Genomic DNA, 181,972 nt, shown 5'->3' on the forward strand with positions numbered 1-181,972 from the left:
CTGCGGCTGATGCAGGAAGTACTCGCGAGGCGGCCGGCGCGGTCGTGGCACGTTGCGAAACCCGCCGGTCGACTCTTGGCAGAATTCGACGCCGCACTGGCCGCCGGCGGCGAAGCGAGCTCGGCGGCAATCCTCGACCAACTGCGTGAGACCGGCGGCCTGGACGCCAGCAACCTGGCGTACCTGACGATCAAACGGCTCAACCGACTCGGCAAGGACGCCGAGATCCAGGCATATCCTCGGCTGTCCGACGTCATCCGGCAGGAGCCTCCCACGCCGGTACGCGAGGCTCTGCTGGAATCGTTGTACTTCAGCGCGATCGAGGAATACCTCGCCGCCGGCGACCTCGATAGTGCGATTGAGGTGTTGTCGGAGACGGGCACTCACGTGCAGGAGTTGTTGAATGGGCCGCTCAGGCTGCGTTCGACCAGCGCGTTGACCATCGCGGTGCTCGCGGGAATCATCGGCGATGATCACGATCTACTCGGACACACGAGGGACCAACTACACAGCCTGCAGCAACTCGAGGAACTGCCGGAGGCGGTACGTGCAGAACTGCTGAACCGGACCGCGGACAACTCCGATGGCGCGGTAATCGCGGCTGGAACACAACCCACGATCTCGTCATGGGCTGAGTTGGTGGCTGCGCTCTCCGATGACTCCCCGGCCGTGCGAAATGTGCTCCTGGAGTCTAGTTGGCAGGATTGGCCCTCGCCCGCTGAAGATGACGAAAAGATCGCCGGCCTGCTGGATGGCCTGAGGGATGACAGCGCTGAGCAGATATGGAGCGCTGTAGGTGCCTTCCTCGACGCCATCGGCTACGACGATCCGGCAGGCCACAGTGCCGAGGCATTCATCCTAAACGCCCTCACCTACAGCCGATTCCACCCTGGCGACCTGTTGGCGATTCAGGCGCTGCTCGGTGTCGCACTGCGTGGTGCACCGAGTGCCGACCGTTACAGCAGGCTGCTGCGGGAGATCGGTTCGGAGTCCGACCGCTGGGTTGCGCCGGAGCGGGCATCAACGGCGCTGGACATCGTCGATTCACTGGTGATGGCGGCGTGCGCGGACGAGGCCGCACGGCAACAACTAGGCTACCGACTCCTGACTCCGCTCTCGCGACATTCAGAACGTCTGGACACGGCCGACATTGCTTTCGCCCGTGTCCTCGACGATGAACTCAAGTTGGGATTGCCATGGCAGACCGACCAAAACGACGAGAAGACGGACTCGGAGACGTGGTTCGCCGCAGAGGTGAATGTCCTGCTCTACTCACTCGATGCGAAGGTCCTGGGAAGGGTGACCGAGCAACTGCGCTCCATCGCACCGAACGCCCGGGTCACGACTTCATCTGACCACGTCGGTAGCCCTCGGCTACGCCAGTGGGTCCAGCACGCCGATCTGGTCGTGTTGATCACTCGATGCGCAACACATGCCGCGACCGGCTTCATCTCCAACCACACCAGCAGAGAAAAGATCGCCTACGTGGACGGGAGTGGGTCTGCTTCATTGCTGCGCACCACGTTGACGGAACTCAAGAAGCGGTTCGGATAACTGGATTCGACACCTATCGGGCGCTCACCAGGAGCAACGCCAACCCCTGGTGAGCGCGGGGCCTGTCTCACGGTTGCTGCAGAACACCCGGGTGCCCTCGGGCTCACTGGTGCAAGCGGTGGGGCCCGTAGCCGTCTAGGCGATCAGTAGAGCGGCGTCGGCACCTGGTCGTCGACGACCTGTAGCAGGTAGTTCGTCAGCAGGCGAATATCACTCGGCGTGTTCTGCAGACCGTTCCATTTCCTCTCGCCGCTCTCGTTGAAGGCCCAGACACCCTTGGTCCACCGGGCAATACTTTCGATCCGTTTCATTGCAATGCCGACGACTTCTGAGTCGACTTCGTCGTACGCCAGATGCTCGGTGAGGTGATCCATTACGAAACCTATGGACTGGATGCCCACACCGTGCGTGAGCCGAGAGTGGCGGGGGTCGAGCTTCCAAGCCTCGGGGAAAGTGTCTCGGACCAAACCCCAGAAGGTGTTGAGGTGCGCGAGCATCTTGTCGATATCGCCGGTCCCGTCTGCAGGATTGCGGTACTGATAGAGAGCGCCGTCGTACAAGCTGTGCTCGATCATCTTCAGAACGCTGTTGTCCTTGATGTACCCGTCGGGAGCGGTCGGCGTAGCGATGATCCGATAGAACGGGCCCCGGATCGTGCCGTTGAGCCGGGTCATGATCTCAGCCGGGAGCTGCCGCCGAGCGTATACAGGGGGGAGATGCCCCGTGGTGTCCGGAAGCAACTCGTTGACCAAGCCTTTGGGCAGCGGCTTCGTGTTGTTCACGAGAATGAACTGCGAGCGTTGCTCTGCCTCGTTATCGGCAATGAATGCCACTGCGGCCACGGGAAACTCGCCGATATCGGCATCCCGGATCGCCGCACTGCGCTGCTGTCCGTCCACCAGCCACGCCGGCTTGTCCTGTTCAGCGAGCGTCTGGTCGATCGGGACCACCAACTCACCGGGTGTGGAGTAGTGGACAGCCTGCGACAAACCTGCTGAGGGCTCGAAACTGACTCGGTTGTCGAACGCGAGGACCACCGCGTTCGGAAGCATCGCTTCATCCGATTCGAGATAGCGCTTGATTGCTCGAATATGACTCGCAACCTCAGGACGCTGGTACCCGTGAAGGGCTTCCTCGGCGCCGCGGCGAATACGGGAAACTGCTGCGAATTCATGAAGCCGCTTGCCGTCCACTGCAAAGCAGTAAATGCGACGGTTCCCCTGCCGGACCTCCAGCGCGGGAAGGCGAAGCGTGTAGCGGTCGGCCATTATCTCTCCTTGATGGACGGTCGGACGGCGATATTGTGCATTCTCTCACTGAGCACCGACAGGTTGTGAAATCCTCGACTCTTGTTACGCTCGGTGCCGCGGAAAATGACAATCTCTATCCCGTGCTTCTGGCAGAGTTCGCATCTACAGGACTTCCACGGCTTCGCTTCGAGTGTTCGCCGATACCCCGGAATTCGTGACTTCTTTTTCGGGTCGACAAGCGGCTCGTAGTCGGCAAGTGCCGACAAAACTTGCTCCACCGATGTTGCGCCCTTATCGAATGCTCGCAATTGCTTGAGGCACTCACGCTCGGCGGCCTTCACCGTGTTCTGACAGACGGCGCCGGAGAGTATTCGGCGCTTGAGTGCAGGATTTCCGTCCGACTGCTGGACCCGAATAGCCGGGAAGGTCTCGTCCGCTGTATGGTAGTTGTCGCGGTCGTCCATGAATGCTTGTTTGAATGGTGACGTGCTATCGAAACTCGTCACACCCAGCCGGGCGAATTCTTCCATCGACGTCACCCGCGTGATTCCCAGCAGATGGAACTCGGTCCGCGGGTCACGAATTCCGTCGACCTCCTTTAGGCAAGCGAGGATCTCGGCGGTCTTCAAAGGCACCATGCCTCCCAGCGCAATCCTCTGGTAGCCCATCTCCTGAAGACGCTGCACACTGTCGGCGTAACTTGCTGGACTCCAGCCCTGCGCGGATCCTACCGGCTCGATCTTTCTGCCCCGCGACTCGACGCCTGCCAGGAATTTCTCGGCGTAACCGAGAGATATCTGTCGACGTTCCACCCACGCTGGGTTTACGTCGGCATCGGAAATATCAGGGTCGTAGCCGAAGATGATGTGATCGATGCTGATCCCGGCGTCGAATCCGCAGCCTTCGTAGAAGTCCAGGACCTCGTCTACGGTGTACGGGGGAAGTTCTTCGTTGATATAGTTGAAGGCTCCGCAGTCGCCGAGCGATTTAACATCATCGGGCAGGCGGAAATACTTCTTTATGCCAAGGCGGTACAAGCGTTCCCGTTGCGGCATCGAATATTTTCCGGCACCTTTGATCGAGCCATCCACGATGGCCTTGCTGACCAATATTCCATCGTAGGGCGCCGGGCTCAGCACCTCGTGGGCATATTTGTCGTCCCGCTGACGCACCCGGAAGGGAGAGTACTCATCGTTAATGAAGTCATAGGTTGGGCTGACCATGTCCTGACTGTCAGGAAAGAAGAACTTCACATGAGTTCCCTACGTGTCGAGTGATAGGTGCGAATTAGATAGTTGGAGAGTTCATGAACATGCTTCGGCACGTTCTCGATCTCATTCCAGCTGTGCCCGAGATCATTCCAGGTACCTGTGGTCCAGTGGCAATGAGGAACGACAAGAGCAAGATGCTGGCGTATCCGTTCGGGAGCATCCTCCCGCAATGGATCTACTGTTCCCAGGATTCGGTCCATGAGACGGCCCATCGAACGGATCCCGGCTCCATGCATGAGCCGACTTTTCTCCGGGGGCTTTCCCCAGGCTTCTGGAAAAATGTCGCGAACGGCTGACCAATAGATAATCAACGCTTTGATGATGCTGTCAAAGTCGGTTTCGCCTCGCCCGATATCCCTGTACGGGTACAAGCAACCCGAAGACGATGTAAGGCTCTCCTGAATCATTTCCACGATCCCGGTGTCGGTGACAACCGCGTGGGTCGGCCTGTTACCAGACATCGAGGCACGCTTGATCATGCCCAGGAAAGGCGAGGACTTGTCTGTGTTCAGGACATCGCAAAGCTTTGATGGTGCCTGACGGATTGCGAGACGGGCCGGGAGCGGGCTGTCCACCTCAGGCAGCAGTTCGGTGACCAGTCCTCGTGGAAGAGGCTTTGTATTGTTGATACGGACGAACTGGTCACGCTGGAGATTGACCGTGTCGGCAACAAACGCCGTGATGGGAACAGGAAAGTCCTTGCGCTGGGCATGAGAGAGCGCCAACGCTCGCTGCTGACCGTCGACGATCCAGGCTGGTTTTGTCTTGCCCGGCTCCGGCAACGGGATGGTAAGCCTGCCAGTATCGGAGATCCCGTCGTCAGGATGACGGTTGCCGCCTCGGGTGCTCCTGAACACAACCTCCGGGGACAACGCCATGATGATCGGGTTCGGGAAGATCGGGACGTCACTATCCAGGTACTCCACAATCTCCTGGATGTGCTTGCGGACCTGAGGTCGCTGATAGCCGATCAGCTTGCCGGCGTCATCACGACTGACACGGGATATGTCAGCGAAATCCAGGATCTCGTCCGCTCGCAGCATGAAAACATAGAGCGGATAGTCCTTGGCCTGAACGATCCGGAGCGCGCGGACCTCCCGCGTCGGGGTGGCTCTGGGTGACGCCATCAGAACAACACCCCCCTGGCTACTTCTTCAGTGAAGAGCGCCTTGAAACGAGCCTGCTCACACGACAGGCCCGAATTCCTCAGCAACCGCAGCAGTTTCGTCGCAGATGTCGGTCCGCCGGTGATGTGCGCTCGGATGAATGAGCGAACGTCCTCATCGACAAGTTTCACGCCGGCCGGTTTCCGGCCTGCATCCGCGGGCGCAGCTGCGGTGGCATCGGAGATCAGCTTGGTGAGCAGCGATCGGCGTAGCGACATGCCGGACTCACGTGCTGTGCGCAGAACGTGTTCAGCAGCACGTACATTCAGCGACTGCAGGCTACCGCCAACTGTTGGTCGCAGAGCCGCAGTTACGGGCACAATCAGGTCGGCGATCTCGAGGCAGTTCCCCGGCGGTCCGAACACCGCGATGTTCTCGGCGTCCGTCAACCGCGTCGCCGCGTCCTTGAGGTCCTGGGAACACGCCCGCAGATATGCATCCGACATGACGGCGACGATCACCGAACTGGGGTCTCGCTCTGCCAGTGCCGCGAAGGACCGAGGTTCACCGTCGCACGGTCCTGCCCATCTCGACAACTCGTCCCACCAACGCCGTGCAGCATCGGAAGTCGTTGCTACGGAGTCAGGTTGGCCGCCAGCGAAGGTTGCCGCGTAGGGGTGAATCCGAGCAGCAGCGGGGATCAGGCCGTAGCCTGCCGAACTGACCCACAGGGCGGCGGATGACCCAACCGCCTCGGGCAGATTCCTGGCGACCTGCCAGTGCTCGCCCGCATACATGTCCGTCGCGGCAATCGTCGGTGAACCTGCAGAGAGGCGCTCGAGCCATGCAGCGCAGCGCTTCTCCGGTGTTTTGACGTTCAGGTTTTGAAGTCGATAGTGTTGCGGCGCAACCTGGCGCTTACGGTTCGAGCACGTCACCACGATGTGAATGGCCCGGTCCCGCGGGTCTGCGAGGTTGTCCATGTCTAGATGCTGCCAGCCGTGCTGGTCCAGGTGAGTTCGGCGAAGGCCGCGTGGTTATGAATGCTCTCGTCGTTGACAGCCCGGACACGGTAGGCCCCGATACGATTCGAGTCCGCGAGCGACTGAGCAACGTTGCGGACCATGTCTTCGACGAAGACGGGATTGTCGTATCCCGCCATCGTCACGTGGCGCTCGTCAGGCCGTTTGAGCAACGCATAGACCGGCGATGACCCGGCGCCCTCGGCGATGTCGATTAGTTCATCGAACCAGAGGTCGGTCGGATGGTTGGCGGGGCGGACATCGATGGTGATCCAGCCTCGCTGGTTGTGCGCACCTCGATCGCTGATCGCCTTACTGCACGGACAGACGCTCGTGACCGGGACCACGACCTGCAGGGCGAGGCTGCTGCTGTCACGTTCACTGACTGCCGAAACGGCACAGTTGTACTCGACAAAAGCCGGCGCACCCGTGACAGGAGCCGATCGCTCGAGGAAGTAGGGAAAGGCCATGTGCACACGCGCACGAGCGCTTCCCATGCGTTGACGAAGGTCATCGGCGATACCGATGGCGCTCTCCGCGCCCAGTTGCTCACGCCAACTGTGGAGTACCTCGATGAAGCGGCTGAGATGTGCGCCTTTGACCCCGGCTTCAAGGCTCACCGACATGTTCGCGGTGGCCACGGTCTCTCGCTTGTCTCCCTGCCCGTTCGAGATCAGTACCGGGTAGCGAAGGCCCTCGATACCTACTTCATCGAGTGGGATGCCTCGTACATCGGCGGCAGCCTGTACGTCCTGGAGCATCAGTCCTCCCCACGGTAGATGCAACCAGACGTGCACGTCTCGCGCACTTGGATTGCAGCCAAAGGCAATTGGTCGACCAGGCGCGTCCAAATCCACCGCGCGAGCACCTCGCTGGTGGGGTTCTCCAGCCCCTCGATGTCGTTGAGGTAGTAGTGATCGAGTTGTGCCTCGATCGGCTTGAAAGCGGCTTTGAGGTCGCCGAAATCCATGAACCAGCCCGAGTCGGGGTCGATGTCACCCCGTAGATGAACCTGCACTCGGTAGCTGTGACCGTGCAGGCGGGCGCACTTGTGGCCCTCGGGCACGTTCGGAAGCCGGTGTGCTGCTTCGAACGTGAACTCGCGGAATATCTCGATCAACGGATCCCCAATGTCTTGTGCGTCTGGATGCTCAACTGCCACTGCGGGTGCTCGAGGCAATAGTCAATCGCTGCCTGAGTGCTGGACACCAGGTCGGGGCCATCCATCGGCTGTAGCAGGAAGCGAGTGAAATCGAGGTGTTCGAATTGTTCTGGCTGCGCATCCTTCTGGGGGTAGACCAACTTCAGGTCGTCGCCCGAGGTCAGTACGACCTCGGCGCCCGCTTTGGGGCTCACGCACACCCAGTCAATTCCGGCAGGGGCTCGGCGAGTGCCGTTCGTCTCGATCGCGACTTCGAATCCCTCTGCGTGCAGAGCGTCTACCGCAGCCTGGTCCAACTGCAGCAAGGGCTCACCGCCAGTGCAGACGACATAGGGGCGGCTGCGCGGATGGGGACGTCCCTCCCAGGTCTTCGCTACTGCCGCCGCAAGGTCTGGAGCGGTCCGAAAACGTCCTCCGCCAGGCCCGTCCGTGCCGACGAAGTCGGTGTCACAGAATTGGCAGACAGCTCGATGCCGATCCTTCTCCAGCCCAGTCCAAAGATTGCAACTCGTGAATCGGCAGAACACCGACGGTCGCCCAGCGTGGCTTCCTTCGCCTTGAAGAGTGTAGAAGATCTCCTTCACCCGATACATACGCCGGATCAGGCCTTGAGAGAGGTGAAGGAGGGATCGACCAAGCCGAGTTCAGCGAAGCCGCGGCCCCGCAACAGGCACGAGTCGCAGGTTTCACAGGCGCGTCCGTCGACGGGGTCGTAGCAACTATGGGTCCAGGCGTAATCCACGCCAAGTTCAAGACCTCGCTCGATCGTCTGCGCCTTCGTCAGGTCGATCAGCGGAGTGTGGATCTTGAGCAGTTGCGTGCCCTCGACGCCGGCCTTCGTGGCTAGGTTGGCCATGCGCTCATAGGCCTCGATGTACTCGGGTCGGCAGTCAGGGTAGCCGCTGTAGTCGAGTGCGTTCACGCCGATGAAAACGTCGGAGGATCCAAGGGTCTCTGCCCAGGCAAGGGCAAAGGAGAGGAAGACCGTATTGCGCGCTGGCACATAGGTAATCGGGATACTGGAGTCCATGTCGTCAACATGGTCATAGTGCGGCACGTCGAGAGCATGGTCAGTCAATGCAGAGCCGCCGAAGACAGCCAGGTTGATGTCGGCTATCACGTGCTGTGCAGCGCCCAACTTCGCCGCGACGAGCTTCGCGGCCTCGAGTTCCTCCGTGTGCCGCTGCCCGTACCGGAAACTAAGCGCGTAAGTCTCGTACCCTTTCTGGTGAGCTATCGCGAGGACCGTCGTCGAGTCGAGCCCGCCACTGAGCAGGACGACGGCCTTGCGCTTATCTGTGGTCACTGCGTCTTCCCATCGCTTGGAACTAGAGGAAACTGCTTCGTCATTCGCCACCTGGTGAGCGTAGTTTTCAAGGACGGCTGCTGCAACATCCCCACGGCCTCCAGGCTGCCCTGAGCCAGGGGATCGGTGAGCCGGTCGCGGCACAGTAGCAGGGCGGCGGTCCGACTAGCGCTGCCGTCGATAGCCAGCATGAGCAGGCCCACCACCCCAAGAGCGAAGCAGCTACCTCCCTCTTGGCCTGTGCATACTTTGTAAAGAGTGGCGATCGCAGGGAGGTTTCGGGGGAAACTGATCTCAAGACGTCTGGTGGGAAGAAGCAGTTACTCGACATGTCGCCACCTTGAAAACTGTTCGATCCACCAGACCTGGAGGCGCAACCTTGACCCGAGTGGCCAATGGCAGAGCGTTCCGCCGGGCGCACGGCATACCCGAGGGGGCAGACACCGCACGGCGAGCGCTGTGAACCGCCCGTGACCTGGGCAATATACGTCGGTGCATTTCGGGCACACATTGATGGGCCGACTGCGGCCCTCTGGCGAGTCCCCGATAACTCGCCGCTTCGGACTGGTCCGCTGCACCGGTTGGCAGATGTCGAACAGCTCACATGTGACCGAGTGGACTGGAACGATCGGTCTCGTCTGATACACCGACTCGGGGTAAACCGCCGGTCGAGTGCGAGTTGACTACTATGCGAACATGTTCCAGCAGCGTGTTGGAGACAGATAACGGTGTGCGCAGCAAACGCGTGGCGATTCAGTCTCGAGGGCGGTGGGCATTCTGAAGCCACGTACAACGGCCGGTTCCGGACCTGCTCTTGTCGTTCGCCGTCGCCGTCGCCGTCGCCGTCGCCGTCGCCGTCGCCGTCGCCGTCGCCGTCGCCGTCGCCGTCGCCGTCGCTGTGTGAGTGTTGGCTGGTCATTGCGTGGTTGAGGACATCGGCGGTAATGCGGGCCGACAGTCCGGCGTCGTCGAGGATCGTGGCGACGGCATGGCGGAAGCTGTGCGCGGTCATGTCTTCGGCGAACCCGAGGGCTGCCCGGACACGCTGCCAGGCGTGGCCGACGTTCTGTGGATCGCGCAATGTCCATACCGCGGAAAGGAATACGAGGTCGAGTTCTACTGTCCCGGGTTTCGGCGGTGAGGTGTGTCGGCGTGCTGTCATCGTGGTTTTGCGGTGCCCGAGCATTTCCACGGCGAACTCGGGTAGTGCGATGGTGCCGGTGTGGTTTTTCGAATCGGCGTCGGCGGTGACTCGGACAAGACCTTTGCCCGCCACCCGGACGACCTTGCCGGTGGGACGAAGTGTGCGTTCCGCGAGGTCGATGTCGGTCCACACAAGTCCGAGCATCTGGGATCGGCGAAGTCCGGGCGGCGTAGAGGGTGATCACGTCGGCGAGGTCGGCGCCTTTACAGTATTCGGCGACGGTGGGTGGGGTGTAGGCGTTGACCGGTGTGGTGCGTTCGGCTTTGTCGAGTTTGCGTGGACAGGGGATCGCTTAGGTCCGCACGGCGGCGAGGATGAATCGGAGTTCATCGATCGTCAGGATTCCGGCGCCGCCGGTGCGGCCTTTGGCTTCGATGTTGTCTGGCAACTCTGCCTCGCGGACCGGGTTGGACTGGAGAGCAGTCTGCCGGACAGCGAAACGAAACATTCCCGAGAGCACGGTGCGGGCTGTTCGCATGTTGGACGGGCCTCGGGTGTTGCCGACCTCGGTCAGGAAGGCCTCCAGGGTCGAGGTATTGACTTCGAACAGTCGACGGCCGTCGAACGCGGTGTCGAACATCTTGGCGAGCTTGCTGTAGCGGCTGATCGTGGCGTCGGCTCGGTTCAGGTCGACGAGGTGGTCTCGGTGAGATCGACGGCAGCGGCCAGAACGGTGTCGCGGGCGCGTTTGCCCGTGTGGTCAGGGATCCGGCGTCCGCGTGAGTCGTACCTGATTGGGGAGACTCGCGTCATGTCACGGCGTGTTCCGGAGGAATCGCGGACGAGCACGCGTGCTTTCCAGTGACCAGGGGTGAGTTCGGTGAGCATGAGTTTGCCGGGAACCCCAAGCGGGCGTGGTGGTCTGCCTCGACTCATCGGAACCGCCCAATGGTGAGGTGTCGTCGAGGAGCGCTGCTCCGGCGCTGAGCGGATCTATGTCTCACCGGAATCGTTGTCGACCTGGACCCGACTGGGCTCCGACAAGGATTGAACGCAGTTTTCGGCGACCTCGTCGTACCTCCACTCCTGGACGCGTCGTCGCTGCGCATACTCTGCGCAAGGGGCAGCACGATCGGGGACGGTGGCTCGACGGACTCGGTCAGGTCATCGCGTGCCTCGGTGTCGGAACTCGCACGTTGGGTGCTGGGTGTAGCGAGCCGAGATCGGAGGTAGTCGCCGAGCGCTGGTGAGCCGGCGAGTTGCTCGGCCGGCACGGCGTCGTGTAACAGCATCGGGCTCCTTTGCTTACCCGACCGGTGGCTCTTCTCTCTCCACGAAACCGCAATTCGGCGGACTTCGCCACCAGGCTCGTCCGTCACCGCGGCATCGATGGTGCGGCGGGAAGGTCCAGTGGCTGGTGGGAGGTGGACTTTTTCGGAGGCTGGCGACGCCGTTGAGCGGACATGGCGCTGTTTGTACTCCCTTCTATGTCACCACTAATTCGGCTGAACGGCCCGTTGTCCATCGTTGCCGAGAGTTGCCGCAGCGAGAGTGTTTGACCAGATAAAAGGGCTAATCTGTTGTCCGGCTTGTTGTTCAGAGTTGTTCATGGTAGCAGGTGTCACCTGCATCGAGAAGGTCAGGGTTCGATTCCCCTTAGCTCCACAGTATGCGCAGTTCAGGCGGGGTTTCCGAGATCGAATTCGGACCCGGCCTGACTTGTTTTCCCAGGCGACTCACAACTAATTCGTCTGGTGGTGCGTTCGGCCCCTTGTCGGGTTGATAGGTGCGTCGGCACGTGGCATGTTCCATGCGAGGATGAATCGTAAAGCTGGTCCTGGCACCTGAGCGGGCTGGGTCGGCAGCGAGAGACCCGTCCTGAACGGAAAGCAGCGTCTGCCGAGATTGTGCGAGAGCTGCTGCGGGCCAGTGCTGCAACGGCACTCTGGGGTCGGCCCAGTGGGTCGCCCCGTCGGCAATAGTGGCTGAGTCGGGCTTTGATGCTGGCGTCGTCGTCGCCAGCGGTACCAGGCCCAGATGCGGTCGGGCCGTGCGCGTCGGCCCCGACCGACAGCCGCTGCCGCGAGCCGGCCGTGATCACCGCAGATGCCGCTCACTGCTGCCGAGAAACCGCCACTCGGCGGTCACCATCGAGTCCGGGCCCTGGTTGCGCGGGCGTCGGCGCATCGAGAATTCTGCGCACTGGGTGCGTGAGGTGGTCTTCGACGAGGACCGCTACCCTGGGCGCGATACCGGCCGTACCAGTCTGTCAGATGATCGGTCCGGCCGTGCACATTCCCAATCTGGCAGCAATGCAACAGAATTCGCCGAGGGAGTGCCAGGCATGAATGCTGCGGCGAAATCAGTGCACCAGGGATGCAATGTGGAAGAACAATTCATGAAGAAATATCCTGGAGTGAAAGTGAAGGTGACCTATGGCGCGTGAAGATAGTAACCACGACATAGAGACCTTCGGTCGTGAGTTGATAGAGTCCGGATTTGCAACGAGCGACTCGATCATAGGATGCGACTCGGCGGAGATCGCGCAGGTCCACTCCGTCGCGCCCGAAGGCTTTGCTATCCCTGATGAGTATCAGGCGTTTCTTGAATACATGGGAAAGAAGGCTGGTACGCTCTTCAAAGGAACTGACCTGTTCTTCCCGCGGATGCTGGATGCCGTAGAGGCCGCCGAAGACGTCGCTGGTAAGGGGCTAACGTTGGATGGCCAGTTCTTCTTCGGTCATCACCAAGGTTATAAAGTCTATTTCTTTAAGCGCGGATCTCGTGCAGTCTATGCCTATCAGGAGGGTTCTTCCGAGGAGCAAAAGCTTGCCGATGGGTTCATTGAATTCCTTCGGCAGTCCTGGCGTATCCAGCAGAAGACTCGCGAATCTACGGAAGCGATGCGTAGGGAGAGAAATCAAATGTAGGGTGCCATGAGGGAAATCGCAAAGTACTATTAACGGGGTCCGCACCGCTCGGTCACTCAAACCGCGGGATGCGCGCCGACAACAAACCGCGGCCGAACCTTGCCCAGGTAATGTTCGAGCACCCCGACCCCCAGTCTGTTTTCGGCACGATGAACACCGTCCGCCGTGGAATAGTGGGCGCTGCGGACGCCTCGAACTCGTTGATGTGCACGCCACCGTTGTCCGCGTGCAGAGTCTGTATCGGCGCCCGATCGAATAGCTCCGGACACGTTGCCTGCCAGCCGTAGCGGGGCCGCAGATGAAGTCGCGGAACATCCGCAGCGAGCTCTGATGCTGCCGTGCCATCGACACGCCGAACCCTGCAGTGCCCGCCTGAGTCGGCTCACGCTGTCTCCGATGCCGTGTTCGCGCCGGCTCATCTGGGTGAGTCTGACGACGCTGTCTTTCGAGCCGGAGACGGAAGGCGGCCTGTGCAGCGTCGGCTACTCGACAGAACATCGCGTCGACCCGCGGATCGTGGTCGGCCTACTCGTCGACCGACACGGGTTCCCTCTCGAAATCGGTTGCTGGGAAGCAGCAAGGCAGAGAAGCACGCGATCGGACCGATCATCGCCCAGTTCCGGGCTCGGCACCGCATCGAGAGCATCGTCGTGGTCGCCGATGCCGACATGCTGTCGGCAGAGGGCCTGACCGCGCTCGACAACGCTGATATGCCGTTCATCGTGGACTCGCGCTGTCGAGAGTTGTCGTATCAGGCACGTTCGTCGAGGTAGAAGGCATAGCCTGATGTCCAGAAGGGCCCGGTCACTGACCGGGCCCTTTCTCTGTGTCGGGCCGATGTCGGCCGTCGTGCCCTTGCGGCACGCACCTTAGACTCGACAGCGATCGAATGCATGCCCCCAATTGTGTTGGCATGATTCGTCGATTGAATAAATACTGGCGAGTAATAGTCTTTTCAATTTCCTTCATTATGAAAGCTTCACTTTGCTGTGCAGCAGAATTCACTTATTCGCAAACTGCTTAAACCGTTAGCTCGGTCACATCGGTAACGCTGCCCAGGTAGTAGCCGATACACCGAAAATGGCTATTACTGTGCACGTCAGCGCATTTGCGGACCCTGCTGAATAGCAGTAACGTTTCGGTAAATCACATGATCCGCGCAGGACCGCGAGCGCCCGCGCTCACCAAGTTCGCTGCCGGGGAGGAATCGTTTCACCAGCGAACAGATGTGGCGCCACCACGGGAGGGGGCGTCGAACGCGTCTGTTGGAAAGCATCAGAGGCAGTTCATGACAGCGGTCATCGAGGCTCGCACCGAGCCCGAAGAAATACCGAATACCCATCCGTCGTTCGCTTTTCGTGGCGTCGCGCTGATCGCTTCGATCGCCGCGATCGCGCTGACCGCGACGGCAGGCCGTTACGACTACTTCGGTGACGAACTCTATTTCCTGTCCGCCGGAAGGCGACTCGACTACACCTATGCCGATCAGGGCGTGGTGGTGCCCGTGTTCGCTTGGCTCGCGGACCAGCTCGCACCGGGATCGGTGACGGCACTGCGCTTCCCGGCCGTCGTGATGTGCGTGTGCGCGGTCGTGGTGGCGGCACTGATCGCCTACGAACTGCGCGGCAGCCACCGTGTTCAGATGCTCGCCGCGGCCGCGTACGCGTTGTCGGGACTGGCGGCCAACCAGGTCGTGCTGAGCACGTTCTCCTTCGACGCCACCCTCACAGCCGTGATCACCTGGCTGTTCATTCGCTGGGTTCGTACTCGCCAGGACTGGCTGATCGTCGTGGCCGGATTGGTTGCCGCCCTGGATATGCAGGTGAAGTGGATGATCCCCATCGTCTGGGCGTGCCTCGGCACCGCGGTCATCCTGTGCGGCCCCCGCGACGTCCTGCGCCGTCCCGCGCTGTGGGTGGCGACCGGCATCCTCGCCGCGTCCCTGATTCCGATTCTTTACTGGCAGTCACAACACAATTGGCCACAGCTGGCCATGGGTGCGGTCATCGGCGCCGAGCAGGACGCCACCGGCTACGGCCCGGTGGGATTCCTTCCGCAGTTTCCCATTTTGGCGGGCATCATGGGCACATTGTTGCTCGCTATCGGATTCTGGGCGGCCTTCAAGCAGGAGTCTCTACGCCCGTATCGATTTATCGCGGTAGCACTTGTGATCATGACCGCATTTGTCATGATCACGCATGGGCGGCCGTATTACCCCGGGGGCCTTTTTCCCGCCATGTTCGCCTTCGGGGCCGTCGGTCTCTGGCAGTACGACCGGAAACGGTGGATGAATGTGGCGCTGGTTCCGATCGCCGCAATCTCGGTGCTGACAACCATTGTCACACTCACGGTGATACCCCTCGCGCCCAGTTGGCGTACGCAGGCCGAGGATGCGATCGACCTCGGACTCAAGACGGCATTCTTCGGAAACACCAATTGGTCGTCGATGGTCTCCGCCGTCAATGACGGCTACCGCACGCTGACGCCGGCGGAAAAGGCCGATGCCGTCATCGTTGCGCAGGGCTATCCGCAGGCGGGCGCGGTCGAGCAGTTCGGCAGACAGTACGGCTTGCCTGCCACGTACAGCCCGAGCCGTGGCTTCGGCTTCTTCGGCCCGCCGCCGGACTCGGCGACGTCGGTGGTCTACGTCGGACTCGACACCGCCGAACACGACCTGCGCACCCGTTTCACCGAGGTGGAGCGCGTCGTCCACCTCGACGACCCCCTCGGTACCCCCGGCATCGACCGGATGACCGCCGTCTGGGTCTGCAAAGGCCCGAGGCAGCAGTGGTCGACCATGTGGGATTCCATGACCACGCTGTATTTCGATCTCGGCCTCTGGCGAGACGATCGGACCACCACCCGACCCACGCACTGAGCGAGGACGATACGAACGAACCCCCGGCCGCGAATGCGGCCGGGGGTTCGTCGTTCGAGCGGGAGCGGGTCAGTTCTTGACCAGCTCCGGTGCATCCACGTCGTCCTGCACGGGCGCGGCGTGCGGGTCGGTTGCCGCGCGGTTGGGCAGCAGGACCGCCATCGCGATCACGACCAGCGCCAGGACGGCCGAGATCAAGAAGGCCAGGCGCATGCCGTCGAGGGTGGCCACGGCAGGCGGGGTGCCCGCCTCGATGAGCGAGGTGCTGCGGGCCGACATGACCGTGACGACCAGCGCGGTGCCGAAGGCCGCCGCCACCTGCTGGATGGTGCCCAGCATCGAGCTGCCGTGCGAGTACAGGTGCATCGGCAGCGCGCCGAGGCCGAGGGTGAACACCGGAGTGAACGTCGCGGCCAGCGACACCATCAGCAGAATGTGCAGACCGAGCAGCTGCCAGTACGGCATGTCCATCGAGATCTGGGTGAAACCGGCCAGCGAGGCGGCGATACCGATCGAGCCGGGGATCACCAGCGCCCGACCGCCGAACTTGTCGAACAGCTTGCCCACGGTCGGACCGAGCAGACCCATCGCCAGACCACCCGGCATCACCAGCAGGCCGGTCTCCAGCGGGCTCAGACCGCGCAGGTTCTGCAGGTACAGCGGCAGCAGGATCATCGAGCCCATCATCGCCAGGAACGCGACCGACATCAGGACCAGCGCCTTGGTGTAGGTGCCCTGCAGCAGGACCCGCAGATCCAGCAGCGGGGTTCCGTTGCGCTGCAAGCTGACCTGGCGCAGCGCGAACGCCGCGATCAGCGCGACGCCACCGGCGGTGATCAGTACCGCGGTGGAGTAGCTGTCACCGTGGAACTTGCTCAGCCCGAACACCAGCCCACCGAAGCCGAGGGCCGCCAGCGCCACACTGGGGAGATCGAGCGTGCCCGGCTGCGGCTCGCCGACGTTCTCCAGCTGACGCAGACCCAGCCAGGTGACCAGACCGGCGATCGGCAGCATCACCACGAACAGCAGTCGCCAGGAGTCGATTCCCGGGATGGCGATCTGCAGGATCAGGCCCGAGATCACCGGGCCCATGGCAGGCGCGACCGAGATGGCCAGGGTGACGTTGCCCATCACACGGCCACGGTCCTGCTCCGCCACCACGGTCATCAGGGTGGTCATCAGCAGCGGCATCATCACCGCGGTGCCACCCGCCTGGATGACGCGGCCGATCAGCAGCACCGCGAACGTCGGCGCGAGAGCCGAGATCACGGTGCCTGCGATGAACACGCCCATCGCGGCCGCATAGGCCTGACGGGTGGTGACCCGCTGCAGGAACCAGCCCGTGGTGGGGATGATGGCGGCCATCGTGAGCATGAACGCGGTGGAGACCCACTGCGCGGCGACCTCGGTGACATGGAGATCGCTCATCAACCGCGGGATCGCGTTGATCATGATGGTTTCGTTGAGGATGACGACGAAGGTCGCGAGCACCAGCACGCGGATGACGGTCGGTGTCTTGCCCTTCGTCGTCGGCGTGGATAGATCGGCTGGCATCGGGGTAACCTCCGGAAAACATGGGGAAACGGCGGGGCGTGAGCTGTGGCCCGATGCCGAGTCGACGACGTCCCGGCACCACAAGAGAAGAGACGGATTCGGTCGGTCCAACTCATCGGGCGCCGGTCAGTATTCCGGGCGGGTACGACACAAATCACCTGGTTTTTCGGATTCGCGCTGACAGGGACGTATCGAAAGGTGCAGGTCCCGGGGATATCGAAGCTGGTCTCACGCTGGATCGTGAGCCTGGTCACTGCCCGATCTCGGCCGACGGCGCGCCGGTGTGTTCGGCGGAGTGGACCCCGGGATGCGGGGTATACCGGTTAGGTGACTGCGTCGAGAACCTGGCTTGCTGTGGTGTGCGCGATTGTTGCCGCTCTCGGGGGTGCGAAGGCATCGGCCGATCCGGGGGCGTATGTGGCGGGGGAGGCGCCGCTGGGTGGCAGGTCCGCTCAGATCGATGTGTACTCGCCCGCGATGGGGCGGGTGATCCAGAACAACGTGATCAAGGCGGCGGGGGCCGGGGCTCCCACGCTGTATCTGCTCACCGGGGCCGGTGGTGGGGTGGACGGGATCTCGTGGTGGGACGACACCGACGTGCGCAGCTTCTTCGCCGACAAGTTCGTGAACGTGGTGATGCCGGTCGGTGGGGCGTTCACGTTGTACACCGACTGGATTTCCGATGATCCGGGGGTCGGCCGGGTGCGGTGGGAGACGTATCTGACGCAGGAGCTGCCCGGGGTGATCGATGGTGCGCTGGAGACGAGTGGGCGCAATGCCATCGCCGGGGTGTCGATGAGCGCGTCGTCGGCGCTGGATCTGGCGATTCAGAGTGGATCACGGTTTTCCGCGGTGGCGGCGCTGAGCGGTTGCCCGTGGGCTTCGGATCCGATGGGGATCGCGATGGCCAGCGCGCAGGCGGTGCGTGGTGGGGGGAATCCGGGGAATATGTGGGGGATTCCCGGTGGGCCGGGGTGGCGGGAGCATGACGTCTTCGCCAACGCGGGGCGGCTCGCGGGGAAGACCATTTTCCTGTCTGCGGCTACGGGGTTCCCCGGTGCGCAGGATCGGGGGTTGCCGATGCCGCCGATCGAAGCTCTCGCGGGGGCGTGTACGGCTGCGTTCGCCGGGCGGTTGGGGCAGTTGGGGATACCGGCTGTGCATGTGCACCGGGCGACCGGGTCTCATACGTGGGGGCAGTTCCAGGCTGACCTGCATGAGGCTTGGCCGCATTTGGCCAGGGCTATCGGGTGAGGGGTTCCAGCACGAGGAGTGGCACCGGGACGGGTGAGAGGTAGCGCCGCGTGGTTATTGAACGCGGGGACTGGGCGGTGTGGTCGGGAGTGTGGGGGTTGAGTTCGGTGGGGTGGGTATCACGGTGACCAGTCGGGGGGTCGAGGCTTCGGGTTCGAGGGTTTCGGGCAGGGTTCTCTGGCGGGTTCTGCGGAACCACCACTGCAGCAACGCGATGCCGATCAGGGCCAGTAGGGCTGTGGTGAGGCTGATGGGTAGGCCGGGTGGGCGCCAGGTGACGGTGAGGGTCGCGTTGTGGGTGCCGGGTGGGATGTCGACCGCTACGAAGGTGCCTGCTACTGCGCGGATGGGGATTTCGCTGTTGCCGAGGGTGGCTGTGTAGCCGGGCCAGGCCAGGCGGGACAGCACGATTCGGCCGCCGGTGCCGGAGGAGACGGTGGCGCGGTTGGTGAGGCCTGCCTCGGGCATGACGGTGGCGTGTACGCCGGATTCGTGGGCGATCAGGTCGCCGGGGGAGGGGAGGGGGTTGACTCGCTCGAGGACCCAGATCTGGTGTTCGTGACCGGGGTAGTGGACGAACTTCCAGCCCGCGGGGGCGGGCTCGGTTCCGGCATGGGGATACTGACTGCGTTGCAGGACAATGCGATCCAGGCGCATCAGATCGACGATCGGTGTGTCGGTCGACGGCTCGACGGCGAAGACCCTCCGGTACGCGTCAGGGCAGGTGCCGCCGTCCCAGGCCATGCACAGCAAGCCCGCGAAGGCGGCGTGCCCGACGGGCGTGTACCCGTTCACGTATTGCAATCGGAGGTTCTTGGCGTAGCTGCCCAGCGCGATGGAGCCGTAAGTGCCTGCGAGCGTGCGCTCTTCGTCGCGCACCATGATCCGGTCCGCCAATTGCAGTGTGCGACCGCCGAAATCGGGGAACGCGGCGGTCATGTCCGAGCGCTGTTCGGCGAATCCGTACGACATCGGAGTCCGGGGCGCCGACGCCACCTGGACGAACGCGATCGGGAAGGTCGTGGCGATGGTCAGCGCGGCCGCGGCGGCGATCCCGCGCGTGCGCGCCAGCCACACCACCCCGGCCCCGAGCCCGACCACCACGAACACGGCGAGGGCGTGGCGTTCGACGAGTTTCGGTGCGGCGGAGAACGATCGGATGAACAGCAACGCGATCAGCGCACCCGCCGCGGCGTACCGTCGCCGCGACGCGGTGAAATCGCCGTAGCGACTGATCAGCACGCACACCAGCACCAGCAGCGCGATCGCGAGCATCGGCAACACGCGCGCCGGCCACCGGAGCGGACCGATCGCTCCCGGCCCCGCCGTCCACATCAGGGTCGCCACCGCGAACAGTGCGATGCCACTCCATGAGGCGGCATGGCGTGCCGCGGACTTCCAATCGATGAAGGCGAGCGCGGGAATCACGAACCACGCGATGTAGACCATCGGTAGCGGCTGCACATGCCCCCACCACGCGGTGAACGCGGGGACGGTGCTCGGCAGGCTCGCGTTGAGCGATTCCGACCACGGGACGGTCAGGAACGGGTCGTTGTGGATGGTGGAGACGTCGCCGCGCCAGGTGGCCTGCGAGGACAGCAGGATCGGCAGGTTGGCGATCATGGACGCGAGCACCGCGAGCCCGGACGCGGTGAGCAGTCGCACGACCGGCGCCCACCTGCGCTGGTACAGGTATTCGCCCGCGGCGACGGTGGCGATCATCAAGCCGGATTCGACTGCGGGAAACGCGTATTGGATGGTCAGCGCCAGATACAGGAACACGAACAGCGGGATCGGCCCGGTGCGGCCTCGCGCGTAGAGGACCGCGGAGGCCCAGGCGTGCACCAGCCAGGCGGTGCCGGTCTGCGAGGTGAACCAGCTGGCCTCGTCGAAGAACAGGAACCATCCGCTGAACGGAAACGCCACGCCCGCGACCGCGGCCCATGGCGCGCGGGCGCCGTAGGCCAGGCAGATGCGGAAGACGCCGAGTGCGGCGATCGCGGAGAACACGAACTTCACGGCGGTCGCGTACAGCGCGAGATTGTCGAACGAGGGCGCCAGCAGGTACACCAGCAGCTGCGCGGGGTTGTAGAGCCCGGCTTCCTCGAGGCTGTAGTTGCCCGCCATCCATTCCCACGACACCATCGCCGGGAACCGCCCCGCCCGCAATTCGGTACCGAGCAACTGCCACATCGGCACGTATTGCGCCTCGGTGTCGTCGGTATAGAAGTGCCGCGAATCCCCCAGCAGCACAGCGAGATACCCGAGGAGGACCGCGGCGATGACGACCCCGGCCCACCGCACGACTTGTTTTCGCGGTTCGAGCTCCGCGCGTACCCACACGAGCGCGGGAGCTTAGAGCATGGAGATGAATCGAACAATAGCGCCGGGTATCCGTACGGAAGTGGTGGACGTTTGTCCAGCTCAGATATGGTTAGGGTGGGGTTTGATAGCATGGCGCAACCTGAGCAGGACCCTTCGAGAGAGTCGTCAATTGCAGTTCGAAATCGTCGAGCGGGACGAGACCTGGGTGGCCGGTCTTCCGGTTCGCAGTCCCAAACGCGCACTCGGTGAGCTCCGCGACCGTGACCTCGAAACGGCATGGTCGGCGGTTCTGCATCAGGATCTCGGCGGGCCTCTGGCCAGCGCCTATACCGACTACACCGGTGAGCTGAGTACGTACAACACCCAGATCGTGGGCTACCGGTGCGAGTCGCTCGATCAGGTCACTCGCGGACATCTGGCGGCCCGATTGCCGCGCGGCACCTACGCGCGCTTCTCCTCGGTCGGTAATTTCCCGCAGGTGATGACGGATCTGTGGACCCAGATCGCCTACGCCGAGGAGCACAACCAGATCAAGCGCACCTTCACCGGCGATTTCGAGTGCTACCCGCACGCCTACAAGATCGACCTGTACCTGGCGGTCGACCCACGATGACCTATTCGATCGTGGTCCGTGGCGCGGCGCTGTACGGCGGCCTGGCGGTGCCGAAGGTGCACCCGAGCTTCAAAGTGAGCAACAGCGACCTGATCGAGTTCCTCAAAGACCGGCTGCGCGACCGCCCCGGCGGCGGCGAACCGCTGCACACGGTCTACGTGCCCGACCCGGCGGGCAACTGGAACGCGCTGGTGGCACGCGAATACGCGACTCCGGACGACGTACCGGTCGGCGATCTCATGCTGCGAGTTCCCAAGGGTATCTACGCCCGTTTCGCGCCCAACGGCGACTATCACGACCCGGTGGAAGACGTCTGGGCCCAGGTCGACGACGCGACGGCGTCGGCCGAGATCTCCCGCGCCTACCGCGAGGAGATCGAAGTGTGGCACGGTCCCGACACGGTGGAATTGTTCGTGTCGATCACGGTTGATAGCTGAAAGTTAGCCGAATTCGAACCGATCGGTCTTGACTCGACCGCCTCTCGCGCATTCACCCGTTCTGACCTGGGATTATTTCAACTGGCTCAGAAGGTTACCGGAAAATTAGCCACTCGTATGGTGCATTCCTGCCGAATGACGGATACTGCGTAGGAAATCTTTGGCTGGTCGGACAAAGCCGACGTGGGTGTAGGTACGGAGTTGTATGAGGGTGTCGGCTCACACCGGCTCGGATAACCGGGTGGTCGGTGCGAATGCGGGCGGGTTGCGGTACCTCGACAGCAGCTCTGGATGCCATGTCCGCATCTGTTCACCAGCGGAAGATCCGGCACTGTGGGATCGGTATCTCGAGGGTGCGCTGAATGGTTACCGGCACTACGGAGTTCAGGACGCGCTCGATGTCGAGACCCTCGCCGACGGCCGTTCGACGTCGCTGTTCCTCGTCGCGATCGATCCTGACGGGTCGGTGGTGGCCGGCCTGCGCGCGCACGGGCCGCACGCGACCGCTGACGACATCCCCGGATTCCACCCATGGCTCGGCACTCCAGGCGAGGCCGCGTTGCGCGCCTCCGTCGACGCCAAGGTGCCGCACGGAGTCGTCGAATCCAAGGGCGGGTGGTCGATACGGTCGGTCCCGCGCAGGCCGGAACTCGGCGCGTTGGTGGCCCGCGGCGTCGTCCACGTCACCTGGCTGCTCGACGTGCGGTACGGGTTCGGCGTCAGCCCCCTGCATCAGCTCGAGTCCTACCGATCGAGTGGGGCATGCCAGGATCCCGGCATTCCCGCCGTGTCCTACCCGGACGAGCGGTACACCACCGTGCCGGTCTGGTGGGATCTGTCCGATCTGTCGGCGGCGACGCCGACCCAGCGCGATCTGATCGACGTCGAGCGCGCGCAACTGCTCGAAGTGCGACGCCCATGATCCGAGACCTCGCGCCCACCGACGTCTTCCGCGCGTCGGTGCTCGATGACGCGGTCCCCGCCGACTCGGCCGAGCTGGCACGCCTGCGGGAGCTTCCCGGTATCTCGGTGAGTGATCTGCGTCCCGCGATGCGATCGGAACTGGCCCGGCTCAAAGCCGCGCCCGACGCGGACCCGGCCGACGATCGCTGGGTGTACTACCCGTGGCGCCGCGCGCTGGTCGCCATCGTCGGCGCCACCGCGTTTCGCGCTGTTCGGCAGGACCGCAACCGGAACAAGCTGACCATCGCCGAGCAACGACAGCTGCGCGGCCAGGCGGTCGGCGTCATCGGGCAGAGCGCGGGGCACGAGATCGCCTATGTCGCCGCGCTGGAAGGCGCCTGCGGGCTGCTGCGGATCGCCGACTTCGACACCGTCGAGCTGTCGAATCTGAATCGGATTCCCGGTGGGCTGTTCGACATCGGGCTCAACAAGTGTGTCGTCACCGGCCGGCGGATCGCCGAACTCGACCCGTATCTGCCCGTCGAGATCTTCCCGGCGGGCGTCGACGAGTCGTCGATGGACGAATTCCTGACCGGGCTGTCGGTGGTGGTCGAGGTCTGCGATTCCCTCGACGTGAAACTCGCCGCCCGCGAGGCGGCCAGGCGGCACCGCATCCCGGTGCTGATGGAGACCAATGATCGAGGTCTGTTCGATGTCGAGCGATTCGATCTCGAACCCGATCGGCCGCCGTTCCACGGCCTGCTCGGCGCGACGACGAGAGCTGATCTGCGCGGCTTGTCGAACCGCGACAAGGCCCCGCACGTGATGCGGATCCTCGACCCGGATCAGCTCTCGGCCCGGCTCGCCGCCAGCCTCACCGAAATCGACGAGACGGTCACCACGTGGCCCCAGCTCGGCAGCGATGTGGGGCTCGGCGCTGCCATCATCGCCACGGCGGTGCGCCGGATCGGCCTCGATCAGGCGCTGCCGTCCGGGCGAATTCGCGTCGACCTCGAGCGCGAGCTCGACAGCCTCGGCGAGCCCGATCGAGGTGACCGCGGATTCACGGCCGACGCCGTGCCGCTCGACGAGCTCGACGAGCCGCACACATCGATCGCCCGCATCCTGCACGGCATCGAACGCGCGCCGTCGGGTGGCAACGCGCAGCCGTGGGTGGTGCGCGTCGACGGTTCCGCCGTGCATCTCGCGGTCGACCCGGCGCGTACCTCCGGGATGGATATCGGATTCCGTGGCAGCGCGGTGGCTCTCGGCGCGGCCCTCTACAACGCCCGCGTCGCCGCCGCAGCTCAGGGTTTGCTGGGGACGCACGAGATCGTGCTCGGCGGTACGGCCCCCGTGTCGGCGGTGCTGCACCTCGGTGCGCGGGCCGACCCGGAACTGGCCGCCGATTACCCTGGAATGCTGACCCGTGCCACCAACCGGCACCTCGGCGACGGGCGCACCTTGGCACCGGAAGTGCTTGATGCACTGGCTGTTTCGGCTGCGGCGGAAGGCGCGTTCGTGCGCGGGGTCACCGATCGCGCCGGGCTCGGCGAGGTCGCCGAACTCCTCGCCGAATCCGATCGCGTCCGCTACCTGACGCCCCGGCTGCACGCGGAGATGTTCGGTGAATTGCGCTGGCCCGCTGACGATTTACGAACCGGGCTCGACCTGCGAGCCATGGAGCTGGCCTCCGACGAGTACGCCAAACTGGCCATCGGCGGGCGTGCCGATGTGATGGCCTACCTGCGGAACTGGTCCGGCGGCGCGGCGCTGGGCGACTACGCGCGCCAGCGGATTTCGTCCGGCTCGGCGCTGATCGCGGTCACCTGCCCAGCCGGCGCCGACGCCGATCTGGCCGATTATGTGCGTGGCGGTTCCGCCGTCGAGCGCGTGTGGATTGCCGCGCAGAAGCTGGGCCTCGCGGTCCAGCCGATGTCCCCGGTTTTCCTCTACGTCCGTGACGACAACGATTTGCGCAACGTATCCGCAGGATTCACAGATACACTGGCCTCGATCCACAAACGGTTCTCCGCACTGATGGGAATTCCCGGGCACGAGACGGTCACGGCAGTATTACGACTGAGCTATGCGCCCGCGCCGACAGTACGGAGCGCCAGGCTCCCGGTACTCGGTTCAGGGAACTGACAGATAGCACGATCGGAGAAACGGTGCCTCGGCGAAACCTCGACTCGTTGGTGACGCAGGTCGCCTCGGAGTTGATGGGCGTCGACGCCACGACCATGGTCGTGGCCAGCGAGCGCGTGCTCGCGAGCCTGGTGGACTACTTCGACGTCGAGTTCGCCTATCTGCGCCACACCGTGCGTGAGCAGCGCCAGACCGTGCTGATCGCCGAGTGGCCGCGCCGGCCCTACGTGCCCGACCCCGACCCCTTACGCGTCATCGATTTCGCCGAGGCCGACTCGTTGTTCCTGGCCAGCGAGAACGCCGTCGAGCCGATCATCGTCAGCCGAGGCGACGAATACCCCGACTACCAGGAGATGATCAGGCAGACCACCGGCATGCCCTCGATGGTGACCGCCTGTGTTCCCCTGGTCTCGCGCGGGGTGTCCATCGGCGCGCTCGGCTTCGTCCGGCGCGGTGACCGGGCGTGGACCACCCGCGAGGTCAATGTACTCAAGGCGATCGCGGCCCTGTTCGCCCAGCTACAGGCCAGGGTGGAGGCCGAGGACCGGCTGCGCTACATCGCCTCGCACGACGATCTCACCGGCCTGGCCAATCGGCGCGCGCTGCTCGAGCACATGGAGGAACGGCTCGCGCCCGGGAACGAGGGTCCGGTCGCGACCTTCTTCCTCGACCTCGATCGGCTCAAAGCGCTCAACGACTTCCTCGGGCACAACGCGGGCGACAATTTCATCCGCACGCTCGCGGCCAGGTTGCGCAAGAACTTCGCCCCCGAGGACATGATCGCGCGCCTGGGCGGCGACGAGTTCGTCATCGTGCCCGCCAAGACGATGGACGCGGTGGCCGCCGAACTGGAGGCGAACCGGATCCAGGAGCTGGTCGGGCGCCGGGTCTCGGTCGGGCAGGAATCGGTGAGCCGCGGGGTCAGCGTCGGCGTGGCGCTCGGTGTGCCCGGCGAGACGACGGTGTCGGACGTGCTGCGCCGTGCCGACCACGCGTTGCTCTCGGCGAAATCCGGTGGTGGCAACGGGATCGCGGTGTTCACCGACGCCATGCGGGTCCAGTTCGAGTTACAGGACGACGTCGAGGTCAACCTGCGCAGCGCGGTGTCCGACGGGTCGATGGTGCTGCACTATCAGCCCGAGGTCGACCTGCGCACCGGACGCATCGTGGCGCTGGAAGCGCTGGTGCGCTGGCAGCACCCCACGCGCGGACTCCTGCCGCCCGGCGCGTTCGTCGCCGTCGCCGAGGCCACCAACCTGGCGGGCGAACTCGGCCGGTGGGTGATCCGGTCGGCGTGTTCGCAATTCGCCGACTGGCGCCGCCGCGGGCTGGCCGCCAATGTGGTGATCCGGATCAATGTGTCCCCGGTCCAGCTGGTGAGCGCCGATTTCGTCGAGCGCATCGAGGACATTCTCCGCCTGTACGGCATCGACGGCAGTTCCGTCTGCCTGGAGATCACCGAGCACGTCGTCGTGCAGGACCTCGTGCGAACCAGACTCACCCTGCGCGGCCTGAAACGGATGGGCGTGCAGATCGCCATCGATGATTTCGGTACCGGCTACAGCTCGCTCTCCCATCTCAAGGCGCTGCCCGTCGACGCCGTGAAGATCGACCGCGGTTTCGTGCAGCGGCTCGGCGACAGCGACGACGACCTGGCGATCGTGAAGTCGATCATCGGGCTGGCCGGGTCGTTCGGCCTCGGCGTGGTGGGCGAGGGAGTGGAGACGCCGATGGCGGCCAGGACGCTGGTCGGTCTCGGCTGCTACCGCGCGCAGGGGTTCCTCATCGCCAGGCCGATGCCGGGTGAGGAAGTCGAGGCGCACCTGCGCGAAGGACGTATCCCGCTCGACCTCGACCTGCCGCGCGCGGGTCGTGGCGTGGCGTCGAGCTGAATCGCGGCGATGCCGTCCGACGATTGGCTCCTGGTGGAGACCCTTCTCCCCGGTGGTGAGCCGACGGTGGTCGCCGCGGGCGCGCACCCGAGGCACTGGTCCGGGCTCGGCTCGCTGCGTCGGGTTCTCGGCCCGTCCCGCGCGCGGATCGCGACAGAGGCGGTGCGGCGCTGCCACGCGGACGGGCACGCGCAGCGCCTGGTCGAGGCGGACACGCTGGTGGTGACCGAGCCGGTGCCGTGCGCTTACGGCGGCGTCCACGGGGTACGGCTGTGGGCCGGAGCCCTCGATACCCCGATCCCGCGACCGCGCCGAGTCGCCGCCTGGGACTGGGATGCCGACACCGAACTCGCCCATCACGGACCCGGTCTGGAGGAACTCGTCTTCGCCAGGGACCCCGAACAGGTCCGGGTGATCCGCACGCCGCCCGAGGCATTCGGCCGGATGGCGCGCTTCGACGGGCGCATCGAGTACTTCGCGATGGTCGCGCGCATCGACGACGGTGGCCTGTGGCAGGGCGAGGTCGACATGGCGGGCGACGACGACGAGGTCCGCCACTTCCAGATGATCACCAGGGCGGTACCCGCGCAACGCCGGATCAGCGCGCTGATGCACGCCATCCCCGAGCTCGACTCCGCCCAGCCCGCGGCCGATCCCGATACGGCCATGTTGCGCGCCGTTTCGCAGAGCAGCGGTGTGGGTGTCGGCATCATCGAGCTGACCAGCGCCCTGATCTACGAATGGGCCGGACCACCGCTGCCCCCGCTGGATCGCTGGCTGGTGGAGCGACCCGTCATCGATCCTGATGATCTCGCCACGTTGCGGGGCGCCTGCCGCGACCTGGCCCGCACTCCGGGTACCGGCAGGCGACTGGCGCTGCGGGTGCGGTTCGCGGTCGGGGAGTGGATCACCGCGCAGGCCGAACTGGTGGCCATGGGTACGGGGCACGGGCTGCTGCGGGTGTGGTCGGCCGGTGACGGCTCGCTCGTCGCGCACTGAGCCGCATCTTTCGACGCTGTTCACCTCCCGTTCCTCGGGCAGGACCCGGAGGTAACCCGCGCGGCGCGACGATCGGCGTGTGCGCATCGTGCAGCTTGCCAATTTCTATGGCCCGCGATCGGGTGGGTTGCGCACTGCCCTGCACCACCTCGGTGAGGGCTATGTGGCGGCGGGGCACGAAGTGGTGCTGATCGTGCCGGGGTCGCGGCGTTCGGAAGAGGTTCTGCCCACCGGTGCGTTGCGAATTACTCTGCCCGCGTTGGGAATTCCGTGGACAGGTGGGTATCGCGCGGCGGATCCGCGGCGGGTGGCCGACGTGTTGTCCGGGTTGTCGCCGGACGTGCTCGAGGTGTCGGACCGGCTCACGCTGCGCGGTTTCGGCCGGTGGGCGGGGCGGCGCGGGGTGGCGAGCGTGATGATCTCGCACGAGCGCCTCGACCGGCTGCTCGGCCAGTTCCTGCCCGGACCCGCCGCGCGCCGCTGCGCCGACGTGGCCAACCGGCGCACGGCAGCCGACTACGACATGGTCGTGTGCACCACCGACTTCGCGCGGGAGGAATTCCTGCGGATCGGTGCGCCGAACGTGGAACTGGTCCCGCTCGGGGTCGACCTCGATCTGTTCAGTCCACGACGCCGTGACTCCGGCTTGCGCGCCGACCTCGGCGTCGCCGGGCATCCGATGCTGGTGCATTGCGGTCGGCTGTCGGTGGAGAAGCGTGTCGACCGCAGTATCGAGGCGGTCGGCGCCCTGCATCGCGCCGGCGTACCCGCCCGGCTGGTCGTCGCAGGCGACGGGCCGCGGCGCGAATCGCTCGAACGCCGCGCCCGCACCCTGCCCGCCCTGCCCGGTGGCGAACCCGCGGTCCACTTCACCGGCTTCATCAACGAACGCGCGATGGTGGCGAAACTCCTCGCCACCGCGGATGTTTCACTGGCGCCGGGCCCGCACGAGACCTTCGGCCTCGCTGCTCTGGAGGCCTTGGCCGCGGGCACTCCGGTCGTGGCGAGCCGCTCGTCCGCCCTCGCCGATATCGTCACCGCCGAATGCGGGGCCATCGCCGCCGATCGGCCCCGTGCCTTCGCGCAGGCTGTCACCGATGTCTTGGCCATGCCCACCTCCGGCCGCCGTCGAGCTGCCCGCTCGCGCGCCGAGCAATTCGGCTGGCCCCGCGCGGTCGCGGGAATGCTCGCGGTGCTGGGTCGCTGATCGGGCAGGCTCGGCGTTCGGGCTCAGCTCTCCGAGCGGGCCGCCAGGACGGCGTCGTAGAGCTCGCGGCGGGAGGCGCCCCGGCCTGCGGAGACCTCGGCGCAGGCGTCCTTGAGCCGCATGCCGCCTGCCACCAGTGTCTCGACCTCGTCGACCAGTTCGGCGGGCTCGGCCGAAACCGGTTGGGAGCCTTCGAGAACCACGGTGATCTCGCCGCGGGCGCCATCGGCGGACCAGGCGGCCAGTTCGCCGAGCGTGCCGCGGACGACCTCCTCGTAGGTTTTGGTGAGTTCGCGGCAGATGGCGGCGCGACGATCGGGGCCGAGGACCGAGACCGCGTCGGCCATACAGTCGGCCAGGCGGTGGGGTGCTTCGAAGAAGACGATGGCACGCTGTTCGGAGGCCAAGGTACGCAACCACTCTCGGCGCTGGCCGCCCTTGCGCGGGGCGAAGCCGTCGAAACAGAAGCGTTCCACCGGGAGACCGGACAGGGCCAGCGCGGTGGTGACCGCCGAGGGGCCGGGCAGGCAGGTGACCGGGAGATCACGGTCGACGGCGGCGGCGACCAGGCGGTAGCCGGGGTCGCTCACCGACGGCATGCCGGCATCGGTGACCAGCAGGACTGTCAGACCGCTCGCGATGTCGTCGAGCAGGGCGGGGATACGGGCGGCTTCCACATGGTCGTAGAAGCTGACGATGCGGCCGGTGATCTCGACGCCGAGTGCCTTCGCGAGCGATTTCGTGCGGCGGGTGTCCTCGGCCGCGACCACGTCGGCCGAACCGAGCGCGTCGCGCAGTCGCTGCGAGGCGTCGCCGATGTCGCCCATGGGGGTTGCCGCTAAGACCAACACAGTGTTGTCCGACCTCTCCGGTAAGTTCTCCCCGCAGGCGATCGAGTGCGGCGAGCAGTGCGGCCAGGCGGTATTCGGTCGCCCGGAAGCCGCGTGCGTAGATGGCGCGTGTTCATTCTGTCAGGCGGGGGAGCCGCGCCCGAGGGCGCGTAGGTGGGGAAACGAGGGGGCACAAGTGTCGGGTCGGACTTCGTGGGTGGCACCGCCTACGATCGGGGCGTGATCCCGGTGACCGATGAGCGCGCGATGCCTCCGTCGCGTCCCGTGTCGGCGTCGGTCAGTCCCGCGCCGCTGCGCCCGGCCCCCGATTTCGGTCCGCTCGACACCGCGCGCGGCTGGCTGGTCACCGCGGTGCTCACCGTCATCGCCGCGCTGACCAGGTTCATCAACCTGAACTATCCGACCGACGCGCGCACTCCCGTCTTCGACGAAAAGCATTACGCCCCACAGGCCTGGCAGATGGTCACCGGCGGCGGCGTGGAGGACAACCCCGCCTACGGCCTGGTCGTGCACCCACCCGTCGGCAAGCAGTTCATCGCCCTCAGTGAGGCGATCTTCGGCTACAACGCGTGGGGCTGGCGTGGCACGGCGGCGCTGGCGGGCACGATCCTGGTGCTGCTCGTGGTGCGGATCGTGCGCCGGATGGCCCGCTCGACGCTGATCGGCGCGTTCGCGGGTGTGCTGCTCATCGCCGAGAGCCTGACCTTCGTCTCCTCGCGCATCGGCATGCTCGACATCTTCATGTCGCTGCTGGTCACCGCGGCGTTCGGCTGTCTGATAGTCGACCGCGACGAAATGCGCGAGCGGATGGCTCGCGCGGATCTGGCCGGGCGGGTCGGCGTCTCGGACTGGGGTCCACGGCTGGGCGTGCGCTGGTGGCGGTTCGGCGCGGGCGTGCTGCTCGGGCTCGCGTGCGGCACCAAGTGGTCGGGCATCTACTACATCATGTTCTTCGGCCTGCTCAGCGTGGCCTTCGACGTGAGCGCGCGCCGCGCGTACGGGGTGCGCAAACCGTGGCTGGGCGCGATGGTGCGCGACGTGGGGCCCGCGCTGTACGCGCTGGTGGTGATTCCGCTGGTGGTGTACCTGTCCTCGTATTGGGCGTGGTTCGCCAGCGAGAACGGGGTGTTCCGGTACGCGGTGGGCAATCAGGTCGGCAGCGGTGGCGCGTTCGCGTTCCTGCCCGACGCGCTGCGCTCGCTCTGGTACTACCAGGGCGAGACCCTCGACTTCCATTCCAGTCTCACCAATTCGGCGGGCAACCACCATCCGTGGGAATCCAAGCCGTGGACCTGGCCGATGGGCCTGCGCCCGATGCTCTACTACTACGCCGACGGCACCGTCACCGGTTGCGGCGAAGCGCAGTGCGTGAAGGCCGTGATGGCCGTCGGCACGCCCGCGCTGTGGTGGCTGGCGCTGCCGCTGATCGGCTGGATGGTGTGGCGTTCGGTGGTGCGCCGCGACTGGCGTTACGCGGCGGTGCTGGTGGGTTACGGCGCGGGGCTGCTGCCGTGGTTCCTGACACTGGACCGCCAGATGTACTTCTTCTACGCGGTGGTGCTCGCGCCGTTCCTGGTGATGGGGATGGCGCTGGCACTCGGCGACATCCTCGGGTCGGCGAGACCCGCCGGGATACCGCGCAGTCCGACGGGTACCTATCTTCCCGCCCCGGTGAACGAGCGGTACGCGCTCGGCTTGCTGATCGTCAGCATCTATCTGGGCTTGGTGATCGCGAACTTCGTCTGGCTGTGGCCGATCCTCACGGGTCAGGCGATCACGCCGCAGAACTGGCAGGACCACCTCTGGCTGCCGAGCTGGCGGTAGCGCCGGGGCAGTCAGTCCAGGGCGCGGTGGACGAAGGCGATCGCGTCGGCGTCGTCGAGTCCGAGCCGCCGGACCGTGGTCACGTAGTCGACGGCGGCGCGGCTGGCGATATCGCGGGTGGGGTCGCCGGAGGAGGCGATGAAAGAGCCTTGGCGGCCACGGGTTTCGAGCACGCCGTCGGACTCCAGTTCGCGGTAGGCGCGGGCGACGGTGTTGGGGGCGATGCCGAGATCGGCGGCCAGCGCGCGGACCGTGGGGATCTTGGTGCCCGCGGGGAGGGTGCCCGCGCGGACCTGCTCGATCACGGCCATGCGCAGCTGCTCGTAGGGCGGCTGCGAGGAATCGGTGGACAGCTCGACGTGGAACACGATGCTCACACCTCGTCTCGGGACAGCGGGCAGGACATACAGCGCGGACCGCCGCGGCCGGAGCCCAGCTCCGAGCCGCTGATGGTGACCACCTCGATACCCGCCTCGGTCAGGCGCGAGTTGGTCATCTCGTTGCGTTCGTAGGCCACGACCACGCCGGGCGCGAGGGCGAGGGTGTTGTTGCCGTCGTCCCACTGTTCGCGTTCGGCGTCGGGCCCCTCGCGGCCGGTGTCGATCACGCGCAGCTTCGGAATGCCCATCGCCGCGGCGGCGGCGGGCAGGAACGGTTCGGGTCCGGTGATGCTGATGCGCTCGAGGTCACCGCGTCCGGAGAAGCCGTCCTCGCGGCGGATGGTGAACGCCTCCAACGATTTCCGCACGCCCGGATACATCACCACCGCGTCGGTGTCGACCATGGTGCAGACGGTGTCGAGGTGCATCGTGGCCCGGTTCTGCGCGATCGGCACCACCAGCACGGTGTGCGCGAGCTCGTCGTCGAACAGGCTGCGCGCCAGCGCTTCCGCGCCCGCGGGGGTTGTTCGCTCGCCGACACCCACGGCGACAACACCTTTGGCGAGCAGCAGCACATCGCCGCCTTCGATCGGCGCGGTGTGTGACTCGTAGGCCCGGCGCACGCCGAGGAAACGTGGATGGAACGCGTAGACGAGATCGGTGATGGAGGTCTCGCGGCTGCGGGCGGGCAGGGCCAGCGAGGTGATCGCGACTTTCGGGCCGACCCAGAACGAGGAATCGCGGGTGAACAGCAGATTCGGGAGCGGATCGACGACGAAATCGCCGCCGTGGTGCATGCGCCGCACCAGCGAGGTGGCGTCGGGGCCGAACGGCAGCTCGTCGAAGGTCATTCCGGCCATCAGGATGTCGGCGAGCGCGGGGGCGTCGAATTTACGCAGTTCGGCGGCGAGCTGGTCGGCCAGGCCGTGGCCGAGCCTGCGCGCGTCGACTGCCGCCGAGATGCCCTGGATCCTGGCTGCCCCACTGGCGCTGAGGGTTTCGGTCAGCAGGTCTGCCAGTAACAGCACCTCTACGCCGCGCTCGCGCAGTACGGTGGCGAAGGCGTCGTGTTCGGCTTGTGCGCGCTCGACCCAGGGGATGCCGTCGAACAGCAGCTGGTCGTTGTTGCTCGGGGTGAGTCGGCGTAGTTCTGCGCCGGGGCGGTGCAGCAGCACCGTCCGTAGCTGGCCGACCTCGGAGGTGACGGTCAGGCGCGAGTCGGGGGCGGTTCCCATCTGCAAACCGTAATGCGAGGACCGCGTGTCTGCGAGCTGCAACGCGCTGGGTTCGGCCGCGGCTGCTCGTCGGTGACCGCCGCTCGGGCGCGTGTTCCGCCCATTTTTCGTACACGACACGAATACCTGAAGTATTGTTTAGGTGGTAGTGGGAGGAGCTATAGATGACGATGGCCGATTGGCAAACGAAGGAGCTGACCCCCGGGCAGCTATCCGATCGTAGTGGAGTTGCAGTGTCCGCGTTGCACTTCTACGAACGCGAAGGTCTCATATCGAGCCGTCGAACCAGTGGCAATCAACGTCGATATTCTCGCGAGACCTTGCGCCGGGTCGCCTTCATCCGTATCTCGCAGCGGGTCGGTATCCCACTCAGTGAGATTCGCTCGGCCTTGGACCGGCTCCCCGAGGGGCGCACCCCGACTCGTCGCGACTGGGAGAACCTGTCGACCACCTGGCGTGAGGATCTCGACGACCGCATCACCCAGCTCGTGCGCCTGCGCGACAACCTGACCGGCTGCATCGGCTGCGGCTGCCTGTCGCTCGGCTCGTGCAAACTCGTCAACGAGCACGACCGGCTCGGTGCGGAGGGTCCTGGTGCGCGCGTGCTCGATGTCCAGGTGAACTGCCCGCCGAAATCCGGCTGCGTATAGCTCTTGTCGGATGCCTCGGGCATCATCGCGGGTATGACTTCACTGGATGCCAAGGCGAAGACTCTGCTCGAACTGCACCGTCCGGGAAATCCGGTGGTGCTGCCGACCGTCTGGGACGCATGGTCGGCGAATGTCGCTGTGGCGGCCGGTTTTTCGGGCCTGACCATGGGCAGCCACCCGGTCGCCGACTCGATCGGCCGCGCCGACGGTGAGGGGATGAGTTTCGACGAACTCCTGGCCCGCGTCACCCAGGTCACCGCCTCGGTCGAGGTCCCGGTCTCGGTCGACATCGAATCCGGCTACGGCCTCGAACCGCTGCAACTGATCGACGGCCTGCTCGCCGCGGGCGCTGTCGGCCTCAATATCGAGGACACGGTGCACAGCGAGGGCAAGCGCCTGCGTTCGCCCGTCGAACACGCGGACCTGGTCCGCGGCCTGCGCGAAGCCGCCGACGCGGCGGGCGTGCACGTCGTGGTCAACGCCCGCACCGACCTGTTCGTGCGTCAGGACGGCGACGAGGCCGATCGCCTCGACCGTGCCATCGCCCGCCTGACCCTGGCTGCCGAAGCGGGTGCCGACGTTCTCTACCCGGTGGGCAAGCACGCCGACGCCGACCTGCGCCGGCTCACCACCGAGCTGCCGTTGCCGGTCAACGCGATCGGCCAACCGGGTAGCCCGGCCAAGGACTACTTCGCCGGCCTCGGCGTCGCCCGCATCAGCTTCGGCCCGTTCCTTCAGGCCGCATTGGGCGCCGAGGCGACCAACCTGCTGGCTGCCTGGAAATAGCCGCTAGGCCTTACCTTCGACCTCCGCGGCGACGCCGTTGAGGATCAGTTCCAGGCCGAAGACGAAGTCGCCGTCCGCCGGATCGTCGGGCGGCGACTGGAACAGCGGTGAGGCGAACAGCGCGGCCGCCTGCGGGAGCGTGTGGGGATCGACCAGCCGGGCCAGCGCCGCGCCGTAGTGCTGGTTGACGTCGGCCTCGTCCAGGCCGGTGCCCTGCCTGGCGTCCGTCAATTGCTGGGTGAGCAGACTCGATTGCCGCACATGCATGTCCACCAGCATCACGATGCCCACTTTGGTCGCCCAATCGAGCTCGGTCGCGGCGAGGGCGCGCAGCGCGGCGTCCAGCCAACCGATCGCGTGGGGTCCACGGGGTGGTCCGCTGATCGGCAGTTGCGCGTGCCACGGGTGCGCGAGTAGGACCCCGCGAAGGGCGTGCGCCCATCGGCGCAGTCCGGTGCGCCACTGTCCGGGGTCGGAACTGATGTCCGGTGCGGGGCCCAGTGCGAGATCGGACATCAATTCGAACAGTTCGTTCTTTGAGCCGACGTGGCGATAGAGCGCCATCTTCGTGAAGCCGAGGGTCGAGGCGACTTCGGCCAGGGTCACCGCCCCGATGCCGCGCCGGTCGGCCAGCTCCACCGCGGCGCGCACGACGCGTTCGACGTCGAGCTCCGCCGGTCGGCCGAGCCGCGCTCGATCCGGTAGTCGCCAGAGTCTGCTCAGGTCGGCGGGCACCGGCTCGTCGGTCATCGCGGAGACTTCCTCCTGGGTTCGGGCAGCGTCGGTCGGCTGCGGGCACATACTATCCACGCGATTACTATCCTTGAGATAGTATCCCAGGGATAATTAGTGCTGCCGCTATCCGAGAGGTTGGCAACCGCATGACCGATCAACTGGTCGCCCCCAGACCGCGAGTGCGCGACGTCGACGCGCTGCGCGGCTTCGCGCTCTTCGGCATCTTCGTCGTCAACATCACCTTCATGGCCTCGGGATATCCCGGCAATCTGGTCATCGATCCCGCCTTCACCTCGCCCCTCGACGACGCTGTGCGCGGCCTGTCGTCGGTGTTCGTCGACATGAAGTTCTATGTGCTGTTCTCGTTCCTGTTCGGCTACAGCTTCACGTTGCAGATGGAATCGGCGGCCGCCGCCGCAGTGGCCTTCGAACCGCGCATGCTGCGCCGGATCGCGGGGCTGTTCGTGCTCGGCGTGCTGCACATCGTCTTCCTGTACGGCGGCGACGTGCTGACCACTTACGCGCTGGCCTGCCTGGTGCTGTTCTGGATGCGGCGATGCCGGGATCGAACGGCGCTGCGGGTAGCCGCCGCGTTGTACGGCGTCGTGCTGGCGAGCCTGCTGCTGAGCGGGCTTTTCCTCGACACCGCGAGCTTCTTGCCCGCGCCGGAGGTGGCGCACGCGAACGCCGAACAGGCCACCTCGGCGATGCTGGGCGGCTGGGGCGACATCATCGGCCAGCACCTCGACGGATTGGTGTTGCTGATCCTGCAGGCGGTCAGTCTGCAGGGCCCCACCGCGCTGGCGATGTTCCTGCTCGGCATGGTCGCGGGTCGCCGGCAACTGTTCGCGCGGGTCCGCGGCGACGAACCGATCCTGCGGCGAATCCAGTGGGTCGGCTTTCCGGTGGGACTGGTGGGCAGCACGGTGTACACGCTCGGCGGGGGTACCGGGCACACGCTCGCGGTCGCCGTCAGCGTCGCCACCGCACCGTTGCTCGCTGCCGCCTACGTCGCGACGTTGCTGCGTTTGATGCACAGTCCGCGCACCGCGTGGATCCGCTCGGCGCTCGCGCCCGCGGGACGGATCGCGTTGACCAACTACCTGGGGCAGTCCGCGATCGGCCTGGTGATCTTCACCGGCGTCGGATTCGGTGCGGCCGGCAGCTTGTCGCCGTTGACGACGATGGCGCTGGCGCTGCTCGTTTTCCTGGCGCAACTCTGGGTGAGCGCGCTGTGGTTGCGCCGGCATCGATACGGCCCCGCCGAATGGATCCTGCGATGGGTGACCATCGGTCGCAGACCGGCCTGGCGAACGCTGCCGGCCGCGGTGGGCTGAGGTACCCGGCGATTCCGAACGGTGGCGCACCGCGAAAGGCCGTGCGCCACCGTTCGTTCGACTATTCCTTGGGCTCGACGTAGCGCGGGAAGACCGGCTCCGGCGCGGGCAGGTCGAGACCGGGAGCCAGGGGAGTGGCGATGTCGGCGAAGGTGCGGCCTTCCTGGGCGAGCAGGTCCAGGATCTTGGCCGCGGAGCCCGGCATCACCGGTTGGACCAGGATGGCGACGATGCGGACCACCTCGAGGGTGACGTAGAGGACCGTCGCCATGCGGGCCAGGTCTTCTGCGGTGCCCGACTTGCGCAGTGCCCAGGGGGCATTGGCGGAGAAGTAGCGATTGGTTTCGCCGAGGGTGAGCCAGATGGCTTCCAGGGCGAGGTGCATCTGCTGGACGTCGAACTCGGCGCGGCATTTGGCGAGCAGCCCGTTCGCGCGGTCGAGCAGCGCACGGTCTTCGTCGGTGAACTCGCCGGGCGTGGGGGACTTGGCGTCGCAGTTCTTGTTGACCATGGTCAGGCTGCGCTGGACCAGGTTGCCGAACTCGTTGGCCAGGTCGGCGTTGATGCGGCCCGCGATGGCGTCGTTGCTGTAGCTGCCGTCCTGGCCGTAGGAGATCTCGCGCAGCAGGAAGAACCGCACCTGGTCGAGGCCGTAGGTGGACACCAGCGAGAGCGGGTCGACGACATTGCCCGTCGACTTCGACATCTTCTCGCCCTTGTTGTACAAGAACCCGTGCACGAACACCCGGTCGGGGAGTGCGATCCCGGCCGACATCAGGAACGCCGGCCAGTACACCGTGTGGAACTTGGTGATGTCCTTGCCGATGATGTGCAGGTTGGCGGGCCAGAACTTCTCGAACGCGGCGGAGTCGGTGTTCGGAAAGCCCACGCCGGTCAAGTAATTCGTGAGCGCGTCGACCCACACGTACATCACGTGGTCGGGCGCGCCGGGGACCGGAACACCCCAGTCGAAGGTGGTGCGGGAGATCGACAGGTCCTTCAGCCCGGACTTGACGTAGCTGACGATCTCGTTGCGCCGCGTCGAGGGTGCGATGAACTCGGGCCGCTCCTCGTAGAGGGCGAGGAGCTTGTCCTGATACTCCGAGAGCTTGAAGAAGTAGTTCGACTCCTCGGACCAGGTGACCGGGGTCTTGGTCTCGGTGGACTCGCGGGTGCCGTCGGCGAGGAGGGTGGTCTCGTCCTCGTTGTAGAAGGCCTCGTCGCGCACCGAGTACCAACCCGAGTAGTTGTCGAGGTAGATGTCGCCATTGGCGAGCATCCGTTCCCAGATGGCGACGCTCGCGGCCATGTGGTCGTCATCGGTGGTGCGGATGAAGCGGTCGAACGAGATGTCGAGCGCCTTGTCCATCGCCTCGAAGACGTCGGAATTGCGGGCCGCGAGCTCCTGCACCGGGATGCCTTCGGTGGCGGCGGTCTGCTGCATCTTCTGACCGTGCTCGTCGGTGCCGGTCATGAAGAACACGTCGTAACCGTCGAGTCGCTTGAAGCGGGCGATCGCGTCGGTGGAGATGTACTCGTACGCGTGGCCCATATGCGGCACACCGTTGGGGTACGCGATGGCCGTCGTGACGTAGAAGGCGGGCGCCTCGGCGCCTTCGGCTGCACTCATGATGGGCACTACTCTAATCCGGGTGGCAAACACGAATCGTCCGGCTCCGCCTGTTCCGCCGCCGCTCGCGCCCCTGATCGACGCGCATACCCACCTCGATGCCTGTGGCGCAACCGATGCCGCGTCGACCGCGGCCATCGTCGACCGGGCCGCCTCGGCCGGTGTCGGGCACGTGGTGACCGTCGCCGACGATCTCGCCGCCGCGCAGTGGGCCGTGCGGGCCGCGAACTGGGATCCGCGGGTGTACGCCGCTGTCGCGTTGCATCCCACCCGGGCCAACGCCCTCGACGACACGGCGAAGGCCGAGCTCGAGCACCTCGCCACCGACCCGCGCGTGGTCGCGGTCGGTGAGACCGGCCTCGACTACTACTGGCCGGGCAAGCTCGACGGCTGCGCCGACATCGAAACCCAGATCGAGGGTTTCCGCTGGCACATCGACCTGGCCAAACGCGTGCGCAAACCGCTGATGATCCACAACCGCGAAGCCGACCACGACCTGCTCACGGTGCTGCTCGACGAGGGTGCGCCGGACACGGTGATCTTCCACTGCTTCTCCTCGGACGCCACGATGGCCGAGGCGTGCGTGGCGGAGGGGTACGTGCTGAGCTTCTCGGGCACGGTGAGTTTCAAGAACGCGCACGAATTGCGCGAGGCCGCCAAGCTGGTGCCCGATGACCAGATCCTGGTGGAAACCGATGCGCCGTATCTGACACCGCACCCGTATCGCGGTGCGCCGAACGAGTCGTACTGCCTGCCGTACACCGTCCGCGCGCTCGCCGAAGTGCGGGAACAGGACCCGCAGACGCTGGCCGAGATCACCACCGCCAACGCGCGCAGGCTGTATCGGATTCGGTAGTCCGTTTCGCCGGATCGACAGGGGGCTGGACATTAAACGTGAGTCGGCTCACATTCCTCTGCTGACATCGTTATCTACCAGCGCGGTCTATATCGAATTGTGATCTACGATCCCGCTGTTCGGGCGGCCTGGTGTTGTCTACCGCGCACCGCGTCGTTATCGTCCTGTAATCATGTCAGCTTTTGCGCGGATCAACTCGTCACGTTCACCGCTGCTGTTCGCAGCGGTGGCGGCCATGCTGCTGATTCTTCTCGTCGGCGCCTCGCTGGCCATCGTGAACCACAAGACGGTCGCGATCGTCATCGACGGCGAACGGACCGAGCTCTCGACGATGTCGCGCGACGTGCGCGCCATCCTGGCCGACGCGGGCTACGAGATCGCCGAACACGACGAGGTGATCCCCGCCGCGAGCGCCAAGGTCGGTGACGGCGCCACCATCACCTTCAACCGGGGCCGCGAGATCACCGTCACCGTCGACGGTGTCGAGCGCAAGGTGTGGACCACCGGCACCACCGCGGGCGACGCGCTGGCATCGATGCAGATCCCGTCCGACACCCACGTGTTGCCCTCGCGCACCGAGAAACTGCCCCTCGCGGGTGCGGCGCTGAGTGTGTACACCCCGCGCACCATCGCGCTGGTCGACGGTGGCGCAGCCCCGGTCGATGTGCGCCTCGCCGCCGCGACCATCGGTGAATTCCTCACGGCCGCGGGCGTTCCGTTGAAGGACGAGGACTTCACCGAGCCCGCCGCCACGACCCCCCTCGCCGAGGGCATGCAGGTCGTCGTCACCCGGCAGCGCACCGAACAGCGCACCGAGACCCTGCCGCTCGATCCCACCGAAACGGTGATCGAGGACGTGACCATGAACATGAGCCGCACCGTGGTGGAGAACCCGGGGATGCCCGGTCTGCACGAGGCGACGTTCGCGGTGAAGATGGTGAACGGCGTCGAAGCCTCACGCGTGCAGGTGCATTCGAATGTGATCACGCCCGCGCAGAACAAGACGATCCGCAAGGGCGCCAAGCCGGGGACCGAGGTTCCGCCGGTGCGTGACGGTGCGGTGTGGGATGCGCTGGCCAAGTGTGAGTCGACGGGGAACTGGGCGATCAACACCGGCAACGGGTACTACGGCGGCATCCAGTTCGATCAGAGCACCTGGGAACGCCAGGGTGGCTTGAAGTACGCACCGCGCGCCGACCTGGCCAGCCGCGAAGAGCAGATCGCGATCGCCGAGGTGACGCGGGCCCGTCAGGGCTGGGGCGCCTGGCCCGCGTGCACCGGACGCCTGGGAATCAGCTGATTTCGCAAGAACAGTAGGTAACTCTCAGCCACCTCCACTCCGGCGTGGGGCCGAGAACTGGCACTCGGGCTCCGGGCGACACGCTGGACACGCGCAGAGGCGGAACAGCCCAGCCTGTTAGCGTGCTCTCGTTTCGCCGGGTCTGCTGTGCTCGTGCGGCGGAGTCGGGTCGGTGACGAGTCGACGGGTGGTTGTGATGCGTAGGGTTTCGGCCTGGTGGCGTTCGGTGGCCGCGGCGGTTCTGTCGGCGGGGGTCGGGGTGTGTGTGCCGCTGCCGGTGGCGCATGCGCAGGCTCCGGGGACTGTTATCGCGGTTGTTCCGCAGGGGGATGGATTCCACGGGATGTCGGGGGCTCAGGTCATCGACTACTGGACGCGCGGGGTGGGCGGTGTGTCGCAGCCCGCCAGCGGTGCGCTGTATTTGCCGAGTGGTGTTGCGCCTGCGGGTGGTTGGCCTGTTGTCACTTATGACCACGGGACTACCGGGCTCGGGGCGGGGTGTGGGGGACAGTCGGATCCGGCGGGGGCACCGTGGCCGGAATCGCAAGTGGGGCAGGATGTTTTCCTGCGGTATCTGGTGTCGAAAGGGTTCGCTGTCGTCGCGCCGGATTATCTGGGGCTCGGCAGGTTCGATACCGGTCCGCATCCGTATCTCGGCATCGACACCGAGGCCACTGCCACCATCGACATGCTCCGGGCCGCGCATTCTGTGCGCGATGATCTCTCGCCGGTGTGGGTGGCGACGGGGATGTCGCAGGGCGGGCAGGCCGCGCTCGGCACCGCGCACCGGCAGGCCAGTTACGCGCCGGAGCTGGACTTCCGCGGGACCATCGCGATCGACCCGGAATCGGACGTGGAGAAGGTGGCCACGCTGCTCGGGCCGGGCAATCCCGATCGCCTCAGCGGCGGGATTCTGGGGTTCTCGGCCAGCATCCTGGCCGGACTGCGCGCTGCCCGCCCGGACGCGCAGGTCGACAGCTATCTCAGCCCGCTCGGCCGCCAGGTCATCGACGAGATCGGCGCCCTGTGCTCGGACGCCATCGACGACCGGGTCGCTGATCTGACGCTGGGCGCGATGCTCAGCCGCTCCCTCGGCGACGAGCCGCTGCGGTCGGTGATGGCCGACTACATGACCGTGCCGACCAGCGGTTACGACGCGCCGATCCTGCTGCTGGTCAACGCCACCGACCGCACGGTGCCCTCGCCACTGCACGCGGCACTGGCCGCCCAGTTCACCGCGGGCGGCGTGAACTACACACCGGTGGTCGGGACGGGCAGTCACTGCGAGCTGAATCCCGCGATGTGGTCCGCGATCGATGAGTTCCTCGCCCGGGTGCGCTGATCGCCTGCCGCTCTCCGGCACTGCCCATCGGTCTGCATGGATGCCGGTTGATCCAGGGCCCGGCCCGCCCTGATCTGTACACTCGTCCAAGATCGTGATCGCCTGGTAGGGAGACTGAGTTGTGCTGAACAACCCGATTCGCGCGACCTTCGTCGCCACGCTGGTCGCGAGTGCGCTGACCGCTGCCGGATTCGCTCCGGCCGCCGCGGAGGCGCCCGGTTCGCTCATCTCGGTGCAGGCCGAACCCGCGGGCTGGCACGGGCTCGACCGTGGCTCGTCGGTCGAGTACTGGATGACCGACTCGGCCGGCGTCCAGCGCCCGGCCAGCGGCGCGATGTTCCTGCCCGAAGGTGACGCACCGGTCGGCGGCTGGCCGATCCTGGCATACGACCACGGCACGTCGGGCTCCGGCCCGGGTTGCGGTGGTCAGGCCGATCCGGAGACCGCGCCCTTCCAACAGCAGCGCGGGGGGGAGGACCGGCTGCTGAAGCGGTTCGTCGACCAGGGCTTCGCCGTCGTCGCGCCCGATTACCTCGGCCTCGGCCGATTCGACACCGGCCCGCACCCGTACCTCGAGGTGCGCAGCGAGGCAACTGCGACGATCGATCTGGTCCGTGCTGCCCGCGCCGCCAACCACGACCTCTCGCGCACCTGGAGCGTGCTCGGCGTTTCACAGGGTGGTCACGCGGCGCTGAGCGCGGCGCACGTGCAGGCTGAGTACGCCCCTGAGCTCGACTTCCGTGGTGTCGCCGCGATCGACCCAGCCTCGGACGTGGAGAAGATCCTGCCGTTCGTCAGCCCGACGACGCCGATGGTGCCGGGGCTTTCCAGCGCCACCACCTCGTTCATCGTCAGCATCCTGGCCGGTCTGCGCGCCACTGACCCCGCGCTCGGCATCGACTCCTACCTGACTCCGCGCGGCAAGGAAATTGTCGACGCCGCGGGCAGCCAGTGCCTGGACGAGATCCTTGCGTCGACCAAGGGCGTCACCTCCGCCGACCTGCTGGCCCGCCCGCTCGCACCGCTGCGCGATCCGCTCGCGGCCTACATGATGCTGCCGACCAGTGGTTACGATGCCCCGATCCTGTTGTCCATGAACGTCGCCGACATGGTCGTGCCGTCGCCGCTGCACGCGGCGCTGGTCGCCCAGTTCGCAGCCAACGGCGTCGACCAGCAGGTGGTCCTCGGCAACGGCCAGCACGGCTCGGTCTCGCCCGAGCAGCTCGCCGCCATCGACGGTTTCCTCGCGCGCGTCAACGCGGCCCCGACACAGCGCTGAGCTGCCCGATCAACAAGGTTGGTAGGTTCTAGCAGTGTCCGAACCAGAGAATTCCGCTCGAGGTAGCCGTGCCGCCTTGCTCGGTCCCGCCGAGGTGCGGACCCTGGCCGAGCGTTTCGGCGTCCGACCCACCAAGCAGCTCGGACAGAATTTCGTGCACGACGGCAATACCGTGCGGCGCATCGTGTCCGCGGCGGGTGTCGGCGCGGGTGACACCGTACTCGAGGTCGGCCCGGGTCTCGGCTCGCTGACGTTGGCGCTGCTCGACGTGGTCGACCAGGTGGTCGCCGTCGAAATCGACCCCGTGCTCGCGAACTATCTGCCCGAAACCGTCGCCGATCGCGCGCCGGGCCTGGTGGAGCGTCTGCGCGTGGTCGAGGCGGACGCGCTGCGGGTGCGTCCGGAGCAGTTGCCCGCCGTCCCGACCGCGCTGGTGGCGAACCTGCCGTACAACGTGGCCGTGCCGGTGCTGTTGCACCTGCTCGCGACGTTGCCCAGCATCATGGTGTCGCTGGTGATGGTCCAGGCGGAAGTGGCCGACCGGCTTGCCGCCGAGCCGGGGAACCGGGTGTACGGGGTGCCGAGTGTCAAGGCGGGTTTCTTCGGAAAGGTCCGGCGGGCCGGTCACGTGGGGACGCAGGTCTTCTGGCCGGTGCCGCGCGTCGAATCGGGTCTGGTGCGGATCGACCGATACGCCGAAGCGCCGTGGCCGATGGACGACGCGCATCGCAGGCGGGTGTTCGAGGTGATCGACGCGGCGTTCGCGCAGCGGCGAAAGACGTTGCGGGCGGCGCTGTCCGGGTGGGCGGGCTCGCCTGCCGAGGCCGAGCGCCGGCTCGTCGCCGCCGGGATCGATCCGACGGCACGGGGCGAGACCCTGGAGACGTCGGCGTTCGTCCGGTTGGCCGCGACGACCTGATCGGCGCGAGCGGTACGCCCGCGCGGCGAATCGTGGGCTCCCGCAGGAGAACCCGCAGTACACCGGCCGTTCACCGGCGCGGGTTGTGGTGCCCCTGTGAAAGCAATTGTGGACAACCGGTTTTCGCGGCACTCGGAGTTGATCATGCTCGGCGGACGGCGCTCCCGGTGGAACCCGGAAATTTGTGTCGCACCACGTCCGGGGAAAGATGTGGATGACGTTGTGGATGATTCGTGACGCGTCCTGACGTGGGTGAACCCACGGTGAACGGGGGCGTTGTCGCGAACCGGGTCGATGCTGGGCGAGCTGGACGCGCTCGCCCAGCACGGGTGGTGTCAGGCGCTCAGCGCGTAGCCCGCTTCGTCGACCGCGGCGGCAACATCGGCGTCGGCCAGTTCGCCCGAGCTGTCGACGCGAACGAGGCCGCTGGCGAGGTCGACCTCCACGCCGGTGACGCCATCGATCTTGCCGATCTCCTGCTTGACCGAGCTCACGCAGTGTCCGCAGGTCATCCCCGTGACGGTGTAGGTGGTGGTGGCCATGGCCGGCTCCTTCGCTCTTCCAACATACGGTCCAGGGGTATGTCCCCGACACGAACGAACATACCCCCCAAGGGTACCTGACGCAACCCCTGGGCCGAGTGCCGGGCATTCGGCGTGCGTACTAGTCGGTGGAACCTATTACGCTGGGGAATCGTGCTGTCAGTTGTGCCCAGCCCGGTCGTCGTGCGAGCTCCGTCGAAGGTGAACCTGCATCTCGGAGTCGCTGATCTGCGCCCGGACGGATACCACGACCTGACCACCGTGTTCCAAGCATTGTCCCTCGCCGACGACCTCCGTCTGGCCCCCTCTGCCTCGCTTTCCGTGCGGGTGAGCGGCGAAGGCGCCGCCGAGGTGCCCACCGACCGCACCAACCTGGTCTGGAAGGCCGCGGTCCGCCTGGCGCATCTGGCGGGCCGTGCCCCGCTGGTCGAGATCGCGATCACCAAAGGCATCCCGGTGGCCGGTGGTATGGCGGGCGGCAGCGCCGACGCGGCCGCGACCCTGGTCGGGCTGAACGAGCTGTGGGACCTCGGCCTGACCCGTGAGGAACTGTCCACGATCGCCGCCGAACTCGGCAGCGACGTCCCGTTCTCCCTGCACGGCGGCACCGCACTGGGCACCGGCCGCGGCGAACGCCTGCTTCCGGTGCTGTCGCGCAACACCTTTCACTGGGTCCTCGCGCTGGCCAAGGACGGTCTGTCCACCCCCTCGGTCTTTCGCGAACTCGACCGGCTACGCGCCGAAGGGGAGCCGCCGCGCCTCGGTGATCCCCAGCAACTCATGCAGGCACTGGCCGCCGGCGACCCGCACACCCTCGCGCCGCTACTCGGCAACGACCTCCAAGCCGCGGCACTCTCCCTGAAACCGGAACTGCGCCGCACGCTGCGCGCGGGCGTCGGCGCGGGCGCCCTGGCCGGGCTGGTCTCGGGGTCGGGGCCCACGTGCGCGTTCCTCTGCGAATCGGAGGAGGCCGCGATCGGTGTCGCCGCGGAGCTGGCAGGCGCGGGCGTGTGCCGCAGCGTGCGCACGGCCACCGGTCCTGTTCAGGGCGCCCGCGTGCTCGACACCGAGGCACACTCCAAACGCTGACGACCACCAGCTGAGTCCGGCCGCCGCAGTGCCGGTCAGAGCGACCGGCGGCGTCCACTATGATCGCAATCAACAGATCTCGCACGAACATGGGTAATTCACCGGGAACGGGCCAACTGGTCCAGCAATCCCCCCGTCGGACGCCGACGCACCGCAACCCCGCACCTATGTCTGGCCTGAAGTCGCGGAGAGGCGGCAATGCCCAACCTGATCAACCTGGAACAGGTCTCCAAGAGCTTCGGCGTCAAGCCGTTGCTGGATGACGTCTCCCTCGGAATTCACGCGGGGGAACGGATCGGGGTGGTGGGCCTCAACGGTGGCGGTAAGACCACGCTGCTCGAGGTCCTGACCGGACTGGAGCCGCCCGACAAGGGCCGGGTGAGCCGAGTGGGCGGGCTGCGGATGGCCGTGGTCACCCAGCGCGGCGTGCTGCCCGAGGGCGCCAGCATCGGTTCGATCGTGTTCGCCGGGCTGTCCGACGACCTGTCGACCGCCGACATCGCCGACCACCAGTGGGCCGCCGACTCGCGCGTGCGCTCGATCCTCGAAGGCATCGGCATCGCCGATCTGGGCCTGGACACCCTCGTCACGAACCTCTCCGGTGGCGAACGCCGCCGCGTCGCCCTGGCGGCGGCGCTGGTGCGCGACCTGGACCTGCTGGTCCTCGACGAGCCGACCAACCACCTCGACATCGAGGGTGTGCAGTGGCTGGCCGAACACCTGGTCGCCCGGCGCACCGCGCTCGTCGTCGTGACCCACGATCGCTGGTTCCTCGACACCGTCGCCAACCGCACCTGGGAGGTCGTCGGCGGCAAGGTGGAGACCTACGAGGGCGGCTACGGCGACTGGATCTTCGCCCGTGCCGAACGCGCACGTCAGGCCGACGCCTCGGAGTCGCGCAGACAGAACCTGGCACGCAAGGAGCTGGCCTGGCTGCGGCGCGGCGCCAAGGCCCGCACCTCCAAGCCGCGCTATCGCGTCGAGGCCGCCGAGGCACTGATCGCCGATGTGCCCGCGCCGCGCGACTCGGTCTCGCTGGCCGCGTTCGCCCGCAAGCGCCTGGGCCGCGTGGTGATCGAACTCGAGGATGCCGCCCTCACCACCCCCGACGGCCGGGTGCTGGTCGACGACCTCACCTGGCGGCTCGCGCCGGGCGAGCGGGTCGGCCTGGTCGGTGTGAACGGGTCGGGCAAGACCACGCTGCTGCGCGCGCTGGCCGGGGAGACCGAACCCGCCAAGGGCAATCGGATCCAGGGCCAGACCGTGCAGATCGGCTGGCTGCGGCAGGAACTCGACGACCTGCCCACCGATATGCGAGTGCTGGAGGCCGTGCAGCAGGTCGCACAGCGAATCATGCTCGGCGACAAGGAGATCTCGGCCGGTCAGCTCGCCGAACGGCTCGGTTTCACCCCGGCCCGCCAGCGCACCCCGGTCGGTGACCTCTCCGGTGGTGAACGCCGTCGCCTGCAGCTCACCCGCATCCTGATGGCCGAACCGAACGTGCTGCTGCTCGACGAGCCGACCAACGACCTCGACATCGACACCCTGCAGCAGCTCGAGGATCTGCTCGACAACTGGGCGGGCACGCTGGTGGTCATCAGTCACGACCGCTACCTGGTCGAGCGCATCTGCGACTCCACCTGGGCCCTGTTCGGCGACGGCAAACTCACCAACCTGCCCGGCGGCATCGATTCCTATCTCGCCAAGCGCGCCACCATGGCAGGCAACGCCAAGCCGCTCACCGCGAAGACCGGTGGCACCTCGACGGATTCGTCCGACCGCCGCGCCGCCCGCAAGGAACTGTCGAAGGTCGAACGCAGCATCGCCAAACTCGACGAGCGCGAACAGAAACTCCATGCCGCCCTCGCCGACGCCGCGACAGACCCGGACAAGCTGGTCAAGCTGGGAGCCGAGCTGAAGGAAGTTGTCGCCGAAAAAGAAGCGGCGGAAGAGCGCTGGATGGAGTTGGCAGAAGCCGCCGACCAGTGATCTCGCACGCACATGGGTAACTCCCGGGGTACGGGCTGACTCGGCGGGAGTCCTGCTGTCAGCCGCCGACGCTCCGTGACCGCGCACTCGAGTCCGGCCCGAAGTCGCGGGGAGGCGGACCAGTGGTTTCGCGGCCGTCGTTGATGACGACCGGTAAACACGTCTGGACGAAGTCGGCGCCGAATTCGGTGAGCAGGATGCTGCGGTAGCTCACCTTCGTACCGAAACCGGGGCGCTTCAACGCCTCCCGCACCTGCTCCTGGGCTTCGATGACCTGGTAGCGGTGCGGGTTGCCGACGGGTTCGCGGGTGGACTCGATGAGCCCGAGCCTGCGCAGGTTGGGCAGGTACTGCGGCACCCGGTTCGGAAACCGCAGGCCGGCGTGGTCGCCCAGCATCGTCAGTCCACTGATCAACCGCTCGCCACCGAACGCCCGTTGCCGCCCGGTGCGCACATCGATGGCGGGCTGCGGCCCGTCGACGTGCAGGAAGCGCAGGATCCGTGCCTCGTCCGGCGTGATCTCGGCGAGAATCCCGGGATAGGCCGGATGGGTGTCGGGCTGTGCGGCGGTGGTGCTGGCGGACAGGCGCAGCAGTTCGGCGCCCTGCTCACGCAGAGTCGGCGTGCCGTCCTCGCGGTGGTGTTCGGCGCCCGTCGGCAGGCCGAGGGCGTGCCGGAGCCGGTCGCGCACTTCGGTTTCCGCTTCGGCGAGCACCTCGTTGGGCGGGTTGCCCGCCATGCTGCCGCGCAACACCGTGACGGTCACCCCGAGCGCGGTGTCCAGGGTCCACAGCGTCATTCCCGAGGCGGCGGTCAGCGCGACGCGCGCCACCCCGGTCGCAGCCCGAACCGTGCGCACCGGTGAGACGGGCAGCAGGCCACGCCTGTCGTGGGATACCTCGAGCGGCGGTACCGATCGTCGCACCATGTCGGTGGACGGGGTCCCGTCGTCTACATCCATGTCGTCGCTACTCCTGTTCCGAAGACCAGGATGTGAGCGTATCCGGCGAGCAGTCCCAGCGCGCCGCCATGGACAAAAAGCAACCATTCGTCCTGTTTGATCGCCGAGCGCAGCATGTCCACGAAGTCATGGGGAGAAAGTGCGGACATTTGCCGGGCGATGTAATCGTTGACCTGCCTGCTCTGCTGAGCATTGAACGCGGGGTCGGCGAACGCCATGGGCGCGATCGTCATGGCTTGCGTGGTGAGAGTTGTTTGCAGCGAGTCGTATTCGCGGCTGCCGAGCATGAATTTCACCGCGGGCCGCGCGGGCCCGAGCGCACGGTCGGCGGCCGGGCGCAGGGTGTCCTCGAGCATCTGCAGGGTCCGGTCCGAGCGCGGTCCGTTGAGCAGTTCGTCGCCGATGTTGGCCACCGTGACGACCTCGGTGGACACCAATGCCGCGTAACCCGCGGTGATTTCGGGCTGGCGCTTGATCAGCAAACCCTGCCGCCACGGGCACCACCACTTCGGTGTGGCGGGCGCGAAGATCATGTTGATCCCGATCCAGTTCACCACCCAGCCGATGATGATCCCGCCGACCGGCAGCACGACCAGCGCCGAGAGCCCGGTGGTGTGCAGTGCCAGCACCAGCAGCAGGCCGCAGGGTGCACCGAAGTAGAAGCCGAAGTTCTGCATGAACCGAAGCTCTTTGGCGCCGAGCACCTGGAACAGCTGATTGAGCAATTGGGGTCGGGCCTGGAAGTAGCGGATCACCATCTGCTTCACATCGAGCAGTTGATCGATATTGGCGCCGAGTTCCATGGTGAGGTCGCGCAGGATCTCCGGCAGTTGCGAACGCACCCGCTGATGGATCATTTCCCTGACTTGAACAGGCAGGTTGTACCAGAGCTGGGGATGCTCGCGGCGCAAGATCACCTCGACGATGTCGCGGATCTGCGCGTCGGCCACCTCGGCCAGATGTTCGGCCAGCTTCTCCGGGTCGAGCTCGCGATAGAAGTCGGCGACGCTGCCCAGCTTGGACAGGCCCTTGTCGACCGCGATGCTGGCCATCTTGTCGGCACGCGAGGGCACGATGCCCTGCCAGCCGATCCGGCCGTCATAGCTGAGCAGCGGCAATACCTGGATCCGCTTGGGCAGATAAGGGAAGACCGCGCGCAGACCGGGCAGTCGGAATCCGTGGAATTTGATCGGCTGGAACAGCATGAGAATGCCGGACCAGTTGGTTATGTAACCGATAATTCCTGTGAAAAGAGGAATGGTCAGAATTTCTAGCAGGAGTGTCGGGTGTAACCCGAACACACTCTCCAACACGACACGCCCTCCTGCCGATACCCGGTGACCACCGCCTCACCGAGAACCAAAAATTTATCACCCCCGCGGCGAGGTGACCCTACTGTGAGATGAGGAACTGGGTCCATTCGTCGTGTGTCAGGCCACAGGGTAGTGTCTGAGACATCAGTCACAGAACCTGTCCCGAATGACGTACTCGTCTTGGCGAGTCGGACACAATGACCACCACCACCTTTCGTGACAGGCCACAAATACCGTGCAGAGGGGACGCGCGGTAGGTGGTGGCACTGTTCACATGGCGAGACTTCGGAGTAGGACGTGACAGACGACAGGACCGGACAGGACCTGGCCCGTGCCGGTACCCGCGCCGTCGAGCGCAGCTCGGACGTCGAGCAGCGACAGATCAGTAATGAAGCACGGCTGATCCGTGGCGTCTTCCGCGCCGCCGGATTGGCCGCCGGTACCGCGGTGCGCGGCAGCCAATGGGCTGTCGGCACCACCTACGAGGTCACCAAGGAGCTGGCGCAGGCGGCGCTGGACGGCGAATCCTCCGCCGATATCGCCGAGCGCACCGGCAATGCCCTGCGCTCCATCGCGCGCAGCGCACTCGGCGTCACCGAGGGGTCGGTGCGCGAGATCGTCAGCTATGTGCCGACGCCGAACGGCTCGTCGCAGCAGGCCATCACCGTCGGCCCGTACCTGCGCTCGGCCACTACCGATGACCTGCGGCGACGTGGCGACGCGCTGTTGGCCCGCTCGGCCGACGTGTACTTCACCGAGGACGTGCACCCGGCCTACGACCGCATCCTCGACGAGGTCGCTCCCGACGAGGCCCGCATCCTGCGATTCATGGCCCTCAACGGTCCGCAACCCTCGGTCGACGTGCGCACCAACCGCCCGCTCGGCATCGGCTCGGAGCTGGTGCAGGGCGACCTCACCTCGGTCCCCGAACAGGCGGGCGTGCGCTACCCGGACCGCGCTCGGTCCTACCTGATCAATCTCAACCGCCTCGGCCTCACGCTCACCTCCGACGATCCGGTGGTGCTGAGCCGGTACATGGTGCTGGAAGTGCAGCCCGTCGTGGAACACGCGCTCAAGAAGGCGGGCCGCGCGCCCAAGATCGTGCGCAAGAGCCTGCGTCTGTCGGAATTCGGCGAGGATTTCTGCCGCACCTGCTTCACCATCGGGTAGCTCAGACAGCCGGGCCGGCCGGCGCCGGAGGTCACACTCCGGTTTCGGCAGTGATAGCGATCTGATACAGAACGGGCGGCGAGCCGTTTCTGGTGGGATCGTGGAGAAATGGAGCAGGGCCCGGAATCACCGAACGTGCACGTCGACGAACCCGTCGCGGCCGCGTGGGCAGGGCCTGCGCCGGTGCTGCCCGGCGAGGACGAGCCGTTGGTCGCCGGGGCGGACTCGGGGGAGGCATGGATGGTGACAGCGCCGTCGGACGACGACGAACAGCCCGCACCCATCGAGCGCCCGCCGGACGACCCCGACGATCGCATCGCGATCGGCAGGCTGAAATACCGCTATCTGCGCAGCCTGGACACCAAGTCGTGGGACGAGTTCGCCGATACCCTGGTCCCCGAGGCGACGGCCACCTATAGCGAGTATCTGCAGTTCGAGTCGCGCGAGGCCTTCCTGGCCTTCCTGCGCAACACCCTCGGACCGCACGTGATCACCGAGCATCGCTGCGACCACCCCGAGATCGATGTCGACGGCGACACCGCCTCCGGCACCTGGTATCTGGCCGACACGGTGATCATTCCCGAACACAACATGTGTCTGCGCGGCGCGGCCTTCTATACCGACAGCTATGTGCGCTGCGAGGACGGGCACTGGCGCATCTCGCACACCGGATACGAGCGCACCTACGAAGTAGTGCTCTCGCTCAGCGATCTGCCCAGCCTGCGGCTCACCGCGAGCCGCTGGGGAATGATCGCCCAGGAGAACCACATCTCCTCGGTGGAACGCAATCCCGGGCCTGCCGCCTGAACCTCCGGCCCAGACAGCGTCAGTCCGCGGTCGCGACCAGCGGTTCCAGCGTGAGTTTCGGGTGTTCCTTCTCGATGTACTGCAGCCGCCACTTGTCGCTGAACAGCGCCAGGATCACGCCGTCGGTACGGGTGAACACCTCGACCCCGCGCTGGCGATCCAGTTCGGGCGCCGACTCCGCGTCGGTGCGCCGTGCCAGCGTGAAGGGCAGGAAATCCAGCTGGGTCTCGACGTTGAACTCGCCCTGCATCCGCGCGGTGACCACCTCGAACTGCATCGGACCGACCGCGGCCAGCACCGGGGTGGCGTCACCGCGCGCGTCGTTGCGCAGCACCTGCACCACGCCCTCGGAATCGAGCTGGTCGATGGCTTTGCGGAACTGCTTGTACTTGCCGGCGCTCTGCGCGCGCAGCGTCGCGAAATGCTCGGGGGCGAAGCTCGGGATCGGTGGGTACTCCACCTTCTTCTCGACGAACAACGTGTGACCCGGCGCGAGCGCGGTGGCGTTGACCAGGCCGACCACATCGCCGGGGTAGGCCGTGTCGACCGTGGTGCGCTCGCGGCCGAAGACCGTCAGCGCGTATTTGGTGGCGAACGGGCGACCGGTCTGCGCGTGGGTCACCACCATGCCGCGCTCGAATTCGCCGGAGACGATCCGCATGAACGCCAACCGGTCGCGGTGGGCGGTGTCCATGCCCGCTTGCACCTTGAACACCACCGCGCTGAACGGGTCACCGGTCGTGCGTTCCTTGCCCGTCACGTCCTCGCGTGAGCCGGGCGCGGGCGCGAGCTGCACCAGCGTCTCGAGCAGTTGGCGCACACCGAAGTTCAGCATGGCCGAGGCGTAGATCACCGGCGAGGTCTGGCCCGCCAGGAACATCTCCTGATCGTGGTCCTGCCCGGTCGCCGAGAGCAGTTCGCTCTCCTCGGCCGCGGTGGTCCACGCCTCACCCTCGCGGGCTTCGGCTTCGTCGGCGGTCAGGTACTCCTCGGGTGCGATGGTCGCGCCACCGGCGGTGCGGGTGAAGTGGATGTACTCGGCGGCCTCGCCGTCCGGTCCGCGACGCAGCAGGCCGCGGAAATCGCCCGCGATGCCGACCGGCAGGAACAGCGGTGTGGGGGTGAGGCCGATCCGCTCGCTGATCTCGTCGAGCAGTTCGAGCGGGGCCTGACCCGGCCGGTCCCACTTGTTGATCACGGTGATCACCGGGATGCCGCGGTGGCGACACACCTGGAACAGCTTGAGCGTCTGTGGCTCGAGGCCCTTGGCCGCGTCGATCAGCATCACCGCCGCGTCGACGGCGGTGAGCACCCGGTAGGTGTCCTCGGAGAAATCGGAGTGGCCGGGGGTGTCGACGAGGTTGATCACATTGTCGATATCGGACCCGGCGGCGCGGTAGTTGAACTGCAGCGCGGTCGAACTGACCGAGATACCGCGCGCCTTCTCCATTTCCATCCAGTCCGACACCGTCGACTTGCGACCGGCCTTACCGTGGATGGCGCCCGCCTCGGAGATCATCCTGGCGTGCAGGGCCAGCGCTTCGGTGAGCGTCGACTTACCCGCGTCGGGGTGCGAGATCACGGCGAACGTGCGCCGACGGGCCACCTCGGCGGGTAACCCGCGGGGGGTGGGGGCGACGTTCTCTCCGGACTCGGACAAAGGGGAGCCTTTCGGTGGGGGCAGCCTTTCCAGGGTACGAGGGGCTGAAGGGGTGGTCACAGGGGGGATCAATTGTTCGGTAGTCCCAGGAGGTTTGACGCTGTGTTTTTTGGAGCGCTGGCGCGCTCGAGTCGCGGCCCCTGGGGGGCCGCCGGTTAGCCACCGGGGCTTGCTCCTTCGTCGCGTACGCCCCGGCGGCTGACCGGCGACCCGGCCGCGACCGGCCACTTTGTGGCCGCTGCTCCCTATGGGTCGCAGGTGGGGGTTCGGAGTGCGGTCATGGCGGTTTCAGATCGCGGATTGCTATGCGGTATGGTTGGCGGGTTGTCTCGGCGAGGGTGAGTGCCCGTTTGGTGCGCACACCGTGATCGACGCGGCTCGGCTGAGTTTGTTTGGGCCGTCCTCGTTCGTTCTTTCGTCCGACGAGTAGACCTTGACCCCGGAGTTGGGTCACCCATGACCAGCCGTAGGAGCGCATTCAGTATGTCCGACGCCAATCTGATCGAAGCTGCCGTCCGCACCGAATTCGGTAAGGGTGCCGCCCGCCGCACCCGTCGCGACGGCAACGTGCCCGCCGTGCTGTACGGCCACCACGCCGAGCCGCAGCACCTGTCGCTGAACGCCAAGGCGTTCGCCGCGATCCTGCGCCTGCACGGCACCAACGCCATCCTGAACCTGCAGATCGACGGCCAGCCGCAGCTGGCGATGACCAAGTCGGTCGTCGTGCACCCGATCCGTCGCTACATCGAGCACGCCGACCTGCTGATCGTCAAGCGTGGCGAGCGCGTCACCACCGACGTCAACGTCGTCGTCACCGGCGAGGCCGCTTCCGGCACCCTGATCACCCAGGAAGCCAACACCCTGTCGATCGAGGCCGACGCGATGAAGCTCCCCGAGACCATCGAGGTTTCGGTCGAGGGCATCGAGGCGGGCACCCAGATCCTGGCCGGCTCCATCGCGCTGCCCGCCGGTGTCACCCTGGCCGGCGACCCGGAGTCGCTGATCGTCAACGTGATCGAAGCGCCGTCGGCCGCCAAGCTGGACGAAGAGGGCGAAGGCGCCGAGGCCGAGACCGCGGAGACCGCTCCCGAGTCCGAGTAAGACTGCGCTACGGTTCGGCCTGTGACCGAATCTTCCGGGCCCGCGCTCGTAGTCGGACTGGGTAACCCAGGCCCCGAGTACGAGCGCACCCGCCACAATGTGGGCTTCCTGGTCGCCGATGTGCTCGCCGAGCGCGTCGGCGGCCGTTTTGCCGTGCACAAGAAGTCCGGTGCCGATCTGCTCCAGGCGCGATTGGACGGGCGTCAGATCCTCATCGCGAAGCCGCGCACCTATATGAATCTGTCCGGGCGGCCGGTGGCCGCGCTGGCGAAGTTCTTCTCGGTGCCGGTGGACCAGGTGATCGTGATCCACGACGAGCTGGATCTGCCGTTCGGGACGCTCAAGCTCAAGCAGGGCGGCGGCGAGGGTGGTCACAACGGGCTGCGGTCTATCTCGCAGGCGTTGACCACCAAGGACTATCTGCGGACCAGGATCGGGATCGGGCGCCCGCCCGGTCGACAGGATCCGGCCGACTACGTCCTCAAGCCCTTCGCCGCGCCGGAGCGCAAAGAGGTTCCGGTGATCGTGGAGCAGGCCGCCGACGCGGTGGAGCTGCTGCTGAAGGTCGGGCTGGAAGCAGCCCAGAACAACCTGCATTGAGACACTCGGCGCGCCAAGGCACTTGGCGCGCCGAGTTCGTTCTCAGCGCAGGTGCACCGCGGTGGCCGAGCGGCGGAGTTTGCCCGAGGAGGTCTTCGGGAGAGCTCCGGGGCCGAGCACGGCCACGGTGCGCGGGCGCGAGCCCACTTCGGCGAAGACCTCGTGGACGATCTCGCGCTCGATGCGCTTCACCTCGTCGGCCTCCTGGTAGTCGTTGGATTCGACCACCACCGCGAAGCTTTCGCGTTTCTCCCCCGCGTCGAGGCGCACCGCGACCGCGTTGCCGGGGCGCACGCCCGGTACGCGCAGTGCGGCTCGTTCGATGTCGGTGGGGTAGATGTTGCGCCCGCCCATGATGATGACGTCCTTCATGCGCCCACACACCACCATCAGGCCGTCTTCGGTGAAGTAGCCGATATCGCCGGTGTCGAGCCAGCCGTCGGCGTCCTTGGCGGGGCGGAAGCCGTCGACGGTGACATAGCCCGAAGTGACAGCGGGGCCGCGCAATTCGATGACGCCGACCGAGCGGACCGGCAGCGGCTGACGTTCGGCGTCGACGACGCGCCCCTCCAGATCGTCGACCAGGTGCCCCAGCGTGGGCAGCCTGCGCGGGGTGCCGTGGTGGCCGTCCTCGGCGATCGGTACCGCCTTGCCGACGACCTCGAGCAGGTCGGCATCGATCACGTCGAGCACCTGCCCGTTGCCGGGGTCGGGAATCGAGACGGCCAGGGTGGTCTCGGCCATGCCGTACACCGGCGTGAGTGCCATCGGGCTGAGCCCGAACTGGTCGCCCGCCGCCGCGAGGGCGATCATGGTGTCGGGATCGACCGGTTCGGCGCCGTTCCACATGTAACGCACGCTGGACAGATCCAGGGAGCCCGGTTCGGCCTGACGCAGGCGCCGGGCCAGCAGGGAGTACGCGAAATTCGGCGCGGCGGTGACAGTTCCGCGATACTTGTCGATCAGCTCGGCCCACAGCAGTGGCCTGGCAAGGAAGTCCAGTGGTGTCACGCACACCACCTCGGCGCCGAATTGCATAGGTACGCTAAGGAATCCGACCATCCCCATGTCGTGGAACAGCGGCAGCCAGCTGATCATCACGTCGTCGTCGAGCTGGAATTTGACCCGGTTGAACATCGCGTACGCGTTGGTGTTGAAGTTGCCGTGGGTGATCCGTACGGCCTTGGGGGATCCGGTCGAACCGGACGTCAACTGCTGCAACGCGATATCGCCCTCGGTGGTCGGCACCGGATCGGTATCGGCACCTCGGTGCAGGTCCTCGACCGGCACCACGATGATTCCGCGTTCCCGCAGCACCGGCTCGGCCGCCGCGAACGGCGCGCCGAGTACGACAGCCTTCGCGTCGATCATGTGCAGCACCGTTTCGGTGTCACGCACCCAGACCGCGAGGTCGGTGCGTGGCGTCGGTTGATGCAACATGGTGATGGAAGCGCCACGCATCCAGATGGCCTGGCAGGCAGGCGCGATGTCGACCGGCAGGCCGGCCAGCACGCCGACGGCGTCGCCGTGCCCGATCCCGGCGTCCGCGAGACCACCCGCCATCCGCCGCGCCTGCCTATGAATGTCCCCCCAGGTCTGCCGCAGTGGTGCCTCCGGCTCTCCGGTGACCAGCCCCTTGGAGCTGGTCAACGCTGTGCCAAACATTTCGTCGGTGAACCTGCTCAACGTCGGTCTCCCTTTACGCCAACGATCGGTTACGGCCGTGCTCTGCACTCCCAACAAGAAATCCCGCCCCGCCCCACGCGTGTTAACCCGGGCTGACGCCCCAGCACCCCTGCTGTTGCGCCCTAGCCAGCGAAGGTGGCTGCGTAGCGGTCTACGTATGGTCTACCCGATAGCGTGGCAATTTCCCGCATCAGCAGGTCGGTTGCCGCTCTGACCTGGGCGTGATGAACAGCTGTGGGATAGCGCCGCGCGGGGTGGACGGTGATGCGTACCTTGGTGAAACGCAACAGTTTCCGACCGCGAGGATTCATGCGATCGGTACCGTCCAGGACCACGGGCACCACCGGTGCCCCGGTGGCCATGGCAACGCGCAGCGCCCCGGTGCGACCACGATAGACCCTGCCATCCCGTGACCGTGTGCCCTCCGGGTGAATTGCCCAGGCGCCGCCGCCGTCGAGGATCGCGGTGGCCGCCGCGAGCGCGTCGGCGGCCGCGTCGCCGCCGGTGCGGTCCACCGGTACCTGGCCCGCGGCGGTGAAGAACCAGCGTTTGCATCGCCCACGCAACCCCGTGCCGGCGAAGTACTCCTGCTTCGCCAGGAACGTGAGCGGCCGCGGGATCACCAGGGCCAGGTAGAGCGAGTCGATGAAGGCCAGGTGATTGGCCGCGATGATCACCGGGCCGGTGCGTGGAATGTGCTCCAGCCCTTCGACGTGCGGGCGGCCGAGCAGGCGCAGTGCCGGGCCGATGAGGACGTATTTGCACAGCAGGTACCACATGGGCAGACCCTTCGTAGACAGTGTCTACGCAGACTAGTAGACACTGTCTACGCAGGCGACCGCGAAGGTCTGTGAACGGGTGTGCAGAATTGCCGGTATGCCTGAATCGTTGCGCGAGCGCCTGGTCGACGTCGGTGTCGATCTGCTCGAAACCGATGGCTTCGGCGCACTCGGGCTGCGTGCGATCGCGCGGGCCGCCGGCGTCTCCCACGGCGCGCCGCGGCGGTGGTTTCCCACGCACGCGGCGCTGCTCGCGGCGATCGCGGCGCGCGGATTCGGGGAGCTGATCGAGCGGTTCTCGATGCTCGCCACGATCGACGACCCGCGTGAACGGTTACGCCGAATGGCCGTTGACTATGTGGATTTCGCGGTGTCGCGGCCCGAGATGTTCACGCTGATGTTCCGCCACGATCTGCTGGCGGGCTCCGGCGAGAATCTGCGGGCGACGACGCGGCCGCTGTACGGGCAGGTGGTGGAGTTGGTCGCGGCGGTGGCGCCGGAGTCGGCGCCGCAGCGCGCGCTGGCCCTGTGGACCAATGTGCACGGTTTGGCGACGATCGCCGTCAACCGGACGCTGGAGATCGTTGCCCCCGACCAGGACCCGCGGGTGCTCGTGGACCGGATCGTCCGCGAGCACCTCGCGGGACTCAGCGGGTGAGGTCGGCCAGCGTCGCGACGAAGCGGTCCAGGTCGGCCGGGCTGACGAAATAGTGCGGGGAGGCCCGCAGCACGGCGGGCAGGGTGCGCTCGGACATGTCGAGCAGGGTGGAGCCCGCGTGACTGACGGTGACGGTGATCGCGTGCTCGGCGAGCCGATCGCGCAGCTGTTCGGGATCGTGGCCGTCGGCGGTGAACGAGACGATGCCGCTGTGCTCGGTGCCCAGATCGCGCACGGTCACGCCGGGCAGTTCCGGCAGGGTCTTGCGCAGGTACTCGGCGCGGGTGGCCACGGCCGCGTAGACCTCGTCGGAGCCCTGCTCGAGCAGGTAGTCGACGGCGGCGCCGAGACCGAGGCGGGCGGCGACACCGCACTCCCAGAATTCGAACCGGGCCGCGTCGTCGGCCAGACGATATTCGCCGGGGCTCACCCACGCGGCACTGTGCAGGTCGAGGCGGGCCGGTTCCATGGTCTGCGCCAATTCGGAACGGACATACAGGAACCCGGTGCCCCGGGGGCCGCGCAACCACTTTCGACCGGTCGTCGACATGGCGTCGACCCCGAGTTCGATGACGTCGATGGGCAGCTGGCCGGTCGACTGGCAGGCGTCGAGCAGTACCAGCGCACCGGCTTCGTGGGCGATTCGGGTGGCTTCGGCGACCGGGTTCACGAGGCCGCCGTTGGTCGGGGCGTGTTGCAGCGAAACCAGCCGTACACGTTCGTCGAGCATGTCGGCGAGCGCGTCGGTGTCGAGGCGGCCGGTGTCGTCGCTGGGAATGCGCTCGACCACCGCGCCGGTGTGCTTCGCGCGCTGGAGCGCGGCGATCGCGTTGCTGGCGTAGTCGGCGCCGGAGATCAGGATCCGGTCGCCGGGCCGCAGTGGTACCGAATAGGCGAAATCGGCCCATGACCGGGACGCACTGTCGCTGAGGGCGATGGTGCCGGGCGTGGCGCCGATGAGCGTGGCGATCGAGGTCTTCACTGCGGCGAGATCGTCCAGACGCTCATTTGCTGCTCGATAGCCACCGATCTCCGCTTCGCGGTGTAAGTGGGTGATCATCGTGTCGAGGACGATCTTCGGCGGCAGCGACGATCCGGCGCTGTCGAGGAAGACCTGACCGTTGGCAAGTCCTGCGGTGTCGGCTCTGATCGCGGCGAGGTCAAGCATGGTGACGACGATAGCGCCCCGAGTCGTTCCCCTTTTGGTCACTTTTTCTGTCGGTGGACCTCGCTACTCTGGAATGAGCGAAACGCAGGTTCCCCGGCAGCACGCAGCACGTGGAGGTTGGTATGGCGGTCACCCTGGAACGTTCGTCGTGGCCCGATTATGCCCCCGACCAGGGCGAAATGTCGTCGAGGGCGGCGGCGGAGGCCTATGTCGGCGGCGTCTGTTTCAAGCTCGGTCCACCTGCGCTGATCGGCGCCGAACTGGAGTGGCTCACCGCTGGTCCCACCGGTTCGCGGCCCTCGCTCGACCAGCTGGCAGCGGCCCTCGGGCCGCATGCACCGACCTCCCTCGCCCCCGCTTCCGCCGCGGTTCCCCTGCCCGGCGGGAGCCTGGTCACCGTCGAACCCGGTGGTCAGATAGAACTTTCCAGCGCACCGTTCGCTGATCCGGCCGCGCTGACGCAGCATCTACGCGCTGATGCGGCCCGTTTGCGGGACCTGCTCGCCGCCCAGGAGATCAGTATCTTCGCCGCCGCCGCCGATGCGGGCCGTCCCGCCGAGCGCCTGCTCCGCTTGCCCCGCTACGCGGCGATGGAACGTCATTTCGACGGCGTCGGCCCCTTCGGCACCCTCATGATGTGCAACACCGCCGCCACGCAGGTCAGCGTGGACGCCGGCGCCGATCCCGCCGAGGTGCGGGCGCGCTGGACCGCCCTCTACGTCCTCGGCCCCACCCTCATCGCCGCCTTCGCCTGCTCACCGCGCCTGCACGGCGTACCGCGCGGCGACTGGGCATCTCAGCGAATGCGCACCTGGTTGCGCCTCGACCCTGCCCGTTCCAGACCCCCGGTGGCCGACTGGGCGGACCCGATCACCTCGTATGCCCACTGGGCTCTCGACGTGCCGCTGCTGTGTGTGCGCTGCACCGATGTCGATGCCGACTGGTCCCCGCCTCCCGGTGCCACCTTCGCCGATTGGCTGTCGGGCGCCCTCGACGACGAAGTGGGCCGCCGCCCGACCCGCGCCGATCTGGACTACCACCTGACCACCCTCTTTCCCCCGGTCCGAGCGTCCGGTCACCTCGAGGTCCGCTACCTCGACACCCAGCCCGGTGACGCGTGGACCACCCCGATCCACCTGTTCGACGCGCTGCTGTCGACCCCCGCTGTCGTCGCCGAGGCGACAGCCCTCGCCGCGCCCACCGCGGGGGAGTGGTTGACGTCGGCGCGTTGCGGCCTGCTCGACCCGCACTTGCGCCGCGCTGCGGTAGACGTGCTCGACCTGGCCGCCGCGCATGCGCGAACACCCTCCGCTGCCGCGGAATTGGCCGCCGCGGCCCGCCGATGTAGTGCGGGCCGCAGTCCACTCGCCGAGGTCGACTCGGCACGCAACGGCGCGGGCGGGTCGTGATGATCTCGTCGGCCGCGCGTGGTCGGCATGCAGCTGTCCTTCTGTCCGAAGTCGTTGTCGACCCGCCTGTTTCGGAGCTCTCGTGACTCTTTCCGCCCCCGCCGACCACAGTGACCGCGACCGGACGCGTGCGCGCATCGCCGAGGTCCTGTCGCGTGCTCGCCGCCGCACCGCTCTGCTCACCGAGAGCGTGGACGAAGCCGATCTCGTCGCGCAGCATTCGCCGCTGATGTCGCCGCTGGTCTGGGACCTGGCGCATATCGGGAACCAGGAAGAGCTGTGGCTGGTGCGCGATGTCGGAGGCCGCGACGCGGTGCGGGCCGATATCGACGAGCTCTACGACGCGTTCAAGCACGCCAGGTCGAACCGGCCCGCGTTGCCGCTGCTCAACCCCGAGCAGGCGCGCGGCTACGTCGGCTCGGTGCGCGAAAAGGTCCTCGACGTCCTCGATTCCAGTGATCTGGCCGGTAATCCGCTGGTGGACAACGGTTTCGCGTTCGGCATGATCGCTCAGCACGAACAGCAGCACGACGAGACCATGCTCGCCACCCATCAATTGCGAATCGGCGCGCCGGTCCTGTCGGCGCCGCCCGCTCCGGTCGCCCAGGTGCCGGCAGGTGGCGAAATCATCCTTCCCGCAGGCGAATTCCTGATGGGGACCTCGGCCGATCCGTGGGCGCTGGACAACGAACGCCCCGCCCATCCGGTGCACGTCGACGGCTTCGCGATCGATGTCGCGCCGGTGACCAACGGGCAGTTTCTCGCCTTCCTCGACGACGGGGGCTACGACCGGTCCGAGCTGTGGTCGGAGCGCGGCTGGGCGCACCGCGGGGAGGCAGGCTTGGTCGCTCCGCAGTTCTGGGAGCGCGACGGTGACGGGTGGACGCGCACGGCATTCGGCGTCCGCACCCCGCTGCGGCTCGATCAGCCGGTGGTGCATGTGTGCTGGTTCGAGGCCGAGGCCTTCGCGCGGTGGGCGGGCAAGCGCTTGCCGACCGAGGCCGAATGGGAGAAGGCGGCCCGCTTCGACCCGGAAACCGGTGCGTCGCGGCGCTATCCGTGGGGCGAGGACCAACCGGACGCGCACCTGGCCAATCTCGGCCAGCGACATTTGGAACCAGCCGAGATCGGCGCCTATCCGGCCGGTGCGTCGGCCACCGGCGTGCACCAGCTCATCGGCGATGTCTGGGAATGGTGCTCCTCGGGTTTCGAGGCCTACCCCGGGTTCCGCGCGTTCCCCTACCGCGAATACTCGGAGGTCTTCTTCGGCGGTGACTACCGCATCCTGCGCGGCGGATCCTTCGGCACCGACGAGGTCGCCTGCCGTGCCACCTTCCGCAACTGGGATCACCCGATCCGGCGGCAGATCTTCGCCGGGTTCCGGCTCGCCCGAGATCTGCGCGAGGACGAACTCTGATGTGTAGGCACCTCGGTTACGTCGGCCCGCCGGTGGGGATCGGCGAGCTGATTCTGCGCGGCCCCCACTCGCTCTACAGCCAGTCCTGGGCGCCGGTCGACATGCGCGCGGGCGGCACCATCAACGCCGACGGCTTCGGCGTGGCCTGGTGGCGCCGCGCCGATGTGGGAACGGAGGGTGCCCGCGACGCGGTGACCCGCTACCGCAACCACGCCCCGATCTGGACCGACCCCGCCGTCGCCGAAGTGCTCGGGCAGCTCGAATCCCGGTCGGTCGTCGCCGCCGTCCGCTCGGCCACCGTCGGCATGCCGGTGGAGCGTTGCGCCTGCGCGCCCTTCACCGACGAACACTGGGCCTTCAGCCACAACGGCGTCGTGCCGGACTGGCGAACCACGCTCGTCGCCGTCGTCGCCGATCTGCGCGAAGTCTGCACCACCGCAACGCTGTTCGATTCACCCGCGGTGCTGCTGCAGGCGGAGGCGCTCACCGATTCCGCCGCACTGTGGGTGCTGCTGCGCGGCCTGCTCGGGGAGATCGACCCCGCCGGTCCCGTCACTTCCCCGGCCGACGCCCTACAGCTGCTGGTCGCGACCGTTCTCCGGTATCAGCCGAGCGCTCGCCTGAACCTGTTGCTCGGCAACGGAATCCAGCTGTGGGGCACCACCTGCTGGCATGCGCTGTCGGTGCTCGTCACCGACGACTTCGCCGTGCTCTCGTCCGAACCCTACGACGCGGACCCACGCTGGCAATCCGTCGTCGACCACCAACTGGTCACCGCCACACCCGGCCACTGCACCATCACCGCACTCGAACTCCCCGCTACCGAAAGGGTCCGTTCATGACCGCGCCGCTGCTGGACATCCACCTCACCGACGACGATCTCACCGCGGCCTTGCGCACCGACGCCCGCACCGGTCTCACCGCCGACCCGAAGTCGCTGCCGCCCAAGTGGTTCTACGACGCACGCGGGAGCGAGCTCTTCGAGCGGATCACCGAACTGCCCGAGTACTACCCGACCCGCACCGAGCGAGCCCTGCTCGAGCGGGTCGTCGGCGAGATCGCCGCGGCCGCTCGCGCCGAGGTGCTGGTGGAGCTCGGCTCGGGCTCCGCCGCCAAGACCCGTCTGCTGCTGGATGCGCTCACCGCCGAAGGTTCGCTGAAAACCTATGTTCCGCAGGATGTCTCGGCCTCAGCGCTACGCGGCGCGGCCGACGAGATCGCAGCCGAGTACCCGAACCTGTCCGTGCACGGCGTGGTCAGCGACTTCACCGACACCCTGCACAACCTGCCCCGCGGTGGCCGCCGCATGATCGCCTTCCTCGGCGGCACCATCGGCAACCTGGTCCCCGCCGAGCGCGCCGAATTCCTGGCGGGCATCAACGAGGTCCTCGAACCCGGCGAGCTGCTGCTGCTCGGCGCGGGCCTGGTCATCGACCCGGCGATCCTGGTCCCCGCCTACGACGACGCCGCGGGCGTCACCGCCGAATTCAACCGCAATGTCCTGCACGTCCTCAACCACCGTCTCGACGCCGATTTCGTCCCCGAGAAATTCGACCACGTCGCCCTCTGGGACGCCGAGAACGAGTGGATCGAAATGCGCCTGCGCGCCACCGAGGCGATGACGGCCACCGTCGCCGGTCTGAACCTCACCGTCGACTTCGCCGCGGGCGAAGAGATGCGCACCGAGATCTCCGCCAAGTTCCGCCCCGATTCCCTCGCCGCCGAACTGCACCGAGCCGGCTTCACCCCCACCCACACCTGGACCGACCCCGACAACCGCTTCATCTTGTCTCTGTCCGAACGCCGCTGAGTCCTGGCTCCGGGGCGGGCCGAGCGCGCCGGCGGTCAGGTCAGGAGGGCGGCAACCGAGCCGTCACGCAGCGGGGTGTGTCGGCGGTGATGTCATGGAGCGGGACGGGTGGTCAGAGGTCGAGTTCGTCGGCGAGGTATTCGCCGCTGGTGAGGTTCTCGTCGCCCTCCAGGTCCTTTTCGACGCCTTCCTCGCCGTTGACGGCGTCGTCGTCGAAGAGGGCGCCGTCGACATCGTCGTCGCCGACTACGCGCATCGCGCTTTCCTCGGCGGGGCGTTCGTCCTCTTCCATCGCCTCCCGGCGGGACCCGCGCTCGGTGTACTCCTCGGAGATTTCCTCGTTGATGCCGAGGAAGCCGTCGGCGTCGGCTTCGTGATTGCGGATCACATAGTCGGCGGGCGGGTCTTCCACATAGCGTTCGTATTCGACGATGTCGTCGGCTTGATCGTCGTCGCCCATGTCCATGTCCAACGGTTCACGGCTCATGGTCTCCAGTATCGGCCTCCGACGGCCGTCCGTCACGAACCACGCCCGGGCCGGGCGGTCGTCGGCTACGGGCGTCTGCCGCTGGTGTCCTCCGGGACGCCGTGGAGGACGGCGGCGAACCATTCGACGAGCGGCCGCAGGTCGTTCCAGGCGCGGCGGATCTCGGTAGCCGCGGCCGGGGTGGTGAGCCACTCCGGTGCGCCGAACTCGCGGTGCACGGTCAGGGACTTGTGGCGCAGCAGGTCGATGCGTGGATGGTCGATGGCGTAGCCCTTCGGCTTGGTTTTGAGCTTGTCGCCGCCGAGAGTGAAACCGGCTGCCGTCGTCGCGGCCAGGATCTTCTCCAGTTCCGCGCCGCGCACCTCGTCGTCGATCGTGGCCCGCAGGACAGCCAAGGCGGTGGGCGAGGGCCGGAAGCAGCCGCCCGCGACGAACAATCCCGCCGCCCCGATCTGCACGTACCAGCCGACGCCGGGCGACACACCCGCCACCGCGCCCTGGTGGGTTTTGTAGGGCAGTTTGTCGGCCGAGAATCGGACGTCACGGTAGGGCCGAAAGATCTTGGCCTGTCCGAATTCCGCCGCCAGTTCGGCGGCGAGCGCGACCATCGGTGCGCGCACGGCCTCGTCGTAGAGGTGTTTGTGCGCGTTCCAGAAGGCCTTCGAGTTGTCGGCCTCCAGGTCTTCGTAGAAGTCGAGTCCGGCGAGCGGGAATCCGGTGAAAGCGTCCATCGGTGCGGCGTTTCTCAGTTCTGTTCGGGGACGGGGGCGGCGTGGCGATCGAGCCGGCTACCCCTACCAGTATCGCCCGCCGAGGCTCACAGACCGCCGATCAGTGCCACGAACACGAGCACCAGAACCGCGGCCAGCGCCGCGATGGCCCCGTTGGCGATCGCCGCCCACTTGCCCATCGGCTCACCCTTGGCATGTCCGACCAGCCCGAGCACGACTCCCGTCGGCGCGGTGACGAGCACCGGCAGCCCGCACAGCATCACCCCGCCGAGCACCGACGCCGCGACACAACAGAAGCTGATGATCGACCACACCGGCGTGCTGTCGCGGTAGCCGTACCCCGGCGGAGGCGGCGACGGGAACTGCCCCGGGTATTGCGGCGCTCCGTAAGGAGCCCGACCAGGCGGCGGATAGCCCGAAGCGGGATATATCGGCGCGGCATTGCCGACAGCGGGATACCCGGGCGCGGGAAACATCGGCCCCGGCGGTGGCGGCGGATACGGCGGCAACTCGACAGCCGGATTCGCGACCCCAGCCCAGGGCTGAGCGGCGGGCGGTGGGGGATACGACGTCGCGTCGTCAGGGGTTACCGGATCGGCGATCCCACCCCATGGTTCCCCGCCCACCGGATCAGCCACCTCCGGCGCGTCCTGCACCCGCGGCACACCCTGATCCTTACCGAGTTCGACCCGCCGCTCCGGCTCAGTCCCCATGCCGCCCCCTATAACGTCCCGAATTACAGGACCACCATGCACCAAAGACCAGCCGGTGCGCCATTGTCCGAGGACAAACGCACCGACTGGTCTCGAGAGAACATGGGTAACTCACCGGGCACGAGCTAACCCTCAACCTCTGAAGGCTTGCCGCGTCCCCACCCCACCCCGCGCCTCAGTCTGGCCAAAAGTCACGGAGAGGCGGAACAGCTCAAGCGTTGCCGTTGAACAGGCCCGTGACCGAGCCGTTCTCGAAGACCTCGCGGATGGTGCGGGCCAGCAGCGGCGCGATCGACAGCACGGTCAGCGTCGGGAACTTCTTGTCCTCGCTGATCGGCAGCGTGTTGGTGATGACGACTTCCCTGGCGCCACAGTTGGCGAGGCGCTCGGCGGCCGGATCGCTGAGCACACCGTGGGTGGCCGCGATGATGACGTCGCCCGCGCCGGCTTCCTTGAGGACCTTCACCGCACCGGCGATGGTGCCACCGGTGTCGATCATGTCGTCGATCAGCACGCAGGTGCGGCCTTCGACGTCACCGACGACGCGGTTGGACTTCACCTGGTTGGGCACCAGCGGGTCGCGGGTCTTGTGGATGAACGCCAGCGGCGTGCCACCGAGCGCGTCGGCCCACTTCTCGGCGACCTTCACGCGGCCCGCGTCGGGGGAGACCACCGCGAGGTTGTCCGACGGGTAGTTGGTGCGGATGTAGTCCGACAGCTGCACCAGCGCGTGCATGTGATCGACGGGGCCGTCGAAGAAGCCCTGGATCTGGTCGGTGTGTAGGTCGACGCTGATGATGCGATCGGCGCCCGCGGTCTTGAGCAGGTCGGCGACCAGGCGGGCCGAGATCGGCTCGCGGCCGCGGTGCTTCTTGTCCTGGCGGGCGTACGGGTAGAACGGCAGCACCGCGGTGATCCGCTTGGCCGAACCGCGCTTGAGCGCGTCGATCATGATGAGCTGTTCCATCAGCCACTGGTTGAGCGGCGCGGGGAAGCTCTGCAGCACGAAGGCATCGGAACCGCGGACCGACTCCTCGAACCGGACGAAGATCTCACCGTTGGCGAAGTCACGCGCGGTCTGCGGGGTGATGTCGACGTCGAGTTCCTTGGCGACCTGCTCGGCCAGCTCAGGATGTGACCGGCCGGCGAAGAGCATCAAGTTCTTCTGGTTGTCGATCGAGAACGCGGTCACTGCTGGTTGCCATCCTTTTGCTCGATTGTCTTCGAAGACGTCTCGTCTGCCGCGATGGCTTCCGCCGCCGCGCGCGCCGCAGCGGTTCCTGGACGGTAGCGCTGCACCCAGTTTTCAAAAGTGCGCTGTGGCCCACCCGACACAGCAAGTGCACCCGGTGGAACGCTTCTGCGCAGTACAGTACCCGCACCCGTATAGGCGCCGTCACCCACGGTGACCGGCGCGATGAACATGGTGTCGCTACCTGTTCGCACATGGGAACCAACCACGGTGTGGTGCTTGTTCACTCCGTCATAGTTCACAAAAACGCTGGAAGCGCCGATGTTGCTGTGCTCGCCGATCGTCGCGTCGCCGACGTAGGTGAGGTGGGGCACCTTCGAGTGCGCGCCGATCGAGGCGTTCTTGGTCTCGACGAACGCGCCGAGTTTGCCTTCCTCGCCCACGACGGTGCCGGGGCGGAGGTAGCTGAACGGGCCGATGGACGCGCCGTCGCCGATCTGAGCGTGCGTCCCGTGCGTTCGGATCACACTCGCGCCGACTCCGACGAGCACGTCGGTGAGCGTGGTGTCGGGCCCGATCTCGGCGTCCTCGCCGATCTCGGTGCTGCCGAAGAGCTGGGTACCGGGCCGCAGCACGGCGTCGCGCCCGATCCGCACACTCGCGTCGATCCAGGTGGTCGCCGGGTCGATGATGGTGACGCCCGCGCGCATGTGGCGTTCGAGAATGTAGCGATTGAGGGTGGCGCCCGCCTGGGACAGCTGCACCCGGTCGTTCACGCCGGTGACCTTGTTCGAGTCGACCAGTCGCGCGCCGTGCACGGGGCGACCGGCCTCGCGGGCCAGTCGAAGCACGTCGGTGAGATAGAGCTCGTGCTGGGCGTTGGCGGTGGACAGCCGCCCGATCATGGTGCGCAGTACCGACGCGTCGAACGCGTAGACGCCGGAGTTGACCTCTTTGATCTTGGCCTGTTCGGGGGTGGCGTCGGCGTGCTCGACGATCTCGGCGAGCTGGCCGTCGTCGTCGCGCACGATCCGGCCGTAACCGTTGGCGTCGTCGGGCACGAAGGTCAGCACCGTCACGGCGGGCCGTTCGGCGTAGCTGCGGTGCTCGTCGAGCAGCGCGGACAGCGTGTGCCCGTCGAGCAGCGGCACATCGGCCGAGGTGACGAGAAGGTCGCCGTCGAAGTCCGCGGGGATCGAACCCAGTGCGCACTGCACCGCGTGTCCGGTTCCGAGCTGCTGCTCCTGCACCGCGCACACGATCTCGCGGCCGAGTTCCTTACCCACGTCCGCGACGGCGGCTCCGACCTTGTCCCGGTCGTGCCCGACAACGGTGATCAGGTGGGTCGGATCGATCTCGACGGCGGCGTGCAGCGCGTGCGAGAGCATCGACCGTCCTGCTAACGGGTGCAGCACTTTCGGAGTCTTCGACCGCATTCGCGTTCCAGCACCTGCTGCGAGAACGACGACGGCGGTCTGCGGTGGCATGGATCTCCCTCGGCTGCCTGTCAGCGAGTGCTGTGGCGGGTTCGGTCGGTAGATGGTGCGGGCCGACGATACGTCACTGTGTGTCCGTGTGCTCCGCCGCCAGGACTCGAACCTGAACTATCTGAACCAAAATCAGAGGTGCTGCCATTACACTACGGCGGATCGCCACACCAGTGGGCTCTCGGAGCCCACCACTGTGCTACGGCACGCCAGTGATCCTCGCACACGATCCCGCCCTCGGGCGAATCTTGTGTACGCCTGTCGCGTCCGTGCTCGGATGCCGTTGTTAGCCTTCTGGAACGCACGTACTGATTTCTCGTGAGTCGAAACGCGGAGAGGCGGGGGCACGCATGTCGTCCAGTGAGCCGGGGCGGGCCACCAGGCCCAGGATGACGGGTACGCAGCGCAGGCAGCAGCTGATCGAGATCGGTCGCGCCTTGTTCGCGGAGCGGGGGTACGACGCGACATCGATCGAGGAGATCGCGCAGCGAGCGCAGGTGTCGAAGCCGGTGGTCTACGAGCATTTCGGTGGCAAGGAGGGCCTCTACGCGGTGGTCGTCGATCGCGAGATGTCGATGTTGCTGGAAATGGTCACCTCCTCGCTCACCCGCAATCGATCGCGGGTGCGATTAGAGCAGGTGGCGCTGGCCTTGCTCACCTACATCGAGGAGCGGACCGACGGTTTTCGGATCCTGGTCCGCGACCAGCCCGCCGCCAACTCCGACGGTCGCTACTCGAGCCTGCTCAACGAGGCCGTGAACCAGGTGGCCCATCTGCTCGCCGGTGATTTCGGCCGTCGCGATCTCGATACCAGCCTCGCCCCGCTCTATGCCCAGGCTCTGGTCGGCATGGTCTCGACCACCGCCACGTGGTGGCTCGACGAGCGCACCCCGCCCAAAGAGGTGGTCGCGGCGCACCTGGTCAACCTGTGTTGGAACGGTTTGAGTCATTTGGAAGCCGAACCGGGGCTCAGCTCCGAATGGAATACGGGGACTACGCCGACCAGCGGTGGGGTAACCGGACGTTAGCGCAAGCAACGTGGACCGAATCCATGATTCGGCTGCCACTTTGCCGCCTGGTGGTACGGTTCACCCATCCTTTTGGGTGCTGCCGGGCGGTATGTCGAGCAAATTTCGGGATGTCGGTCTACTTCAGGATGGCTGGATTATTGGATGACAGGCGGATCTGATGGCTAGGCAAGCACGCGCGGAGATCACCCGCGACTCCGTCCTTGCTGGCGCTGCCGATGTCTTTCTCCGTTTGGGCTACGCCAACGCGAGCCTCAGCGAAATCATCGCGCAGTCCAATGTGACCAAGGGCGCCTTGTACTTTCACTTCGGCTCCAAGGAGGAGCTGGCCAGGGCGGTGGTCGATCAGGGCAACGAGCGCCTGACCGGATCCTGTCAGGGTTTCTTCGATTCCCGGGTGCCCGCGCTGGAGGCGGCCGTCGGGATCACCTACGTGGTGGCCGATCTGTCGATGAACGATCCGATGGTGGGCGCGATGCTCAAGCTCACCCACCAGATCGGTGACTATCGCGGCGCGCAGGGCGACAACATCGCCAAGACCTGGGGCGAGACCTACCGGTTGCTGTCGGAGCGGGCCATCGCCCAGGGCGACCTGATCGCCGACCTCGATCCCGAGGTGGTCGGTGTGCTGCTCCAGGAACTGACCGCGGGCGTGCACATCGTCGCGGTCGGCACCGAGTCGATGGAGCAGATGGCGGCGCGGATGGAACGGGCCTGGTACTTCCTGCTGCCCTCGCTGGTGCCGCCGGAGAAGCTGTCGTACTTCCGGGAGTTCGCGGCGCGCAGGCTGCGCCGCTACGTCGTCTAGTTCACACGCTGCGGTCGGTGGCGAGCACTGTCCGCACGTCGGCCTCGGGTCCGGTCGGGGTGATCCGGACTTCGTCGCGGCCGAAGGCGTGCAGGAGCAGCTCCGACGGCGTGCCGGTGAGCACCACTTCGGCGCCGTCGCCACGGTGCGCCGTGATCCGGGCTCCCTGCGGCGTCGCGAGGACAACCGGAACCGGCGACTTGCGGTAGGCCGCGCGTGCGACGGTGCGCAGTGCGGTCCACAGGCGGTCCTCGTCGCGCGCCGCCAATTGCCTTGGCTCCCAGCCCGGTTCGGACCTGCGCACGTCTTCGTGGTGGACGAACATCTCGCTGAGATTGGCCACCGCGTCGACCGGGCGCAACGGCGACCACCACGGCGGGCCGGTGCGGACGAGCTCGAGCAGTTCGGCGAACGGCCGCTGCGCGATCTGGGCCTGCTTGGCCTCCAGGTAGCCGGCCATCGGCCGGAAGACGATGCCCACCGACGCGTCGGGCCTGCGTTCGCGGACCACCAGGTGGGCCGCGAGGTCGTGCACCGTCCAGGTGCCGCACAGGGTCGGCGCGGCAGGGCCGGCCTCGGTCATCGTTTCCACGAGGGCGTGGCGTTCACGTCGAGCCAGACTCACGCCTCGACCCTACGCGTATCGCGACATCCAGGGCGCCGAGCCTGTCGACAAGCAGCCGCCTACCGAGCGATCCCGGGCCTGTAGCGCGTCAGCCGCCGTTCATCCACCGTCGCTTGAGGTTCCAATGGTTGGCCCACCACGCCTGTTCCGCCGCGGGGTCAGAGCCTGCCGCCGGGGGTGGTGATTCTCCCGGGAACAGCCCTTGCGGACCTGGGGCGCCGACCTTTGCCGGGGTCGCAGCGGCACTCGGTGCGGCCGCTTCCGGTGTGTCCGCCGGTTCGGGGGAGTCTGTGGGACCGGCTTCGGGTGCCGGAACCCAGGTGGGCGGTTCTGGATCACGAGGCCCGGCGGTGGTGGGGGCCGTAGCAGCCGACGGCGGCGCTGGAGCGGGAGCCGGCGCTGAGTGGTTCGGCGCCGCTGCCGGAGCAGGTGTCACAGGTTGGGTTCGATCTTGCGGCGAGGCCGGAAGCGAGGCATCAGGGGTTGTCTCGACAGTGGCAGGCGCTGAGGGCGACGGTGGAGCGAGGCTGGTCGTGCTGGGGGAACCCGCGTTCATGGCAGGCGAGTTCTCCTCCAGTGCCTGCGACGCGGCGAATCCGGCGACGCCGAGAAAGGCCGCGAGGGCCGCCGCGGTCAGCAGTAGCCGCCGGTGGCGGCGAGGCGCCTGCGGTGGTCCGGCGAGTTGCTTGCGCACCTGGCCGGCGGCGATCAGCGCGGCTGCGCGCGCCGTCGCCTGCGCGAAGTCCGGGACGAGGACCACGCGCGCGGTGAGTTCGTAGCGCAGGGCGCCCGCGATCTCGGGATCGGCGGCCGACGAACCACAGAGGGCCACCGCGTCGGGGTGCGCCGGGATCGACGCCAGCACCGACCGCACGCGACCGATCGTCTCGGTCATCGCGTCGGTATCGAACGATTCCGCGAGACCGTCGGCCGAGGCGCCCTCGGCAATACCGGTGGTCCAGGCGTCCGAGGCCAGGATCTGCCGACGATCCGGTCCGACCACGACGGCGGTCGCGGCGTGATCGGCGAGGTCTAGCAGCACCACGGTCCCGAACTCATCGAGTTCCGGCATGTCACCGACCAGCGCGAACAGTGCCGATCGGGTCGAAACCAGCGATGATGTGTGCCACGGGCCGGCCGCGAGCTCCGAGACGATCTGTTGCCGGTCCTGCGCAGTGTGATACGCCACGGCGACATCCGCGATCACCGGGGCTGCCTCGGCGAGGGCGTCGAGTGCGTGGACGATCGAGCCCCCGTCTTCGACACGCTGCTCGACCGACTGAAGGACCTCGGATTTCCTCCCCGGTGCGTTGGACAGGAGCACCCCCCGGACGACAGTGCGTTCCGCTGATATTCCGACTGTGGTCGTCATAGATCACCCACTCGATAGACGTATAGCTTTCGGAGGTTCGTGGTGGGTGCGCTCGGTGATTGGTCGATGTTCCGACTGTGATGTCTCTCACAGGGCATCCGTCGCTCCTGAGTCGGCTCACACCCGGGGTCAGCCGCGGGCCGACCCCCGGGAATCACTCATCTAGACTTCGAGACGGGCTGCCTCGCCTATCCCGTCTGCGTATTCAGGAGCGAACAATGTCCTCCCTTCGTCCTCCGCTCGCCGGTCTGGCCGAAGTGGTCGCGGGTGACGCCGCGCTGCGGACGGTCACCGATCTGGTCGGCAAATCCGGGGTGGAATTGGTCGCGCCGTCGGCCGTGCGGCCGTTCGTCGCCGCGACGATCGCCGATCAGCGTCCCCTGGTGGTGGTGACCGCCACCGGTCGCGAGGCCGACGATCTGACTGTGGAACTCACCGAGATGCTCGGCCCGTCGGTCGCCATGTTCCCGTCCTGGGAGACCCTGCCGCACGAACGCCTCTCGCCCGGCCCCGACACGGTCGGGCGCAGGCTCGAGGTACTACGCAGGCTGGCCCATCCCGAAGACCCCGTCTACCCCGAACCGCTGCGGGTGGTGGTCACCACGGTGCGTTCGCTGATGCAGCCGATGACGGCCGGGCTCGGCGATATCGAGCCGGTGGTGCTGCGGGTCGGCGGCGAACACGATTTCGACGAATTGCTCACTCGCCTGGTGGAATTCGCGTACACCCGCGTCGACATGGTCGGCAAGCGCGGCGAGTTCGCGGTGCGTGGCGGCATCCTCGATCTGTTCGCGCCGACGGCGGATCATCCGGTGCGCGTGGAGTTCTGGGGCGACGAGGTGACCGAGATCCGCCCGTTCTCGGTCGCCGATCAGCGATCGCTCACCGAGAGCACCGTCGAGATGGTGGTCGCGCCGCCGTGTCGCGAGTTGCTGCTCACCACGCCGGTGCGCGAGCGCGCCACCGCGGTCGCCGCCGACAACGAGGCCGACGCCTCCCTGGTCGAGATGCTGAACAAGATCGCCGAGGGCATCCCCGTCGACGGCATGGAGGCCCTGCTGCCGGTCCTCGCGCCGGGCAAGCTCAGCCTGCTCACCGAGGCGCTGCCCGGGGGCACCCAGTTGCTGCTGTGCGACCCGGAGAAGATCCGCACCCGCGCAGCCGATCTCGTGCGTACCGGCGAGGAGTTCCTCGAAGCCTCGTGGACCGCCGCCTCGTTCGGCAGCGACGCGCCGCTGGGCGCCAACGGCCTCGACCTGGCTGCCTCCGGCTACCGCAGCCTGCCCGAATTGCACACCAGCGCGGACGAACTCGGCCTGCCGTGGTGGACGCTGAGCCCGCTCAGTTCCGGCGACCCGATCGAGGTGAACCTGCCGGTGGCCGCCGGGCCCACCGCCCGCGGGTCCGAGGAACTGGTCGCCACCATCTTCGCGTCGCTGCGCGCGCATGTCGCCACCGGCGGTCGCGCGGTCGTCGTGGTCACCGGTCACGGCACGGCGCAGCGTGTACTGGAACGGCTCGGCGAGGCCGAAGTGCCCGCCGCGCTGCTGCCCGCCGGTGGGGTGCCGGAGCCGGGAGTGGTGGGCGTGCTGTGTGGTTCGCTGCACGACGGGCTGATCTTCGACGATGCCGGACTGGTGGTCGTCGCCGAGTCCGATCTCACCGGCAACCGGGTCACCGCGCCCACCGAGGGCAAGCGGCTGCCCGCCAAGCGCCGCAACCAGGTCGACCCGCTCGCCCTCACCTCGGGCGACATGGTGGTGCACGACCAGCACGGCATCGGCCGGTTCGTCGAGATGATCGAGCGCACCATCGGCGGCGCGCGCCGCGAGTACCTGGTGATCGAATACGCGCCGAGCAAGCGCGGCCAGCCCGGCGACCGCCTGTTCGTGCCGATGGAATCGCTGGACCAGCTCTCCCGCTACGTCGGCGGCGAACTGCCGAGCCTGTCCAAGCTCGGCGGCTCCGACTGGGCGAACACGAAACGCAAGGCGCGCAAGGCCGTTCGCGAGATCGCGGGTGAGCTCGTGCAGCTCTACGCCGCGCGCCAGGCCGCGCCGGGTCACGCCTTCGCCCCGGACACCCCGTGGCAGCAGGAGATGGAGGACGCGTTCGCGTTCACCGAGACCGTCGACCAGATGACCGCCATCACCGACGTGAAGTCGGACATGGAGAAGGCGGTGCCGATGGACCGCGTGGTCTGCGGCGACGTGGGCTACGGCAAGACCGAGATCGCCGTGCGGGCCGCGTTCAAGGCGGTGCAGGACGGCAAGCAGGTCGCCGTGCTGGTGCCCACCACGCTGCTCGCCCAGCAGCACCTACAGACCTTCACCGAACGCGTCGCGGGCTTCCCGGTGACGGTGAAGGGGTTGTCCCGGTTCACCGATGCCTCCGACTCCAAGGAGATCCTGGCCGGGCTGGCCGACGGCTCGGTCGACATCGTGGTCGGCACCCACCGGCTGCTGCAGACCGGTGTGCGCTGGAAGGACCTCGGCCTGGTGGTGGTCGACGAGGAACAGCGCTTCGGTGTGGAGCACAAGGAACACATCAAGGCGCTGCGCACCCACGTCGACGTGCTCACCATGTCGGCCACTCCGATCCCGCGCACCCTGGAGATGAGCCTGGCAGGCATCCGCGAGATGTCGACCATCCTCACCCCGCCCGAGGAGCGTCATCCGGTGCTCACCTATGTGGGCGCCTACAACGACAAGCAGGTCACCGCCGCCATCCGCCGCGAGCTGATGCGCGACGGTCAGGTGTTCTACGTGCACAACCGGGTGTCCTCGATCGACAAGGCCGCCAAGAAGATTCGCGATCTGGTGCCCGAGGCGCGCGTCGTCGTCGCGCACGGTCAGATGAACGAGGACCAGCTCGAGAAGACCGTGCAGGGATTCTGGGAGCGCGAATACGACGTGCTCGTGTGCACCACGATCATCGAGACCGGCCTCGACATCTCCAACGCGAACACGCTGATCGTGGAACGTGCCGATTCCCTCGGCCTTTCGCAGCTGCACCAGTTGCGTGGTCGTGTCGGTCGTTCCCGTGAGCGCGGCTACGCGTACTTCCTGTATCCGCCGGAGAAGCCGCTCACCGAGACCGCCTACGACCGCCTGGCCACCATCGCGCAGAACTCCGATCTGGGTGCGGGTATGGCCGTGGCGATGAAGGACCTCGAGATCCGCGGCGCGGGCAATGTGCTCGGCGCCGAACAGTCCGGTCATGTCGCCGGTGTCGGCTTCGACCTGTACGTGCGACTGGTCGGCGAGGCCGTGGAGGCCTACCGCGCGGCCGCCGACGGCAAGCCGATCGTCACCGAGGAGAACAAGGAGGTGCGCATCGATCTGCCCGTCGACGCGCACATCCCGCCCGACTACATCGCCAGCGACCGGCTGCGGCTCGAGGGCTATCGCAAACTCGCCTCCGCCCAGGACGATTCGGCCCTGGCCGCGGTCGTCGAGGAGCTCGTCGACCGCTACGGCCCGCTGCCGGTGGAGGTCGGGCGACTGGTGGCGGTGGCCAAGCTGCGCCTGCTCGCGCGCGAGTACGACGTGTCCGAGATCGTGGTCACCGGCTCGTCGCTGAAGATCGCGCCGCTGAATCTTCCTGATTCCAAACAGCTTCGGCTCAAGCGGATCTACCCCGCGGCCAACTATCGCCCGGCGAGCGGGCTGATCACCTTGCCGCTGCCGCGGATCACCGACAGCGTCGGCGCCGACCGGGTGCGCGACGTGGCAGTGCTGCAATTCGTCGCCGATCTGCTGCTGGTGCTGGACGGTAAACCCCAGGGGATGGTGGATCTTTCGGTGCCGACGGAAGCCGCGGCGGCGCGATGAGCCAGGAGATGTCCCAGGAACAGGCCGACACCGCGGTCGTCGCCGCGGGACTGTCCGATGCCGTCGAGGTGATGGATCGCCTCTGGCATTTCGGCGGCTGGGAGCGCACCCAAACCCACGATTCGCTGCGCCCCTATCTCCTCGAGGAGACCTACGAACTCCTCGACGCCATCCAGGCCGGCGACGCCGAAACCATCAAGGAAGAACTCGGCGACCTGCTGTTGCAGGTGCTGTTCCACTCCCGAATCGCCGAACACGCGGGCGAGTTCACCGTCGACGACGTGGCGGCGACCCTGGTCGGCAAACTCGTCCATCGCAGTCCCTACCTCACCGATGCCGATTTCTCCTCGGGTACCTCGGTGGCCGCCAAGATCGCGGCGCAGGAAAAGGCGTGGGAGGAGCGCAAATCCGCGGAGAAATCCCGCCGCTCCTGCCTCGACGGCATCGCCATGGCCCAGCCCGCTCTCGCTCTCGCCGAGAAGATCCGCACCCGCAGCGCCAACGCGGGCCTGCCCGCCGACCTCGTCCCGGACACCCTGCGCGTGGTGGAACTGGGCGGGCCTGATTCGGCCGAGGAACGGCTCCGCACAGCGGCCGTCGACTTCGCCACCGCCATCCGCGCCGCCGAGGACGCCGCCGAAGCCGAACGAGGCGCTCGGTCCCCGCTCGGCGCGGATGACTGGCATACCTTCTGGCCGCGCTGAGCATCACCCGCCGACGGCGTCGGCTACCGCTGAGCTAACGATGCTCCGTGGGGTGGGTGCACGGCGTCGGCGGCTGAGACGTTGCTGAGATCTTGTGGACAATCGTGCGCGCGCCAGCGGGCAAGGGCCACACAGCTTTAGACTCGAAGCAGCTCGCCGTCCGCGGCGGGGCAGGGGTCCGGCGATCGTCGAGGTGAGGTTGATGGGTACAGAGGTAGATCCGGCAGGACAGGATGTGATGGCCGACCATCCTGAGCTGGACGTGTTGCCGGTATGGCCGCAGGAAACCATCGCGGTGCTGGTGACCACCGACGCGGGGCCGCACGCCATCCCGGTGTCGTGGCCGGTGCGCGCGGACGACCGGCGGATTCTCCTCAGCTTGAAGTCCGATCGTGGTTCGCTGGCACGGTTGCGGGCACAGCCGGAGGTGGCGTTGCTGATTCTGGGCGGCGGCAATGTGGCGCTGTGTGCGCGCGGCCGGGCGACGGTCATCGCCGAGCAGATGCCGTCGGCGCCGGATTACACCGCGGTGCAGCTGGACGTCGACGTGATCGACGACCATCGGCAGTCCGCGTTCGCCGTCGACCGTGGCATCCAGCGCACCGTCCTCGACGACACCGAATTGCGGGCGCTGGAGGGTCGGGTCGAGACCCTGCGATCCTGGGCCGACAACGGGCCCGCAGCGTAAGTTCCTCTACGGCACACCATCTGGACAGAAGGGTTTTCATGAGCGTCACACTCGCCAAGGGCGGCAATGTCTCGCTGTCGAAGCAGACCGACAACCTCACCAAGGTGGCGGTCGGTCTCGGCTGGGACGTGCGTACCACCACCGGTGCCGACCACGACCTGGACGCCAGCGCGTTGGCGACCGGCACGAACCTGAAAGTGCTCTCGGACCAGCACTTCGTCTTCTACAACAACCTGCGCTCGCCGGAAGGCACCATCGAGCACACCGGTGACAACCTGACCGGTGAGGGCGACGGGGACGACGAGATCATCAACGTCGATCTGGCCGCCACCCCGCCGACGATCACCAACATCTTCTTCCCGGTGTCGATCCACGACGCCCAGGCCCGTGGCCAGTCGTTCGGCCAGATCCGCAACGCCTACATCCGCGTCACCGACGCGAACACCGGCGTGGAACTGGCGCGCTACGACCTGTCCGAGGACGCGTCCACGGAGACCGCGATGGTGTTCGGCGAGCTCTACCGCCACAACAGCGAATGGAAGTTCCGCGCGGTCGGCCAGGGTTACGCCTCGGGCCTGGCGGGCATCGCCCGCGACTACGGCGTGAATCTCTGACCAACCACGACAGGAAGGCGGGCGACCGAGTGTCGCCCGCCTTCGTCGTGCTCGCTGTCATCGCGATTGCGTGACCGGCACCCGTCGTGGCGTGACCACGCCCGCCTGATCGAGCAGCGCGAAGTACTTGCGCAGCATCAGTACGGCGGTGGTGGCCAGGCCGGCCGTCAAGCCCCACCAGACCCCGGCCGCGCCCAGATGCAGCGGAAAGGCGAGCAGCAGCGCTGCGGGCAGGCCCACGCCCCAGTAACCGACCAGTGACAGCCGGAAGCCCGCGGAGGTCTCCTTCAGACCACGCAGGAGCCCGGTGCCGATGTTCTGGGCGGCGTCGAAGAATTGCAGCACGATGCCGATGAGCAACAGGGTGTGCGCGATGGCGACGGTGCCGGTGTCGGTGGTATCGAGGAACGGTGCGAGCACGATGTCCGGGGCGAGCACGTAGACAGCGCCGGTGACGATCGCGATCACCGCGGCCATCCGCAGCGCCAGCCAGGCCAGCGCGCGCGCGTGCCCGAACTCATCGCGCGCGACCGCATCGCTCACCAGGATCGACGCCCCGTGGGACAGCCCGATCGCCATCTGGAACACGATGTAGATGATCTGGTAGACCACATTGTGCGCGGCCAGCGCGGCCGGCCCGAAGCTGCCCATCACCAGCGCGAGCACCGAGAACATGCCCGCTTCCGAACCGTAGGTGAGCGCGATCGGCGTGCCGAGGCGCAGTTCCTCGCGCACGGTCGCCCAGCGCACCGGCCACGGCGTCGAGGGCAGGGTGCGGCCGAGTTGCTCGTCGCGGCGCACCATCGCCCAGAACACCCCGAAGGTGATCAGGAAGACCAGCGAGGTTGCGATGCCGACACCGGTCAGGCCCATCGCCGGAATGCCGGCCCAGCCGTGGATGAAGGCCAGTGCCAGCACCAGATTCAAGGCCACCGAACCGAGCGTGACCAGCAGCAACGCCTGGGGCCGCTGCATGCCGACGGTGTACTGGCGCAGCACCTGGAACCACAGACACGGCAGTAACCCTGGCGCGAGGGCGATCATCATCGGCCGCGCCGCGTCGAGCACACCGGCATCCTGGCCGAGCCACGGCAGTACCCACCCGAGCCCGATCAGCAGCGCGCCGCCGAGCAGTCCGGCGATCGTCGCGATGACGAATGCCGCCCGGACCACCGCGCGCACTTCGTCGTCGGCCGAACCGCCGCGCTTCCCGGCCGCGCCGAGCGCGCCCGCGATCTGATTCCCGGTGCCGGTGATCAGCCCGACGCACATCGTGCGGATCTGGTTGAACAGCACCAGCGCCAGCCCGCCCGCGGCGACCTCGCGCACACCGAGGGTGCCCATCAGCGCGAGATTGGTCGTCGAGACCGCGATCTGCGCCAGTTGGGTGAGCGCGATCGGCGTCGCCAGCCTGGCCAGCGCGCTGCTATCGGTCGCCGTGCCGTTCACCCACCCGCTCCGTGGTTCGTCTCGCGCGCGATCGCGCTCACCTGACCTCCATCAATTCGTCCTGGCGCCGCAGCGGTGAATAGCGGCGCAGCAGGGTGGTCACTTCCGCTTCGGCGGCGGGATCGAGCAGGTCGCGGGCGCTCATCCAGTCGTCGTCGAACACGGTGTCGAGATACTTCTCGCCACCATCACACACGATGGTCACCACGGTGGACCCGGCCGGGAACTCCTCGAGCCGCGCCAAGGCATTGTGCACCGAACCGCCCGCCGAACCACCGATCAACAGACCGTGTGTCCTGGCGACGGCGCGGGTGGTGGCGAAGGCGTCGACGTCGCTCACCTTCACACCCTCGTCGAGCAGGGCGTAGTCGACGGCGGTGCCGATGGTCGCGCCGGGTGGGGTGCCGGTGCCCGACTGCCAGTACGGTCCGCCCTCGCCGCCGAAGGCGATGGATCCGACCGGCTCGATCCCGATCACCCGGGCGGGCAGGCCGAGGTCGCGCAGCCGGGTGGCGGTGCCGAACAGGGAGCCGCCGGTGCCGACCGCGGAGAGCAGGATGTCGACCCGTTCGACCTCGGCCAGCAATTCCTCCGCTACGGCGTAGTAGCCGACGGCGTTGGCGTCGTTGTTGTGCTGTTCGGTGAAGTACGCGTCGTCGCGGGCAGCCGCCATGGCCTCGGCGAGGTCTTCCCGGGCCGAGGTGGCAAGCTCGTCGTCACCGTCGTCGGCGACGAACACCAGGTCGGTGCCCATGGCTCGCATCGCGCGCAACTTGTCCTTACAGGCGTGGTTGTCGACCACGGCGGTGAATCGATAGCCACGTTCGGCCGCGACCACCGCCAAGCCGAGTCCGGTGTTGCCGGACGTCGACTCGATGATATGCCCGCCATCGCGCAGCAAACCTCGCCGCTCCGCGTCGAGCACCATCGAACGGGCCATTCTGATCTTGGCGGCACCGGTCGGATTGAACTGCTCGAGCTTGAGCAGCAGCCGCGTGCCGGTGTCGGTGACGGCGAGTTCGAACAGGGGCGTGCGGCCGATCAGGTCCGTCACGCGCGTGACGAGAGCCATGGGTTGTTCCTCCATCGGATCGAGAGCTCGGGTGGATCAGCGGGCAGTGCTGTCCAGGCTCCAGCGCAGTCGGTCCGCGCCTGGGCGCAACACCACCTTCGGCGGGAGCGGGAGTTCGTGGAACGGGGACTCGTTGGAGTCCATCTGATACCCGGCGGTGTTCGGGTAGACGAGCAGGTCGCCGGTTCGTGCGCGGCGGGGCAGCGGGATGCGCCGTCTGCTGAGCAGGTCGGACTCCAGACAGGTGGTGGCGCCGACGCAGGTGGGGGTGAGGTGGCCGGCGCTTTCGGGCCACAGCACGGGATCGGGCAGGTATTCACTGTCGAACCACTGTTCGGACAGGCTGAGACTGGTGCCGTCGACGGTGAGGATGTCGTACGGGCTTCCCTGTGCGGTCCGGGTTTTCACGCCCTGGACCCGGAAGACGGAACTTCCCGCCTGGTCGAGCAGGGCCCGGCCGGGCTCGACCGCGAGCCGTATTCCGTTGTCGCGCAACAGTCCGGCGAGGTCGTTGTGGGAGAGAACGGCGTCGAGCATGGCCGCGCCGGGAGCCGGGAAGTGATAGGGGTAGTAGTCGCCGGGCGGATTCGTGTGGAACCACTTGTCGCTGAGGGTGTTCTGGAACTCGGTCCACGCCGAGGCATCGAGATAGTCGACGCCGAACCCGCCACCGATCGAGATCGTGTCCGCCCGATGGCCGTTGGCTCGTGCGCGCCTGCAGTGCCCGACCAGCGCGGCCGCCTGTTCGGAGCGGGCGACAGCGTCGTAGCCGGACAGGTGGAAACTGAAGCCCGACAGCGTGATCGGCGTACCGATGGCCTGGATCGCTTGTTCGAGCTCCATCGGGTCGAGCCCGAAGCGGCTGGTCGAGCCCTCCGGCAGTACCCGGAGCAGCGCTCGCACCGGCAGTTCGAGCGCGGCGAGCCGGTCGAGTTCGTCGAGCGCGTCGATCGCGATCAACGACCCGTGCCGAGCCGCCAGCCACAGCAGCTCGTCGGACTTCGCGGGCCCGGTGACCATCAGGTCCTCGCCGCGCACCCCCTGCCCCAGCGCCGCGACGAGTTCGCCGGTGCTGGCGACATCGATCCCCGCCCCGCTCTCCGCGCACGCCCGAGCCACGCACGCCGCCTTGTTCGCCTTCTTCCCGAAGTAGACGAACCCGTCGACGTCTGCCTCGGTGAAGACCGACTGAAACGCCCGGATATTCACCGCGACGCGCTCGGGGAACAGCACATGAAACGGTCCACCGACCGCGTCGGCGATCTCGCGGAGCAGGCGGGGATCGGCGAGCAGCCGCTGTTGCGTCACGTCGGTGTGAGCGGGCATCGGCGGTGCGCAGTGCGTCGGCCGGTCGGTGGTCGCCGACGGCGCCCGGTCGACGACGGGGTCCTCGATGTGCGGCGGGCTCGGCGGAACCCGCGCGTCGGATCGCGTCGCGGCCCGCGGGGTGCTGTCCCCGGTGACCCCGGGCTGCGCACCCGTCAGTCCCACAGCGGCACCTCCGTGCCACGTCCTTCGGCGATCGCCCTGGCGGCCAGTGCGTGCGCGACCGCGATATCGGTGAGCACCAGTCCGCTGTTGTAGACGAAGATCTTCTCGTCCTCGGTCCGGCGGGCCACGGCGCTGCGGGTGAGCACTTGCGGCAGTTCGGCATCCACCGAACGCAGCGTTCCGTCGGGTCCGGCCATGTCGGTGCCCGTCAGTGCCATCTGCGCCGCGCTGGTGGCGACGACCCGATCGGCCTCGACCAGCGTCGACGGCGCCAGACCGTAGCCCACCAGCACCGCCACCGAACCCGGTGCCAGATGCGAGGATTCCAGGGCTACCTCGGTGCCGGGTCCGGCCGTGGCCAGCACCACATCGGCGGAGGCCGCCGCCGCGTACGGGTCGTCGACCACGTCGAGCAGCGCGTGGGGCGCCGCGTCGGCCAGGTGCGAGTGCACGGCGGCCAGTCCCTCGGGATGAGTGCCGTACACCATCAGCTTGCGCAACTGCGGGTTCGCGGCGAGCAAGTGCGGCAGCGCATTACGTCCCTGGGTCCCGGTGCCGATGAGCAGCACGCTCTCCGCCTCGCGCCGCACCGTCTCGCGCACCAGCAGTGCCGACACGGCGGGCGTACGCAACGCGCCGACCCGCGCGCAGTCCATCATCGCGATGGGGGCGCCGGTGGTGTCGTCGTAGAGCGTGATGGTCGTGTAGTACCGCTTGGTGCTGCGGTCGTGACCGGGATCGAATTTGTAGGAGGTCTTCATGGCCACCACGCGCCGGCGCCCGTCGCGGCCCAGCATGGCGTAGGACACCGACGAGCCGCCGGGGTCCGCGACGCTCAGCTTGCGTGGATTATCGGATTCGCCCGCCGCGAAGGCGAGATAGGCCTCCTCGACGGCGCGCACCACTTCGGCGGGGCTGATCGGTACGTCGGCCAGGTCGCTGCGGGAGAGGACGCGCAGCCCGATCCCGCGGTCACGGTTGTTCAACGGATCCTCGTTCATCTGCAATGCCCCGCTCTGCTGTCCGATCAGCGGTCGCCCGGAACGGCGCGACCACACGTTGGCCATACCCATTCTCGGACGACTCCTGCGCGCGCCGACGGCGTTCGGGCAGTCGGACGTTGATGCGTTTGAGCCAGCGGTCGGTGCCGTCGTAGCGCGCGCGGAACGGAACGCGCCCGTGCACGGCCACGTCGTTGTCCACCAGCAAGAGCTCGCCGGGGGCCAGCGCGGGGGCGTGACTGACCCTGGCGAGTTCGGCGGTGAGCCTGGCGTAGGCGGCGCGGAAGACTTCGTCCGCATCGTCGATCGGGGTGTAGGCGGGATCGTAACGTGCTGTGACAGCGTCATTTTCGTCGAGCCACAGCGTCGGCAACGGTGCGAGCTGATCGAAACCGGTGCCGTAGGAGACATCGGGCAGGATCGGCAGCGTGGGGGTGGTGAGGGTGCGCAGGTCCTCGCCGGACAGGCGCACTTCGCGCACCGAGGAGACCGTGGTGGCGACCCGGTCGGGGTTGCGCAGGCAGGCCAGCATGAGCAGGTTCGCGCGCTGAGCGTGGAAGGCATCCTCGGTGTGCGGGCTGAGCAGGGTGGAACTGCTCGCGCCCGACTGCTCGTCCTCGTGGCCCGCGGCAGGCACGATGTTGTTGACCAGCCTGCCGTTCTGCTGGCCCTGCCAGCCGAACGGCTCACCGGCACAACGCCCGAGCAGCAACATCACGATGTCGAGTTCGAGCGAGCCGGGATGCGCGTGCTCGGCCGCGGCCTGCCAGTGCTGCGGGGTGGGACCGAAATCGGCGTCGTCGACCGGTAACCCGCGCACCACGGTCGCGCCCGCGGCGGTGGCGGGCGGTCGAACGGCGTGGCGCAGGCTGTCGGGCAGGTCGCCGACGCGCTCGGTGATCCGGGCGATCAACGCGGGATCGTGCAGGGTCGTGGTGTGTGGTGCGTCATCTAATCGGTGGCGAATATCTGTCGCGAGCGATCGGAGCGCCGTCGCGGCGTCGGGATCGAGCTCGCGGTATTCGATGTCGTGCTGGTGAATCGTCATACGTTCGGAGAGAACGCTTTTCACCGGTTTCCCTTCTTCGCATCGGTCGAAAGCGGGTGAACTTCAGGCTCGATGTGCGAAGGTAGTGCCTGTCGTGTGATTAGGCAAGACTTACCTAATGCGTCGGCGAGGGAAATAGCCGATCCATATAACGTAGCTTCCTACCCGAGTTGGCGAAGTGAGCGCTGACCGGGGTGTCGCGGGTCGCTGCGGTTCGGTGACGGTCGAAGTGAAGCTCCCCACTCGGAACCTCTTTTAGGCTAGCCTCGCCTAGTTTGCGGCGTCGGGAAAGGGGTTTCGGCGCACGCGGTTCGAGGAGGCAACACGATGGGTTTCACTCGCAGGCAGCTCTTCCAATCCGGCGTCGGCGTCACCGCACTACTACTGGCGGCGGCATGCGGCACCGATGATCGGTCCGCCACCGCGCAGCGCGGCGGCACTCTGCGAGTCGGCGCGCTCGGCACGGCCGCTCGCAGCGAACGCGACCCGCACGCCAACCTCAGCAACGACAGCGACTTCCTCATCGCCTCGCTCGTCTACGACGCACTCACTGTTCCCGGCGCGGATCCGACCGTCGCCCCGCGCCTCGCCTCGCGCTGGGAGCCCAGCGCGGACAACCGCAGCTGGACCTTCACCATCGCCGACGGCGCGACCTTCCACAACGGTGCGCCGGTGACCGCCGACGACGTGGTGTGGTCGATGCGACGCCTGCGCTCGGTCGGTGGCGCGTCGAAGATGCCGGTGGCCGAGAACGACATCGTCGCCGACGGTCCGAACCGCGTCGTGTTCACCATGCCCGCACCCAATACCCAACTGCCGCTGCTGCTTCGGCTGATGACCTTCACTGTGCCGAAGGACACCACCGACTTCACCGCCGCGATCGGCACCGGCCCGTTCCGGCTCGAGTCCTACCAGGGCGGCAACGCCCGGCTGGTACGCAACGAGCGCTGGCACGGCACCCCGCCACTGCTCGACGCCATCGAGGTGACGATGTTCGACAGCGTCACCGCCCTGGGCAACGCGGCGCTGGGCGGGCAGATCGACCTCGCTTCCAATGTGGGCGCGATCGCAGGCCGCACCGCCGCGGGACGCGGCGACCTGCAGGTGATCCGGCGCGCCGACGACACCATGCTCGGCGTGGCGATGCGTGCCGCCGACGGCCCGTTCGCCGATGCCAGGGTGCGCACGGCGTTGCGTCTCGGTGTCGACCGGACCGCGCTGGTCAACCAGGTGCACTCCGGCTACGGCACCGTCGCCGCTGACGTTCTCGGCACCGCCGACCCGCTCTACGACACCACGCTGCGCCGCGACCGCGACGTCGAACGCGCGAAAACCCTGCTGCGCGAAGCCGGGTTCGACACCGGCCGCAGCTACCCGTTCGTGACGAAGGCCGAAGTTCCGGGCGAGGTCGAATCGGCGAAGGTGATCGCCACCCAGCTCGCCGAGATCGGCGTCCGGCTCGACGTGCAGGTGGTCGAATCGGCCGCGTTCTACGACCAGACCTGGCTCAACGCACCGCTGTACACGGTGTCGTGGGGGACCAACGACTCGGTGCTGTTCCTGGCCGACAAGCTGATGACCTCGGGCACCAACCGCAACGAAACCGCCTTCCGTGACCCGGAATTCGATACCGCCGACGCCAAAGCCCTTGCCGCGTCCGGCGAGGACTACACGCGTGCGGTGCGCGAACTGCAGCGCATCGAGTTCGAGCGTGGCGGCTATCTGGTGTGGGGCATGGCCGACGGTGTCGACATCGCCGCGTCGACGGTGCGTGATCTGCCGACGCTCGGCGGTTTCGCGCGCGTCCAGCTGGAACGTGCCTGGCTGGCGTGAATGTCATGAAAACCTTTGCCCTGCCGATGGTGCGGCGGATCGCGCTCCTGATGACCCTGCTGGCCATCGTGTACGTCGCGGTGGATCTGCTGCCGGGCAACGCGGCGCGGGCGGCGCTCGGCAGGGACGCGGATCCGGCCGCGCTGGCGGCCAAGGAGCACGAGCTCGGCCTGGATCGCGCGCTGCCGGTGCAGTTCCTGGACTGGATCTGCGGGGTACTCACCGGAGACTTCGGGCAGACCGCCCGCGGGAATTCGATCGGTGCGCTGCTGGCCGACAAGTTCCCGCAGACTCTGCTGCTCGGCGGGATCGCGTTGCTGCTGACCATCGCGGTGTCGCTGGGACTCGGCTGCTGGTGGGCGATGCGTCCGACCGCGCTCGGGGCGCGAATTCTGCAGCCCGTCAGCACTGTTGCCGTGGCGGTACCGGAGTTCGTCGGTGGCACGATGCTGATCCTGGTGTTCTCCCTGGCCACCGGATGGCTTCCGGCCGTGACCATTACCGGCCGATCCGGCTTTCCCGTCGGCCCCGAGATGCTGGTGCTTCCGGTGCTGGCGCTGGCGATTCCGCAGATCGGCTGGAACGCCCGAGTCGTGCGCTCGGCGCTGCTCGATGTCGCCGCGGCTGCGCATGTGGAAAGTGCTGTGCTGGAAGGGCTGCCGACCCGCACGATTCTCTTCCGGCACATGCTGCCGTTCGCGGCGCCGACCATCGTCGCCGGATACGCCACCTCTGTCGGGATGCTGTTCGGCGGTGCGCTGGTGGTCGAGACGCTCTTCAACTATCCCGGTGTCGGCGCCGTTCTCGCCGGGTCCGTCGCCGACCGTGACTCCACCATGGTCGCCGCGGTGGTCGCACTGACGGCGATCGTCATCATGGCGCTGCTCGCGATCGCCGACATCGTCCGGGCGTGGGCGTCGAGGAGTGCGCGATGAGCAAGCCCGACGCGGAAGGCCGAGCGGTGGTGTCCAAGTGGGGCGCCTACTCGGTGGCGGCCGGTGTGGGACTGGTTGTGCTGCTCGCGGTGGCCGGGCCGCTCTTCGCGCCCTACCCGGGGGACACAGCCGTCGGGATGCCGTTCGCGCAGCCGGGTGGGGGAGCGTTGCTCGGGACGGATCGGCTCGGCCGGGATGTGTTCAGCCATCTGCTCACCGGCGGCACGCAGCTGCTGGCCGTCGCCGCGGTGATCGCGGTGGCGGTGACCGTGCTGTCGGCCGTCCTCGGCGCGATCGCCGCCGTGCGCCCGCGTGCGGGCAAGATCATCGAACTCTGCGGCGATCTGGTGATCCTGCTGCCCGCGGTCCTGGGCATCCTGCTGGTGCTCACCGCATGGCCCCAGGGTGGTGTCACCGCGCTGATCGCGGTGTCGCTGCTCTTCGGAGTTCCCTACTGCGCCAGGATCTTCGCGGCGTCTGCCTCGACCATCGCCGCCTCCGGCTACGTCGAAGCCGCCGTCGCCAGTGGAGAATCCCTGTCCCACCTGGTCTTCCGCGAAATCCTGCCCAACCTGCGCGCCGTCTTCACCACCCAGCTCGGCCTGCGCTTCGTCGTCGCCGTGTATCTCGTCAGCACCATCGCCTTCCTCGGCGTCTCCGCGCTCGACCCCGACAACTGGGCGATCATGGTCCGAGACAATGCCTCCGGGCTGCTCCTGAATCCCTGGGCGGTGCTGGCACCGAGCGCTGCCATCGCCATCGTGGCGGTCGGTGTGAATCTGGTGGTGACCAGTGGGCCCAGGACCCGCCAGACCCCGAAAACCGCATCGGAGGCGGTCGCCACGGCCGGGGTTGCGCCGGCTGGCGCTGGATGCGGGATCTCGGTGGTGGATTCGGGGGATGCGGTGGCGGTGGACGCGTTCAGCGTTGTCGCTGACAGCGGGGCGGTGTTGCTGGCGCCGTTGTCGTTTCGGCTGAAGCCGGGGACGGTCACCGCGCTCACCGGTGCATCGGGTGCGGGGAAGTCGACGGCGATGCGTGCGCTGCTCGGACAACTACCCGCCGGGGCTCGCGGGCAGGGCGCCGTGCTTGTCGCGGGACAGGATGTGTTCGCGCTCGACGCGGGCGCGCTGCGCGCATTCCGTCGTGAACAGATCGCCTACGTCGGCCAGGATCCCGGCTCCGAACTCAACCCGCTGCTTCGCGTCCGGGCAGTCCTGGCCGAGGCGGCGCCCGGCACCTCCGACGCCGACCGCCTCGCCGTCCTCGCGCAAGTGGGTCTCGATCCCACCCATCTCCGCCGTCGCTGCGCCCGCCTCTCGGGCGGGCAGCAACGCCGTGTCGCCCTGGCCCGAGCCATTCTCCGCCGCCCCCGGATCCTCGTCCTCGACGAACCACTCGCAGGTCTCCACAGCACTCTCCGCACCGAAATAGCCCAGCTGATCGCGACTCTCGCCACCGAGAACCGCACGGCCGTCCTGCTCTCCGGCCACGACACCGACGCGATCAACGTCATCGCCGACTCCGTGATCGAGCTCTATCCACCCGGTGATCGGCCGGTGAATGTCGCTGCCGTGGTGACTGATCCGGTGCGCGTCGGACACCTGTCCGACGAGCGCTCGGGGGCGACCGGCCGTCGACCCGTCGATCCGGCGGCCGAGGGCGCGGGGAGCGAGGAAGCATCTCGAACGAACGGCTCGGCGGGCGCCGACGAGGTGATCGCCTTGCAGGCCACATCGATCAACGCCGACGCGGGCGGCCACAGGGTGCTCGAGAACGTCGGTTTCAGCGTGTCCCCGGGCGCAGCCCTTGCTGTCGTAGGGCCGTCCGGGGCGGGTAAGACCACGCTCGCGCGGGTGATCGCGGGTTTGCACCCCGACGCCGGCGGATCGCTGGATGTGGGTGGTGTGCGCGTTCCGGTGGGAAGCGGGCGCCGGATCAGGGTCGGCGCCAACGGGATCCAACTCGTCACCCAGAACCCGCGCGCGGCGTTGAACCCGCGCCGCACCGTCGAGCAGACCCTGGCACGCCCGTTGCGCCGCATCGCGCGAGTCACCGGACCCGAAATCCGCACCCGCGTCAGCGCTCTGCTCGCCGCGGTCGACCTCCCCGCCGACCTCGCCGGCCGCCGGCCCCATCAACTCTCCGGTGGTCAACGTCAACGAGTGGCTCTGGCCCGCGCCCTCGCCGCCGACCCGGCCGTCCTGATCTGCGACGAGATCACCACCGCCCTCGACACCGAAACCGCCACGGCCATCATGTCCCTGCTCGACCGTCTCCGCGCCGACCGGGCCACCGCGATCATTCTGATCAGCCACGACATGACCCTGGTCCGCGGCCACTGCACCGATCTCCTCGTTCTCGATCAGGGCCGAGTAGTCGAAACAGGCACCCCGGAAACAGTTCTCACCACCCCGACCCACCGGGCCACCGCGGCGCTTCTCGGCTGATACCGCCCTCGTCGAACCAGTCAGCCGTGACCTGTAATTCGTCCGTAGCCGGCCAACCGCGGGATTCGCGGGGAGCTGAGAAGTGGCTGTGAGATGTGCGCAAAGCGCGCTGAATCTGGATGATTGAACAGATGTCAGTGCAGAAGGTCGGCGTGGCCGCCGCAGTCGCGATCAGCGCCCTGTTAGCGGGGTGCAGTTCGCTCGCGTCGATCCCCGATGACATGCCGCCGGGGCCGGGGGTCGCGCTGCCGCTGATCGATGTCGACGCACCCGGCCGCGCGGCCGAACAGCTACGCGGCTGGGCCGACGAGCAGTCCGACGCGATCGGCATCCAACCGGTCGCGCTCGAGGCCTACGGCTACGCCGCCGCCGTGCTGGCGAAGTCGAAGCCCGAATGCGGAATCGCCTGGACCACCATCGCCGGCATCGCCAGCGTGGAGAGCGGACACGGCACCCATCGCGGTGCCGGCGTCGACGCCGACGGGACCGTGCGCCCGGCGATCATCGGCGTCGCCCTCGACGGCACCCGAGGCAACGCCGACATCCGCGACACCGACGGCGGCAGCCTCGACGGCGACACCACCTACGACCGCGCCGTCGGCCCGCTGCAGTTCATTCCCGAAACCTGGAAGCGCTGGGGTGTCGACGCCAACGGCGACGGCGTGGCCGATCCGCAGAACATCGATGACGCCGCCCTCACCGCGGCCCGCTACCTCTGCACCCGCGGCGGCGATCTGACCTCGGCCGACGGCTGGCAGCGCGCCTTGTTCGCCTACAACCAGTCGAACAAGTACATGCACGTGGTGCGCGATCGCGCCGCCATATACAGCATCGGCCGCCGCGTGTAGTTGCCCATGGCCCGGAGTGCCGGTTACTCCACACTCCGCCGAGACGATAGGCTCGGCACCGCACGGCCCTTCCCGTGATACCTACCGTGCCTTCCGTCGTAAGGAGCAGTTTTCGTGGCCATTATCGAACAGGTCGGAGCTCGCGAGATTCTGGATTCGCGCGGCAATCCCACCGTCGAGGTCGAGATCGCCCTCGACGACGGCACCCTGACCAGGGCAGACGTACCTTCCGGTGCGTCCACCGGCGAGCACGAGGCCGTCGAGCTGCGTGACGGCGGCGACCGCTACGGCGGCAAGGGTGTGACCAAGGCCGTCGAGGGTGTTCTCGACGAGATCGCGCCCGCCATCATCGGCCTCGACGCCGTGGAGCAGCGCACCGTCGACCAGGTTCTGCTGGACCTGGACGGCACCCCCGACAAGTCCCGCCTCGGCGCGAACGCCCTGCTGGGTGTGTCGCTGGCCGTGGCCCGCGGTGCCGCCGAGTCCTCGGGTCTCGAGCTGTTCCGCTACCTGGGCGGCCCGAACGCCCACGTGCTGCCGGTCCCGATGATGAACATCCTCAACGGTGGCGCGCACGCCGACACCGGCGTGGACGTGCAGGAATTCATGGTCGCCCCGATCGGCGCGCCCACCTTCCGCGAGGCACTGCGCTGGGGCACCGAGGTGTACCACTCGCTCAAGGCCGTGCTGAAGGAGAAGGGCCTGTCCACCGGCCTCGGTGACGAGGGCGGCTTCGCCCCCGACGTCGCGGGCACCGTGGAGGCGCTCGACCTGATCAGCGTCGCCATCGAGCGCGCGGGCTACAAGCTCGGCACCGATGTGGCGCTGGCCCTCGACGTGGCCGCCACCGAGTTCCACACCGAGGGCGAGGGCTACAAGTTCGAGGGCAAGATCCGCACGGCCGCCGAGATGGGCGAGTTCTACGCGGACCTGCTCACCCGGTACCCGCTGGTCTCCATCGAGGACCCGCTGTCGGAAGACGACTGGGACGGTTGGGTCGCACTGACCGACGCTATCGGCGACAAGGTGCAGCTGGTCGGCGACGACCTGTTCGTCACCAACCCCGAGCGCCTCGAAGAGGGCATCGCCAAGGGCGCGGCCAACGCGCTGCTGGTGAAGGTCAACCAGATCGGCACGCTCACCGAGACCCTCGACGCTGTCGAGCTGGCGCACCGCAACGGTTACAAGACCATGATGTCGCACCGTTCGGGCGAGACCGAGGACACCACCATCGCCGACCTCGCGGTCGCCGTCGGTTCGGGCCAGATCAAGACCGGTGCTCCCGCGCGTTCCGAGCGGGTCGCCAAGTACAACCAGCTGCTGCGCATCGAGGACGCCCTCGGTGATTCGGCACGCTACGCGGGTGACGTGGCGTTCCCGCGTTTCACCGGCGAATTCTGAAAGCAGTACAGGGGCGGTAGCGAATGACCGAGCGACGTGCGCGTGGAACCAGTCCTGGTGGACGAGGCGACAGGCGCACGTCGCGGGCCGCGCGCTCGCGCCCCCGTCTGGACACGCCGAGCCGCCCCACCGCGGCCAAACGTCCCACCCGCCGCCGCCCGGATTCGGCCACCTCGCGCAAGCCCAGCGGCAAGCTCGAGCGCAGCGAACACACCATTCTCGGTCTCTCGACCGGTAAAGCGGTGATCCTGGCGGCGGTGCTGTGCGGCCTCGCGCTGACCTTGGCCGTGCCCACGCGCACCTACTTCAGTCAGCGCGCCGAGGCCGTGGCACTGGCCAAACAGCGGACCGAGCTCGAAGCCGACCTGGCGGGCTTGCGCGATCGTCGTGCGCAACAACAGGATCCGGCCTACATCCGTTCCGAGGCGCGCGACCGCCTGCGCCTGGTGATGCCTGGCGAAACCCCCTACATCGTGCAGATTCCCGGCATCGAAGCACCAGCGCCGCCGCCGATGAGCACCCGCACCGCGGCGCCCGACCCCTGGTACACCGACCTGTGGCGCAGCATCTCCGAACCAGCCCCGGAAGGACCACGGTGACGACACCGAACGCCGACGACCTCGAGATCATCGCGAAGCAGTTGGGCCGCGAGCCTCGCGGAGTGCTCGAAGTCGCCTACCGCACCCCCGACGGCCTGCCCGCCGTGGTGAAGACCGCGCCCCGCCTGCCCGATGGCACCCCGTTCCCCACGCTCTACTACCTGACCGATCCCCGGCTCACCGCCGAGGCGAGCAGGCAGGAGTCGGCCGGGGTGATGCGCGAGATGACCGAACGCCTCGCCACCGACCCCGAACTGGCCGCCGCCTACCGTCGCGCGCACGAGAGCTACCTGGCCGAACGCAACGAGATCGAGTCCCTCGGCACCGATTTCACCGGTGGCGGCATGCCCGACCGGGTGAAGTGCCTGCACGTGCTGATCGCGCACTCCCTCGCCAAGGGGCCCGGTCTGAACCCCTTCGGTGACGAGGCCGTCGCGTTGGCCGCCGCCGCGGGCTTCCGCGGGACCGCGATCCCCGCCGACTGGCCCGCCGCACCTGACGAACAGGCATAATCGCGGGCAGTGCCCGAACGTGGGTCGAGACCTCTGGAGGACACCATGAGTGAGCGCATCGCCGCAGTCGACTGCGGCACCAACTCGATCCGCCTGCTGATCGCCGAGGTCGGGGCCGACGGCGGCCTCACCGACGTGCACCGGGAGATGCGCATCGTGCGGCTCGGTCAGGGTGTGGACGCCACCGGACGCCTCGCGCCCGAAGCCATCGAACGCACCCGCCTCGCCCTGGCCGATTACGTGGATGTGATGGTGGCGCAGGGTGTCTCACGCGTCCGCATGGTCGCCACCTCCGCCACCCGCGATGCCGCCAACCGCGACGATTTCTTCTCGATGACCCGCACCGAACTCGGCCGCGTCGTGCCCGACGCGGTCGCCGAGGTGATCACCGGCGACGAGGAAGCGCGACTGTCCTTCGCCGGTGCCGTCGGTGAATTGTCCGCTGATGCGGGACCTTTCGTCGTGGTCGACCTCGGTGGCGGCTCGACCGAACTGGTCGTCGGCGACGAGAACGGTGTCCAGGCAGCCTATTCCGCGGATATCGGCTGTGTCCGCATCACCGAACGCTGCCTGGCGGGCAACCCGCCGACCGCCGACCAGGTCGCTGCCGCACGCGAATTCGCCCAGCAGAAGCTCGATGAGGCCTTCGCGAAGGTTCCCGTCGACAAGGTGCACACCTGGGTCGGGGTGGCGGGCACGATGACCACGATCACCGCCGTCGCCCTCGACCTGCCCGAATACGACTCCGCGCGGGTGCATCTCACCCGCCTGAGCCTCGCCGAGGTGCACCAGGTGTGCGACCGACTGATCGGCATGAACCACGACGAACGCGCCGCCCTCGGCCCGATGCATCCCGGCCGCGTCGATGTGATCGGCGGCGGCGCGGTGATCACCGAAGTACTGGCCGACGAATTGGCAGGCCGCGCGGGAGTTTCCGAACTCGTCGTCAGCGAGCACGACATCCTCGACGGTATCGCCATGTCGATCCTCGACGCACCCGCCTGACTTCCGGCTCCCCGACGAGCGCAATCGCGCCGGGTTCGGGTCGGCGGGTGTACGCGACCCGGGTCAGGTGTCCGAGGCTGCGAGCGTCTCGGCTTCGGCCCGGAGTTCGGCCGCCTCGGCGGTCCGCTCCAATGCCGTCAATCCGGCGGTCTGGGTGGTCAGCGCGGTAACGAGCGACGCCTTCAATCCCTGCCCGAGCAACTGAACCGCGACCGCCTGCTGCTTCGTCGCGGTTTTCGCCCTCGGCCGGGTGGCTTTCGCGACCAGCGCCGGAAACCGCTTGTCGAAGCGGCGGACGAGTTGACGACGCAGGTCGATCTCTTCGGCCCGTAGCTCGACGGCTTCGCGCTTACGGTGGAGTTCGTCGAGGTAGAACGCCTCCTCGTAGAGCGACTGCGCCAAGTCGAGCATCTTCGCGTGTCGCAGCGGCCCGCTGACCAGCTCGCGGCGTGCCGCCGACGATTCCGCCGCGTGCATCAAGGCCAAGTCGCTGTGGGCGCTGATCCAATAGCGGCGCGCCATCCTGGCGTGGTATTCACCGAGCTTGTCGTTGATCCCGTGCGCCCCGATCACGAACGGCGGCGGCCGGAGCCCGAGCGTGGGCCCCGAGGCATACATCGACGACCGATCGATACGCGGCGTCTGCTCCGGATGCGCCGACGCGAGCTCCTGTTCGACGTGCCGCAGCGCGGTCCCGTGGGCGAGCAGCCAGCCGTCGGCCACCTCGGAGGCGACCGCCAGATAGGTCACCGCGCCGAGGAACAGCGCCCCGGCTGCGGCGACCGGCCAGGTCCACCCCGAGGGCGACAGCTTCCACACCGATATCGCCACCGCGTCCGCTATGGCGACCGATACGAAGAACCATCCGGCGAAGCGGGTTCCGCGAGCGGACAGGGTGGCCAATGCCATCCACACGATGCCCCGGCCGACACCCGTGAACCCGATGCCGGGTATCACCAGGACTATCAGCCAGGCTTCCTCGCCGGTCCACAACCACAGCGGCCCCGCGATCGACCAGGCGAGTAGTGCCCAGATGAACGCGGCTCCCCAGCTACCGAAATCCTCCCCATCCATGCCGTGATGTTCGCAGGTGCCGCCGACAGAAAGCTTGCCGGATTCTTGGAATCCGCCGGTTCAGCTGCCGGTGCGCTCGCGATGCCGGCACCCGGGCCAGCAGCACGGACGCCGCTGACCTTCCTCCAGCTCCTCCTGGGTGCGCCGAATCCGCCGTGCGCGGGTCACGTCCTGCTTGGCGTCCTCGACCCAGCAGATGAACTCGTTGCGGGCCAGCGGCGTGATGTCCTGCCAGGCGCCCAGCGCTACCGAGTTGGCGAGCAGCGCAGCACGCAGATCAGCCGGCAACTCGTGCACAACGCCCCCGGGTACCTGTCGACTGCTCATCGGTCCACGGTAGCGCGCGAGCGTTCGACCTGCGGGTATCGCGAGCTTCATCGGCGATGCTAGACAAAACAGAGTATATGTCTCATGATGAAGTCATGAGTACAACGATGTCTCATTCGGTGCGGTTCGAACTTCGCTCCGGAGACACTTGGCGCGATCCCTGGTCCATGTATTCCGCACTGCGTGATCACGACCCTGTTCACCGAGTGATCCCCGCGGGGCAGGAGGACAACGACTTCTACGTGCTGTCCCGGCATGCCGACGTGTGGATGGCGGCGCGCGACCCCGCGACCTTCTCCTCCGCGTCGGGGCTGACCGTCGACTACGTCGACCTGGTCGCCGCCGGGTTCGGCGCCGTCAAGCCGTTCGTCTTCATGGACCCGCCGGAGCACACCGATTTCCGGCGTCGGGTGTCGCCGGGATTCACTCCGCGCCAGGTGAATTCGGTCGAGCCCGCAGTGCGCAGATTCATCGTCGAACGCATCGAGAGACTGCGCGCGGCGGGCGAGGGCGACATCGTCAAGGACCTGTTCAAGCCGCTGCCCACCATGGTCGTCGCCCACTATCTCGGTGTGCCGGAACAGGATCACGAGAAGTTCGACGCGTGGACCGAGAACATCGTCGGCGGCGCGGTCGCGGGGGCCGGGCTTGCCGCGGGCGACCAGAACGCTTTCACCGCGGTGGGCGAAATGGTCGGCTATTTCAGTGAATTGATCGCCCGCCGCCGCGTCGAACCGGGCGACGACACCATCTCGCACCTGCTGGCCTCCGGTCTCGGCGCCGACGGCGACAACGAGGGCCTGGTCGCGATCCTCGGCTTCGCGTTCACGATGATCACCGGCGGCAACGACACCACCACCGGCAATCTCGGCGGTGCGGTCCAGCTGCTCACCGCCGCCCCCGACCAGCGACAGCTGCTCATCGACGATCCCTCGCTCATCCCGGACTCCATCGAGGAGTTCCTGCGGATGACCTCACCGGTGCAGGGCCTGGCACGCACCACCACCCGCGATGTCGAACTGCACGACACCATCATCCCGGAGGGCCGCCGCGTGCTGCTCCTCTACGGTTCGGGCAACCGCGACGAGCGCGAATTCGGGCCCACCGCAGGCGAACTCGATATCCGCCGCGACCCCAAGCGCATCCTCAGCTTCAGTCACGGCCACCACCACTGCCTCGGCGCGGCGGCCGCCCGCATGCAGGCGCGCGTCGCGCTCGAGGAACTGCTCACCCGCTGCCCCGGCTTCACCGTCGACCTCGACGCGGTGCAGTGGTCGCAGGGCAACTACGTGCGCTGGCCGGTCTCGGTGCCGTTCCGCGCGGAGGGCACGGCATGAGCGGTCGGCGCTCCGATGCGGTAGCCCGCGTAACCACGCAGGGCGCCCGAGCATGCCGCGGGGAAACAGCATGAGCGGTGACTGGCTGGGCGCCGATCGGGCGGACCTGGCCGCCGAGCGCATCATCGACGCGGCCGCCGAACTGTTCGCCGAACACGGGGTGGCCGCGGTCGGCATGGCCGAAATCGCCAAGGCCGCCGGGTGCTCGCGCGCCACGCTGTATCGCTACTTCGACAACCGGCACGCGGTGCGTCTGGCGTTCGTGCACCGCGAGACCCGCCGCATCGTCGCCCAGCTCGACGAGCGGTTCCGCGACATCGCCGACCCGGGCGAACGCATCATCGCCGCGATGCTCGGCGCGGTCGAAGAAGTCCGCGCCAACCCGCTGCTCATCGCGTGGTTCCGGCCCGCCGACTCCGGCACGGCGGGCCGCATCAGCCAGGACTCCGACGTCATCGAATCGCTGGCCGCCACCATCTTCGCCCCCACGGACCTGACCGACCCGGAACGGAGCCGCCTGGCCCGCTGGCTCACCCGCATCATCGTCTCGCTGCTGTCGGCTCCCGGCCGCGATGCCGCCGACGAACGCGCCATGCTCGAAGAATTCGTCGCCCCGGTCATCAGCCGTACGTTCGTCGCACCGAATTAGAACGTGTTCTATATTCGAGGGAAAGTTCCGGCGATCCCTCGGGAGTCCAGATATGTACCAGTGGTCAGACGAAGACCTGATGTTCCGCGACGCTGTGCGCGGCTTCATCGCCAAGGAGGTCACCCCGCACGTCGACCAGCTGGAGAGCGGTGCGCTGCCGCCGTTCGACATCATCCGCAAGCTGTACGCCACCTTCGGGCTCGACGAGATGGCGCGCGAGGGCCTCGAGAAGGCGCTCGCCCGCGAAGAGGCGGGTACCACCGGCTCGGGTAAGCCGGGCGGCGGTTTCAGCGGCGCGGGCAGCATGGGTGTGGTCCTCAACAGTGAGCTCGCCGGCGTGAGCCTGGGTCTGGTGGCCTCCATGGGCGTGAGCCTCGGTCTCGCCGTGGGCACCATCCGCAGCCGCGGCACCCTCGCGCAGAAGAAGCGCTGGCTGCCCGAACTGGTCACCATGGCGAAGGTCGGCGCCTGGGCCATCACCGAACCCGATTCGGGCTCGGACGCGTTCGGCGGCATGAAGTCCTACGTCCGCCGCGACGGCGAGGACTACATCCTCAACGGCCGCAAGACGTTCATCACCAACGGCCCCCACGCCGACGTCACCATCGTCTACGCCAAGCTCGACGAAGAGGACGGCACCGACCGCCGCGACCGCAAGGTGCTGACGTTCGTGCTGGACAAGGGCATGCCCGGTTTCGTGCAGAGTCCCGCGTTCAAGAAGATGGGCATGAACTCCTCGCCCACGGGCGAGCTGTTCTTCGAGAACGTCCGCATCACCCCCGACCGGTTGCTCGGCGAAACCGAGAACCCGGCCAAGGGCGACGGAAAAGACAGCGCTAAAGAATCTTTCGCGGCCGAACGCATCGGCATCGCCTCCCTCGCGCTGGGCATCATCAACGAATGTCACCGCCTGTGTGTGGATTACGCCAAGTCCCGCACGCTGTGGGGCAAGGAGATCGCGCAGTTCCAGCTCATCCAGCTGAAGCTGGCCGAGATGGAGATCGCGCGAATCAATGTGCAGAACATGGTGTTCAACGCCATCGAGCGCACCGCCGCGGGTGACAAGGTGACCCTCGCCGAGGCCTCGGCGATGAAGCTCTACTCCTCCCGCGCCGCCACCGAGGTCGCGATGGAGGCCGTGCAGCTGTTCGGCGGCAACGGGTACATGGCCGAGTACAAGGTCGAACAGCTGGCCCGTGACGCCAAGTCGCTGATGATCTACGCGGGCAGCAACGAAATCCAGGTCACCCACATCGCCAAGGGCCTGATCGCCGGGTAGTACGCGGCGGCCCGCGTTCGCGGCACGCTCCGGCTTCGGAGCGTGCCGTCCGTTTCGCGGCGGGCTGTCCTGCAGTGGGGTCTATTTTCGGCTGTTCGCGCAGGTAGTCCGCTCGTATACTGATGAAGGTGCGAACCCACCGGAATGCTCTCGCCGGCGCCGTGGTGGTCGCCGCCGCGGTCGTCACCCTGGCGCCGTCGTCTTCGGCCACCCCGTCCTCCGGCGTGACCGTCGAACCGCTGGCCCAGGTCGATGTCAGCGCGTTCAGCCCCTTCGCCTCGTTGCCGAGCACGTTCACCTTCCGGCGGATCACCATCGCCCCCGGGGGCACGCTCGGGTGGCATTACCACGACGGCACTGTTCTCGCCGTGATCACCGCGGGCCAGGTGACCCGATACGAGGCGGATTGCGTACCGACGACGTACTCCGCCGGCGAGGGCCTGTCCGAGACCGTCGGCCCGGACCACGTCCATGTTGGCCGCAACCTCGGCGACCGGCCCGCCGAGCTGTACGTCGCCTATCTCAACCGCGCGAACGAACCGCTCTTCGTGGACGCCCCTGCCCCGGACTGCCCGTAGCCGCTACTCGGGGCTCAGGTGGTCAGGCACGCTCCGGCGCCGCCCGCGGCGAACGTCTCGGAGCCGCAATAGGCGGTTTCCGGGTAATACGGGCCCATCGTGTCGGCCGGGTCGGCGCCGGAGTCCTGGGACGCCTGGATCGAATTCGGATAGAACGCCGCGCTCGGGGTCATGTTCCGCAGGAACAGGACCTTGTCCACGTCGGTGCTGCCCCAGGGAATCACCGTCACGCTCGGGTCGAGGTTCGCGGGCACATCCGCGGGTGCGGCGACCACATAGGTGTAGTAGCCGGACGCGTCGATCGCGGTCTGGAAGTCGGCCGCGCAGGCGACAACGGGGTAGGGCGAGCGCAGGTCGTTCTGGCACATCGACCAATACCGCACCTGCTGGTTCGGATCGGTAGGCGATTGTCCCGCACGGGTATTCGGGAATGTCGGGGCCTTACCCCGCACCACCAGCAGGCGTCCCGGCTGATAGCTGATCCGCGTTCCGATGTACTTGTTGTCGCCGTTCGGGAAGAGCCCGGAGGTGCTCGCCGGGTTCCCGAACGTCGCCTCCGGTGTGTTGCCGGGGAACGCGCCCGAGGCGGCCTGGGCGATCGCGCGATCGAAGGCGGCCTTGGCGGCGTCAGCGACCGGGCCGGTGTAGGTGGCCGGGTCGAAGGGCTGCGCGCACGGCTGGGCCGGAGCGTCGGAGCCCGCGATCGAGAGCTTCACATCGGGCAGCGCGACGCCGCCGCTGAGCGAAGCCGGATCGGTCGGAACATAGACACGGACGATGACGAAGCCGATCGGTGTGCTCTGCCCACTCGCGACAGCCTGGATCTCGTTGCGGCTGTGATCGGCCGGCCCGTTGACCAACGTGGCATGCCAGCGCTGCTGCGCGGCGGGCAGCGACGCGGCGGCGGCATCGACGAACGGGTTGGCGCTGCCCGGGTCGGCGACGATCTGGTCGTCGCGCAAGGTGTCCACGGTGTCGAGGTCGGTCCCGTAGGTGTTCAACGAGAAATACCGGGCGGCCGGATAAGTACCGGACAACTCGATCGAGTCACCCGGTCCCAGCGCGTAGGGCATCAGCCAATACGTCGAATTCGCATCGGGGAACGCCACATTCAGCACGGTGCTGTTGGACATGAACCGCCACGCGCACAGTGGCGAGTCCGGCGGGTCCGCGGAGGCGGGCGCGGCGAATCCCACCGCGGCCAGCACCGTTGCCACCACACAACCGACGCGAACGATCAAAGCCCCAACCGAATGCATGACGATCCCCTCGCTGCGCTCGAACTGGCGAACTGTCGAAGAATCCCGCGCGTCCACGTCACCGTGGTCGGCTCGCGATCACCGTAGTGCACTGCATGGCAGCGAACGCCCACGGGCTACTCGTATCCCCATCTCGCGTCCTACCCAGGCGCGGCCGTCGGCGTCTGGTTTTCGCCGTTTACGGGGCCTGCCGTGGTTCCGGCATCGCGCACGCCAGCCCGTCGGCCATCCCGGTCGGCTGCACACCGAGACCTTGGTTGAGCCGAGCCCGCTGGTTCTCCCACGCGATGCTCGCCGCCAACTCGGCCAGCTGTGCCTTCGACAGATGGGTGAGCAGAGTTTCGCGCAATTCCTCGATATCGACCGCCGGTGTCACCGTCATCGCCTCCGCGAACGCGATCACCAGCTTCTCCAGCTCGGTGTAGGCATCACTGGTCCGATACCGAGGCAGATCGACGAGCTGCTGCTCGGTCAGCCCCGCCGTATGCGCCAGGGCGGACCCGATATCGAGACAGAACTGACAGGCCACCAGCCCCGCCGTCTTGAGCTCGGCCAACTCCTTGAGCCGAGGATCGAGCTTGTTGCTGAACAACAACGCCGTCTCATAGGTCAGCGTCGCCGCCGCGATCTGCGGCCGCCGCCCGAGCCACCCCACCAGATCCCCCCGATGACGCCGAGCCTGCCCCAGCACCTTGACGTATCCCCGAACCCGCGTGACCACCCGCATCGATAACACCCCTTCGTGCCGACGATTTCCCTGCAAATGAACCTACGCCGGGACCCCACCGAACCCCAGGGTGATCCTCCTCGCTTCCAGGCGGGGGAGAGGGCGAAACGCCCACCGAAAGACGCCGCGACCCAGCGCCATGGGTCATGCTGAGTGCCCCCACAGGGACTCGAACCCTGACTGTGCGGATTTTAAGTCCGCTGCCTCTGCCAATTGGGCTATAGGGGCGTCCCGGATAGCGTAGCGAATCGTACGGGTGTACCGGAATCCTGTTGGTCGACAAGGTCGGCCCGGCGTGTCGGAACAGACCACGCCGGGACCGATCATGTCATCGAAGGGGCTGGTCAGTCGTCACTCGCGGCCTTTTTGCCGAGGACCGAGTGGCGGCGGCCGTAGGCGAAGTAGACGGCGAAGCCGATGGCCATCCAGATCACGAAGCGCAGCCAGGTTTCCACCGAGAGGTTCACCATCAGCCACAGGCAGGCCGCGACCGCCAGGATGGGGATGAGGGGGACCAGGGGGACGCGGAAGCCGCGGGGCAGGTCGGGGCGGGTGCGGCGCAGGATGATGACGCCTACCGAGACCAGGACGAAGGCGAACAGCGTGCCGATGTTCACCATTTCCTCCAGCGTGCCGAAGTCGACGAAACCGGCCAGCACGCAGCAGATCACACCGACGATGGCGGTGAGCCGCACCGGTGTGCCGCGCTTGCCGGTGTGGGCCAGCCCGCGGGGCAGCAGACCGTCGCGCGACATCGCGAACAGCACGCGGGTCTGTCCGAGGAACAGCACCATCACCACGGTGGTGAGGCCGGCCAGGGCGCCGATCGAGATGACGTTCTTGGCCCAGTCCACGCCGTGGATCTGGAATGCCGTTGCCAGCGTGGCGTTCTCACCGGACAGCTCGGTGTAGGGCACCATGCCGGTGAGCACCAGCGTTACCGCCACGTAGAGCACGGTGACGATCAGCAGCGAACCGAGAATGCCGCGCGGCACCGCCTTCTGCGGGTTCTTGGTCTCCTCGGCGGCGGTCGCCACCACGTCGAAGCCGATGAACGCGAAGAACACGATGCTGGCCGCGGCGAGCAGGCCGTACCAGCCGAAGTTGGTGTCACCCGCGCCGGTGATGAACTGGAACAGCGTCTGGTGCAGTCCGCTGGCGCTTTCCTCGGCGGGCTGCGACGGCGGGATGTACGGGCTCAGGTTGGACGCCTTGAAATAGGTGATACCGAGTACGAGCACCAGCGCGATGACGGCGAGCTTGATCGCCACCGCGACGGCCGACACCCGTGAGGACACCTTGGTGCCGACGGCGAGCAGCACGCCGAGTACGGCGAGTAGTAACACCGCGCCCCAGTCGAAGGTGATCGACCCCAGTTGCACAGTGGCGGAATCGAATCCGAATACCGTGCCGAGATACTGCGACCAGCCTTTCGCGACCACCGACGCGGCGAGCGCGAATTCCAAGATCAGGTCCCAGCCGATGATCCACGCCACCAATTCACCGAAAGTGGCATAGGAATAGGTGTAGGCGCTACCGGCCACCGGCACGGTCGACGCGAATTCCGCATAACAAACCGCGGTGAGCCCACACGCGATCGCCGCGAAAACGAATGCCAGTGACACCGACGGCCCGGCCACATTGCCCGCGGTGCGTGCGGTCAGTGTGAAGATGCCCGCGCCGACGACGACGGCGACACCGAAGACCGTGAGATCCCAGGCCGTCAGATCTTTGCGGAGTTTGGAATCGGGATCGTCGGTGTCGAGAATCGACTGCTCGACGGATTTGGTGCGGAACAACCCGCTCCCTCGGCCGGGCGATCGGCCCACGCCTGGAGCGTCTTGCGGTGTCGGCACGGTATTTCTCCTTCTTCTCACGAACGTAATCGGGGATTACCCGTAACCAGGTCAGTGCACGCCCTGCATGCGGCGCTTGATCCAGGGCGCGCACGCGATGACGACGAGACCGGCCACGATGGCCGCGGCACCGCTGAACCCGAAGTAGGCGGTTTCGCTCTCGGGGCTGTAGAAGCGGGCCAGCGTGCCCGCCATCGATGTGCCGATACCGACGGAGAAGAAGTACAGGGCCATCATCTGCGAGCGGAACGCGGCGGGCGCGAGATGCGTGGTGACCGCGAGACCGATCGGCGAGAGCAGCAATTCCGAGACCGCGAAGCCGCCGAGGATCACGAAGACCGCGAGCACCGGCACGGTCTTGCCGTCGAAACCGCTGAGCAGCGCGAACAACCAGAACGCGATGCCCATCCCGATGACGCCGAGCGCGAACTTGATCGGCGTGCTCGGCGCGCGATTGCCGAGCTTGGTCCACATCAGCGCGAACAGCGGCGAGAGCGCGATGATCCACACCGGCTCGACCGAACCGATCCAGCTGGCCGGCGCCTCCCAGCCGAAGATCCGCCAGTCGACGCGCTCGTCGGAATACACCGCGAGCATGGTGAACATCTGCTGGAACAGCGACCAGAACACCGCGTTGGCGAGGAACAGCGGGATGAACGCGACCACCCGTGTTCGTTCGACCTGGGTCACCTTGGCGCTGCGCAGCATCACCGCGAAGTAGACGACCGAGGCGGCCACGATGACGCCGGTGGTGACGTCGGAGAGATTCTCGAGGGTGATCAGCTTCGTCAGCACGGCGACCAGCACCGCGACCGCGGCGACGACGACGCCGATCAGCACCGGGGTCAGTTCGCGGCGGGTGATGGGATTGGGCACCTCGCGCCCGTGGGTGCCGAGATTGCGGCGGAAGATCACGTACTGGGCCAGGCCGAGCGCCATGCCGATGGCCGCCGCGCCGAAGGCGACGTGGAAACCCCACTCGCGCTGCAACAGGCCGGTCAGCAGCGGGCCGCAGAACGCGCCGATGTTGATGCCCAGATAGAACAGCGTGAACCCGCCGTCGACTCGCGCGTCCGTGGGCGCGTAGAGAGTGCCGAGCAACGACGACGCGTTCGCCTTCAACCCGCCACTGCCCAGCGCGACCAGCACCAGACCCACGCCGACACCGGTGAGCCCGGGCAACACCGCCAGCGCGAGATGCCCGGCCACGACCACGACACCGCCGTAGAAGACCGTTCGCTCCATCCCCAGCACCCGGTCGGCAATCCAGCCGCCGAGCACGGTGGACAGGTATACCAAGCCGCCGTACGCGCCGACGATGCCGAGCGCGGTGCTCTGCGCGATCCCGAGGCCGCCCTCGGTGGTGGAGTAGTAGAGGTAGTAGCCCAGGATGGTGAGCATGCCGTAGAAGGAGAAACGCTCCCACAGCTCGACGCCGAACAGGTTGGTCAAACCGATGGGGTGACCGAACAGGGTGCGTTCGGCCGCCGTGTCGGCGGGGCTCGGCGGGTCGCCGAGCCGTGTTTCTTCCGTGGACATAAGGGAACGATCCCACGCCGAAACGGCGGACAGCAATTTTCCCGCATCGTCGCGGGTTCGGCGTGCCGTGCCCGCCGGGCCGGTGCGAACACGTCCGGCGGCGGACCCCGGCACCAATTAGGCTGTGGTGACCGGACTCCCGCGACGGACGAGGAAATCAGACGTGCTGACAGCCCAGGTGACCGTGCCCGTGCGGCCGGAGCGGGCGTTCGCGACCCTGGCCGACGGCTGGCTCTACGCGAGCTGGGTGGTCGGCGCCTCGCACATCGGCGAGGTCGACCCCGGCTGGCCTGCCATCGGCAGCCGCATCCACTACCGATTCGGGCTGTGGCCGGTGCTGATCAGCGATACGACAGTGGTGCGGGCGATCGACCCGCCGCGCCGGCTGGAGTTGGAGGCGCGGCTGTGGTCGGTCGGCTCGGCATGGATCACGCTCACGCTCGACGAACAATCCCCGGGGCACACCACGATCCGGATGGTCGAACGCGCCGCCCGCGGACCCGCGCAGTTGATCCCCGGCATGGCGCAAGATCTGCTCTTCTCGGCACGTAACCAGGAATCGCTGGATCGGTTGGCCGCTTTGATTCGTGCGCGTTCGCAGAATGAATGACTCGCGGAAATTCCGACCGGTTCGTATTTCTCGATAGCGAGTATTTCGCGCTGCAATAGTTTTGTGGAATTCGCTGTCCTGGTGTTCTGTCTGCGCATGTGGATTAGTCTCTAGCCCACTATCGAAATGCATAGGGTAGATCAGGGGAACGCGTGTGCTTCATATCGAGCACTTCAACAATGGCTGGATGAATCCGGTACTGGCCTTCGGTCTGTCGTTCATCGGTTCGGTATTGGGGCTACGGTGCGCGGTGCACGCCAAAGCGTCGTCCGCGCCGCTCGGGTGGCTCATCGCCGCGTCGGTCGCGCTGGGCGGAGCCGCCATCTGGGTCATGCACTTCACCGCCATGCTCGGATTCGGCATCGACGGTGCGGCCATCCGCTACGACGTGCCGTTGACGCTGCTCAGCGCGGTGATCGCGATCGTGGTGGTGCTGATCGGGCTCACCATCGTCACCGGGGGCGGCAACGAGTGGGTGGCGCTGCCGATGGGTGGCGCCATCACCGGGCTCGGGGTGGCTGCCATGCACTATCTGGGGATGTGGGCGATGCGCACCCAGGCTGTCATCGAATACGAGCCGGCGCTGATGGCGTTGTCGCTCGTGATCGCGGTGGTAGCAGCGACGGCGGCGCTGTGGTTCATGCTGCACGTGCGTGGCCTGCTGATGACGGCGGGCGCCGCGCTGGTCATGGGAATCGCGGTGTGCGGCATGCACTACACGGCGATGGCGGCGATGCGCGTGCACCACGGTGAGTCGATGACCGTGGTGGACGGTGTCACGCCGGTGCAATTGCTGCTGCCGTTGATCGCGACGGTGTCGCTGGTGGTCACCGGATTGGTGATCGTGGTCGGGCTGGCCGAAGTGGAAGCCGGCGACAGCCGGTCGGAATTCACGCCGGTGCGAACGAGCGCGGGTGGCATGTACAGCACCGATCCGGCCACGCTCTCCGACAGCGGAAAGGACTGGCCGCGTCAGCCGGAGTGACCGCCGTGGCCGAGTATTCGGCCACGGCGGCATCCATCAGCTCGGCTGAGGTAGGTCGCAATCATCGACCTTCGGATTGGCGCCCACATAGTTCAGGGGGCCCGCGATGATCGTCACCGCGATGGTGCCGAGGGTCGCGCAGTTCTGATCGCGTTCGGTGTAGTAGCCGCGTTGGCCCGCGGCCAGGATTCCGATCAGCAACCACACCAGCACAACGATCGAAATGATGCGTGATCTACTGCCTGCCATGACTGGTCCTCTGGTTCGACGGATTCTGCGCATGGTCAGTAGTAGTGCCGACGGCCGCCGATAACACGCCCGGTGCTACCGACCAATGCCAGGACGAGGCCGACCACGAGGAGGATGACTCCCACCGTGCTGAGGAGGGGGATGCCGAAAACGAGTCCAGCAATGAGAAGAATTGCGCCGAGAATAATCATCAGATCTCACCTTGTTCGGTGTCGGGACTGTGGAATGCCGGCAGGCACCCACAATGGCCGCATGCCCGGTTTTCCCGATTCGAAACAGGCTGTGCCCCAAGCGACCGGGGCACCGCGCCGCCGTGGCCGAGCAGTCGGCCACGGCGGCGCGGGGACGGGTCAGCGTCCGAAGATCGGCAGCGCGGCCGAGCCCGTCGACGGCGGGGGCGGGGCGCTGGAGCCGAGGTCGGCGTCGAACGAGCCGGTGCCGCTACCGACGTCGACCGAGCCCATCGAGCTACCGGTGGGTGGGCCGATCACGACCGAACCGGAGGGGAGCAGATCCCAATCGGCGCTGCCGACCGCGCCGGCGGTGCCGGCGGTGCCGAGCAGGGTTCCCGCGGCGAGCACGGCCAGCAGGCCTGCCCTGGCGGCGGTGGTTTGACGGATGGACATGGCTGATACCTCCGAGAGCTTCGCTGTGATAGCTCCCAGACGGTAACTGAAATACGCTGATTTCACACCAGATCGGCGCGGTCCGCTACGCCTGTGGCCGCTGGCCCACTTCCATCTGAACGCGGTAGCGGTCGGCGCGGTACCAGCTCTGGGTGTGCTCGATCGGCACCTCCGCGCTGAACGACACCCGGTCGAAATGCAGTACGGGAGCGCCCTTCTTGACGCCGAGCAGCGCCGCGACACCGGCTTCGGCGGCCTGGGCGTCGACTGTTTGCACGGCGCGTTCGATCGGCCTGCCGTAGCGGTCTGCCGTGGTCCGGTAGATCGAGCCGGTGAGGTCGTGCGAGATCAGGCCGGGCACCAGTTCGGGGTTGAACCAGGCGTCGTCGACGCTGACCGGATCGTCGTCGGCCAACCGCAATCGGCGCACGTGATAGGCGAGCACGCCCTGCGGCAGACGCAGCGCGCGGGCGGTGGCCTCGGGCGCTATCGCCTCCTCGGCAACGAGCACCAGGGTGGTCGGATGGTGGCCGAGCGCGCGCATCTCCTCGGTGAACGAGGCCAGGTGCAGCCGCGACTGCACGGGCCGGTGCGCGACGAAGGTGCCCTTGCCGCGAACCCGGACCAGATATCCCTCGTTCACCAGCTGACCGACCGCCTCGCGCACGGTGATCCGGCTGACGCCGTAGTCCTGCATCAGATTGCGCTCGCTGGTCAGCAGGTCGCCCGGCTGTAGCTCGCGCGTGCACTTCTGCAGCAGGATCGCGCGCAGCTGTTCGTGTTTGGGCACTGCGCTGTCGCGCAGCGGTGCGGGCATCGCCAGTGGCTCCTTTTTCCTGGTAGGCCGACCGGTCCCTACTGGTCCTATCCGGTGGAACCGAGAATACGCGACCGGCGCCGAGGAGCCCAGAGATCTACACCCGGATCAGCGGATTCCCGGTGTACGCGGGTCGGTGCCGACGCATCCCAGGATGACGCATCCCGGTGGCGAATCCGCGAACGGGGCCTTCGGAGTTTCGCCGAGGCAGTCGAGGAAGTTGCAACCGGGGTAGGCGTACGGGCCGACCCCGAGCGTGCCGAAGAAGGCATCGGGCCGGGCGATCATCGGATCGGTCACGCTCACATCGGGACGTTCCCGATACTCGCCGGGATCGGGGATCTGCTGGTCGCGGAACGCGGAGACGAGTGTGCGCATCACGTCGTGGGTGTAGGTGGTCGAACTGCCCACCGTCGCGACACCGGTCCAATTCAGCACCAGGCCGAGGCTGGGCACGATGAAGCTGTCGTTGCGCAGCATGCCCGACATCTTCACCGCGTCGTCGGGCAGTCCGGGGAATTCGAGCCGACACGGTGCGCCGTTGATCACGAACAGGAAGCCGTAGCAGGGCATGCTCGGCGACGGTGACACGGCCGCGCGCATGTAGTCCTCGGAGATCACCTGCCGGTCGTTCCAGTGGCCCCGATTGCCCACGAGCAGACCGAGTTTCGCGAAGTCGTCCGGCGGCAGGATCAAATGCGCGTGGCCGTAGGTGTTTCCGGCACGGTCGCGGGCCCAGTAGTAGTCGCCGCGGGCGATGCCCAACGGGTCGAACAGTTTTCGCTGCGCGAAGCTCTGGAAATCCTCGCCGACCGACTGCTGGATCACGTAGACCAGCAGGTCCACCGCGCGCTGGCTGTAGCGGAACATCGTGCCCTGCGGGCGTTCGATCGGCATCGCGAGTGCCTGCGCGACGACATTGGGATCGAGTTGCGCCAGCCCGGTCGCGCCCTCCGCGGCGACGGCGACTTCCATGCCGGAGGACTCGGTGAGCAGATTGCGCACGGTGATCTCCCGGTGCGCGGCGTCGCCGAGGCCCGGTGGCAGATAGCGGCCGATCGGCTCGTCGATCCGCAGCAGCCCCTGGTCGACGGCGGCCCCGGCGACGAGCGCCACGACACTCTTGGTCCCGCTCCACAGATTCCACGCCACCCCGCCGGATTCGGCGTTGCGCGGGCCCGTCGCGATCAGGCAGTTGTTGCGGTACAGCTGGATGTTGAAGCGGGTCACGTCGGTGGCCCGCGCCATGGCGGCGGCCAGCACGGCGGGGTCGAGCGCGGCTTCGGCCGGTGTCGCGGACTGCGGGGTGCGGCCGGTGGTGACCTCACACTGCTTCGCTATGACCGGGTCGGCCTTCGCCGAGCTCGGGAGCCATGCCCCCGAAATCAGGGTCATCGCGGTAATCGTCGCTGCCACAACGTATTTCAGAAAGCCCTGCACGCAACCCTCCAGATGGTGTGTCCGGAGGGGAATCGTGAACGATCACGTTCTTGTTACGAGGGAATCAGCTGCCGTACGGCGTGCACACCGCGATCGCTTCGTCCTTGGACGTGTTGAAAATGTCGATCACGCCGTTGAGTTCGTCGGTGGGCGCCCGGCGTTCGAGGGTGTCGGCGAGGGTGTTGGTCTTCTCGATGTAGGCGCGCAGCGGCACGGACAGATCGGCGATCACATCGGCGGTGATCTTGCGGTCGAGGTCCTTGGCGCTGTTGCGCAGGGTGGTGACCGCGTCGGTGGCCTTGGCATCGGCATCGGGGGCCTGATCGTTGGACGCCGCGATGTAGGCGTTGAACGAGGTCACCGAGGTCTTGTTGGCCGAGCGCAGGCCGTCGCACGCCGTGTCGTTGGCCGCCTCGATCTTCGCCGCCTTCGACGACGCCGCCGCCGCCGAGGACGCCGCCACCTCGGAGGTGTACGAGGCGAGCTCGCTCTGGTTCACCTCGGCGGTGCCCGGTACCTGCTGGGAGCAGGCGCCGAGGAAGATCACTCCGGTCGCGGTGGCCGCGAACGCGGTCCCGAGCCCCAGCCGTTCCAGTACTCGCATTTCTCTCTCCTGCCTCGAGATTGCAGGCACCGGTTGGGCCGGAGCCGAACATATCGACCGTACTGGCAACTTCCGGGTGACGTCAGGTCGCGGTGGCGATTTCGATGACGAACCGAGACGCGGCGCCGGGGTGTCGCGCCCGGCGCCGCACCCGATCAGTTCTGTCCGAGCATGCCGCGCATGGTGGCGATCTCAGCCTCCTGATCGGCCACGATCGTCGTCGCGAGCTGACGTGTTTGCGGATTCACACCGGCGTTCAGCTCCGTCTGGGCCATCCCGACCGCGCCCTCGTGGTGCTCGATCATCATCTCCAGCCACTGCCGGTCGAAATCGGCGCCGTTCGCGGCCTGCAGACTGCTCATCTGCGCGTCGGTCATCATGCCGGGCATGTCGTGCCCGCCGTGTCCTTCGGTCGCGCTCGGCGCGGGCTTGCCGAAACCGGCGAGCAGGTCGGTGATCTGCTGCATCTCCGGGGCCTGTGCCTTCTCCACCTGGGCGGCCAGTGCGATGAGCTGCTGGTTCTGGGTGTGGCTCGGCACCATCTTCGCCATCTCGACGGCCTGCGCGTGATGCGGGTACATCATCTGCAAAAAGGTGACGTCGGCATCGTTGAAGTCGGTGCTCGCGGCGGCGCTGGTCGCGGTGGTGGTGGAGTGCTCGGCGGTGTGCGTGGTGGTGCTGTCGTCGCTACAACCCGCCGCGAACAAGACGGTGGCGGCCGCGGCGACGAGGATGTGGGTACGGCTGATGGACATGGTGATCCTCCTGGGGATTCGGGTGAGGTGTCGAAACTGGCAGGGCACGCGTGGTGCCGTGCCTGTCAGATCCGCAGAATCGCCAGTTGGGACAGGGTGAGGACGGTCCATGGTGGTGGGCGTTCGCGTCGGCCGCGCCATGCCCTCGACGGTTGCCGAGCGGCTTCGGAGGTGTCGCCGAGGCGGTAGAGCAGGACCAGGGTCAGTGCGATGGCGAGTGCGGCCAGGACGAAAACGCAGGCGTGGACGGCGGAGTGCTCATCACAGCCCGCCGCGCCGCAGCCCGTGTGCGGGTCGGTGGGGGCGGCGATGGACAGCGTCGAGCCTGTCGACGGTACTTCGGCGAGATCTTGCGTGGAGTGGTCGATCGCGGGGAACACGGCGTGCTGGTCGGGCGGAGCCGCTGCCGGACGCGGGTCCGAGTGGTCGGTGGCGACCGGAGCCTGCGGGCCGTGCGCACTGTCGCTCGCGTGCGCGGTGCCGAAGACCGCGGAGTGCATGGCGACGATCCCGGCGAGCAGCATCAGCACGGCGAGCGCCCTGGCAATGCCGGGTGCGCGCGCGGGCTGCTGGTCCATCACGGCGACCAGTCTAGCGATCGCCATCGTGATACCCGGTAGGGGTAGCGATCACGGGGTGGCGATGTCGACGACCAGGCGCGGGGGATCGGCGAGAGCAGTGACGGAGAACGGTGGCTGGTCGGCGTCGAGGCCGATGAACGACTGGGTGACGCCCTCGTAGACCAGCTTCTTGTAGACGCCGGTGATGGTCGGCGTGCCCGGATCGGTCACCGGATCAGGCCCGGCGAACGGGGCGACGGTCGAGTCGAACGGATACGCCGAGCCGAGAATACGCACCTCGAGAATCGCGCGGCCTGACACGTCGACGGTCTTGCCGCTGCCGTCCTGCACCGCGCTGTCGGTGTAGGCCACCTGCCAGCCGGGGGAGCCCGTGCCGCCGAGCTGGTAGACCACGCGGTCGAAGCCGGGCTGCCTGCCGATCCGGATATCGCTGACGGTCAGCGCCGCACCCGGGGAGGCCGCGCCGGACTTCGGGCTCGCGTCGGCCGGCACTTCGCCGGTGGCATCGGCGAACGTGCTGGTGGTGCTCGTTGTTGTCGGCGGCGCGGCGGCCGGTGCGTCGTCGGTGCCGCAGCCGGATACCGAAACCGCGGCCGCGGCGATCAGCACGAACACGAGGGCGTTGCGCATGGGGCTGATGCTACGCAGGGACAGCGGCGTGGTGGGCGAAGTAACACGGGGTGTGTTCGGGCTACCGAAAGTTTGCTGATTACTTCGAAATGGGAGCGGTTGCGGTTGATGCGCCCAGGTCGGGGCCGGGTTTTTCGGTGAACGCGTACCAGTTCCGCGGTTAGCGCGACCTGCGGCGATCGGTTCCGGCGCGGACCGGGCGGTGACCTTCGGCGAAGCATTGGGGAACAACGAAATTCGTGAGACCGGCGAATCCGGAGCGATCTGCAAGGGCGTCGCAAATCGACGGAACCCGTTAGTGCTCAGTGAAATACATCTCACGGCGACCCCTCCGGAGCCACCTCGCCTGTCGATACCGGGGCCGGATGTGACGGTGGGGCAACGATCTAGCACACTTGCCGGGTGGACAGTGTTGAGGACGTATTCGACCGACTACGCCGGTATCCGGATGTGGAGGCGCCGAACCTCTATGCCGTCGACGCCGCCGACCGACTGATCCTCGACACAGCCGCCGATGCCCTCGCGGCCGCGGGTAGCGGTGAGGTTGCGGTGATCGGCGACGCGTACGGCGCGCTCACCCTCGGGATCGCCGCGCAGCACGGACTCGCCGGTATTCGCGTGCACCAGGACCTGATCACCGGCGAATCTGCGCTGGCGGCCAACGCCAAGACCCTCGGGCTCACCGATCGCTACACCGCCCACGCCCTCGACGCCGACCTGCTGTCCGGGGCGCGCGTGGTCGTGATGCGGTTGCCGCGGATGCTGTCGGGTGTCGCCGAGATCGCCGAGGCCATCGCCCGCCACGCCGCCGGCGATGTGGTGGTGTTCGCGGGCGGTCGCGACAAGTACCTCACTCCGGCCATGAACGAGATACTCGCCGAATTCTTCGCGCAGGTCCGCGCGGGCCGGGGTCGGCAGAAGTCGCGCGTGCTCGTGGTCGGCGAACCGCTGCCGGTGGGCGAACCCCGGTTCCCGGCGCGCGAGCACGTCATCGAGATCGACGGCGACGTCGTCGCTTTCGGTGCGGCCTTCTCGGGCTCGCGCCTCGACATCGGCACCCGCTTCCTGCTCGAGCACATGGACCGGATGAAGCCCGACGCGCGTGATGCCGTCGATCTCGGTTGTGGCACCGGCATTCTCGCGGTCGCGCTGGCCAAGTCGCGCCCGCACATCCGGGTGGTCGGCACCGACCAGTCCGCCGCCGCCGTCGCCTCGGCGAGGGCCACCGCCGAGGCCAACGGCGTCGGCGATCGGGTGACGGTGGTGCGCGACGACGCCATGTCCTCGGCCGCCGACAACAGCGCCGACCTGGTGCTGTGCAATCCGCCCTTCCATGTCGGCGCGGCCGTGCACACCGGTTCGGCGATCAAGATGTTCGTCGAGACCGGCCGCGTGCTGCGGCCCGGCGGCGAGCTGTGGACGGTGTACAACTCGCACCTGAACTATCGCGGCGTGGTGGAGCGGATGGTGGGGCGCACCGATGTGATCGGCCGGAACCAGAAGTTCACGGTCACGCGGTCCGTTCGTGGTCTGCGCGACGTACAACGATAGGGCGACCCGAAAGCGGTAGAGTCCGATTTGTCCGAACGGGCGGGCGGTGTGGTCATGGACCGGATCGCTGGGAACTTTGTCCGATCGTGGCGCGTTGAACAGGGCAGTTGGAGCTTGTACAGCGACTCGTAACTCCAAGAAAGGCGCACGGTGCGTACCTCATCGAATCCGGTGTTCAAGAACCTTCCCCGCCAGGAGGGTGTCGGCGGTTACGCGAACTTCGGTTCGGGCGTAGCCGGCGCGGGCCAGCTGGGCAACCAGCAGTACGGCGAATACGGGCAGCAGTACGGCCAGCAATTCCAGCAGGCCCCTGCCACCCGCGCGATGACCATCGACGATGTGGTCACCAAGACCGGCATCACCCTCGCGGTGCTGACCGTCTCGGCGATCATCTCCTTCGCGCTGTCCAGCGCGAACCCGTCGCTGGCGCCACTGTTCGTCATCGGCGGCGCCATCGTCGGCCTGGTGCTCGTCCTGATCGCGACCTTCGGCCGCAAGATGGACAACCCGGCCATCGTGCTGTCCTACGCGGCCTTCGAGGGCCTGTTCCTCGGCGCGCTGTCGCTGATGTTCACCGACACCGAATTCGGCGGTGTGGGCGGTAGCGCCCTGATCGGCCAAGCGGTGCTCGGCACGTTCGGCGTGTTCTTCGGCATGCTCGTCGTCTACAAGACCGGCGCCATCCGCGTGACCCCCCGCTTCACCCGCATGCTGATCGGTGCGATGGTCGGCGTGCTGGTGCTGATGGTCGGCAACCTGATCGCGAGCTTCTTCACCGACGGCGGCTTCGGCCTGCGCGACGGTGGCGCCCTGGCGATCGTGTTCAGCCTGGTCTGCATCGCCATCGCCGCGTTCAGCTTCCTGCTCGACTTCGACGCCGCCGACCAGCTGATCCGCGCCCAGGCCCCCGAGAAGGCCGCCTGGGGCGTCGCCCTCGGCCTCACCATCACCCTGGTCTGGCTCTACGTCGAGATCCTGCGCCTGCTGAGCTACTTCCAGCGCGACTGATCTAGAAGCACACAAACAAACCGAGCGGCTCCCCACGATCTGTGGGGAGCCGCTCGACTATGTCCAGCGAGTACATGGGTAACTCACCGGGGACCGGCTGACTCGGCCGACTGCGAAGTCTGGCCGCGTCGGATGTCTCGCGGCACCCGATCCTGGCCAGAAGACGCGGAGAGGCGGACTAGCTCAAACGCTCGATGACCAGCGCCATGCCCTGGCCGCCGCCGACGCACATGGTCTCCACGCCGAACTGCTTGTCGTAGGTCTGCAGGTTGTTCAGCAGGGTGGTGGTGATGCGGGCACCGGTCATGCCGAACGGGTGGCCCAGCGCGATCGCGCCGCCGGAGACATTGAGCTTGTCCTCGTCGATCTTCAGCTCACGCGCCGAACCGAGCACCTGCACGGCGAAGGCCTCGTTGATCTCGAACAGGTCGATGTCGGAGACCGACTTGCCCGCGATCGCCAGCGCGCGCTTGACGGCCTCGACCGGGCCGAGGCCCATGATCTCGGGCGACAGGCCGGAGACACCGGTGGAGACGATGCGGGCCAGCGGGGTCAGGCCCAGTTCCTTGGCCTTGGTGTCGCTCATGATCACCAGCGCCGCGGCGCCGTCGTTGAGCGCGCAGCAGTTGCCCGCGGTGACGGTGCCGTCGGGACGGAACACCGGCTTGAGCTGGCTGACCGCCTCGTAGGTGACGCCGGCGCGCGGGCCGTCGTCCTTGCTCACGATCGAGCCGTCGGGCAGGGTCACCGGGGTGATCTCGCGCTCGAAGAAGCCGGCCTTGATGGCCTCTTCGGCACGGTTCTGCGAGCGCACGCCCCAGCGGTCCTGGTCCTCGCGCGAGATGCCGGTCAGCGATGCGACGTTCTCGGCGGTCTGGCCCATCGCGATGTAGGCGTCGGGGAGCAGGCCGTCTTCACGCGGGTCGTGCCATGCGCCCTTGCCGCCCTGTGCGGTCTCGGCGGTGCGGGCCTCGGCCTCGGCGAACTCGGGGTTCTTCGTGTCGGGGGAGCTGTCGGCGGAGCCACGGGCGTAGCGCGAGACGGTCTCCACACCGGCGGAGATGAACACGTCACCCTCGCCTGCCTTGATGGCGTGGAAGGCCATCCGGGTGGTCTGCACCGACGACGCACAGTAGCGCTGCACGGTGGTGCCGGGGACGACGTCGAGGCCGAGCTGGATGGCGAGGATGCGGCCCATGCCGAAGCCGCCCTCACCGGCCGGGGAGCCGGTGCCGAGAATGATGTCGTCGATCTGCGTCGGGTCGAGCGAAGGCACCTTGGCCAGCGCGGCACGAATCATCTGCGTGGTCAGGTCGTCCGGGCGCATTCCCGCCAGTGACCCCTTGACGGCACGGCCGATGGGGGAACGGGCGGTGCTGACGATGACGGCCTCGGGCATGAGGACTCCTTTTCGCGTTGTTCGACGTGAACGGCTGTTTACATGCCGGTCATTCTCGAATCTACGTCTCCAGCTGCGCGACGGGAAGAGCAGGGCGGTCGCGCACCTGGGCGATCAGCACGGGGAGCAGCTGCGCGGCGGCCAATTCGTAGCCTGCGGCGGACGGGTGGAATCCGTCGGTGGCGAAGAGGATTTCGGGCGCGGCGCGGAACTCCGAGGCGACCAGCGGTGAGCCCATCGGCACCGCGATGCCGCCCGCGATGGTGGTCGCGACCGTCTGCGCCTTGGCCAGCCGCACACTCCAGTTCGCGACGATCGTGCGCAGCGGCTGCTGGATCGCGGTGACGGTGCCCAGGTTCGGGCAGGTGCCGACCACCACCAGCGCGTCGGCCTCGCGCAGCCGCGACACCGCGGCGGCCAGCCTGCGCGCCGAGGCCCGGATGGAGTGCTTCTTGGTGATGTCGTTGGCGCCGACCAGGATCACCGCCGCGTCCGGCGGCGGCCCCGCCACGAACATCGCGTCGACCTGTCCGGCCAAGCCCTTCGAGGTGGCGCCGGAGATGGCCTTGGTGCTCAACCGGATGCGCAGGCCGGTGGCCTCGGCCAACCCGCGGGCCAACCGCACCCCCGGCACATCGGCGGCGCCGAGACAGCCGAGCCCGGCCGCGGTGGAGTCGCCGAAGATCATCAGGTGCAGGTCGACCGGCGTCGTCTTACGCCACGGTTCCGGCAGGCTCGCGCCCGGTGCGTACACGCCATCGGCCTCGGGCGGCTTGGAGGTATCGCGGCCGATCACCGCGCGCGCCGCACCCGCCTGCGTCATCAGCAAGCGATACGTCGCCCAGGAGACGGTTCCGGCGCTCGATCCGGCGAGCACCGTCGTCGCTCCGGTCACGGCCGCCGTCCGCCAGCTGATTCGAGGTGCGCTCACATTCGAAAATTCTACGACGGAGATCGTGAGGAACGGAGATGTCGGCCACTTGCGGCCTGGTGGGCGCCCCTCCGCTCGGCGTCGGGCGCAAGTGCTCGGCTACCCTCGGCACCATGCGCATCGCGGATCATGTCGTCGATCTCATCGGCAACACCCCCCTTGTTCGGCTGAACTCGGTGGTCGGCCCCAACGCGGGCCTGGTGGCCGCGAAGGTCGAATACCTGAACCCGGGCGGCAGCTCCAAGGACCGGATCGCGGTCAAGATGATCGACGCCGCCGAGCAGGACGGACTGCTGAAGCCGGGTGGCACGATCGTCGAGCCGACCTCGGGAAATACCGGTGTCGGCCTGGCGCTGGTCGCCCAGCAGCGCGGGTACAAGTGCGTGTTCGTGTGCCCGGACAAGGTCAGCGAGGACAAGCGCAACGTGTTGCGTGCCTACGGCGCCGAGGTCGTGGTCTGCCCGACCGCCGTGCCGCCGGAGCACCCCGACAGCTACTACAACGTCTCCGATCGCCTGGTCAGGGAGATCGAGGGCGCCTGGAAGCCCAACCAGTACTCGAACCCGGGCGGCCCCGACAGCCACTACGAGACCACCGGTCCCGAGATCTGGGCCGACACCGAAGGCAAGGTCACCCACTTCGTCGCGGGCGTCGGCACCGGCGGCACCATCTCCGGCACCGGCCGCTATCTCAAGGAAGTGTCCGGCGGCAAGGTCAAGATCATCGGCGCCGATCCGGAGGGCTCGGTGTACTCCGGCGGCACCGGACGCCCCTACCTGGTCGAGGGTGTCGGCGAGGACTTCTGGCCCACCGCCTACGACGCGTCGATCCCCGACGAGATCATCGCCGTCTCCGACGCGGACTCCTTCGAGATGACCCGGCGCCTGGCACGCGAGGAAGGTCTGCTGGTCGGTGGTTCCTGCGGCATGGCCGTGGTCGCCGCGATCGAGGTCGCCCGCCGTGATCCCGACGCCGTGGTGGTCGTGCTGCTGCCCGACGGTGGCCGCGGCTACCTGTCGAAGATCTTCAACGACAAGTGGATGAGCTCCTACGGCTTCCTCCAGACTCCGCTGGAAGCCGGCCCGGAACCGCTGGTCGGCGACGTGCTGCGCGGCAAGTCCGGCGCCCTGCCCGACCTGGTGCACACCCACCCGTCGGAAACCCTGCGCGACGCCATCGAGATCCTGCGCGAATACGGCGTCTCCCAGATGCCCGTCGTCGGCGCCGAGCCGCCGGTCATGGCCGGTGAGGTCGCGGGCAGCGTCACCGAACGCGACCTGCTCTCGGCGGTGTTCGAAGGCCGCGCCAATCTCACCGACTCCGTTGCCCAGCACATGAGCCCGTCGTTCCCGCTGATCGGCTCGGGCGAGCCCCTCTCGACCGCCACCAAGGCACTGTCGGATTCCGACGCGCTGATGGTCGTCGAAGACGGTAAGCCCGTCGGCGTCATCACCCGCCACGATCTACTCGGTTTCCTGAGCACCGGCAGCATCTGAGGTTCGGCGCACGGTGGGTGCGGTGCGGATATCGGGGGCGAGTCCCTTCTTCGCCGCGGCGGTCCGGATCGCGTCCACCACCAGCAGCAGCGCGGCCCGGCCCGCCGAGTTGGTGCGGTAGGCCAGCGACACCGTGCGGGTGAGGGCGTCGCCGAGCGCCACGATGTCCACCCCGGGTGGGCGCAACGCCAGACCCAGATCCGACACCAGCGTCACACCGAGACCGGCCGCGACCATCGCCATCGAGGTCGCCTGCTCTTCCAGTTCGTGATCGATGCGCGGCCGCAGCCCGGCGGACTGGAACGCCAGCCGCGCCGCGTGCCCGAAGTGCGACCGGGCGGGCGCGATGATCCACGGATGCTCGGACAACTCGGCCAGGGTCACCCCTGCGGTGGGCACCGCGCCTGCCGGGACGGCGGCGTGGATCCGTTCGACACCGATGACCGCCCGCTCCAGGCCACGGTCCCAGGTCATCGGATAGTTCGAGTAGTCGAGAACGAACGACAGGTCCAGCGTGCCGTCACGGACCGCGGCGGCCGTCGACTCCGGTGCGAGTTCGGTGGTACGCACCAGAATGCCCGGGTGTGAGGCGGCGAGGGTGGTGAGCGCGTCGGGGAGCAGCCCGGAGGCCACCGACGCCCACACTCCGGCGGTGATCTTCGCCGTCACCGATCCGCCCGCTTCCTCGAGCGCCTGGGTCGCGCGCTCGACCGCGGCCAGGATCTCTTCGGCGTGCTCTGCCAGCACGATCCCGAGGTCGGTGAGCTGCACGCGGCGCCCGCGTCGTTCGAACAGCCGGGTGCCCGCGTCGCGTTCGAGCTGTGCGAGCTGTTGGGAGACCGCCGACGCGGTGTAGTGCAGAGCGGCCGCGGCGGCCGTGATGGTGCCGCGCCGGTGTAGTTCGCGCAACATTCGCAAGCGGGCCAGAGACAGGTCCATAGCACCGAGCGTATGCACTGTGCAGGAACCGTGAAGGGTGCCGTGAACGAACCGTAAATAGACGCGCGGGCAGGGGCCGCGCAGGCTTGGTGCTACCGGGGACGACGAGGTCCGCCACAGGCGATCACGACGAATGAGGAGGTGGGCACCATGACGATGCTCGACCCGGGCACAGGTATGCCGCAGGTGAGTTCGCACGGCGTTGCGGGTACATCGACGGACCCGGCCATCACTCCCGCGAACCGTCGTTGCGAGCCGTACCTGCGTCTGCACTGGACGGATTCGCGCACCGACGCGGTCGGCTACCTTGTCGTCCACACCCTGCGCGGCGGCCTGGCCACCGGTGGCACCCGGATGCGCGCCGGCTGCACCCTGCGCGAGGTCGAGGACCTGGCGCGCGGCATGGCGAACAAGACCGCCACCTTCGACCTCCCGATCGGCGGCGCCAAGGGCGGGATCGACTTCGATCCGAAGGATCCGCGCGCGGTGGACGTGCTGGAGCGGTTCTGCGAGGCGATGCGCCCGTGGCTCGACACGCACTGGGTGACCGCCGAGGACCTGGGGGTCCCGCAGCACCTGATCGACGCGGTCTTCGTCAAGCTCGACCTGGATCAGAGCTTCCACGCCGCCATCCGGCGCTCCGCCGACCCGGCGGCGACGCTGGCGCGAGTCCGCGGCGGGCTCAACGTCGCGGTCGACGGCGGCTTCCTGCTCGGTGACGTCATCGGTGGTTTCGGTGTCGCGCACGCCTGTCTGGCCGCGGCGGTGCAGTGGGGGCAGGCGCCCGCCGACACGACCGCCGCGATCCAAGGCGTGGGCACCATGGGCGGGGCGGCGGCGTACTACCTGCACGAGGCGGGGATGAAGATCACCACGGTGGCCGATGCCGCGGGCACCCTGTACTGCGCCGAGGGCCTCGACATTCCGGCGCTGCTGGAACTGCGCGACGGCTACGGCGAGATCGACCGGTCCCGCCTGCCCGCGGGCATCGAGGAGATGCCGCGCGGCGCCGTGATATCGGCCGACGTCGATATCCTTGTGCCCGCGGCGATCTCGTATGCGATCACGCCGGACAACTCCTACGACATCCGGGCGCGCGTCGTCGTCGAAGCCGCGAACGCCGCCACCACACCGGAAGCCGAGGCCATGCTCGCCGCCCGCGGCGTCCCGGTACTGCCCGATTTCGTCGCCAACGCGGGTGCGGTGGCCTGGGCGTGGTGGTTGCTGCTCGGCGAAGTGGACGACGTCCCCGACACCTCGTTCGACCGGCTCCGCACCACCATGCACGACAAGGTCGCACAGCTGCTGATCGCATGGGCCGACGAGAACATCACCCCCCGCGAGATCGGCCACCGCTGGGCCGACGACCCGTCACCGCTCACCGGACCGGTCGTCATCCCCTGACAGCGCGGCATGCGGAAGACGGTGCTGCCCGCACGAGTGAAGGCAGCACCGACTCCTGGTCAGCGAGTGAGCATCGAGTGCAACTCCACCCACTGGTCCGGGTGGACATAGGCGACGACAGTGCTGTGGTCGATGCCGGTGGCGGTCAACGCTTCGTCGACGCCTCGGTAGCGGGTGCGCAGCGAAGCGCGCACCGTGCCACCGATACCGGAGTAGCCGGTTCGCACCAGCTCGGTGTAGGAATCCTGCTGTCGTACACGTGGTTCCGGTCTTCTGGTGATCCGCAAGATCGCCGAATCGACCGACGGGATCGGGCGGAAGCTGTCGCGGGGTACCTGCCCGTGGAGTTCCCAGCTGAACCACGGCCAGGTCGTCGCGGTCAGTAGGCTCCAGCGGCCGTAGTCGCCGGTGCGCTTGCGGGCGTATTCGCGTTGGGTGAGCAGTGTCGCCGAGGTCAGGGCCGGTGCGGTCAGACACCAGTCGACGATCTCGGCGGTCACGGAGAACGGGATGTTGCCCACCACGGCGAACGGCTCACGGGGAGCCCTGGCCTTGGTGAAATCGCCACGGACGACGCGGATTCCGTTCTCGGACCGGGTTCGTGCCGAGAGCTTGGCCGCGAGCAGCGGATCGATCTCGTACGCGGTGACCTTTGCGCCCCGGCGAGCCAGTGCGTGCGTGAGAACGCCTTCGCCCGCACCGGGTTCGAGAACTGTTCCCGCCGGATCGGCCACCGCCACTATCGAGTCGACGGCGGCACGATCCACCAGAAAGTTCTGGGACAGTGTTCTTCTCGCGTGGTCACGGGCGGTCCGACCGCCGCTCTTGCCGGTGACCTTGCGCTGAGTGTGTGAGTAGTTTCGGTGTGCGAAATCCTGCGCCACGGCAGTTGCCCCTTCGGGTCTTCGAGTCGAATGAGTCTCGAAGGGCCCTGGGCGCGCCGGTGGACGCCGATGAAGTTATCCGCGTCCGCTAGCGGGCCAGAGCCCGGATGTAGCGGAGGCGAATGAAGTAGTGGCACGACATGGGACCGACTCTAGGAAGCGGTCGAGAACCAGGCAACCGAATTTCGGACCGGCGCCGATCGGCTCGAGGGGCTGGGCGGAAGGAGATCCGTGGGTCATTGTGGCTCTGACCGGCCGTGAGCAAATTTATCGCAACTGCGCGGATTCGATGGTAATTACCTGGGTAAGCAGCACGAACAGGTGCATCGGCAATTCAGCCGCACTGATCGGAATGAGCGAAAGGATAGGCCGTGGATACCTCCGTCATTGCGATAGATTTCCAGCAGGGCTTGACCGACGCATGGAGTTCGGTCGCGCAGTTCGTCCCCAAAGCGGTGGCATTCATCGCCATTCTTCTCGTCGGCTGGATCATCGCGAAGGTGGTCGCCAAGATCGTGAACGCGGTGCTGGAACGTGTCGGATTCGACAAGCTCGTCGAACGTGGCGAACTGCGGAAAATGATGTCCCGCAGTAAATATGACGCTTCCGACATCATCGCCAAGATCGCCTATTACGCGATTCTGCTGATCGCGTTGCAGATCGGTTTCGCGGTGTTCGGGCCGAACCCGGTCAGTGCGCTGCTCACCAGCATCGTGGCGTGGCTGCCCAAGGCGGTGGTCGCGATCATCATCGTGGTGATCGCCGCGGCGATCGCGCACGCGGTGAGCGATCTCGTCTCCAACGCGCTCGGCGGGCTGTCCTACGGGCACATGCTCGGCCGGATCGCGGCGGTGTTCATCTGGGGTATCGGCATCATCGCGGCGCTGAACCAGATCGGTGTCGCGACCTCGGTGACCACCCCGGTCCTGATCGCCGTGCTCGCCACCATCGGCGGCATCCTGGTGGTCGGTGTCGGTGGCGGCCTGGTCAGGCCCATGGAGCAGCGCTGGAGCAATTGGCTCGGCAACCTGGAATCGGAGATGCCGGCGATGAAGGGCCATGCCCAGGCCTACCAGCGCGGACGTGAGGACGCCGAGCGGCAGGGCGAGCGGGTGGCGCCGAGTGCGGCCGAGCAGGCGCGGGTCACGCCCGGCGCGACCTACCCCGGCGGCGAGCCGGGCTGGGGCGGCGAAACCGTGCGGTGATCAACGGGCATCGGCGCACCGTCACCTCCGGGTGGCGGTGCGCCGATGTCGTCGGTGGGGTATCAGTCGGCGGCGTACGCGCACACCGCGGCAAGGCGCAACTGCAGCCAGTCGGCGTCGTGCCAGTTGTCCGGCGCGCCCGCGAAGAACCCGTCGGCCCGCTCGGCGAAATGGTCGAGCAGTCCGCGGACATAACCGGCGAGCAGAATGCCGAGCGGCACCCGCGTCGAATCGTCGACGCCGAGAGCGAGAATGTCGCGCACCGCGGCGGCATGCTGGTCGAGCTGGGCGGACAGTCCGGGTACCACCGCGGCGACGGCGGCCGCGGGTGCTCCGAACTCGGTGTTCAACTGCTGTAATTGTCGTTGCGCCGAGAGTTCGAGCAACGCGGGACCTGGCGCAAACATTGCAATATGGTAGCAATCTCTCCGTCGCTGAAGAAATTGGATCGATTCAAGATCGATAGTGTGACCGGGCGAATACAGCGCAACCATTTCGCGGTCGATCGAATTCGGTTGAGCGCAACCATGGTCGCTCGCGCAGCGCCCTGCTGGACTGTCGACCATGGGCAGCGAACGTCGGAAATTGAAGACCGTCACCGGGGTGAGCGGATCACGCGATGTGTACGCCGCGGCACTGGACCCGACCCGTTCCACGCTCGAGGAGGGTATCCGGATCGCGCGGATCGCACAGCAGAACAAGATCGGTGCGATCTTCGCGGCGGACCTGCTCAGCTTCGGCGCCCAGGGGGCGATCGGCGCGCAGGAACCACTGATCCAGCTCGCCGCCCTCGGCGCGGTGACCACCGATGTCGGCCTGATCGCCACCGTGTCCACGACCTTCCATCATCCCTATAACCTGGCCCGGCTCTTCGGCACGCTCGACCACATCAGCAACGGCCGCGCGGCCTGGAACGCGGTGACCTCGTCGCTGGGCGAGGAGAACTACGGCGACCGCGATCTACCGAGCCCGGAGCAGCGCTACGCGCGCGCCACGGAATCCATCGAGGTGGTCAACGCGCTGTTCGACAGCTGGCGCCCTGGTGCGCTGCGGCCGGACGGCGCGGGGGGCGCGACCCTGGACGAATCGCTCGTGCGGCCGATCGACTTCGCCGGACAGCATTTCTCGGTCCGCGGCCCGCTGAACATCCCGCCGCTGCCCCAAGGCAGGCCGGTGCAGTTCCAGGCCGGTCAATCCGCGGGCGGCGTCGAACTCGGCGCACGATTCGCGGAGGTGGTGTTCACCTCGCTGGCCACGCTCGAGGATGCGATCACCTACACGAAGAAGATCCGCACCCGCGCCGCCGAGCTGGGCAGGCCGGACGGGCTTCCGCTCATCTTCAGTTCCTTCCACGCCACCTACGGCGCGACGGAGGAAGAAGCCCGCAGGCTGGTTCGCGAGGCCGCCGAAGCCACCGATTTCGAGGCGGGGCGCCGTCAACTGGCCGACATGCTGGGTGGCGGCATCGACCTGTCCGAGCTACCGCTGGACAAGCCCATCCCGGAAGCATTGCTGCCGCAACTGGATTCGGTACATCGGCGGCGCGGCCGGGTCGAGATCTTCGCCAAGCTCGCCGCCTCCGGCGCGACGCTGCGCGAACTCGTCATCGCCGCCAAGGACACCGGCCACTGGGCAGCGGCGGGCACCCCCGAACAGCTGGCCGACGCGATCGAGGAGCGCTATCGGGCGAATGTGCTCGACGTGATCTCCCTCGGCGGGTTCACCGACGAGCGCACCCACGATTTCGTCGTCAACGGACTGCTGCCCGAGCTGCGTCGCCGGAAGCTGCTCGACACCGACTATCTGGGCGCGACCTACCGCGAGAATCTGGAACTGCCCGCGCCGACCTCGACGACGAGGGCGTAGCCGACGAGATGTGATCGAGATCGCGGACTTGCGTGAACCGGGCGCCCGATGGACTCTGAATGGGTATAACCGTTCGGAGACAACTTTCGGCAAACCAGCCCGGCGAGCGAAGGGATCCCGCAGTGCAGGTCACCGACCCGGCCGTTCACCTGTTCGGCATGAGCACGGTAATCGCTGCTAGCGCAGGGTATTCGGCGCAGACGAGGGTCTCCCGCGCCTGGCGTCGCTCGCCCTACGCACCCCTGCTCGGTCGTCTCGCCGCCGCGATCTTCTGGGGTTGCGGCAGTGTGGCCGGGCTGACCCTGCTCGGCATTCCCGCAGCGATCACCGTGCCGATCGCGCTGACCGTGCTCACCGTGGTGATCGTGATGCTCGCCGCGGCCTTCGCCGGCGGCATGATCAGGCCCGCGCCGAGGCCGAGCCTGTCGGCCCGAACCTGACCTACCGGAACGCGTTGGCGTCGGTGAGCGCCTTGCCGATGACCAGCTGGTGCACCTCGGCGGTGCCCTCGTAGGTCAGCACGGATTCCAGGTTGTTGGCGTGCCGCAGCACCGGGTAGTCGAGGGTGATACCGTTGGCGCCCAGGATGGTCCGGCATTCGCGAGCAATCTTGATGGCCTCGCGTGTGCTGTTCAGCTTGCCCGCGCTGATCTGCTCGCCGGTGATCTCGTGTCGATCCTTCAACCGGCCCAGGTGCAGCGCGAGCAACTGCCCCTTGCCGAGTTCGAGCGCCATATCGGCCAGTTTGGCCTGGGTGAGCTGATAGCCCGCGAGCGGCTTGTCGAACACCTCGCGGGTGCGGGCGTAGTCGATCGCGGCGCTCAGGCAGTCGCGCGCGGCGCCGAGCGCGCCGAAGACGATGCCGAATCGCGCCTCGCTCAAGCACGCCAGCGGCGAACTGAGCCCCCGTGATTCGGGCAGCACGGCATCGGCGGGCAGGCGCACATCGTCGAAATCCAGTGCGGCGGTGAGCGATGCGCGCAGCGACAGCTTGCGATGGATCTCGCGAGTGGTGAAACCCGGTGTGCCCGCGGGTACCAGGAAGCCGCGCACCCGCGCCTTGTCCGCGCCGGGCTCCTCCGCATACGCCCAGACGACGGCGACATCGGCCACCGACCCATTGGTGATCCACATCTTCGACCCGTTCAGGATCCAGTCGTCACCGTCGCGGCGTGCCCGCGTGCGCATGCCGCCGGGGTTGGACCCGAAATCGGGCTCGGTGAGCCCGAAGCACCCGATCACCTCACCGGCCGCCATCGCAGGCAGGTACTGCTGCTTCTGCTCCTCGGAACCGAAGAAATGAATGGCCGCCATCGCCAGCGAGCCCTGTACCGACACCATGCTGCGCACGCCGGAGTCGACGGCTTCGAGTTCCAGGCAGGCGAGGCCGTACGCGGTGGCCGACGCGCCCGCGCAGCCGTAGCCGTCGAGGTGCATGCCGAGCAGCCCGAGCTTGCCCAGTTCCGGTGCGATCTCGCGGACCGGGAATGTGCCCTGCTCGAACCAGTCGGCGAGGTGCGGTCGCAGCCTGCGTTCCCCGAATCGCGCCACCGTGTCGCGGATTTCGCGCTCCTCCGACGACAGCAACGGATCGATGGCGAACAACTCTTCGACAGTGACCATGGCGTGAGCTTAACCGCAGTACCAGCCCCGAAACCGACACTTCGACCAGGCCGCCACCCCAGCGATCGCACCCGGAGCAGGCCAACTAGTCTGAGGTGATGAGTGAGCTGGGATTCTCCACCAGGGCCGTGCACGCCGGATACGAACCCGATCCTCAGACCGGTGCGGTCAACGTGCCCATCTACGCGAGCTCCACCTTCGCCCAGGACGGCGTCGGCGGCATGCGCGGTGGTTACGAGTACGCGCGCACCGGCAACCCCACCCGCACGGCACTGGAAGCCAACCTCGCGGCCCTCGAATCGGGCAGCTACGGGCGTGCCTTCGCCTCGGGCATGGCGGCCACCGACTGTGCGCTGCGCGCGATGCTGCGCCCCGGCGATCACATCGTGATTCCCGACGACGCCTACGGCGGCACCTTCCGGCTCATCGACAAGGTCTTCAGCCAGTGGGGCATCGAGCACTCGCCCGCCCACATCGCCGACCTCGACGCGGTGCGCGCGGCCGTCCGCCCCAACACCAAGCTGGTGTGGATCGAGACGCCGACCAACCCGCTGCTGAGCATCGGTGACATCCCCGCGCTGGCCGATATCGCCCACGAGGCCGACGCGAAGCTGGTGGTGGACAACACGTTCGCCACCCCGTACCTGCAGCAGCCGCTGCTGCTCGGCGCCGACGTGGTGTTGCACTCGACCACCAAGTACCTCGGCGGTCACTCCGATGTCGTCGGCGGCGCGCTGATCACCAACAGCGCCGACCTCGACAAGGACTTCGCGTTCCTGCAGAACGGCGCGGGCGCGGTCCCCGGTCCGTTCGACGCCTTCCTCACGATGCGCGGCATCAAGACCCTGGCCGTGCGCATGGAGAAGCACTGCGACAACGCCGAGGTGATCGCGGAGTTCCTGACCAACCATCCGGCCATCTCGCAGGTCATCTACCCCGGTCTGCCCACGCACCCCGGCTACGAGATCGCGCAGAAGCAGATGCGTCGCAGCGGCGGCATGATCTCGGTGCGCCTGGCCGGTGGCCGGGAAGCGGCGCTGAAGTTCTGCTCGCGGACCGAGATCTTCACGCTGGCCGAATCGCTGGGCGGTGTCGAATCGCTCATCGAACACCCCGGTGCCATGACCCACGCCAGCACCGAGGGGTCGGCGCTGGAAGTCCCCGCCGACCTGGTCCGGCTCTCGGTCGGCATCGAAGACATCAGCGATCTCCTCGCCGATGTCGAACAGGCGCTGAGCTGAGCGGGACCCGGCACACATGACGAAGCGGCCGCATCCGGTATCCGGATGCGGCCGCTTGCGTTCGGGTTCTCGACGTACGGGTTCAGCGAGCTCAGCTGTGGTACGGCTCCGCGCTGACCAGCGTCACCTTCATGGTGTTGCCGTTGGGGAGTGTGTACTCGCGGGTCTCGCCCACCTTGGCGTCGATCAGCGCCCCGCCCAGCGGCGAGTTCGGCGAGTAGGCCTCCAGGCCGGTGGCGCCGAGTCCCTCTTCGCGGGTCGCGATCAGGAAGGTCTCGGTATCGCCCTCGTCGCCGTCGTAGTAGACCGTGACGACCGAGCCCGGCAGTGCCACACCGGATTTGGTGGGGGCGACGCCGACCTTGGCGTTGTTCAGCAGTTCCTGCAGCTGGCGGATACGCGCCTCCTGCTGACCCTGCTCTTCACGCGCGGCGTGGTAGCCACCGTTCTCCTTGAGGTCGCCCTCTTCGCGGCGCTCGTTGATCTCGGCGGCAATGACCGGACGATTGGCAATGAGCGAGTCCAACTCGCCCTTGAGCCTGTCGTGCGACTCCTGGGTAAGCCAGGTCACATTCTCGGTCATCTCGATCACTCCCTAGTAGTTGTTCCCGGCGCACCGGGATTCCCTGAAACCAGCGCGAAACCTCCCGAAGGAGGGCATGCACCAGCCCGACGGCTGGAGCGATCCTGGGGGTGAACCCGATACCCGCAAACAGCACCGCTGGCCGCCAATGCAGCAAACACGGCTCCGAACCCCGGAACCGTGTATCAGCCCATTTTAGCATGTCTCACAAAAATGCAGGTCAGCCTAGTCAGGCGGGCTATTCGCCGTGCAGTGTCACTGATCGCTGGTGCGGGCTCACTGATCGCTGGTGCGCAGATACCCGGGAATCTGGTCGCTGCAACCATAAATATCGCCCGCCGAAGCGCGTGCCGACGACTTCACCGTAGTGCTCACCTGCACGCTGGTCGAGTCCGAGCCCGGCACGAGTATTTCGCGCCTGCCCACCTCGGCACCGTCACGGTCCATCGCCCGTACGAAGCAGACCACGGCCTGCTGCGGGTCGTCGCGGGTGACCTTGATCCGCATGTCCAGGGTGGCGTCGTCGACGACCACGTAACCCAGCTGCTCGGTCTCGATCGCCTTGGGGCCATATTTCTGGAAGCCGAGATAGGCCACCGCGAAGCCGGCCGCCACCACGCCGACACCGAGCAAAACCATCAGCCACAGGCGACGCGCAGGTGGTTTCGTGCCATATCGATCGGCGTGTCGCGCTGCTGCGGCGGCCGAGGTCGCGGCGGAGTCCGGTGCGGGCTCGGTCATCGTTTTCGCGCTCCCGGGGGTGGTCGGAACAAACAGGGGGTCGGATGGAACTATAGGTAACGACATCTGACACCCGCGAGCGAGAGCGACGGTGAACGAGAAGTGAGTGGCCTTCGCCTCATGGCAGTGCACGCCCACCCCGACGACGAATCGAGCAAGGGCGCCGCGACGACCGCCAGGTACGCCGCGGAGGGCGTCGAGGTGCTCGTCGTGACGTTGACCGGCGGCGAGCGCGGCAGCATCCTGAACCCGGCCATGGACACCCCCGGTGTGTTGGACCGGATCAACGAGGTCCGGCGCGAGGAGATGGCCGCGGCCGCGCACGCGCTCGGCGTGCGCCAGCACTGGCTGGGATTCGTCGACTCGGGCCTGCCCGAGGGCGACCCGCTGCCGCCGCTGCCGGAGGGCTGCTTCGCGCTGGTGCCGCTGGAGGAATCCACCGAGGCGCTGGTGCGCGTGATCCGCGAGTTCAAGCCGCAAGTGATCACCACCTACGACGAGAACGGTGGCTACCCGCACCCGGACCACATCCGCTGCCACGAGGTCTCGATGGCCGCGTACGAGGCGGCGGGCGATCCCACGAAGTTCCCCGGGGCGGGCGAGCCGTGGACACCGCTCAAGCTCTACTACGACCACGGCTTCAGCATGAAGCGACTGGAAGCCTTCGCCGAGGAGTACGAGCGCATCGGTGAACCGTTCCCGCTGCAGGAGTGGCTGGACCGGATGAAGCAGTACCAGGCGGCCCGCGGCGACATCATGGGCCGGGTCACCACCCAGATCGAATGCTCGAAGTACTTCCCCCAGCGTGACGACGCCCTGCGCGCCCACGCGACCCAGATCGATCCCAACGGCGCGTTCTTCGCGATCCCGTTGGAGATGCAGCAGCGGCTCTGGCCGACCGAGGAGTTCGAATTGGCCAAGACGCGCGTGTCCACCGCCATCCCGGAGACCGACCTGTTCGCCGGCATCGAGGACAACGACCGGTGATGTTGGTCTACCTCGCACAGCAACCGACGGGCCCCGAGTTCGGCAAGGCTTCCCCGCTCGGGCTGCTGGTCATCCTGATCCTGCTGGCAGGCACGGTGCTGCTGGTCCGCTCGATGAACAAGCACCTCAAGGGCCTGCCGGAAACGTTCGAACCCGAGCACCCGGAACCGGATCAGAAGGCCGACGACGGCACCGAGCCCGGTGTGATCGCCGTCGAGGAATCCGAACCGAAACAGAACTCCTAGCGCGCCGCGGCGAGGTCGGCGACGAGTTCGCCGACCAGGTCGCGCGCGGTGGCGGCGTGTTCGGCCACCGACCGCGACGCGCCGCCCGCACTCAACTCGATCATCGTGTTCATCAGGCCGAACAGTGCGACGAGTTGACGTAGGGCGGCGCGACGTTCGGACACTGTCATCGGCGCGGTGGTTATCGGCAGGTTCACGACTATGGGATCGTCACTGTTGACGGGTTCGTTTCTGCCGATATCCAATCGACGCCGTGCGCGACCTACCAGTCGATCAGGTCGAGTTCGTGCAGGCGCCGGAACACCATCATCGAACCGGGTGCGACGTGCTCCATCGCGGCGTATTCACTCACGGTGAAGTAGCGGAATTCGGCGATTTCGCCGGTGGCGTGGGGTTCTCCGGTGAGCTCGGCACGGAAACAGGTCATGTGCAGGCCGGTGTTGCGGCGGTGCCCGAAAGCCTCGGCCTCGAAGACGCCGAACTCGGCGACCCCGGCCAGCCCGACGCCCAGTTCTTCCTCGATCTCGCGATGTAGCGCCTGTAAAGGGGTCTCGCCGGGGTCGATCTTGCCGCCCGCCATGTAGAAGACATCTTTGCCTTCGGGGCGCGTCTGAATCAGCCTGCGGTCGCGGACATGGGCGAGGGCGGCGGTGCGGATCATGGGGATCACTCTAAGGAGCGATCGGCCCCGTTCCATGCCGAACGTGCTCCGCGTCACGCTGGTGTCTGGGTCAGCTCACCGAGACGGTGCCTGCGGCGGCGCGTCGACGGTCAGCGTTTCGGCTGCGGCCAGCGAGTCGGTACGCGAGGTGTCTTTGAGGTCGACTCCCGAGCGACCCAGTGCGCGGGCTCCCGCGACCAGACCCGCCACCACGCGGGCGGCGTCGGCGTAGGTGAGGCCGTCGGGTGGGTGGATGTTGGAGACGCAGTTGCGTTCGGCGTCCGCGCGGCCGGGGCGTGGTAGGTGGGTCAGGTAGATGCCGAGGCTGTCGGCGACCGAGAGGCCCGGGCGCTCGCCGATCAGCACCAGAACGGTGCGCACGCCCATGGCTTCGGCGATGTGGTCACCCAGCGCCACTCTGGCCTGGGTGGCGATCACCGGTGGGGCCATGGTGTAGCGATCGCCGAGTTCGGTTGCCAGGGCGGCGAGGAGTTCGGGGGCGTGCTCGGACAGTGCCAAGGGGGACAGCCCGTCGGCGAGAACGACGCCGATGTCCGCGCCGCTGGCGGTGACGGGGGTGAGATCGTCGGGCACTCGACCGAGATCGGGGCGGCGCAGGTACTCGGCGCGATCGGCCGCCCTGCTGGCTACGGTGACCGGGGTGCCGAGGCCGAGTGCGGCGATGTGTTCGGTGAACGTCGCGACATCGAGAGGAAGGTGCACGGCGTCACGGGCCGCGGCGTGTGCGGCGCGCAAGGTGAGGACATCGGTCGTCGGCAACGCGTCGCCCGTGCGGCCGAGCCCGATTCTGGCTTGCGTACTGCCCCGAAGATCTCGCCAGAAGTCTTCGGCGACAGGCGATTGCGTCTGGTGCGCAGCGGCGATCGGTGGGGCCGGAACAGGTGGGGTCACAGGCGGTTCCGTTTCTGCGTCGATGGTCGTGAGCGGCTCGTCCGGCTGACGCGGTGCGCTCATCGAGTGGCGGTCAGGGCTCGCAGGGGTGAGGACAGCGGTTCCACCTGTCGCACACGGCCGTTCGCGTCGAGCATGCCGAGCCCCGACAGCCAGGCCTCGAATTCCGGTGCGGGCCGCAGGTTCAGGACCTGGCGGGCATACAGGGCATCGTGGAACGACAGGCTCTGGTAGCCGAGCATCACGTCGTCGGCGCCGGGCACCGCGATGACGAAGGCGCAACCCGCCGCACCCAACAGGGTGAGCAGGGTGTCCATGTCGTCCTGGTCGGCCTCGGCGTGGTTGGTGTAGCAGACATCCACGCCCATCGGCAGGCCGAGCAGCTTGCCGCAGAAGTGGTCTTCGAGTCCGGCCCGGATGATCTGCTTGCCGTCGTAGAGGTATTCGGGTCCGATGAAGCCGACGACCGTATTCACCAGCAGCGGTCGCAGATCCCGGGCTACGGCGTAGGCGCGCGCTTCGAGGGTCTGCTGGTCCACCGGCCGATCACCCACGCCCAGATGGGCATTCGCGCTCAGTGCCGATCCCTGCCCGGTCTCGAGGTACATCACGTTGTCGCCCACGGTGCCGCGCCGCAGGGATCGTCCCGCTTCGTTCCCCTCCCGCAACAGCGAAATATTCACGCCGAAGCCGGTATTCGCGCCCTCGGTGCCCGCGACGGACTGGAACACCAGATCCACCGGCGCGCCCGCCTCGATCAAACCGATGGTCGTGGTGACGTGGGAGAGCACGCACGACTGGGTCGGGATGTCGAAGCGCAGTCGCACGTCGTCGAGCAGATGCAGGAGATCCGAGGTGGCCTGCGGTGAATCCGTGGCGGGGTTGATGCCGATCACCGCGTCGCCACAGCCCAGCAGCAGCCCGTCCAAGGTGGCGGCGGCGATCCCGCGCGGATCGTCGGTCGGATGATTGGGCTGCAACCGCGTGCTCAACCGGCCGGGCAGGCCGATGGTGGTGCGGAATCCCGCGGTCACCTCGGCCGCCTTGGCCACCGCGATCAGATCCTGATTGCGCATGATCTTGCTGACCGCGGCCACCATCTCCGGCGTCAGCCCGGGCGATACCGCGGCCAGGGTGGCCGCGGAATCGGCGGCGGCGGCGACGGCGAGCAGCCAGTCGCGCAATCCGCCGACTGTCAGATGTGAGATCGGCGCGAACGCCGATCGGTCGTGACTGTCGATGATCAGCCGGGTGACCTCGTCGGTCTCGTACGGCACCAGCACGTCGCTCAGGAACGTGGTGAGTGGAACTTCGGCCAGCGCCCACTGCGCCGCGGCACGTTCGGCATCGGTGGCCGCCGCGCAACCGGCGAGCTCGTCGCCGCTGCGCAGGGGAGTGGCTTTCGCCATCAGGTCGATCAAACCGTCGAAGGTGTAGGTCGTGACGCCGATTGTGCTGCGGTACACGGTCATCGGGTCCCTTTCGAGAGATGTACTCGGCCGCCGGAGCCCGGCAGCGTGCGACGCTGCCGGGTGCCCGACGGTCTACTCGAGCTCGGATTCCGCCTTGGCGATGGCCGCGAACTCCTCGTCCGGGGATTTGGCGACCAGGTGTTTGCGACTGTAGAGCCCGAAGTAGGCCATGAAGGCGACGAACACACCGAGCGTCCACAGCGCGGCCTGCTGGTCGACCAGGAACGTGGCCGCCACCGATGCGGCCGCGATGACCAGCGCGAACGCCGTGGTGACGATGCCGCCCGGCGTGCGGTACGGGCGCGGCATGTTGGGTTCACGCACGCGGAGCACGATGTGGGACACCATCATCAGGACGTAGCTCAGCGCCGCGCCGAAGACGGCCATGTTCAGCAGCATCGCGCCCTTGCCGGTGAGCGAGAGGGCGAAGCCGATGATGCCGGGCACGATCAGCGCCAGCACCGGCGCCTTGCGGGAGTTGGTGATCGACAGGACGGTCGGCAGGTAGCCGGCGCGCGAGAGGGCGAAGGTCTGGCGGGAGTACGCGTAGATGATGGAGAAGAAGCTGGCGACCAGACCGGCCAGGCCGATGTAGTTGACCACCTTGGCCATCGAGCTGTCGCCCAGCGCCTCGACGAGCGGGTTGCCCGAGGCGGAGGCGCTCTGGGCGCCGAGCGCGCCGGTGACCAGGAACAGCACCACCGCGCCGGTGACGCACAGCAGCAGCATCGCGACGATGATGCCCTTGGGCACGTTCTTCTCCGGCTCGCTGGCTTCCTCGGCGGCCAGCGGCACGCCTTCGACGGCGAGGAAGAACCAGATCGCGAACGGGATGGCGGCCCAGATGCCCAGGTAGCCGAACGGCAGGAACGACGACGACCCGGTCGCCGCGGGATCGGCCGCGATATCGGTCAGGTTGGCCGCGTCGAACTTGCCGACGGCCGCGAACGCGAAGATCACCAGGCCGACGAGCGCGATCCCGGTGATCACGAACATCGCCTTGAGCGCCTCACCCGCACCGGTCAGGTGGATGCCGATGAACAGCGCGTACACCGCCAGATACACCCACCAGCCGTCGGTGATCCCGAACAGGTTCAGCGACTCCACGTAGGCGCCGATGAAGGTGGCGATCGCGGCGGGCGCGATCGCGTATTCGATGAGAACGGCTGTGCCGGTGGCGAATCCGCCCCACGGGCCGAGCGCGCGCCGGGCGAAGGTGTAGCCGCCGCCCGCCGCGGGCAGTGCCGAGGACATCTCGGCCATGCCGAGCACCATCGCCAGATACATCGCGGCGATGACGACGGTGGCGATCAACAGGCCACCGAATCCGCCCTCGGCGAGACCGAAGTTCCAGCCGGAGAAGTCGCCGGAGATCACGTAGCTCACGCCGAGGCCCGCGAGCAGTACCCAGCCCGCCGAGCCCTTGCGCAGGGTGCGTTTGGCGAGATAGTCGTCGACCGGTGCGCCCTCGCCGGTGGCGGGGCTGATTTCTGTACTCACGTGGAGCTCCTCATCAACAAGCAAAGCGCGTTCGGCGGCAACGGTGATCGTCGAGGGTTGAAGAATGGTTGACGACTGTTACGGCCGTGGATCCGTCAGGTCAGCGGTGCGTATCGAGCACCGCTGACCTGCGGAAACGAACTGATTACGGGTATTTCAGATCACCCGGTTCGCGGCGGCGCCGATTCGAGCGCGGCCGCTTCCTCGTCGGTGAACAGGCGTGAGCGGATCAGGAACCGCACGCCCTCTGGAGCCTCGAGCGAGAATCCGCCGCCGCGGCCCGGCACCACGTCGACGGTGAGGTGGGTGTGTTTCCAGTACTCGAACTGGTCGGCGCTCATCCAGAACGGGGTGTCGCCCGGCAGGTACCCGAGCAGCACGTCCGAACCGCCCACCCGGAACTCGCCACGCGGGTAACACATCGGCGAGCTGCCATCGCAGCACCCACCGGACTGGTGGAACATGACCGGGCCGTGTTGCCCGGTCAGGTCCCGCAGCAGCGCCGCCGCCTTCTCGGTGAGGTCGACGCGCTGCACCATCAGAAGAAGCCGAGCTTCGTCGCCGAGTAGCTGACCAGGATGTTCTTGGTCTGCTGGTAGTGATCGAGCATCATCTTGTGGTTCTCGCGCCCGATGCCGGACTTCTTGTAGCCGCCGAACGCCGCGTGCGCGGGGTAGGCGTGGTAGCAGTTGGTCCAGACCCGGCCTGCCTTGATGCCGCGGCCGAGGCGGTAGGCGGTGTTCATATCGCGCGTCCACACGCCGGCGCCGAGACCGTAGAGGGTGTCGTTGGCGATCGAGAGCGCTTCCTCGGTGGAGTCGAAGGTGGTGACCGCGACGACGGGGCCGAAGATCTCCTCCTGGAACACGCGCATGTCGTTGCTGCCCTTGAAGATCGTCGGCTCGATGTAGAAGCCCTCGGACAGCCCGTCGACGCTGCGGACCGCGCCGCCGGTGAGCACCTCGGCGCCTTCCTTCTTGCCGATGTCGATGTAGGACAGGATCTTCTCGAACTGATCGTTGCTGGCCTGGGCGCCGATCATGGTCGCCTCGTCGAGCGGGTTGCCGCTGATGATCGCCTTGGTGCGTTCGACGCAGCGGGCCATGAACTCGTCGTAGATCGACGAGGCGATCAGCGCGCGCGACGGACAGGTGCACACCTCGCCCTGGTTGAGGGCGAACATGACGAATCCTTCGATCGCCTTGTCCAGGTAGTCGTCGTCGGCGGCCATCACATCGGGCAGGAAGATGTTGGGGCTCTTGCCGCCCAGCTCGAGGGTGACCGGAATGATGTTCTCGCTGGCGTACTGCATGATCAGCCGGCCGGTGGTGGTCTCGCCGGTGAACGCGACCTTCGCCACGCGCGGGCTCGAGGCCAGCGGCTTACCCGCTTCGACGCCGAAACCGTTGACCACGTTGAGAACTCCTGGCGGCAGCAGATCCGCGACGAGTTCGACGACCTTCATGATCGAGGCCGGGGTCTGCTCGGCGGGCTTGAGCACCACCGCGTTTCCGGCGGCCAGTGCGGGCGCCAGCTTCCAGGTGGCCATCAGGATCGGGAAGTTCCACGGAATGATCTGCGCGACAACGCCGAGCGGCTCGTGGAAGTGATAGGCGATGGTGTCCTTGTCGACCTCGCTGATGCCGCCTTCCTGCGCGCGCAGCACTCCGGCGAAGTAGCGGAAATGGTCGACCGCCAGGGGAAGGTCGGCGGCCAGGGTTTCGCGGACCGGCTTGCCGTTGTCCCAGGTTTCGGCGACGGCGAGGGCCTCGAGGTTGGCCTCGATCCGGTCGGCGATCTTGTTGAGGATGTTGGCTCGCTCGGCGGCCGAGGTCTCACCCCAGGCCGGGGCCGCACGGTGGGCGGCGTCGAGCGCCAATTCCACATCGGCGGCGCTCGAGCGGGCGATCTCGCAGAACGGCTGCCCGTCCACCGGCGAGGTGTTCTCGAAATAGCGGCCTTCGACCGGCGGAATCCACTTGCCGTCGATGAAATTGTCGTATCGCGGCGCGTAGCTGACGACGCTGCCCTCGGTGCCCGGCTTGGCGTAGATCATGTGCGGTGGCTCCTCGCTGATTCCGGTGAATCGTGACGCCCATCACTATCCCCGCTCAGGGTTGATGAAACGTTGAAGCCGGACCGATCAGGCGCGAAGGGCGCTGTGCAAGCGCGCGGCGGCGACGGCGCGGCGTGCGTCGCGGGTGGGGAGCAGCGCGAGGGCGTGTTCGTGGACGGCGATGTCGTCGGGGGCGGAATCGCCGTATGTCAGTGCGTGATTCGCCTCCGGGCTGTTGAGAACCGCGTTACGCATGGCGACTTCGAGGTAGTCGCGCCATTCGCTGATGCCCGGTGTCTCCGAATCGGGAAGCAGCGGGCCGTGATACAGGCGAACGGCCGTGTCCAGGTCGCCTCGCTCGATGGCGCGCAGCACGTCGACGGCGTCGCAGGACAGGGGAGTGGTGAAGCGGTAGACGCGACTGGTGATGTCGCCGCCGGTGGCGCGGCGCAGGTACGACATCTCCGATTTGAGAGTGCTCGCGCCGACCGCGCGATCACCGTAGACGGCGTAGTGCAGGCGTTCGTGGCTGTAGCCGTCGTCGTCGAGGGCGAGCAGGGTCAGGATCTCGAGATGGCGTGGCCGCAACCGGATCTGCTGACCGTCACGCATCAACCGGCCGGTGCCGAGGCAGGTCAGCCGCATTCCGGCGGGCGCGGGCACGGCGGCGTGCAACTTCGATTCGATGGCGCTGGTCATGGTGCGCACGGTGGCCATCGCCAGCGGATGTGAGCGTTTCCAGGTCGTCGACAGGTCGAGCACGCCGAGCAGGGTCCCGTCGGCGGCGCGGATCGGCGCGCAATAACAGACCCAGCCGTGCAGGGCCGCGACAAGATGCTCGGCCGAGAACACCGTGTGCGGCTGGTCGGTGCGCAACGCCAACGACAGGGCGTTGGTCCCCATGTGCGCCTCGTCCCATCGGCCACCCGGCGCGAAGTTCACCTGCTCGGCGCGCCTGCGCATCACGGGCCCGCCATATGTCCACAGAATCGTCCCCGAAGCATCGGTGACCGCCGCGACGTAGCCCGCGTCGTCGGCGACGCTGTGCAACTGCTCTTTCAGCTCGGTCACCGGCCCTCGCAACGGCGACTCCGCCCACCGTGGCCCGATATCGGTCTCACTGACCGGCGCGTGATCCCGCCCAGGATCCACGGTCCGCAACGACCGCGACCAGGACTGCGCCACCTCGGACCGCACCCCTGCCCCCGAAACCCCCACCCCGCCCGGCACCCACATCGCCCACTCCCGCTCCAGCGCAGCCCGCTGCGCGGAAAGCGTGAGCTGCACCATCTCGGTTCTTCCTACTAGACGAACTGGGCGAGGATTCCACATTTCATCATGCCCCAGCGCCACCCGCTGAGCAGCGGTTTCGTCAGGCCGAACTACCCGATAAACCTGGAGACGCCCGACTCGGCGAGACGGCGACGTACCCTGTCTCCGTGGAGCCACCAGGTCGCCTCGGGCGAAGTGCCGCCGAACTGGTCGCCCGCCATCGAACGTTGCCGCGGGTGGACGGCGCGACGATGTGCCGGGACGCGGATGAGTTCTTCGGTTCGGAGGATCGGATCAGCGAAGACTCACCGGTCGAGCGGTGACCAGGTGAGCACATTCATACTGATCCCCGGAGCGGGGTGCGCGGCGGGTTACTGGGGGCCGGTGGCCGACGAGTTGCGCGGGCTCGGCCATGACGCGGTGCCCGTGTCGTTGCCGAGCGAGGACGACAGCGCCGGGTTGGCGGAATACGCCGACGCGGTGGTCGAGGCGATCGGCGCGCGCCGGGATGTTGTCGTGGTGGCGCACTCGTTCGGCGGGTTCACCGCACCGCTGGTGTGCGATCGAGTGCCTGTGGAGCGAATGGTGTTGGTATCGGCGATGATTCCGGCGCCTGGCGAGGCGCCAGGCGATTGGTGGGCCAACACCGGACACGCGACCTCCGGTGATGACGATGTGTTCTACAACCAGCTCACCCCCGAGCAGCGGGCCGAGGCGGAGAAATACGAGCGCGGCCAGTCCGATACGCCGATGACGTCCCCTTGGCCGCTGGCGTTTTGGCCCGAGGTGCCGACCCGGTTCATCTTGCTGCGCGACGACCGATTCCTCCCAGCCGATTTCATGCGCGAACTCGTAGCCTCCCGGCTGGGGATCGAGCCGGTCGAAATGGACGGCGGGCACATGGTCATGGTGTCCAGTCCCGCGGAACTGGCGCGTCTGCTGCTCTGATAGCGCAGCCGAGCTGCTCATCCGGGCCGGACGGCCCCGGCACCCAGGTCGAAGTGGATGCCGGCCTGCAGCATCGTGGTGGCGGGCAGGCCGATCATGGCGCGGAAGGATTCGCTGAAGTGGGAGGGGGTGGCGAAGCCGGCGTCGATGGCGGAGCGGGTGAGGTCGTGGCCGTTGACGGCGTTGGTGATCGCGGTGACCATGCGGTTCCAGCGTTGATAGCCGCGGAACGTGGTGCCGCAGTGCTGGGTGAACAGGTGCAAGAAATGGCCGGTGGACAGGCCGAGGTTCGCGGCGATCTGGTCGGCGCGCAGCGCGTTGGCGGGCTGGTCGCGGATCGCGGCGGCGAGCCTGGCGATGCGTGCGTCCGTGTCGAGGGTCGGGCCCGCGACGGCGCGGTTGTAGAGCAGATCCGGGTCGACGCCGGGTTGGCCACACAGCTCGACGAGTTCGCGCTCGCGGCGGTGACTGAGACCGAAAGTACCTGCCGCGGAAGTCATCTCGTCGGCGATCATGGTCGCGGGCGCACTCGACGGGTCGATGAACAACACCAGGATCCACCCCTGCGTGGCAACGACGCGGTGGGCGGTGCGGGCAGGCGCGAAGGAACTGCCCGTGCGAATCAGACCGCGGGTGGTGTGCACGATCAGCGGCCCGTCCAGGCCCACCGTGAGCATCGCGACCGGCGGCGAGTGCGTATCGGGCCGCAGATCCGGCCCGATGTACCCGATGTGGCCCGGCCGTGCCCACGCGGTCGGTATCCGCGCGGAACCGCGGATCTTCGAACGGGTATCGACGCTCACCCGTACCAGGGTATCGACGTGTCGCCGGGGACGCCGCGACCCGGGGATTCGGGTCGGCGTCGCTGTGGTGGTCATCGGCGATCGGCGGCCTCGGGGAGGCGGGGGACCGAGGCGACGAGTTGGCGGGTGTATTCGTGCTGGGGTGCGCGCAGGACGGAATCCGCTTCGCCGGATTCGACGACCCTGCCGTCTTTCATGACGAGGACGCGGTCGGCGAGGTGGTGCACGACGCCGAGGTCGTGGGAGATGAGCAGCAGGGCGGTGCCGAACTCGGATTGGAGTTCGGCGAGTAGGTCGAGGATCTGGGCTTGGACGGAGACGTCGAGGGCGGACAGCGGCTCGTCGGCGACCAGGAGGGCGGGGTTGGGGGCGAGGGCGCGGGCGATGGCTACGCGTTGGCGTTGGCCGCCGGAGAGGGTACGGGGGTGGCGGGGGAGCAGGTCGCGGGCGAGACCGACCGCGTCGAGAATCTCGCGGACGCGCCGGGTGCGGGCTTTGCCACGCAGATCGACGGTGTCGAGGCTTTCGCCGATGACGCGCTCCACGGTGTAGCGGGGGTCGAACGAGCTCAGTGGGTCCTGGGCGATCAGTTGCGCCGCGCCACGCAGCGGCCGTAATGCCTTGTCGGAGAGCTCACTCCACGGTTCGCCGTCGACGACCACCCGTCCGGACGACGGTGTGATGAGCCGCAGCGCGAGGCGGGCCGTGGTGGTCTTGCCCGAACCCGATTCGCCGACGATGCCCAGGGTTTCGCCGCCGAACAGGTCGAAGTCGACATTGTCGACCACGGTGCGGGCGGCCGATCCGGAGCCGTAGGTCTTGCGCAGGTTGCGGACCGAGAGCACGACCCGGGTGTCGTCGACCGAGCGCGGCGGCAATGGCTCGCGCAACCCGGGTTCCTCTGTGTGCCCGCTGGTTCGGCTTGCCGTCGATGTGGCGCGAACCGGCTCCGATTCCGGCGTTGCGGTGGCAGTCGGGTTGTTCGGCCGTGGCGATTCGGTGGCGGCCGCGACCTTCGGCGGTGGCGAGGTGGGGTGGGGCAGCGGTAGCTCGGCGGGCTGGCCGGAAACCGCCAGCTTCGAACCGCGCGAGGCGGCGGAGGGTACGGCCGCCAGCAGCTTCTTCGTGTACGGATGCTCCGGACGGGTCAGCACGTCGTGTGTGCTGCCTTCCTCGACGACCTCCCCCTCCCGCATGACCAGCACCCGGTCGGCCACCTCGGCAACCACTGCCAAATCGTGGCTGATCAGGAGCAGTGCCGTGCCTTCGGCTTTGCGCGCACGGAGCAGCTCGAGGATCTGTTGCTGGACAGTCACATCGAGCGCTGTGGTCGGCTCGTCGGCGATGATGAGTCGTGGATCGCCTGCGAGCGCTGTCGCGATCAGCACGCGCTGGCGAAGTCCGCCGGACAGCTCGTGGGGATATTGGCGCAGCCGCAGTTCGGGTTCGGGGACACCGACGTCGGTGAGCAGTCGCACGGTGCGGGCGGTGAGTGCCTGCCCGCGCAGATCGGTCAGCGCGCGTTGCGCTTCGGCGAGTTGGCTACCGATCGAGTACAGCGGATCGAGGGAGACCAACGCATCCTGGAGTACGAATCCGATGCTGCTGCCGCGGATTCGCCGCCACTGCCGATCGCGATGATTGCGCGCGTCCTGCCCGAAGAGTTCGAGACGGTCGGCCCGCACGCCTGCGCCCGGACCGGCCAGGCCGACCAGCGCGCGCGCCGTCACCGACTTGCCCGACCCGGACTCACCGACGAGGGCGACGGCCTCGCCCGGCTCGATCCGCAGATCGATGCCGTGCACCACTTCCTTGCCTGCGAACCCGACCCGCAGATTCTCGACCGCGATCAGACTCATACCGATGGCCTTCCGTCGTAGTGCCGCTGCCAGTGCCGGCCGAGCGAGCTCACCGCGATCACCGTGGCGGTCACCGCCACGCCGGGCAGCACGGCGATCCACCAGGCATTGCGCAGATAGTTACGTCCCTCGGCGAGCATCGCGCCCCATTCCGGTTCCGGCGGCTGCGGGCCCATCCCCAGGAAGCTCAGACCGGCCGCGCCGAGGATCGCGGTGCCGAGGCCGATGGTGGCCAGGATCGGGACCTGCGCGACCGCGTGCGGCAGGACGTGCCGCCGCACCAGCGTTGCTCTGGTGAGCCCGAAAGTCCGTGCCTGTTCGACATACCCGGACTCCTGCACGACGAGGGTCTGCGCGCGCACCACCCTGGCGAACCGGGGGATCGAGGCGATGCCGAGCGCGAAGATCAGGTTCGTGGTGCCGGGACCGGTGAACGAGATCAGGACCAGTGCGAGCAGGAGATCGGGGAAGGCCGAGACCACGTCGAGGAACCGGGTGATCAGCTCGTCGAGCGGCCCGCGCGCCAGCCCGGACAGCAGGCCGAGCGCCGTGCCCGCCACCACCGCGATCGCGACGGCGGTGACGCCGATCAGCAGCGAGTAGCGCGCACCGTGGATGACCCGGGTGAGAACGTCGCGGCCCAGGTGATCGGTGCCGAACCAATGCTGCGCACTCGGCGGCAGTTGGGCGGCAAGGGGATCGGCGGCGAGCGGATCGGCACCGGTCAGCAGGGAAGGTGCGACCACCGCGATCACGACCAGTCCCACGGTCAGCGCGGCGACCGCGACGCCCGGCGCGGCGGCGAAGCCCTGTGCGTGCGGTACTCGGGTGGCCGTCATCGATTCCCTCCATCGCGTGAGTCACGGCGCAGGCGTGGGTCGAGCCACAGGTAGAGCAGGTCGACCAGCGTGCTGATCACGACGTAGACGAACGCCGAGAGGATCGCCACCGCGAGCACCACTGGAAGATCCTGTGCGAGAACGGCTTCGACGGTCACCCGCCCCAGGCCGGGTCGACCGAAGACTTCTTCGATGATCACCGCACCGCCCAGCAATCCGCCGACCAACCAGCCGGTCAGGGTCACCGCGGGCAGGGCCGCGTGGCGCAACCCGTGCCGCAGCCGCAGCGCGCTCTCGCTCACCGACCACGACCGCACCGTCACCGCGAACGGTTCGTCGAGCGCTCGCTCCAGCCCGTCACGCAGCACCTGGGAGATCACCGCGCCCAGTGACAGACCGAGTGCGAGTGCGGGCAGAACCAAGGCCGACAGCCCCTTGTTCGCCGCCACCGGAAAGATCTTCAGCTGGAAGCTGAACACCGACAGCAACACGATGCCGAGCCAGAAGGAGGGCGTCGAAACAAGCGCCAGTTCCACCGCGTTCGCGATGGCGCGCGATCGCCGCCGCTGCGCCGTGCTCGTCGCGACGACGACCGCGAACACCAGCGCCACCAGCAACGCGGCACCGGTCAGCGCCAAGGTGGGGCCCGCCTGCGAGCCGATGACTTCCGACACCGGCCGCTGCAACACGTAGGAACGCCCGAAATCCCCGTGCGCCACATTCCACAGGTAGCGGGCGTACTGGACAACGGCCGGGCTGTCGAGTCCCCATTCGGCACGGATGGCGGCCTCGACCTCCGGGGTGCGCTGCTGTTCGCCGAGCAACACGTCGACCGTGTCGCCCGGCGCCAGCCGCACCCCGAGGAACGACAGCGTGGTCGCGCCCCACAGCACGCCGAGACCCGTGATCACCCGCAGCGTGATCCGTTTGGCTGTGCCGACGCGAGCATCGCTGTCCACGGTGGTGGTCACGACCTCCGGTGCGATCGCTTCCGTCGTCATCGGTGGCTATCCACGATCGACCCAGATGTCGTACGCGTTCTCCGCGAGCTGCTTGTACGGACGGTATCCCGCGCCGTACACGTGGGCCGCCGTCGCGATCTGGTTCTCGGGAATGTAGAGCGGCAGCCCGTAGGCCTTGTCGACGATCGCGAAGCGCTGCAACGCCGCGTACTGCTTGGCCCGCTCGGCGGAGTCGGTGGTCGAGGCGGCGGCCCGCAGCCAGGTGGACAGTTCGGGATCGGTGGCGCGGCTGTAGTTCAGCGTGCCCAGCGGCGTCGGCGGGTACCAGTGGTTCTCGATGTCGATGCCGCCGGTGATGGTGTCGGAGTTGGCGATCGACCCGAAGGCGTTCTTCTTGCGGAGCTCGCTGTAGGTGCCGAGGTCGACGTAGGACAGCTTCAGATCGATGCCCGCGTTCTGCTTGGCCTGCGCCTGCACCGCCTGCAACAGCACCTCACGCTGATCGCGCACCGTCGACTGGGCCTGCACCAGTTCGACGGTCAGCCGCTGGCCGTCCTTGGTCCGGAAGCCGTCGGAATCCTTTGCCGTCCAGCCTGCTTCGTCGAGCAGCCGGTTCGAGGCGGTCTTGTCGGCGCCGTAGGTGCCCTCGATGCTCTTGTCGTAGAACAGGGTGTCGACGCTGGAGGCGATGCCCCAGCCGCGGGTGCGCTCGCCGCGATAGATCGACTGCAGCACCGCGTTCACGTCGACAGAGTTGTTGAGCGCCTTGCGGACTCGTTGATCGGTGGCCGGGCCGGAGGTCGCGTTCCAGTACAGCGTGTACGGGCTGCCGTTGTTCAGCCCGGTCGAATAGGTGAAGTCGGGATTGTCCCGGAACAGTGCGGCGTCGTTGCCGGAGACGCCTTCGATCAGGTCGACCTGACCGGAGGTGAGCGCGCCGGTGCGCACCGACGACTCGGGCAGGAAACGGTAGGTCACCTCGTCGAGGTAGGCCGGACCCTGATGCTTGGCGCTCTGCGGCGCCCAGTTGTAGTCGGGGTTCTTGCGGAAGTGCAGTTCCTGACCCTTCACGTAGCGGTCGAGGATGAACGGACCGGTCCCCGCGATCTCCGGCCCACCGGCCTTGAGCTGCGGCTTGTCCCACGCGGCCGAGGAGATGATGGGGAAACCGGCGGCGAAGTCGAGGAACGGCGCGTACGGGTCCTTCAGGGTGAACACCACGGTGCGTTCGTCGCGGGCGGTGACCGCGGCCAGATGTGACAGCGGCCCGGCGGACCAGCCGCCGGAATAGGACACGTCCTGCATCGTGGTGAAGTTGCGCGCCACGGCGGTCGCGGTGAGCGGATTGCCGTCGGTGAACTTCACGCCCTCCCGCAGGGGGAAGGTGTAGGTGAGCCCGTCGGGCGAGATCTCGTGGCCGGTGGCCAGCCACGAGACGAAACCGCCCTCGGTGGTGCGCGCGAGGAGCGACTCGAAGACGTTGCGCAACATCAGGTGCGTATTGCTCTGCCCGTTGAGGTGCGGGTTCAACGTGGTCGGCTCGGTCTCCACCCCCCACGTCAACGAGCCGCCGCTGACCGGTTGCGCCGATTCGCGTGCCGCGGTGTCCGTTCCACCACACGCGGTCGCCAGCACGGCCACCGCCGATACCAGAGCTGTGGCAAGTAGTCGCCGATGTCGCATCACAGCGCGGCGCCCCTCTCTTCGATGAGAAACAGTGATTGAGCTGTGGTGACCACGGCGCCTTCGGCCGCGGTCACGGTGACGATCCCCGCATGGGTGGCGGTCAGTTCGTGTTCGAGCTTCATGGCCTCGACCACGCCGAGCAGTTGTCCCTTCTCGACCGGGTTGCCCGATTCGACGTGGAGCTGCACGAGGGTGCCCGGCATGGGCGAGCGGATCTCGGGATCCGTCGCCGTTGTGCCGAGCGAGCGGTATTCGGCGTAGCGCACCTGCCGGGAAACCCCGGCTACCTGGCAGCTCCAGCCCTCGCCGTCGCGTCGAACGACGCAGGGGGTGGAGCCGACCGTGATCGTGTCGCCGTCGGTTCGCCGAGCGGTGATGCCCACATCGGTCGTCGGCCGGGTGGTGGCATCAGGGCCGGTGGTGGCTTGCGCGGCGGTGCCGCTCGAGTCGACGGTTCCCTCGCGCACGAGCACCGCGTCGCCCTCGTAGCCGCCGACTCGCACCGTGAAGGCGCGCCCGTCGACCGACAGATCGAGGCTGCCGAGGTCGCGATCGGCGGGATCGAGCCAGGCCCGATCACCTCCAGGCGCCCCGGTCGACCATGGTGTCGCACGGTCGGGCGCGGTCAGCGCGGCGGCCACCGCGAGGGCGCTCAGTTCGTCGGGATCGGCGAACTCGGCGACCGGATCGATCCGGTCCAGATAGGCGGTGTCGTGCTCGGCGGCCGCGACGATCGGTGCGGCGAGCACACGTGCGACGAAACCGAGGTTGGTCGAAATACCCTGCCAGCGAATGTCTTCGCATGCTCGCCGTGCGGCGGCGAGCGCGTCGTCGCGGGTGGTGCCGGTGGCGACGAGTTTGGCGATCATCGGATCGAACCCGCCGCTGACATCGAGCCGGCGGGTGAAGGCGCGTTCGACGCGAACATCCGGCCAGTGGGTGACCTCCAGCCCGCCAGGGCACGGCAGGAACGACCGGAACGGGTCCTCGGCGTACATCCGCACCTGCACCGAAGCGCCCGAGTACGCGATGTCCGCCTGCTCGGCGGGCAGCGGTTCGCCCGCGGCGACCCGCAATTGCCACTCCACCAGATCGAGGCCGGTGATCTCCTCGGTGACGGTGTGCTCCACCTGCAAGCGCGTGTTCATCTCGATGAAGAAGAACTCGTCACCGACCAGCAGGAACTCGAAAGTCCCCGCGCCCACGTACTGCAGAGCCTTCGTTCCCTGCACCGCGGCGGCGAACATCGCCGTGCGCACCGCATCGGGAATCCGTGGGGCCGGGGCCTCCTCGATCACCTTCTGATGCCGCCGTTGCAGCGAGCAGTCGCGATCGAAAAGGTGGACAGCGTGGCCGAATTCGTCGCCGAAGACCTGCACCTCGATGTGACGTGCGCGCTCGACGTACCGCTCCAGATGCAGGCGGCCGTCGGCGAAAGCCGCTGTCGCGGTGCGGGAAGCAGACGCCAGTGCCTCGCGCAGTCCGGCAGCCGAGCGCACCACCGACATGCCCTTGCCGCCACCGCCGCCCGCGGGCTTGACGATCAGCGGGTACCCGATGTCGGCTGCCCCGCCCACCAGGGCGTCGAGGTCTTCGCTCGCCCGCACGGTGCCCGGCAGTACCGGCACACCCGCCTCGGCCATGACCTGGCGCGCGGAGGACTTGTCGGCCATCGTCTCGATCACCCGGGAACTCGGGCCGGCGAACACCAATCCGGCAGCCCGGACCGCGCGCGCGAAATCGGCGTTCTCGGACAGGAACCCGTATCCCGGATGTACCGCGTCACAACCGGTTTCGGTCGCGGCGTGCACCAGCGCCTCGATATCGAGATACCCCTCGGGCAGCGCGACGGTCGACACCGCCGCCGCGTGATAGGTGAGCGACCGGTCCGCCGCCACGCTCACGGTCACGTACTCGATGCCGAGGCGATCGCAGGTGCGGGCGATCCGGGCGGCGATCTCGCCCCGGTTCGCGATGAGTAGTCGGGAGATCACAGCCGGAACACCCCGAAGTTCGAACCCGCGGGCTGCGGCCGATCCCAGCGCTCGTGCGCCAGCGACAGGCACCGTGCCAACCACGAGCGGGTGTCCTCCGGTTCGACCACGGCGTCGATCCACATGCGGGCCGCGATGTAGGTCGGCAGCGATTGGCGCTCGAAGCTGTCGATGATCGGCTGCTTGATGGCGGCTTCCTCGGCGGCGCCGAGCTCCTTGCCCTCGCGGCGCAGCCGGTCACGCTTGAGGATCGCCATCACCGCCGCTGCCTGTTCGCCACCGACCCCGGTGGAGCGGGCATTGGGCCACATCGCCATGAACTGGCCGCCCATCGACCGCCCCGACATCGCGAAATTGGCGGCGCCGAAACTGCCGCCGATCACCAGCGAGATCTTCGGCACCGTGGCGCACGAGACCGCGTTCACCATCTTCGCGCCGTGTTTGGCGATTCCGGCCCGCTCGTACTCCTCGCCGACCATGAACCCACTCACGTTGTGCACGAACAACAGTGGGATGCGGCGCTGTTCGCAGATCTGGATGAAGTTGGTGGCCTTGAGCGCGCTGTCGGGGAAGATCACGCCCTGATTGGCGATGATCCCGACCTCGTAACCCGCGATCCGGGCGGTCGCGCACACGATCGTGATGCCGTAGTCCTTGCGGTACTCGACCCACGAGGTGGCATCGACCACGCAGCGCAGAATCGCGCGGACGTCCATCTCCTTCTTGGTGGTCGCCGGAATCAGATCCGGCAGCCGCGCCGGATCGTCGGCGGGCTCGAGCGCCTCGAAGGCCGGCGGATGCACACGGTCACCGGGGGTACGGGACACGATGTCGCGCACCATGGCCAGCGCTTCCAGTTCGTTCGCCGCGAGATGATCGGCCACCGCGGTGTCGCGGACGTGCAGATCGGCGCCGCCGAGAGTCTGCGCGTCGACCACCACGCCCGTGGCGGCCTCCACCAGCTGCGGCCCGCCGAGGAAGACGGTGCTCAGATCCTTGACCATCACGGTCTCATCGCTCATCGCCGGGATGTAGGCGCCACCCGCCGTGCAGATGCCGAGCACGGCCGAGATCTGCGGCAAGCCGAGGGCCGACATCTCCGCGATATTGCGGAACATCTTTCCGAGGTGCTCCTCGTCGGGGAAGATCTCCTCCTGCAACGGCAGGTAGATCCCGCCCGAGTCGGCCAGATACACACACGGCAGGCGGTACTCCCTGGCCAGCTTCTGCCCGCGCAGGTGCTTCTTGATCGTGAGCGGATAGAAGGTTCCGCCCTTCACGTGCGGGTCGTTGGCGAACACCATGCACGGTCTGCCGTGGATGGTGCCGATGCCGACGATCAGCGCGGCGGCGGGCAGATCGGTGTCGTAGACCTCGTGCGCGGCGAGGCGACCGATCTCCAGGAACGGTGTCCCCGGGTCCAGGATGCGGTTGACCCGTTCGCGCACCGGCAGTTTCGCGTCACCGTGGCGCCGGCGCGGCGCCACGATCTCGGCGGTGTGGTCACGCAGCAGGGCGCGTTGGGCTTCGAATCCGAGGGTGTTCTCGATGACGGCGGTCATGCTGGTAGTTCCTCCCGGTCCTGATGCGCGGCGAGACTCGAGCTCAGGGTGTCGGCGAAGCGGCGGATCGTGTCGGGGTCGAGGTCGGCCCGCAGCATCAAGCGCAGGCCCGCGCTGCCGCGGCGGATGATCGGGAAGAACACCGGCGAGGTGTAGAAACCGGCGTCGAGCATGTCCCGGGCCACGGCGACGGTGACGTCCTCCTGCCCGATGCTCACGAACCGGATCGGCAGGCCGTCACCGGCGAGGTCGGTGTCGACCAGCGAGTCGAACAGGCGGACCCGTTCCTGGAGCGCGACCTGGAGCCGGTCGACGGTGCCGTCGTCGTGGAGGTCGCAGGCGGCGATGATCGCGCCGAGTCCGGCGGTGTTGACGCGCTGCGACCACATCAGCGGGCCGCTCGTGCGCAACAGGGTGGGCGTGCGGGACGCGTCGCCCGCCGCGCCGAAGAAGATCACGCCGCCGCTGGCGCCGAAGCCTTTGTTGAGCGAGGCGATCACGAGGGTTCGTTCCCGCCAGCCCTCGTAGGCTCCGAGAACGTATCCGCGGCCGTGGCTACCCAACGTCGAAATGCCGTGCGCCTCATCGAAATACAGGAACAAGCCGTATCGATCCTGGAGCCGGTGCAACTCGGCGAGCGGTGCGCCGCCGCCGGTGCTGTAGACCCCGTCGGCGACATAGGCCACGTGCGAATGCGTGCGGCACAACTCTTCCAGGGCGGCGATGTCGTTGTGCTCGATCGTGACCAACTCGGTCTCGTCCGCGACCAGCGGCTTCATCGCGTTCAAGCAGAAGTGCGCGTTCTTGTCGAAGACCACCAGCGGCGGGTGCCCGTCGGTGAGCTCACCGGAGGCGAGCAGCGGCAAGGTCGCCCACGCGGCGGCCGCACACGACGACACGGTGACCGCCTGCGCGCCGAAGGTCCGGGAGAGCCGCTGTTCGGCCTCCTCCAGCAGACCGAGCCGGATGCGCATCCGGGAAATAGAAGAATTGATCGTCGCGGTTTCGTCGAGCCCGCGATGGGCGCCCTCGATGATTCGTGGATCGCTGTCCAAACCGAGATAGGAATAGGACGAGAAGTTGACGATCGTTCGACCGTCGCGGGAATGGACAATTCCCTCCCGCATATCATCGGCGATGATGTCGACCAGTCCGTGCGTGGTGCTGTCGTCCCAGAATGTGTTGCTCAGTTGCAACTGCCTGCGGATATTTGCGAATTGGTTTCTGGCCATTCCGTTCATTCCTTTGTTGGCGAGGGTGCGTCAGTTTTCTCGGGCGCCGCGACGACGAGTACGTTCACCGCGGCGAGCAGGGTGATGGCGATGGACCAGGCGAGGAGCCCGGACAGGGTGGGGCCTGCCAGCGAGGCGATGCCCGCGAGGCCCTGCTGCACCAGCGCGCACCACGAGACGGCGATGGCGGCTCCGGTGGCGAGGTGGCTGACAGCGTGCGCGGCGCTGTTGGGGAACAGCGTCGCCTGGCCGAAGGTCGTGGTGACGTACCCGGCGAGGAAGACCGGCAGCGCGATCGCCCGGGGCAGATCGGCGGCCCACACGACGGTGACGAGCACGCAGCCCGCGAGCATGATCGCCGCGCCCTGGCGCATCATGGCGTGCGCTCCCACCTGTCGCACACGCCGGCGGACGTAGGTCGCGCCGCCGAGGTAGGCGGCACCGTAGAAAACGCCGAACAGGCCGAACGCCCACGGTGCGAGCGCGAAACGGTCGGTGAAGATGAACGCGGACTTCTGCTGGATCATCACGATGACGGCGAATCCGATGCCGCCCGCCACCGCGCTGACGACGAAGATCCGGTCGGTGAAAAGGCGTCTGGCTGTGCCTTTGTCTTTCGGCCCGGTTTCGCGTCGGGGCAGTGAGATGCGCAGGGCGAAGGCGACCGGCACCGCGGCGAGCACGGCCAGCACGACGAATCCGTACCGCCACCCGACCGTCGAGGTGACGATGCCGCCGATCACCTGTCCGCCGCCGAGCGCCACGACGAACGCCATCGACAGCAGCGCGAGTTGGCGCGCGAGCTCCGCGCCGGTGAACAGATCCTTGATCATCATCCGGCCGACGACCGCGATCCCGCCCGCCCCGATCGCCTGGACCACGCGCAGCCCGAGCAACTCCGGGGCGTTGGTGATCAGCGCGAGGCCCGCGCTGGCGAGGACGAAGCACAGCCCGGCCGCGACGAAGGCGGGAACCCGGCCGAACCGTTCCGCCGCCCTTCCCCACGCGACGACCGGGAGCGCGGCGAACACCACGAACACGGCCACCGACAGCTGCAGGACGCTGTCGCCGGCGCCGATGTCGGCGCCCAGCGCAGGCATGCTCGGCAGGTAGATGGTGGTCGCCATTTGGGCGACCGCGACCGCGACACATGCCGTTGTGACAACTGCTCGGCGTGTTGCCGCGGAAGCCGGAATTTCGCCGGTTTCCGCTTGCACAGACAATGCACTCCCCTATGGCCGAGCGAATCACGCAGGATGCTGGATCCGAGTTATAGGTATACGGCCAGGCGAAGCGGTCGAACACCGTTGCGATCGCGTTGATTTCAGTAGGAAAGGTAAATAATCGATGGCGGATTGGTGACCGCGCGGTGGGCCGTACGGGGGATGCGAAGAAATTGCCTGAGCACCGCCGGCCGGGCGAAGTCGGTGTCCACCACATGGGGCGCAGCCGGCGTTCGTCGCGTATGGCAGGGTGGAACTCGTGAACCGATTGGCCGGTGCGACCTCGCCCTATCTGCGTCAACACGCCGACAACCCCGTCCACTGGCGGGAGTGGGATGCCGACGCGCTAGCCGAGGCCGCCGTGCGCAATGTGCCGATCCTGCTGTCGATCGGATACGCGAGCTGCCACTGGTGCCATGTGATGGCCCACGAGTCCTTCGCCGACCTCGCCACGGCCGAGCAGATGAACGCCGACTTCGTCTGCGTGAAGGTGGATCGGGAGGAGCGTCCCGATCTGGACGCGGTGTACATGAACGCCACCGTGGCCATGACCGGGCAGGGCGGCTGGCCCATGACGTGCTTCCTCACGCCCGACGGCGCGCCGTTCTACTGCGGTACCTACTACCCGAAGCAGCCGCGCGGCGGCATGCCGTCGTTCACACAGTTGCTCAGCGCGGTGACCGAGACCTGGCGCAACCGGCGCGACGATGTGGACAAGGCCGCGCGGCAGGTGACCGATGCGCTCCAGGCGCAGGCATCGGGTCTGCCCGACGCCGAATTCGCGATTGCCCCTGATCTTCTCGACAAGGCCGTGCCCGCGATCGTCGCCGACGAGGACTCGACGCACGGCGGATTCGGTGGGGCGCCGAAGTTTCCACCGTCGGCGTTGCTGGAAGGGCTGCTGCGGCACTGGGAGCGGACCGGCGACCAGTCGGTGTTCGACGTGGTCGAGCGCACGGCCGAGGCGATGGCGCGGGGCGGAATCTACGACCAGTTGCGCGGCGGGTTCGCGCGCTACTCCGTCGACGCCGGGTGGCTCGTGCCGCACTTCGAGAAGATGCTCTACGACAACGCCCTCTTGCTGCGCGCCTACGCCCATCTCGCGCGTCGCGCGCCCGTGACCCCGCTGGAATCGTTGCCGCACAGGGTGACCCGGGAGACGGTCGAATTCCTGCTCGGTGATCTCGGGACGGCGCAGGGCGGTTTCGCCTCCGCTCTCGACGCCGATACCCACCTCGAACCGGAGGGGCCCGGCGTCGAAGGCGCGACCTATGTGTGGACGCCGGCCGAGCTGATCGGCGAACTCGGCCCGCTCGACGGGATGTGGGCCGCCGACGCTTTCGGCGTCGGCACCGCCGGTAATTTCGAACAGGGCACCTCGGTGCTCACCCGCCACAGCGATCCCGTCGACGCCGAGCAGTCGTCCCGTTTCGACCGACTGCGCGCTCAGTTGTTCGAGGCCCGCACCCGGCGCCCCCAGCCCGCCCGCGACGACAAAGTGGTCACCGCCTGGAACGGCATGACCATCACCGCGCTCGCGGAAGCCGGTGCGGCACTGGAAGAACCGTCGTGGATCGCCGCCGCCGTGCGCTGCGCCCGCTACCTGCTCGACGTCCACCTCGTCGACGGCCGACTGCGCCGCGCCTCCCTCGACGGCGTCGCGGGCACCCCGCCCGGCGTCCTCGAGGACTACGCCTGGTTCGTCACCGGCCTGCTCGCCCTCTACCAGGCCACCGGCGAATCCGACTGGCTCGCCGCCGCACAGCTGTTGCTGGACAACACGATCGACCACTTCGCCGACCCCGAACGCCCCGGCAGCTGGTTCGACACCGCCGACGACGCCGAAACCCTGGTCGCCCGTCCTCGCGACCCCGTCGACGGCGCCACCCCGTCCGGCGCCTCCGCGTTGGCCGAGGCCCTCCTCACCGCCTCGGCGGTCGCCGATACCGACCGAGCCATCCGCTATCGCGAACTCGCCGACCAGACCCTCGCCCTCGGCGCGATCCTGCTGGCTCGCGCACCCCGCACCGCGGGCAACTGGCTCTCCGTCGCCGAAGCGGCGGTCCGAGGCCCGTACCAGGTAGCCATCGCGGCCACCGAGAAGTCCGCCACGGCAATGGAACTCCTGGCCGCCGCCCGTGCCAGCGCCCCTGGCGGCTCGATCATCCTCGCGGCCCCGCCGAACACCGCCCCGCTCCTCACCGACCGCCCCCTCGTCAACGGCGCCCCCGCCGCCTATGTCTGCCGTGGCTCGGTCTGTGACCTCCCGGTCACCGATCCCGCCGCCCTGACGGCTTCGCTACGGCGGTAACGGACCTGGTTCTCACTTTCTCGGTGAGATGTCCGTCCAGGTCCGGGTTCGGCCGGGGATTCCGCGCAGCCGTAAGTCCTTGTAGCGCTTCCATTTGGCTCGTTCGGCCGGGGTCGCGGCCTGCCAGATCGCATCGCTGACCAACACCCGCCGCGGTGCTTCCTTCGCCACCGTCGTGAGGCGGGCCGCTTCGTTGACCGCGTCGCCGATGACGGTGAATTCGAGGCGGGTGTCGGCGCCGACGTCGCCGGCGAAGACCTGGCCGCGGGCGACGCCGATGCCGACGTCGAGCTCGCCGGTGTCGACTACTTCGTCGCGGATGCGGCGGGCGGCGCGCAGGGCGGGGGTGGCGTTGTCCTGGAGTGCGGAAGGCGCGCCGAAGATGCACAGCGCGGCGTCGCCGGCGAACTTGTTCACCAAGCCGCCGTTGTCCTCGGTGGCCGCTACGACGGTGGCGAGCAGCCGGTTGAGTTTGTGGACGAAATCCTCGGGGGCCATTTCGGCGGAGAGCTGCACCGAGCCGGTGACGTCGACGAACAACGCCGAGACGATGCGCACATCGCCGGTGAGGTCGGAGCTGCCCGACAGGGCGCGTTCGGCCACCGTGGAGCCGACGTGCCTACCGAAGACGTCCTCGGTGTGCATCTGGTCGCGCAGGGTGGCGGCGAGTTCGTTGACGGAGTGTTCGAGGCGGCCGATCTCGCTCGCGCTGCCGACGGGCACCCGCACATCGAGTTCGCCGCGGGTGATCCGGTCCAGCGCCCGGTACATCGTGCGCATCGGCGTGGCCACCGAGCGCGCGAGCAGCGCGGTGGCGAGGGCGCCCACGCCGAGCGCGACGATCGAGAACAGCCACGCCGCGCGCACCCGGTCCGATGCCGGGGTGGTCGTGTCGCTGAGGACGACGATGATGATCAGCGCCGGCAGCGCGCTGGACACCGCCCAGGTGACGAGCACCCGCACCAGTACGGTCGAGCTGGGATGGACGGTCGGCCCGAGCACCGCGGCGATGATCGGCACGGCCGGGCGGATCAGGCGGTCGAGGATCAGGTAGATCGCGCCCGCGGCCTCCAGCCCGCCGAGGGCGAATCCGGCCAGCAGCACGGTGATGTTGTGATAGTCGGTGTACCGGTCGACGAGCCACACGGTCAACGCGACGCCCGGTGTCCACAGGATGATCGCGCGCAGGGTGATCGCGGCGGGCAGCCGGATCAGGACCCGCGCTTCCTCCGGCGTCGGTTTGCGGTTGTCGTCGAGCCAGCGCATATATCGGCGCCGGTCGTAGAGCGCGATGCCGATCCCGAGGGTGAAGGCGAGCACCGGGTAGATCAGGATCAGGACGGCCGCGTCACTCCAGTCGTCGCCGATCCGGGTGAACACGCCACCCGCCCAGCTGACCAGGAAGATGGCCGCCACCCCGACCATATTGGCGGTGATGACCACCAGCGCGAGTCCCCAGTAGGACCGCAGCGCCCACCGGACCAGCCGGTTCACCGCGCACGCCCGAGCCCGGCGCCCGAGGACGCCCGGGCATCACGAGCTGCGCTGACGGGTGACACAACTACCGAGCATAGAAGGCGCGCAGGCCGCGGCCGCGCGCACGCGCCGTTCAGCCGAGCACGACCAGCCAGATCGCGATGTAGTGACACAGCGCCGCGACCACCGTCGCGGCGTGGAAGAACTCGTGGTGCCCGAAGTCGGGCCAGGGGTTGGGCCATTTGGTCGCGTAGAGAACAGCGCCCACGCTGTAGATCACGCCACCGACCGCGAGCAGCACCAGCGGCGCTATTCCGACGTTGTGCAGCAGCTCGGGGGCCACCGGCACGATCGCCCACCCGAGCAATAGGTACAGCGGCACCCCCACCCACGCGGGCGCGGTAGGCCACAGCAACTTCAACGCGATCCCGGCGACGGCCCCCGCCCACACCACGGCCAGCAGGATCTGCCCGGTCCGCCCGGGCAATCCGAGCAGCGCGAACGGCGTGTAACTGCCCGCGATGAACAGGAAGATCATCGAATGGTCGGCCCGCTTCATCCGCACCCGTGTCCGCACGCTCGCCCAGGTGACCCGGTGATACACCGCGCTCACCCCGAACAGCGCGCACACCGAGATCCCGTAGAGCAGCGTCGACCAACCCGCGGTCAACGACGTGAGGAACCCGAACACCACGAGCACCGTCACCGCGACAGCGGCGACGCCGACCGCCCACGTATGGATCCAGCCACGAAAACGGGGCTTGATCACCGTGGCGATCTCAGTCAGGACATCGTCCACGTAACCTCCCGAGCCGGAACCTACGGTACCGTAGGTTGTGCCCCAACCGTACGTCAACCGCCCATCTCGACACCACAAACGTGCCCCTGGCCACACAAAACCCGACCGGCTGATCTCGGGAGGACATGGGTAACTTCCCGACCACCCCGAACCCCGGCCTTGCCCGTGCCGCCGGCCGGGCACGAATCTCACCCCCTACTCGCGACCGGCAAAATACTCGGGGAGGCGGGCAAGCGTAGGGTGCGGGCGTGGAGTTTCTTGGTCGGGTGCGTGGATTGCCGTACCGCATCTACGAAGCCAGGCTGTCGCAGCAGCTGGCAGACAAGCAGCACCCTCGCCACGTCGCCGTCATGTGCGACGGCAATCGACGCTGGGCGCGTGAGAACGGGTTCACCGATGTGAGCCACGGCCATCGCGTCGGCGCGCTGAAGATCGCCGAGCTCGTCGGCTGGTGTTCCGACCAGGGCATCGAGATGGTCACCGTCTACCTGCTCTCCACCGAGAATCTGCGCCGCGACCCCGAAGAGCTCGAGACCCTGTTCGAGGTCATCACCGATGTCGTCGAGGAACTGTCCGCCCCGGAGCAGAACTGGAGCGTGCGGATCGTCGGGTCGCTCGAGGGTTTCCCCGAGTTGATCGCCAAGCGGCTGCGGGTGGCCGCCGAGCGAACGAGCGGGCGCGACGGCGTGCACGTGAATGTCGCGGTGGGTTACGGCGGCCGCCAGGAGATCACCGACGCGGTGCGCTCGCTGGTGCGCCAGGAGATCGCCTCGGGCGAGTCGGGCGAGGATCTGGTGCAGTCGATTACGGTCGACGCGATCGGCCAGCATCTCTACACCTCCGGTCAGCCCGACCCGGACCTGGTGATCAGAACCTCTGGTGAGCAGCGGCTTTCGGGGTTCCTGTTGTGGCAGAGCGCCTATTCGGAGATCTGGTTCACCGAGGCGTATTGGCCGGAATTCCGGCGTGTCGACTTCCTGCGCGCACTAAGGGATTACGCCGCGCGCCACCGCCGTTTCGGCGTGTGAGGCCGTAGCCGTCGCGTACTCTGCGGTCAGTGGAACCCGGACAGCCTTCTTACATCAGCTATGAGGAATTCGGCAGGCGTTTCCTGGAATACGCCGTCTCCGAGCAGCGCATCGCCGACGCGTTCGGCCAACTCACCGGTGCCGCTTTCGATTTCGGGCCGATCGGGGTGGGGCCGGGCCGCTTGGCGAAGGTCACCGCGCAGGTGGAGCTCGGGCAGCCACGAATCCTGCGTTTCGTCGACGCGTTCATCTCCTTCGAACTGACCATTCCCTTGCGCGTGGATCTGGTTCTCGATCTGGCGGTCGACAGGTCGCGTTTCCGGGTCGACGGCACCGTGCATCTGCATCTCACCGCGCGCACCGCCGACCCACTGCGGGTGGTCATCGACATCGCCGAGCCGCGTCCCGGCGATGTGCGGGTCAATGTCGCCAGCAGCTCCAAGCGCGGCGAGTTGCTGCGGGTGCTGGCCAGCGTCGACCACGAGATCCGCCGGTTCGTCGCCCGGTACGTCGCACAGGAGATCCGCAAACCCGAGATCGCGGCGGTCCGCAATATCGACGTGGCGACCAGGCTCGACGCGGCCTGGAAGTTGTAGCGGAGTAGGCCCGATCCGGCGCCACCCCCCGCTAGGCTGCTGCGCGAGACCGGGCCCGACGACACATTGCAGGGGTGTGAGCTGTGGGAATTGCGACGAAGGCGAGCGGATGGCGGGCGCGGATCGCGGTGCTCGGCGTCGTGTGCGGTGCCGTGGCGGTCGTCGCGGGCTGCGGTGGGGTCGACCAGCCCGCGCCGCCACGACTGACGCCCGCCGAGGAGCAGGCCGCGAAGGGCGCGGTGTTCGCCTATCGCACCGATGCCGAGCTGGCGGTGGTGCGCGGCGGCGAAACCGTGCGGGCGCCGGGCAGTTTCGGCTATTCGTCGGCCGCGGTGGCGTTCACCAGGGACGGGCACTACGCCTTCGCGGTGGAGAGCGGTAGCAAGACGCTGGTCGCGGTGGGTGTGCGCGACCGGTCGGTGACCCGCATACCGTGTGACTGCGCCAACGCCGTGGCGTTGCGCGGTTCGGTGGTCGGCTGGTGGCGGGAGCCGGGCGAGATCATGAGCATGGACCTGGCCGGTTCCGAGCCCGCCGCGCCCGAACGCGAGATCGTCCTGCCGGATTCGCCGAGTCCGCTCACCGGTGGTGGGTGGGGCGGGGCCGAGCTTGTGGCGGCCACCGACGAGTTCGTGCTGCTGGCCCGGGTGGAATCGCGCGGCCTGTGGTGGGAGAAGAGTCACCTCTACGCCATCGGCTCCGATGTCATCCTGCCGCTGGGTCGTGTGCCCGGCATCGACGCCGGACTGTCGGCCGCCGCCGGTCCCGATGGGCACACCTTCGTGCTGGCCGGGGCCACCGCGCGCAGCGCGACCTGCGGCAGCGGCAACGTGGCGACCATCGACGCCGCCAACAACGGTGTCCTGGCGATGCCCACCCTGCCGGGTGAGTGCTCGGCGGCCTACAACCCGCGCTGGAGCGCCGATGGTTCGATCACGATCGCCACCCGCAAGTGGTCCGACCTCGCGGGCGCGCCGAGCACGGTCGACCGGATGCAGTTGGCGGCGCAGGGGTGGGCGCCGGTCGGGGAGTACCCGGTGGTCGACATGCTCCCGCGGAAACAGGCGCAGGAGCCGATGCTCGAGGTGGTCGCCGGTGAGCCCACCGACGCGCGCGGCACGCCGCATGGAGTCCTGGTCGTCCACCAGGGCGAGGACAGCGCGGAAGTGGCGACGCAGGTCGTCTCGTTGGGCTCGCCGACAGCCACCGGCTGAGCGGTGTCGGCGCGCGAGCCGATCAGAGCTTGCGCAGCCGCAGCCTGTTGATCGTGTGGTCGGAGTCCTTGCGCAACACCAGGGTTGCGCGGGGGCGCGTCGGCAGGATGTTCTCCACCAGGTTGGGCCGGTTGGTCGAGTGCCAGATATCGCGCGCGGCCGCGGTGGCCTGTTCGTCGTCGAAGGCCGCGTAGTGGTGGAAGTGCGCGTCGGGGTCGGCGAAGCCGGTCTTGCGCAACGCGAGAAAGCGCTGCACATACCAGTTCTCGATGTCCTCGATGCGGGCGTCGACGTAGATGGAGAAGTCGAACAGGTCCGACACCATCAGTCGCGGACCGGTCTGCAGCACGTTCAGGCCCTCGACGATGAGAATGTCGGGCTGGCGGACACAGTGCTTCTCGTCGGGCACGATGTCGTAGGACTTGTGCGAATACACCGGCGCGCACACCTCTTCGGCGCCCGACTTCACCTCGGTGACGAATCGCAGCAGCTTGCGCCGGTCGTAACTTTCCGGGAAACCCTTGCGGTGCATGATGCCGCGACGAATGAGTTCGGCTGTGGGATAAAGGAATCCATCGGTGGTCACCAGGTCGACCCGGGGGTGGTGATCCCAGCGCGCCAGCAGCGCCTGCAGCACGCGCGCGGTGGTCGACTTACCGACCGCGACACTGCCCGCGACCCCGATCACGAACGGCACCTGCTTGTCGGGATGTTTCTCGCCGAGGAAGGTGGCGGTGGCGGCGAACAGCCGCTGCCGGGCCGCGACCTGGAGATGGATCAACCGCGCCAGCGGCAGGTACACCTCGGCGACTTCGTCGAGGTCGATCTGCTCGCCGAGACCGCGCAGGCCGGTCAGCTCGTCCTCGGTCAGTACCAGGGGAGTCGACTTGCGCAGTGTGCGCCACTGGCTTCGATCGAACTCCACATAGGGGCTCGGTTCGCTCATCCGTGCCACCTACCCGACCCTCCGTCCGGGCGCATCCGCACAGCTTGGCTGCCCGTCTGGTGAGATCCGGGATAACTCTGACCGCATAGCGAGATTGTGCTCCGTGCTCGCTGCCCGCGCGCAACAGGGGGTTTGGCTACCGGTCGGTAACCAGCGACAACGCCGAGGTAAGACGCCATTTTCCGATCGACCACGTAATGTCGGGCGGATGGGGTCACATCCACTTGTCACCGAATACCTGCGCCTGGGTTTGGCTTTCGATCGCCTCGAAGAGGGGTTCGTCGACGCCTACACCGGCGATCCGCAATTGCGCCGCGATATCGAGAACGCGGCCGTCCCGGTGCCCTCGGAGCTGGCCCGGCGCGCCGTCGATCTGCGCGCCGCCCTGCCCGATGCCGGGCTCTCGGCGCAGCGCACCGAATTCCTCGATGCCCACCTGGTGGCGATGGAATGCTCGGCGCGCAAGTTCGCCGGTGAGCAGATCGGCTTCGTCGACGAGGTCCGCGCCTACTTCGACGTCGACATCGCACCGGGCGACCCCGACGACTATCGCGAAGCGCACCGGCAGATGGACGAGGTGCTCGGCGGCGACGGACCGCTGGCCGAACGCGCCGCTGCCTACCGCCGCGGTGACGAGATCCCCCCGGAAAAGCTCGCTACCTGTGTCGAAGCGTTCTCGAGTGCGCTGCGGGAGCGGGTACGCGAGCGCTACCCGCTGCCCGACAACGAGCACGTCACCTACGAGGTGGTCGGCGACAAGCCGTGGTCCGGCTTCAACTACTACCTGGGCAATTTCGCCTCGACGGTCGCGATCAACTCCGACCTCAAACAGCACATGGGCAACCTCCCCGCGCTCATCGCGCACGAGGCCTACCCCGGTCATCACACCGAGCACTGCCGCAAGGAGGCCGGACTGGTCGCGGCGGGCGAGGACGAGCAGACGTTGTTCCTGGTCAACACCCCGCAGTGCCTGATGGCCGAGGGCCTCGCCGACCTGGCCCTTCGGTCGATTGTCGGGCCCGGCTGGGGAGTCTGGGCGCAGGAGATCTACGCCGACCTCGGCCTTCGTTTCGACGGTGAACGGGCCGAACGCTTCTCGACCGCGTCGGCGAAACTGCTGAACGTGCGTCAGGACGCCGCGCTGCTGCTGCACGATCAGCATCGCAGCGAGGACGAGGTGGCGCTGTTCCTGCAGCGGTGGATTCTGGCGACGCCGGAACGGGCGCGGCAGTCGTTGCGGTTCCTGTCCTCGCCGCTGTGGCGGGCCTACATCAGCACCTATGTCGAGGGTTACCGCCTGCTCGGTGGGTGGCTCGACGGTGCGGTCGGCGCCCAGGATCGGGTCGAGCGGTTCGGGCGTCTGCTCGACGAGCCGCTGACGCCGGGGGCGATCCGGCGGATGAGTGTCGCTACTGGATGACGGCGCAGCCGCCGGGGTTCAACAGCGAGCAGACCAGGTAGCTGATCTGCAGCAGGAGTGCCTCGATCGGGTCGGACGGTGCGATGGCCGGGGTCACGGGCAGTGCGGTCATATCTGTGTCATCGGTCACCGTCGGACGGGTCGTTACGCCGAGTCTGTTGTGTTCGACGGCTATCGAACCTGGTCAGCCGGGCTGTGACCCTGGTCTCTCCGGTGGCGGCTCGGACGGTGTTGCGGTATCCCCGTGCTCGGCTCGCACACGGTCGGCAATAGACTCGACGGCGTGACGCAGACGACCGCTTCGGTGAATACCCAGTCTCTCGGTGAGCTCGATCCCGAGTTGGCCGCCGCGATGGCGGGCGAGCTCGCCCGCGAACGCGACACCCTCGAGATGATCGCTTCGGAGAACTTCGTGCCGCGCGCGGTCCTGCAGGCGCAGGGCTCCGTCCTCACGAACAAGTACGCCGAGGGGTACCCGGGCCGCCGCTACTACGGCGGCTGCGAGGCCGTCGACGTGGTGGAAACCCTGGCTCGCGACCGTGCCAAGGAGCTCTTCGGCGCCGAATTCGCCAACGTGCAGCCCCACTCGGGCGCGCAGGCCAACGCCGCGGTGCTGATGGCGCTGATGAACCCGGGCGAGACCCTGCTGGGTCTGGACCTCGCGCACGGCGGTCACCTCACCCACGGCATGCGCCTGAACTTCTCGGGCAAGCTCTACGACGTCCACTCCTACGGTGTGTCGAAGGAAGACCACCGGATCGACATGGACGAGGTGCGTGACATCGCGCGCAAGGCCAAGCCGAAGGTGATCGTCGCCGGCTGGTCGGCTTACCCGCGCCACCAGGACTTCGCCCGCTTCCGTGAGATCGCCGACGAGGTCGGCGCCTACCTGTGGGTCGACATGGCGCACTTCGCCGGCCTGGTCGCCGCCGGTCTGCACCCCTCGCCCGTGCCGTACGCCGACGTGGTGTCCTCCACCGTGCACAAGACCCTCGGCGGTCCCCGCTCCGGTCTGATCCTGGCCAAGCAGGAATTCGCCAAGAAGCTCAACTCCGCGGTGTTCCCCGGTCAGCAGGGCGGCCCGCTCATGCACGTGATCGCCGCCAAGGCCGCCGCGTTCAAGATCGCCGCCACCGAGGAGTTCGCCGACCGTCAGGTCCGCACCCTGTCCGGCGCGCGTATCCTCGCCGAGCGTCTGACCGGCGCCGACGTGAAGGACAAGGGTGTTTCGGTCCTGACCGGCGGCACCGACGTGCACCTGGTCCTGGTCGATCTGCGTAACTCCGAACTCGACGGCCAGCAGGCCGAGGATGTCCTCCACGAGGTCGGCATCACCGTCAACCGCAACGCCGTCCCGTTCGACCCTCGCCCCCCGATGGTCACCTCGGGCCTGCGCATCGGCACGGCGGCCCTGGCCACCCGTGGTTTCGGCGACACCGAGTTCACCGAGGTAGCCGACATCATCGCCGCCGCCCTGGCGGGCACCTCCGACGTCGACACCCTGCGCGGCCGGGTGTCGCGCCTGGCCCAGAGCGTTCCGCTCTACCAGGGTCTCGAGGACTGGCGCCTGCTCGGCTGAGCCGGAGAACTTCTGCCCGATGGCCCCTGTCAGCTCCATGCAGACAGGGGCCATCGTGTTGTCGGAACACACAAAGTTCCGGTGAATCGCGTACGGGCCTAATGGAATAGGGCATGGTCAGTCCGTATGGAATATCGACGCGCGTTGGCGCGTGAGGTCGGCGGGGAGGTGCACGCGTTCGAGTTGCTCTCCGAGGCCGAGGCCAGGGAGCTGATCGAACTGTTCCGCGCCGCGCGGGCCAACGAGGTGCGGGCGCTGCGCCGGGCCATCGATGCCGCGCTCACCGCGATGCCCGCTCCGCTGCGTAAGGTCTCGCGCAAGATCCTCTTCGGCAGCTGATGATCGAAACCGAACTCGAAGCTCAGACACAGCTCGTTGTGCTCGCGCGCACGCTGAAAGTGCCGCCGCAGCGCCTCGCACCGCTGGCCCGTCTGGGCGCGGTGCATCTGTCGGCGATACAGCAGCAGATCCTGCGCGCACTGCATGCCGAGCACGCGGACACCTTCCGCCGGGTCAGCCCGCTCGTGCCGATCTTTCCGGTGGGTGTGGGCGTCGCGCTCTTCGAGCGGGTGGTGCCGCCGGTGCTCGCCGCCCGATTCCTCGGCGCGGTCGGCGTCAAACATCCGCGCAAGTGCGCGCAGGCGCTGTGCGCGGTCGATGCCGTCTACGCGGCCGACGGAGCGCCGTACCTGGACCCGAATGTCTTCGAACAGCTGATGCGATACGGCAGGCCGGAGCCGATCACCCTCATCATCAACGAGCTGTTGCGGCGTCGCGACTACGTGACGGCCGCGCGGTTCCTCTCGGTGGTGAACGAGCCGCTGATCGCGGCATTGGAGCAGACCGTCCTCGATGACGCGGGCTTGATCTTCACCGCCGCCTACGCGTACCCGGCGCACACGTTGAGCCGGATCGTGCGGCAGTTGCTGGCGGGCCCACGCCAGCGGGTGCCGGCCATGCTCCACACCGTCCTGGCGGGCCCACCCACCCTGCATCACGCGATGCTCGCCCTGTTCTGCAAGGTCGACCCCGAAATCACCGGCATTCTCGGCGACATCTTCTTCGGCCGCGGCACCACACACGAGGTCGGCCGATTTCTGCTCACCGCGGTCAACCGGAACGCTTCGCCCGCGCTGCTCACCGTGATCGGCAGACTCGAACCCGTTGCCCTGTGGGCCTTGTCTACGAACCCGCAATTCGCGAACACCGACGTGCTCGGCGCGCTGGTCCGCTCGCTGGACGGCAAGGACGAAGCCGACCCGTGGCGCGGGCTGTTCGCCCTGTCCGCCCGCCTGAGCGAACCGGCCCGCCGCCACATCGCCGCCACCCTCGCCGAACTCGACGAAACCTCGGTAGCCGCCCTGCCCGCGCACGCCACCGACGCCACCTACTGGCCCGCTCTCCTGCAACTACTCGCCGAATCCGAACCCGCCGCCCAGTCCCGAGTCGCCGCGATCTGGTCGCGCCTTTCCCCCGAATGGCAAGCGGGCATCGAACGCCACATCCACGAAAACCGTTACGACACCCGCCTGAGCCGCATCACCAACGCCCTCACCACCGTCACCCCGGAAGAGGTCTTCTTCCGTCGCCGCCAGCAGAACCGCCAGCGAGGAGAAGACCACTTCGCGTCGTGGTGAGCTCGCTCAGTGCACCAGCGGGCTCAGGGTGCGGCCGACCCGGTCGATGACACCGGGCTCGTGGCCGTTGGCGATCAGGTTGATGATGACGCCGTCGATGCCGTGGTCGAGGACGCGGGCCTGGATCTGTTCGGCGACTTCGTCCGGGGTGCCGGCGAATTGGCGGTCGGCGACGGTGGCCCGGCGTTCGGCTTCGGTCAGGGTGGACAGGTCGACGCCGAGTCGCGACAGCATGTCGGCCTGGGTCTTTCGGGCGCGGTCACCGTCTTCGTCGACGATGGTCAGCGCGAGGAAGCTGGTCTCCAGGGTGGCGGGGTCGCGGCCCGCCTCCTCGCACCGCTGGTGCAGAGCGTCGAGTTTGCGGGGCAGTTCGGAGGCGTTGCAGATGATGTTGAGGTGATCGGCGAAGCGGGCGGCCATGCCGAAGGTCTTCTTCTCGCCGCCACCGCCGAGCAGAATCGGCAGGTCGTCGCGGATGCGTGGCTCGTTCATCGCGTTCTCGGTGTGGTACCACTTTCCGTCGAAGGTGGATCGCTGCCCGCGCAGCATCGGCGTGATGATCCGCAATGCCTCGTCGAGCCGCTCGAACCGCTCGGTGAAGGTGCCGAATTCGAACCCGTACTGCTGATGCTCCAGCTCGAACCACCCCGCCCCGATGCCGAGCACCGCCCGGCCACCGCTCACCACGTCGAGCGTGGTGACGGTCTTGGCCAGCAGGGCAGGATTGCGATAGGTATTGCCGGTGACCAAGGCCGACAACTGGATTCGCTCGGTCGCGGTAGCCAGACCCGACAGCGCCGAGTAGGCCTCCAGCATCGGCTCCTCGGGCTCGCCGATCAACGGCAGCTGATAGAAGTGATCCATCACGAAGGCGGCGTCGAACCCCGCCCCCTCCGCCTCCCTCGCCTGCGCGATCACCGCGGGAAACAGCTCACGCACCGAGGACGTGTTGCTGAAGTTGGGCATCTGATAGCCGAGTCGAATGCTCATGTCGCCGACTTTATGACTTGGAGTGCACTCCAAGTCAAGCGCTACACCCGACCAGCTGCGGATAGTCGATCAGGTCGATGTCGTTGGCGGCCTTGTCGCCGTATTTCAGCATGAGGGTGAAGAAGCGGGAGCCGAGGAACCAGTTGCGCGCCTTGATGCCCAGGAAGGTCTTGGGCGCGAGGAAGGGGCCCGCGTTGCTGTTGCCCGCGATTTTGGCGTAGCGCTTCATGATCCGGTCGTAGTTGGCGAAGGCGGTGATGTGATCACCCGCGGCGGCGGCCAGTTCGCCCGCGAGGACGTAGGCGCCGACAACGGCGAGGCCGGTGCCGAAGCCCGCCAGGGTGTTTCCGTACGCGGCGTCGCCGATGAGGGCGACGCGCCCGCGGGTGTAGGTGCCGTTCATCCGGACCTGGCTGATCGAGTCGAGGTAGATGTCGTCGAATTCGGCCAGGTCGGTGAGCATGCGGGGGGCATGCCATGCCATGTCGGCGAAGGTTTCGGTGATGATGCGGCGCTGGGCGTCGACGTCGTTGCGGGGGTAGTCGAGTTCGGGGGCGGCGAACATGTACATCTGCTGGGCCTTCGGGCCGCCGTCGATGGCGAGTTTGCCCGGGGTGTTGTGGGCGGCACCTGCCGCTTTGTCGCGGGGCGTGGCCGCGTCGCTCCAGCGGCTCGCGCCGGCGACGCAGTAGTAGTAGCCGAGGTGCGCCACATAGTCGGCCTCGGGGCCGAACGCCAACTTCCGGACTCGCGAATGGATGCCGTCGGCGCCCAGGACGAGGTCGAAGGTGCGGGGCGGGTTGTGTTCGAACCGCACCGCCACGCCGTCGCCGGTGTCTCGCAGGTCGGTGATGGTGTCGCCGAAGAGGTACTCGACGGTGTCGGCGGTCTTGTCGTACATGACCTCGGCCAGGTCGCCGCGCAGGATCTCCAGGTCGCCGCCGGTGAACTCGCCCGACATCACGCCGAGCTCACGCCCGTTGTCGTCGACGAAGACCAGGTCGGTGGTGCCGGTACGCCGGGCCCGGACCTCGTCGAGGATGCCCATCCGCTCGAGCACGGTCAGGTGGGTCTTGCCCTTGAAGTCCACCGCCTGGCCGCCTGCCCGCAGCGCGGGGGCACGTTCGACGACGGTGACGGAGAAGCCGTAGCGGTGCAGCCAGTAGGCGAGGGCGGGGCCGGCGACGCTGGCGCCGGAGATGAGAACAGTACGCATGATGCAACTCCCGAAGATCTGTGTCCGATGGAATCTGTATCCGGTGGATGCAGATAAGAGTATGGTAGACACAGTTTCACGTCAAGACGATTTTCGAGAGGATGGGCAGATGCCGCCGCCGACCACGGTCGAGCTGTTGTGGGGGACCACGCAGCGCCCCAAGCGCGGGCCCAAACCCGCGCTCACTCTCGACGGGATCGTCGCCGAGGCCATCGCGCTCGTCGACGCCGAAGGGCTGTCCGCGCTGTCGATGCAGCGGCTGGCCGAACGCCTCGGCTTCACCAAGATGTCGCTGTACCGATATGTGCCGGGCAAGGAGCAGTTGACCGCGCTGATGCTCGACGCGGCGATGGGCGAACCGCCGAAGGCCGCGGGCGCGCAGCAGAACTGGCGAACCGGCCTGCGCACCTGGGTCGAAGCGCTCTTCGCTCGCTACCGTGCGCACCCGTGGTCGATCGAGCTCACCGTCGGCATGCGGCCGCTCGGCCCGAACGAGATGGGCTGGACCGAGGCCGCCCTCACCGCACTGGCAGGCACCGGGCTCTCCGGCTCGGAGAGGCTGGACACGATCGTCCTGCTCAACGGTCACGCCCGCAGCCTGGCTCAGCAGGTCGCGTCGATGAGCGGGGACGGGGAAGTGCAGTTCACCGAGCAGTTCGCCGCGATGATGACCGCGGCCGCAGGCCGCTACCCCGAGGTGCAGGCAGCCTTCGCCGAGGAAGCCGCCGCGCCGGCGGGCAAGGGCGGACCCAACGACGCCCTGCGTTTCGGTGTCGAACGCATCCTCGACGGTCTCGCCGTCCTGATCGATCAGCGAAACTGAGCTGACCCCTGGCCCGGCCGCGATCGGCACCCTAGGCTCATCTCATGACCGATCAGCCGGAACTGCCGGAGCCCGCTGTCACCATCGTTCGCGAGTTCTTCAACGCACTCGAACTCAGCGCGGTCGACGAGGCGCTGGATCTGCTCGATCCCGCGATCGTCTGGAAGAACGCCTCGCTGCCGACCGTGCGCGGCAAGAATCGGGTCGCGGCGTTGTTGCGCGGCCTGGATCGACCGAAGCTCGGGTTCTCCGCGGAGATCCACCACATCGCCGCCGACGGCGACATCGTGCTCACCGACCGCACCGACTACCTGCACGTGGGCCCGGTGCGCATCGGCTTCTGGGTGAGCGGCACCTTCGAACTGCGCGACGGCCGAATCGTGCTGTGGGACGACCACTTCAGTAAGGGCAACGTCCTGCGCGGCGCCGTTGTCGGCGTGGTGAAGGCGATCACCGGCCGCTGAACTATCCGTGCTTGCGCAGATACTCCAGGTAGGTCGGGCGCAGCACATCGGCTAGTTTGCCGTCGCCCGCGTGGAAGTAGTCGTCGAGCATCGGCAGCACGTACTTGATGTCGGCCGAGCTCTCGCCGAGGTCGCCCGCCTCGGCCTGGGCCGCCGGAATCGACTTCAGCAGTTCCCACAGGAACTTCACGTCGCCGTGGCGCACGGCCGTCTTCACCGCGCGATCGTGCAGTTCCTTCGACGACAGCTTCTCCAGATCCTGGTCTTCGGCCATGTCATCGACTCTAGCCCTCGGTGGCGCACACGTGCCGGATCCGTCGCGACAGTGCCGGTTAACGACAAATTCACGGACACGTGTGCCGGTCCAGCAGCGCGGCTACGAATTCGGCGGTAGCGTCGGTGATGCGAGTCGCGTCGGTGTGATTCGTACGGGAGGTCCTGACCGTGACTGAGCTATTCAGTGCGAGAGGGCCGGCACCTGGCCCTCGTGGCGGTTGACTCAGCGTCAAACGCCCACAAGGACGGACCGGTCCAGCGAGATCGTTCGCACGGGTGCCGTGCGAACACATAAGGAGCCCACCGTGACTGCTGCACGCTCCGTTTCCGCTTCCGCGAAGCACACGGCCTCGGCCTCGGCCTCGAGCAATTCGGCCTCGAAGAAAGGGGCTCGCCCCTCACGTTCCGGTCGCAAGACTTTCGTCGTAGACACCTCTGTACTCCTGTCGGATCCCTGGGCCGTCACCCGGTTCGGGGAACACAGTGTGGTCCTGCCCCTGGTCGTGATCAGTGAGTTGGAGGCGAAACGGCACCACCACGAGCTCGGCTGGTTCGCCCGCGAAGCTCTGCGCATGCTCGACGACCTGCGTGTGCAGCACGGCAGGCTCGACCAGGCGCTGCCCATCGGCACCGACGGCGGCACCCTGCAGGTAGAGCTCAACCACACCGATTCGTCGGTGCTACCCGCCGGATTCCGTTCCGACACCAACGATTCCCGCATCCTGGCCTGCGCGCTGAACTTCTCGGCCGAGGGCGAGGACGTGGTGCTGGTGTCGAAGGACATCCCGCTGCGCGTCAAGGCGAGCGCGGTCGGCTTGTCCGCCGACGAGTACCACGCGCAGGACGTGGTGACCTCCGGCTGGAGCGGGATGGTGGAACTCGACGTCGCGGGCGCGCAGATCGACCAGCTCTACACCGATTCGGTGATCGACCTCGACGATGCGCGAGAGTTGCCGTGCCACACCGGTGTTCGGTTGCTGGGCAGCAGCTCGAGCGCGCTGGGCCGGGTTACCGCGGACAAGCGGATCCAGCTGGTCAGGGAGCGGGAGGCCTTCGGGCTGCACGGGCGTTCGGCCGAACAGCGCATCGCCCTCGATCTGCTGCTCGACGAGAGCATCGGGATCGTGTCGATGGGTGGGCGCGCCGGTACCGGCAAGTCTGCCTTGGCGTTGACCGCCGGACTCGAGGCGGTGCTCGAGCGGCGCACCCAGCGCAAGGTGGTCGTGTTCCGGCCGCTGTATGCGGTGGGCGGGCAGGAACTGGGCTATCTGCCGGGTTCGGAGAGCGAGAAGATGGGCCCGTGGGCGCAGGCTGTCTTCGACACGCTCGACGGGCTGGCCAGCCGCGAGGTGCTCGAGGAGGTGCTCAGTCGCGACATGCTCGAAGTGCTGCCGCTGACCCACATTCGAGGGCGGTCGCTGCACGATTCGTTCGTGATCGTCGACGAGGCGCAGTCGCTCGAGCGCAATGTGCTGCTGACGGTGCTGAGCCGCCTCGGCACGGGTTCTCGGGTGGTGCTCACCCACGATGTCGCCCAGCGCGACAATCTGCGGGTCGGCAGGCACGACGGTGTGGCCGCGGTGATCGAAAAGCTCAAGGGGCACCCGCTTTTCGCGCACATCACCCTCACCCGCAGTGAGCGCTCGCCGATCGCGGCGCTGGTCACCGAGATGCTCGAGGAGTACGGACCGAACGCGTAATCGTCGGCAATCGGGCCGCGTCGCGGCCGGAATCCGTTTGATTACTGCAAACAGTGGGTAATATCCGCTCCGACACCAATCCAGCAACGGCTCGGCGAACACTGTTCCGCCGGGCCGTTGCGGATGTCGGCCAGGCTCCATTCCGGGGGCACCCCCGGGGGCCACTCGCGAGAGGATGGATATGAACCACTTCGCTCGACGTACTGCTGCCGGGAGCGCCGCGGTCCTAGCCGCGGCGGGTCTGCTGCTCGCTGCCGGCTGCAGCGATGACGACAAGGACAAGGCAAACGACGCCGTCGCCTCGGTGACCTCCGCGATCGGCGCCCCGGGTGGCAGCGCCACCACCGAGCCCGGGATGGGCGGGATGACCACCACCCCCGGTTCGGAAACCACCTCCGGTTCCGAGACAACGTCAGGCGCGGCCACCACCAGTGGGGCGGCGGGCGAATCGACCACCGTCTCCACCCCGAACGGTGACATCGTGATCGCCGGCGAGGTGTACAAGAAGTACGTGGCGGCCGGCGGCGCCAGCAGCCCGCTCGGCGCACCGGAGGAAGCCCAGGAATCCGGCCCCGACGGCGGCGAGTACCAGGACTTCACCGGCGGCACCATCTACTGGAGCAAGGATACCGGCGCCCACATCGTGTGGGGTGACATCCGCGAGGCATGGGAGGAGAACGGCGGCGCCAACGGCACGCTGGGCTACCCGACGAGCGACGAGAAGACCATCGCCGGAGGCAAGCAGAGCGACTTCACCGGTGGCACCATCACCTGGGTCAACGGCGAGACCACGGTGACCCCGAAGTAGTCGGGCCTTACGTCAGCGTCGCGCTCCGCCCAGCGCGGGGACCCGGTTCACCCCGTAGGTCCCCGCGCTTGCGCACGAGGTACTAAGTTGTCGGGGTGCAGAAAACTTTGACCGACCGCGAGCTGCTGGATTCGCTCGCGGACGAGGTGGAAATCAACCTGCGTCGCCATATCGAGGTGGCCGACGGCTGGCAGCCGCACGAGCAGGTGCCGTGGTCGGACGGGCGCAACTTCGCCTTCCTCGGCGGCGAGGACTGGACCCCGGAACAGTCCGAGCTCAGTGATACCGCCCGGCTCGCGCTGACCGTGAGTGTCCTGGTCGCCGACAATCTGCCCTCCTACCACCGTGAGCTCGGCAAGCACCTGCGCACCGGCCCCTGGTGGCGCTGGGTCGGCCGGTGGACGGCGGAGGAGAACCGCCACGAGATCATGATCCGCAACTACCTCATGCTCACGCGTGCGGTGGACCCGGTCGCGCTCGAGCGGGCTCGCATGCAGCACATGACCGACGGTTTCAACCGCCCCCCGATGCACCTGATCGACGTGCTGGCCACCTGCGCGTTCGAAGAGGCCGCTGCCGCGATCCGTCATCGCAACACCGCCGCGATCGGCGAGAACCCGATCGTCACCGCGATGGCCGAGAAGCTGGCCGCCGACGACGAACTGCAGGCCGAGTTCTTCGCCGTGCTCGTCGCCGCCGCCCTCGACCTGGTTCCCGATCAGGCAGTGCGCGCGATCGCCGATCGGGTCGCCGACTTCCGGGTACCGCACGTGGATCTGCCCGGTGGCGGATCCAGCGACGAGGCGCTGGCCGAGGCGGGCATCTACGACCCCGCGAAGGAGGGTGAGCTGGTGTTCAAGCCGCTGCTGCAGCGCTGGAACATCTTCTCCCGCACCGACTTCAGCGAAGAGGGCGAAAAGACTCGCGCCGAACTCGCGCACCTGGCCTGACCTTGCACAGCGAACGGCCGTCACCTCCTGCGAGGTGACGGCCGTTCGGCGTTTCAGCGGTCGACGTCGGCCATCGCCAGCACGTCGAGTTTGCGATCGAGCTCTTCGAGCGAGAGCTTGTCCGGGACGAGCCCGCGGTCGATGACGGTCTGCCGGATCGTCTTCTTCTCGCGCAGCGCCTGTTTGGCGACCGCGGCCGCTTCCTCGTAGCCGATGGCCGAGTTGAGCGGGGTGACGATCGACGGTGACGATTCGGCCAGGGTCCGCAGGTGCTCCTCGTCGGCGACGAGCCCGCTCACACACTTGTCGGCGAACAAGCGAGAAACGTTGGCCAGCAGGCGAATCGACTCGAGCAGGTTGCGCGCCATCACGGGAATGTAGACATTGAGCTCGAACGCCCCGCTCGCCCCGCCGAATGCGATCGCCGCGTCGTTGCCGACCACCTGCACCGCCACCTGCGTCACCGCCTCGGGCAGTACGGGATTCACCTTGCCGGGCATGATCGAGCTACCCGGCTGCAGGTCCGGCAGCTGCAATTCGCCGAGCCCGGTCAGCGGGCCCGAACCCATCCAGCGGATGTCGTTGGCGATCTTGGTCAGGCTGACCGCGATGGTGCGCAGCGCGCCGGAGGCCTCGACGAGTCCGTCACGCGCGGCCTGGGCCTCGAAATGATCCTGCGCTTCGCGCAGCGCGTCGATTCCCGTGGTACGTACCAGTTGCGCGACGACCTTCGCACCGAATCCGGCGGGCGCGTTGAGACCGGTGCCCACCGCGGTGCCGCCGATCGGCAACTCGCCGAGGCGGGGAAGCACGGACATCGCGCGTTCGATACCCGCGGCGATCTGGCGGGTGTAGCCGCCGAATTCCTGGCCGAGCGTCACCGGCACCGCGTCCATCAGGTGGGTGCGGCCCGACTTCACCACGGTGCGCCACTGCTGCGACTTGTCGAGCAGCGCCAGGCGCAGATGGTCCAGCGCGGGAACGAGTTCGGTGATCACGGCCTCGGTGGCGGCCAGGTGTGTCGCGGTGGGGAAGGTGTCGTTGGAGGACTGCGACATGTTCACGTCGTCGTTGGGGTGCACGCTCACACCGTTACGGGCGGCGATCGAGGCGATCACCTCGTTGGCGTTCATGTTCGAGCTGGTGCCCGAACCGGTCTGGAACACGTCGATCGGGAACTGGTCGTCGTGCTCCCCGTTCGCGATCTCGCCCGCCGCGGCGATGATCGCATCGGCCTTCACCGGATCGAGCAGGCCCAGATCCTTGTTGACCTGAGCGCACGCGGCTTTCAGCAGGCCCAGCGCCCGGATCTGGGCGCGCTCGAGTCCCCGCCCGCTGATCGGGAAGTTCTCGACGGCCCGCTGCGTCTGCGCCCGCCACAGGGCGTCGACAGGGACGCGAACCTCTCCCATGGTGTCGTGCTCGATCCGGTACTGCGCGTCGTCGTCAGCCATAGTTCGACCCTAGGACGAGAACACCGCGAATGGTGGCCACACACCAGCGCGAAATCCCACATCCGCGGCAGGAATACTCGCCGGACTCAGTCGGTGGGCCAGACCGCGCACACCTCGTCGGCGAAGTCCCTGGCTTGGGTGTGGCCGGCCAGCGCGGCGCCGTGTACGCGCTGCGGGTCGAGCTCGTTGGGGCCGATGGCCTTGCGCGCGGCTTGGTCCGGATGGATCACCGTGACCCTGGCCGAGCCGAGGTGGGCGAGCTGGGCGGAGATCTTCCCGCTGCGGCGCGGGGTGAGAATGTTGGACGCGAGGCCGACGATCCGGTCGTAGCCCTTCGCCAGATCCAGATTCAGCGGGGAGCGGACCCCGCCGTCGAGGTAGTGGTGCCCGTGACACGACGCCTCCGGCCAGGCGAACGGGATCGCGCAACTGGCGTTGACCGCCTCGGCGAGCGAGACGTCGCTGTCGCGGTCGAAGACCTTCAACACGCCGGTGTCGGCGTCGACCGCGGTGATCCACAACGGCTGTGCCGGCCACGACTTCTCGGGCAGGCGTGAGGACACCGCCGCCAGCCGCAACACGGGGTCGATCGTCGACCTGCCGCGCGAAGCGTTCGCGACCCGGCGTGCCGCGCTGGTCTCGCTGGGCGCGGTGCCCGCGATGAACGCCCACGTGGCCAGCTGCTTGACCGAGAGCCGGTTCGGGATCTCGGCGTTGAGCCGCCCCAGCTGCCGCTTGTAGAGCTCGTCGGTCGACAGCGTGCTGCGAATTTGCGCCCCGACGACCGCGCCCGCGGACGTGCCGATCACCAGATCGGCCGACCGCAGGTCCACCCCGGCCTCTGCCAGTCCGGCGATCATGCCGATCTGCCAGCCGATACCGGCGATTCCGCCGTTGCCGAGGACCAGGGCGGTGCTGGGCGCTGCCATAGTTCGACTATAGGGACGCCCGGCCCCGGATCACGGTAGCGGCGGGTTCGCGCTGTCGTCGCCGTCGAAGTCGACCGAGGAGTACTCGCGCAGCTTCGTCAGGCGGTGGTAGGCGTCGATCATGCGGACGGTGCCCGACTTGGACCGCATCACGATCGACTGGGTCGACGCGCCGCCGCCGTAGTAGCGCACGCCGCGCAGCAGGTCGCCGTCGGTGACGCCGGTGGCGCAGAAGAACACGTTGTCGCCGGAGACCAGGTCGGTGGTCGAGAGCACCCGATCCAGATCGTGGCCCGCGTCGATCGCCTTCTGCCGCTCTTCGTCGTCCTTCGGCGCGAGCATGCCCTGCAGCTCGCCGCCCAGACAGCGCAGCGCGGCGGCGGCGATGATGCCCTCGGGGGTGCCACCGATACCGACCAGGATGTCGACGCCGGACTCGGGACGCGCGGCGGCGATGGCGCCGGCGACGTCACCGTCGGAGATGAGGCGGATGCGGGCGCCCGCGTCGCGTGCCTGCTGGATGGTGTCCTCGTGGCGGGGACGGTCCAGGATGCAGACGGTCAGATCGGACACCGACAGCCGCTTGGCCTTGGCCACGCGGCGGATGTTCTCGCCGATCGGGGCGGTGATGTCGATCGAGCCTGCGGCATCGGGGCCGACGGCGATCTTGTGCATGTAGAACACCGCGGACGGGTCGAACATGGCGCCGCGCTCGGCGACCGCGAGCACCGAGATGGCGCCGGGGGAACCCTTCGACATCAGGGTGGTGCCGTCGACCGGGTCGACGGCGAAGTCGACCTCGGGGCCGGTGCCGTCGCCGACGAGCTCACCGTTGTAGAGCATCGGCGCTTCGTCCTTCTCGCCCTCGCCGATGACGACGATGCCCTTCATGGACACCGAGCTGACGAGCTGACGCATGGCGTCGACGGCCGCGCCGTCGCCACCTTCCTTGTCGCCACGGCCGACCCAACGGCCACTCGCCATCGCGCCTGCCTCGGTGACGCGGACCAGCTCCAGCGCGAGGTTGCGATCGGGTGCCTCGCGGCGGCTGGGGGCGGGCGATGATGCCGTCATTGCGGAGTGCCTCCTTGGCGTTGGTGTTACGGGGGCATTGTCGCATTTCGAAACGGCACGCTCGTGCACGACCTCCTGCGATGACCCCTTGGCGGCCTGGTCAGGACTCGAGTGGATACTGGTAGCCGTGGCACAGACCAAGCACCGCATCTTCAACGACTACCGCGATCTGTTCTGGTCGTTGATCCCGTTGGTGCTGGCCGCGGTGGTATTGGCCGGGGTCGCGAGCCAGTGCACGGTGGCGACGAACGGCCCGACACAGGGTCAGATCCCGCATTTCGATGCCGATGCCGCGCTGACCTCCGACGCGAAGACCCTGTCGTTCCCGATCCGCAAGCCGGTGTTGCCGCAGGGCTGGGTGTCGAACTCGGGCAGCCGCGACACCATCGCCACCGCGGATGGCGGTGCCGTGAGCACGGTCGGCTACATCACCCCGCAGGGCACCTACATGCGGTATTCGCAGACCGATGCCTCCGAGGAGGCGCTGTCGCGGCAGCAACTCGGCTCTCGCTATCCCACCGGGACGCAGGACGTGGCCGGGCAGAAATGGGTCGTCTACACCGAACCGACCGAGGAAACCGGCTGGATCGCCGACCTCGGCGGCGTACGGATCCTGATCACCGGCGCGGGCAACGAGGCCGCCTTCACCACCCTCGCGACGGCGATCACGACAGCTCAACCGCTGGCGAAGAAGTAGCCTCAGCTGAGCCGGTAGGACCACCCGCTGTTGGGTAGCGCGGTCGAGGTGGCGATGGTGTCTTCTGCGTCGTCGGACTTGCCCTGGGCCAGGAGGCCGTAGGGATCGAATTCGCGTTTGGCGGCATCCTCTTTCGGGCCCCACGGCTTCATGCCGCCCGCGCCGAGGACGGGCGTGTGCGAGTTCGCGATGAACAACCCCGCCCGCTGCAACCGCTCGGTGGTCGCCGCCAAGTGCTGCTGGCTCTCGAAGGCGAAGACCGGTGAGCCCTGACACGACAGACCGCCGTCGATTCGCTTCATCTCCACGTGCAGCGGCCCCAACTCCGCGAATTCACGGTGGATGCCGACGATCGACTCGTACAGATCCCGCTGCGGGAACAGGGCCATCAGCCCGGTGAGTTCGTCGTTGTGCCGCTGGTAGCGCAACATCGAATGGCCCCAGGTGAACTCGTAGAGGGGCGAACCGTAGCTGCCCTTGCCCTCGAGGCACCGGTACCGGATCCGGCCGCCGTTGTCCTGCACCAGATCCTCCACATTCGGCACCGACTGAACGGCGGCCATCAGCAGCACCATCGACTCGCCGTCGGGAATCAATCCGGCGAGTTCGGGAAAGAACTGCGGGAGCGGATGCGCATGGGGCGAAACCACTTTCGTGAGCACACCGTCGCTGCGGCAGATGTCGACCGAGAAGCGGGCCGCCTGCGCGAAATCAGGGAACGAGACGACCAGTTCGTGCCACTCCCAAGCCGGGGCGAGCGGCAGTTCGACCTCGGTGATGATGCCGTTGGCGCCGTACGCGTGGTGCACGGTGTTCACATCGCGCCCGCGCAACTCGATCAGCCGGGGGTGTTCCTCCACCGTCATCACTTCCAGCGCGGTGATGTTGCCGGTGTCGCGCAGGATGCCCCAGCGACAGCTGCCGATTCCCGCGTGTCCGCCCGCGATGTAGCCGCCGATGGTGGCCTGGTGCGCCGTCGACGGATGCATCCGCAGCTCCCAACCGGACGGGCGGATCGCGGCGTCGATATCGGCCACGACAGTGCCCGCGAGCGCGCGCACCGTGGTCGGCGGGCGTCTGCCGGGTTCGCCGTGCCAGCCGATGACGCCGACGAGCGCGGTGACATCGATCACCGCGCCACCGCGCAGCGGCACACCCTGACCGAACTGGCCGGAACCGGCCCCGCGCACGGTGATCGGGATGCGATGACGCGCGCAGGCGGCCACCGCGGTGCGCAACTCGTCCTTGCCGCGCGGCGCGATGAAGATCTCGGCATTGCGCCCGCGCAACAGGTCTCGCAGGACCGGACTCTGCGCGAACCGGTCGCGGCTCTTGGTGCGCAGCTTGCGTGTGTCGGTGGAGAAGGTGATGGGACCCAGGTCGGCGCGCAGGCTCGTCAGCGAATCGGTGGGTGACATCGGCCGTACTCCGTCGTTCGAACTCTCCGCGCGTCGCCCGGAGGGCGATCCCTCGGCGAACCGACCCGGCATCAGCGTGCCCGGCCGGTGTTTCGCGGCGGTAAAGGTGCGATGTCGGTGCGCGTGCTCAGTCGGCGGTGTCGAGGTCGGCGCGGGACAGGGCGTCTTCCACGCGGCGGCGCGCACCGGCGAGATGCTGTTCGCAGCGGGTGGCCAGGGCTTCGCCGCGCTCCCACAGCACCAGCGAGTCGTCCAGGTCGAGGCCGCCCTGTTCGAGCATCTTCACCACGTTGATGAGCTCGTCGCGGGCGCGTTCGTAGCCGAAGGCCGCGATCTCGGCCAGGGTGTCGGCAGCGGTGTTCTCGGAACCGGCGTCGGCCACGGTCACGTCCTCTTCTCGTCGGTGGTCTCTGGCGTCAGTCGCTGGGTGCCCAGTGCCGCGGCGGTGACGGCTCCGTCGGCGACCCTGATGCGGAGCTGGCTGCCCGCGGGGGAGTCATCGATCGAACGCACGACATGCCGTTCGGGACCGGCGACGCGCTGCACGACAGCGTAACCACGGGCCAGGGTGGCGGCCGGACCCACCGCGGTCAGCTTCTCGCGCAGGTGCAGGGTGGTCGTCGACTCGCTGCGCAGCAGCTGGTCGACAGTGCGTCTCGCGGCGGTGCGCAAGCGTTCCAGCTCGTCGTGACGGTGGTTCAGCTCGCGCAGGGGATCGGCGAGGACCGGGCGCGATCGCAACTGCGTGATGGTGTGTTCCTCGCGCTGGACCCAGCCGCGCAACGCGGCCGCCGAGCGTGCCCGCATCTCACGCACCCCGGCCAGTTCGGCGGCGGCATCGGGGACGATGCGTTTGGCGGCGTCGGTGGGGGTGGCCGCGCGCAGGTCGGCGACCAGGTCGAGCAGGGGATTATCGGGTTCGTGGCCGATGGCGCTGACGATCGGGGTGCGCGCGGCGGCGACCGCCCGGCACAGTGCTTCGTCGGAGAAGGCCAGCAGATCTTCGACGCTGCCACCGCCGCGCGCCAGCACGATCACCTCGACCTCGGGGTCGCGATCGAGTTCGGTCAGCGCTTCGAGCATCTGCGGTACCGCGGCCGGACCCTGCACCGCGGTATTGCGGATGACGAATCGGACTGCGGGCCAACGGTTCTGGGCCACGGACAGGACATCGCGTTCGGCCGCGCTCGCCCGTCCGGTGATCAGCCCGATCGTCGCGGGCAGGAACGGTAGCGGCCGCTTGAGCCTGGCATCGAACAGGCCTTCGGCCGTCAAGAGGGCTTTCAACCGCTCGATCCGCGCCAGTAGCTCACCGATGCCGACCGCGCGAATCTCGGTGACCCGCAACGACACCGTGCCCCGGCCGGTGAAGAAGTGCAGCTTGCCGTAGACGACCACGCGGCTGCCCTCGGTGAGCGGCACCGGCAGCCTGCGCAACAGGTCGGGGTCGCAGGTCAGCGACAGCGACATGTCCACCGAGGCATCGCGCAGCACCAGGAACGCGGTGCGGGTGCCGGGGCGCAGATTGATCTGGGTGACCTGCCCCTCCACCCAGATGCTGCCGAGCCGTTCGATCCACTGGGCGACCTTCACCGCGACCGAGCGCACCGGATACGGCTGCTCCGCCGAATTCGCCGGAGCGCCGGCCTGCGCGACGCCGTCCTGAGTCATAGGTCAGTTCTACGCGCGGCCACCGACACAACCAAAAAGCGGCCGCCATCCGAGGTGTCGGATGGCGGCCGCTTCGACGGACAGTCTGTCACTGCGCCTGGACGGTGGCGATGCGGTTGGTGAGCATCGTGACGAAGGGGGCGCGGGCGCGGGTCTGCTGTTCGAAGGCCAGCAGCTGGGCCAGCTCCTCGACGGTCAGCATCCGCAGCCGGGCGCGCAGCTGGGCCAGCGTCATCGCGGGGTAGTCGTAGCGGATAGCGACCTCGGGGGCTACGACCTCCTCCTCGGTGGGCTCGTCGGCGGGCTCGATGACCTCTTCCTCGGTTTCGAGCAGCAGCAGCGACGCGGGCACGGCCTTGCCGTTGGTCTGCGGGGCCTCCGGCGCTTCGAACAGGTCGAAGCGGCTGGTGTGGCCGTTGGTGGCGGGCGCGGGCTCCAGGTCCTCGTCGAAGGTGGCCCAGGCGGGCTGCTCGGCCGGAGCCGAACCCAGCCGCTCGAACACACCGTCACCCTTGAGCGCGAGGCTGGTGACGAACTGCTGCAGATGCATCGTGGTCTGCAGCACGCGACTGAGCGCGGTGATCGGGAAATTGACCGCGGCGACGGGCAGTCGCCGGGTCTCTTCTAAGGCGTATACGGCGGCGCCGGCGGCCACCCTGGCCAGGAACGGAGGTCGAAACATGACTCCAGCCTGCCGCAAACCGGGTGTGATGCAAAGGTCCACACCCCTGTTGTGTGACTTTCGCCCCTTGATCCGACCTGATCGGGCCTCTCGCGCGCACGTAAGCTGTGGGATATGACCTCGGCAATCCCCTTGAACGTCGGTATCACGCGCTCCGCGGGCGCGAATGCTGCCGGTGGCAAGCGCGTGCTGCTGGCCGAGCCGCGCGGCTACTGCGCAGGCGTCGACCGCGCCGTCGAGACCGTGGAGAAGGCTCTCGAGAAACACGGCGCCCCGATCTATGTGCGCAAGGAGATCGTGCACAACCGCCACGTCGTGGAAACACTACGTGAGCAGGGCGTGATCTTCGTCGACGAGACAGACGAGGTGCCCGAGGGCGCGCTGGTCGTGTTCTCCGCGCACGGTGTCGCGCCGATCGTGCACGAGACCGCCGCCGAACGGAACCTGCGCACCATCGACGCCACCTGTCCGCTGGTCACCAAGGTGCACCAGGAAGCCAAGCGGTTCGCCCGCGACGACTTCGACATCCTGCTGATCGGCCACGAAGGCCACGAGGAAGTCGAGGGCACCGCCGGTGAGGCGCCCGAGCACGTGCAGCTGGTCGACGGGCCCGACTCGGTGGACAAGGTGACCGTGCGCGACCCGTCGAAGGTGATCTGGCTGTCGCAGACCACGCTCTCGGTCGACGAGACCATGGAGACCGTCGAGCGGCTGCGCGAACGTTTCCCGACGCTGCAGGACCCGCCCAGCGACGACATCTGCTACGCCACGTCCAACCGGCAGACCGCGGTCAAGGCGATGGCGCCCGAATGCGATCTGGTGATCGTGGTCGGTTCGCGCAACTCGTCGAACTCGGTGCGACTGGTCGAGGTGGCGCTCGGCGCGGGCGCGAAGGCGGCGTATCTGGTCGACTACGCGCGCGAGGTCGACCTGGCCTGGCTCGACGGGGTGCGGACCATCGGCATCACCTCCGGCGCGTCGGTGCCGGAGATCCTGGTGACCGGGGTCCTCGACCTGCTGGCCGAACACGGTTTCGGTGAGGTCCAGCCGGTGACCACGGCCAACGAGACACTGGTGTTCTCCCTGCCTCGTGAGCTCCGCCCCACCCGCCGGGACGCGCCTTCGCAGAGCTGACCCGCCTGGGCTGAACACAGAAAATCCCCGCCGATCGATCTCGGCGGGGATTCTTCGTTCTCAGACGTTGTCGGGGCGACGTCGTTCCGTGCGGGCGGAGTCGGCGCGGTCTCGATAGCGCACGTTCGGCTGCGGATGCGGGGGTGCGTCGCCACGGCGGCGGGGGACCCTGGCCGGTTCGGGTTCGCGCGGTGCGGCGGCCGCGCGGGCGGCGCGGGGTTCACCGCGGGCGGCGCGAGGCTCGCGGGGCCGGGCCGCGGCGGGCGCCCGTTTCGGTTCGGTGGGCCGGGCGGGTCGGCGAGCCGGGCTCGCCATGTCGACCTCGGTATCGGCTTCGTCCAGTACCGCGGTGCCGCGGCGCGGCCGCTTGCGGGCGGCGGTGGCGAGGTCGGGGGCCGGCTCGGGGCGACGGCGCTTGACCGGCTTGCGTTCGGTCCGGCGCTCCGGGGCGGGGCGAGCGGTCTGGGGTGCGCGCTTGGCGATCGCGATCCTGGCTCCGCCGATCGCCAGCACCAGCACGGTGGCCAGCGCCATCGTCGGGAAGCGCTCCACCAGCGGGATGATCAGGTTCATCAACACGTCTTTGATCGACGTGGTGGCGCGGCCACCCAGCATCTGGCAGGCCAGGGGCACCGCGACGAACAGCAGCAGCGGCGGCATCACCATGGTGGAGAACAGGCCACGGAAGCGCACCGCGCAGACAGCGAGCACACAGCCGAGCACATACAGCGCCGAGAACGTGCCGGTCGGATAGGTCTCGCCGCCGAATCCGTCGATCAGGAACCCGAGACCTGTCGCACCCGCGGCGAGCAGAATCGCGGCCCAGGCGGGGATGCCGGGTACCGAGGGCACGATCGAACGTTGCGGCGCGGGCACCCGGGGTCGCGCACGTTGGGAAGCAGCCACACTATGACACTAACTGCACATCGGCCCTGTGGGCGCCACGGCACGGGGATCTCAGACGCGATCCTCGACGTCGGCGAACGCGACGACGCGTGGTCGGGTCTCGGTGAGCCGGATTGCCGGGAGCTCCTGATCGGCGATGCCGAGATCGTGCATCCGGCGCGCGGTGACCATGACCCGCGACTCCACCGAACCCACGGTCGCGTTGAAAGCCGCTACGGCCTTACCGAGATTCACGCCCAGATTGTCCAGATGCTCGGCGACCTTGCCCAACCGGGTGTAGAGCTCCTTGCCCAGTTGCTGCACCGTTGCCATATCGCGCGAGAGCGCTTCCTGCCGCCAGCTGAACGCCACCGTCCGCAGCAGCGCGATCAATGTAGTGGGGGTTGCCAGGATCACGTTCCGGCCGAACGCGTACTCCAAGAGGTCGGCATCGGTGGTGAGCGCGGCGTCGAGGAACGGGTCGCCGGGCACGAACAGTACGACGAACTCCGGTGCCGGATCGAAGGCAGCCCAGTACGCCTTGTCAGCCAATTGGTCGACGTGGGCGCGCAGGTGTTTGGCGTGGCGGGCCAGCAATGGGGTGCGTGCGCCGGGGTCGTCGGTG

The 181,972-nt window shown here is 67.5% G+C and carries 171 protein-coding genes, 2 tRNA genes and 1 pseudogene (1 of these 174 cut by a window edge); 80 read left to right on the plus strand and 94 right to left on the minus strand.

What is annotated here, in order from left to right; genetic code table 11:
• On the plus strand, window positions 1-1,554 hold the 3' portion of the coding sequence (gene dpdD / locus ACFVVI_RS15285) for a protein DpdD (protein WP_387445807.1). 435 nt of this gene lie to the left of the window's left edge; only the last 1,554 of its 1,989 coding nucleotides appear in the window; its start codon lies beyond the left edge, outside the window; the stop codon is at window positions 1,552-1,554.
• A gap of 143 nt (window positions 1,555-1,697) precedes the next feature.
• Here dpdD and dbpB (ACFVVI_RS15290) read toward each other — a convergent pair whose 3' ends face one another.
• The 10 genes and pseudogenes from dbpB (ACFVVI_RS15290) to ACFVVI_RS15335 form a co-directional block, all read right to left on the minus strand.
• Window positions 1,698-2,822, minus strand: a complete 1,125-nt coding sequence (gene dbpB / locus ACFVVI_RS15290) for a DGQHR domain-containing protein DpdB (protein WP_387445808.1) — start codon at window positions 2,820-2,822, stop codon at window positions 1,698-1,700.
• Window positions 2,822-4,057 carry a tRNA-guanine transglycosylase DpdA gene (dpdA, locus tag ACFVVI_RS15295; protein ID WP_387445809.1) on the minus strand — a complete coding sequence of 412 codons (1,236 nt, stop codon included), beginning with the start codon at window positions 4,055-4,057 and terminating at the stop codon, window positions 2,822-2,824. The genes dbpB (ACFVVI_RS15290) and dpdA overlap by 1 nt, the downstream gene beginning before the upstream one ends.
• Window positions 4,054-5,202, minus strand: a complete 1,149-nt coding sequence (dbpB, locus tag ACFVVI_RS15300; protein WP_387445810.1) for a DGQHR domain-containing protein DpdB — start codon at window positions 5,200-5,202, stop codon at window positions 4,054-4,056. Before dbpB (ACFVVI_RS15300) ends, dpdA begins: the two co-directional genes overlap by 4 nt.
• Window positions 5,202-6,164, minus strand: coding sequence for a hypothetical protein (locus ACFVVI_RS15305; protein ID WP_387445811.1), 963 nt, complete (start codon window positions 6,162-6,164; stop codon window positions 5,202-5,204). Before ACFVVI_RS15305 ends, dbpB (ACFVVI_RS15300) begins: the two co-directional genes overlap by 1 nt.
• Before the next feature lie 2 nt (window positions 6,165-6,166).
• Entirely contained in the window at window positions 6,167-6,964 is a 798-nt protein-coding gene (folE2, locus tag ACFVVI_RS15310; protein ID WP_387445812.1) for a GTP cyclohydrolase FolE2, read from the minus strand.
• Window positions 6,964-7,320: a 6-carboxytetrahydropterin synthase QueD gene (gene queD / locus ACFVVI_RS15315; RefSeq protein WP_387445893.1), complete on the minus strand. Its 357-nt coding sequence runs from the start codon at window positions 7,318-7,320 to the stop codon at window positions 6,964-6,966. Before queD ends, folE2 begins: the two co-directional genes overlap by 1 nt.
• The gene (gene queE, locus ACFVVI_RS15320; RefSeq protein WP_387445813.1) at window positions 7,320-7,958 is read right to left on the minus strand and encodes a 7-carboxy-7-deazaguanine synthase; all 639 of its coding nucleotides are present in this window, start codon (window positions 7,956-7,958) and stop codon (window positions 7,320-7,322) included. The genes queD and queE overlap by 1 nt, the downstream gene beginning before the upstream one ends.
• 8 nt (window positions 7,959-7,966) lie before the next feature.
• Window positions 7,967-8,671, minus strand: a complete 705-nt coding sequence (gene queC, locus ACFVVI_RS15325; protein WP_387445814.1) for a 7-cyano-7-deazaguanine synthase QueC — start codon at window positions 8,669-8,671, stop codon at window positions 7,967-7,969.
• 973 nt (window positions 8,672-9,644) lie between these two features.
• Window positions 9,645-10,019, minus strand: a pseudogene (locus ACFVVI_RS15330) (site-specific integrase); the annotation flags it as partial.
• 148 nt (window positions 10,020-10,167) lie between these two features.
• On the minus strand, window positions 10,168-10,455 hold the full coding sequence (locus ACFVVI_RS15335) for a hypothetical protein (protein WP_387445815.1): 288 nt from the start codon (window positions 10,453-10,455) through the stop codon (window positions 10,168-10,170).
• Between the two features lie 1,575 nt (window positions 10,456-12,030).
• Between ACFVVI_RS15335 and ACFVVI_RS15340 the strand changes: the two genes are divergently transcribed.
• The 4 genes from ACFVVI_RS15340 (at window position 12,031) to ACFVVI_RS15355 (ending at window position 15,623) form a co-directional block, all read left to right on the plus strand.
• Window positions 12,031-12,261 carry a hypothetical protein gene (locus tag ACFVVI_RS15340; protein WP_387445816.1) on the plus strand — a complete coding sequence of 77 codons (231 nt, stop codon included), beginning with the start codon at window positions 12,031-12,033 and terminating at the stop codon, window positions 12,259-12,261.
• Entirely contained in the window at window positions 12,251-12,745 is a 495-nt protein-coding gene (locus tag ACFVVI_RS15345) for an SMI1/KNR4 family protein (RefSeq protein ID WP_387445817.1), read from the plus strand. Before ACFVVI_RS15340 ends, ACFVVI_RS15345 begins: the two co-directional genes overlap by 11 nt.
• A 563-nt stretch (window positions 12,746-13,308) precedes the next feature.
• Window positions 13,309-13,518, plus strand: coding sequence for a hypothetical protein (locus ACFVVI_RS15350; protein ID WP_387445818.1), 210 nt, complete (start codon window positions 13,309-13,311; stop codon window positions 13,516-13,518).
• 335 nt (window positions 13,519-13,853) lie between these two features.
• Complete coding sequence (locus ACFVVI_RS15355) at window positions 13,854-15,623, plus strand: glycosyltransferase family 39 protein (RefSeq protein WP_387445819.1); 1,770 nt, start codon at window positions 13,854-13,856, stop codon at window positions 15,621-15,623.
• Between the two features lie 69 nt (window positions 15,624-15,692).
• Here the strand turns inward: ACFVVI_RS15355 and ACFVVI_RS15360 are convergent, their stop codons facing one another.
• Window positions 15,693-17,177, minus strand: a complete 1,485-nt coding sequence (locus ACFVVI_RS15360; protein ID WP_378993242.1) for an MDR family MFS transporter — start codon at window positions 17,175-17,177, stop codon at window positions 15,693-15,695.
• Window positions 17,178-17,504: 327 nt separating this feature from the next.
• On the opposite strand from ACFVVI_RS15360, the gene ACFVVI_RS15365 reads away from it, so the two are divergent.
• Window positions 17,505-18,431, plus strand: coding sequence for an alpha/beta hydrolase (locus ACFVVI_RS15365; protein ID WP_378993240.1), 927 nt, complete (start codon window positions 17,505-17,507; stop codon window positions 18,429-18,431).
• 54 nt (window positions 18,432-18,485) lie between these two features.
• Here the strand turns inward: ACFVVI_RS15365 and ACFVVI_RS15370 are convergent, their stop codons facing one another.
• Window positions 18,486-20,735, minus strand: coding sequence for a hypothetical protein (locus ACFVVI_RS15370; RefSeq protein ID WP_387445820.1), 2,250 nt, complete (start codon window positions 20,733-20,735; stop codon window positions 18,486-18,488).
• Window positions 20,736-20,925: 190 nt separating this feature from the next.
• On the opposite strand from ACFVVI_RS15370, the gene ACFVVI_RS15375 reads away from it, so the two are divergent.
• The 7 genes from ACFVVI_RS15375 to ACFVVI_RS15405 all read left to right on the plus strand — a co-directional run bounded on the left by ACFVVI_RS15375 (window position 20,926) and on the right by ACFVVI_RS15405 (window position 28,955).
• On the plus strand, window positions 20,926-21,369 hold the full coding sequence (locus tag ACFVVI_RS15375; RefSeq protein ID WP_378993237.1) for a GyrI-like domain-containing protein: 444 nt from the start codon (window positions 20,926-20,928) through the stop codon (window positions 21,367-21,369).
• Window positions 21,366-21,806 (plus strand): AraC family transcriptional regulator, encoded by a 441-nt coding sequence (locus ACFVVI_RS15380; protein ID WP_378635974.1) that lies wholly within the window; start codon window positions 21,366-21,368, stop codon window positions 21,804-21,806. Before ACFVVI_RS15375 ends, ACFVVI_RS15380 begins: the two co-directional genes overlap by 4 nt.
• Window positions 21,807-22,011: 205 nt before the next feature.
• Window positions 22,012-22,728, plus strand: a complete 717-nt coding sequence (locus ACFVVI_RS15385; RefSeq protein WP_387445821.1) for a hypothetical protein — start codon at window positions 22,012-22,014, stop codon at window positions 22,726-22,728.
• On the plus strand, window positions 22,725-24,857 hold the full coding sequence (locus ACFVVI_RS15390) for an Rv1355c family protein (protein ID WP_387445822.1): 2,133 nt from the start codon (window positions 22,725-22,727) through the stop codon (window positions 24,855-24,857). The genes ACFVVI_RS15385 and ACFVVI_RS15390 overlap by 4 nt, the downstream gene beginning before the upstream one ends.
• Before the next feature lie 23 nt (window positions 24,858-24,880).
• The gene (locus ACFVVI_RS15395; RefSeq protein ID WP_378993231.1) at window positions 24,881-26,749 is read left to right on the plus strand and encodes a putative bifunctional diguanylate cyclase/phosphodiesterase; all 1,869 of its coding nucleotides are present in this window, start codon (window positions 24,881-24,883) and stop codon (window positions 26,747-26,749) included.
• Window positions 26,750-26,758: 9 nt separating this feature from the next.
• Window positions 26,759-27,748, plus strand: a complete 990-nt coding sequence (locus ACFVVI_RS15400) for a GAF domain-containing protein (RefSeq protein ID WP_387445823.1) — start codon at window positions 26,759-26,761, stop codon at window positions 27,746-27,748.
• Window positions 27,749-27,827: 79 nt separating this feature from the next.
• Complete coding sequence (locus ACFVVI_RS15405; protein ID WP_378993229.1) at window positions 27,828-28,955, plus strand: glycosyltransferase; 1,128 nt, start codon at window positions 27,828-27,830, stop codon at window positions 28,953-28,955.
• 23 nt (window positions 28,956-28,978) lie between these two features.
• Here ACFVVI_RS15405 and rsmI read toward each other — a convergent pair whose 3' ends face one another.
• On the minus strand, window positions 28,979-29,848 hold the full coding sequence (rsmI, locus tag ACFVVI_RS15410) for a 16S rRNA (cytidine(1402)-2'-O)-methyltransferase (protein WP_387445894.1): 870 nt from the start codon (window positions 29,846-29,848) through the stop codon (window positions 28,979-28,981).
• A 177-nt stretch (window positions 29,849-30,025) separates the two neighbouring features.
• Between rsmI and ACFVVI_RS15415 the strand changes: the two genes are divergently transcribed.
• On the plus strand, window positions 30,026-31,630 hold the full coding sequence (locus tag ACFVVI_RS15415) for a dolichyl-phosphate-mannose--protein mannosyltransferase (RefSeq protein ID WP_378993227.1): 1,605 nt from the start codon (window positions 30,026-30,028) through the stop codon (window positions 31,628-31,630).
• 11 nt (window positions 31,631-31,641) lie between these two features.
• Here the strand turns inward: ACFVVI_RS15415 and ACFVVI_RS15420 are convergent, their stop codons facing one another.
• Window positions 31,642-32,007 (minus strand): GntR family transcriptional regulator, encoded by a 366-nt coding sequence (locus ACFVVI_RS15420; RefSeq protein WP_378993225.1) that lies wholly within the window; start codon window positions 32,005-32,007, stop codon window positions 31,642-31,644.
• Window positions 32,004-33,245 carry an arginine deiminase gene (gene arcA, locus ACFVVI_RS15425; protein ID WP_378663679.1) on the minus strand — a complete coding sequence of 414 codons (1,242 nt, stop codon included), beginning with the start codon at window positions 33,243-33,245 and terminating at the stop codon, window positions 32,004-32,006. The genes ACFVVI_RS15420 and arcA overlap by 4 nt, the downstream gene beginning before the upstream one ends.
• 164 nt (window positions 33,246-33,409) lie before the next feature.
• Between arcA and soxR the strand changes: the two genes are divergently transcribed.
• Both soxR and ACFVVI_RS15435 read left to right on the plus strand, forming a co-directional pair.
• Window positions 33,410-33,895, plus strand: coding sequence for a redox-sensitive transcriptional activator SoxR (soxR, locus tag ACFVVI_RS15430; RefSeq protein WP_101465780.1), 486 nt, complete (start codon window positions 33,410-33,412; stop codon window positions 33,893-33,895).
• A 33-nt stretch (window positions 33,896-33,928) separates the two neighbouring features.
• On the plus strand, window positions 33,929-34,681 hold the full coding sequence (locus ACFVVI_RS15435; protein WP_387445824.1) for an isocitrate lyase/phosphoenolpyruvate mutase family protein: 753 nt from the start codon (window positions 33,929-33,931) through the stop codon (window positions 34,679-34,681).
• Between the two features lie 3 nt (window positions 34,682-34,684).
• Here the strand turns inward: ACFVVI_RS15435 and ACFVVI_RS15440 are convergent, their stop codons facing one another.
• Window positions 34,685-35,482 (minus strand): TetR/AcrR family transcriptional regulator, encoded by a 798-nt coding sequence (locus tag ACFVVI_RS15440; RefSeq protein WP_387445895.1) that lies wholly within the window; start codon window positions 35,480-35,482, stop codon window positions 34,685-34,687.
• Window positions 35,483-35,562: 80 nt separating this feature from the next.
• On the opposite strand from ACFVVI_RS15440, the gene ACFVVI_RS15445 reads away from it, so the two are divergent.
• Window positions 35,563-36,753, plus strand: coding sequence for a DUF418 domain-containing protein (locus tag ACFVVI_RS15445; RefSeq protein WP_387445825.1), 1,191 nt, complete (start codon window positions 35,563-35,565; stop codon window positions 36,751-36,753).
• A 61-nt stretch (window positions 36,754-36,814) separates the two neighbouring features.
• On the opposite strand, the gene metG is transcribed toward ACFVVI_RS15445, so the two are convergent.
• A complete protein-coding gene (metG, locus tag ACFVVI_RS15450; protein ID WP_387445826.1) occupies window positions 36,815-38,383 on the minus strand; it encodes a methionine--tRNA ligase in 1,569 nt (522 codons plus the stop codon).
• A gap of 1 nt (window position 38,384) precedes the next feature.
• Here metG and ACFVVI_RS15455 point away from each other — a divergent pair, with 1 nt between their 5' ends.
• The 5 genes from ACFVVI_RS15455 (at window position 38,385) to rsmA (ending at window position 44,079) form a co-directional block, all read left to right on the plus strand.
• On the plus strand, window positions 38,385-39,239 hold the full coding sequence (locus ACFVVI_RS15455; RefSeq protein ID WP_378993215.1) for a TatD family hydrolase: 855 nt from the start codon (window positions 38,385-38,387) through the stop codon (window positions 39,237-39,239).
• Between the two features lie 172 nt (window positions 39,240-39,411).
• Window positions 39,412-40,539, plus strand: a complete 1,128-nt coding sequence (locus ACFVVI_RS15460) for a transglycosylase family protein (protein ID WP_378993213.1) — start codon at window positions 39,412-39,414, stop codon at window positions 40,537-40,539.
• 343 nt (window positions 40,540-40,882) lie between these two features.
• On the plus strand, window positions 40,883-41,881 hold the full coding sequence (locus ACFVVI_RS15465; protein WP_387445896.1) for an alpha/beta fold hydrolase: 999 nt from the start codon (window positions 40,883-40,885) through the stop codon (window positions 41,879-41,881).
• Between the two features lie 121 nt (window positions 41,882-42,002).
• Complete coding sequence (locus tag ACFVVI_RS15470; protein WP_387445827.1) at window positions 42,003-43,160, plus strand: lipase family protein; 1,158 nt, start codon at window positions 42,003-42,005, stop codon at window positions 43,158-43,160.
• A 34-nt stretch (window positions 43,161-43,194) separates the two neighbouring features.
• Entirely contained in the window at window positions 43,195-44,079 is an 885-nt protein-coding gene (gene rsmA / locus ACFVVI_RS15475; RefSeq protein ID WP_378993208.1) for a 16S rRNA (adenine(1518)-N(6)/adenine(1519)-N(6))-dimethyltransferase RsmA, read from the plus strand.
• A gap of 335 nt (window positions 44,080-44,414) precedes the next feature.
• Here the strand turns inward: rsmA and ACFVVI_RS15480 are convergent, their stop codons facing one another.
• Window positions 44,415-44,621 (minus strand): heavy-metal-associated domain-containing protein, encoded by a 207-nt coding sequence (locus ACFVVI_RS15480; RefSeq protein ID WP_378993206.1) that lies wholly within the window; start codon window positions 44,619-44,621, stop codon window positions 44,415-44,417.
• Between the two features lie 153 nt (window positions 44,622-44,774).
• Between ACFVVI_RS15480 and ACFVVI_RS15485 the strand changes: the two genes are divergently transcribed.
• Together ACFVVI_RS15485 and ACFVVI_RS15490 are read left to right on the plus strand one after the other, a co-directional pair.
• Window positions 44,775-45,710 (plus strand): 4-(cytidine 5'-diphospho)-2-C-methyl-D-erythritol kinase, encoded by a 936-nt coding sequence (locus ACFVVI_RS15485; RefSeq protein ID WP_378993204.1) that lies wholly within the window; start codon window positions 44,775-44,777, stop codon window positions 45,708-45,710.
• A gap of 198 nt (window positions 45,711-45,908) precedes the next feature.
• On the plus strand, window positions 45,909-47,699 hold the full coding sequence (locus ACFVVI_RS15490) for an ABC-F family ATP-binding cassette domain-containing protein (RefSeq protein ID WP_387445828.1): 1,791 nt from the start codon (window positions 45,909-45,911) through the stop codon (window positions 47,697-47,699).
• Window positions 47,700-47,757: 58 nt separating this feature from the next.
• On the opposite strand, the gene ACFVVI_RS15495 is transcribed toward ACFVVI_RS15490, so the two are convergent.
• Both ACFVVI_RS15495 and ACFVVI_RS15500 read right to left on the minus strand, forming a co-directional pair.
• Window positions 47,758-48,660, minus strand: coding sequence for an Abi-alpha family protein (locus ACFVVI_RS15495; protein ID WP_379312871.1), 903 nt, complete (start codon window positions 48,658-48,660; stop codon window positions 47,758-47,760).
• Window positions 48,651-49,865 (minus strand): hypothetical protein, encoded by a 1,215-nt coding sequence (locus ACFVVI_RS15500; protein WP_378636028.1) that lies wholly within the window; start codon window positions 49,863-49,865, stop codon window positions 48,651-48,653. The genes ACFVVI_RS15495 and ACFVVI_RS15500 overlap by 10 nt, the downstream gene beginning before the upstream one ends.
• A gap of 405 nt (window positions 49,866-50,270) precedes the next feature.
• On the opposite strand from ACFVVI_RS15500, the gene ACFVVI_RS15505 reads away from it, so the two are divergent.
• Both ACFVVI_RS15505 and ACFVVI_RS15510 read left to right on the plus strand, forming a co-directional pair.
• The gene (locus ACFVVI_RS15505) at window positions 50,271-51,143 is read left to right on the plus strand and encodes an Abi-alpha family protein (protein WP_378993200.1); all 873 of its coding nucleotides are present in this window, start codon (window positions 50,271-50,273) and stop codon (window positions 51,141-51,143) included.
• A 240-nt stretch (window positions 51,144-51,383) separates the two neighbouring features.
• A complete protein-coding gene (locus tag ACFVVI_RS15510) occupies window positions 51,384-51,950 on the plus strand; it encodes a nuclear transport factor 2 family protein (RefSeq protein WP_387445897.1) in 567 nt (188 codons plus the stop codon).
• Between the two features lie 19 nt (window positions 51,951-51,969).
• Here the strand turns inward: ACFVVI_RS15510 and ACFVVI_RS15515 are convergent, their stop codons facing one another.
• On the minus strand, window positions 51,970-53,610 hold the full coding sequence (locus ACFVVI_RS15515; protein ID WP_387445829.1) for a peptide chain release factor 3: 1,641 nt from the start codon (window positions 53,608-53,610) through the stop codon (window positions 51,970-51,972).
• Window positions 53,611-54,093: 483 nt separating this feature from the next.
• On the opposite strand from ACFVVI_RS15515, the gene ACFVVI_RS15520 reads away from it, so the two are divergent.
• Both ACFVVI_RS15520 and pth read left to right on the plus strand, forming a co-directional pair.
• Complete coding sequence (locus tag ACFVVI_RS15520; protein WP_378993198.1) at window positions 54,094-54,711, plus strand: 50S ribosomal protein L25/general stress protein Ctc; 618 nt, start codon at window positions 54,094-54,096, stop codon at window positions 54,709-54,711.
• Window positions 54,712-54,732: 21 nt separating this feature from the next.
• Window positions 54,733-55,311, plus strand: a complete 579-nt coding sequence (gene pth, locus ACFVVI_RS15525; protein WP_387445830.1) for an aminoacyl-tRNA hydrolase — start codon at window positions 54,733-54,735, stop codon at window positions 55,309-55,311.
• A 42-nt stretch (window positions 55,312-55,353) separates the two neighbouring features.
• Here the strand turns inward: pth and ACFVVI_RS15530 are convergent, their stop codons facing one another.
• Together ACFVVI_RS15530 and ACFVVI_RS15535 are read right to left on the minus strand one after the other, a co-directional pair.
• Window positions 55,354-56,997 carry a fatty acyl-AMP ligase gene (locus tag ACFVVI_RS15530; protein WP_378993194.1) on the minus strand — a complete coding sequence of 548 codons (1,644 nt, stop codon included), beginning with the start codon at window positions 56,995-56,997 and terminating at the stop codon, window positions 55,354-55,356.
• Between the two features lie 122 nt (window positions 56,998-57,119).
• Window positions 57,120-57,776 carry a lysophospholipid acyltransferase family protein gene (locus ACFVVI_RS15535; RefSeq protein ID WP_379312701.1) on the minus strand — a complete coding sequence of 219 codons (657 nt, stop codon included), beginning with the start codon at window positions 57,774-57,776 and terminating at the stop codon, window positions 57,120-57,122.
• A gap of 97 nt (window positions 57,777-57,873) precedes the next feature.
• Between ACFVVI_RS15535 and ACFVVI_RS15540 the strand changes: the two genes are divergently transcribed.
• Window positions 57,874-58,434 (plus strand): TetR/AcrR family transcriptional regulator, encoded by a 561-nt coding sequence (locus tag ACFVVI_RS15540; protein ID WP_387445831.1) that lies wholly within the window; start codon window positions 57,874-57,876, stop codon window positions 58,432-58,434.
• On the opposite strand, the gene ACFVVI_RS15545 is transcribed toward ACFVVI_RS15540, so the two are convergent.
• Window positions 58,424-59,602 carry an aminotransferase class V-fold PLP-dependent enzyme gene (locus tag ACFVVI_RS15545; RefSeq protein ID WP_387445832.1) on the minus strand — a complete coding sequence of 393 codons (1,179 nt, stop codon included), beginning with the start codon at window positions 59,600-59,602 and terminating at the stop codon, window positions 58,424-58,426. The two genes, ACFVVI_RS15540 and ACFVVI_RS15545, sit on opposite strands and share 11 nt — an antisense overlap.
• 122 nt (window positions 59,603-59,724) lie before the next feature.
• Between ACFVVI_RS15545 and egtA the strand changes: the two genes are divergently transcribed.
• From egtA to egtD, 4 genes are all read left to right on the plus strand, one after another.
• Window positions 59,725-61,011: an ergothioneine biosynthesis glutamate--cysteine ligase EgtA gene (gene egtA / locus ACFVVI_RS15550; protein WP_387445833.1), complete on the plus strand. Its 1,287-nt coding sequence runs from the start codon at window positions 59,725-59,727 to the stop codon at window positions 61,009-61,011.
• A gap of 82 nt (window positions 61,012-61,093) precedes the next feature.
• On the plus strand, window positions 61,094-62,428 hold the full coding sequence (gene egtB / locus ACFVVI_RS15555) for an ergothioneine biosynthesis protein EgtB (RefSeq protein ID WP_387445834.1): 1,335 nt from the start codon (window positions 61,094-61,096) through the stop codon (window positions 62,426-62,428).
• On the plus strand, window positions 62,428-63,270 hold the full coding sequence (gene egtC, locus ACFVVI_RS15560; RefSeq protein ID WP_387445835.1) for an ergothioneine biosynthesis protein EgtC: 843 nt from the start codon (window positions 62,428-62,430) through the stop codon (window positions 63,268-63,270). The genes egtB and egtC overlap by 1 nt, the downstream gene beginning before the upstream one ends.
• On the plus strand, window positions 63,267-64,238 hold the full coding sequence (gene egtD, locus ACFVVI_RS15565; protein ID WP_378993180.1) for an L-histidine N(alpha)-methyltransferase: 972 nt from the start codon (window positions 63,267-63,269) through the stop codon (window positions 64,236-64,238). Before egtC ends, egtD begins: the two co-directional genes overlap by 4 nt.
• A 112-nt stretch (window positions 64,239-64,350) precedes the next feature.
• Here egtD and ACFVVI_RS15570 read toward each other — a convergent pair whose 3' ends face one another.
• From ACFVVI_RS15570 to ACFVVI_RS15595, 6 genes are all read right to left on the minus strand, one after another.
• A complete protein-coding gene (locus tag ACFVVI_RS15570; RefSeq protein ID WP_387445836.1) occupies window positions 64,351-64,725 on the minus strand; it encodes a hypothetical protein in 375 nt (124 codons plus the stop codon).
• A gap of 65 nt (window positions 64,726-64,790) precedes the next feature.
• On the minus strand, window positions 64,791-65,456 hold the full coding sequence (locus ACFVVI_RS15575) for a DUF2461 domain-containing protein (protein ID WP_378993175.1): 666 nt from the start codon (window positions 65,454-65,456) through the stop codon (window positions 64,791-64,793).
• An 86-nt stretch (window positions 65,457-65,542) separates the two neighbouring features.
• Window positions 65,543-66,169, minus strand: a complete 627-nt coding sequence (locus ACFVVI_RS15580; RefSeq protein WP_387445837.1) for a hypothetical protein — start codon at window positions 66,167-66,169, stop codon at window positions 65,543-65,545.
• Between the two features lie 211 nt (window positions 66,170-66,380).
• Window positions 66,381-67,361: a ribose-phosphate diphosphokinase gene (locus tag ACFVVI_RS15585; RefSeq protein ID WP_056813833.1), complete on the minus strand. Its 981-nt coding sequence runs from the start codon at window positions 67,359-67,361 to the stop codon at window positions 66,381-66,383.
• On the minus strand, window positions 67,358-68,848 hold the full coding sequence (glmU, locus tag ACFVVI_RS15590) for a bifunctional UDP-N-acetylglucosamine diphosphorylase/glucosamine-1-phosphate N-acetyltransferase GlmU (RefSeq protein ID WP_378993172.1): 1,491 nt from the start codon (window positions 68,846-68,848) through the stop codon (window positions 67,358-67,360). Before glmU ends, ACFVVI_RS15585 begins: the two co-directional genes overlap by 4 nt.
• Window positions 68,849-68,939: 91 nt before the next feature.
• Window positions 68,940-69,010 (minus strand) — tRNA-Gln (locus ACFVVI_RS15595).
• A gap of 188 nt (window positions 69,011-69,198) precedes the next feature.
• On the opposite strand from ACFVVI_RS15595, the gene ACFVVI_RS15600 reads away from it, so the two are divergent.
• The gene (locus ACFVVI_RS15600) at window positions 69,199-69,876 is read left to right on the plus strand and encodes a TetR/AcrR family transcriptional regulator (protein WP_378993171.1); all 678 of its coding nucleotides are present in this window, start codon (window positions 69,199-69,201) and stop codon (window positions 69,874-69,876) included.
• Window positions 69,877-70,036: 160 nt separating this feature from the next.
• Complete coding sequence (locus tag ACFVVI_RS15605; protein WP_358071707.1) at window positions 70,037-70,684, plus strand: TetR/AcrR family transcriptional regulator; 648 nt, start codon at window positions 70,037-70,039, stop codon at window positions 70,682-70,684.
• Between the two features lies 1 nt (window position 70,685).
• On the opposite strand, the gene ACFVVI_RS15610 is transcribed toward ACFVVI_RS15605, so the two are convergent.
• Complete coding sequence (locus tag ACFVVI_RS15610) at window positions 70,686-71,309, minus strand: TIGR03085 family metal-binding protein (RefSeq protein ID WP_378993169.1); 624 nt, start codon at window positions 71,307-71,309, stop codon at window positions 70,686-70,688.
• 88 nt (window positions 71,310-71,397) lie between these two features.
• Window positions 71,398-72,681: a hypothetical protein gene (locus tag ACFVVI_RS15615; RefSeq protein WP_387445838.1), complete on the minus strand. Its 1,284-nt coding sequence runs from the start codon at window positions 72,679-72,681 to the stop codon at window positions 71,398-71,400.
• A gap of 218 nt (window positions 72,682-72,899) precedes the next feature.
• Between ACFVVI_RS15615 and mfd the strand changes: the two genes are divergently transcribed.
• From mfd to ACFVVI_RS15635, 4 genes are all read left to right on the plus strand, one after another.
• Complete coding sequence (mfd, locus tag ACFVVI_RS15620) at window positions 72,900-76,514, plus strand: transcription-repair coupling factor (RefSeq protein WP_378993165.1); 3,615 nt, start codon at window positions 72,900-72,902, stop codon at window positions 76,512-76,514.
• Between the two features lie 8 nt (window positions 76,515-76,522).
• A complete protein-coding gene (locus ACFVVI_RS15625; protein WP_378993163.1) occupies window positions 76,523-77,218 on the plus strand; it encodes a MazG family protein in 696 nt (231 codons plus the stop codon).
• A 202-nt stretch (window positions 77,219-77,420) separates the two neighbouring features.
• Complete coding sequence (locus ACFVVI_RS15630) at window positions 77,421-77,906, plus strand: hypothetical protein (protein ID WP_378993162.1); 486 nt, start codon at window positions 77,421-77,423, stop codon at window positions 77,904-77,906.
• A 38-nt stretch (window positions 77,907-77,944) separates the two neighbouring features.
• Window positions 77,945-78,520 carry a TerD family protein gene (locus ACFVVI_RS15635; protein WP_378993159.1) on the plus strand — a complete coding sequence of 192 codons (576 nt, stop codon included), beginning with the start codon at window positions 77,945-77,947 and terminating at the stop codon, window positions 78,518-78,520.
• Between the two features lie 57 nt (window positions 78,521-78,577).
• On the opposite strand, the gene ACFVVI_RS15640 is transcribed toward ACFVVI_RS15635, so the two are convergent.
• Genes ACFVVI_RS15640 through ACFVVI_RS15660 form a run of 5 tightly spaced genes read right to left on the minus strand, consistent with a single transcriptional unit; the run spans window position 78,578 to window position 84,581 of the window.
• Entirely contained in the window at window positions 78,578-79,969 is a 1,392-nt protein-coding gene (locus ACFVVI_RS15640; RefSeq protein ID WP_387445839.1) for an MATE family efflux transporter, read from the minus strand.
• A gap of 37 nt (window positions 79,970-80,006) precedes the next feature.
• Entirely contained in the window at window positions 80,007-81,041 is a 1,035-nt protein-coding gene (locus ACFVVI_RS15645) for a PLP-dependent cysteine synthase family protein (RefSeq protein ID WP_378636088.1), read from the minus strand.
• A 36-nt stretch (window positions 81,042-81,077) separates the two neighbouring features.
• Window positions 81,078-82,532: a Y4yA family PLP-dependent enzyme gene (locus ACFVVI_RS15650; protein ID WP_387445840.1), complete on the minus strand. Its 1,455-nt coding sequence runs from the start codon at window positions 82,530-82,532 to the stop codon at window positions 81,078-81,080.
• Entirely contained in the window at window positions 82,523-83,533 is a 1,011-nt protein-coding gene (locus tag ACFVVI_RS15655; RefSeq protein ID WP_387445841.1) for an ornithine cyclodeaminase family protein, read from the minus strand. Before ACFVVI_RS15655 ends, ACFVVI_RS15650 begins: the two co-directional genes overlap by 10 nt.
• On the minus strand, window positions 83,505-84,581 hold the full coding sequence (locus ACFVVI_RS15660; protein WP_387445842.1) for a TauD/TfdA family dioxygenase: 1,077 nt from the start codon (window positions 84,579-84,581) through the stop codon (window positions 83,505-83,507). The genes ACFVVI_RS15655 and ACFVVI_RS15660 overlap by 29 nt, the downstream gene beginning before the upstream one ends.
• A gap of 327 nt (window positions 84,582-84,908) precedes the next feature.
• Here ACFVVI_RS15660 and ACFVVI_RS15665 point away from each other — a divergent pair, with 327 nt between their 5' ends.
• The 8 genes from ACFVVI_RS15665 to ACFVVI_RS15700 all read left to right on the plus strand — a co-directional run bounded on the left by ACFVVI_RS15665 (window position 84,909) and on the right by ACFVVI_RS15700 (window position 94,164).
• Complete coding sequence (locus tag ACFVVI_RS15665) at window positions 84,909-86,414, plus strand: ABC transporter substrate-binding protein (protein WP_378993153.1); 1,506 nt, start codon at window positions 84,909-84,911, stop codon at window positions 86,412-86,414.
• Window positions 86,415-86,419: 5 nt separating this feature from the next.
• A complete protein-coding gene (locus ACFVVI_RS15670; RefSeq protein ID WP_378993151.1) occupies window positions 86,420-87,349 on the plus strand; it encodes an ABC transporter permease in 930 nt (309 codons plus the stop codon).
• Window positions 87,346-89,799, plus strand: coding sequence for an ATP-binding cassette domain-containing protein (locus ACFVVI_RS15675; RefSeq protein WP_387445843.1), 2,454 nt, complete (start codon window positions 87,346-87,348; stop codon window positions 89,797-89,799). The genes ACFVVI_RS15670 and ACFVVI_RS15675 overlap by 4 nt, the downstream gene beginning before the upstream one ends.
• 131 nt (window positions 89,800-89,930) lie before the next feature.
• Window positions 89,931-90,647, plus strand: a complete 717-nt coding sequence (locus ACFVVI_RS15680) for a lytic transglycosylase domain-containing protein (RefSeq protein ID WP_378993148.1) — start codon at window positions 89,931-89,933, stop codon at window positions 90,645-90,647.
• 114 nt (window positions 90,648-90,761) lie between these two features.
• Window positions 90,762-92,048, plus strand: coding sequence for a phosphopyruvate hydratase (gene eno / locus ACFVVI_RS15685; protein ID WP_378993146.1), 1,287 nt, complete (start codon window positions 90,762-90,764; stop codon window positions 92,046-92,048).
• A 23-nt stretch (window positions 92,049-92,071) separates the two neighbouring features.
• Window positions 92,072-92,647 carry a septum formation initiator family protein gene (locus ACFVVI_RS15690; RefSeq protein WP_378636108.1) on the plus strand — a complete coding sequence of 192 codons (576 nt, stop codon included), beginning with the start codon at window positions 92,072-92,074 and terminating at the stop codon, window positions 92,645-92,647.
• Complete coding sequence (locus ACFVVI_RS15695) at window positions 92,644-93,159, plus strand: DUF501 domain-containing protein (RefSeq protein ID WP_378636110.1); 516 nt, start codon at window positions 92,644-92,646, stop codon at window positions 93,157-93,159. The genes ACFVVI_RS15690 and ACFVVI_RS15695 overlap by 4 nt, the downstream gene beginning before the upstream one ends.
• Before the next feature lie 45 nt (window positions 93,160-93,204).
• Window positions 93,205-94,164 carry an exopolyphosphatase gene (locus ACFVVI_RS15700; RefSeq protein WP_378993144.1) on the plus strand — a complete coding sequence of 320 codons (960 nt, stop codon included), beginning with the start codon at window positions 93,205-93,207 and terminating at the stop codon, window positions 94,162-94,164.
• Between the two features lie 63 nt (window positions 94,165-94,227).
• Here ACFVVI_RS15700 and ACFVVI_RS15705 read toward each other — a convergent pair whose 3' ends face one another.
• Both ACFVVI_RS15705 and ACFVVI_RS15710 read right to left on the minus strand, forming a co-directional pair.
• Window positions 94,228-95,238, minus strand: coding sequence for a hypothetical protein (locus ACFVVI_RS15705; protein WP_387445844.1), 1,011 nt, complete (start codon window positions 95,236-95,238; stop codon window positions 94,228-94,230).
• A 60-nt stretch (window positions 95,239-95,298) separates the two neighbouring features.
• Window positions 95,299-95,565, minus strand: coding sequence for a YdeI/OmpD-associated family protein (locus ACFVVI_RS15710; protein ID WP_378993139.1), 267 nt, complete (start codon window positions 95,563-95,565; stop codon window positions 95,299-95,301).
• 95 nt (window positions 95,566-95,660) lie between these two features.
• Here ACFVVI_RS15710 and ACFVVI_RS15715 point away from each other — a divergent pair, with 95 nt between their 5' ends.
• The 4 genes from ACFVVI_RS15715 to ACFVVI_RS15730 all read left to right on the plus strand — a co-directional run bounded on the left by ACFVVI_RS15715 (window position 95,661) and on the right by ACFVVI_RS15730 (window position 99,408).
• Window positions 95,661-96,902 (plus strand): cytochrome P450, encoded by a 1,242-nt coding sequence (locus ACFVVI_RS15715; protein ID WP_387445845.1) that lies wholly within the window; start codon window positions 95,661-95,663, stop codon window positions 96,900-96,902.
• Window positions 96,903-96,972: 70 nt separating this feature from the next.
• A complete protein-coding gene (locus ACFVVI_RS15720; protein WP_387445846.1) occupies window positions 96,973-97,551 on the plus strand; it encodes a TetR/AcrR family transcriptional regulator in 579 nt (192 codons plus the stop codon).
• A gap of 52 nt (window positions 97,552-97,603) precedes the next feature.
• The gene (locus ACFVVI_RS15725) at window positions 97,604-98,830 is read left to right on the plus strand and encodes an acyl-CoA dehydrogenase family protein (protein WP_387445847.1); all 1,227 of its coding nucleotides are present in this window, start codon (window positions 97,604-97,606) and stop codon (window positions 98,828-98,830) included.
• 128 nt (window positions 98,831-98,958) lie between these two features.
• The gene (locus tag ACFVVI_RS15730; protein WP_378993134.1) at window positions 98,959-99,408 is read left to right on the plus strand and encodes a cupin domain-containing protein; all 450 of its coding nucleotides are present in this window, start codon (window positions 98,959-98,961) and stop codon (window positions 99,406-99,408) included.
• Window positions 99,409-99,422: 14 nt separating this feature from the next.
• On the opposite strand, the gene ACFVVI_RS15735 is transcribed toward ACFVVI_RS15730, so the two are convergent.
• The 5 genes from ACFVVI_RS15735 to ACFVVI_RS15755 all read right to left on the minus strand — a co-directional run bounded on the left by ACFVVI_RS15735 (window position 99,423) and on the right by ACFVVI_RS15755 (window position 104,789).
• Complete coding sequence (locus ACFVVI_RS15735) at window positions 99,423-100,667, minus strand: hypothetical protein (RefSeq protein WP_387445848.1); 1,245 nt, start codon at window positions 100,665-100,667, stop codon at window positions 99,423-99,425.
• A gap of 178 nt (window positions 100,668-100,845) precedes the next feature.
• Window positions 100,846-101,394 (minus strand): carboxymuconolactone decarboxylase family protein, encoded by a 549-nt coding sequence (locus ACFVVI_RS15740; protein ID WP_379315562.1) that lies wholly within the window; start codon window positions 101,392-101,394, stop codon window positions 100,846-100,848.
• 154 nt (window positions 101,395-101,548) lie between these two features.
• Window positions 101,549-101,622, minus strand: a tRNA-Leu gene (locus tag ACFVVI_RS15745).
• Between the two features lie 116 nt (window positions 101,623-101,738).
• Window positions 101,739-103,250 carry an APC family permease gene (locus ACFVVI_RS15750; RefSeq protein ID WP_379314947.1) on the minus strand — a complete coding sequence of 504 codons (1,512 nt, stop codon included), beginning with the start codon at window positions 103,248-103,250 and terminating at the stop codon, window positions 101,739-101,741.
• A 51-nt stretch (window positions 103,251-103,301) separates the two neighbouring features.
• Complete coding sequence (locus tag ACFVVI_RS15755) at window positions 103,302-104,789, minus strand: peptide MFS transporter (RefSeq protein WP_378993119.1); 1,488 nt, start codon at window positions 104,787-104,789, stop codon at window positions 103,302-103,304.
• 163 nt (window positions 104,790-104,952) lie between these two features.
• Here ACFVVI_RS15755 and ACFVVI_RS15760 point away from each other — a divergent pair, with 163 nt between their 5' ends.
• Together ACFVVI_RS15760 and ACFVVI_RS15765 are read left to right on the plus strand one after the other, a co-directional pair.
• Window positions 104,953-105,399, plus strand: coding sequence for an SRPBCC family protein (locus tag ACFVVI_RS15760; protein ID WP_378993118.1), 447 nt, complete (start codon window positions 104,953-104,955; stop codon window positions 105,397-105,399).
• Window positions 105,400-105,586: 187 nt separating this feature from the next.
• A complete protein-coding gene (locus ACFVVI_RS15765) occupies window positions 105,587-106,384 on the plus strand; it encodes an MHYT domain-containing protein (protein ID WP_387445849.1) in 798 nt (265 codons plus the stop codon).
• Between the two features lie 36 nt (window positions 106,385-106,420).
• Here ACFVVI_RS15765 and ACFVVI_RS15770 read toward each other — a convergent pair whose 3' ends face one another.
• The 9 genes from ACFVVI_RS15770 to ACFVVI_RS15810 all read right to left on the minus strand — a co-directional run bounded on the left by ACFVVI_RS15770 (window position 106,421) and on the right by ACFVVI_RS15810 (window position 112,086).
• Window positions 106,421-106,633 (minus strand): hypothetical protein, encoded by a 213-nt coding sequence (locus ACFVVI_RS15770; protein WP_378993115.1) that lies wholly within the window; start codon window positions 106,631-106,633, stop codon window positions 106,421-106,423.
• A 35-nt stretch (window positions 106,634-106,668) separates the two neighbouring features.
• Window positions 106,669-106,824, minus strand: a complete 156-nt coding sequence (locus tag ACFVVI_RS15775) for a DUF6131 family protein (RefSeq protein ID WP_378993113.1) — start codon at window positions 106,822-106,824, stop codon at window positions 106,669-106,671.
• A gap of 159 nt (window positions 106,825-106,983) precedes the next feature.
• Window positions 106,984-107,259: a hypothetical protein gene (locus tag ACFVVI_RS15780; RefSeq protein WP_378993112.1), complete on the minus strand. Its 276-nt coding sequence runs from the start codon at window positions 107,257-107,259 to the stop codon at window positions 106,984-106,986.
• An 85-nt stretch (window positions 107,260-107,344) separates the two neighbouring features.
• A complete protein-coding gene (locus ACFVVI_RS15785) occupies window positions 107,345-108,076 on the minus strand; it encodes a GntR family transcriptional regulator (RefSeq protein ID WP_378993109.1) in 732 nt (243 codons plus the stop codon).
• 108 nt (window positions 108,077-108,184) lie between these two features.
• Window positions 108,185-109,471 carry a serine hydrolase domain-containing protein gene (locus tag ACFVVI_RS15790; RefSeq protein WP_387445850.1) on the minus strand — a complete coding sequence of 429 codons (1,287 nt, stop codon included), beginning with the start codon at window positions 109,469-109,471 and terminating at the stop codon, window positions 108,185-108,187.
• A 109-nt stretch (window positions 109,472-109,580) separates the two neighbouring features.
• Window positions 109,581-110,120: a hypothetical protein gene (locus tag ACFVVI_RS15795; RefSeq protein ID WP_378993107.1), complete on the minus strand. Its 540-nt coding sequence runs from the start codon at window positions 110,118-110,120 to the stop codon at window positions 109,581-109,583.
• Between the two features lie 155 nt (window positions 110,121-110,275).
• Entirely contained in the window at window positions 110,276-110,875 is a 600-nt protein-coding gene (locus tag ACFVVI_RS15800) for a DUF305 domain-containing protein (RefSeq protein WP_387445851.1), read from the minus strand.
• A 65-nt stretch (window positions 110,876-110,940) separates the two neighbouring features.
• Window positions 110,941-111,480: a DUF6153 family protein gene (locus ACFVVI_RS15805; RefSeq protein ID WP_387445852.1), complete on the minus strand. Its 540-nt coding sequence runs from the start codon at window positions 111,478-111,480 to the stop codon at window positions 110,941-110,943.
• 24 nt (window positions 111,481-111,504) lie between these two features.
• Window positions 111,505-112,086, minus strand: coding sequence for a hypothetical protein (locus ACFVVI_RS15810; protein ID WP_387445853.1), 582 nt, complete (start codon window positions 112,084-112,086; stop codon window positions 111,505-111,507).
• 402 nt (window positions 112,087-112,488) lie between these two features.
• Here ACFVVI_RS15810 and ACFVVI_RS15815 point away from each other — a divergent pair, with 402 nt between their 5' ends.
• Both ACFVVI_RS15815 and ACFVVI_RS15820 read left to right on the plus strand, forming a co-directional pair.
• Window positions 112,489-113,637: a class I SAM-dependent methyltransferase gene (locus tag ACFVVI_RS15815; protein WP_378993102.1), complete on the plus strand. Its 1,149-nt coding sequence runs from the start codon at window positions 112,489-112,491 to the stop codon at window positions 113,635-113,637.
• Window positions 113,638-113,787: 150 nt separating this feature from the next.
• A complete protein-coding gene (locus ACFVVI_RS15820) occupies window positions 113,788-114,645 on the plus strand; it encodes a Bax inhibitor-1/YccA family protein (RefSeq protein ID WP_378636207.1) in 858 nt (285 codons plus the stop codon).
• A 178-nt stretch (window positions 114,646-114,823) separates the two neighbouring features.
• Here the strand turns inward: ACFVVI_RS15820 and ACFVVI_RS15825 are convergent, their stop codons facing one another.
• Together ACFVVI_RS15825 and ACFVVI_RS15830 are read right to left on the minus strand one after the other, a co-directional pair.
• Complete coding sequence (locus ACFVVI_RS15825; protein WP_378993100.1) at window positions 114,824-116,044, minus strand: acetyl-CoA C-acetyltransferase; 1,221 nt, start codon at window positions 116,042-116,044, stop codon at window positions 114,824-114,826.
• A 61-nt stretch (window positions 116,045-116,105) separates the two neighbouring features.
• A complete protein-coding gene (locus ACFVVI_RS15830; protein ID WP_378636213.1) occupies window positions 116,106-116,975 on the minus strand; it encodes an SGNH/GDSL hydrolase family protein in 870 nt (289 codons plus the stop codon).
• A gap of 113 nt (window positions 116,976-117,088) precedes the next feature.
• Here ACFVVI_RS15830 and ACFVVI_RS15835 point away from each other — a divergent pair, with 113 nt between their 5' ends.
• Window positions 117,089-118,471, plus strand: a complete 1,383-nt coding sequence (locus ACFVVI_RS15835; RefSeq protein ID WP_378636216.1) for a cystathionine beta-synthase — start codon at window positions 117,089-117,091, stop codon at window positions 118,469-118,471.
• Here the strand turns inward: ACFVVI_RS15835 and ACFVVI_RS15840 are convergent.
• The gene (locus ACFVVI_RS15840; RefSeq protein WP_387445854.1) at window positions 118,439-119,410 is read right to left on the minus strand and encodes a LysR substrate-binding domain-containing protein; all 972 of its coding nucleotides are present in this window, start codon (window positions 119,408-119,410) and stop codon (window positions 118,439-118,441) included. The two genes, ACFVVI_RS15835 and ACFVVI_RS15840, sit on opposite strands and share 33 nt — an antisense overlap.
• A 156-nt stretch (window positions 119,411-119,566) precedes the next feature.
• Here ACFVVI_RS15840 and ACFVVI_RS15845 point away from each other — a divergent pair, with 156 nt between their 5' ends.
• Complete coding sequence (locus ACFVVI_RS15845) at window positions 119,567-120,814, plus strand: Glu/Leu/Phe/Val dehydrogenase dimerization domain-containing protein (protein ID WP_387445898.1); 1,248 nt, start codon at window positions 119,567-119,569, stop codon at window positions 120,812-120,814.
• A 59-nt stretch (window positions 120,815-120,873) separates the two neighbouring features.
• Here ACFVVI_RS15845 and erm read toward each other — a convergent pair whose 3' ends face one another.
• Window positions 120,874-121,698, minus strand: coding sequence for an ErmE/ErmH/ErmO/ErmR family 23S rRNA (adenine(2058)-N(6))-methyltransferase (erm, locus tag ACFVVI_RS15850; protein WP_387445855.1), 825 nt, complete (start codon window positions 121,696-121,698; stop codon window positions 120,874-120,876).
• A 371-nt stretch (window positions 121,699-122,069) separates the two neighbouring features.
• Here erm and ACFVVI_RS15855 point away from each other — a divergent pair, with 371 nt between their 5' ends.
• Window positions 122,070-122,903, plus strand: a complete 834-nt coding sequence (locus ACFVVI_RS15855; RefSeq protein WP_378993095.1) for a hypothetical protein — start codon at window positions 122,070-122,072, stop codon at window positions 122,901-122,903.
• Between the two features lie 62 nt (window positions 122,904-122,965).
• Here the strand turns inward: ACFVVI_RS15855 and ACFVVI_RS15860 are convergent, their stop codons facing one another.
• Window positions 122,966-123,310: a DUF6401 family natural product biosynthesis protein gene (locus tag ACFVVI_RS15860; protein ID WP_379315497.1), complete on the minus strand. Its 345-nt coding sequence runs from the start codon at window positions 123,308-123,310 to the stop codon at window positions 122,966-122,968.
• 157 nt (window positions 123,311-123,467) lie between these two features.
• Between ACFVVI_RS15860 and ACFVVI_RS15865 the strand changes: the two genes are divergently transcribed.
• Window positions 123,468-124,769 carry an NtaA/DmoA family FMN-dependent monooxygenase gene (locus tag ACFVVI_RS15865; RefSeq protein ID WP_387445856.1) on the plus strand — a complete coding sequence of 434 codons (1,302 nt, stop codon included), beginning with the start codon at window positions 123,468-123,470 and terminating at the stop codon, window positions 124,767-124,769.
• Between the two features lie 158 nt (window positions 124,770-124,927).
• Window positions 124,928-125,209 (plus strand): hypothetical protein, encoded by a 282-nt coding sequence (locus ACFVVI_RS15870; protein ID WP_378993090.1) that lies wholly within the window; start codon window positions 124,928-124,930, stop codon window positions 125,207-125,209.
• Between the two features lies 1 nt (window position 125,210).
• Here ACFVVI_RS15870 and ACFVVI_RS15875 read toward each other — a convergent pair whose 3' ends face one another.
• The gene (locus ACFVVI_RS15875) at window positions 125,211-126,392 is read right to left on the minus strand and encodes an acyl-CoA dehydrogenase family protein (protein WP_378993088.1); all 1,182 of its coding nucleotides are present in this window, start codon (window positions 126,390-126,392) and stop codon (window positions 125,211-125,213) included.
• Window positions 126,393-126,490: 98 nt separating this feature from the next.
• Here ACFVVI_RS15875 and ACFVVI_RS15880 point away from each other — a divergent pair, with 98 nt between their 5' ends.
• A complete protein-coding gene (locus tag ACFVVI_RS15880; RefSeq protein WP_379316169.1) occupies window positions 126,491-127,633 on the plus strand; it encodes a cystathionine gamma-synthase in 1,143 nt (380 codons plus the stop codon).
• A 91-nt stretch (window positions 127,634-127,724) separates the two neighbouring features.
• Here the strand turns inward: ACFVVI_RS15880 and greA are convergent, their stop codons facing one another.
• Together greA and ACFVVI_RS15890 are read right to left on the minus strand one after the other, a co-directional pair.
• Window positions 127,725-128,216, minus strand: a complete 492-nt coding sequence (gene greA, locus ACFVVI_RS15885; RefSeq protein ID WP_056813695.1) for a transcription elongation factor GreA — start codon at window positions 128,214-128,216, stop codon at window positions 127,725-127,727.
• A 276-nt stretch (window positions 128,217-128,492) separates the two neighbouring features.
• Window positions 128,493-128,957 (minus strand): DUF4307 domain-containing protein, encoded by a 465-nt coding sequence (locus ACFVVI_RS15890; protein WP_378993084.1) that lies wholly within the window; start codon window positions 128,955-128,957, stop codon window positions 128,493-128,495.
• A 120-nt stretch (window positions 128,958-129,077) separates the two neighbouring features.
• Here ACFVVI_RS15890 and mca point away from each other — a divergent pair, with 120 nt between their 5' ends.
• The gene (gene mca / locus ACFVVI_RS15895) at window positions 129,078-129,944 is read left to right on the plus strand and encodes a mycothiol conjugate amidase Mca (protein ID WP_378993082.1); all 867 of its coding nucleotides are present in this window, start codon (window positions 129,078-129,080) and stop codon (window positions 129,942-129,944) included.
• Entirely contained in the window at window positions 129,944-130,189 is a 246-nt protein-coding gene (locus ACFVVI_RS15900) for a hypothetical protein (protein ID WP_378636354.1), read from the plus strand. The genes mca and ACFVVI_RS15900 overlap by 1 nt, the downstream gene beginning before the upstream one ends.
• Here the strand turns inward: ACFVVI_RS15900 and ACFVVI_RS15905 are convergent.
• From ACFVVI_RS15905 to ACFVVI_RS15940, 8 genes are all read right to left on the minus strand, one after another.
• Window positions 130,186-130,359: a hypothetical protein gene (locus tag ACFVVI_RS15905; RefSeq protein WP_378993080.1), complete on the minus strand. Its 174-nt coding sequence runs from the start codon at window positions 130,357-130,359 to the stop codon at window positions 130,186-130,188. The genes ACFVVI_RS15900 and ACFVVI_RS15905 overlap by 4 nt on opposite strands.
• A gap of 92 nt (window positions 130,360-130,451) precedes the next feature.
• Entirely contained in the window at window positions 130,452-130,850 is a 399-nt protein-coding gene (locus ACFVVI_RS15910) for an NUDIX domain-containing protein (protein WP_378636247.1), read from the minus strand.
• 75 nt (window positions 130,851-130,925) lie between these two features.
• On the minus strand, window positions 130,926-131,762 hold the full coding sequence (eutC, locus tag ACFVVI_RS15915) for an ethanolamine ammonia-lyase subunit EutC (RefSeq protein ID WP_387445857.1): 837 nt from the start codon (window positions 131,760-131,762) through the stop codon (window positions 130,926-130,928).
• A 59-nt stretch (window positions 131,763-131,821) separates the two neighbouring features.
• Window positions 131,822-133,234 carry an ethanolamine ammonia-lyase subunit EutB gene (locus tag ACFVVI_RS15920; protein WP_387445858.1) on the minus strand — a complete coding sequence of 471 codons (1,413 nt, stop codon included), beginning with the start codon at window positions 133,232-133,234 and terminating at the stop codon, window positions 131,822-131,824.
• 72 nt (window positions 133,235-133,306) lie between these two features.
• Window positions 133,307-134,734, minus strand: coding sequence for an ethanolamine permease (gene eat, locus ACFVVI_RS15925; RefSeq protein ID WP_387445859.1), 1,428 nt, complete (start codon window positions 134,732-134,734; stop codon window positions 133,307-133,309).
• A 161-nt stretch (window positions 134,735-134,895) separates the two neighbouring features.
• Entirely contained in the window at window positions 134,896-135,273 is a 378-nt protein-coding gene (locus ACFVVI_RS15930; protein WP_378993074.1) for a DUF779 domain-containing protein, read from the minus strand.
• On the minus strand, window positions 135,273-136,790 hold the full coding sequence (adh, locus tag ACFVVI_RS15935; protein WP_378993073.1) for an aldehyde dehydrogenase: 1,518 nt from the start codon (window positions 136,788-136,790) through the stop codon (window positions 135,273-135,275). Before adh ends, ACFVVI_RS15930 begins: the two co-directional genes overlap by 1 nt.
• A gap of 87 nt (window positions 136,791-136,877) precedes the next feature.
• Entirely contained in the window at window positions 136,878-138,080 is a 1,203-nt protein-coding gene (locus ACFVVI_RS15940) for a transcriptional regulator (RefSeq protein ID WP_387445860.1), read from the minus strand.
• A 149-nt stretch (window positions 138,081-138,229) separates the two neighbouring features.
• Between ACFVVI_RS15940 and ACFVVI_RS15945 the strand changes: the two genes are divergently transcribed.
• Complete coding sequence (locus tag ACFVVI_RS15945) at window positions 138,230-138,385, plus strand: hypothetical protein (RefSeq protein WP_387445861.1); 156 nt, start codon at window positions 138,230-138,232, stop codon at window positions 138,383-138,385.
• 4 nt (window positions 138,386-138,389) lie between these two features.
• Window positions 138,390-139,010 (plus strand): alpha/beta fold hydrolase, encoded by a 621-nt coding sequence (locus ACFVVI_RS15950; protein ID WP_378993068.1) that lies wholly within the window; start codon window positions 138,390-138,392, stop codon window positions 139,008-139,010.
• 17 nt (window positions 139,011-139,027) lie between these two features.
• Here ACFVVI_RS15950 and ACFVVI_RS15955 read toward each other — a convergent pair whose 3' ends face one another.
• The 9 genes from ACFVVI_RS15955 to ACFVVI_RS15995 all read right to left on the minus strand — a co-directional run bounded on the left by ACFVVI_RS15955 (window position 139,028) and on the right by ACFVVI_RS15995 (window position 151,164).
• Complete coding sequence (locus ACFVVI_RS15955; RefSeq protein WP_378993066.1) at window positions 139,028-139,813, minus strand: helix-turn-helix domain-containing protein; 786 nt, start codon at window positions 139,811-139,813, stop codon at window positions 139,028-139,030.
• Window positions 139,814-139,884: 71 nt separating this feature from the next.
• The gene (locus tag ACFVVI_RS15960) at window positions 139,885-141,672 is read right to left on the minus strand and encodes a dipeptide ABC transporter ATP-binding protein (RefSeq protein WP_387445862.1); all 1,788 of its coding nucleotides are present in this window, start codon (window positions 141,670-141,672) and stop codon (window positions 139,885-139,887) included.
• A complete protein-coding gene (locus tag ACFVVI_RS15965) occupies window positions 141,669-142,511 on the minus strand; it encodes an ABC transporter permease (RefSeq protein WP_387445863.1) in 843 nt (280 codons plus the stop codon). Before ACFVVI_RS15965 ends, ACFVVI_RS15960 begins: the two co-directional genes overlap by 4 nt.
• The gene (locus ACFVVI_RS15970) at window positions 142,508-143,512 is read right to left on the minus strand and encodes an ABC transporter permease (RefSeq protein ID WP_379314316.1); all 1,005 of its coding nucleotides are present in this window, start codon (window positions 143,510-143,512) and stop codon (window positions 142,508-142,510) included. The genes ACFVVI_RS15965 and ACFVVI_RS15970 overlap by 4 nt, the downstream gene beginning before the upstream one ends.
• Before the next feature lie 6 nt (window positions 143,513-143,518).
• Window positions 143,519-145,114, minus strand: a complete 1,596-nt coding sequence (locus ACFVVI_RS15975) for an ABC transporter substrate-binding protein (RefSeq protein WP_378993059.1) — start codon at window positions 145,112-145,114, stop codon at window positions 143,519-143,521.
• Between the two features lie 41 nt (window positions 145,115-145,155).
• Complete coding sequence (locus ACFVVI_RS15980; RefSeq protein ID WP_387445864.1) at window positions 145,156-147,153, minus strand: acetyl/propionyl/methylcrotonyl-CoA carboxylase subunit alpha; 1,998 nt, start codon at window positions 147,151-147,153, stop codon at window positions 145,156-145,158.
• The gene (locus ACFVVI_RS15985; RefSeq protein WP_387445865.1) at window positions 147,150-148,715 is read right to left on the minus strand and encodes an acyl-CoA carboxylase subunit beta; all 1,566 of its coding nucleotides are present in this window, start codon (window positions 148,713-148,715) and stop codon (window positions 147,150-147,152) included. The genes ACFVVI_RS15980 and ACFVVI_RS15985 overlap by 4 nt, the downstream gene beginning before the upstream one ends.
• The gene (locus ACFVVI_RS15990; RefSeq protein WP_387445866.1) at window positions 148,712-149,947 is read right to left on the minus strand and encodes an aminotransferase class I/II-fold pyridoxal phosphate-dependent enzyme; all 1,236 of its coding nucleotides are present in this window, start codon (window positions 149,945-149,947) and stop codon (window positions 148,712-148,714) included. Before ACFVVI_RS15990 ends, ACFVVI_RS15985 begins: the two co-directional genes overlap by 4 nt.
• Window positions 149,948-149,952: 5 nt before the next feature.
• Window positions 149,953-151,164 (minus strand): MFS transporter, encoded by a 1,212-nt coding sequence (locus ACFVVI_RS15995; RefSeq protein WP_379314437.1) that lies wholly within the window; start codon window positions 151,162-151,164, stop codon window positions 149,953-149,955.
• Between the two features lie 265 nt (window positions 151,165-151,429).
• Here ACFVVI_RS15995 and ACFVVI_RS16000 point away from each other — a divergent pair, with 265 nt between their 5' ends.
• Window positions 151,430-153,481 carry a thioredoxin domain-containing protein gene (locus ACFVVI_RS16000; protein ID WP_378993051.1) on the plus strand — a complete coding sequence of 684 codons (2,052 nt, stop codon included), beginning with the start codon at window positions 151,430-151,432 and terminating at the stop codon, window positions 153,479-153,481.
• A 12-nt stretch (window positions 153,482-153,493) separates the two neighbouring features.
• On the opposite strand, the gene ACFVVI_RS16005 is transcribed toward ACFVVI_RS16000, so the two are convergent.
• Both ACFVVI_RS16005 and ACFVVI_RS16010 read right to left on the minus strand, forming a co-directional pair.
• Window positions 153,494-154,975 carry an adenylate/guanylate cyclase domain-containing protein gene (locus ACFVVI_RS16005; RefSeq protein WP_379314435.1) on the minus strand — a complete coding sequence of 494 codons (1,482 nt, stop codon included), beginning with the start codon at window positions 154,973-154,975 and terminating at the stop codon, window positions 153,494-153,496.
• A gap of 115 nt (window positions 154,976-155,090) precedes the next feature.
• Window positions 155,091-155,756: a hemolysin III family protein gene (locus ACFVVI_RS16010; protein WP_387445867.1), complete on the minus strand. Its 666-nt coding sequence runs from the start codon at window positions 155,754-155,756 to the stop codon at window positions 155,091-155,093.
• A 248-nt stretch (window positions 155,757-156,004) separates the two neighbouring features.
• Between ACFVVI_RS16010 and ACFVVI_RS16015 the strand changes: the two genes are divergently transcribed.
• From ACFVVI_RS16015 to ACFVVI_RS16025, 3 genes are all read left to right on the plus strand, one after another.
• Window positions 156,005-156,784, plus strand: a complete 780-nt coding sequence (locus ACFVVI_RS16015) for an isoprenyl transferase (RefSeq protein ID WP_266293063.1) — start codon at window positions 156,005-156,007, stop codon at window positions 156,782-156,784.
• Window positions 156,785-156,813: 29 nt separating this feature from the next.
• Window positions 156,814-157,380 carry a hypothetical protein gene (locus tag ACFVVI_RS16020; protein ID WP_378993045.1) on the plus strand — a complete coding sequence of 189 codons (567 nt, stop codon included), beginning with the start codon at window positions 156,814-156,816 and terminating at the stop codon, window positions 157,378-157,380.
• Window positions 157,381-157,463: 83 nt separating this feature from the next.
• Window positions 157,464-158,594: a hypothetical protein gene (locus ACFVVI_RS16025; protein ID WP_387445868.1), complete on the plus strand. Its 1,131-nt coding sequence runs from the start codon at window positions 157,464-157,466 to the stop codon at window positions 158,592-158,594.
• A gap of 22 nt (window positions 158,595-158,616) precedes the next feature.
• On the opposite strand, the gene coaA is transcribed toward ACFVVI_RS16025, so the two are convergent.
• The gene (gene coaA, locus ACFVVI_RS16030) at window positions 158,617-159,549 is read right to left on the minus strand and encodes a type I pantothenate kinase (protein WP_101465876.1); all 933 of its coding nucleotides are present in this window, start codon (window positions 159,547-159,549) and stop codon (window positions 158,617-158,619) included.
• 199 nt (window positions 159,550-159,748) lie between these two features.
• Here coaA and ACFVVI_RS16035 point away from each other — a divergent pair, with 199 nt between their 5' ends.
• Window positions 159,749-160,960: a DUF885 domain-containing protein gene (locus ACFVVI_RS16035; protein WP_378993042.1), complete on the plus strand. Its 1,212-nt coding sequence runs from the start codon at window positions 159,749-159,751 to the stop codon at window positions 160,958-160,960.
• Here ACFVVI_RS16035 and ACFVVI_RS16040 read toward each other — a convergent pair.
• Window positions 160,950-161,072 carry a hypothetical protein gene (locus ACFVVI_RS16040; protein WP_387445869.1) on the minus strand — a complete coding sequence of 41 codons (123 nt, stop codon included), beginning with the start codon at window positions 161,070-161,072 and terminating at the stop codon, window positions 160,950-160,952. The two genes, ACFVVI_RS16035 and ACFVVI_RS16040, sit on opposite strands and share 11 nt — an antisense overlap.
• A 171-nt stretch (window positions 161,073-161,243) precedes the next feature.
• Here ACFVVI_RS16040 and glyA point away from each other — a divergent pair, with 171 nt between their 5' ends.
• The 3 genes from glyA to ACFVVI_RS16055 all read left to right on the plus strand — a co-directional run bounded on the left by glyA (window position 161,244) and on the right by ACFVVI_RS16055 (window position 164,176).
• A complete protein-coding gene (gene glyA / locus ACFVVI_RS16045; protein ID WP_378993039.1) occupies window positions 161,244-162,539 on the plus strand; it encodes a serine hydroxymethyltransferase in 1,296 nt (431 codons plus the stop codon).
• A gap of 126 nt (window positions 162,540-162,665) precedes the next feature.
• Window positions 162,666-162,878 (plus strand): hypothetical protein, encoded by a 213-nt coding sequence (locus tag ACFVVI_RS16050; protein WP_378636305.1) that lies wholly within the window; start codon window positions 162,666-162,668, stop codon window positions 162,876-162,878.
• Window positions 162,878-164,176 carry a hypothetical protein gene (locus ACFVVI_RS16055; protein ID WP_387445870.1) on the plus strand — a complete coding sequence of 433 codons (1,299 nt, stop codon included), beginning with the start codon at window positions 162,878-162,880 and terminating at the stop codon, window positions 164,174-164,176. Before ACFVVI_RS16050 ends, ACFVVI_RS16055 begins: the two co-directional genes overlap by 1 nt.
• A gap of 6 nt (window positions 164,177-164,182) precedes the next feature.
• On the opposite strand, the gene ACFVVI_RS16060 is transcribed toward ACFVVI_RS16055, so the two are convergent.
• Together ACFVVI_RS16060 and ACFVVI_RS16065 are read right to left on the minus strand one after the other, a co-directional pair.
• A complete protein-coding gene (locus ACFVVI_RS16060; RefSeq protein WP_379313529.1) occupies window positions 164,183-165,166 on the minus strand; it encodes an LLM class F420-dependent oxidoreductase in 984 nt (327 codons plus the stop codon).
• A 34-nt stretch (window positions 165,167-165,200) separates the two neighbouring features.
• Window positions 165,201-166,382 carry an FAD-dependent monooxygenase gene (locus tag ACFVVI_RS16065; protein ID WP_387445871.1) on the minus strand — a complete coding sequence of 394 codons (1,182 nt, stop codon included), beginning with the start codon at window positions 166,380-166,382 and terminating at the stop codon, window positions 165,201-165,203.
• A gap of 109 nt (window positions 166,383-166,491) precedes the next feature.
• Here ACFVVI_RS16065 and ACFVVI_RS16070 point away from each other — a divergent pair, with 109 nt between their 5' ends.
• Window positions 166,492-167,205, plus strand: coding sequence for a TetR/AcrR family transcriptional regulator (locus tag ACFVVI_RS16070; protein ID WP_378993033.1), 714 nt, complete (start codon window positions 166,492-166,494; stop codon window positions 167,203-167,205).
• Window positions 167,206-167,249: 44 nt separating this feature from the next.
• Entirely contained in the window at window positions 167,250-167,669 is a 420-nt protein-coding gene (locus tag ACFVVI_RS16075; RefSeq protein WP_378636316.1) for a limonene-1,2-epoxide hydrolase family protein, read from the plus strand.
• A 1-nt stretch (window position 167,670) separates the two neighbouring features.
• On the opposite strand, the gene ACFVVI_RS16080 is transcribed toward ACFVVI_RS16075, so the two are convergent.
• Window positions 167,671-167,943: a hypothetical protein gene (locus tag ACFVVI_RS16080; protein WP_378636318.1), complete on the minus strand. Its 273-nt coding sequence runs from the start codon at window positions 167,941-167,943 to the stop codon at window positions 167,671-167,673.
• A gap of 307 nt (window positions 167,944-168,250) precedes the next feature.
• Between ACFVVI_RS16080 and ACFVVI_RS16085 the strand changes: the two genes are divergently transcribed.
• From ACFVVI_RS16085 to ACFVVI_RS16095, 3 genes are all read left to right on the plus strand, one after another.
• Complete coding sequence (locus ACFVVI_RS16085; RefSeq protein WP_378926338.1) at window positions 168,251-169,645, plus strand: PhoH family protein; 1,395 nt, start codon at window positions 168,251-168,253, stop codon at window positions 169,643-169,645.
• A 181-nt stretch (window positions 169,646-169,826) separates the two neighbouring features.
• Window positions 169,827-170,453, plus strand: a complete 627-nt coding sequence (locus ACFVVI_RS16090) for an esterase (protein WP_378993030.1) — start codon at window positions 169,827-169,829, stop codon at window positions 170,451-170,453.
• A 95-nt stretch (window positions 170,454-170,548) separates the two neighbouring features.
• Complete coding sequence (locus ACFVVI_RS16095; RefSeq protein ID WP_387445872.1) at window positions 170,549-171,403, plus strand: acyl-ACP desaturase; 855 nt, start codon at window positions 170,549-170,551, stop codon at window positions 171,401-171,403.
• A 53-nt stretch (window positions 171,404-171,456) separates the two neighbouring features.
• Here ACFVVI_RS16095 and ACFVVI_RS16100 read toward each other — a convergent pair whose 3' ends face one another.
• The 3 genes from ACFVVI_RS16100 to glpX form a co-directional block, all read right to left on the minus strand.
• The gene (locus ACFVVI_RS16100) at window positions 171,457-172,857 is read right to left on the minus strand and encodes a class II fumarate hydratase (protein ID WP_378993027.1); all 1,401 of its coding nucleotides are present in this window, start codon (window positions 172,855-172,857) and stop codon (window positions 171,457-171,459) included.
• An 86-nt stretch (window positions 172,858-172,943) separates the two neighbouring features.
• Window positions 172,944-173,786, minus strand: a complete 843-nt coding sequence (locus ACFVVI_RS16105) for a patatin-like phospholipase family protein (RefSeq protein WP_378993026.1) — start codon at window positions 173,784-173,786, stop codon at window positions 172,944-172,946.
• Window positions 173,787-173,816: 30 nt separating this feature from the next.
• On the minus strand, window positions 173,817-174,860 hold the full coding sequence (glpX, locus tag ACFVVI_RS16110) for a class II fructose-bisphosphatase (RefSeq protein WP_378993025.1): 1,044 nt from the start codon (window positions 174,858-174,860) through the stop codon (window positions 173,817-173,819).
• Between the two features lie 127 nt (window positions 174,861-174,987).
• Here glpX and ACFVVI_RS16115 point away from each other — a divergent pair, with 127 nt between their 5' ends.
• Window positions 174,988-175,557 (plus strand): DUF4245 domain-containing protein, encoded by a 570-nt coding sequence (locus ACFVVI_RS16115; RefSeq protein WP_387445873.1) that lies wholly within the window; start codon window positions 174,988-174,990, stop codon window positions 175,555-175,557.
• A gap of 2 nt (window positions 175,558-175,559) precedes the next feature.
• Here ACFVVI_RS16115 and ACFVVI_RS16120 read toward each other — a convergent pair whose 3' ends face one another.
• The 4 genes from ACFVVI_RS16120 to ACFVVI_RS16135 all read right to left on the minus strand — a co-directional run bounded on the left by ACFVVI_RS16120 (window position 175,560) and on the right by ACFVVI_RS16135 (window position 179,328).
• Window positions 175,560-176,975 carry an FAD-binding oxidoreductase gene (locus ACFVVI_RS16120; protein ID WP_387445874.1) on the minus strand — a complete coding sequence of 472 codons (1,416 nt, stop codon included), beginning with the start codon at window positions 176,973-176,975 and terminating at the stop codon, window positions 175,560-175,562.
• 127 nt (window positions 176,976-177,102) lie between these two features.
• Window positions 177,103-177,363, minus strand: coding sequence for an exodeoxyribonuclease VII small subunit (locus ACFVVI_RS16125; RefSeq protein ID WP_378638114.1), 261 nt, complete (start codon window positions 177,361-177,363; stop codon window positions 177,103-177,105).
• Complete coding sequence (gene xseA, locus ACFVVI_RS16130; protein ID WP_378996600.1) at window positions 177,360-178,646, minus strand: exodeoxyribonuclease VII large subunit; 1,287 nt, start codon at window positions 178,644-178,646, stop codon at window positions 177,360-177,362. Before xseA ends, ACFVVI_RS16125 begins: the two co-directional genes overlap by 4 nt.
• Before the next feature lie 88 nt (window positions 178,647-178,734).
• Window positions 178,735-179,328, minus strand: coding sequence for a lipid droplet-associated protein (locus ACFVVI_RS16135; protein WP_378996598.1), 594 nt, complete (start codon window positions 179,326-179,328; stop codon window positions 178,735-178,737).
• A gap of 114 nt (window positions 179,329-179,442) precedes the next feature.
• On the opposite strand from ACFVVI_RS16135, the gene ACFVVI_RS16140 reads away from it, so the two are divergent.
• Window positions 179,443-180,462, plus strand: a complete 1,020-nt coding sequence (locus ACFVVI_RS16140) for a 4-hydroxy-3-methylbut-2-enyl diphosphate reductase (RefSeq protein WP_387445875.1) — start codon at window positions 179,443-179,445, stop codon at window positions 180,460-180,462.
• Between the two features lie 60 nt (window positions 180,463-180,522).
• Here ACFVVI_RS16140 and ACFVVI_RS16145 read toward each other — a convergent pair whose 3' ends face one another.
• Window positions 180,523-181,368 carry a DUF6542 domain-containing protein gene (locus tag ACFVVI_RS16145; RefSeq protein ID WP_378996596.1) on the minus strand — a complete coding sequence of 282 codons (846 nt, stop codon included), beginning with the start codon at window positions 181,366-181,368 and terminating at the stop codon, window positions 180,523-180,525.
• Between the two features lie 51 nt (window positions 181,369-181,419).
• Window positions 181,420-181,972: DNA recombination protein RmuC (locus ACFVVI_RS16150; protein WP_387445876.1), on the minus strand; the 553-nt coding region annotated here is incomplete at its 5' end.

It is taken from the genome of Nocardia sp. NPDC058114, assembly GCF_042884695.1.
GTDB lineage: Bacteria > Actinomycetota > Actinomycetes > Mycobacteriales > Mycobacteriaceae > Nocardia.

Coding starts and splice junctions, on each gene's coding strand:
- ACFVVI_RS15490 (WP_387445828.1), top strand. CDS start 45,909: ATGCCCAACCTGATCAACCTGGAACAGGTCTCCAAGAGCTTCGGCGTC.
- ACFVVI_RS15380 (WP_378635974.1), top strand. CDS start 21,366: ATGACCTATTCGATCGTGGTCCGTGGCGCGGCGCTGTACGGCGGCCTG.
- ACFVVI_RS15790 (WP_387445850.1), bottom strand. CDS start 109,471: ATGACCCTGATTTCGGGGGCATGGCTCCCGAGCTCGGCGAAGGCCGAC.
- ACFVVI_RS16105 (WP_378993026.1), bottom strand. CDS start 173,786: ATGGCAGCGCCCAGCACCGCCCTGGTCCTCGGCAACGGCGGAATCGCC.
- ACFVVI_RS15460 (WP_378993213.1), top strand. CDS start 39,412: ATGTCAGCTTTTGCGCGGATCAACTCGTCACGTTCACCGCTGCTGTTC.
- egtA (WP_387445833.1), top strand. CDS start 59,725: ATGGCGGTCACCCTGGAACGTTCGTCGTGGCCCGATTATGCCCCCGAC.
- ACFVVI_RS15580 (WP_387445837.1), bottom strand. CDS start 66,169: ATGGGGACTGAGCCGGAGCGGCGGGTCGAACTCGGTAAGGATCAGGGT.
- ACFVVI_RS15690 (WP_378636108.1), top strand. CDS start 92,072: ATGACCGAGCGACGTGCGCGTGGAACCAGTCCTGGTGGACGAGGCGAC.
- ACFVVI_RS15970 (WP_379314316.1), bottom strand. CDS start 143,512: ATGACGACGGAAGCGATCGCACCGGAGGTCGTGACCACCACCGTGGAC.
- ACFVVI_RS15400 (WP_387445823.1), top strand. CDS start 26,759: ATGCCGTCCGACGATTGGCTCCTGGTGGAGACCCTTCTCCCCGGTGGT.
- ACFVVI_RS16060 (WP_379313529.1), bottom strand. CDS start 165,166: ATGAGCATTCGACTCGGCTATCAGATGCCCAACTTCAGCAACACGTCC.
- ACFVVI_RS15720 (WP_387445846.1), top strand. CDS start 96,973: ATGAGCGGTGACTGGCTGGGCGCCGATCGGGCGGACCTGGCCGCCGAG.
- ACFVVI_RS16035 (WP_378993042.1), top strand. CDS start 159,749: ATGGGGTCACATCCACTTGTCACCGAATACCTGCGCCTGGGTTTGGCT.
- queE (WP_387445813.1), bottom strand. CDS start 7,958: ATGTATCGGGTGAAGGAGATCTTCTACACTCTTCAAGGCGAAGGAAGC.
- ACFVVI_RS15870 (WP_378993090.1), top strand. CDS start 124,928: ATGAGCACGGTAATCGCTGCTAGCGCAGGGTATTCGGCGCAGACGAGG.
- ACFVVI_RS15445 (WP_387445825.1), top strand. CDS start 35,563: ATGACCGATCAACTGGTCGCCCCCAGACCGCGAGTGCGCGACGTCGAC.
- ACFVVI_RS15965 (WP_387445863.1), bottom strand. CDS start 142,511: ATGACGGCCACCCGAGTACCGCACGCACAGGGCTTCGCCGCCGCGCCG.
- folE2 (WP_387445812.1), bottom strand. CDS start 6,964: ATGCTCCAGGACGTACAGGCTGCCGCCGATGTACGAGGCATCCCACTC.
- greA (WP_056813695.1), bottom strand. CDS start 128,216: ATGACCGAGAATGTGACCTGGCTTACCCAGGAGTCGCACGACAGGCTC.
- arcA (WP_378663679.1), bottom strand. CDS start 33,245: ATGGGAACCGCCCCCGACTCGCGCCTGACCGTCACCTCCGAGGTCGGC.
- ACFVVI_RS15670 (WP_378993151.1), top strand. CDS start 86,420: ATGAAAACCTTTGCCCTGCCGATGGTGCGGCGGATCGCGCTCCTGATG.
- ACFVVI_RS15545 (WP_387445832.1), bottom strand. CDS start 59,602: ATGCTTGACCTCGCCGCGATCAGAGCCGACACCGCAGGACTTGCCAAC.
- ACFVVI_RS16055 (WP_387445870.1), top strand. CDS start 162,878: ATGATCGAAACCGAACTCGAAGCTCAGACACAGCTCGTTGTGCTCGCG.
- ACFVVI_RS15795 (WP_378993107.1), bottom strand. CDS start 110,120: ATGCGAGTACTGGAACGGCTGGGGCTCGGGACCGCGTTCGCGGCCACC.
- ACFVVI_RS15480 (WP_378993206.1), bottom strand. CDS start 44,621: ATGGCCACCACCACCTACACCGTCACGGGGATGACCTGCGGACACTGC.
- ACFVVI_RS15665 (WP_378993153.1), top strand. CDS start 84,909: ATGGGTTTCACTCGCAGGCAGCTCTTCCAATCCGGCGTCGGCGTCACC.
- ACFVVI_RS15440 (WP_387445895.1), bottom strand. CDS start 35,482: ATGTGCCCGCAGCCGACCGACGCTGCCCGAACCCAGGAGGAAGTCTCC.
- ACFVVI_RS15630 (WP_378993162.1), top strand. CDS start 77,421: ATGGGTACAGAGGTAGATCCGGCAGGACAGGATGTGATGGCCGACCAT.
- ACFVVI_RS15800 (WP_387445851.1), bottom strand. CDS start 110,875: ATGTCCATCAGCCGTACCCACATCCTCGTCGCCGCGGCCGCCACCGTC.
- ACFVVI_RS15765 (WP_387445849.1), top strand. CDS start 105,587: ATGAATCCGGTACTGGCCTTCGGTCTGTCGTTCATCGGTTCGGTATTG.
- ACFVVI_RS15810 (WP_387445853.1), bottom strand. CDS start 112,086: ATGCGCAACGCCCTCGTGTTCGTGCTGATCGCCGCGGCCGCGGTTTCG.
- ACFVVI_RS15305 (WP_387445811.1), bottom strand. CDS start 6,164: ATGGACAACCTCGCAGACCCGCGGGACCGGGCCATTCACATCGTGGTG.
- egtC (WP_387445835.1), top strand. CDS start 62,428: ATGTGTAGGCACCTCGGTTACGTCGGCCCGCCGGTGGGGATCGGCGAG.
- ACFVVI_RS16135 (WP_378996598.1), bottom strand. CDS start 179,328: ATGTTTCGACCTCCGTTCCTGGCCAGGGTGGCCGCCGGCGCCGCCGTA.
- ACFVVI_RS15785 (WP_378993109.1), bottom strand. CDS start 108,076: ATGCCCGCACCGCTGCGCGACAGCGCAGTGCCCAAACACGAACAGCTG.
- egtD (WP_378993180.1), top strand. CDS start 63,267: ATGACCGCGCCGCTGCTGGACATCCACCTCACCGACGACGATCTCACC.
- ACFVVI_RS15710 (WP_378993139.1), bottom strand. CDS start 95,565: ATGAGCAGTCGACAGGTACCCGGGGGCGTTGTGCACGAGTTGCCGGCT.
- ACFVVI_RS16100 (WP_378993027.1), bottom strand. CDS start 172,857: ATGGCTGACGACGACGCGCAGTACCGGATCGAGCACGACACCATGGGA.
- ACFVVI_RS15660 (WP_387445842.1), bottom strand. CDS start 84,581: ATGACGATTCACCAGCACGACATCGAATACCGCGAGCTCGATCCCGAC.
- ACFVVI_RS15940 (WP_387445860.1), bottom strand. CDS start 138,080: ATGGTGCAGCTCACGCTTTCCGCGCAGCGGGCTGCGCTGGAGCGGGAG.
- ACFVVI_RS15345 (WP_387445817.1), top strand. CDS start 12,251: ATGGCGCGTGAAGATAGTAACCACGACATAGAGACCTTCGGTCGTGAG.
- ACFVVI_RS15385 (WP_387445821.1), top strand. CDS start 22,012: ATGAGGGTGTCGGCTCACACCGGCTCGGATAACCGGGTGGTCGGTGCG.
- ACFVVI_RS16140 (WP_387445875.1), top strand. CDS start 179,443: ATGACCTCGGCAATCCCCTTGAACGTCGGTATCACGCGCTCCGCGGGC.
- ACFVVI_RS15520 (WP_378993198.1), top strand. CDS start 54,094: ATGTCCGACGCCAATCTGATCGAAGCTGCCGTCCGCACCGAATTCGGT.
- ACFVVI_RS15890 (WP_378993084.1), bottom strand. CDS start 128,957: ATGACCGAGCCCGCACCGGACTCCGCCGCGACCTCGGCCGCCGCAGCA.
- ACFVVI_RS16075 (WP_378636316.1), top strand. CDS start 167,250: ATGACCGATCAGCCGGAACTGCCGGAGCCCGCTGTCACCATCGTTCGC.
- soxR (WP_101465780.1), top strand. CDS start 33,410: ATGACGATGGCCGATTGGCAAACGAAGGAGCTGACCCCCGGGCAGCTA.
- ACFVVI_RS16050 (WP_378636305.1), top strand. CDS start 162,666: ATGGAATATCGACGCGCGTTGGCGCGTGAGGTCGGCGGGGAGGTGCAC.
- ACFVVI_RS15875 (WP_378993088.1), bottom strand. CDS start 126,392: ATGGTCACTGTCGAAGAGTTGTTCGCCATCGATCCGTTGCTGTCGTCG.
- ACFVVI_RS15910 (WP_378636247.1), bottom strand. CDS start 130,850: ATGATCCGCACCGCCGCCCTCGCCCATGTCCGCGACCGCAGGCTGATT.
- ACFVVI_RS15615 (WP_387445838.1), bottom strand. CDS start 72,681: ATGACGACCACAGTCGGAATATCAGCGGAACGCACTGTCGTCCGGGGG.
- ACFVVI_RS15825 (WP_378993100.1), bottom strand. CDS start 116,044: ATGCCCGAGGCCGTCATCGTCAGCACCGCCCGTTCCCCCATCGGCCGT.
- ACFVVI_RS15540 (WP_387445831.1), top strand. CDS start 57,874: ATGCCTGAATCGTTGCGCGAGCGCCTGGTCGACGTCGGTGTCGATCTG.
- ACFVVI_RS15680 (WP_378993148.1), top strand. CDS start 89,931: ATGTCAGTGCAGAAGGTCGGCGTGGCCGCCGCAGTCGCGATCAGCGCC.
- ACFVVI_RS15845 (WP_387445898.1), top strand. CDS start 119,567: ATGCTCGACCCGGGCACAGGTATGCCGCAGGTGAGTTCGCACGGCGTT.
- ACFVVI_RS15880 (WP_379316169.1), top strand. CDS start 126,491: ATGAGTGAGCTGGGATTCTCCACCAGGGCCGTGCACGCCGGATACGAA.
- ACFVVI_RS15715 (WP_387445845.1), top strand. CDS start 95,661: ATGAGTACAACGATGTCTCATTCGGTGCGGTTCGAACTTCGCTCCGGA.
- ACFVVI_RS15570 (WP_387445836.1), bottom strand. CDS start 64,725: ATGAGCCGTGAACCGTTGGACATGGACATGGGCGACGACGATCAAGCC.
- ACFVVI_RS15860 (WP_379315497.1), bottom strand. CDS start 123,310: ATGTTTGCGCCAGGTCCCGCGTTGCTCGAACTCTCGGCGCAACGACAA.
- ACFVVI_RS15840 (WP_387445854.1), bottom strand. CDS start 119,410: ATGGACCTGTCTCTGGCCCGCTTGCGAATGTTGCGCGAACTACACCGG.
- ACFVVI_RS15435 (WP_387445824.1), top strand. CDS start 33,929: ATGACTTCACTGGATGCCAAGGCGAAGACTCTGCTCGAACTGCACCGT.
- ACFVVI_RS15930 (WP_378993074.1), bottom strand. CDS start 135,273: ATGGTGCAGCGCGTCGACCTCACCGAGAAGGCGGCGGCGCTGCTGCGG.
- dbpB (WP_387445808.1), bottom strand. CDS start 2,822: ATGGCCGACCGCTACACGCTTCGCCTTCCCGCGCTGGAGGTCCGGCAG.
- ACFVVI_RS15990 (WP_387445866.1), bottom strand. CDS start 149,947: ATGGCCAGAAACCAATTCGCAAATATCCGCAGGCAGTTGCAACTGAGC.
- mca (WP_378993082.1), top strand. CDS start 129,078: ATGGCAGTGCACGCCCACCCCGACGACGAATCGAGCAAGGGCGCCGCG.
- ACFVVI_RS15510 (WP_387445897.1), top strand. CDS start 51,384: ATGGTGACAGCGCCGTCGGACGACGACGAACAGCCCGCACCCATCGAG.
- ACFVVI_RS15635 (WP_378993159.1), top strand. CDS start 77,945: ATGAGCGTCACACTCGCCAAGGGCGGCAATGTCTCGCTGTCGAAGCAG.
- ACFVVI_RS15755 (WP_378993119.1), bottom strand. CDS start 104,789: ATGTCCACGGAAGAAACACGGCTCGGCGACCCGCCGAGCCCCGCCGAC.
- ACFVVI_RS15805 (WP_387445852.1), bottom strand. CDS start 111,480: ATGGCGATCGCTAGACTGGTCGCCGTGATGGACCAGCAGCCCGCGCGC.
- ACFVVI_RS15775 (WP_378993113.1), bottom strand. CDS start 106,824: ATGATTATTCTCGGCGCAATTCTTCTCATTGCTGGACTCGTTTTCGGC.
- ACFVVI_RS15390 (WP_387445822.1), top strand. CDS start 22,725: ATGATCCGAGACCTCGCGCCCACCGACGTCTTCCGCGCGTCGGTGCTC.
- ACFVVI_RS15675 (WP_387445843.1), top strand. CDS start 87,346: ATGAGCAAGCCCGACGCGGAAGGCCGAGCGGTGGTGTCCAAGTGGGGC.
- mfd (WP_378993165.1), top strand. CDS start 72,900: ATGTCCTCCCTTCGTCCTCCGCTCGCCGGTCTGGCCGAAGTGGTCGCG.
- ACFVVI_RS16080 (WP_378636318.1), bottom strand. CDS start 167,943: ATGGCCGAAGACCAGGATCTGGAGAAGCTGTCGTCGAAGGAACTGCAC.
- ACFVVI_RS15645 (WP_378636088.1), bottom strand. CDS start 81,041: ATGGCTCTCGTCACGCGCGTGACGGACCTGATCGGCCGCACGCCCCTG.
- ACFVVI_RS15865 (WP_387445856.1), top strand. CDS start 123,468: ATGGGCAGCGAACGTCGGAAATTGAAGACCGTCACCGGGGTGAGCGGA.
- ACFVVI_RS16090 (WP_378993030.1), top strand. CDS start 169,827: ATGAACCACTTCGCTCGACGTACTGCTGCCGGGAGCGCCGCGGTCCTA.
- ACFVVI_RS15725 (WP_387445847.1), top strand. CDS start 97,604: ATGTACCAGTGGTCAGACGAAGACCTGATGTTCCGCGACGCTGTGCGC.
- ACFVVI_RS15900 (WP_378636354.1), top strand. CDS start 129,944: ATGTTGGTCTACCTCGCACAGCAACCGACGGGCCCCGAGTTCGGCAAG.
- ACFVVI_RS15985 (WP_387445865.1), bottom strand. CDS start 148,715: ATGACCGCCGTCATCGAGAACACCCTCGGATTCGAAGCCCAACGCGCC.
- ACFVVI_RS15335 (WP_387445815.1), bottom strand. CDS start 10,455: ATGTTCGACACCGCGTTCGACGGCCGTCGACTGTTCGAAGTCAATACC.
- ACFVVI_RS15770 (WP_378993115.1), bottom strand. CDS start 106,633: ATGGCAGGCAGTAGATCACGCATCATTTCGATCGTTGTGCTGGTGTGG.
- ACFVVI_RS15605 (WP_358071707.1), top strand. CDS start 70,037: ATGGCTAGGCAAGCACGCGCGGAGATCACCCGCGACTCCGTCCTTGCT.
- ACFVVI_RS15735 (WP_387445848.1), bottom strand. CDS start 100,667: ATGCATTCGGTTGGGGCTTTGATCGTTCGCGTCGGTTGTGTGGTGGCA.
- ACFVVI_RS15655 (WP_387445841.1), bottom strand. CDS start 83,533: ATGAACGAGGATCCGTTGAACAACCGTGACCGCGGGATCGGGCTGCGC.
- ACFVVI_RS15455 (WP_378993215.1), top strand. CDS start 38,385: ATGGGCACTACTCTAATCCGGGTGGCAAACACGAATCGTCCGGCTCCG.
- ACFVVI_RS15625 (WP_378993163.1), top strand. CDS start 76,523: ATGTCCCAGGAACAGGCCGACACCGCGGTCGTCGCCGCGGGACTGTCC.
- adh (WP_378993073.1), bottom strand. CDS start 136,790: ATGATCTACGCCAAGCCGGGCACCGAGGGCAGCGTCGTCAGCTACGCG.
- ACFVVI_RS15495 (WP_379312871.1), bottom strand. CDS start 48,660: ATGGATGTAGACGACGGGACCCCGTCCACCGACATGGTGCGACGATCG.
- ACFVVI_RS15960 (WP_387445862.1), bottom strand. CDS start 141,672: ATGAGTCTGATCGCGGTCGAGAATCTGCGGGTCGGGTTCGCAGGCAAG.
- ACFVVI_RS16065 (WP_387445871.1), bottom strand. CDS start 166,382: ATGCGTACTGTTCTCATCTCCGGCGCCAGCGTCGCCGGCCCCGCCCTC.
- ACFVVI_RS15500 (WP_378636028.1), bottom strand. CDS start 49,865: ATGCTGTTCCAGCCGATCAAATTCCACGGATTCCGACTGCCCGGTCTG.
- ACFVVI_RS15705 (WP_387445844.1), bottom strand. CDS start 95,238: ATGGATGGGGAGGATTTCGGTAGCTGGGGAGCCGCGTTCATCTGGGCA.
- ACFVVI_RS16040 (WP_387445869.1), bottom strand. CDS start 161,072: ATGACCGCACTGCCCGTGACCCCGGCCATCGCACCGTCCGACCCGATC.
- ACFVVI_RS15575 (WP_378993175.1), bottom strand. CDS start 65,456: ATGGACGCTTTCACCGGATTCCCGCTCGCCGGACTCGACTTCTACGAA.
- xseA (WP_378996600.1), bottom strand. CDS start 178,646: ATGACTCAGGACGGCGTCGCGCAGGCCGGCGCTCCGGCGAATTCGGCG.
- dbpB (WP_387445810.1), bottom strand. CDS start 5,202: ATGGCGTCACCCAGAGCCACCCCGACGCGGGAGGTCCGCGCGCTCCGG.
- glpX (WP_378993025.1), bottom strand. CDS start 174,860: ATGACGGCATCATCGCCCGCCCCCAGCCGCCGCGAGGCACCCGATCGC.
- ACFVVI_RS15700 (WP_378993144.1), top strand. CDS start 93,205: ATGAGTGAGCGCATCGCCGCAGTCGACTGCGGCACCAACTCGATCCGC.
- ACFVVI_RS15360 (WP_378993242.1), bottom strand. CDS start 17,177: ATGCCAGCCGATCTATCCACGCCGACGACGAAGGGCAAGACACCGACC.
- ACFVVI_RS15740 (WP_379315562.1), bottom strand. CDS start 101,394: ATGCGGGTGGTCACGCGGGTTCGGGGATACGTCAAGGTGCTGGGGCAG.
- ACFVVI_RS15835 (WP_378636216.1), top strand. CDS start 117,089: ATGCGCATCGCGGATCATGTCGTCGATCTCATCGGCAACACCCCCCTT.
- ACFVVI_RS15780 (WP_378993112.1), bottom strand. CDS start 107,259: ATGTCCATCCGTCAAACCACCGCCGCCAGGGCAGGCCTGCTGGCCGTG.
- ACFVVI_RS15905 (WP_378993080.1), bottom strand. CDS start 130,359: ATGACAGTGTCCGAACGTCGCGCCGCCCTACGTCAACTCGTCGCACTG.
- ACFVVI_RS16120 (WP_387445874.1), bottom strand. CDS start 176,975: ATGTCACCCACCGATTCGCTGACGAGCCTGCGCGCCGACCTGGGTCCC.
- ACFVVI_RS16070 (WP_378993033.1), top strand. CDS start 166,492: ATGCCGCCGCCGACCACGGTCGAGCTGTTGTGGGGGACCACGCAGCGC.
- ACFVVI_RS15600 (WP_378993171.1), top strand. CDS start 69,199: ATGTCGTCCAGTGAGCCGGGGCGGGCCACCAGGCCCAGGATGACGGGT.
- glmU (WP_378993172.1), bottom strand. CDS start 68,848: ATGCCACCGCAGACCGCCGTCGTCGTTCTCGCAGCAGGTGCTGGAACG.
- ACFVVI_RS15465 (WP_387445896.1), top strand. CDS start 40,883: ATGTCGGGGGCTCAGGTCATCGACTACTGGACGCGCGGGGTGGGCGGT.
- ACFVVI_RS15535 (WP_379312701.1), bottom strand. CDS start 57,776: ATGTGGTACCTGCTGTGCAAATACGTCCTCATCGGCCCGGCACTGCGC.
- metG (WP_387445826.1), bottom strand. CDS start 38,383: ATGAGTGCAGCCGAAGGCGCCGAGGCGCCCGCCTTCTACGTCACGACG.
- ACFVVI_RS15920 (WP_387445858.1), bottom strand. CDS start 133,234: ATGACCGTGTACCGCAGCACAATCGGCGTCACGACCTACACCTTCGAC.